This window comes from Pseudoxanthomonas sp. 22568 (assembly GCF_052044485.1).
Lineage (GTDB): Bacteria > Pseudomonadota > Gammaproteobacteria > Xanthomonadales > Xanthomonadaceae > Pseudoxanthomonas_A > Pseudoxanthomonas_A beigongshangi.
Map to the genome: position 1 here is coordinate 54,464 of NZ_JBQENC010000006.1, position 211,457 is coordinate 265,920.

Here is a 211,457-nt window from a genome sequence, read left to right on the forward strand (position 1 = left end):
TCGCTCCTACAAAAATGCGTTTCGGATCAGCGACCCGCGTCGGTATCGCGCAGGAAATCGATCAGCCCGTTCACGTAGGTGCTCTGGTCGTCGTACATCGCCATGTGGCTGCCTTCCGGGCAGAACAGGTAGCGGCCTTTCGGCAGCCGCTTGCTCATCACCTCCATGTAGGCCGGATCCATGGTGTCGTGGCGCGCGCCGATGACGAGGGTGGGTACGGGGATCTTTCCCAGGTCGGCGGTGCGGTCCCAGTCGGCGAGGATGCCGCTGGCACCCAGTTCGCTCGGACCCTGCATCGGTACGTAGACCTTCTTGTTGATGTGGGCGAATGAGCGGTTGACCGGTTCCGGCCACTGCGCGGCCGGCATGCGCAGGACGTGCGCTTCGTAATGCGGCAACAGCAATTCCATGTAGCGCGGATCGTCGAAGCGCTTGTCCTTCTCCAGTTGCTTGATCTCGGCCAGCGCGACGGGATCCATCTTCGGTTCCAGCACTTTGTGCGCGTAGTCGTTGTACGCGGGAATGCTGGACATCATGTTGGAGATGATCAGGCCCTTGAGATGCTGCGGATACTTGAGCGCGTATTCCATCGCCAGGATGCCGCCCCAGGAATGCCCGAGCAGATAGAAGTTGCTCCCGTCCAGCTTGAGCGCCTGGCGGACCTGCTCCACTTCCTCGACGAAACGCGCGGTGTCCAGCAGGCGCGGGTCATCGGGTTGATCGCTGTAGGCCGAACCGAGCTGGTCGTAGTAGTAGTACTCGATGCCGGCGGCCGGCAGGAAGCTGTCGAAGGCCTCGAAGTATTCGTGGGTGGCGCCTGGACCGCCATGCAGCAGGAGCAGCTTGATGCGCGGATTGTTGCCGACCCGCTTGGTCCAGACCTTGAAGTCGCCGGCGGGCGTGTGGATCGGAATCATGCGCGCGCCGCCGGACAACACGTCGTCGCGGCCGGTGTTGTCGAAGTAGCTTGCCGGTGGTGTTGGCGGCGAGGACTGCGCGGCAGCCGCGATGCCGGAGACGAGGAACAGCGACGACAGCAGCAGCGAACCGGCCAGCTTCATGGCGGACTCCAGGCGATGGACCATGCCGAGCCTAGCAACGCGCCCGAAGCCGCCGCAACCGGCGGCGTCATAACAGGATTGTCCGGGACGGGAACCGATGTGCCGATGTTCGCGCCGGATGCATGCGCGGGCACCTTCCGGCATCGACGAGAGCCACGGACGTTGATATGCGGCGTACCGGGACACGCACCGGCGACGATCCGTGCCCGGATCGCCGCCGCCTCAACGCCGGCTCAGCCCAGCGAGGCCAGCCACTCGTCGTCGGAGCCTTCGTTGACGCCCTCGAACAACGGGGTGGAGAAGTAGCGTTCGCCGGTATCCGGCAGCACCGCCAGGATGACCGAACCTTCGCTGGCCTTTTCCGCCACCTGCAAGGCGGCGGCGACGGTGGCGCCGGCGGAGATGCCGACGAAGATGCCTTCCTCGGCGGCCAGCCGCCGCGAGGTGGCGATGGCGCTGGCATCGTCCACCGTCAGCAGTTCGTCGAATACTTCGCGGTTGAGCACTTCCGGCACGAAATCCGGGGTCCAGCCCTGGATCTTGTGCGGCGCCCATTCCTTGCCCTGCAGCAGCGACGCGCCGGCCGGCTCGGAGGCGGTGATGCGCACTTCCGGACGGGCCACGCGCAGCACCTCGCCCACGCCGGTGAGGGTGCCGCCGGTACCCCAGCCGGTGACGAAGTGATCCAGCCGGCGGCCGGCGAAATCGCGCAGGATTTCCGCCGCGGTGGTCTGCCGGTGGTAGGCGGGATTGGCCGGATTGGCGAACTGGCGGGCGAGGAACCAGCCGTGCTTCTTCGCCAGTTCCTCGGCCCGGCGAACCATGCCGCTGCCGCGTTCCGCGGCGGGGGTCAGGATGACCTTGGCGCCATAGGCGCGCATCAGCTTGCGGCGCTCGATGGAGAAGGTCTCGGCCATCGTGGCGACGAACTTGTAGCCGCGTGCGGCGGCGACCATCGCCAATGCCACGCCGGTGTTGCCGGAGGTGGCTTCGACGATCGTGTCGCCCGGTTTGAGCAGGCCCTTGGCCTCGGCATCCAGGACGATCGCCAGCGCCAGGCGATCCTTGACCGAACCGCCGGGATTGAACGACTCCACCTTGGCGTACAGCTCGACGTGCGAAGGCGCGACGCGGTGAAGTTTGACCACCGGCGTGCGGCCGATGGTGTCGAGGATGCTGTCGTGGATGGGCATGAGGGAATCTCCTGGAGAAGGGAAGTCAGGCGGCGTGCGGGAGTGTGGCCGCCGCCAGGTCATCGGGATGTGGTGGCGCGGCCAGCGGCGCGGGTCCGAACCAGTGCAGGGCATCGGCCAGGCCGGCGACCTCGCCGAGGATGAGCAGGGCGGGTGACCGCACCTGGTGATGGCGTGCGGTCCGCGCCAGCCCGTCCAGGCGGCCGGTGATCACGCGCTGTTCGGCACGCGACCCACTTTCAATCAACGCGAATGGCGTCCGGTCCGGACACCCTTCGGCGGAAAGTCGCGCCTGTACGGTTTCCAGCCCGGCCACGCCCATGTAGAACGCCAGGGTCTGCCGGCCCCGCGCCAGCGCGGCCCAGTCGAGGGTATCCAGCGAGTCCCGGCAGTGGGCGGTCACCAGCCGCACCGACTGGGCGTGGTCCCGGTGGGTGAGCGGGATGCCGGCGTAGGCCGCGCAGGCCACCGCCGCGGTGATGCCGGGGACGACCTCGTAGGGAATCCGGTGCCCGCGCAGGAACTCCAGTTCCTCGCCGCCGCGGCCGAACACGAACGGGTCGCCACCCTTCAGCCGCACCACCCGGCGGCCGGCCCGCGCATGTTCGAGCATCAACGCATGGATGCTTTCCTGGCGCACGCTGTGGCCCTGCGCCGATTTGCCGACCTCCACCCGCAACGCGTCGCGGCGCGCCAACTGCAGCACTTCATCGCTGACCAGGCGGTCGTGCAGGATCACGTCGGCCTCGTTGAGCGCGCGCAGGCCGTTGAGGGTCAGCAGGCCGGGATCGCCCGGACCCGCGCCGACCAGGACCACCGAACCCCGCGGCGGCGAAACAGGCGCCGCCAGGGCGTCGGCGAGCGCGCGTTCGGCCTGCTCCGTCCGCCGCTGCCGCAGCAGCCGCGGCAACGGGCCTGCCAACAGGCGTTCGAAGAAACGGCGGCGCGCGCCGGTTTCCGGGAAGCGCGCGCGGATGTGGCCGCGTTCGCGCGCCAGCAGCGCGGTCAGCGCGCCCCAGGAGTCATCCAGCCAGGTTTCCAGCTGGCGCCGCAGGTGGCGGGCCACCATCGGCGCGCCGCCCCCGCTGGACACCGCGACCTGCAGATCGCCGCGGCGGACCACCGCCGGCACGTGGAAGCTGGACAGCAGCGCGTCGTCGACCACGTTGGCGAACACCCGGCGGCGGCTGGCGGCATCGGCGACGGCGCGGTTGACCGTCGCGTCGTCGGTGGCGGCGATGACCAGCCAGACGCCGTCGAGTGCCCCGGCGCGGAAGGTGCCGGGATCCCAGCCGATCAGGCCGGTGTCGGCCAGCAACTGCAGGGCCGGGGTCAGCGCGGGTGCCTGCACGTGGATGCGGGCGCCGGCTTCGCGCAACGCCTGCACCTTGCGTTCGGCGACCTCGCCGCCCCCCACCACCAGCACCGGACGGTCATGCAGATCGACGAAAAGAGGGAACAGGGTGGCCACGGCGGAGCATCTGGTTCGAGGCTCATGACCGTAGCTTTGGCACAGCGGCACAAGGAAATAACTTGCGCCGGATCGGACATGCCTTGCGGTTATAAGCCACCGGCGTTACGGTCCGGGAAAATCCTCTACAGTCCTCGCTCCCCCTGCGCCGCCCGCCGCGGCGCTTCCGAGACGGATTCCGATGACGCTGACCCAACTTCGCTACCTGGTGGCGATCGCCGATGCCGACCTCAACATCACGCTGGCGGCGGCCCGCGTGCATGCCACCCAGCCGGGCCTGTCCAAGCAGCTCAAGCAACTGGAGGACGAACTGGGCTTCCTGCTGTTCGTGCGCAAGGGACGCAGCCTGGAATCGGTGACCCCGGCGGGCGAGGAAGTCATCGAGCGCGCGCGCGCGGTGCTGGCCGAAGCCAACAACATCCGCACCTACGCGGCCAACCAGCGTCGCGAGAGCCAGGGCCAGCTGATCCTGGCCACCACCCATACCCAGGCGCGCTTCGTGCTGCCGCCGGCCGTCGCCCGGATCAAGCGGGCCTACCCGCAGGTCAGCGTGCACCTGCAGCACGCCGCCGAGAGCACTGCGCTGGATCTGCTGAGCCAGGGCGATGCCGACATCGCGGTGATCAGCACCGCCGGCGACGAGCCGCAGGGCGGCATCGCGGTGCCGCTGTACCGCTGGCGCCGGCTGGTGCTGGTGCCGCGCGGCCATGCGCTGGATCGCGACGGGGCCGCGCCGAGCATCCGCGAGCTGGTCGACCTGCCGCTGGTCAGCTACGACTCCTCGACCCGGCCGGGTTCCTCGCTGCAGCGCGCGTTCGCCAGCGTGGGGCTGGAGCCGACCATCGCCGTGACCGCGCTGGATGCGGATCTCATCAAGACCTACGTGCGCGCCGGCCTCGGCGTCGGCCTGCTGGCGGAAATGGCGATCGGCAGTGGCGACACCGACCTGCGCGCGTGGCCGGCCCCGCCGGAGATCAAGGAATGCGTGGCCTGGGCCGTGCTGCCCCGCGAGCGCGTGCTGCGCGATTACGCGCTGGAGCTGGTGCATGCCCTGGCGCCGCAGGTGGACCGGCGCGATCTGCGGCGGGTACTGGACGGCAACCAGGTCGCCGACTGGCCGACACCGCCCACCTGGGAATCCCTGACCCAGACCATCACCACCTGACGACGGCAGGACTACCGGCGCCGGTGGCGGGATCGCATACTCCCGCACTGATTCGAAAAGGACATCGACATGCGCATCGCGATCCTTCCGGCAATCCTCCTGGCCTTCGGCCTGCCCGCCCTTTCCGCCGAACCGGCCGCCGGCCAGGTGACCTTGCCCGCACCGGAGGAACTGAAGCGGATCATCCGCGAACAGGATCTCGCCCTGTTCGCGATCACCTTCGAAACCTGCGACATCGAGGCGCTGAAGCCGATGCTGGCCGATGACCTGGAGTTCTATCACGACAAGGGCGGCGTGGTGTCACGCTCGGCCGCCGACTTCATCGCCGTCATCGAGAAGAATTGCGCGGCCTGGAAGGCACCGGATGCATGGCGTTCGCGCCGGGAACTGATCGAATCCTCGTTGCAGGTGGATCCGATTCCCGGCTACGGCGCGATGGAAATCGGCGAGCACCGGTTTCACGAACGCAAGGGCGATGGCCCCGAGAAGGCGGTCGGGATGGCAGGTTTCAGCCAGGTCTGGAAACTCGAAGGCGGGCAGTGGAAGCTTTCCCGCGTGCTCAGCTACGGCCACCGGCCACTGGTTCCCTGAGGGACGAGCGATGAAGATGATCTCCCGGATGGTGCTGCGCATGTACGCGCCGGCGGTGGTGATCGCCGCCGGTGGTTTCGTCGTGGCCGAGACGGTGGCCCGCACCCAGACCACGTTCAGCGGTTTCAGCAGCGGGCGCACAGCGTCGCTGTCGTTCCTGGCGGCGATCGTGCTGGGCACCGCCTGGGCACTGCATTCCAGCTGGCGACTGTACCGCTGGGCATTGGGGCGGGAGCGCCGCTGCGGTTGCGGTGGGCTGATGTCGCGGCCACGGTTGAACCGGCGCGGCGAGATCTATCGCAAGTGCATCGGCTGCGGCGGCAAGACGGTAATCCGCCACGTGCATTGAGCGGCGCGCGCCGCTAGTCCAGGCAGGTCGCCGCGTCGGGTTCGCGTTCGCGATCCACGCAGGTCCGTACCCCGCGCGGCAGGTTGTCGATGCGGCTTTCGCCGCCGACGTCCAGGACGAATGCCTGCAACTTGCGCGGCGGGCAGCTTTCGCCGGCGCGGCATTCGTCCGTCGCGACGATCAGGTAGTGGCATTTGCCTGTGGCGCTGGCCCTGCAGCGGAACAGGCCCTCGCCGGCGCGGATGACACTGCGGCTGTGGATCAGCTCCACGCCGTTGGCCTCGCTGCGCACCACGGAGGTCACGGACGGTTTGTCCTGGCAGCCGACCAGGCTCAGCAGGAAGGACATGGCGGTGACGATGATGCGCATGGCGGGCCTCGACGAACGATGGGGAGCGGCGTTCACATGCCGCGGAACAGGGACATGAAGGGCTGGCTGACCAGCAGTGTTTCGGGGCGGTTGCGCAGGCGAAGCACGCCGCGTCCGACATCGTCGCGGGTGATCGAGGCGACCGCCTTCAGGTTGACGATGGTGGAGCGATGGATCTGCTTGAAGGTCCGCGGATCCAGCGCCTCCAGCAGTTCGCGCAGCGGCGTGCGCAGCAGCGCCTCGCCTTCGGCGGTCATCACCACCGTGTACTTGTTGTCGGCGCGGAAGTAGGCGACATCGTCGATCAGGATCAGCCGGGTTTCCTTGCCAGTGTTGGCGGTGATCCAGACCAGCGGCGGTTTGCCAGCGGCGGGCAACTGGTCGCCGAGCTGCTTGAGCAGGGCCGCCAGCGTGGCCGCGTCGGGATGGTGACCGCTGCGCTGCTGCAGGCGCTGGACGGTGGTGGCCAGGCGCTCGCGGGTGATTGGCTTGAGCAGGTAGTCCACCGCGCCCTGTTCGAATGCGCCGATGGCGTACTGGTCATAGGCGGTGACGAACACGATCTGGGTCCCGGGACTGGCCTCGGTCATCGCGGTGGCGACTTCCAGCCCGGTCAGGCCCGGCATGCGGATGTCCAGGAACGCCACGTCGGGCTGGTGCTCGGCGATGGCTTCCAGCGCGGAGGCGCCATCCTCGCATTCGGCGACCAGTTCCAGTTGCGGCCAGGTGTCGCGCAGCAGCGACGCCAGCGCGGTGCGCAGCAGTTCCTCGTCTTCGGCGATCACGGCCTTAGGCATGACGGGCGACTCCGGCCGGCTTGGACGGCAGGTTGAGGGTGGCGGCCACGCCCTGCGGGAAGTTGGAGATGATGGCGAACGAGGCATTGCCGCCGTAGGTCAGGCGCAGGCGTTCGCGCAGGTTCTTCAGGCCGATGCCGGTGCCACCGGTCTGGTTGCCGAAGCCCTGGCCGTCGTCGGCGACGGTGATCGCCACCTGGCCTTCCTGTTCGCGCGCGATGATCCAGATGGTGCCGCCGCCGGGCTTGGGCTCCAGGCCGTGCTTGATGGCGTTCTCAACCAGCGTCTGCAACATCATCGAGGGCATCGCGACATCGCGCAGCGCCTCCGGAATCTCCACCTGGGTGTTGAGGCGATTGCCCATCCGGATCTTCAGGATCTCCAGGTAGGCCTCGGCGCGCTCGGCTTCCTCGCCCAGGGTGGAGACGGCATTCTCGGCGCGGGGCAGGGAGCGGCGCAGGTACTGGATGAGGTGGCCGAGCATGAGATCGGCGCGGGCGGGATCGGTGCGGGTCAGTACCTGCGCGCTGGCCAGGGTGTTGTAGAGGAAGTGCGGTTCCACCTGCGCCTGCAGCAGGTTGAGCTTGGCCACCGTCAATTCCTTCTCGGTGACGGTCTGCACGGTGTCGGCCTTTTCCTCGCGCCGGCGCTCGCCGATCCGGCGTGCGATCGCACGGACGATGGCTTCGGCGTTTTCCAGGTTGGTGCCGTTGTCCACCTTCAGCAGATCGCTCCAGGTGCTGGCTTCCGGCTCGCACAGCAGCGATACGCTGCAACTGCCGGCGCCGGGCGTGACGGTGGCGAGGATCTGGTTGCGCTTGGTGCTGAACCAGTTGAACACGTTGTATCGCGCCGGGCGGTCGTTGCCATAGGGATCCACGCGCTTGAGCTTGGCCTTGACCTGCAGGCTGTCGCGCGCGCTTTCCAGTTCCTCCACCCGCGGCAGTTCGCGCACCGCCGATTCGACCAGCAGGAAGGCTTCGTCGGCCTCCAGCGGAATCTCGATCCGGCGGTGCTGGCGGTTGGACAGGGTGTCGTGATCCAGCCGGCCGGCGACCAGGCTGACCCGGCGCAGGTGCGAGAAGGTGCTGATGACCACCGACAGCGCGACCAGCAGGGCCAGCAGGGCGAACACCGGTCCGGGCGCATTGTCGTTGCCGGTGACGACATTGAAGGTCCCGGCCCAGATCAGGCCGGCGAGCAGGAGCACGCCGGACCAGGCGGCGAAAATGCGGATGATGAAGAACAGGCTGGCGAACACGGCGGATCCATCGGTGTTGGATTGCCGCGGAGCATAGCCGGCCGGCGCCGGCGGGGAAGGGGGCCGGCGACGGAAGCCGGATCCGGGCGACGGAAACCGCCCGGGGCCGGATGGGCCGTATCAGGCGGCGGCGCCGGCAGCGGCCCTCGCGCCGATCCCTGCCATCGACGTGACGGTGCGCGGCCGGCGTCGCCGGTCAGCAACCGATGGCCCGAAACTCCCGGTCAGATGTCCAGGTGCAGGCCGCATTCGCGCTTGAGGCCGAAGAAGCGCGTGTCCTCCTCGCGCATGCCGGGTTCCCAGCGGGTGGTGGTGTGGAAATCGCCGATGGAGACGTAGCCCTGTTCCCACAGCGGGTGGTAGGGAAGATCGTGTTGCTTGAGGTACTGCCAGACTTCGCGATCGGTCCAGTCGGCGATCGGATTGACCTTCAGGCGGGCGCCGCGCCACTCGACGACGGGCGCGTTGGCGCGGCTGCTGGCCTGGCTGCGGCGCAGGCCGGTGAACCAGGTGCCGACGTCCAGTTCGGCCAGCGCGCGCCGCATCGGTTCGACCTTGCGCAGGTTGTTGTACTGCTCGATGCCGACCAGGCCCTGTTCCCACAGGCGGCCGTGGCGCGCCTCCATCCAGGCGCGGCTGACCAGCGGACGGAACACCTTGAGGTTGAGCTTGAGCCGTTCGGTCAGTTCGTCGGCGAACCGGTAGGTCTCGGGAAACAGGTAACCGGTATCGATCAGGATCACCGGGATGTCCGGTTGCTGGCGGGTCAGCATGTGCAGCAGCACCGCCGCCTGCGCGCCGAAACTGGAGGACATCGCCGCCTGCGCCGGACCATTGGCCAGGGCCCAGCGCACCCGCGCTTCGGCCGGCTGCGCTTCCAGGCGCGCGTTGATGGCGGAGATGTCTTCGGTGGCTTCGGGCAGCGGTGCGGTTTGCGGCGCGCTCATGCGTGCAGTTCCAGGGCGATCTGTCGATGGGTGGGGTAGGGCGGCAGGGCGACGATGCCGCTGCGGTGCAGGAAATCGCCGAAGCCCTCGTCGGCCTGGCGCTCGCGCGCGTAGTGGGCCAGCAGCGGATCCAGCGCTTCCAGGATTTCCGCTTCGGTGATGTTCTCGCGGTACAGCGTGTTGAGGCGCTGGCCGCGGTGATCCGCGCCGAGCATCAGGTTGTAGCGGCCGGGCGCCTTGCCGACCAGCGCGATTTCGCCCAGGTAGGGACGCGAGCAGCCGTTGGGGCAGCCGGAGATGCGCAGCAGGATGGGCGCATCGCGCAGGCCGTGCCGATCCAGCAGTGGCTCCAGGCGGGCGGTGAAGTCGGGCAGGTAGCGCTCGGCTTCGGCCATGGCCAGGCCACAGGTCGGCAGGGCGACGCAGGCGACCGCCGCACGCGCCAGCGCGGTGCCGGCGCGGCGGCCGTCGTCCAGGCCATGCGCGCGCACGAGCGCGTCGATGCGCTCGCGCTCGCCGGCCGGCACGCCGGCGATGACCAGGTTCTGGTTGGGAGTGAGCCGGAACTCGCCGCGGTGGATGCCGGCGATCTCGCGCAGGCCGGTCAGGTGCGTGGCCTGCGCGGTGTCGGCGATGCGCCCCGCGAAGAAGTGCAGGGTCAGGTGCCAGCGGCCATTCTCGCCCTCGACCCAGCCATAGCGGTCGCCGTTGTGATCGAAGTGCCACGCGCGCGCGGGCTGGAGCGCATGGCCGGAGCGGGCCTCGATCTGACCGACGATCGCCTCCAGGCCGTGATCATCGATGGTGTACTTGAAGCGGGCGCGCTTGCGCAGTTCGCGGTTGCCGAAATCGCGCTGGGTGGTGACCACCGCGGTCGCCACGTCCAGCAGTTTCTCCGGTGGCAGGAAGCCGACCACGTTGCCGATGCGCGGATAGGTCGCGGCGTCGCCGTGGGTCGCGCCCATGCCGCCGCCGATGACCAGGTTGAAGCCGACCAGCTCGCCGTCCTCCAGGATGGCGATGAAGCCCAGGTCGTTGGCGAACACGTCGACATCGTTGAGCGGCGGAACCGCGAACCCGATCTTGAACTTGCGCGGCAGGTAAGTGGCGCCATAGACCGGCTCCTCCTCCTCGCCGCTGCCGGCCACGCGTTCCTCGTCCAGCCAGATTTCGTAGTACGCGCGGGTATTGGGCAGCAGGTGCTCGGACAGGCGCGCCGCCCAGGACTGCACCTGCGCATGCGCCTTCGACAGCAGCGGGTTGGCCGCGACCAGCACGTTGCGGTTGACGTCGCCGCAGGCGGCCAGCGTGTCGATCAGCGCCGCGTTGATCGCCTGCATGGTCGCCTTCAGTTCGCGCTTGATCACCCCATGGAACTGGAACGCCTGGCGGGTGGTGACCCGCAGCGAGTGGTTGGCGTAGCGGGTGGCGATCGCGTCGAGTTTCAGCCATTGCTCGGGCGTGACCACGCCGCCGGGCGTGCGGGTCCGGATCATGAACTGGTAGGCCGGTTCCAGCTTCTGCCGCCGGCGCTCGTCGCGCAGATCGCGATCGTCCTGCTGGTAACTGCCGTGGTACTTGATCAGGGTCTGGTCCGACTCGCGCAGCGCGCCGGTCACCGGGTCGGCCAGGCTCTCCAGCAGGCTGCCCCGCAGGCGACGGCTTTCGGATTTGATGTCTTCTACGGAGTGGGACATTGGACGGGAATCGGGAATGGAGAATCGGGAATCGGGAATCGGGAATCGGGAATCGGGAATCGGGAATCGATGTGAAGCGGCATACGAGCGTGGTGGACCCGGTTTAGTGGAACCGCTTTTGACGATTCCCCATTCCCGATTCCCTACTCCCGTTTCAATACACATCACGACAGTAGCGGCCTTCCGATTGCAGTCGGGTCAGGTATTCGGCGGCGGTGTCTTCGTCGTGGCCGCCCTGGGTGCGGAGGATGTCCAGCAGCGCGGCGTGCACGTCCTTGCCCATGCCGATGGCGCCGCAGACATACAGGTGGGCGCCGCCTTCCAGCCAGGCATGGACCTCGCGGGCGTGTTCGCGCAGGCGGTCCTGCACGTAGATCTTGTCGGCCTGGTCGCGCGAAAACGCCAGGTCCAGCCGGTGCAGCGAGCCGTCACGGAGCGCGTCCTGCCATTCGGACTGGTAGAGGAAGTCCTGGTTGAAATGGCGGGCGCCGAAGAACAGCCAGTTGCGGCCCTGCGCGCCGGTTTCGGCGCGCTCCTGCACGAAGCCGCGGAACGGCGCGATGCCGGTGCCGGGACCGATCATCAGGATGTCGCGGGCGCCGTCGGCGGGCACCCGGAACCGTTCGTTGGCCTCGACATAGACCGGCACCGCTTCACCTTCCGCACGCGCGGCGAGGTAACCGCTGGCCGCGCCGCCATGCGCTTCACCGAACGCTTCGTAGGCCAGCACGTCCACGGTCAAGTGGACTTCTTCGCCGACCCGCTTGCGACTGGAGGCGATCGAGTACAGCCGCGGCGCAAGCGGACGCAGCGCGGCGACCAGTTCATGCGCTTCCCAGCGTGCCGGCCAGCGTCGCAGCACGTCGACGACCTGATGGGTGTTGAGCAGGCCGGCGAGCGCGGACTGCTGCGCCGGCGCCAGCAGCGCGTTCAGATCCTCGGCGCGCGCCTGCGCGGCGTGTTCGGCCAGGAACGGGCGTGAGAGCCGGGTCAGTTCGCGACGGCTGGCCAGCCACTCGCGCAGCGGCAGCGTATCGCCCTGGAGCTCGATCCCGGCGTCGCCGGACAGCGCGGTGGCCTGGAGGATCGATTCCACCAGCGAATCCGGATTGCGATGGCGGATGCCAAGCGCGTCGCCCGGTTCGTAGTGCAGTCCGCTGCCGGCCAGCGACAGTTCGAGATGGCGCACGTCCTTGTCGCGTTCGCCATGCCGCCCGAATGCCTTGCCCTTGAAGTCGCGGCCGCTGACGTTCTGGTTGAGCAGGACTTCGGCGGAGTAGGGTTTTTCGTGCGACCACGGCGAGGCCGCGTGCGTTGGCCGCAGCGGGGTGACCGTGGCCAGCGGGGCGCTGGGGTGGGATTTCAGGTGTTCGCGCGCCGACGACAGCGCCTGGGTGCGCCAGGGATCGGCCACCGTGTCGATGTCCAGATCGGCCAGGCCGGGTTCGAACAGGCGCTGGGCACCCAGGTCGGCCAGGCGGGCATCCAGGCGGCGGGCGATGCCGCAGAAATCGGCGTAACTGGAATCGCCCAGGCCGAGCACCGCGTAGCGCAGTTCCGGCAGCTTGGGCGCGCGCCGGCCGGACAGGAACTCGACCAGGCCGATGGCATCGTCCGGCGGATCGCCTTCGCCCTGGGTGCTGATGACCACGTACAGCAGGCGTTCGCCGGCCAGTTCGCGGGTCGGATAGGCGTCCGCCCGCAACAGGCGCACCGGCAACCCGGCCGCCTCGACGGCCTGGGCGATCTTCTCGGCCGCGCGTCGCGCATTGCCGGTCTGGCTGCCGTAGACCACGGTCAGGCGCTGGCCCGCCTGCGCCTGGCCGCCCGGCAGCACCGCCAGTTGGGGCGCGTGCTGGCCCTGGGCGAGCCCGGCGGTATAGCCGGACAGCCACCACAGGGTCGGCGCATCCAGCCCTTCGACCAGCCGCGCCAGCAGCACGCGCCGCTCCTCGGCCAGGGGACTGGGCGCCAGTGCGGAGGAGGAAGCGGTCATCGCGGGCAATCGCTTTGCGCAGGAGGGAGTCCGATGTTAGGAACCCGTTGTCCCGTGCAGAAAGGACGGCTGGTTATGGGCTTATCCCGCTGGCTTATTTCCCGGCGCGGGGGAGGCATGGAATGCTCGTTGGCCTCCTGGGGCAGAAGCAACGGCGGTAGCTGGTACGCTTTGCGCCGGCATCCCGTCACGCACCGCAGCCCGTTTTGATGAGCGCCGAACACCGCCTGTCCCACCTCGACCGCCTGGAAGCCGAGAGCATCCACATCCTCCGGGAGGTGGCCGCGGAGTTCCGCAATCCCGTGCTGCTGTATTCGGTGGGCAAGGACAGCTCGGTGCTGCTGCACCTGCTGCTCAAGGCGTTCGCGCCGGGCCGCCCGCCCATCCCGCTGTTGCACGTGGACACGCGCTGGAAGTTCCGCGAGATGATCGCGTTCCGGGATCGCCGCGCGGCCGAGACCGGCGTGGATCTGCGGGTGCACGTCAACCCCGATGGCATCGCCCAGGGCGTCGGCCCGATCAGCCACGGCGCGACCGTGCATACCGACGTGATGAAGACCCAGGGCCTGAAGCAGGCGCTGGACCAATACGGCTTCGACGCGGCCATCGGCGGCGCCCGCCGCGACGAGGAGAAGTCGCGCGCCAAGGAGCGCGTATTCTCCTTCCGAAACGATCGCCACCGCTGGGATCCCAAGAACCAGCGACCGGAGCTCTGGAACCTCTACAACGCCCGCATCCACAAGGGCGAGAGCGTGCGTGCGTTCCCGCTGTCCAACTGGACCGAACTGGACATCTGGCTTTACATCTATCGCGAGGGCATTCCGGTGGTGCCGCTGTACTTCGCCGCCGAGCGGCCGGTGGTGGAACGCGATGGCGCGCTGATCCTGGTGGACGACGAACGCCTGCCTCTGCATGAAGGCGAACAGCCGCAACTGCGCAGGGTGCGCTTCCGCACCCTGGGGTGCTACCCGCTCACTGGCGCGATCGAGTCCGACGCCGACACCCTGGAAAAGATCATCGCCGAGATGCTGGTGGCGACGTCCTCCGAGCGCCAGGGCCGGGTGATCGATCACGATCCGGGCGCGTCGATGGAGAAGAAAAAGCTGGAGGGGTACTTCTGATGAAGCCGGGATTCGGGATGACCGGCCATCCGGCCGTTGAAAACCGGGATTCGGGATTAGGGAAAGCGGGAAGCGATCCGCTGGCGGAAGCGCCCGCCGTTGCGAATCCCGGATCCCCAATCCCCAATCCCGAAAACACCAGCATCACCGACTACCTGCGCCAGCACGAAACCAAGCCGCTGCTGCGTTTCATCACCTGCGGCAGCGTCGACGATGGCAAGAGCACGCTGATCGGTCGCCTGCTGCACGACAGCAAGCGGTTGTTCGATGATCAGCTGGCGGCGCTGGAGAAGGACAGCCGCCGGCATGGCACCCGCGGCGGCGACATCGATTACGCGCTGCTGCTGGACGGGCTGGCCGCCGAGCGCGAGCAGGGCATCACCATCGACGTGGCCTACCGCTACTTCGACACCGAGCGGCGCAAGTTCATCGTCGCCGATTGCCCGGGACACGAGCAGTACACCCGCAACATGGCCACCGGTGCGTCCACCGCGGATCTGGCCGTGGTGCTGGTCGACGCGCGCAAGGGCCTGCTCACCCAGACCCGCCGGCACAGCTATATCGTCTCGCTGCTGGGCATCCGCCACGTCGTGCTGGCGGTCAACAAGATGGATCTGGTCGGCTTCGATCCCGCGGTGTTCGACGGCATCGCCACCGCCTACCGCGCACTGGCCGCGCAACTGGGCATCGCCGACATGACGTGCGTGCCGCTGTCCGCGCTGGAGGGCGACAACCTGATCGAGCGTTCGGCACGCACGCCGTGGTACGACGGCCCCAGCCTGTTGCAGCACCTGGAGAGCGTGCCGGTGGACGATGCCGGCGCCGAAGGCGGGTTTCGCCTGCCGGTGCAGTGGATCAACCGGCCGGACCAGAATTTCCGTGGCTTCGCCGGCACCGTGGCGGCGGGGCGGGTACGCCCGGGCGACGCGATCGTGGCGCTGCCCTCGGGCCGGCGCTCGAAGGTCGCGCGGGTGCTCGGGCCGGATGGCGATCGCGAACTCGCCAGTGCCGGCGAAGCGATCACCCTGACCCTGGACGACGAGATCGACATCAGCCGCGGCGACGTCATCGCCGCCGCCGGCGATCCGCCACAGGTCGCCGATCAGTTCGCCGCGCACGTGCTGTGGATGGACGACGCCGCGCTGCTGCCCGGACGTCCGTACTGGCTGAAGATCGGTACGCGCACGGTCGCCGCCTCGATCAGCGAGATCAAGCACCGGGTCGACATCAACAGCCAGGAGCACCTGGCGGCCAAGCGGCTGGAACTCAACGAGGTCGGCTACTGCAACCTCAGCCTGGACGAACCGATTGCGTTCGCACCCTATGCGGACAACCGCGCGCTGGGCGGCTTCATCCTGATCGACCGGCAGAGCAACCACACGGTCGCGATGGGAACGCTGGACTTCGCCCTGCGCCGCGCCGGCAACGTGCACTGGCAGCACCTGGACGTGGACAAGGCGGCGCGTGCGCGCATCAAGGGCCAGCAGCCGCGGGTGCTGTGGTTCACCGGCCTGTCCGGCGCCGGCAAGTCGACCGTGGCCAACCTGGTCGACAAGCGCCTGCACGCGCTGGGCTACCACAGCTTCATCCTCGACGGCGACAACGTGCGTCATGGCCTGAACCGGGATCTGGGCTTCACCGCCGAGGACCGGGTGGAGAACATCCGCCGCGTGGCCGAGGTCGCCAGGCTGATGACCGACGCCGGATTGATCGTGCTGGTCAGTTTCATCTCGCCGTTCCGGGCCGAGCGGCAGATGGCGCGCGAACGGTTCGGCGAAGGCGAGTTCCTGGAAATCTTCGTCGACGTGCCGCTGGCGCTCGCGGAGGAACGCGACGTGAAGGGCCTGTACCGCAAGGCGCGGGCGGGCCTGATTCCCAACTTCACCGGCATTGACTCGCCGTACGAAGCACCGGAACATCCCGACCTGCGGCTGGATGCCGGCGCAGAGAGTCCGGAACACTTGGCGCTGCGGGTCCTGGAAAAACTGGGATTGACCTAGCGAACCACGCTGCACAAGGGTCGTTAGTCATGGCCCTGTCAACGCTTCCGTACGCATATTCGTTCATGGCGTGAAGGTAAACTTCACGTGATAACGATCATTACGGTACTTTCATGCTGAGCCGAACCGGAATCCGGGCGACGCTGGCCGTCGCCGCGTCGATGTTCCTGTTGACCGCCTGCGGAGAAAAATCCGCCGGCGCGGGCGGAGGCGGGCAGGGTGCGGATCGGCCGGTGCCGGTGAACACCCAGGTGGTCCAGCTCTCGGCGTGGAGCGACACCCTGGAGGCGCTGGGCACCGCCAAGGCGCGCGAGTCGGTGACCCTGACCGCCAAGGTCAGCGAAATCGTCCAGGACGTGCACTTCGAAAGCGGCCAGGACGCCAGGGCCGGGCAGGTGCTGGTGACCCTGCGCGGCGACGCCGCCAAGGCGTCGCTGGAGCAGGCCGAGGCCACCTACGCCGAAGCCGACCGCCTGTACCGCCGGCAGAAGGAACTGGCCGAACAGCAACTGGTCGCGCGTTCGACCCTGGACACCCAATTGGCCCTGCGCGATGCCGCCGCCGCGCGCGTGCAGCAGATGAAGGCCGACATCGGCGATCGCACGGTGCGCGCACCGTTCGCCGGCGTACTGGGCATCCGCCAGGTCAGCCCGGGCTCGCTGATCACCGCCAGCACCGTCATCGCCACCCTCGACGATGTTTCGCGGATGTACGTGGACTTCCAGGTGCCGGAAGCGGCGCTGGCCACTGTCGACAACGGCGATGCGGTCAACGCGACCACCGCCGCCTGGCCGGGGCGCACCTTCGAGGGCGCCGTGGAAACGGTCGACGCGCGGGTGGATCCCGCCACCCGCGCGGTCACCGTGCGCGCGGTGTTCGCCAACCCGGATCGCGCGCTGCGCCCGGGCATGCTGCTCAACGTCAATCTGTTCCGGCCGGAGCGGCAGGCGCTGGTGATTCCCGAGATCGCCGTCGTGCAGGTGGGCCGCGACACCTTCGTCTACCGGGTCAAGGCCGACAGCAGCGTGGAGCAGGTCACCGTGAGCACCGGCGTCCGTCGCGAGGGTCGGGTGGAGATCACCGAAGGCCTGAAGGCCGGCGATCGCATTGTCGTGGACGGTACCGGCAAGCTGCGGCCCGGCGCGAAGATCACCGAGGCCGGCGCGACCACGCCACCGGCCGCCGCGCCCGCCGCCGCACCCGCCGTCAAACGGGGCTGAACCATGAAGCTGTCCGACCTGTCGATCAAGCGGCCGGTGCTGGCCGTGGTGATGAGCCTGCTGCTGATCGTGCTCGGGGTGATGTCGTTCATGCGCCTGACCCTGCGCGAGCTGCCCAACATCGATCCGCCGGTGGTGTCGGTGGAAGTGACCTACCCGGGCGCGTCGGCGGCGGTGGTGGAAACCCGCGTCACCCAGATCCTGGAAGACGCGCTGGCCGGCATCGAGGGCATCGAGACCATCGAGTCGCGCAGCTCCAACGGCCGTTCGCAGGTCACCATCGAGTTCACCCTTACCCGCGACATCGAGGCCGCCGCCAACGACGTGCGCGACAAGGTCAGCCGGGTGATGGATCGCATGCCCGACGAGGCGGATCCGCCGGAAGTGCAGAAGGTGGAAGCCGATGCCGACGTGATCCTGTGGTTGAACATGAGTTCGACCAAGATGGACACCTTGCAGCTGACCGACTACGCCGATCGCTATATCGTCGATCAGCTGTCGGCGCTGGACGGCGTGGCCCAGGTGCGCATCAGCGGCGCCCAGCGCTACGCCATGCGGATCTGGCTGGATCGCGCCGCGATGGCCGCGCGCGGCGTCACCGCCAGCGACGTGGAGGCGGCGCTGCGGCGCGAGAACATCGAATTGCCGGCCGGCCGCATCGAATCGGAAACCCGCGACTTCACCCTGCGGGTCGAACGCGGCTACATGACCGCCGAGCAGTTCGCGCGGATGCCGCTGACCAAGGGAGCCGACGGCTACGTGGTGCGGGTGGGCGACGTCGCCCGGGTGGAGCTGACCACCGAGGAACGCCGCGCCTATTTCCGCAGCAACGGCCGCCCGAACGTCGGCCTGGGCATCGTCAAGACCTCAACCGCCAACGCGCTGGACGTGGCGCGCGCCGCCCGCGCCGCCGCCGATCGGATCCGCCCGACCCTGCCGGAAGGCACCCAGATCTTCGTCGCCTACGACAGCACCGTGTTCATCGAGGCGTCGGTCGAGCGCGTCTACGCCACCCTGGTGGAGGCGATGATCCTGGTGTTCGCGGTGATCTGGCTGTTCCTGGGCAGCCTGCGCGCGGCGTTGATCCCGGCGGTGACGGTGCCGGTCTGCCTGATTACCTCGTTCATCGCCCTCTACGCGTTCGGCTTCTCGATCAACCTGCTGACCTTGCTCGCCCTGGTGCTGTGCATCGGCCTGGTGGTGGACGATGCCATCGTGGTGCTGGAGAACATCCAGCGCCGCGCCGACCTGGGCGAGCCGCCGCTGGTGGCCGCGCGTCGCGGCACCGCGCAGGTGGCCTTCGCGGTCATCGCCACCACCGCGGTGCTGGTGGCGGTGTTCCTGCCGGTGGGGTTCATGGAAGGCAACACCGGACGCCTGTTCCGCGAACTGTCGGTGGCACTGGCGGCGGCGGTGGCGATCTCGGCGTTCGTGGCCCTGACCCTGACCCCGATGATGTCCTCCAAGCTGGTCCGGCCGCACAGCAAGCCCAAGGGTTTCAACGCCTGGATGAACCGGCAGCTGGCCCGGCTCAGCGAGGGGTATGGCCACCAGGTCCAGCGGATGGTGGCGATGCCCGGCCGGCGCATCCTGTTGATCCTGCTGATCGCGATGGGCGCGTGCCTGGCGGTGGCGGCGGTGCTGGGCCTGCGCGTGCCCAAGGAACTGGCGCCGATGGAGGATCGCGGCTCGTTCTTCGTCTCCATCCAGGGACCGGAAGGCGCAGGCTTCGATTACACCGTGAAACAGATCCAGCAGGTCGAGCATCTGTTCGCCGACAACATCGGCGAAGGCAAGCCGATCCAGCGCGCCAACGCCCGCGTGCCGGGCGGCTTTGGCGCGAGCGAGGAAATGCACACCGGCCAGGTGATCGTGTTCCTGCAGGACTGGAGCAAGCGCCACGAAAGCACCACCGAGGTGCTGGAATCGGTGCGCGGCCAACTGGAGCAGATGCCGGGCATCCGCGCCCAGCCTTCCCAGCGCACCGGCCTGGTCCGCGGTGGTGGCCAGCCGTTCCGGATGGTGCTCGGCGGTCCGGATTACAACGAGCTCTCGCAGTGGCGCGACCGGATGATGGCGCGCATGGAGCAGAACCCCGGCCTGTACGGCGTGGACTCGGATTACAAGGAAACCCGACCGCAGATGCGGGTCAACATCGACCGCAGCCGCGCCGCCGACCTGGGCGTGTCGGTGCAGGAAATCGGCCGCACGCTGGAAACCATGATGGGTTCCCGCCAGGTCACCACGTTCGTCGACAACGGCGAGGAGTACGACGTGCTGATGCAGGCCGACCGCGAGCGCCGTTCCTCGCCGGCGGACCTGGCCAACACCTACGTGCGCGGCAGCGCGGGCGAGCTGATTCCGCTGTCCAACCTGGTGACATTGTCGGAAATCGCCGAACCCGGCAGCTTCAACCGCTTCAACCGCCTGCGCGCGATCACCCTGACCGCGTCGCTGGCGCCGGGCTACACGCTGGGCGAGGCGATGGGCTGGGCCCAGCAGGTGGCGCAGGAGGAACTGCCCGACTACGCGCAGATCGACTGGAAGGGCGAATCCCGCGAGTACCTCAAGGCCGGCGGCGCGGTGCTGCTGACCTTCGCGCTGGCGCTGCTGATCGTCTACCTGGTGCTGGCGGCGCAGTTCGAGAGTTTCATCCACCCGCTGGTGATCATGCTGACCGTGCCGCTGGCGGTGCTGGGCGCGCTGATCGGCCTGTGGGTCACCGGCGGCACGCTCAACCTGTTCAGCCAGATCGGCATCGTGATGCTGATCGGCCTGGCGGCGAAGAACGGCATCCTGATCGTCGAGTTCGCCAACCAATTGCGCGACGACGGCATGAGCGTGGCGCGCGCGATCGCCGAATCCTCGAAGGTGCGCCTGCGCCCGATCCTGATGACGTCCGTGGCCACGGTGATGGGCGCGGTGCCGCTGGTGGTGGCCGGCGGACCGGGGTCGGCCAGCCGCGCGACGATCGGCATCGTGGTCATCTTCGGCGTCTCCTTCTCCACCTTGCTGTCGCTGTACGTGGTGCCGGCGTTCTACGCGCTGCTGGCACCGTTCACGCGGTCTCCCGAGGCCGTGGCCCACGAACTGAAGCGACTGGAAGAAGAAACTCCCCCGGTAGGCGGTCATGGTTGATCTGGAAAGCATGGAAGACAGCGTGGTTCAGGGCGACGGGTTCACATTGCGGCGTTGGCGGGCGGAAGACGCGCGCTGGCTGCTCCGCCACGCCAACGACGCGCAGGTCGTGCGCGGCTTGAGCGAACGTTTCCCGCATCCCTACCGGCGCGAGGACGCCTGGCGGTTCCTCGCCGGCGAAGTGGTGGATCTGAACGATCCGGTGTTCGCCATCGATATCGACGGCCGCGCCTGCGGCGGCATCGGCGCGCACCCGCGCCTGGGCGAGCGTGGGGGCAGCGCCGAGCTGGGGTACTGGCTCGGCCGCCGCTATTGGGGCCAGGGGCTGATGAGCCGGGTGGTCGCGGCGTACGTGCCGTGGGTGATGGATCACCTGCAACTGCACCGCATGCAGGCCAATGTGCTGGACATCAATCCGGCCTCGGCACGGGTGCTGCTCAAGAACGGCTTCCAGGAAGAAGGCCTGCTCCGCCACGCTATCCGCAAGGATGGGCAGTTGCACGACCTGCGGGTCTTCTCCCGCCTGCGGACGCCGACCACGCACTGAAACACCCGGGGTTTCCCTGTTCAGCAGGGTGATCCCCCTCGCCGGGCTTCGCAGAGCGGGCCGATTCGTGGAGAATCGACCGGTCCCCGGTGACGGGGACTTTTCCTTTTAGGGCAGGGGAGACTGCGTGGAAGCCATCATCAATGCCGTCAACGGCATCATCTGGAGCAAGGCACTGATCGTCATGTGCCTGGGCGCCGGCCTGTATTTCACCATCCGCACCCGCTTCATGCAGGTGCGTGGCTTCGCGGAGATGCTGCGGCTGACCGTGAGCGGGCAGAAATCCGAGGCCGGCGTGTCCTCGTTCCAGGCGCTGGCCATGTCGATGGCCGGCCGCATCGGCATCGGCAACATCGCCGGCGTCGCCACCGCGATTGCCTTCGGCGGTCCCGGCGCGGTGTTCTGGATGTGGGTGATGGGCTTCCTGGGCGCGTCGACCTCCTACGTCGAATCGACGCTGGCGCAGATCTACAAGGTCAAGGATGCCGAAGGACGCTATCGCGGCGGCCCGGCCTACTACATCGAAAAGGCGATGGGCCTGAAGTGGTACGCGCTGCTGTTCGCCATCGCGACCATCGCCGCCACCGGCTTCCTGATGCCGGGCGTGCAGGCGAACGCGATCGCCGACAGCGCGGCCAACGTCTGCCAGGGCACGTCGCTGTGCGGCGCCATGGACGGCCAGTGGCTGGGCATGCCGGCGCGCGATGCATTCAAGCTGGGCATCGGCATCACGGTGTCGATCCTGCTGGCGGTGATCATCTTCGGTGGCGTCAAGCGCATCGCCAACTTCGCCGAAATCGTGGTGCCGTTCATGGCCGCCGGTTTCATCCTGATGGCGGTCACGGTGATGGTGCTCAACGCCGAGTTGGTGCCGGAAATGTTCCGCGTCATCTTCAGCAGCGCCTTCGGCACCCATGCCGCGTTCGGCGCGATCCTGGGCCTGGCGGTGGAATGGGGCGTCAAGCGCGGCATCTACGCCAACGAGGCCGGCCAGGGCACAGGCCCGCACGCCGCCGCCGCCGCCGAGGTCTCGCACCCGGCCAAGCAGGGCTACGTGCAGGCCTTCGCGATCTACTTCGACACCATGATGGTGTGCACCTCGACCGCGTTCCTGGTGCTGACCACCGGCAAGTACAACGTGTACTCGCCCACGGGCGGCGCGCACCTGTATACCGGCATGCCGCCGGGCGTCGAGGAAGGCCCGGGTTACGCGCAGGCGGCGGTGGAATCGGTGCTGCCGGGCTGGGGCGCGGGCTTCGTGGCGGTGGCGCTGTTCTTCTTCGCCTTCACCACCATCATGGCCTACTACTACATGGCCGAGACCAACCTGAGCTATGTCAACGGCAACCGACGTCGTCCGCTGACCGTGCTGCTGCTGCGGCTGGGCATCATGGGCATGGTCATCTTCGGTGCCTTCCACAATGCCAAGACCGCGTGGGCGCTGGGCGACATCGGCGTCGGCCTGATGGCGTGGCTGAACATCATCGCGATCCTGATCCTGCACAAGCCGGCGATGGCGGCGTTGCGCGACTACGAGCGGCAGAAGAAGCTGGGCCTGGATCCCGTCTTCGATCCGGACGTGGCGGGCGTGAAGAACGCCGACTTCTGGAAGAACCGGCAAGGCTGACATGAGTGGTCCCTGGGACAAGCGGCCACCGCCGCGCTCGCATGGCACCGGCCGTCCGGCGGGTCCGCGCCAGCCGCGTGCGCCGCGTCCCGCCGAGCCCCGCGATGACGCGCGCGGGTCGGCGGGAGCGCAGATGGGGGCGCCGATGGGCGCGCGCGACGAGTTGCGCCTGTATGGCATCAACGCCGTGCGCGCGGTGTTCGAACGGCGTCCGGAGGCGATCCGCAAGATCTACCTGACCGAGGCGCGGATTCCCGCGTTCAAGGCGCTGCTGGCGTGGTGCGTGAAGCAGCGCATCGGCTACCGGGTGGTAGCCGAGGATGATCTGGATCGGCTCGCCGCCAGCCAGCACCATGAGGGCATCGTCGCCGAGGTGCTGAAGGCGGAACCGACCTCGGCCGGCGATTGGCTGCGCACGCTGCCGGCCGGTCCGGCGCTGGCGATCTGGCTGGACGGGGTCGGCAATCCGCACAATTTCGGCGCCATCCTGCGCTCGGCCGCGCACTTCGGCGTATCGGCGATCCTGCTGCCGCCGCAGGGTGGACTGGCGCTGTCAGGCGCCGCGGCGAGGGTCGCCGAAGGTGGCGCGGAACAAGTGCCGCTGGTGCGCCTGGGCAACACCGCAAACGCCATCGCGCAACTGCGCGGCGCCGGCTTCTCGCTGGCCGCCACGGTGGTGCGCGGCGGTGACGATCTGTTCGCCGCGCGCTTGCCGGAACGCCTGGTCTACGTGATGGGCGCCGAGGGCGAAGGCATGGATCCGCAAATGGCCGCCGCCTGCGATGCGCGCCTGTCGATTCCCGGCACCGGCGCGGTGGAGAGCCTCAACGTGGCCTCGGCGACCGCCGTGTTCCTCGCCCAGTGGCGGCAGCGTCTCGCGAGGGGCTGAGCGACGCGCTGGCCGCCGCGGCATCCGGCGCGAACATCGCCTGCAGAACGAAAGAGCGGGCCGAATGGCCCGCTCTTTTTTCATCCACGGAAGACGAAAGCATCATTCCTGCGGCGGCTTGACCTGCTTGGGCTCGCTGCCGAAACCGCCCTCGGCCTCCGCCGCCAGATAGGCGAACACGGTATAGGCGGCCACGTTCTGCGCCAGCGCCTTGGGATCGATCTTGTCCAGGGTGTCGTCGGCGGTGTGGTGCAGGTTGAAGTAGTCGGTGCCATCCTGCGCCAGCCAACCCCAGGCCAGGCCCCGCGCGGCGAACGGGCTGATGTCCGGGCCGGGACCGCCCTTGTCGGCCTGGTACTCGATGCCCAGCGGCGCCAGTGCCTCGGCGATCTGGCGGGTGGCCTCGCGGGCATGCTCGGGCGCGCTGGTGTTGAAGGCGTAGATGCGGCCGGCGCCGAAATCGCTCTCCGCGCCGATCTGGTGCAGGCGCACGTCGGCGGCGTGCTTCTCCGCATAGGCGCGGCCGCCGTACAGGCCCTGTTCCTCGTTGGCGAAGGCGACCACGCGGATGGTGCGCTTGGGCGCCTGCTTCAGTTGTCCGATCAGATGGCCGGCGGCCATGGTCAGGGCGACGCCGGCACCGTCGTCGATGGCGCCGGTGCCCAGATCCCAGGAATCCAGGTGGCCGCCGATGACCACGACTTCCCTGGGCAGGCTGCGCCCGGTGATTTCACCGATCACGTTGTAGGAGGTGGCCTCGCCATCCCAGCCGCAATCCAGCGCCATCCGCACCTTGACCGGGCCGCGCGCCAGCAGGCGGGCGAGCTGATCGGCGTCGGGGATGGTCAGCGACGCCGACGGTACCGGGGTCAGGCCGTCGTCGAAGCGGGTGATGCCGGTGTGGGCGACGCGATGGTTGTCGGTGCCGGCCGAGCGCATCAGGTAGCCGATGGCGCCCTTGCGGATCGCCGCCGACGGGCCGCGCGAGCGGATCGCGCCGCCGTTGCGGTAATCGCTGCCGGAACGATCCGCCTTCATCTGGTAGTCGACGAAGGCGATCTTGCCCTTCAGCGAATCCGCGGGCGCGGCTTCCAGCGCGGCCAGATCGGCGAAGCGCACGATCTCCGCTTCCACCGTGCCGCCGGGGCTGCCACCCAGCGCGGTGATGGTCAGCGCCTGCGGATGCGCACCCAGTACCGCGGCGTGCTCACTGCGGCGTTCCCACTTGGGAAAGGTCACCGGTTCGGTCCATACCTTGTCAAAACCCAGCGCCTTGAACTTGGCGGTGGCCCAGGCCACCGCGCGCGCGTCGGCCTCGCTGCCGGCCAGGCGCGGACCGACTTCGGTGGTCAGCGATTCCACCACCTTCCAGCCGGTGTCGTCGGCCAGCGCCTGCTCGCGCAGCTGCGCGGCGGTGGCCAGGGCGGCGTCGGGAATGCGGGTGGGTTTCTGCGCGGCGTGCGCGATGGGAGCGGAGAGGGACAGGCTGAGGGCGATCAACAACGGCGTCAGACGCATGGAGTACCCCTGGGAGCAGGCTGGAAATTGGGCTGTAAACAGGAAAGCCGCGAGCTTAGCAGCCCGCGGCTTTCCCCGATTGTGAAACAAGTCGTGGCTTACTTCTTCAGCGCGTCGCGGATCTCGCGCAGCAGCAGCACGTCTTCGGGCGGAGCGGCCGGTGCGTCCGGCGCCTTCTTGTAGAGGCGGTTGACCGCCTTGACCAGCAGGAAGATGGCAAAGGCGACGATGACGAACTGGATCAGCGTGTTGATGAACTCGCCGAAGCCGATCACCACCGCGGGAATTTCCTTGCCGGCGGCATCGACGGTGGCTTCCTTCAGCGTCCATACCCACTTGGAGAAATCCACGCCGCCAACCAGCAGGCCGATCGGCGGCATGATGATCTTGTCGACCAGCACGGTGACGATCTTGCCGAACGCCGCGCCGATCACCACGCCGACCGCCAGGTCGACCACGTTGCCGCGCGCGATGAATTCCTTGAACTCGCTGATCATGCCCATGCTGGATGTCCTCATGTCCGGGCGACAGCGCCCGTAGGCGCAAAACTATACCGTGGCGGGTGAAGATCGCATCCCTCCCGCACGTTTTTCGCGCGAACGACGGGGATCAGACGATCGTGCCGCGCATTTCGACCACGCCGTCCAGCGAGGCGGCGAAGCGATCCCCGGCCACCAGCGGCCCCACCCCGGCCGGCGTGCCCATGAACACCAGATCGCCGGCCTTGAGCGCGTAGAGCCGGGACAGTTCGTGCAGGATTTCCGGCACGTCCCAGATCAGATCCGACAGCGCGCCATGCTGGCGCACGTGGTCGTTGACGGCGAGGGTCAGCGTGAGCGCCGCGAGATCGCCCACGTCCGCCACGGGCACCAGATCGCTGATCGGCGCGGAATGATCGAAGCCCTTGCCGGTGTCCCACGGCAGCCCCTTGGCCTTGGCCGCGCCCTGCAGGTCGCGGCGGGTCAGGTCCAGGCCGACGCCATAGGCCACCACCAGCGCCTGCGCCCGTGCGGGATCCAACTCGCCGGCCGGGGCATCCTGGCCCAGCGCGGCAACCAGTTCCACCTCATGGTGCAGATCCTGCGTGCCGGGCGGGTAGGGAACATCCGCGTTACCGGTGACGAGGGCATCGGCGGGCTTGTGGAAGAACACCGGTTGCCCGCGCTCCGTCTTCGAGGCCGGGGCGGCGGCGCCCATCTCGCGCGCGTGATCGGCGAAGTTGCGGCCAACGCAGAAAATACGGCGCACGGGAAACGTGCCGCCGCCACGCACGGGCACGCGCGGAACGGGAGGAGCGGGGAACAGATCGGTCATGTCGGCGGCCGGCCGTGCCGGGCAGGGAAACGGCCGCTGAGTGTAGGACGCGCGCCGTCAGTGCGACAGCGGCAACACCGGCTTGCGCACCACTTGGTACTCGGCTTCGACCACACCGCCACGCGCGATCGGCTTGCCGCGCTGCTTGAACAGCCTGTACAGCAGGCCGGCGGCGATCATGGCCGCGCCGATGAACACGCTGAAGAACACCAGCACGCACAACAAGGCCAGGCCCAGCAGGCCGATGGCCAGCCGCAGCAGCGGATGACGGGGCTTGCGCGGAGCGAAGGCGGAACGGAAGGCGTTGAACTGAAAGCTGCGTGCGAACATGGCGATGGGTCGTGACACAATGCGGCCGGAGCCGGATGGCGTGCAGTATCCGGTGACAAGAATATGACGGTGTGAGAAGTTCGTTAAGGCGACCATGGCCCTTATAGCGCTGGACAGAATAGAAGACGGCGGGTTCGCCGAAGTCGAAGCCGATATCGACGGAGATAGCGAGTCTCTGGTGCTTTTTCGGCAGGGCGGGGAAGTTCGCGCCTGGCTGAATGTCTGCCCGCATGCCGGCCGCCGGCTGGACTGGGCGCCGGGCAAGTTCCTGAAAAGCAAGGACGGCCTGCTGGTCTGCGCCGCCCATGGCGCCTCGTTCGAACTGCAACGCGGCGATTGCGTCGCCGGTCCCTGCCGCGGCGATTCGCTGCGGGCGGTGCCGGTGCAGGTGGTCGAGGGCATGGTGCGGCTGGTGTAGGAGCGACGTAAGTCGCGACCGCGNTCGCTCCTACAGGGAGGCAATCGACCTCAACCCGCCCGGCCGTTCCACCAGAACAGCGCGTTGACCGCCAGCACCACCACCACGGTGTAGATCAGCGACAGCGGTCCGCCGACGCGCCACATCTGCCGCGAGGTGTAGTTGGCCGGGCCGGTGACCATCGAGATCACCGGGTTCGAGGCGGTCATCAGGTTGTTGGAGGCCGACAGCGCGACGATCAGCGCAAAGGCGGTCGGATTGCCGCCGGCGGCCAGCGCCAGGTTGATCGCCATCGGCACCATCACGATGGTCGCGCCGACGTGGCTGATCACCAGCGAGAAGCCGGTGGTGAGCAGCGCCACCGCGATTTCTATCAGCCAGACCGGCATGCCCTCGGGCAGGCGCTCGACGGTGTGCCCGGCGACCCACGCCGCCGCGCCGCTGCTGTCCATCGCCCAGCCCAGCGGAATCAGCCCCGCCATCAGGAACACCGTCTTCCAGTTGATCGCCGCGTAGGCCTCGTCCATCCGCAGCACGCCGGTCAGCAGCATGCCGGCCACGCCGGTCATCAGGGTCAGCGAGACCGGCAGCTTCGAGGTCAGCGCGATGATGATGGTGACCGCGAAGATGGTCATCGCGATCTTGAACTTGTGCGGCCGCTGCTCGCCCTTGGGATAGTCGGTCACCACCACGAAGTCGCGGCTCTCGGCGGCCTGGTGCAGGTCGGTCCAGATGCTGTGGAAGACCAGCATGTCGCCGGCGCGCAGCGGAATCTTGCGCACGTCCTCGCGCAGCACCTTCTTGTCGCGGTTGATCGCCAGCAGGCTGATGCCGGCCTGCTTGCGCAGGCGCAGGTCGGCGGCGGTCTTGCCGATCAGCTTGGAGGTCGGCGGAATCACCGCCTCGGAAATGCCCGCGCGGCTGGGATTGAACAGATCGCCGAAGTGGCGCAGGCGCGAGGACATCCGCAGGAAATGGTTCTGCGCGAAGTCGGCCACCTGCTGGCGCGAACCCATCACGCCCAGCACGCTCCCCACCCAGATGCGCATGTCCGCCGGCGGTGCCAGGCGGGTGTCGTTGCCGGTCTGCAGCGCCAGCATCAGCGGCGCGTCGTGCATCGCCTCGGCCTCGCCCAGCGACATGCCCACCAGCGGGCTTTCCGCGGTGACCAGCAGCTCGAACACGTCGCCCTCGATGCCGTAGGTATTGGCGAAGTAGCTCTCTGTGCGCGCCGGGGTCACGCTGGTTTCGGTTTCGTCCTTGAGTTTCTTGTCGCCGTAGTAGCGGAAGTACAGCAGCGAGGCCAGCAGCAGCGCCACGCCGATCGGCAGCGGCGCGAACATGCGCAGCGGCTCCAGCGTGGCCATGCCGGAGGGCAGGTTGTTGTTGGCCGAGACCAGCAGGTCGTTCAGCAGGATCAGCGGCGAATTGCCGACCATGGTCAGCGCGCCGCCCATCACGATGGCCGCGGCGATCGGCAGCAGCAGGCGTTGCAGCGACAGCGAGGTGCGCGAGGACAGCCGCGAGGCTACCGGCATGAACAACGCCATCACCGACGGGTTCTGCATGAACGAGGAATTGAGGCCGGCGATGGCGGTGGTCATCAGCAGCAGCCGCTGCTCGACCCCATGGCCGCGCCGCAGCAGCCAGGAGGCCAGCCGGTTCAGCGCGCCGGTGCGGTCCAGGCCGGCCCCCAGGATCATGGTCGCGATGATGCTCATCACCGCGTTGCCGGAGAAGCCGCCGAAGATTTCCTCCGGCGCGATCAGGCCGGTGATGCCCAGGATCACCAGCACCACCAGCGCGACCAGATCGGCGCGGATGCGCTCGAACAGGAACATCGCCATCGTGAAGCCGACCAGCCCGAGCACGAGCTTCATGTCGTTGGTCAGCGTCAGCGCGGTGGTGATCACGGCTGGGATTCGATATTCGGGATGACCGTCCATTCGGACGTTGAAAACCGGGATTCGGTAGGGCGGGCGCGCCGGTGGCGCGGGCCGAGTGCGGTGCCGGCACGGTTATCAGGCAATTTGGCGAAGACGTCCAATCCCGAGTCCCTATTCCCTAATCCCGGTCATAAACCAGATCCCAGACGCCATGGCCCAGCTTCTGGCCGCGGGTCTCGAAGTGGGTCTGCGGCCGCCAGGGCGGGCGCGGCACGTGTCCGCGCGGGCCGGCCCGGTTGCGCAGGCCGGGCGTGGCGTCGAGCACGTCCCACATCTGCTCGGCATAGTCCTGCCAGTCGGTGGCCGCATGCAAGCGTCCGCCGCTGCGCAGCTTGCCCGCCAGCAGGGCGGCGAAGCCGGGCTGGATCAGGCGGCGCTTGTTGTGGCGCTTCTTGTGCCAGGGATCCGGGAAATAGATGCGGATCTCGTCCAGCGAGCCGTCGGCGACCTCGTGCTGCAGCACTTCCACCGCGTCGTGGTGGTAGAGCCGCACGTGATCGCTGCCGTCCTCGGCCAGCGCGTTCAGCAGCCGGCCGACGCCCGGCGCGTGCACTTCCAGGCCGATGTAGTCGCGATCCGGATCCTGGGTGGCGGCGAAGCGAAGCGCCTCGCCGTTGCCGAAACCGATCTCCAGCACCCGCAACGCCTGCCTGCCGAACACCGCGTCGTAGTCGCGCGACTGGCCGGTGTAGTCCAGACCGAAGCGCGGCCACAGCGTATCGAACGCGCGCTGCTGGGCCTCGGTGAAGCGGCCCTGGCGCAGTACGAAACTGCGGATCTGGCGCCGCCCTTCCTCCACCGTGAATGGCTTGGGCGGGGTCTTGGCGCCCGGGCTGGAGAACGGATCGGTCATCGGATCAGCCGATCAGGCCGTCGATGGGGCTGGAGGCCGACGCGTTGCGCTTGCGCGGGATGCGCCCGGCCAGGAACGCCTCGCGGCCGGCCTCGACCGCCTTGCGCATCGCGCTGGCCATCAGCACCGGGTTGCGGGCGCCGGCGATGGCGGTGTTCATCAGCACGCCGTCGCAGCCCAGCTCCATTGCGATGGCCGCGTCCGAGGCGGTGCCCACGCCGGCATCGACCAGCACCGGGACCTTGGCGTTCTCGATGATTTCCAGCAGGTTGTACTTGTTCTGGATGCCCAGGCCCGAACCGATCGGAGCGGCCAGCGGCATCACCGCCACGCAACCGATGTCCTCCAGCCGGCGGGCCAGGATCGGGTCATCGCTGGTGTAGACCATCACCTGGAAACCGTCTGCCACCAGTTGCTCGGCCGCGGCCAGGGTCTGCACCACGTCGGGGTACAGGGTCTTCTGGTCGCCCAGTACCTCGAGCTTGACCAGGGTGTGGCCGTCCAGCAGCTCGCGGGCCAGCCGGCAGGTGCGCACCGCATCGTCGGCGGTGTAGCAGCCTGCGGTGTTGGGCAGGATGGTGTAGCGATCCGGTGGCAGCACGTCGAGCAGGTTGGGCTCGTTGGGCGACTGGCCCAGATTGGTGCGGCGGATCGCGACGGTGACGATTTCGGCGCCCGCGGCCTCGGTGGCCAGGCGGGTTTCCTCGAAATCCTTGAATTTTCCGGTGCCGGTGAGCAGGCGGGAACGGTAGCTTTTTCCCGCAATGACCAGCGGGTCGGTGTGGGTATCGTGAGGCATCGGCGGATTATCGCCGATCCCGGCCGGGCGTGCGTGAGCGGAGCGACGCGGGGCGCCGGAAAAGCGGGATCGGCGTCGCGATGGTCATCGGATTGACCCGCCGCGGTCACCCCGACGACATATCCGCTGGCCAACATCCCGTCGATCACGGCGCGGCGCCACTGCCGCGCGATCGCTCTTCCTCCCCCAGGAAACAACCATGCCCATACGCCTCCACCGCCTCGGCGGTTCGATTCGCTGCGTCCTCGCGTCCGGCGCCTGCCTCACCGCCGGCCTGCTTCCCGCCCATGCCCAGGAGGCCGCCGCGACGGCCACGACGGGCACGACCGCCAGCGCCAAGCAACTGGATACGGTGATTGTCACCGGCCGCGCCGGCGTGCAGGAACGCAGCAAGGCCGAGACCAGCTATTCGATCACCGGCATCGACGAAGAACGCCTGCGCCTGCAGGCACCCACCAGCGTCACCGAATCGCTGAAGAGCGTGCCGGGCTTCTGGGTCGAGGCGTCCGGCGGCGAGGCCAGCGGCAACGTGCGCGCGCGCGGCGTGCCGGTCGACGGCTTCGGTTCGATCACCCTGCTCGATGACGGCATGCCGGTGCAGCACGACCCCGCGCTGGGCTATCTCAACGGCGACCAGGCGTTCCGCCTCGACGAGACCACCGAGCGCATCGAAGTGGTGCGTGGCGGACCGTCCTCGATCTTCTACTCCAACGCGCCCGCCGGCGCGGTCAACTACATCCCGCGCCAGCCGGGCGATCGCACCGAGGGCGTGTTCAAGTACACCGTCGGCGACTACGGCCTGCATCGCGGCGACTTCTGGGTCGGCACGCCGATTGGCCAGGACTGGAAAATGTCACTGGGCGGCTACTACCGCCAGGACGACGGTGTGCGCGATCCGGGCTTCAAGGCCAACGACGGCGGCCAGGTGCGACTGAACCTGGTGCGCGCGCTGGACGGTGGCAGCCTGTCCTTCGACGTCAAGCACATGGACGACAAGGTGATGCTGTACCTGGGCATTCCGATGCGCACGATCGGCGGCAAGATCCGCGCGGTGCCGGGCTTCGACGGAAACCACGGCACCCTGGCCGGGCCGGAAACCGAGCACGTGCGCATGCGCATGGCCGACGGCGGCATCTACGATTTCGACAACGGCGAGGGCACCCACGTCAAGCGCGACCAGTTCACGGTCAAGTTCGACAAGACGCTGGGGGACTGGCGTTTCGTCGACAGCCTGCGCTACAACGACACCGAGACCCAGCGCAACGGCATGTTCCCGAACGCGTTGCAGAGCGCCAGTTCGTTCCTGGCCAACGGCGACAACCTGGCCCTGCTGGCCCGCTACCCGGGCGCCACCGCGCTGCAGTTCCGTTATACCCACGGCGGCCAGATCTACGACACGGCCAACCAGAACGGCAACGGCCTGATCGTCATCGGCGGCCTGCGCGGCGTCACCGCGCCGGTGAAGGAACTGATGAACGACGCGCGGGTGTCGCGCCGTTTCGAGTTCGGCAGCCAGTCCCACGACCTGACCTTCGGCTATTACTACGCCAAGGTGGATCAGGACTTCGATCGCTATTCCTCCACCGTCCTGCTGGACGCGCGCGACAAAGCCCGCCTGCTGGACCTGGTGGCGGTGGACGCCAGCGGCAATCCGGTGGGCACCATCAGCGACAACGGCATCTGGCGCTACGGCTACGAATGGGAGAACGCCAGCGGCCGCTCGCAGACGCACGCGTTCTACCTGGCCGACGAATGGCAGGTCAACGACAAGCTGCGCATCGACGGCGGCGTGCGCTGGGAAAAGGTCAACGTGGAAGGCTGGGTGGAGGGGCGTGTGCAGCCCAACCTGACCGCCGGCGGTCCGGTCACCGACAGCCAGATGTGGATCGGCAACGGCCGCTTCTCGACCTACGACCGGGACTTCGACAAGGTCGGCTGGACCCTGGGCGGCAACTGGCAGTTCGACGAGTATTCCGGCCTGTTCGCGCGCTGGACCTCGACCTTCCGCCTGCCGAACCTGGGTTCGTTCATCACCAACGCGACCGCCAAGCCGGTGATCCAGACCATGGACCTGGGCGAGCTGGGCTACAAGTTCACCCACCAGAAGTTCGATCTGTTCGCCACGGCGTTCTTCACCAGGTACGACAACGTCGGCTACAGCAACTACGTGTTCGATGCGAACACGGGGGCTTCGACCCGGCAGGAACTGTTCGCCGACACCCGTACTTTCGGCCTGGAACTGGAAGCCGCCTACTATCCGGTGGACTGGTTCGACGTTTCTATGACCGCGACGGTGCAGGAACCGGAGTATCGCGGATTGCGCTATACCGAAGTGGTCAACGGCCAGCCGGTGCTGCGCGATTTCGTCGGCAACCAGTTGATCCGGGTGCCGAAGAACAGCCTGCGGGTGGTGCCCGGGTTCAACCTGGCCGGTGGCAAGCTGCGCCTGCAGGCGTCCTACGAACGCCAGGGCGAGCGCTACGTGGATACCGCCAACAGCGTGCGCCTGCCGTCCTACGACGTGATCAACCTCAGCGGCAGCTACGCCTTCGATGACCGCTGGTCGCTGTATGCCTACGTCGACAACCTGGACAACTCGCTGGGACTGACCGAGGGCAACCCGCGCGCGGGCGAGGTATCCAGCGGCGACGCCGGTGCCAACACCTTCATCGCGCGTCCGCTGCTGGGGCGTTCGTACCGCCTGGCGTTGATGTACCGCTTCTAGTGAGCGCGTTCTGATGGCGGGACGAGGCTGGCGGGTACTGCGCCCGCTGTTGCTGTGGCTGCCGGCGACCTGGGCGTCGGCGGCCTGCGACTTCACCGCGGCCGACGCGGCGGGGGCAGGTGTCGGGTGCGCGCAGGCCTGGATGGATCGGCACCTGCGCCTGGACGACATCCAGTTGCTGGCCACGCACAACAGCTACAAGCGCGCGTTGCCCGGCCACGAACTGGCGGCGCACCGCGCACGTGATCCTCGTGGCGCGGACGGCATCGACTACGCGCATCGTCCGCTGGCCGAACAGTTGGCGCGCGGTGTGCGCGGTTTCGAGCTGGATGTCTACCACGACCCGCGTGGTGGACGCTTCGCGCACGCGGATGCACCGGCCGGACTGGCGCGATCGATGCGCCAGCCGGGCTTCAAGGTGATGCACCTGGCCGACATCGACTGGCGCAGCCGATGCCAGCCGTTCCGCGAATGCCTGCGGCAACTGCGGGCGTGGTCGCGCGCGCATCCCCGGCATGTACCGATCATCGTCCAGATCAATGCCAAGGACGGACCGTCCGCGCCGGGACAGGTGCAGCCGTTGCCATTCGACACCGCGGCATTCGACGCGCTGGATGCCGAAATTCGCGACGTGTTTTCCGAGGCCGAACTGATTCTGCCGGATCAGGTGCTGGGCGCCGGCGACCCTCCACGCTGGCCGACGCTGGGCCAGGCGCGCGGGCGCTTCCTGTTCGCGCTGGACGAAGACGAGGCCAAGGTGTCGCGGTACCGCGGCGCCCGCAGGCAACTGGAAGGCCGGGTGATGTTCGTCAACACCGGCGTGGATTCGGCGGCGGCCGGCTGGCGCACGCTCAACGACCCGCGGGACCAGGCGGAAGCCATCCGGCAGGCGCTGGCAGCGGGCCTGCTGGTGCGCACGCGCGCCGACGCCGACACCCGGGAAGCGCGCGCCGGCGATGCCCGGCGCCGCGACGCCGCCTTCGCCAGCGGCGCGCAGATCGTATCCACCGACTACATCGACGCGGACGCCCGATTCGGCGAATACCGCGTCGCCTTGCCGGGCGGCGGCATCGCCCGCTGCCGTCCACGGCCCGGGGATGATCCCTGCGCGGGCCTCGCCATTGGAGAAACTCCGTGATGCAACGACTTGTCGCCCTGCTGGGCCTGCTGCTGTGCTGTCTTTCGCTGCGCGCCGGGGAAGCGCCGGATCGGATCCTGCAAGGCAGCATCCGTGGAGGTGATCACCAGAGCTACCGCCTGCTGCCGTTCGAGGTGCCCGCCGGCACCGGCCGCATCACCGTGGAATTCGAGTACAGCGGACGCGAACGCCGGACCACGGTCGATCTCGGCCTGCTGGGGCCGGACGGCTTCCGTGGACGCGACGGATTCCGGGGCTGGAGCGGCGGCAACAAGCAGCGCTTCACGGTATCGGCGACGGACGCCACGCCCTCCTACCTGCCCGGGCCGATCACGCCGGGAACCTGGTCGCTGCTGCTGGGCTTTCCGAATGTCCGCGCCGATGCGGACGATCGCTTCACCGCACGGGTGTGGTTCGACGACACCCGCGCCGAGGCGCCCCTGCGCGGGGAAGCGGGCTGGTATCGCGGCGATCTGCACATGCACGACGCGCACAGCGATGGCGGTTGCGCCAGCCAGGCCGGCACGCGCGTGCCCTGCCCGTTGTTCCTGACCGCACAGGCAGCCGCGCGACGCGGACTGGATTTCATCGCCGTCACCGATCACAACACCATGTCGCAGGCCAACGGCCTGCGCGAACTGCAGCCGTACTTCGATCGCCTGCTGCTGATGCCGGGCCGCGAGATCACGACCTTCAGCGGCCATGCCAACTGGATCGGCAGCATCGGGTCGCTGGATTTCAGGGTGGGGTCGGCCGAGGTGCCGGACTGGAACGCGGTGCTGGCGCAGACTCGGGGGCAGGGCATCGTCTCCATCAATCATCCCATCCGCCCCTCCGGCGAGGCCTGCATGGGCTGCGGCTGGAGTGCGCCGGACACGACGGATCTGTCGCGGATCCAGGCGGTCGAAGTGGTGAACGGCGCCGACGCCGACAGCGAGTGGTCGGGCATTCCGTTCTGGGAGCGCCAGCTGTCGGCCGGACACCGGCTCACCGCGATCGGCGGCAGCGACAATCACGATGCGCTGCGGGAGGTCACCGATGCCGGCGGCGCGGCGCTGGGGACGCCGGTCACGGTGGTGCGGGCGGCGGAACTGTCGATGCCGGCCATCCTGGACGGCATCCGCCAGGGCCAGGTGTTCGTCGATGTCCAGGGCAGCCGCGATCGCGCGATGAGCTGGGAAGCCGAGGCCGGGCAGGTGCGCGCGGTGATGGGGCAGGCGTTGCCGGTGGCCGCGGATGGCGAAGCCGCGTTCGTCCTGCGCGCCAGCGCGGTGGGCGGCGCCACCGCCGAACTGATCGTGGATGGCCGGATCGTGGAACGCCGTCCCATCCCGACCGGCGCGCATGAGCAGGTCCTGCGGTTCACCTGGCGCAGCGATGGCGCAAGGCACTGGGTGCGCGCCAACGTGCGCGGCGCCGATGGCCGCCTTTGGCTGCTCGGCAATCCGATCTACGTCGAACCGCCCGCGGGCTGAGCGGGCGGCCGGCGGCGCTCAGCCGCCGCCGAGCGCGTGGACGATCTCGATGCGGTCGCCGTCGTGCAGCGCGTGGGAGGGATGCAGGCCGCGCGGCACGATTTCGCCGTTGACCTCGACGGCCACGCGGCGTTCGGCCAGGCCTTCGGATTGCAGCAGGCCGGCGATGGTGAGCGCGGCCTGGATGTGGCGGGCTTCGCCGTTCAATACGATGTTCATGCGCCTATTGTCGCCGCCCCGCCGTGCCGGTGCACGCCGGTTTGCCGCGTTGCAGCGTGAACGCCCCGGGCCTTGGTGGAACGATAGCCTCCCATGCGCCGCCGTACGGCCAACGCAGCCCACGCCGCATCGCATTCATAACGACAACATCGACATTGCCCCGGGAGAACACCATGAAATCGACCCAACGGCCGTTGCGCCGCCTGCTGGCCTTGGCCCTGGCCGCTGCCGCGACGCCTGCCTTCGCGCAGAGCAGCCCCTTCTCGCAAACCATCTTCTTCGGTGACAGCCTGACCGACAGCGGACATTTCCGGCCGACCCTGGTCCAGCTCAACCCGGGCGCCGCTGTCGCGGGCCGCTTCACCACCAACCCGGGCTTCGTCTGGTCCGAATTCCTGGCCCAGTACTACGGCACGGGTGCGGTGAGCGCCAACCAGGGCGGCACCAATTACGCGGTGGGTGGTGCCCGCACCGGTACGGATGGTTCGCAGGCCTTCGGTCCGATCACGGTGCCGGTTCCGGCGCTGACCACCCAGTTGGCCTCGTATCTGGGCACGACCGGCGGCAAGGCCGACGCGCGCGCGCTGTACACGGTCTGGGGCGGCCCCAACGATCTGTTCGCGGCCGTCGCCAACCCGTCGCAGACGCCGGCCATCATCGGCGCGGCGGTGACGTCGCAGATCACCGTGGTCGCCGGCCTCAAGCAGGCCGGCGCCGAGTACATCCTGGTGCCGAACATCCCCGACCTCGGCCGCACGCCGGCCTTCCTCAACAATGCCGGCGCCACCCAGCTGGCCGCGACCTACAATGCCGCGCTCTACAACGGCCTGACCGCGCAGGGCCTGCGGGTCATCCCGCTGGATACCTTCAACTTCCTGCGCGAAATCACTTCCGCGCCGGGCCAGTACGGTTTCGCCAACGTGACCACGCCGGCCTGCGGCGCGGTGTCGTCGCTGTTGTGCGTACCGCAGAACTACGTGGATCCGAACGCCGCGGCGACCTATGCGTTCGCCGACGGCGTGCATCCGTCGATGACCGCGCACCAGATGCTGGGCCAGTACGCCATTTCGGTGCTGGAAGGCCCGCGCCAGCTGGCCGTGCTGCCGTACACCGCCTCGGTGATCGGCCGCTCGCGCGCCGACCGCGTCGCCAGCCACATCGACGCCAAGCCGGAATCCGACGGCGTGCGCTGGTGGGGCGACCTGCGTGGCGACTCACTGCGCTACGACGAGGGCGATTTCGACGGCATCACCCCGACCGGCACCTTTGGCCTGGACTGGACGCGTGGTGATTTCGTGTTCGGCGGCTTCGCCGGTTTCGGTCGCGGCAAGATGGACTTCGGCGACAGCCGCGGCAGCTTCAAGCAATCGGATGCCACCCTCGGCGGCTTTGCCGGCTGGTACCAGGATCGCATGTGGGTCAATGGCCAGGTCAGCTACACCTGGCTGTCCTACGACGTGGACCGCGAGATCCCGTTCGGTCCCGCCACCCGCCGCCACAGTGGTTCGCCGGACGGCAGCAACCTGACCGCGGCGATCAGCGCCGGCTACGATTTCGAGCACGGCAAGCTGCGCCACGGTCCGGTCGTCAGCGTGGTCGCCCAGCGGGTCAAGCTGGACGGCTATTCGGAAAGCAACCCCAGTTCCACCGCGCTGACCTATGGCGACCAGGATCTGGATTCGCTGATCGGCAGCGTCGGCTGGAAAGCCAGCATCCAGGCCACCGAGCACACCCGCCCGTACGCGCAGCTGACCTACGATCACGAGTTCGAGGAAGCCGATCGCCAGGTGTTCGCCAGCCTGCAGTCGATGCCCGGCGTGATGCCGTACGCGGTGCCGGGCCTGAACTTCGATCGCAACTACGGCACCCTCACCGTCGGTGCCCGCACGCAGGTCTTCGGCCTCGACGCCGACGTCGGCGCGCGGGTTTCGGCCGGCAAGAAGGACGGTCACGATGCGACCGTGTTCGTCAGCCTGGGTGGCGGCTTCTGATTCCACCGATCACCTGCTTTGCCTTGCGGCGCCCCTCGTGGGCGCCGCATTGCATCGGCGCCCCGACACCGCATAGACTCGTTCCCGTGCGGGTGTAGTTCAATGGTAGAACTGCAGCTTCCCAAGCTGCTAACGTGGGTTCGATTCCCATCACCCGCTCCACTTTTCCCTTCCCCCCTTCCATGTCACCGGGCCGTCATCCACGGTTGCCGGGGACGTGCGATTCTCTGGGCCTCAGCCGCGGCGACCCGCCATGAAACTGGCCATCCTTTCGCGCAACAGCAAGCTCTATTCCACCCGCCGGCTGGTCGAGGCGGCCCGCGAGCGCGGCCATTCGGTGCGCGTGCTGGATCCGCTGCGCTGCTACATGCGCATCGCCTCGCACGGGTTCGCGATGCACTACATGGGCAAGCCGATCGCCGGGTATGCGGCGGTGATTCCACGCATCGGCGCCTCGGTGACCCGCTATGGCACGGCGGTGCTGCGGCAGTTCGAACTGATGGGCAGCTTCAGCCCGAATCCGTCCGACGCCATCCTGCGCGCGCGCGACAAGCTGCGCGCGCACCAGTTGCTGGCGGCACAGGGCATCGGCCTGCCGATTACCGTGTTCGGCGACAACCCGGACGACACCACCGACCTGCTGTCGATGCTCGGCCCGCCACCGCACGTGATCAAGCTCAACGAAGGCGCCCAGGGCGCCGGGGTGATGCTGACCGAGAAGCCGTCCGCCTCGCGCAGCGTGGTGGAAGCCCTGCGTGGCCTGTACGCCAATTTCGTGGTGCAGGAGTTCATCGGCGAGGCCGAGGGCGCCGACCTGCGCTGCTTCGTGGTCGGCGGCCAGGTCATCGCCTCCATGCGCCGGCAGGCGCCCGAGGGTGATTTCCGCTCCAACCTGCATCGCGGCGGCACCGCCGAGGCCGCCCCGGCGACCGAGGAAGAGCGGGCGGTCGCGGTCCGCGCCGCCCAGGTGCTGGGATTGGGCGTGGCCGGAGTGGACCTGATCCGGTCCAGGCGCGGTCCCCTGGTCCTGGAAGTGAACTCCACCCCCGGCCTGGAAGGCATCGAGGCGGTCTGTGGCGTGGACGTGGCGGGGGCCATCGTCGACCACCTGGCGGACGGGGCCGCCTGTTCAGGCTGAACCTTTGCCTGAACAGGGTGTTTTCACGTGGAATTAACGCGAGCTTTAACGGTTTTTTAGTCGAAATCCGCGTAGCCTTGCCCGACCGCAGCTCTGCGTCTTCCCTGGATTGGGTTACTTCCGGAAAGCACAGGATTACGGTAATCGGGGCACATCTTGGCCCAGGTCGGCGCCCGCCGGCCTGGGCTTTTTCTTTGCAATGAGGGCGTTGCGGGGCCGATTGATCCGTGCACGGAGCCGTGCAGGGAGAATTTGTTAAATTCAGGGCCTCACTTTTGGAACCGCGGCCCGCAGGACGGGTCGAACGGATCCCAACACAGGAACCGCCATGCGAATTCTGGTCATTGAAGACAACAGCGACATCGCCGCCAACCTCGGGGACTACCTGGAGGAACGCGGCCACACCGTGGACTTCGCCGCCGACGGCGTCACCGGCCTGCACCTGGCCGTGGTCCACGAGTTCGACGCCATCGTGCTGGATCTCAACCTGCCGGGCATGGACGGGCTGGAAGTCTGCCGCAAGCTGCGCAACGAGGCGCGCAAGCAGACCCCGGTGCTGATGCTGACCGCCCGCGACTCCCTGGACAACAAGCTGGCCGGCTTCGACTCCGGCGCCGACGACTACCTGATCAAGCCGTTCGCCCTGCAGGAGGTGGAAGTGCGCCTCAACGCGCTGTCGCGTCGCGGCAAGGGCGTGCAGACGCGGGTGCTGGAAGTCGGCGATCTGGAATACAACCTGGACACCCTGGAAGTGCGCCGGCAGGGCAAGCTGCTGCAACTCAACCCGACAGCGCTGAAGATCCTGCAGGCGCTGATGGAAGCCTCGCCGGCGGTGGTCACCCGCCAGGAACTGGAAACCCGGGTCTGGGGCGAGGAATTGCCCGACTCGGATTCCCTGCGCGTGCACATCCACGGCCTGCGCGCGGTGGTCGACAAGCCGTTCGAAGTCCCCCTGATCCAGACCCGCCACGGCATCGGCTACCGGATCGCCGCGCCCGATGGCAACGGCTGAGCCCGGACGCCCGGCGGCGGCGCGCGCCCGCAAGTTCCGCCACCGCCTTCGCACCCGCATCATCCTGTCGTTTTTCCTGCTGGGCACCGGCCTGACCGGCCTGTTCGCCTATCTGACCGACGTCGCCCGCCAGCGCGTGGAAACACAGCTGGTGGAAGACGTGATGAACCAGAACATCGACGAGTACATGCGTCGTTTCTACCTGGACCCCAGCGGGAACCCGGACATCAAGGTCCAGCAGATACGCGCCTACGTGTTCGCACCCGACAGCGAGCGGCTGCGGACCGAGTTCCCCGACTGGATTCGCTTGCGCGACGGAACCCACAACATCACCGGCGTCGATGAAACCGGGGTCGAGTACGCCTACAAGCTGGCGGTGAGGAAAGCCCCCGAGCAGTGGTTTTTCCTGGCCTATGACATGACCCAGTCGCGCAAGGGCGAAGTGCAGCTCAAGCGCTGGCTGTACCTGGCCGTGCTGTTGTTCGGCGCGTTGTCACTGATCATCGGCTGGTGGTCCGCTTCGCGCGTGATGAGTCCGGTTTCTAACCTGGCGCGCCGGTTGCGCGCCTACAAGGGCAGCAGCGATCCCAAACCGCTGGCGCCCCATTTTCCCGAGGACGAAGTGGGCGAGCTGGCCAAGGCGCTGGATGACTATTCCGACCGCCTGACCGAGGTGGTCCAGCGCGATCGCGAGTTCAACGCCGACGTCAGCCACGAACTGCGTACGCCGCTGGCCATCATCCGCGGCTCGGTCGAATTGATGCTGTCGCGCCAGGACCTGGACGAGAAGACCCGCACGCGCATCCTGCGCATCCAGCGCGCGGAGCAGCAATGCACGGATCTCATCAGCGCCCTGCTGCTGCTGTCGCGGAGCGAACGCGGGCACGGCAACACCGACGTTGGCCGGGTGGCGGAACAACTGCTGGATGCGCACCGCGCCCAGTTGGGTGGAAAGACGCTGGACCTCCGGGTCGAGGGCGATTGCGGGTTGAAGATCGATGCGCCGGAAGCCGCGCTATCGGTGGCCCTGGGCAATCTGATCGGCAACGCGGTCAAGTACACCCAGGAAGGCGAGGTCGTCGTGAGGTTGTTGCCGACGGCGGTGGAAGTCATCGATTCCGGTCCGGGGCTGAGCAAGGAAGACGCGGCCCGTCTGTTCGAACGCGGTTACCGCGGTACCCACGCCGGTCATTCACAGGGAGGCGGCATTGGCCTTTCGATCGTCAGTCGTCTTTGCGATCTGTATGGCTGGCGGGTCGGGGTGAAGCCGGGAGAGCAACGCGGCGTGATCGCCACGCTTCGCTTTTCCTGACCGGGAACGCCTCCTCGGGCGGGCGCATTCCGATCGTGCCTACAGCGTGATCCAGAAGCAGTTGTAGGCGCGCCGCAGGCCGAACACCGTTCGCGACGGCGTCGCGCTGTTCTTCAGTGTCTGCTCCAGCCGCAGGCCGACGGGCCGTTGCGGGGTGGTCTGCGGGTAGTAGCCATCGGTGTTGGCGTCCAGCACGCTGCCGTCCTCGGCCAGCACCGGCGTGGCGGGGCGAATCGGGACGATGTCGATGAGCGGGCGCTGCACCACCGCTTCCAGCTGATCCAGGATGCGGTGGGCGGATCGATCGGAGATCCCGTTCCATTGGTAGATGCCGGCCAGCCGGTTGACGTCGCGCGCGTCGACGGCGGCGGTGATCTGCGCCACCAGATCGCTGAGCGTGCGCGAACAGGTGCCGCGATACAGGCCGGAGGCGCCGCGCGTGGACGCGTTGGCGGGATCCGGCAGGCGGTCCATCGCGCCGATGTCCTCGCAGCGCTTGTCGGTGTAGACGGTTTCGCCGGTCATGGTGGTGCAGCGCTGCACCGGATCCTGGGCGCTGGCGGGGAGGATTCCGGTGGGCCAGGCCAGGCAGGCGGCAAGCAGCGGCAGGAGGATGAGTCGCATCGCATCAGCCTACCGGCCGACGCGTGGCCCGCCAATGAGCTTCATGCATGCGCGCGCCAACCGCAACGCCGCGCACACCACCCGTGGTTCAGCGTCCCAGCCGGCTCAGCACGGCCTGGGTGGGCTTGGCCAGGTTCAGGGTGTAGAAGTGCAGCGACGGGGCGCCGCCGGCAATCAGCCGTTCGCACAGGTTGGCGACCACGTCCGCGCCGAACTCGCGGATGCTGTCCACGTCGTCGCCGTAGGCCTGCATGCGCTTGGCGATCCAGCGCGGAATCTCGGCGCCGCAGGCTTCGGAGAAGCGCTTGAGCTGGGAATAGTTGGAGATCGGCATGATGCCGGGCACGATCGGAATGCCCACGCCCAGCTTGCGGGCGGCGTCGACGAAGTGGAAATAGGCGTCGGGGTTGTAGAAGTACTGGGTGATCGCGCCATCGGCACCGGCATCGACCTTGGCCTTGAAGTACTTCAGATCGCTGAGCGCGTCGTCGGACTGCGGATGAGTTTCCGGATAGGCGCCGACCTCGATGTGGAAGGTATCGCCATGCTCGGCGCGGATGAACGCGATCAGTTCCGAGGCGTAGCGCAGGTCGCCGGGGTGGCCCATGCCGGAAGGCAGGTCGCCGCGCAGGGCGACGATGCGCTTGCAGCCGATGGCGCGGTACAGCTTGAGCAGTTCGCGGATTTCCTCGCGGCTGCCGCCCACGCAGGACAGGTGCGGCGCGGCGGAGAAGCCATGCTGCTGGTTGAGATGGCGGACCGTCTCGGAGGTATAGCTCAGGGTGGAGCCGCCGGCGCCGAAGGTGCAGGAGACATATTCGGGACCATACCCCTTCAGCTTCTCCGCGGTGCGGTCGAGCTGGGCACGCTGCTCGTCGGTCTTGGGGGGGTAGAACTCGAAGCTGAGGGCGGTCATGGGCGGGCAGGGCGACGGAAACGCGTCCATTATATCTCTCCATCAAGATGGATATGCAAACGCTGTGGCCGCCGGCTTGCGGCCACGCGGTACCCTGTGCGGGACCTTTCACCGCGCTCGTCCATGTCCATCGTCCTCACGCCGTTCGCCCGCACCCGCCTGTTTCCCCGCGAGACCCGCCGCAACACCATCCAGGACTGCACGCCGGAGCAGTTCGAGCAGCATCTGAACCGGCACGCGCCGCTGAAGGACCTGCCGGGCTATGCGCCGTTCTGCCGGCTGCACGTGCACCGGAACTGGACCTCCACCCGCTGCCTGACCGTGCCGATCACCGACGGCAACCGCCATCGGCTGCGATCGGCCTACGAGGCCCGCACCCGCGAGGAGCTGCCGGTGCTGGTGCGCTGGTTCGAGGGCGTGGAGCCGCCGGTGGCGCGCTATCTGGTGGTGATCCTGTACAGCCGCGAGCAACTGGCGCGCGAGGGCAGTCCCATCGACGCCGACTGGGGCGTGGTCGGCTGCCTGTATACCGCCGAACCCGAGGAGATCCCGATGGCGCCCATCACCATGATGCGCAACGCGCTGGGCGTCGAGGAGGGCGGCTCCGGCACGCCGCTGGACCGCGACGCCTATCGCCGCGCGGTGGAATTCTGGGAGAACAACGCCAACTGGCGGCCGTAATCCCGTACCGGAGGCGAAGGCCGCGGGCGGCGCCCTTCAGCGGGCGCGACCGATCGGCGCGAAGCGGGCGTCGGTCAGGCGCGCGAGATCGGCCGGGGCCAGTTCCACTTCCAGTCCGCGCCGGCCCGCGCTGACGTGGATCGCCGGCAGCGACTGCGCGCTGGCGTCCAGGAAGGTCCGCAGCCGCTTCTTCTGCCCCAGCGGGCTGATGCCGCCAACCAGGTAGCCGGTCGCGCGCTGGGCGGCGTCGGCGGCGGCCATGTCGCAGCGCCGGCAGCCGGCGGCCTCGGCGAGCGCCTTGAGGTCGAGCTGGCCGGCGACCGGAACGATGGCCACCAGCAGTTCGCGGGATTCGGTGGCGGCCAGCAGGGTCTTGAACACCCGGGCCGGGTCCAGGCCCAGCTTCTCGACCGCTTCGGCGCCGTAGGAACCGGCGTCGCGATCATGCGCATAGGCGTGCACGGCATGGGCGATGCGCTGTCGCTTGAGCAGTTCGATGGCAGGGGTCATGGGCGATGTCCGTGTCGTCGGAGGCGATCATGCTGGCCGCGCCGCGCGCCGTCGTCTTGAACGGGCTTGCTGTCCATGAACGACGACGGGCGCCCGAAGGCGCCCGTCGCGTTGCAACCGTTGACCGGAACCGCGATCAGTAGCGGTAGTGATCCGGCTTGTACGGGCCTTCCACCGGCACGCCGAGGTAATCGGCCTGGTCCTGGGTCAGCTTCGTCAGCTTGACGCCGATCTTCTCCAGGTGCAGGCGCGCCACTTCCTCGTCCAGGTGCTTGGGCAGGCGGTAGACGGTCTTCTCGTAGACGTCCTTGTTCGCCCACAGGTCGATCTGGGCCAGGGTCTGGTTGGCGAACGAGTTGGACATCACGAAGCTGGGATGGCCGGTGGCGCAGCCCAGGTTGACCAGACGGCCTTCGGCCAGCAGGAACATCGCGTTGCCGTTCGGGAACACGTACTTGTCCACCTGCGGCTTGATGTTGACCTTCTGCACGCCGGGGAAGTTGACCAGCGCGTCGACCTGGATCTCGTTGTCGAAGTGGCCGATGTTGCACACGATGGCCTGGTCCTTCATCGCCTTCATGTGATCGATGGTGATGATGTCCTTGTTGCCGGTCGTGGTGACGTAGATGTCGGCCGTGCCCAGGGTGTCTTCGATGGTGTTGACCTCGAAGCCTTCCATCGCCGCCTGCAGCGCGCAGATCGGATCGATTTCGGTGACGATGACGCGGGCGCCGTAGGCGCGCAGCGAGTGCGCCGAACCCTTGCCGACGTCGCCGTAACCGCAGACCACGGCGACCTTGCCGGCCAGCATCACGTCCATCGCGCGCTTCAGGCCATCGGCCAGCGACTCGCGGCAGCCGTACAGGTTGTCGAACTTGGACTTGGTGACCGAATCGTTGACGTTGATCGCCGGGACCAGCAGGGTGCCGGCTTCGGCCAGCTGGTACAGGCGGTGCACGCCGGTGGTGGTTTCCTCGGACACGCCCTTCCAGGCCTTGACCACTTCGGTCCAGTAGCCCGGACGCTCCTTGTGCACGCGCTTGAGCAGGTTCTTGATCACCTGCTCCTCGTGGCTGGAGGAGGCGGTGTTGACCCAGTCCGAACCGTTTTCCAGTTCGTAGCCCTTGTGGATCAGCAGGGTCACGTCGCCGCCGTCGTCGACGACCAGCTCCGGACCCAGCTTGCCGCCACCGAAGCTCAGCGCGTCGAGCGTGCAGTCCCAGTACTCTTCCAGGCTCTCGCCCTTCCAGGCGAATACCGGGGTGCCACTGGCGGCGATCGCGGCGGCGGCGTGATCCTGGGTGGAGAAGATGTTGCACGAGGCCCAGCGCACGTCGGCGCCCAGGTCGACCAGCGTCTCGATCAGCACGGCGGTCTGGATGGTCATGTGCAGCGAACCGGTCACCCGCACGCCTTTGAGCGGCTTGGCGGCGGCGTGCTTGCGGCGGATGGACATCAGACCCGGCATCTCGTGCTCGGCGATGTCGATTTCCTTGCGGCCCCAGTCGGCCAGGGAAATGTCGGCGACCTTGTAGTCACCCTCGGTGGAGAACTGGCGTACGGCGTTCATGGTTCGGCTCCGGTTAATGGGCGAGCTGTGCTCGCATTCTTGACCGGGCGCCGTTACAGAAAAGTCCTGCCGAGCCTGGCCATCGATGCTTCTCCTGAAGCCCGTCATGGTCGCAGCGCCCCTCGGCGAGGGCGGCCATTATATCGGCTGTTCCGGATGAAGCGATGGATGGCCCGGGCATGACCGACGGCCGTGGCCCGACCGGGATCGGGGTTGTTAAGCTCGAATGAAACCTTGTCGCGAGAGAGTCCCAATGCCCTCCATGCCCCGTATCGCCGCGCTGGCCCTGGCGATGACCCTGCTGGCGCCGGCCGCCATCGCCCGTACGCCGGCCGCCGCACCCAAGGTCGCGGCGGTCGCCGACACCGGCTACCAGCTTCCGCCGGCACCGCTGCGGGCCATCGTCGACGCGCCGCGCCGTCCCGACATCTCGGTCAGCCCCCGCCGCGACCTGTTGGCCCTGATGCAGGTCCCCACGCTCCCGGGCATCGACGTGGTCGCCCAGCCGGAGCTGAAACTGGCCGGCCTGCGCATCCATCCGCGCAGCCATTCGGCCAGCCGGTTCTCGTTCGGCACCGACTTCTGGCTGCAGGAGATCGCCACCGGCAAGGAACTGCGCATCCAGGGGCTGCCGCAGCCGCTGTCGATGGTCGGTTTCCGCTGGTCGCCGGACCAGCGCTACATCGCGTTCAACCGCATCGATCCGCAATCGGCCGCCAACGAGCTGTGGCTGATCGATGTGGGAACGCGCAGCGCGCGACGGCTGACCGATCTTCCGCTGAATACCGTCGTCGGCCGCGGCTATGCCTGGCTGGGCGACAGCAGCCGGTTGCTGGTCCAGCTGCAACCGCAGGGACAGGGCGAGGCACCCGAACGCAGCGGGGTACCGTCCGGCCCCAACGTGCAGCAGACCCAGGCGGGCGGCGGCGTGGTGCAGATCCGCACCTACCAGGACATGCTCCGCAACGAAGGCGACGCGCGCCTGCTGGAATATCAATTGCGCTCGCAGGCCGCGTTGGTCGACCTCACCGGCGCGGTGAAATCGCTGGGCAATCCTGATCTCAACCTGTCGCTGTCGGCTTCGCCGGATGGCCGCTACATCCTGCGCCGCCGCGTCGAGCGGCCGTTCTCGTACCTGGTGCCGGTGAGTTCTTTCCCGACCCGCATCGAAGTCCTGGACATGCAGGGACGGCTGGTCCACGAAGTGGCGAAGTTGCCGCTGATCGAAGGCCTGCCGCCCGGCAACGACGCGGTGCCCGCCGGCGTGCGCGACATCCAGTGGCGGGCCGACGCCGACGCCACGCTGGTCTGGGCCGAGGCCCAGGACGGCGGCGATCCTTCGCGTGAAGCGGCCATCCGCGACGCGGTGATGATGCAGGCCGCGCCCTTCGACAAGCCGCCGGTGACGCTGGCGCGCCTCGGCATGCGCCTGGCCGACATCCAGTGGGGCGATGGCCGGTTGGCCCTGATCAGCGAGGCGTGGTGGAAGAACCGCCAGATCCGCGAATGGCGGATAGCGCCGGACGACGCGGCGCAGGCACCGAAGCTGATCCGCGAGGGCTCCTACGAGGATCGCTACAACGATCCCGGCCAGCCGGTGCTGGCGCAGGACGAACGCGGTGAAATGCGCCTGATGCTCGCCGCCGATGGACGCAGCATCTACCGGATTGGCGACGGCGCGTCGCCGGAAGGGGATCGTCCCTTCCTCGACAAGGTGGATCTCGAGCAGGGCGGCAAGACCCGCCTGTTCCATTCGCAGGCGCCTTACTACGCTGTGCCGGTGGCACCGCTGGACGCCGATGGCCAGCGCCTGCTGATCACCCGCGAATCGCCGGACGAGCCAACCAACCTGTTCATCGCCGAAGGCGCGGCGGAGCCGCGCGCGCTGACCCGCTTCCCGCATCCGACCCCGCAGCTGAAGGGCGTGAAGAAGCAGCAGGTCCGCTACAAGCGCAAGGACGGCGTGGATCTGACCGCGACGCTGTACTTGCCGCCGAACTACGACCCCAAACGCGACGGCCGCCTGCCGATGCTGATGTGGGCCTATCCGGCGGAGTTCAAATCCGCCGAGGCCGCCGGCCAGGTGACTGATTCGCCGTACCGCTTCAACACGATCAGCTATTGGGGGCCGCAGGCGTTCCTGGCGATGGGCTATGCGGTGTGGGACGACTTCTCGGTGCCGATCGTGGGCGAGGGCGACAAGGAACCCAACGACACCTACGTGCCGCAACTGGTCGCCAGCGCCGAGGCGGCGGTGGACGAGGCGGTGCGCCTGGGCGTGGCCGATCGTGATCGCATCGCGGTGGGTGGCCATTCCTATGGCGCGTTCATGACCGGAAACCTGCTCGCGCATACGCGCCTGTTCAAGGCCGGCATCGCCCGCAGCGGCGCTTACAACCGCACCCTGACGCCGTTCGGCTTCCAGGCCGAGGAGCGCAATTTCTGGCAGGCCCCGGACGTGTACGAAACCATGTCGCCGTTCAACCACGCGGATCGGATCAAGGACGCGCTGCTGCTGATCCACGGCGAGCAGGACAACAACTCCGGCACCTTCCCGATCCAGAGCGAGCGCATGTACGCGGCGATCAAGGGACTGGGCGGCACCGCGCGGCTGGTGATGCTGCCGAACGAGTCGCATGGCTACCGCGCGCGCGAATCGATCCTGCAGATGCTGGCCGAATCCAACGCCTGGCTGGATCGCTACGTGAAGCAGGCCGCGCCGGCCGCGGCCAAGCGCTGACCGGCAACCAGACCGGAACCGGACCAATTGCGGTCCGGTTCGGCTGTCCCGGCGGATATCCCGGGACAGGCGTGCGGCGGTGCAGCAAACGGCGACCGAATTGGGGTAGTGTTGGGAGCTCACCCCGACGTCCGGTTTGCCGCCTCGATGAATTCGCCCCGCAGTCTCGAGTTCGCTCCACCCGATGTACCGCTTCGTGAAGACGTGCGCCGGCTTGGCGCGCTGGTCGGCGACATGCTGGCCGAACAGGTATCGCCCGCGTTCCTGGATGAAGTCGAACGCGTGCGCACCACCGCGATCGCGCGCCGCCAGAGCGACGCGCCGCCACAGTCGCTGGCGGGATTGCTGGCCGGGCTGAAACCCACGCAGGCGGAAGGCCTGATCCGCGCGTTCAGCGCGTACTTCCAGGTGGTCAACATCGCCGAGCGCGTGCACCGCATCCGCCGCCGCCGCGATTACCAGCGCACCGACAGCAGCAAGCCGCAACCGGAAGGCCTGCAGGACGTGCTGCTGCGACTGAAGGCGCAGGGCGTGGGCATCGACGAACTCGCGCAATGGCTGCCGCGCATCGACATCGAGCCGGTGTTCACCGCGCATCCCACCGAGGCGGTCCGGCGTGCGCTGCTGGAGAAGGAACAACTGATGGTCGCCAGCCTGGTCAACGGGCTGGACGGCACCCGCACGCCTGGCGAACAGGCCACCGACACCGCGCGTTTCCGGATGGCGCTGACCTCGGCCTGGCAGACCGCCGACTCCTCGCCGGTGCGTCCCGGCGTCGAGGACGAGCGCGAGCATGTCGGCTTCTACCTGATCGAAGTGCTGTACCGGGTGATGCCGGTGCTGTACGAAACGCTGGAAAGCGCGATCACCCAGGTCTACGGCGAACATCCGGCGATCACCCGCCATCTGCCCCGGTTGCTGCGCTTCGGCACCTGGGTCGGCGGCGACATGGACGGCAATCCGAATGTCGACGCCGGCACCGTCACCGCGACGCTCAACGCGCAGCGCGCGGTGATCTTGCGCCGCTATATCAAGGAACTGCGCCAGCTCACCACGCTGCTCAGCCAGTCGAGTTCGCTGGTCGGCGTGTCGGCCGAGGTGCTGGCGCGCGTGGACGAATACCGCGAACTGCTGCCGAAGGCCGCCGCGCAGTCGCGCCCGCGCCACGGCGACATGCCGTATCGCCTGCTAAACGATCTGATGCGGGCGCGGTTGCAGGCGACGCTGGAAGATCTGCCGCAGGGTTACCCGGGGCCCGATGAACTCGCCGCCGACGTGGATCTGATCCTGCGCAGCCTGGAAGACAACCGCGGCATCCACGCCGGCTGGTTCGCGGTGCGCCGGCTGGCCTGGCGCATCCGCAGCTTCGGCTTCCACCTGGCGCGGCTGGACGTGCGCCAGGAATCCAGCGTGCACGCGCGCGCGGTCGCGGCGGCGCTGGCGGATTCGGAATGGGAATCGCGCGACGCGGTCGAGCGCGGTGCGCTGCTGGCACCTTATGCCAGCGGCGAGCAGGTGCTGCCGGCGTCGGAGGACGAGGGCAATCCACGCCTGGACGCGGTGTTCGCCGCATTGGGCGATGCGCGCCGCCGGCATGGCACCGACGCGCTGGGCGCCTACATCATCAGCATGGCGCACAACCGCGCCGACGTGCTCACCGTGCTGGCGCTGGCGCGTCGCGGCGGGCTGGTCGACGACGATGGCAACGTGCCGCTGGACATCGCGCCGCTGTTCGAAACCGTGGACGATCTGCGCCACGGCCCGGAGACCCTGCGCGACCTGATGGCCGATCCGGTGTACCGCGCGCACCTGGCCGCGCGCGGCAACGTGCAGATGGTGATGCTTGGCTATTCCGACAGCGGCAAGGACGGCGGCATCGCCGCCTCGCGCTGGGGATTGCAGCGCGGGCAGGTCGAATTGCTGCAGACCGCCAATGAACTCGGCATCAAGCTGACCTTCTTCCATGGCCGCGGCGGTTCGATCAGCCGCGGCGGCGGCAAGACCACCCGCGCGGTCGACGCGTCGCCGCGCGGCAGCGTCGATGGCCGCCTGCGGGTGACCGAGCAGGGCGAGGTCATCCATCGCAAGTACGGCATCCGCGCGCTGGCGCTGCGCTCGCTGGAACAATCGGTCGGCGCGGTGCTGGCCTCCTCGTTGCGCCCGCGTCCGCTGGAGCCGCGCGAACCGGGCTGGCGGGACATCATGGACACCGTCGCGGGCCATAGCAGCGAGGTCTATCGCGGGTTCGTCGGCGCGCCGCGTTTCATGGACTATTTCCGCAGCGCCACGCCGATCGACGTGATCGAACGGATGACGCTGGGTTCGCGGCCCTCGCGCCGGCTCGGCCAGGATGCGGCGCTGGGCAACCTGCGCGCGATTCCGTGGGTATTCGCCTGGAGCCAGGCGCGCGCGGTGATTCCCGGCTGGTTCGGCGTCGGCAGCGGGCTGCAGGCGGCGGTGGATGCGCATGGCGAGGACGCGGTGCTGGAGATGGCGCGCGACTGGCCGTTCTTCCGCACCTTCCTCGACGACATCTCGATGGTGCTGGCCAAGGGCGATCTGAGCATCGCCGGGATGTTCTCGCGGATGGCCGGCGACCTGCACGAGGAGTTCTTCCCGCACATCCAGCGCGAGCATGCGCTGACCCTGCACTGGGTCCTGCGCCTGACCGGCGACGAATGGCTGCTGCAGCACGATCAGCGACTGGCGCTGTCGATCCGCCTGCGCAATCCCTACATCGATCCGATCAGCGTGCTGCAGGCGGATCTGCTGCGGCGCTGGCGCGAGACCGGGCGCGAGGACGACACCCTGTTGCGCGCACTGGTGGCGAGCATCAACGGCGTATCGCAGGGCGTGCAGAACACCGGTTGAGGCCTGCGCCGGGATGGCGAATCATCCCGGCGGACTCCGCCGTCAGGGCTGGCTGCCGCGCTTGGGCTTGTCCAGTTGCAGGTCCAGCCAGCGCAGCAGATCCGCGACCACGCGGCTGCGTTCGGGATCGGCCTCGTTGTAGATCTCGTGGTACAGGCGCAGGTATTCGTGTGCCTGCAGCTTGCGCTGGGGCGCGGCGGCGGCGAAGGCGCGGGCGCCGGCCGGATCAACCAGATGGTCGTCGGCCGCGAACTGCAGCAGCGTGGGCGTTTTCAGGCTGGCGGCCCGCGCGATCACGCGGGGACCGCCGGTGAAGATGAAATGCGCCAGCCGCGCGCTGATGCGCGAATGGTTGAGCGGATCCTCCAGATACTCGCGCTCGATATGGGGATCGTGCGAAAGCCGGCTCGCGGCCAGGCCCGTGCGCAGCGTCAGCCCCGGCCACCAGCCGGACAGCGTGCGTGCCAACGCCCGCTGCGCGCCGCCGGCATGGGTCGCCAGCGCGGGCGATGAGGCGATCAGGCCACGCGGCGCCAGGTCCATCAGCAACACCGCGTACATGGCCACCAGCCCGCCCAGGCTGTGGCCGAACAGGAACGGCAGGTCGTCGGCCTCGGCGGCATAGGCATGGAACGCCGCCATCGTGTCGCGTGGCAACCGCGCCAGTTCGTCCACGCCGCCCTGTGGGCCTTCCGAGCGGCCGTGTCCACGGTGATCGTAGGCGCGCACCGCGATGCCGGCCGCGTTCAATTCCTCCGCCAGCCGCGCGTAGCGGCCCGAATGCTCGCCCAGGCCATGCACCAGCAGCAGGCGTGCGCGCGGCCGCGGCAACGGCCAGTCGCGCGGCTGCAGGCTCAGGCCATCGTCGGTGAGCAGGGCGGAGAAAGGGTGAGCGGTCGGCATGGCGCAACATCGCGCGCGCCCGCGCGATGGTCAAGAGCCGTGGCGCGGGGAGGAAGACGCGGGGGATCAGGCGTCCAGTTCGGCCCAGCGCTGGTAGGCCAGTTCCAGTTCCTGCTGGAGCGCGGCCAGTTGTTCGTTGGCGCGCTGGAGGCTGGCGGGATCCTGCTGGTAGTAGGCCGGCTCGTTCATCGCCGCGGTGCGGCCGGCGATATCCGCCTCCAGCGCTTCGATGCGTCCAGGCAACTGTTCCAGCTCGCGCGCGTCCTTGTAGCTGAGCTTGCGCTTGGCCACCGCGGCGGGAGTCGCGGCCGTTGCCGGCGCGGCCGTCGCCGGCCGGTCGGGCGCCATCACGACGGGTTCCGGACGTTGCCGCAGCCAGTCGGTGTAGCCGCCCACGTAGTCGCCGAGGCGGCCTTCGCCCTCCAGCACCAGGGTGCTGGTGACCACGTTGTCGAGGAAGTCGCGATCGTGGCTGACCAGCAGCAGCGTGCCCTTGTAGTCGAGCAGCAGCTCTTCCAGCAGTTCCAGGGTTTCCACGTCCAGATCGTTGGTCGGTTCGTCCATCACCAGCAGGTTCGACGGCTGGGCGAACAGCTTGGCCAGCAGCAGCCGGTTGCGTTCGCCGCCGGACAGCCGGGTGATCGGCGCGCGCGCGCGTTCGGGCGAGAACAGGAAGTCCTGCAGGTAGCCGATGATGTGCTTGCGGCTGCCGTTGATCTCGACGAAGTCGCGCCCCTCGGCGACGTTCTCCAGCGCGTTGAGCGATTCGTCCAGCTGGCTGCGGTGCTGATCGAAGTAGGCGATCTGCAGGCCGGTACCCAGCTTGACCTCGCCCTGCTGCGGGACCAGTTCGCCGAGCAGGATCTTCAGCAGGGTCGACTTGCCGGCGCCGTTGGGACCGATGATGCCGACCCGGTCGCCGCGCATGATGGTGGTGGACACGCGATCCAGCAGGACGCGGCCGTCATAGGCCTGGGTCACGTCGGTGGCCTCGATGACTTTGCGTCCGGAGGCCTGCGCGGCGGCGGCTTCCATCCTGACGTTGCCGGACAGATCGCGCCGCTGGGCGCGCTCGCGGCGCATCGCCTTGAGCGCGGTGACGCGGCCTTCGTTGCGGGTGCGGCGGGCCTTGATGCCCTGGCGGATCCAGACTTCCTCCTGCGCCAGCAGCTTGTCGAAGCGCGCGTTCTCCTGCGCTTCGGCGTGCAGGCGTTCCTCGCGCCGGCGCAGGTAATTGTCGTAGTCGCCCGGCCAACTGGTCAGCTGGCCACGATCGATCTCGACGATGCGGGTGGCCAGCGCGCGCAGGAAGCTGCGATCGTGGGTGACGAACACCAGGCTGCCCTCGAACTGCCTGAGGAAGCCTTCCAGCCAGGCGATCGCCTCGATGTCCAGATGGTTGGTCGGTTCGTCCAGCAACAGGATGTCCGGCTTGCGCACCAGCGCCTGGGCCAGCAGCACGCGCCGCTTCATGCCGCCGGACAGGGCGGCGAAATCGGCGTCCTCCGGCAGTTCCAGCCGGGCCAGCACCTGCTGCACGCGGCGATCCAGATCCCAGCCGTGGCGGGCCTCGATCTGCGCCTGCGCCTCGCCCATCGCGGCCATGTCGCCCTCGGCCACGGCATGGTGGTAGCGCGCCAGCAGCGCCCCCAGGTCGCCCAGGCCCTGGGCGACCACGTCGAACACGCTGCCGGCGGTGTCCTGCGGGACTTCCTGGGCCATGCGCGCGACCACCACGCCGCCCTGGATCCGGATTTCGCCGTCGTCGGGCCGGATTTCGCCGGCCATCAGCCGCATCAGGGTGGACTTGCCAGCGCCGTTGCGGCCAACGATGCAGACGCGCTCGCCGGCTTCGATGGACAGATCGACGTGTTCGAGAAGGAGCGGACCGCCGACGCTGAAGTCGACCCGCTGGAATTGCAGAAGGGACATGCCGCCATTGTACCCGGCCGTACCCCACCGCCGCCCGGCCGTAGAGCGGAGCTTGCTCCGCTACCCCAAGGCCACCCGCGTAGAGCGGAGCTTGCTCCGCTGTTCCCAAGGTCCCCCGGTAGAGCGGAGCTTGCTCCGCCGCTCTTGTGGCAANCAAGCTCCGCTCTACCCGAATCCGTAGCGGACCACGTGGAAGAAGATCGGCGCGGCGAACACCACCGAGTCCAGTCGGTCCAGCATGCCTCCGTGGCCCTCGATCATCTCGCCCCAGTCCTTGGCTCCCAGGCTGCGCTTGACCGCCGACAGCGCCAGGCCGCCGAGGAAGCCGCACAGCACGATCAACAGCGACAGCAGGCCGGATTGCAGCGGGGTGAACGGGGTGATCCACCACAGCGCCGCGCCCACCCCCGCGGCGGCCAGGCCCCCGCCAACCAGCCCTTCCACCGTCTTGGACGGACTGACCTGCGGCGCCAGCAGGTGCCGGCCGAACAACTTGCCGAACACGTACTGCAGCACGTCACTCAGCTGCACCACCAGCAGCAGGTACAGCAGCAGCATCAGGTTCTGGCCCTCGTAGCCGGGGATGCGCAGCAGCAGCAGCGCCGGCGCGTGGCTGAGGCAGTACACCGCCAGCATCAGGCCCCACTGCACCTTGGCGCTGCGGGCGAGGAAATCCTCGGTGTCGCCGGACAGCGCCGACACCGCCGGCAGCAACAGGAAGCCGTACACCGGGATGCACACCACGAACAGCCCGTACCAGTCGATCCCGATCAGCCAGTACTGCAACGGGATGGCGACGTAGAAGCACAGGCACAGCGCCAGGTGATCGCCGCGTCGGGTCGGGGTCAGGCTGATGAACTCGCGCAGGGCGAGGAACGACAGCATGCCGAACAGGAGCAGCGTCGCCACCTTGCCCAGCAGGAAGCAGGTGGCCAGCACCGCCGCCATCACCCACCACGCGCGGATGCGCGCGTTGAGGTTGTCGATCACCGGGCCGGGCTTGCGCAGGTGCAGCACCCAGCCGATCAGGCTGGCCAGCAGCAACAACGCGCCGATCCCGCCCATCACACCCCAGAACGTCTGCGGCGCGCGGGCGATGGCGGCCTGCAGGAAACCGCCTACCGGCAGGTCGGAGGGAATCAGGTTCATGCCAGCGCCACCACCGCCGCGCGGGCGCGTTCCAGGAAAGCGTCTTTCTCCTCGTCCGGCCGCAGCGCGACCGGCGCGCCGAAACGCACCGTGCACACCAGCGGCACCGGCACCAAACTGCCCTTGGGCAGGCAGCGCCGCGCGTTGTCCAGGTACACCGCGATGAACTCCGCCTGCGGATAGCGCCGCGCCAGATGGAACAGACCGGACTTGAACGCCTGCGGATGGATGTCGTGGTTGCGCGTGCCTTCCGGGAACAGGATCAGCGAATCGCCGGCATCCAGCGCCTGATACAACGGCTCCAGCAGATCCTGATCGGGCGTGGCGCGCTGGCGATCGATCAGCACCGCGTTGAAGCCATGCCGGGCCAGCCAGCGCCGCGGCCCATGGCCCCAATAGTCGCGCGCGGCGACCGGACGCGTGCGCGCGCGCAGCGCCGGCGGCAACGCGGCCCACAGCGCCACCGTGTCGATATGGCTGGCGTGGTTGGCGAAATAGATCCGCTGGCGCGGCTCCGGCCGCGAGCCCTGCCAGCGCGGATACGCGCCGAAGAACAGATGGGCCAGGCCGGCGAGCAGGCGCGAACCCATCTCAGGTGTTCCCACGCAACTGTGCGGCGATCGCGCGGGTGCGGGTGACGCAGGTCAGCAGCGAACCGATGGCGATGATCCACGCGGCCGCGGGCAGCACCCACGCCGTGCCGGTCGAATGGCGTTCGGCGACGGCGAGCAGGCAGGCCAGGGTGATCACGGCCATGCGGTGCTGCTTGGCCATCGGTCCGCGGAAATCCTGGGCCAGCCCGAGGCTGCCGCCGGACACCCGCACGTAGGCGGTGAGCGCGGCCAGCAGCGCGCCCAGCCAGCCCAGCCAGGGCAGGCCGGCGGCGTAACCCAGGCTGACGATCAGCAGCGAATCGGCGATGCGATCGGGAAACTCGTTGTACAGCGCGCCGGTGGGGGTCTGCTTGCCGCCTTCCATCGCGACCATGCCGTCCAGCAGGTTGCACAGCAGGCGCAACTGCACGCAGGCCGCGCACAGCAGCAGGCCGGCCGTGGAGGGCACCCATGCCAGCATCGCCGCGCCGACCGCCGCGAAAAAGATGCTGAGCACCGAGATCTGGTTGGGCGTGACCCGTGAGCGCGCCAGCGCCGCGCTCGATGCGCGCGCCCAGCCGCTGCCGCGCGCGGCAATCGGTCGTCGTTCGGATGATTTCCCCATGGCAGGGAGAATAGACGAAATGCGGGGTCCGGACCGGTCAGCGTCATCCTTCCGCTCACGCGAGGCGCGGGACCGGAAAAGAAAAACCCCGCCGAAGCGGGGTCTTTCCGGAGGCGTTCGCGCGTGCCGGCTTACTTCAGGCCGGCGTCCTTGCGCAGGGCTTCGGCGCGATCGGTCTTTTCCCACGAGAACGCGGTGCCGGTCTGCTTCTTGCCGGCGCCGTCGAGGTAGCTGATCTCGTGCGGCTTGCGGCCGAAGTGGCCGTAGGACGCGGTGGCCTGGTACATCGGGTGGATCAGGTCCAGCATCTGGATGATGCCGTACGGACGCAGATCGAAGTGCTTGCGGATCAGCTTCTCGATCTTGTCGTCGCTGATCTTGCCGGTGCCGAAGGTGGTCACCGAGATCGAGGTCGGCTCGGCCACGCCGATGGCGTAGGAGACCTGCACCTCGCAGCGATCGGCCAGGCCGGCGGCGACCACGTTCTTGGCGACGTAGCGCGCGGCGTAGGCGGCGGAGCGATCCACCTTGGATGGATCCTTGCCCGAGAACGCGCCGCCACCGTGGCGGGCCCAGCCGCCGTAGGTGTCGACGATGATCTTGCGGCCGGTCAGGCCGCAGTCGCCCACCGGGCCGCCGATGACGAACTTGCCGGTCGGGTTGATGTGGAACTTGGTGCCCTTGTGCAGCCACTTGGCCGGCAGCACCGGCTTGAGGATGTGCTCGCGCACGGCCTCGACCAGATCCTTCTGCTTGACGTCCGGATCATGCTGGGTGGACAGCACCACCGCGTCGATCGCCACGGCCTTGCCGTTTTCGTAGCGCAGGGTGACCTGGCTCTTGGCGTCCGGGCGCAGCCACGGCAGCGGCGAGTTCTTCTTCTTGCGGACCTTGGCCTGCTGCTCGACCAGGCGGTGCGACAGGTGGATCGCCGCCGGCATGTAGCTGTCGGTCTCGTTGGTGGCGTAGCCGAACATCAGGCCCTGGTCGCCCGCGCCCTGTTCTTCCGGCTTCTTGCGGTCGACGCCCTGGTTGATGTCCGGGGACTGCTTGCCGATCAGGTTGAGCACACCGCAGGTGGCGCCGTCGAAGCCGACGTCGCTGCTGTCATAGCCGATGTCCAGGATCACCTTGCGGGTCAGCGCTTCCAGATCGATCCACGCCGAGGTGGTGATCTCGCCGGCCACGATGGCCACGCCGGTCTTGACCAGCGTTTCGCAAGCCACGCGAGCGCGCTTGTCCTGGGCCAGGATGGCGTCCAGCACGGCGTCGGAAATCTGGTCGGCGATCTTGTCCGGATGGCCTTCGGAGACCGATTCGGACGTGAACAGGTAGTTGGACATCGGGCTTATATCCCTGTATTCGGATGAAAAGATGGGCGCGAATGATACACGCGCCGGGCGGTGCGTGCATTCTGCGCCGTTCAGGATGTTCCTTGCGTTAAGCCAGGGCCGTCCCGGGCTGTCATGCAACCGCCACGCCGCTGCCATCGGGCTGTCGCGCGGCGGGCGCAGGCTGCGCGGCGAAACCCGCCGACCCCGGCCGGATCCGAGCGACCATGCGCCCGCTGGAACAGCAGATTGCCGAACGCTACCCCCACTGGTTCCGTGGCCGTCGCGCCGGCCTGACCCGGCCGCTGCTGCGTACCCTGGGCCGCTGGTCGCGGCTGGACCAGGCCTACGCCTTCCTGGCCGAGCACGCCCATCTGCGCGACTTCGCCTTCCTGCAGGCGGCCATCGACTTCCTCAACCTGCGCTACTCGGTCGATGCGGCCGAGCGCGCGCGGGTGCCGGCGACCGGGCGCCTGCTGATCGTCGCCAACCATCCCTCCGGCGCGCTGGACGCGATGGCCCTGCTGGACTTCGTCGGCGGCATCCGCCGCGACGTGAGGATCGTCGCCAACGACATGCTGACCAGCATCGACAACCTGTCCGGCCTGCTGCTGCCGGTGCGCATCCTGGGCGGCAATCCCCGCCCGGAGAGCATCCGCGCGGTCGAGCAGGCGCTGGAGGCGGAACAGTGCGTCATCGTGTTCCCGGCCGGCGAGGTCTCGCGGCTGGGACCGCGCGGCATCACCGACACCCGCTGGCGGCGCGGCTTCCTGCGGTTCGCCCGCAGCACCGGCACGCCGGTCCTGCCGATCCGGGTGCAGGCGCGCAATTCCGCGTTCTTCTATGGCGCCTCGGCGCTGTTCAAGCCGGCCGGTACCGCCCTGCTGGCGCGCGAGATGTTCAAGCGCAGCCAGCGCCGCATCGCCCTGCGAATCGGCACGCCGATGACCATCGCCGCCGACGAGGACAGCCAGACCGCCCTGCAACGGGTACGCCGCGCGCTGTACGCGCTGGGTCGCCGCGAGGCGCAGCGCAACGAACCGGTCAGTCCGGAACCGCTGGTGCCGCCGGTGGAGCCGGCACGCCTGGCCGTCGCGGTCGACGCGCTGGAAAGACTGGGCCGCACCACCGACGGCAAGCGCATCTGCGTGGGCCGGCTGGCCCTGGATTCACCGGTGCTGCGCGAAATCGGCCGCCTGCGCGAGCTGACCTTCCGCGAAGTGGGCGAGGGCACCGGCAAGCGCCTGGACGTGGATCCCTACGACGCCTGGTACGAGCACATCGTGCTGTGGGACGAACAGGCGCGGAAGATCGCCGGCGCCTACCGCATCGCGCGCGGCGCGCCGGTGCTGGCCGAGCACGGCCTGAAGGGCCTGTATACCGCCTCGCTGTTCCGCTATGCCGACGATGCGCTGCCGCGCATCGCCGAGGGCATGGAACTGGGGCGCAGCTTCGTCGTCCCGGAGTACTGGGGCAGCCGCAGCATCGACTATCTGTGGCAGGGCATCGGCGCCTACCTGTGCCGGCACCCGCGGGTGCGCTACCTGTTCGGCGCGGTGTCGATGAGCGCGGCGCTGCCGCGTGATGCGCGCGAGCAGATCGTTTCCTACTACGCCCGCTACTACGGCGTGGACAGCCGCGATGCGGTGTCGCGGCATCCGTTCCGCTATTCCGCCGTGCCACCGAGCTACGGCGGGATGGACGCCGATACCGCGTTCCGCGTGCTCAAGGCCAACCTGGACGCGCTCGGCGCCAGCGTGCCGATGCTGTACAAGCAATACACGGATCTGTGCGAACCCGGCGGCGCGCGCTTCCTCGCCTTCGGCGTGGATCCGGCCTTCTGCGATTCCATCGACGGTTTGATCGAAGTGGATCTGCATCGGATCCGGCCAAAGAAGCGGGCGCGCTATCTGCAGCCGTCCGTCGAGGCGGTGCCGGCATGAGCCCGCAGGCCGTCGACGCGGGCATCCGGCGGGCGGTCTTCGTTTCCGATGTCCATCTGGGTTCCAAGCATTGCCACGCCGCCGAGTTCGCCGATTTCCTGGCGACCCTGCGCTGCCGCCGCCTGTATCTGGTTGGCGACATCGTCGATTTGTGGTGGATGGCGCAACGCCGCGCCAACTGGGATGCCGCCCACAATCGGGTGATCGAACAATTGCATGCGCTGGCGCGCAACGGCACCGAGCTGATCTACGTGCCCGGCAACCACGACCGTCCGATCCGCCGTTTCTGCGGGCTGATGCTGCCGGCGATGCAGGTGCGCCGCCGCGCCATCCACGTGACCGCCGATGGCCGCCGTCTGCTGGTCACCCACGGCGACGACTACGACGGCATCACCCATTTCGGCGGGCTGCAGGAGAAGTTCGGCGACTGGCTGTACTACCGCATCCTCACCGGCAACCGCCTGACCAACCGCATCCGCCGCCGGCTGGGCCTGCGCTACTGGTCGCTGGCCGAATACCTCAAGCGCCAGAGCGACGCGGCCGAACGCTACATCGGCCGCTTCGTGCAGGCCGGCCTGGACGATGCGAGCCGGCGCGGACTCGACGGCATCCTGTGCGGCCATATCCACCGCGCCGCGCTGTTCCAGCGCGACGGCCTGCTGTACGCCAACGACGGCGACTGGGTGGAAAGCCTCACCGCGCTCAGCGAGGAAGCCGACGGCACCCTGCGTCTGCTGTCGCATACCGGCCAGGTACTGAGCGAAGTCCCGCCGCGCCTGCGGCTGGTGGCGCTGGAGCGACCGGAAGCGAAGGCGGCTTGAACGCGGGGAACTTGGCGCGAAAGCAAATCCCCCGTCGTCCGCTGCGCGGCCGCCCGCCCCCTTTTTCAAAGGGGGCACGGAAGGGGCGCCGCCTGTACTGATTGAGGAGTTACCTCCCCCTTTGAAAAAGGGGGATTGAGGGGATTTGCTGTTCGCCTCACCCGCCCCCCAGCCAGCCAACTGCTAGCATCCCGGCATGGATTCCCTCTCCCAGATCGTCCTTGGCGGGGCCGTTGCCGCCGCCATCGCCCCCGCCGGTCACCGTCGCGCCGCCTTGCTGGCCGGCGCCGCGCTGGGCACGCTGCCCGACCTCGACAGCCTGCCCATCCTGCTGCTCACCGACGATCCGGTGGCATTGATGACCATGCACCGCAGCTTCAGCCATTCGCTGTTCGTGCTGCCGTGGGTGGGCGGGTTGATCTGGTGGCTGTGCAAGCGACGCAACGGCCGCGTCGCGCAGGCGCCAGCGCGCTGGTTCTGGGCGATCCAGCTGGCCCTGATCACCCATCCGCTGCTGGACGCGTTCACCGTCTACGGCACCCAGTTGTGGTGGCCGCTGCAACCGCATCCCACGATGTGGTCGAGCGTCTTCATCATCGATCCGCTGTATACGATCTGGCTGCTGATCGCCTGTGTGCTGGCGTGGTGGTGGCGCGACCGGACCGCCGCGCGGCGTGCGTTGCTGGCCGGACTGGTGCTGAGCAGCGCTTACCTGGGCTGGTCGCTGCTGGCCAAGGCCCAGATCGATCGGGTCGCCGAACGCTCGCTGGCGGCGATGGGGCTGGGCGATGCGCCGTACTTCAGCGTGCCGATGCCGTTCAACACGCTGCTGTGGCGAGTGGTGGCGATGACGCCTTCCGGCTATGTGGAGGCGGAGTATTCGATTGCTTCGGATCGCGGCGCGATGGCATTCCGCGGATATCCGTCCAATGTGCAGGCGCTGGCCGAAGCCCGCGGGATTCCCGCCGTGCAACGCCTGCAATGGTTCAACCGCGGCTTCATGCGCGCGCGGGTACGGGACGACGGCGTGCTGGTGCTGTCGGACCTGCGGATGGGACTGGAGCCGGACTACAACTTCAGTTTCGAGGTCGCGCGACGGCAGGGGGGCCGCTGGCAGCCGATGCCGCCGGTGCAGCAGCCCTGGCGGGCGCCGATATCCGGCTGGAGCGGGCTGCGGACGCTGCTGGCGGCGATGTGGCATCGCATCTGGCATGCCGATGCGCGCACCCTGCGCAGCGTCATCGTGGAGGAACCGCCGACGGAGACCGCGATCCCGGGGGCGCCGTGAGTGAAGCGGTCCGGCGGTACGGATAGTCAGTAGACCGTGGCGCTGGCCTGCACGAACGCGTAGAAGAACACCGCGTTCGGATCGTTCTGCACATCGTTCATCTCGCGGCGCATGCCTTCGACGACGTCCGGGGTGACCCGGCCGGCCTCCAGCAACTGCTCGGACGCCGACAGCAGCAATTCCTCCCAGAACGCGATCATGGTCTTGCGCCGCGCCGGTTCGCGATTGTCGAAATGGAAGGTCTTGATCTCGGTCTGCACGTCGCGGAAACCGCCGGCCAGCAGCAGGTTGCCGAGCTTGGCACCGACGAACGGATCCCCGCCGTTGTCGTACTGGAAATCGTTGAACGCCATCCAGTAGCGCCAAACGTTGGGCGAGTAGGGATGCAGCAGGAACGAGGAGTTCATCACCTCGGTGACGTAGACCGGCGAGCCGGGCGCGAGCACGCGGCGCACCTCGTTGAGCACCCGCTGCGGCGAGGGCACGTGTTCCAGTACCCAGCACAGGAACGCGGCATCGAAGGTGCGTGGTTCGAACGGCAGGTTGGTGGCATCGGCCTGGTGCAGCTCGTAGCGTTCGCGGCACCAGGGCATCTGGGCCAGATTGCGGCGCGCGGCTTCCAGTTGCAGCGAATTCAGGTCCACGCAGGTCACGTGGATGTCGGGGAACCGCCGCAGCAGGATTTCGGTCTGCGCGCCGACTCCGCTGCCGACTTCCAGCACCCGCCGCACGCCGGTGTAGTCGATGCGGCTGAAGATGGTGGATTCGGCCAGCCGTGCCTGCTTCATCAGGCGGGCCTGCTCCACCGGCGAGAAACCGTGCAGGTACGCGGGAGACGGGGATTCGCTCATGGCACGGCTCCGGTCAGGCGGCGGCGGGCAGCTCCGGGACGACGCCCGCGATCAGGGCGTCGAAGTAATCGGTGGTCAGCGCGATCTGCGCTTCGGCGGTTTCGGCGCGGTTGACCACCGCGCGGAAGGCGGTGTTCTCGGGACGATCCTTCGCATACCAGCCCAGGTGCTTGCGGGCGATGCGCACGCCCTGCGCCTCGCCGTAGAACCCATGCAGCGCATGCAGGTGGCCGAGCAGGACGTCACGGACTTCCGACAGCGCGGGTGCGGGCAGGAGGTCGCCGGTGGCCAGGAAATGCGCCACCTCGCGGAAGATCCACGGCCGGCCCTGCGCGGCACGGCCAATCATCACCGCGTCGGCGCCGGTGGCCTTCAGCACGGCCACGGCCTTGTGCGGCGAGTCGACGTCGCCGTTGGCGAACACGGGGATGCGCAGTTCGGCCTTGATCGCGGCGATGGTGTCGTACTCGGCCTGGCCGGTGTAGTGCTGGTCGCGGGTGCGCCCGTGCACCGCCAGCGCGGCGATGCCGCTGGCCTCGGCGATGCGCGCGATCACCGGCCCGTTGCGGTGGTCGCAATCCCATCCGGTGCGGATTTTCAGGGTCACCGGTACTTCGACCGCGCCCACCACCGCTTCCAGGATCCGCGCCACCAGCGCTTCGTCGCGCATCAGCGCCGAGCCGGCCCAGGCGTTGCAGACCTTCTTGGCCGGGCAACCCATGTTGATATCGATGATCTGGGCGCCGTGATCGACGTTGTAGCGCGCGGCCTCGGCCAGCTGGCGCGGCTCGGTGCCGGCGATCTGGACGCTGATCGGCGCCGGCTCGCCGTCGTGGTCCATGCGCCGGCGCGATTTGTCGGTCTTCCAGAAGCGCGAGTCGCTGATGGTCATTTCCGACACGGCCAGTCCGGCGCCCAGCCGCTTGCACAGCTGGCGGAACGGCTTGTCGGTGACCCCGGCCATGGGAGCCAGGATCACCGGGGTATCGATGCGGAGCGGACCGATCTGCATGCGCGCATTGTAGTGCGGCGGACGCGCGGGAACGTGTACCTACAGGCTGGGCCAGGCCTGCAGGGTGCCGGCAAGATAGAACCCGCCGAGTCCCAGGCAGGCGACCGAACTGACGATCCAGAAGCGGACACCGTTGTAGCCGGGCCGAAGCGCGGCGATGGCCACGCCCGCGATTCCGCGCAACAGCAGGACGGCGGTGATCGCGGGCAGGATGAAGCGGGTGGCCGGCAGGGCGGGAAGCATTCCCGCGCCGGCCAGCGCGTACAGCGTCCAGACCCCCAGAACGAGCGTGATCGCGCCGGTGATGACCGTCGGCCGCCATCGGCGTTCGCGCGACCAGCGGACCATCCGTTCGCCGGCCCCCAGGGCGTCGTACCAGGCGGGACCGAACGCGATGCAGCCGATATGCAGCAGCGCCGCGAGCGCCGTGCCCGCCGCGGCCAACAACAGCGCGATATTGCCTTCCATGCGAATCTCCGGAGTCGGGACCCGATCCTGGACGAGGCGCGGGAGGAGGGGCAATGCGACGGAAGGTCGCAGCAGACGCCGCGCGCGCGGCGCGGACGGTCAGCGTGCCGGATCGGGCGCGCGCCGCGGAAGCGCGGCGATTGGTTGCCGATGGAAACGAAGGAACGGGAAGGCGCGGCCGGTGGTGGACCGGGCCGCGCGGAAGGACATCAGGCGGTCTCGTCGACCACCTCGGCATCCGGGGCGTTGCTCTTCACCGATGCGATGCCGTTGTCGCGGCTGGATTCGGATTCGTACATCTCGCTGGTGCCGATGACCTGGCCGTTGCCGGCCAGCAGGTTGAAGAAGAACTTGTTATTGCTGGACACCTTGCGCTCGTAGCGGGCGTCGTCGGTGCTGTTCTTCTTCACGGAGTCGATGCCGTTCTTGCAGCCGGCCTTGTCGGCGTAGCCCTGGCTGCTCAGGATGACCTGGCCGTTGCCGGCCTTCAGGTTGAACTGGAAATCGCCGTTGCTGCGCTTGCCGATCACGAACTTGCCTGCCATGGAGTCCTCCTTGGAAACGGGTGGCCTGGCGAGCTTAGCCGTGGCGTCTTAAGGATCCGTGACGGTACGGCGACGGCGCGCGCGCCAGAACAGGAAGCCGGTGACCAGGAAGAATGGCGGCAGCAGGCCGGACGCCGCCACCGCCCATTGCCACGGCCAGCCGCCGATGAAGCCGCCGTGCAGCGGATACATGGCCTCGTCGATGCGTGCGCCCGCGCCCTGGCGGGTGGCGGTGTGGACCTGGACGACGCGGGCGGCGTAGGGATCCAGCCAGACCTGGCTGCGCCCGTTTGGATGCCATTCGCCGATGGCCCGGTAGCGGATGGTGACCAGGGCGTCCTGGTCGTCCGGCGGTGAAATGCGCCGCAGTTCGCCGCCTTTCACCGCCGCCTGCGCGGCGCGCAGGATCGCGGCCCAGTCGACGTCGGCTTCGCGCGGCGCCATCGGCAGTGGCGACACCACCTCGGGACCGTCGTCGAAGCTCCAGCGCAGCGCCGGCCGGACCGCGTCGTGATAGACGATCGCCACGCCGGTCACCGTCGCCAGCAGCAGCAGCGGCAACAGCACCGCGCCGGTGCTGCGGTGCCAGCTCAGCCAGCGCCGGGTCGGTGGGCCGGCGTGCCAGCGCAGGCTGGCGGCCAGCGCGCCCTGGCGCGGCCACCACAGGTACAGGCCGGACAACAGCAGGAAGATCGCGATCAGCCCGCAGATGCCGAGCAGATCCTCGCCGGTTTCGCCGTACAGCAGGTGGGTGTGCAGTTCGCGCAGCCACAGCACAGGATCGTTGTCGGCGTTGCGGATCAGCAGCAGTTCGCCGCTGGCCGGATCAAAATAGCGGCGTTCGCCGTCCGGGAAATACGCCTGCCAGACCGGCAGGCGCGCGGTGGGAATGTCCGCCGAGCGCAGGCCGCGCGGCTGCCATTCGGCCAGCAGGCGGGTGAACGCCTGCGCCTGCGTGTCCGCGTCCGGCAGCGGTCGCCGGGTCCATTCCGGATGCTGGGCGAGCAGGATTTCCCGCTGGAAGGTCAGCACGGTGCCGCTCAGCGCGACCAGCGCGAACACCGTGCCGACAATCAGCCCCAGCCAAAGGTGCACCCACTTCAGCACGCCGCGCACGCGATGGCGTGGCGGCGTGGAAGCGGATGTGGCCTGGCGGTGCGGCATGCGGGGCGTTGTGGCGGTAGCCGTTCAGGAGTGGCCGTTCAGAACCGGTGCGACCAGCTCAGCGACAGCACCCGTCCACGCCCGGCGACATAAGTGTCCTCGCGCGGCGTGCTCTGCGAGTAGTAGGTCACGTACTGCTCGTTGAACAGGTTCTCGATGCCGACGCTGAGCGTGCCGACCGGCAGGCGGAAGCGGCTGAGCAGATCCACGGTGGTGTAGCCGTTGAAGCGGGTGTTGGGATTGGTGACACCGCGGAAATCGAAGCTGCGATCCTGCGAGCGGCTGGCCTGCAGGCGCAGATCCGCCGACGGTGTCACCGGCACTTCCCAGAACGCGGTCCAGCGGTCGGGGCTGACGTTCACGCCCGGCAGGTCGCTGTCCACCCGGTTGTCGCGATCGCTGTCGTAGCGGCCTTCGCTGCGTGCGTACGCGACGCCGGCGCGCATGCCGTTCTCGGCCTGGTAGGCGACGCTGCCGTCGATGCCCTTGATCTCGGTGCGCTCGCGCGCGACCTTGTAGGTGCGGGTGGCGGTGTCGTAGTTCAGGCGCGCGCCGAGGTCCGAATCGGACCAGTACGCCGCCAGGTGCACCAGCCAGCGGCCGTTGTCGTAATCCAGGCCGATTTCCTGGTTGTCGGCGATGACCGGCTGTAGATCGACGAGGTTGGCGACACGCTGGTCGGGTGCGGTGATGCCGCGCAGGACGCGGCCGATGTCGGCGACGGTGTAGCCCTCGGAGTACGAGGCGTAAAGCTTCAGCGTGTCGGTGACTTCCCAGACGATGCCGGCGTTGGGCATGGTCTCCCGGGTTTCCGGTTCGCCGCCCTCGACGAAGTAGCGGGTGCCGCGGACGCCCGGCGGGTTGGTGCGCTGATCCGGAACGGTCAGGTAGTCGTCCACCTTCAGCTTGCCGCGCTCGTGGCGCAGGCCGGCGGTGAGCATCAGCGATTCGGTCATCCACCATTCGGCCTGCACGAACGGCGACCACGATTCGTAGATGGTCTCCGGCACCCAGGCCATGCGCGCGCGCACCAGTTCCTGTTGGGTCTTGTCGCGGGCGATGTCCAGGCCCAGGGTCACGCGCAGGTTCTGGTCGAACAGGTTGCCGCGCGACCAGCTGAACTTGCCGCCCAGTTTCTCGGACAGGTTCTGCGACTGATCGAACCAGTGCGGGTCGCGGCCGTCGCCCCAGAAGTCTTCCCAGTCGGTGCTGCCGTAGCGGCCCTTGAAGTCCACCCAGTAAAGCTGCGCCTGCAGGTAGCCGCCGGCCAGGTCCTTGTCGGTGTAGTCCACGCTCAGCGAGGTGGACAGGTTGCGGGTGCCCTCGCCGGGCTTGCTGCCACGCACCGAGGTCGCCAGCTGGCCGGTGGCCGGGTTGCCGTTCACCGTCACGTAGTCGTTGTTGCCCACCAGCTCGTAGCGGTTGGCGCTGAGCTGCAGGCGACGGTTCTCGTCGATGTTCCAGCCGGCCTTGGCGAACAGGTTGTGGCTGCGCGCGTCCATCAGATCGCCCTGCACGTCGTTGACCGCGATCGCGCGGCCGTCGCCGTCGTAGTACAGCCCTTCGCTGGCGTAGGAGGCACCGCCGACGAAATCGAACGCGCCCTCGCGCATGCCGAACACGTAGGAAGCGCGGTAGCCGGTGCTGTCGCTCTCGTGCGGCAGCGCGGTGCTGGCGCCCACGGAAACATCGTGGAAGCGATCGCCGTCCTTGCGCGGCGCGCGCTTGGTGATGATGTTGATGATGCCGCCGGAAGCGCCCAGGCCCTGCATCGCGTTGGCGCCATGGATGACTTCGATGCGTTCGATCATCGCCGGATCGATGGTGTGGCCGTCACGGCCGCCTTCGCGCAGCGGGGTGGACTGCGGCACGCCGTCCACCAGGTACAGCGGCTTGCGGCCGCGCAGGTTCTCGCCGGCGTTGGTCAGCTTCTGCCGCGAGGGCGTGAACGAGGGGATCAGGTTGGCCAGCACCTGCGACAGGTCCTGGGTCAGCGCCAGTTGCTGGTCGAGCTGGACCTTGTCGATCACGGTGATGGTGTTGGGCAGCGCGGCGGCGGAGTCGGGGATGCGGCTGGTGCTGGCCGAGACGCTGACGCGGTCCAGTTCGACCGGCGCGTCGGTGGCGCCGGCCTGGGCGTGCGCAAGGGCGGGGAGGGCGGCCAGCAGGGCGGCCGCCAGCAGATGGGGACGATGGGAATGCATGGGATGGGGGTGGAGTGAAATCGGCGGCATTGTAAATGAGAAACGTTATCGGTACGAGCGCGGGCCGGCTTCCGGAATGGCGCGGCGTCCTGGCTTTTAGGAGCTTTCCGATGGTCCCCGGGGCGGCCGGCATGGTCTTGTCCCGAGGCGCGCCGGGAGGGGAATCCCCGGCGCATCGCCCGGAGTCCTCGCCATCCCATGAACAGCTGGAACATAGAACCGAGCACGGCCTCCGATGGGGCCGGATCGCTTCCACCGGCCGCCCCCAGGGCGCCCCAGAACCCTGCCTCGCCATTTGCCACCGCGCAGGAGCCCAGGCTCAACGAAACCGCGCTGACCGCGATGGCGGGGGCGCGCCAGGCCTTCTTCACCGGCCTGGGCAACGTCAGGCCGTATCCACTGCCACCGCCCCGGCACCCTGTCTTCACCCGCGGTCCGATCTGGCCGGCGCTGCGCCAGGCCTGGCGGGTGATCCAGCGTCCCGATACCACGCTGATCTTCAGCGATGGGCTTTCCGATCCTTTCGACCCCTTCGATCCTGGCAATCCGTTGGACGCCGCCGGCGCGGGCTCGACGACGCCCGGTCTGGGGATCGAGGTCTACGCCGAAGCGCGCGGCGCGCTGGCCGAACCGGGGACCTCCTGGTTGTTCGATCTGGTCCACCAGGTCAGCCAGAACGCGGTGGCCCACGGTCGTTTCCTGTCGCTGCTGCGCGAGCAGGGCGCCTTCAGTCTGCAGATGAGGGTGGCGGGCCTGCCCGATGCCTGGCGTTCCGCCAGCGGGTTGGTGACCGTCCTGGTTGGCGTGCGCGCGGCGACCGTGCCTGCCGCGTTCCCCTCGCCGCGCGGCCGGGTCAGGGCGGTCGCGCTGACCATGCTACCCGCGGCCCGCCGGTTGGCCCTGGAGCAGGAGGAGGGTGGCTTCGTCGGTCAGTTGGCTGGTTTGGTCGAACAACTGGGCGAGACCCCGGACGGACACCTCAACGACCCCGCGCCCGCCTTCGGGAGTCCCGCATGAAGCGCGGGAGCGGTTTCGCCGAGCGTGTCGCCGCAGCCTTTCCGGTGACCAATCCACTGCCGCCCCTGCTTTGGCAGGCGCTGGACTGGCTGGACGCGAATGGCTTTGTCGGCGGCGAAAGAAGCGGGCAGGTCGCGCGCCTGTATCCCGGCCAGGAACCGGGGTCCTCGCGGGTGACGCTGAGGATACCCGCGAGGGACGATACCCGGGCCTGGACGCGCAGCGAGCATCCGCGGGTCAACGACCGCCTGGTGCTGTTCGTCGATACCGGCTTGGATGGTTCCCGCGCCGGCCTGTGGCTGGACGACCAGGGCCACCAGCGGCTGGTCCATGTCGGCGCGCCCGAAGGGCCGGCGCTGTTGTGCGAACTGGCCGACGATCCGGTGCACCTGCTGCGCCTGCTGGCCCTGGGCTATCCGGAACTGTCGGCGCCGGACTATTTCGCGATGGCGCCGGCCGAAGCCTATGCCATGGGCTATGGCCTGGCGGAAGACTATCTGGCGCCGCTGCGGTTCCGCGCCCACGTCGAACGCGATCTGGATCTGGACGTCCCGGCGACCGCATCGATCATCGTCAGGCGGATCGCCAGCCTGCATGATCGCCAATCCGATGATCGCTTCTGGCGCTGGCTGGCCGAAACCCGGAATGGACAGGCGTGACAGCCGTGGCCGCCGCCGCCGCGGTACGAATCAGTCGCCGAAGCGCGCCTGCACGTCCGCCCGCGTGGGCATCGCCAATGCCGCTCCTGCGCGTTCGGTCGACAACGCGGCATAACGGTTGGCGAAGCGCACGTGCTCGGCGAACGCGGCGTCCGGTGCATGCACCAGCGACGCGGCCAGCGCGCCGTTGAAGGCATCGCCCGCGCCGGTGGTGTCGATCGCGGTCACCGACTCGGCCGGATGCCGATAGAACATCCTGGCATCGCCGCGTTGCTGCTCCTCGGCGTGCGAGACGAACACGCCGGTGGCGCCGAGGGTGATGACCACCGTCCCGCGCGGCAGCACTTCCCGGCACAGCGCGTGCAGGCGCTGGCCGTCCAGCGCGGCCACATCCTCCGGCGCCACCCGTTCGCCGACATGGCGGGCGAGCAGGGCGGCGAACTCGGTTTCGTTGGGCGTCAGCACGTCGGCCAGCGACAGCAGCTCGACGGTGGTCGCGGAGTTGGCCGGGGCGGGATTGAGCAGCGTGGGCACCCCGTGCCCGCGCGCGGCGCGCAGCGCGGCCAGCACGCTGTCCAGCGGTGATTCCAGTTGCACCAGCAGCGCGCCGGCGCCGGTGATCGCGTCGCGTTGCGTCTCGACGAAATCGACCGACAGATCCGCGTTGGCGCCGGCGCCAATCACGATGGTGTTGCGTCCCATCGCATCGACGTAGATGCCGGCGGTGCCGGTCGGTTCGGCCGATGCCTGCGCGATCAGCGTCACGCCGTTGTCCGCGGCCAGGCCGCGCGCCAGTTGTCCGCCGGCGTCATCGCCCAGCGCACAGACGAAACGCGTGTCCGCGCCGGCGCGCACCGAGGCGATGGCCTGGTTGAAGCCCTTGCCGCCGGGGCCGGTGTCGTAGCGGCCGGCGATGGTGGCGCCGGGCGCCGGCAGCTGATCGCAGCGCCAGACGTGATCGACATTGAAGGAACCGACGAGGGTGACGCTGGGCATGGAGGTGGTCAGCTTTTTCCGGGCGGGGCGGTTGCCCGCCGGAGCACATCGTCTCCGGCGGTGTGGTAGCGGAAGGCGGCGATCAGCCGAAGTGGGTCAGCACGCCGGCGATCGTCGCGGTCATGAAGGTGGCGATGGAACCGCCCAGCACCGCGCGCAGGCCGAAGCGGGCCAGGTCGGCGCGGCGCCCCGGCGCGAGGCCGCCGATGCCGCCGATCTGGATCGCGATCGAGCTGAAGTTGGCGAAGCCGCACAGCGCATAGGTCGCGATCAGGCGGCCTTCGTCGCTCAGCATCATGCCCGGCACTTGTCCGTTCACGACCTTGGCCAGTTCGGTGTAGGCGACGAATTCGTTGATCACGACCTTCTGGCCAATCAGCGAACCCACGGTGGTCGCGTCCGCCCACGGCGTACCGATCACCCAGGCGATCGGCGCCAGCAGGTAACCCAGCAGGGTGGACAGGCTGGTCGGCTTGCCCAGCATCGCCTGCAGGCCGCTGATTTCGCCCAGCCAGGTCAGCGGGGCGTTGAGCAGCGCGATCAGGGCGATGAAGGCCAGCAGCATCGCGCCGATGTTCAGCGCCAGGCGCAGGCCGTCGCCGGCACCGGCCGCGGCTGCATCGATGACGTTGCTGGTGGTCTTCTCCACTTCCATCTTCACCGTGCCGCGGGTCAGCGGCGTGCCGGTTTCCGGAATCAGCAGCTTGGCCACGACCAGGGTGGCGGGCGCGGCCATGATCGAGGCCGCCAGCAGGTGCTTGGCGTAGAACGCCTGCTGCACCGGATCGCTGCCGCCGAGCATGCCCACGTAGGCCGCCAGCACGCCGCCGGCGATGTGGGCCATGCCGCCGATCATCATGGTGATCAGTTCGGACTCGGTCATCCGGGGGATGTACGGGCGCACGGTCAGCGGCGCCTCGGTCTGGCCGATGAACACGCTGGCGCACACGCTGGTGGTTTCGGCGCCGGACACGTTCATCACCTTGGTGATGGCCCAGGCCATCGCCCGCACCACCGCCTGCATCACGCCCAGGTGATACAGCACGCCCATCAGCGCGGAGAAGAAGATGATGGTGGGCAGGACCTGGAAGGCGAAGATGAAGCCCACCTTGGAGGTGTCCATCAGGCCGCCGAAGATGAAGTTGGAGCCCTCGTTGACGAAGCTCAGCACCTTCACGAAGCCCTGGCCGAGCCAGTCGAACACGTCGCGGCCGCCGGGCACCAGCAGGACGATGGCGGCGAAGCCAATCTGGAGCAGGATGCCGGTGACCACCAGCCGCCAGTCGACGGCGCGGCGATTGTTCGAGAACAGCCAGGCGATACCGATCAGTACCACCAGGCCGAACAGGCCGAAGCCGATCCGCCCCAGAGCTTCCACCATGCAATCCCCCAGACCACTACGCGTCGTTCAAAGGCGGGCAGTCTAGCAGGCCGGGCGAGCCGGCCTGCCTGAATCGCGCTCCAGCGGGGCTCAGCCGACCCCGAAGCAGGCCACCCACCCGGCCAGGCCCAGGAACACCAGCGCCGCGACCGTGCGCGCCAGCTTCAACGGCAGCCGGTCGGCGAACCGGTGGCCCAGCCACACCACCGGCAGGTTGGCCACCAGCATGCCCAGGGTGGTGCCGGCGATGACCTGCCACAGCGGGTCGTAGCGGGTGCCCAGCAGCACCGTCGCCACCTGGGTCTTGTCGCCGATTTCGGCCAGGAAGAACGCGACCGTGGTCGCCACGAAGGCGCCGTAGGCCGGCAGTTTCTCTTCTTCCTCGTCCAGCTTGTCCGGCTTGAGCGTCCACAGCGCGACCGCCAGGAAGCTCGCGGCCACGCCCCAGCGCAGCACGTCCGGCGACAGCCAGCGGGTCAGTTCGGCTCCCAGCCAGGCGGAGATGGCGTGGTTGACCAGGGTGGCGGCGAGAATGCCCCAGGCGATCGGCCAGGGCTTGCGGTAGCGCGCGGCCAGCAACAGGGCGAGCAGTTGGGTCTTATCGCCGATCTCGGCGAGCGCGACCGTGCCGGTGGAGACCAGCAGGGCCTGGAACGACAGCAACATCAGGAACTCCGGGGCCGGGCTTCGCATGGACGCGAAGGCAAACGCACGCAGCCCGGCCCGGGTCGCGTCGCGCTTGCCTTCGGTCTTGCCCGACGAAGCCTTTGCTTCGTCCCCCGCACCATGGCGTGCCGCCAAGTGTGTTGATGCAGGGTATCCGCGCGTGGCGGACGGGCTACTCCCCGGAGGTAAGTGCGCGCATTCTAGCGGAGGCCCGCGGGCGCGGGCGTAAACTGTTCTCATTTACCCGTCCGTGCGAGGTTGCCGTCCATGCAGTACCGCCGCCTGGGAAGCTCCGGATTGCAGTTGTCGGCACTCTCCTTCGGCAGCTGGGTGACGTTCGGCGATCGCGTCGGGCGCGAAGCCGCGCGCGATCTGCTGGCCTGCGCGTGGGACCATGGCGTCAATTTCTTCGACAACGCTGAAAGCTATGCCCAGGGCGCGTCGGAAACGGTGATGGGCCAGGCGTTGCGCGATCTGGGCCTGCCGCGCGATGGCTACTGCGTCTCCAGCAAGGTGTTCTTCGGTTCGTCCGAAACGCCCCGACCGACCCAGCGCGGGCTTTCGCGCAAGCACGTCTCCGACGCCTGCCACGCGGCGTTGGCGCGTCTGCAGGTCGATTATCTGGATCTGTTCTTCTGCCATCGTCCCGATCCGGAAACGCCGATCGAGGAAACGGTCTGGGCGATGGACGCGCTGATCCGGCAGGGCAAGGTGCTGTATTGGGGCACCTCGGAGTGGCCGGCGACGCAGATCCGCGAGGCCGCCCGCGTTGCGCGCCAGCATCACCTGCACGGCCCGACCATGGAGCAGCCGCAGTACAACCTGCTGCGACGCCAGCGGGTCGAGCTCGAATACGCGCCGCTGTATGCCGAACTCGGCCTCGGCACCACCACCTGGTCGCCGCTGGGCTCCGGCCTGCTGACCGGCAAATACAACGACGGCATTCCGGACGATACCCGCCTGGGCCACGCCGGCAACGAGGAGTTGCAGCGGATGGTGATCGGCACCGCCGGTGACCGCAAGCTGGAGCGCGCGCGCCGCTTCACCGCGCTGGCGGCCGAACTCGGCGAAGCCCCGGCGCCATTGGCGATCGCGTGGTGCCTGCGCAATCCGCATGTGTCCACCGTCATCACCGGCGCCAGCCGGGTCGGGCAACTGCAACAGAATCTGACCGCCATCGATCTGGCGCAACGCTACGACGAAACCGTCTGGGAACGGCTCAGCGCCGCCGCCAGCTGACAACAAATGAAGTGACATCACCCCCTCCCCCGTTCACGGGGGAGGGCCGGGGTGGGGGCAAGCCGAAGCCGATGATCCCGACGCTCCGATCAGCCATCGAAAGCCATTCACACAAAACCACCACAACACATGACCAACGACACGGCGTGACTCCCGGCAGGGGAGTCCGCGAGGTGCGAATGCCGATACTGCGGCCCTATCCGCAGGAGCGGCCATGACCTACGCAATCCGGACCTTCGATCTGCAGCGCGGCTTTCCCGGCGGCTTCGGCGTGCAGTCGCTCAACCTGCATGTGCCGGCGGGCACCGTGTACGGCTTCCTGGGGCCGAACGGCGCCGGCAAGACGACCACGGTGCGCTTGTTGCTGGGCCTGCTGCATCCGGATCGCGGACGGGTGGAACTGTTCGGCCAGCCGCTCGTGCGCGATGACCGGCGGGTACTGTCGCGGGTGGGCGCGTTGGTGGAATCCCCCTCGCTGTATCCCCACCTCAGCGGTCGGCAGAACCTGGAGGTCACCCGCCGCCTGCTCGATCTGCCGCGCAAGCGCATCGACGAAGTACTGGATCTGACCGGATTGCGCGACGCCGGCGATCGGCGCGTGCGCGAGTATTCGCTGGGCATGCGCCAGCGCCTGGCGCTGGCCCTCAGCCTGCTGCCTTCGCCCGGCCTGCTGATCCTCGACGAACCCAGCAACGGCCTGGATCCCGCCGGCATCCTCGACATGCGCCGGCTGCTGCGGGAGTTGGCGCAGCAGGGTATTACCGTGTTCGTCTCCAGCCACCTGCTTGGCGAGATCGAGTTGATTGCCAGCCATGTCGGCGTGCTGCAGGCGGGGCAACTCCGTTTCGAAGGACGGCTGGAGGAACTGCGGTCACGCGCGCGCCCACGCCTGCAGATCCGCTGCGACGATCCCGCGCAGGCCGCCGAGACCCTGCGCCAGGCAGGCGAGCGGATCAGCGATCTCGATGCGGAAGGACTGAAGGTCCACCTGCATCTGCGCAGCGAACAGGACATCAATCGCCTGTTGGTCGGCCGCCGAATCGGTGTTTCCCATCTGGCGCGCGAGGCGGTGTCGCTGGAATCGCTGTTCTTCACCCTCACCGGCGATCCCGCGCAGGAGCAGGCGGCATGAGCGCGATCATTCCCGCAAGCCTGCGCGCGCTGTCCGCCGAATCGTTGAAACTGAAGGGTACGTTGGCACTGCGCCTTTGCTTCATCGCGCCGGGGCTGGTGGTGGCGCTGTCGGTGCTGCAATTGCTGCTAAGCAAGGGCGGGCAACCGCTGGCGACGCCGCTGCTGGCGTGGGAGCGCTTCATCCAGGGCGTGATGCTGCTGTGGGCGTTCCTGATGTTGCCGCTGTACGTGACCCTGCAGTCGGCGTTGCTCGCCGGCCTCGAACACGGCGAACGCCAGTGGAAGCACCTGTTCGCGTTGCCGGTTCCACGCAGCGCCCACTACCTGGGCAAGCTGATCATCCTGATCGGAATGGTGGCGCTGGCGACGCTGGTGCTGGCCGCGCTGATTCCGCTGGGGGGATGGCTGCTGGTGCAACTGCACAATCCGCTCGGCATCGGCGGCCCGGTGCCCTGGGCCTTCCTCGGTCTGCGCGCGGCGGTCATCCTGGCCGCGTCCGCCTGCATCATCGGCCTGCACCTGTGGATCGCCCTGCGCTGGACCAGCTTCACCGTGGCGGTCGCGACCGGCATGACCGCCACCGTGGCCGGATTCCTGATCGGCCAGTCGGCCCGCTTCGGACCGTGGTATCCGTGGACCTTGCCGATGCAGGTGTTCGCGGGGCAGGGCGAACTGATGGGACAGGTCGCCGTGACCGGCCTGCTGGGCGGCGTAGCCGCCGTGGCGCTGGGTCTGTGGGACTTCGTGCGCCGCGAATACCCCTGAATTCCGGCCATTGACGGCAAGGGCGGAAACGCCAGCCGGGAATTGAAAAAAAGATTTGACTAGCCAATGAGAATCATTATCATTTGAGTGGCCCGACCCGGAGCCCACCACCATGATCTCGAACGTCACCTCATTGCCGAACGTCGAACCCCTGTCGCTGCGCGACCGTCTGCCTGCCCGGCCGGCCGCCCTCGCCGAGGACGTACTGGACAGCCACGTGCTGCTCAAGGGCCAGCGCGAAGTGCTGATCCGCCACGGCGACAAGATCTATCGCCTGCGCCACACCAGCAACGACAAGCTGATCCTCACCAAGTAACACCGCCGCCGCGGCCGCGCCCCAACGCTCTCTCTCCCCGGCGGGGCGCGCCGCCGCGGTGGTGACCTTCTCTCTCCGCCTGGGCGCCAGCCATCGGTTCGACCGGCCCGCCAGCCTTCCAGGTTTCCGCCACCCACGGTGCGCACGCGTTGCGCGCCGGGAAACCGATCAAGGACTGCCGTACCCCGATGATTCGCCCAACCCTGCTTACCTCCGCATTGTGGCTGGCCTGCGCAAGCATGGCCCAGGCTGAGACGCCTGCCGACGCCGCATCCGCCGGCACAGCGCCCACCCGCGAGTTCGAACGCGTCCAGGTCACCGCGACCCGCAGCGAACGCGAGATCGCCGACGTGCCCAACACCGTCAGCGTGATCGACCGCGAACAGATGGACGATCACCTGGTACGCGACATCAAGGATCTGGTGCGTTACGAGCCAGGTGTCAGCGTCACCTCGAGTTTCGGCCGGTTCGGCATGGGCGGATTCCGCATCCGCGGCCTGGACGGCAACCGCGTGCGCATCCAGACCGACGGCATCGCCGTCGCCGATGCATTCTCGATCGGCAGCTTCTCCAACGCTGGCCGCAACCTGGTCGACCTGGACACGATCAAGCAGGTCGAGATCGTGCGCGGGCCTTCGAGTTCCCTGTACGGATCCGACGCGCTTGGTGGCGTGGTGTCGTTCATCACCAAGGACCCCTCCGACTATCTGGGGGACGGCAAGGACGCCTACTTCGGCTTGAAGCTCGGCTACGAGGGCGATTGGAAGGGACTGTTCGGCAGCGCCACCGCCGCCTTCGGCGGCGAGCGCTGGAGCGGCCTGGCCGTGGTCGGCCATCGCCAGGGCAAGGAAACCGAGAACATGGGACGCGTCGGTGGCGAAGGCAGCGGTCGCACGCAACCCAATCCGCAGGAACGCGATGGCCGCAGCCTGCTGACCCGGCTGGTGTTCGCACCGAACGAGCAGCAGCGCTTCCGCCTGACGGTGGAAGGCACCGAGGACAATGCCGATACCAACCTGCTCAATGCGCTGGGCTTCCAGTCGGCGACCCGTGCCACCAACACGGCGGTCACGGCCCGCGATCGCCAGACCCGCGCGCGCCTGTCGCTGGCGCATGAATGGGATGGACTCGATGCCGGCTTTGCCGACAGCCTGGACTGGCAGATCTACCGTCAGGACAGTGAAACCACGCAGTACACCCACGAGGAGCGCACGCTGTCACCGCCGATCCTGCAGGACATCCGTGATCGCGTGTTCAATTTCGATCAGCGCACCTACGGTCTGCAGGCGAATTTCCGCAAGCATTTCGAAACCGGTGCCGCGCAGCACGATCTGAGCTACGGCGTGGACCTGGCCTGGACCCGCACCCGCCAGAAGCGCGACGGCGTGCGCACCTTCCCGCTCACCGGCGTGACCACGCCGGTGATGGCGCCCGACAGCTTCCCCGTGCGCGACTTTCCCAACAGCGAAACCACGGTCGGCGCCTTGTACGTGCAGGACGAAATCGCGATGGTCGATGGCCGCCTGCGGCTGATTCCCGGCCTGCGCGTGGACCACTACCGGCTCAAGCCGAAGATGGACAACATCTTCGCCGAGGACAATCCCGGCGTTCGCGCGGTCAGCCTCAACGAGACCAGTATTTCGCCCAAGTTCGGCCTGGTCTGGCACTTCAACGATGAATGGTCACTGTTCGGCGGCTATGCGCGCGGCTTCCGTTCGCCGCCGTACAACGACGTCAACATCGGCTTCACCAACGTCCAGTTCGGCTATACCGCCATCGCCAACCCCAATCTCAAGCCGGAAACCAGTGACGGTCTGGAACTGGGCCTGCGCTTCTCCGGTGATGCCGTCTACGCCAGCCTGTCCGGTTACTACAACCAGTACGACGACTTCATCGAGTCCAGCCGCAACATCGGCTTCAATGCCGAAGGGCTGATGGTGTTCCAGTCGCAGAACATCGCCGAGGCCGAGATCTACGGCGCCGAGGTGAAAGCGGGCATCGACTTCGGCGCGCTGTCGCCGAGCTGGGACGGCTGGTCGATGCGTGGTTCGGCAGCGTGGTCGCGCGGCAAGGACAAGACCGACGACACCTGGCTCGACAGCGTGGATCCGCTGACCGCGGCGCTGGGGCTGGCCTACGACCAAGCGCAGTGGGGCGTGGAGCTGGCGGGCCGTTTCGTCGGACGCAAGACCCATGCGTCCGCCAGCAACCTCTATCGCCCGGGTGGCTACGGCGTCCTGGATCTTTACGCGCATTGGGAGTTCGCCCCTGGCGCGAAGTTCAACCTGGGCGTGTTCAACCTGGCCGACCGGCGTTACTTCGATGCCGGGGATCTCGCCCTGGTGGCCGCTACCAGCAATACCCTGGATCGGTACACCGCGCCCGGCCGCACGCTGTCGGCCAGCGTCGCGGTGAGCTGGTAGCCATGGTGGCGCGCGCGCTTCCGCCGGAAGTCCGGATGCCGGGCGATTGGCGGGAGGCCGCGCGCCTGCCGCACCCGCGTCAGCTCGCTGCGCTGGGCGCGGTGCTGTGCCTGTACCGCGCCGAACATGGCGGCGAGCTGGCCGGCTGGCAGCAGGCCGCCAGTGTTCGGGTCCGCGCCGGCCTGGACAGCGACTGCCTGCGCGAATCGCTGCAGTTCCTCGACGCCGGTGGCCGTTGCTGCTGGCGCCTGTTCCTGCTGCCCGACAGCGACTTCCTGGCCTGGGACCGCCTGTTGTCGCGTTGGCCGGAAGAGGCCGGCGCGGAATCCGCGGCCGGTGTCGGCGAGCGCTTGTGGCGCCGCCTGGCCGGCCGCCTGCGCGGCGAGCAATGGCGAGCGGCGATCCTGCGTCTGCATGAACTGCCGGGCGAGGGCGGACGTCCGGTGCTGGCCGCCAGCCTGGCGCGGCTGTCCCCGCTCGGCGCCGCCACCGCGCGCGCGATTGCCCGCAACGAGGGCATCGATGATGAAACCCTGTCGGACGAGTGCTGCTGTCTCTCGTCCGCACCGTCGCGAATCCGCGACATGCCACACGGTAGCTACCCGGATGCCGTGATTTCCTGGAAGCCAAACGAGAGAACCCACGCATGAAATTCCTGTCTCTTATCCTCCTGCCGATGCTGCTGGCCGATGCCGGCGATGCCGCCGCGCAGAATGCCGATCCCGCCCGTGACCGCCAGTCGATCCTGGCCATGCAGGGCGAGTACACCGTCGATTTCGCCTTCGATGAAACCGTGTTGCTGCAGCCTGGCTACGAGCGCCAGGCGGCCATGCGCAGCGGTGGCGACGAGACCGTCATCGTGGTCGAGGACACCCCGCACCGGATCGTCCTGCAGCACATCCTGGTGGATGCCAAGAGCGGCCACGTCACCAAGCACTGGCGGCAGGACTGGATCTATGAGGCCCCGCAGCGCTTCGAATTCAGTGCGGATCAGACCTGGACCCGCCAGGCCATTCCTGCCGAGGTGACCCGTGGCGCCTGGACCCAGTGCGTCTACGAGGTCAGTGATGCGCCGCGCTATTGCGGCACCGGTCGCTGGGACTACCGCGAAGGCCATCCGACCTGGACCAGCGACCTGTCCTGGCGTCCGTTGCCGCGTCGCGAATACACCCGTCGCAGCGACTACAACGCGATGTCGGTGATCAATCGCCATACCCTGACCCCGGGTGGCTGGACCCATGAGCAGTTCAACACCAAGGTGCTGCGCAAGCCCGATGGCAGCGAAGTGCAACTGGCGCGCGAGTTCGGCTTCAACGATTACATCAAGACCAAGGACATCGACTTCAAGCCGGCGTACGAGTACTGGAAGGGCACGTCTGACTACTGGGCCCGCGTGCGCACGCGCTGGGAGCGCTTCCTCGAGCGTGATACCGGTGTCCACCTCAAGACCAAGATCGACGGCATGGCGATGATCATCCCGCTGTTCACCCAGGCTGGCGAAGCACAGGAAGGCAAGGCGGTAAGCGATGCGGAAATCGACAAGGTGTTCGCGGCGTGGGTGGAACCGGCGCCGGCTGGCAGCACCGTCGCCAGGTAAGTCTTCGATGTCCGCGCCGTCGGCGCCGCCGCTGAAACTGCTGCCGCTGATCCTGGCCAACGCGGCGTGCATGATGGCGATGAACGCGTTCATCGCCCTGCTGGCACCGCTGGCGCGGACATTGGCGCTGAACGAATGGCAGGCAGGGGCGTCGGTGACCGTGGCTGGCGTGCTGTGGTTCCTGCTGGCGCGGCCATGGGGAAGGCTGAGCGATCGCTGGGGACGCAAACGGGTGATTGCCACCGGCATCGCCGGTTTCGCGGCGGCCTATCTGGCGCTGGCGGCCGGGATCCATTGGGCCCTGCTGACGCTGCCGGGAATACTGGCGGGTTTCCTGCTGCTGCTGGCGGGGCGCGGCGCGATCGGCGCGTTCTACGCGGCGATACCCGCGGCGGCCAACGCGATGATCGCCGACCGCACGCCGGTCGAGCGGCGTGCGGCCGCGATGGCGACGCTGGGCGCCTCCAGTGCCATCGGACTGGTGCTCGGCCCATCGCTGGCCGGCTGGCTGGTGGGCGGGGGACTGGTGTTGCCGTTGTATGCGATGGCGGGGCTCGCGGTGGTCGCCCTGATCGTCGCGATATACGGACTACCCGGAGGCGACGCGCCGCTGGCGCCGCGTGACGCGACGCCGGTGCGGATGAGGGACCCGCGCCTGCGGATGCCGGTGGTCGTCGCGCTGGTGGCGATGGGCAGCGTCGCCATCGCCCAGATCTGCGTGGGGTTCTATGCGATGGATCGCTGGGGGTTGTCGCGCGAGCACGCCGGACGCGTGGCCGGCTATGCGCTGACGGCGGTCGGAGTGGCGCTGATTGCCGCGCAGGTCGGCGTGCGCCGCCTGCAATGGCCGCCGCATGTGTTGATCCGGCGTGGCGCGGTCGTGGCGATGCTGGGATTCCTGGTCGCGGGCTTCACCGCGGCGCCCTGGCAACTGATCGCCAGCTACTTCGTGATGGCGCTGGGAATGGGGCTGGTGTTCCCGGCATTCTCGGCGATGGCCGCCAACGCGGTGGCCGCGCACGAACAGGGAACCGTCGCCGGCACCGTATCCGCCGCGCAGGGTATCGGGATGGTGCTGGGACCGCTGGCGGGGACGCTGCTGTACGGCATCGCACCGGCGGTGCCGTTCGTGGTCGGCGCTTTGATGTTGGCGTCGATCGCCTTTTGGGTCGGCACGGCCCGCGAGCCCGCCGTTGCCCGGCCTGCCGACGAAGCGGCGTGAGCCTGCCGCAGCGCTGAAAAAAAATGCCCCGGAGAGCTCCGGGGCAGGGGATTCACACGAATGTTCTTGTCGGAATACTCAGACCGGCACGCCCGGTGACGGGGGCGGCGGCGGCGCAGGCGGTGCCTTGGGCATCGCAGGCGCCCGCGGCGCCGTTGGTGGCGTGGGAGGCTGCGGGAAGGGCGCTCTGGCGTCGCCGCTGTATTCGTGGATCCGACCGTCGCGATCGACCATGACCACCTGCTGACGGCGGTTCGTGATCACGGCCGCAGGCGCGGGCGGTGCCGGCGGGGTGGGCACCGCAGCCGCGGCGGGGGGTGTTGGTGCAGCGGGAGGCACGGGTGAAGGGGGCGTCGGCGGCGCCGCCGGCGGAGCGGGCGGCGTGGGGGGAACGGGAATCCGCAGCGGCGTGGCGCGCGGAATCCGGACCGAACTGGTCGCGGTCCGGCGATCGCGCAGGTATTCCACCTTGACGGCGCTGTCGGCCGGTTTTCCGCGCAGGGCTTCCATCACCTCGCGCGGCGTCGCCACGTCCCGGCCTTCGATGCGGCGGATCACGTCGCCCGCCTGCAGGCCTTCCAGTTCCGGTCCGGTCGACAACACCAGCACACCGCTATCGGTGCCGAAGTAGCGACCCAGTTGCGGATCCACCGACGACAGGTTCAGTCCGTTCCAGCGATAGGCTTCGGCCAGCCGCGGCATCAGGCAGTCCTTGCCGTCGGTGCAGTCGGTGAGTTCCCGTACCCGCATCAGTTCACGCTGGATGTCCGGCGTGATCGCCAGCTCGGCCGGGTTGAAGTCGAAGGTGCCGAAGTCGAAGTTGTCGATGGTCGCGAAGCCCTCGTCTTCCGGTGACAGGACGATGCGTGTCCCGCGTTCGCCGGTGGAACCGTCGTCGGTGAAGACCAGCACCGGCCGGCCGGCCTGAGGCGTGACCTGCACGTCATGGGCACCGCCGTCGCGCTGGAACGAGATCTTCACCGGCACGTCCACCTTCAGGCTCGACAGCGCAGCGCGTGCGTTTTCCAGGCGCTGTTCCGGCGTGCCACCCGCGATCGCCTTGCCGTTGATCTTCAGCAGCTGATCGCCGGAGCGCAGGCCGACCCGCGCCGCGCCGCTGTCCGGGGTGACGCCGGTGACGCGGACGCCGGTCCTGGCGTCCGGCGCCAGCAGCACGCCCAGCATCGGCCGGCGCTCGATGCGCTGGCGCATCGCCGCCATCTCTTCGCTGCGCGAGAGTTCGGCCAGACGCCGCGCCGCACGTTGTAGATCCTCGCGCGCCGATTCCAGTTCCTTGCGCTGCGCTTCGCGCGCGGCGGCGGATTGCACGTCGCCCGCCTGCGCCCGCGCGGTCCGGGCGCTGTCCTGGGCCTGGGTGGCGAAGGCCATGCCGATGGCGATGGCGAGCGCGGCGGCGCTCAGGTTTCGGATCTTGGATTTCATGATCACCTCGGGTTGTTCCTCGTGTTCCTCAATAGACCTGGGCGACCGTGCCATCGGCGCGGTACCCATTGGCCGCCATCCAGCGCTGGGTGCCTTCCACGCCCGTCAGCCGCTGCAGGACGGCGACCCGCTCGCGCCACAGGTCGACGCGGGTATCGGCGGACAGTTCGGGCTGCGACAGGGCGACGTCGATACCGGCCATGCGCTCGTTCAGGGCCGCGCTCAATGCCATGGCGGGGCCGCTGGCGACGCGGTCGTCGCGGATCTGCGAGAGCAGTGCTTCCAGGCGCGCGGATTCGGCGTACAGCGTTTCCAGTGCGGCGGGTGAACCACTCGTCGCCGTGTCCCCGGCCTCGGGCGCGGGCGCCCGATTGCCTGCGTTGGCCAGCGCGCTGTCGGCGGTTTGCCCGTCGCGTGCGCGCGCGTTGGAAGCGCGTCGGCGCTCGGTCGCTTTGGGCGATACCGAACCATGCTGCGGATCTGTCGTTGCCAGCGTCGTGTCGCGCGGGACAGTGTCCGCAAGCGGCGCGGGGGGCGGTGCATCCTCTCCGTTCGAAGCGATGGCCGTCGTCGGAACGGGCGATGGCGCGGGAGACACGACCGGCGTCGCGGGAGTTCCCGCCGGTGACGTGTCAGCGGGCGTGCGCGCAACCGTCGTCGCCGACGACGGGTCGGGCGAGGTGTCGCGCCACGGCACCGCCACCGCGAGCGCCAGGCAGGCGGCGGCCGCGGCCGGAATCCAGACACGCGCACGCGAACGGCGTGCCGGCAGGGCCGTGGCGACCCGGCTCCAGCCGCCGGAGGGCGGGGTTTCCAGCGGCAAGGCGGCGAAGGCCTGGCCCCAGTCCTCGGGAGCCGGGCTCCCCGGTTGGCGTGCGTCAGGCATGGGCGGGTTCCTCGATCTGCAGCAGCGCCCGCAGGCGGCGGGTGCCGCGCGAGAGCTGCGATTTGGAAAAGCTGGGGGTGCGTTGCATCAGCCGGGCGATTTCCTCGTGCGTATAGCCTTCGGCGTGGTACAGCCACAGCACGCTGCGGGTCGCGGCCGGCAGCGCGCCGAGCGCCCGCTGCAGCAAGGCGGCATCGGCGGCGGCGGGCGGCAGGCGGCCGCCGTCTTCCGGCAAGTCCTCCTCGTCCATGGCGATCTCCATGTCGAAGCGGCGGTTGCGGCGCAGTTTCATCAGCGCCTCGTTGACCGCGATCTGGCGCAGCCAACCCCAGAACGGGCTGCCGCCGCGGAAGTCGTCAAGGTGGTGGAAGAGTTTCAGCATGGTGTCCTGCAACACGTCGGAGGCTTCCTCTCGATCGCCACAGATGCGCAGCGCCAAGGTGAATACGGGCCGCTCGAACCAGCGGTACAACTGCTCGAAGGCGTCCTGCCGCCCCGCGCGGGCGCGGGCCAGGAGGGTGTCGGGCACGTCGATGGCAAAACTGGATACGGGTGGCATGCATTCATCCAGATGCCGGGGGTGGCAAAAGGGTCGCAGCCGGAATCACATTTGCCAGATCCCGGACCGGCGGTACCCCGGGGCCGTCTATACTCCCCTATAACTAAGGACAGAAGGGGGTAATGATGTTTTCTTCGGGTCTGACCACGTTCGTGGTCATCGCAATCGCCATCTTCATCGTCGTCACCTTCCTCAAGGGCGTGCGGGTGGTGCCGCAGGGGTACGAGTTCACCGTCGAGCACTTCGGCAAGTACACCCATACGATGTCCCCCGGGCTGCACTTCCTGATTCCCTACATGCAGGGCGTGGGACGCAAGGTCAACATGATGGAGCAGGTCTTCGAGGTGCCTTCCCAGGACGTGATCACCAAGGACAATGCCGTGGTGAAGGTGGACGGGGTGGTGTTCTTCCAGGTGCTGGATGCGGCCAAGGCGGCCTATGAAGTGGCCAATCTGGACCAGGCGATGATCGCGCTGGTGCAGACCAACATCCGTACCGTCATCGGTTCCATGGACCTGGACGAGTCGCTCAGCCAGCGCGAAACCATCAACGCCAAGCTGCTGGGCGTGGTCGATCACGCCACCAGCCCGTGGGGCGTGAAGGTCAACCGCATCGAGATCAAGGACATCCAGCCGCCGCGCGATCTGGTCGATTCGATGGCGCGGCAGATGAAGGCCGAACGCGACAAGCGCGCTTCGATCCTGGAAGCGGAAGGTTCGCGCCAGTCGGAGATCCTGCGTGCCGAGGGCGAGAAGCAGTCGGCGATCCTGGAGGCCGAGGGCAAGCGCGAGGCCGCCTACCGCGAAGCGGAGGCACGCGAGCGCCTGGCCGAGGCGGAAGCCAAGGCGACCTCGCTGGTGTCCGAGGCGATCGCCAAGGGCGACGTGCAGGCCATCAACTACTTCATCGCGCAAAAGTACGTGGAGGCCTTCAAGGAACTGGCGACGGCGCCCAACCAGAAATTCGTGTTGATGCCGATGGAGGCCAGCGGCGTGATCGGTTCCATCGCCGGCATCGCCGAACTGGCCAAGGACGCGTTGAGCCAGCAGCAGGCGTCGATCGCCTCACGGCCGCCGCGTATCGGAGGCTGAGATGAGCCTCAAGTTCGCGATCTGGGCCGGCGCCGCGCTGCTGCTGTTCGCGGCCGAGACGATGGCGCCGGGAGCTTTCATGCTCTGGTTCGGTTTCGCCGCCACGGCGATGGCGGTGGTGGTCCTGCTGCTGCCGGAACTGGGCTGGCTGTGGCAGGCGATCCTGTTCTCGGTGTTCGCGGTCATCTCGGTCGGGATCTACCTGAAATGGTTCCGCGGGCGTGGCCGCCGCAGCGATCAGCCGCTGCTGAACCGGCGTGCCGAACAGCTGATCGGGCGTGTGCTGGAACTGGACCAGGCCATCGCCGGCGGCCTGGGACGGGTCAAGGTGGACGATGCCTTCTGGTCGGTCAGCGGTCCGGACTTGCCGGTCGGCGCGCGCGTCCGCGTGATCGCCGTGGACGGCATGGTCCTGAAGGTGCAGGCGCACTGACCCGTGCGCCACCGGCCGGGCCGTGTGCCCGGCCGGCGCGCCGAATCTCGGCTATCCGCCCGTCCGGAAACCCATTCCCCGGATGTCTTCCCTCGCACCGTTTCAGGCCTTCGCCGCACCATGCGGCGGCGTCGGGGGCATGGGCGCTCCCCATCTGGGATAATGGCGTTCTTTGCCCGGGAGCGGCCATGACCAAGAAGACCATCCTCAACGACACCCATCGCGCGCTCGGCGCCAAGATGGTCGATTTCGGCGGCTGGGACATGCCGATCCACTACGGCTCCCAGATCGAGGAGCACCACCAGGTGCGTCGCGACGCCGGCATGTTCGACGTCAGCCACATGACCGTGGTGGACCTGCATGGTCAGCGCACCCGTGAATTCCTCCGCCATCTGGTCGCCAACTCGGTCGACAAGCTGAAGGTGCCGGGCAAGGCGCTCTATACCTGCATGCTGGATGCCAGCGGCGGGGTGATCGATGATCTCATCATCTATTTCATGGACGACGCGTTCTTTCGCCTGGTCGTCAACGCCGCCACCCGCGACAAGGACCTGGCGTGGATCCAGTCCCAGGCCGCCGCGTTCGACGTCGAAGTGAGGGAGCGTCCCGAGTTCGCGATGATCGCCGTGCAGGGCCCGACCGCCCGCGCGAAGGTCATCGGCCTGCTGCGCGAATCCGATCGCGCCGCCGCCGACAAGCTGTCGCGGTTCGCCGCGGTGCAGGCGCAGAGCACGGCCGGCGTGCCGCTGTTCGTCGCCCGCACCGGCTACACCGGTGAGGACGGTTACGAGATCGTCCTGCCGGAACAGGACGCGGTCGGGTTCTGGAACGCGCTGCTGGAAGCGGGGGTGAAGCCTGCCGGCCTCGGCGCCCGCGACACCCTGCGCCTGGAAGCGGGCATGAACCTGTATGGCCAGGACATGGATGAATCGGTCTCTCCCTACGAGGCCGCGCTGGCCTGGACCGTCGCCCTGGACGCGGGCCGCGACTTCATCGGCCGCCCGGTGCTGGAGCAGCAGAAGGCGGATGGCGCGCCGCGCCAGATGATCGGCCTGGTGATGGACGAGAAGGGCGTGCTGCGGCACGGCCAGAAGGTCCTGACCGCCAACGGCGATGGCGAGATCCTGTCGGGCACGTTCTCGCCCACCCTGGGCAAGGCCATCGCCTTCGCGCGCGTGCCGGCCGGCGAGCCCGGTGTGGTCCGCGTGGACATCCGCGGCAAGGAAGTGCCGGTGCGGGTGGTGAAGTTCCCGTTCGTCCGCGACGGCCAGGCCCAGCCCGGCGTGCTGGGCGAATGACACGAGGGTGGCCCGGCTTCGGCCGGGCCACTTTCATGCCCGGCATAAGCAGCTAAACTAGCGTCCTCTTTCCCGCCCACCCGTTACAAATCCGGAGTAGCCAACATGAGCGAGATTCCCGGCGATCTCAAATTCCTGAAGTCCCACGAGTGGGCCCGCGCTGAAGGCGATCGCCGCGTCACCGTCGGCATTTCCGATCACGCGCAGGGCCTGCTCGGCGACCTCGTCTATGTCGAACTGCCGAACGTCGGCGACCGCGTCGAGGCAGGCAACGCCAGCGCCGTGGTCGAGTCGGTGAAGGCGGCGTCCGACGTGTACAGCCCGGTCACCGGCAAGGTGATCGAGGTCAACGCGGCGCTGGCCGACAAGCCCGAAACCATCAACGAGGATGCCTATGGCGAAGGCTGGATCTTCGTGGTGGAAGCCGAGGAGCCGGAGCAGCTCAACGAGCTGCTGTCCCCCGACGACTACGCCGAGCTGCTGGAAGACGAGGACCACTGAGTCCGGCATCTTCACCCAGCCTGGACCGGCCGCCTCGCGCGGCCGGTTTTTTTTTGCCTCCCCGTCCGGCAACGTCGTGACGGACGGGAGGCGCGATGCAGGTGAATCGGGAGCGCGGCGTCCGGAGCCGGGTGACGGAATTCCGTCGATGGTTTTCTTCCATGCCTTGCCGCGGGCGATCCGATCGTCGACGCGAACGGTGCCGACGACGGTGCCGGACACGACCGGCGATGCCGCCAGACGGATGCCGGCATGCATCGTCGGCCATCCATCCGACGTCGTCGAAGCGTCGTCGGACGACCGCGAAGACGGTCGCGAAAGCGGATTTTTTTTGCGCAGATCCGCGCAATCGGGCTTGTGCGCCGCCCCAAACCGGACCGCCCAGCGGAAAAATTTTTAGGTGCCGTTTAGCCCTCCGACGGCAGCTCCGCGATGCTGTCGCGGGGAGCGCGAATCACGATCCGGATTCCGCATCAGGCGAATGCATGTCAAAAAAGCGCTCGTTTTTGCGCTTTTTTTTTCTTGCCGCTTCAGCGCCGACGTTGCTGGCGGGATCCGTTACCGCGATTTCCCATCCTCGTTCGCCGCCATCCCGGCGGGCAGGCGGCGGCGGCGGCCCCAAAAAAATTTCGCCGAGGTGTTGACACGTCCAAAAACCGTGATTAGGTTTCGCGCAGCAGAGAGTGCTGCGGAAGCGAGTGAGTCGGATCAATACGACAGCGCGAGTGACAACAAGGCCAATCGTCCCAGCCCAGGCAGCGGCGGACGCAGGGCTCGCTTCCCCCGAAAAAATGACCAGCACCATCCATTCCGCACCCGTGTCGCCCGGCGACCCGGGTGTTTTCGTATTTGTAGGGGACCACGTCAGAAGGGTCCCGACAAAAGAATCCGGTTCAACGCGCCTGGCGCGTCGACGGTTGCCTGCGGGTCCGACTCCCGCGGCGAATTCCGCAACTGGGCCTGCCTTCGGGCAGAGGTGTCGTACCCCGATGTACCCAATCCAAGTTCACTGACGAGGAGCCATCACATGGCAATGAAGAAAGCTGCTAAGAAGAAACCTGCCAAGAAGGCCGCCAAGAAGGCGACCAAGAAGGCAGCCGCCAAGAAGACCGTGAAGAAGGCCGCCAAGAAGGCTGCCAAGAAGGTCACCAAGAAGGCCGCCAAGAAGACCGTGAAGAAGGCTGCCAAGAAGGTTGCCAAGAAGCCGGCCAAGAAGGCTGCGAAGAAGGCAGCGAAGAAGACTGCGAAGAAGGCCACCAAGAAGGCTGCCAAGAAGGTCGCCCGCAAGCCCGCGAAGAAGGCTGCGAAGAAGGCCACCAAGAAGGCTGCCAAGAAGACCGTGAAGAAGGCCGCCAAGAAGGCTGCCAAGAAGCCGGCCAAGAAGGCTGCGAAGAAGGCCGCCAAGAAGCCTGCCCGCAAGTCCAAGAAGAAAGCGGCTCCGGTCGCGCTGCCGGCCACCCCGGCTCCGCTGATCTAAGCCAAACCCCGATTAGCCGTATCCATCAGACTCTCTCCCTGTGCCCAGCAGGGGGAGAGTTTTTTTTTGCGCGGGATTAAGCTGGCGGCCGTCGAAGCGGAGGAATGACATGAAGTTGCTGAAATGGGCCCTGGGCATCCTGGTCGTGCTGGGCGTGGTGCTGGTGGCCGGAAGCCTGTTGCTGCCGGCGCGCACCCACGTCGAACGTTCCATCACCATCCAGCGGCCGCCGGCGGAAGTGTTCGCCACCCTCAATTCGTTCCGCCGCTTCAACGAGTGGTCGCCCTGGTTCGCCGCCGATCCGCAGGCCAAGTACACCTACGAAGGCCCCGCCGAAGGCGTGGGCGCCAGCATGCGCTGGTCCGGCAATCAGGCGGTCGGAACCGGCAGCCAGCGGATCACCGGCAGCCGCGCGCCGGAGCAGGTGATCGTCGCCCTGGATTTCGGCGGCCATCCCTCCGTCGCCACCTACACGCTGGTGGCCGAGGGCGGCAACGCGACCCGGCTGACCTGGGCCTTCGATACCGAACACGGCTACAACCCGATATCGCGCTGGTTCGGCCTGCTGTTCGATCGCATGATCGGCGCCGACTACGAGCGTGGCCTGGGCCAGCTCAAGACCGTGCTGGAGCAGGCGCCCGCGCGCTGATCGAATCCGCGGTCCAAAACCGGCGCGCCCCGCGGATAGCGGGGCGCGTGCGGAACATCGCGGGTGGTGGACGTCAACGCGGTGAGGCGGTTGCCTGGCTGGCGGCGGCGCCACTCTTGTTGTCCGGCTGCGGCGAATCGGCCATCAGCAGATCGCTGGTATCCATCGGCGTGTCCAGCCACTGCTGTGGCGGCAGGCCCATCGCGCGGTCCAGGATCGTCGGCAGCAGGCCGGACGGGACCGAGCTGTCGCTGTTCCAGAGGATGGCGATGCCCAGGTCGCGTTCGGGCACCAGCGCGACCATGCCGCGATAACCCTGCACGGCGCCGGCGTGGAAGACCACCGGATGGCTGGCGTAGTCGAACACGCGCCAGCCCAGCGCGTAGCCGGCGGAATAGATCCGATCGCGGCGCCAGCCGGCGCGCATCTCGCCCGGCGTGGGTACCAGCGAGGCATGCAGCGTGGCCAGCAGCGGCGCGGGCAGCACGTCCTGGCGATGCCCGGTCTGCGCGACCAGCCACTGTGCCATGTCGCTGATGCTGGCGTTGACACCGGCGGCCGGGGCCAGCCGGTAGTAGGTCGGTTTGGGCGTCAACGCGACCCAGCCATTGCGGCTGCGCACGTGCGGACGCGCCCAACGCGCGCTGTTCTCGATGCCCTCCAGTCCCAGGCTGGCGTCGTTCATGCCCAGCGGCTTGAAGATGCGCTTGTCGACCGCCTGTTCGTAGAAACCGCCGGTGGCGGCGAACACCACGTCGCCGAACACGCTGAAGGCGACGTTCTGGTAGGCGTAGCACTGGCCGGGCACGCAGCTCATGGGCGCGTAGGCCAACTTCTGGGTCACCGCGTAATAGTCGGCATTGCCCTCGATGTCGCGATCGAAGGCGTTGTGGGCCTGCAGGCCGACCCGGTGGCTCAGCAGATCCGCCACGGTCACCTGGCGGGTCGCCATCGGATCACTGAGGCGGAAGTTGGGCACGTAATCGGCCACCCGGCTGTCCCAGCGCAGCGAGCCGTCGTTGACCAGCAAACCGGCGAGGGTGCCGGCGAACGCCTTGGAGAGTGACGCCAGCCGGAACACGGTGTGTCCGTCGATCGTCTGCGGCGCGCTGACGTCGGTGACGCCATAGCCCTTCGCCGTCAACACGCGGCCGTTGTGGACGATCGCCAGCGCCAGGCCGGGAACGCGTTCGCCCAGGGTCAGCTGTTGCGCCATGGCTTCGAAACGGGCGACGTCGAAGCCAGGCGCGAGCGCGGGTGCGGTCGCGGCGGCAACCGTGGCGGCTTGAGCGGCGGGAACGGAAGTCGTGGCGGTCGGGGCCGGCGAGACGGTGCGGGCGGCGCCGACGGGCGGCGTCTGGGCCGTGGAAGCCAGCGTCAGAGGTATCAGCAGTCCGAGCAGCCCAATACGGAACGGGCGCAACGGCCGCCGAGTTACCTTCTTCTTCATGTACTGATCGCCTGCGCAACGGTTGCTGGACGCGATAATAACGTTGCTGTTTCAGATTGCACAAATGGCGGCAACTTCCGCACGCATGTCGTTCATCTAGTTGAAGATCCGGGTGTCGTCCGTCGCATTTTCGGCGCGCCCTGTTCAGCTCCCTGAGCAGGCATTTTCAGCGGGTAATTCAGTGCGCAACGCGAAGGGGATCATGGCCACGGATGAGGTCGGCAGCACGTTCGGCAATCATCATCGTCGGCGCGTTGGTGTTGCCGCCGATGAGGGTGGGCATCACCGAGGCATCGATTACCCGCAGTCCGCCGATGCCGTTCACGCGAAGCTGCGGATCGACCACCGCGTTGCCGTCGTTGCCCATCCGGCAGGTGCCGATCGGGTGATAGACCGTCTCGGCCTTGGCGCGCACGAATGCCGCCAGCCCGGCGTCGTCCAGATCGTCCCGGACCGGGAAGATCGGCGTGCCGCGATAGTCGTCGAACGCACGCTGGGCGAACAGCTCGCGCGACAGCCGCGCGCATTCGATCATCATCTTCAGATCGAAGCCCTCGGGATCGCTCAGGTAGTTGGCTTCGATGCGGGCCGGGGTGCGCGCGTCCGCGTCCTCCAGGCGGATGCGGCCGCGACTGCGTGGACGGAGGAAGCAGGCATGCAGCGTATAGCCGTCACCGGCCAGGCGATGCCGCCCGTGGTCGTCGAGCATGGCCGGCACGAAGTGCAACTGGATATCGGCATGCGGGTCGGGGGCCAGCGACGAGCGAACGAATGCGCCGGCTTCGGCGATGTTGCTGGTGCCGGGGCCGCGATGCCCGCGCAGGAAATAGTCGAAGGCCGTCTTCAACTCGCTGGTACGGTCGTAGGTGACCGGCCGGGTCGAATGCCGCAGCGTGCAGATATCCAGGTGATCCTGCAGGTTCAGGCCGACCTGCGGCGCGTCCATCCGTACCGTGATGCCGTGCTGGCGCAGATGATCGGCCGGTCCGATCCCGGACAGCATCAGCAACTGCGGCGAATTGATCGCGCCTCCGGCCAGCAGCACTTCCCGCTCGGCGCGCACCCGGATCTCGCGGCCGCGGTGGGCATAGGCCACGCCGACCGCGCGGCCGTCCTCGATCAGGATGCGGCGGGCGAGGGTGCCGGTGCAGACTTCCAGATTCGAGCGGTGCCGCACCGGATGCAGGTAGGCCACGGCCGAGGAGCAGCGCGCGCCATCCTTCTGGGTGACCTGGTAGAAACCGAAACCCGATTGCGCCGGCCCGTTGAAATCGTCGTTGCGGGAGTAGCCGGCCTGTTGTCCGGCCTCGATGAAGGCGGAGGACAGTGGGTTGGTGTAGCGCAGGTCGGACACGTGCAGCGGGCCGTCTGCGCCATGCAGCGCGTCGGCGCCGCGGCTGTTGCGCTCGGAGCGCTTGAAGTAGGGAAGCACGCCCTGCCAGTCCCAGCCCTCCGCGCCTGCCGCATCCCAGCGGTCGTAGTCCTCCGGCACGCCGCGGACGTAGCACATGGCGTTGATTGAACTGGAGCCGCCCAGTACCTTGCCGCGCGGCCACCACAGGCGCCGGCCGTCGAGTTGCGCTTCCGGCACGGTGTCGTAGTTCCAGTTCACGCCCTTCTGGCCGACCAGCCTGGCCAGTCCGGCCGGCATGTGGATGAAGGGATGCCAGTCGCGGGGGCCGGCTTCCAGCAGCAGCACGCGGCAGGCGGGATCTTCGGAGAGGCGGTTGGCAAGCACGCAGCCGGCCGAACCGGCACCGATGATGATGTAGTCGTACACGTGGAAGCCTGCAACCGGGATGGATCGAAGCTATCGGGCGGGGATAGAGCAAATGCTCGGCGGGCCTCGACCAGATGCGCGCCTTCCGCAGCGATGGAACACAGCGGCGCCTGAAAACGCTGGCGATGTTGCAGTGCATCGGATACCTTGCGCGCGTGACGCCGGCCGCAGTGCCCGTCCTTCCCATCCCGGCGGCCAGGCGACGGCAATCCGCATGAATTCTCCCGCTCACGAAGCCTCCCGTCCCACCGGCTTTCGCCAGGTGATTTCGCAGTTGGGCGTGGATTCCCCGGCCCTGTGGTGGTCGCTGCTTTATTTCTTCTGCCTGCTCAGCGGCTACTACGTCCTGCGCCCGGTACGCGACGCGATGGGCGCCTCGGGCGATGTCGCGGCGGTGTTTCCCGCCCGGTTGATCGGCTGGGCGGGGCAGTATGGCATCGACCTCAAGGACTTCACCCTGCAGGTGCTGTTCACCGGCACCTTCGTCTGCATGGTGCTGCTGCAGCCCATCTATGGCGCGCTGGTGTCGCGATACCCGCGGCGGGTGTTCCTGCCGGTGGTGTACCTGGCCTTCATCGCCTGCCTGGGGTTCTTCTACTGGGCCTTCAACCGGGAACTGCCGGGACGCGGCGCGGCGTTCTTCATCTGGGTGGCCGTGTTCAACCTGTTCGCGGTCTCGGTGTTCTGGAGCTACATGGCCGACGTGTTCGACAACGAGGACGCCAAGAAGGTCTACGGCTATATCGGCGCCGGCGGCACCACCGGCGCGCTGGTGGGCCCGACGATCACCAGCCTGCTGGTCGAACGCATCGGCGTGGGCAACCTGCTGCTGGTCTCGGCGCTGTTCCTGGCGGTCTGCCTGCTGTGCATCCTGCGCCTGCGGCCGTGGGCGGTGCGCCGCGAGCAGCGCAACCGCGAGGCCAGCGGCGAGGATGCGATGGGCGGTTCGGTGCTGGCCGGCCTGCGGCTGGTCTGGCGGGATCCGCTGCTGCGTTCGCTGGCGATGCTGATGTTCTTCGGGGTCGGCGTCGGCACCCTGCTGTACAACGAGCAGGCGGCGATCGCGCGGCAACTGGCGCAGGACGCTTCGCGGACCGCGTATTACGCCAACCTGGATCTGGGCGTGAACCTGCTGACCATCCTCGTGCAGGTATTCCTGACCCGTTGGCTGCTGCGCCGGTTCGGCATCGCGCCGCTGCTGCTGATACCGGCCACCGCCATCCTGCTGGGCTACGCGCTGCTGGCGGCCGCGCCGCTGCCGGCGCTGATCTGGGTGGTCCAGGTGGCGACCCGCGCGGGTGAGTTCTCGCTGGCCAAGCCGGCCCGCGAAACCCTCTACACCCGCGTCGATCGCGAATCGCGCTACAAGGCCAAGGCGGTCATCGATACCGTGGTCTACCGCGGCGGCGATCTCAGCTTCGTCTGGTTGCACAAGGCGCTGTCCGCGCTGGGATCCAGCGTGGTGTTCCTGGTCGGTATCGGCGTGGCCGCCGGCATGACCCTGAGCGCATGGCGCGTGATCCAGGCGCAGCGCCGGTTGCCGGAACCGGCGCCGGTCGCCGCCGAGGGCAAGGCGGACTGAGGTGGGGACAACGGTGGACGGACCGGCAAGACCGTCCAGCCAACGCCTGGAGACCGGGCACGGCGCCGCCCTCGCGTTCGCGCCGATGTCCCGGTTTCAACAGGAACCGCCTGAACATGCGCGCGACGCGCGCGGGCTCATTTGGCTATCCTGTCGAGGCCGCCGCGCTGGACGAGAAACATGCTGATTGCCGTATCGCTGAGCTTCCTGGTCGCCCTGCTGCACCTGTACTTCATGGTGCTGGAGATGTTCCTGTGGACGCGCCCGATAGGCCTGAAGACTTTCCGCAATACACCGGAGAAAGCGGCGATCACGCGGGTGCTGGCGGCCAACCAAGGTCTCTACAACGGCTTCCTCGCCGCCGGCCTGCTGTGGGGACTGCTCAGCCAGCAATGGAACGTGGTGGTGTTCTTCCTCGTCTGCGTGGTCGTGGCCGCGCTGTACGGCGCCTACAGCGTGAGCCGGCGGATATTCTTCGTGCAGGGCATCCCCGCCGTCGCCGCGCTTGCCGCCATCTTCTTCGGCTGAACCGGCTTTTCCTTGCAGGAGCGACGTCAGTTGCGACCGAGTGCCGTCCGGGATGACGATTTCCGGTCGCGACTGACGTCGCTCCTACAGAAAAGACAGGCCCAGCGGCAGCGCGAACAACAGCGCTCCCAGCACGAACAGTGCGGTCAGCAGGTGCAGCAGCCAATGATGGCGCCGCAGGAACACGAACTGTTCGATCGTCCGCCCGATCCAGAACAACGCCATGAAGGCCAGTACCGCGCGTCCCAGTCCGCTGTCCTGCAGTTCGCCGGTGAAGGCGAAACAGGCCGCGCCGATGCCGAGGAACAGGTAGATCAGGCGGAGGTTGAGGATCTGGGTGATCGCGCGGGTGGCGAATCCGACCCGGGCCAGTTCGTCCTTCCAGCGGAACAGCTTCCAGAAACCCAAGTGGAACAGGGCGAAGCCCAGGCTGTGGACGCCTGCCAGCCGGACCAGCCAGTCGCCCGCGGCTTCCATCAGGTCAGACGCCGGGGCTTGCCGGCCGCGGCGACACCCACATCGCGATGCGTGCGCGGAATACCGCCTCGCCCTGCGGATTGCTCACCACCACATCCATCGGCAACTCGTAGCCCTCTTCCGCGGCGTGCGGCGGGAAGGCGGGAGTGGCGACCGCATGCATCGTGCCGACCGCCTTCTTCAGGTATTCCACGGTCATGCCGCGCGGAATCCAGCGCATCGAGGCCGGGATGCTCACATCGGTGGTCAGGCCGCCGACGAATTCGGCCAGGTTGCACAGGGCGATGGCGTGCACGGTGCCCAGATGGTTGGTGACGCCGCGCCGGTGGGAAATGGTCGCCTCGCCGCGGTTCGGTTCCAGCCGGGTGATGCGCGGGCGGATGCTGGCGAAGTAGGGCGCCTTGAAACAGACCAGGCGCGAGAACAGCCAATGGCCGAATGGCCGCGCCGAGAGTCTGCGGTACATCGACAGGACGGATGCGCTCATGGGGTCTCCATGCAAGGACGGCGAGCCGAAGCTCGCCGTCGCGGGTGTTGCGGGTCAGGCCGCGGCGCGTGACTTGTCGCCGGGCTGGTGTCGATCGTAGTAGCTGGCCGCGCGCAGCTCGTGCGCATCGAAATCGTCGACGGTGATGGTATCCAGCGTCATCGTGCGCAGTTCTTCCAACTGCTTGCGCTCTTCCGCGGTGATCCAGCCTTCGCGCACGCCCTCGTCCAGCTGGCTGGCGAAGTCCAGCGCCTCGATGCCCTTGCTCTTCAGCGCCTTCAGGAACTTGCGCTCCACCGGTTCGGCCAGCACGGCCTTGGCCAGATAGCTGTTGATGCGGCCGGCCGGATTGTTCTCGCACGGGGTGGTGAAAACGCCCTTGGCCAGGCGATCGCGTGCTTCGTTGGGCGTCATCAGCAGGGCGGCGGCACGGTGGCCCAGGCGATCGCCCGGTGCGTGCGCGCGGCGGCCCCACGGGAAGATCAGCGCCCACATCAGCCAGCCGACCGGACGGATCGGGAAGTTGCGCAGCGCCGCTGACAGCGACAGTTCGATCTGGTGCACGCTGTCGTGGAAGGCCCAGGCCAGCAGGGTCCGATCCGCCGCCGGCGCGCCTTCGTCGTGGTAGCGCTTGAGCATCGCGCTGGTCATGTACAGATGGCTCAGCACGTCGCCCAGGCGGCCGGACAGCGATTCCTTGAACTTCAGCTTGCCGCCCAGCGTCAGCATCGAGATGTCGGCCATCAGCGCGAGGTTGGCGGAGTAGCGATCCATCTTGCGGAAGAAGCGGCGGGTGTACTCGTCGCCCGGGGCCGCGCCGATGCGCGAAGCGGTCAGGCCGAACCAGAACGAACGCACCGCGTTGGAAATCGCATAGCCGATATGGCCGAACAGGTTGCGATCGAACTCGTTGGTACCGGCGACGGTATCCGGATTCTGCGCCGCCTTCATTTCCTTCAGCACCCACGGATGGCACAGGATCGCGCCCTGGCCGAAGATCAGCAGGCTGCGGGTCATGATGTTGGCGCCTTCCACCGTGATCGCGATCGGCGAGGCCTGCCAGGCGCGGCCGACGAAGTTGCGCGGCCCCAGGATGATGCCCTTGCCGCCGACCACGTCCATCACGTCCTTGACCACGTCGCGGCTCATGTTGGTGCAGTGGTACTTGGCGATCGCCGACGGCACCGCCGGCTTCTCGCCACGGTCCACGGCCGCCGCGGTCGCCTGCGACAACGCGCTGATCGCGTAGGCCTTGCCGGCGATGCGGGCGAGCGCTTCCTCGACGCCTTCGAAACGACCGACCGACAGGCCGAACTGCTTGCGGATGCGCGCATAGGCGCCGGTGACGACCGCGCCCATCTTGGCACCGCCGCTGGCGGTGGAGGGCAGGGTGATCGAGCGGCCGATCGACAGGCACTCGCTGAGCATGCGCCAGCCTTCGCCGATGCCCTTCTCCTCGCCGATGATCTGCGACAGCGGCAGGAACACTTCATGCCCGCGCACCGGGCCGTTCTGGAACGGCGAGTTCAGCGGGAAGTGGCGGCGGCCGACTTCCACGCCCGGGGTTTCGCGCGGCATCAGCGCCAGGGTGATGCCCAGATCGCGCTTGTCGCCCAGCAGGCCGTCCGGGTCGTACATGCGGAAGGCCAGGCCGATGATGCTGGCGATCGGCGCCAGGGTGATGTAGCGCTTGTCGAAAGTCAGCTTGATGCCGACTACCTTGGCTCCGTCCCAGTCACCCTCGCAGACGATGCCGTAGTCCGGAATGGAGGTCGCGTCGGAACCGGCGAACGGACCGGTCAAGCCAAAGCACGGCACCTCGCGGCCGTCGGCCAGGCGCGGCAGGTAGTAGTCCTTCTGCTGCTCGGTGCCGTAATGCATCAGCAGTTCGCCCGGGCCCAGCGAGTTGGGCACGCCGACGGTGGAGCTGACCACGCTGGAAACCGAAGCCAGCTTCTGGATCACCTTGTGGTGGGCCAGCGCCGAAAAGCCCAAGCCACCATAGGACTTGGGAATGATCATGCCGAAGAACTTGTTCTTCTTGATGAACTCCCACATTTCCGGCGGCAGATCGGCGTGGACGTGGGTGATTTCCCAGTCGTTGGTCATCCGGCAAAGATCTTCCACCGGACCCTCCAGGAAGGCCTGCTCCTCGGCCGTCAGTTCGGGCTTCGGCTGGGACAGCAGCTGGTTCCAGTCCGGATCGCCGGAGAACAGTTCACCCTCGAAGCCGACCGAGCCGGATTCCAGCGCGATGCGCTCGGTCTGCGAAAGCGGCGGCAGGATCTTGCGGTAGAAGGTCAGCAGCGGCGCGGTGATCAACGGCTTGCGGATGGTCGGAATCAGCAGCGGGACGGCGATGAGGGCCACGATGACCGCGGCGATGATCGTGGCGGTCGGATTGGCGCCGAGCAGCCAGCAGGCTACCAGCAGGGTCGCGGTGATCGCCGCCCAATAGGCCAGCCGCAGGCGGTGATAGGCCGCGAACGCGCCCGCCAACAGGAAGGCGAGGAAGGGGGCTAGGATGCTCATGGACTTGCTCCGGTTGCGGATCCGCTTTCGGCGGACGATTCGGTGGGGGCTGGCGCGAAGGACGCCTGCGGCGACCGCAGTTCGGCCAGGTACTCGAGTACGGCGGCGGTGAAGGTGTCGTTGTCGTCGCCGGCCACCATGTGGGTGGCGTCCGGCAGATGGACGTGCCGCGCGTGGGGAACCAGCGCGCGGAACTCCTCGACGGTCCTTGCGGAGACCAGGTCGCTGCGTCCGCCGCTGATCAGCAGGATCGGACAGCGGATGCGGCTGGCGGCCTCGGCAAGGGCATCCTGGTGCTGCTCGCTGTCGCGGGCCAGTTCGTCGATCAGGCGCGGGTCCCAATGCCAATGCCAGCGGCCGTTTGCGTCCGGACGCAGCAACGCGCGCAGTTCATCCGGCGATTTGCGGTTGCGGCGGTGCGGCAGGTAGGCGGCGATGATGTCGCTGGCCTGTTCCGGGGACTCGAAACCGTAGGGAAACGCGGTCATGAAACCGAGGATGCGCTCCAGGCCAGCCGATTCCCAGCGCGGGGTGATGTCGACCAGCACCATCGCCCGCAGCAGGCCAGGCCAGCGCGATTCGGCGATCAGGCCGAACAGCCCGCCCATCGATGCACCGACGAGGATGGGCGCCTGGGCCTGTTCGCCGGCGACGATGATCAGATCATCGGCGAACTGCTCGCCGGCGTAAGGCAATTCGGCCGGATTCCGTTGCGAGTCACCGTGCCCGCGGGCGTCATAGGCAAGGCCGGCATAGCCCTTCGCGGCGAGGACTTGCGCGGTCCGCGCCCAGGCATGGCGGGTCTGGCCAAAGCCATGCGAGTAGATCAATGCGGGTTCCGCCTGCAGCGGGGCGGGTGAAGCGAACCGGCTGGCAGCGAGCCGCAGATCGCCGGCTCCGGTCAGCCCCAGCGCTTCGCCGACACCGGTTGCGGAGAGGGACATGGCAGGAGAGGAGGCATTGACCATACGGGCTAGTATGGGCTTGCCGGTTTAGAGCAGTCAATCGGTCGGCGGGATTCTTCGCCATCGCAAGCGTTTGATTTGGCGAAAGTTTTGTTGCATCGCAGCAAACGTACTCCAACAAACTTCGCCGTATGGTTAAATGGGGTCATGACGACTCCAAGCCCCGACCCAGCTCCCGCCGCATCTCCGCGGAATGCCCGTCTCAGTGCCGACGACTGGGCGCAGGCCGCGCTCGATCTCATCGCCGAACAGGGTGTCTCCGCGGTGGCGGTCGAACCCCTGGCGCGTCGCCTCGGCGTGACCAAGGGCAGCTTTTACTGGCACTTTCCTTCCCGCGACGCCTTGTTGCAGGCGGCGCTGGAGCGCTGGGAAGCGGTGGAGCAGGAAAGCGTATTCGGCAACCTGGAAAAAGTGCCGGATCCGCGCGAACGCCTGCGTGCGCTGTTCCAACTGGTCGGACACGAAGTCAAACCACACATCATCTACAGCGAGTTGCTGAAGGCGCTGGATCATCCGGCGGTCCAGCCGGTGATCGATCGTGTATCGCAGCGTCGACTCGAATACTTGATGGCGTCGTTCCGTCAGGCGGGGCTGGCGCGCCAGGACGCGATCCATCGTGCCCGCCTGACCTATGCCGCGTATGTGGGCTTCCTGCAGCTGTCACTGCAACTGCAGCAGCCACGCATGACCCACGACGAGTTCGAAGCCTATCTGGAACACGTCATCTCCACCCTCATTCCCACCTGAGCGCAGGAGGCGCACCTCGCTCGCGGAAAGCCAGGGCGGCGAGCAGAGGCGGGCACAAAGCCGCCTCGCGGGAATCATGCGGGACCGGGTGCGGTCATCAATCGGCCATTGCGCCATTCCTGCACGTGCTCGGTGTATCCCGCACTGTCCAGATAGCGGAAGATCGAGCGTACGGTGACCACGGGGTAGTCGCCTGACAGGCGGGTGGCGACCGGATGGTCGGTGAAGTCGACGTTGGCGGTGAACAATCCGCCCAGCACGCGCTTGGTGTACGGAACATGGATGGTGTCCGGGATGAAACCATCGCCGCGCGCGAAGGCGTACGCCGTGGCGCGGTCGTATACCGGCTTGTCGGCGATCGCGCTGGCCATCATTTCGACCAGCCAGGCGGTCGAGTTCTGATAGTTGCGGCCGCCGGGACGCGCGATCAGGTTGTAACGTGGATGGTGCAGGCTGTGGCGCGGCAACTGTTGCAGTCGCCCGGCCAGCCGCTGCGCGAAATCCGGCTTGAACCAGACGATGCGCAGATCCTGGTTGACCAGATCGTCGGAGAAGAAATTCACCAGCCCCTGCGCGTACAGTCCCGAACGATCGCTGCCGCAGTCGTTGAGCAGGTGCACCACCGTCCAGCGTCCCTGGGGATGATCGCGGACGACAAAGCCGGCATGGCTGTAGACCAGACCCTGCTTGGACAGATCCGTACCGACCCGCGCAATCAGTGCCACCGGCGCATCCCTCTGCTCCAGCGCGGTGGCGGCCAGCAGGGCGGTCTCCGCCGCCGAGGCGACCTTGGCCGGCGACAGTTGTTGTTCCCGACATTCGTTGCCGGCGTGGGCCGCCAGCGGCAGGCACAACAGCCATGCGCAGCGCATCAACAGGCGGTTCATCGGCTCAACTCCCGTAGCGATGGCTGTGGATGTGCGGACGGACGCTATCGTTGGCGATGAAGCACAGCGTCTCGCCGGCAGCGCTCAGCAGCCAGCCGGTGGCAACGGCGGTCACGCTGATCGCGGTTCCCACCGCGATGCCCAGCCGGCGAACCGCTTCCACCGACAGGTAGACCACGAACGAGGCGCCGGCGGCGGTGGCCGACACGGTCACCGCCACACTGCCGCCCACCACAGCGACCCCCGACACCACGGCCGACGCGCCATGCGCCAACGCGTGCACGACGGCCATGGGCACTTCGACGGAAGCGGCGAGGCTGGCCTGCGAATGCCGGCTGGCGCCATCGGACTGGACGGCGGCCCGGGCGGGAACGGCGGCGGCGAACAGTGCGGTCGCCAGCAACAGGGGACGGAAGTACGGAACGGGGGGTTTGGACAGGGTCATCGGCAGGTCTCCTTGCGCAGCGCAAGGTGGGCGCAGACGCCGTCCGGATTCAACTAACTTTGACAAGGTAAGCTTCCGGAGGACGAAAGGTATAGGAATCCGCTACCCATGGCCGTATCCCTGGAACTGGTCGACGCGCTCAAGCGCTGCCTGCGCGGGCAGGGCATGACCTACCGCGATCTGGCGGCGCAGATGAAGATGAGCGAGGCGGCGATCAAGCGCATGTTCTCCCGTCGCGCCATGAGCCTGCAGCGGCTGGAGCAGATCTGCGAGGTCCTGGATGTCGGCCTGGCCGAACTCAGCGCCGAGGCGTCGCGCGGGCGCAAGCCGATGGCCCAGTTGGAGGCGGCGCAGGAACAGGCGCTGGTGAAGGAGCCCGCGCTGCTGATGGCGCTGTTCCTGACCCTCAATCGATGGCGGCAGGAAGATGTGCTGGAACACTTCGGCTTCACCTCCGCCCAGTGGACCGGCCTGCTGGTGAAACTGGATCGCCTCGGCATCATCGAGCTGATGCCCGGCAACCGCACGCGCACCCTGACCGCGCGCAACTTCCGGTGGCGCGCCGATGGGCCGATGGAACGCTATTTCCGCCACACCCTGCTGACGGATTACTTCGCCGATGCCTTCGACGGCGAGCAGGATGCGCTGCTGCTGCTCAGCGGCAGCCTCAGCATCGAAGGCATCAAGCAATTGCGGCAAAGGCTGGAGGAAGTGGCGCGCGAGTTCGATGCCCTGTTGGCGCGGGATGCGACCCTGCCGGCGTCCGAGCGCATCGGGGTGAGCCTGGTGCTGGCGCAGAAGCCCTGGCTGCTCCAGCTCTTCAACCCCTACCGGCGATCGCGCACGGGCTGAGCCCGCCCCCGGAATTCCTGGCCTGCCGCAGGGGAGCCTGCCGGCGCCGTGTCTACATATGTATGTGGACTGCTGCCTCTGACGCCGATTCCGGGAGGCCCGGGCGTGCCCTCCGGGACAAGTCCTGACCTTCCTGAATCCGATTCGGCGTTCTCCTCGTCATCGGGACCGGACATTGGTATCATTTTGGTCTCATTTTTCGAGGGCACGGCATGAACGCAGCGGTCGACGTTTTCAAATCGCAGGATTCCCAGGGGTGCAGGCTGGATGCGCTGAACGCCTGGGTCGCGGAAGTCGCCGCGCTGACCCAGCCCGACCACGTCCACTGGTGCGATGGCAGCGATGCCGAAAACGCCGCGCTCATCGCCCGCATGCAGGCCGAAGGCACCCTGCTGCCGCTCAATCGCGAAACCCATCCGCACAGCTGGCTGCACCGTTCCAGCCCCAGCGACGTGGCGCGGGTCGAGCATCTGACTTTCGTCTGCACCCCGGAGCGCGACGACGCCGGCCCGAACAACCACTGGATGGCGCCGGCCGAGGCACACGCCAAGATGGACGCGCTGTTCGCCGGCTGCATGCGCGGTCGCACCCTGTACGTGGTGCCGTATTGCATGGGCCCGATCGATTCGCCGCTGGCGCGTTGCGGCGTGGAAATCACCGACTCGCCCTACGTGGTCGCCAACATGCGCATCATGACCCGGATGGGTGCAGCGGCACTGGCGCGGATCGAACGCGAGGGCAACTTCGTGAAGGGCCTGCACTCGATCGGCGAACTGGATCCGGAGCGCCGCTTCATCATGCATTTCCCGGAAGAGTTGACCATCAAGAGCTACGGCTCCGGCTACGGCGGCAACGCGCTGCTCGGCAAGAAGTGCCACGCGCTGCGCATCGCCTCGCACCAGGCACGCCAGGAAGGCTGGCTGGCCGAGCACATGCTGATCGTCGGCATCGAGAACCCGCAGGGCCAGACCCACTATGTCGCCGCCGCGTTTCCTTCCGCCTGCGGCAAGACCAACCTGGCCATGCTGATTCCGCCGGAGGGCTACCGCCAGGCCGGCTGGAAGGTGTGGACCGTCGGTGACGACATCTGCTGGATGCGTCCGGGCGCCGATGGCCGGCTGTACGCCATCAATCCGGAAGCCGGCTTCTTCGGCGTCGCTCCGGGAACCTCGGACAGTTCCAACCCGAACGCGCTGGCCACCATCAGCCACCACACCATCTTCACCAACGTCGCGGTGACCGACGAGCAGGAACCGTGGTGGGAAGGCCTGGACGGACGCACGCCGGCGCTGGATTGGCAGGGACGCCCGTACGATCCCGCCAACGGCCCGGCCGCGCATCCGAACTCGCGCTTCACCGTGTCCGCCCGCCAGTGCCCCAGCTACTCGCCGCGCGCCGAAGATCCGCAGGGCGTCCCGATTTCGGCGATCGTGTTCGGTGGCCGCCGGGCATCGCTGGTTCCGCTGGTGTTCGAAGCCCGCGACTGGACCCATGGCGTCCTGGTCGGCGCTGCGATGGGGTCGGAAACCACCGCCGCCGCCACCGGCGCGGTTGGCGTGATGCGTCGCGACCCGATGGCGATGAAACCGTTCTGCGGCTACAACTTCGCCGACTACTTCGCCCATTGGCTGTCGTTCGACCAGCCCGGCGCGAAGCTGCCCAAGATTTTCCACGTCAACTGGTTCCGCAAGGGCGACGACGGCAAGTTCCTGTGGCCGGGTTTCGGCGAGAACCTGCGCGTGCTGGAGTGGATGATCAAGCGGGTGGAAGGGCAGGCGGATGCCGTGGAAACGCCGATCGGCCATCTCCCGCGGCCCGCTGACCTCAATCTCGAAGGCGTGGCGCTTTCGCAGGAAGCCGAGGCCAAGCTGTTCGGCTTCGACCGGGACGGCTGGCGGTCCGAGGTGGAAAGTATCGGGGCCTATCTGGAGGAGTTCGGTGGGAGGATGCCGGGGGCGTTGAAGGGTGAGCAGGAGCGCACTGCCGGCCAGTTGGGTTAAATCTGACCTCTGTCGAGCGAGGAAAAACGGCTGCTTCGGCAGCCGTTTCTTTTTTTGGAAGCCATTCATGGAGAGCATTTAAAGCGTATTTTAATTTACAGTTAATGAAAATGAATAGGGCAAGTGATTGATTTATAAGGGCACATAACTCTTTCTTAATAAAGAAATTTGCGTTACTCTTGGGTTCACAGGCTACGTGAGGCCTGTCACTTCGGATTCCGGAGCCGCTTTGGCACCGGCCGTTTACAACTCAAGAGAGAGAGACAAATGGGTTCCAGTTACTTGTCGAAAGGCATCAAGCGCACGGCCCTGAGCCTGGCCCTGGGTGCCTGCTTCGTGGGTGGGGTACAGGCGCAGTCGAACTCGGCCGGTGCCATCACCGGTCGCGCCGTCGACGGCGACACCATCACCATCGTCAGCCCGGACACCGGATTCACCCGCACCATCAACGTCAGCGGCGACGGCAGCTATCGTTTCTCCGCGCTGCCGACCGGTAAGTACACGATCACCCGCAAGGCCGCGGACGGCGCTTCGTCCAGCCGCGATATCACCGTGACGGTGGGTACGGCCGCGAATGTCGACTTCGCCCGTGCCGCCGCCACTTCGGGTGGTGCAACCACGTTGGATGCGGTGCAGGTAGTCGGCACCAATGCCATCAATCCGATCGACGTGTCCTCCGTGGAATCCACCACGGTGCTGACCGCTGAACAGATTGCCAAGATTCCGGTTGCCCGCAACATCACCGGCGTCGCGCTGCTGGCTCCCGGCACCATCAAGGGTGATGCCGCGTTCGGAAACCTGGCGTCGTTCGGCGGATCTTCGGTGTCGGAGAACCAGTATTACGTCAACGGCTTCAACATCACCAATACCTTCAAGAACCTCAATTTCGCGCAGATCCCCTTCGAGGCGATCGCCGAGCAGCAGGTCAAGACGGGCGGCTATGGTGCCGAGTTCGGCCGTTCCACCGGCGGCGTGATCAACCTGATCACCAAGCGTGGCTCGAACGAGTTCCATGCCGGCGGCAACATCTTCTGGGAACCGGAATCGCTGCGCGAGAGCACACCGAACCTGTATTACCGCAATGGCCGGCTGGTTTCGGACAATTCCAAGGACCTGGGCTGGGCCGCGACCGCGTCGGTCTGGGCCAGTGGCGCGCTGGTGAAGGACAAGCTGTTCGCGTATGCACTGCTGCAGTATGGCCGCACCGACGAAGCCGCCTACCCGAATGTCCTGAGTGGTGGCAAGAACACCCAGGAAGAGCAGAAGTCGCCGTCCTGGCTGGTCAAGCTGGACTGGAACATCACAGATGACCATCTGTTGGCACTGACCGCGTTCTCGGACAAGCGCAAGACCAACACCGCGTATTACTACACGACCTTCGAAGGTGATTCGGTCAAGCCGAATCGTGGTACCTATCTGGGTACGCTGCATGAAGAAGACGGCGGCGAGAACTATGCGCTGAAGTACACCGGCTACCTGAGTGAAAATTTCACCTTGACGGCGCTCGCGGGCCACGGTGAATTCTCGCGTTCGAACCACGCCATCCAGGCCGACGGCAGCCGCATCTCCTATGACGGCAATCTCAACAGCGTGGTGGGCGGTTGCCCGATCGTGCGTGACAACCGTCCCAGCGCCCGCAAGGATGCCACCGGCATCTACTCCGGTTGCGACTTTGCGACCTCCCTGAACCGCTCCGATGCCAAGGACACCCGCGACCAGTTCCGCATCGACGCCGAATGGCTGCTGGGCGATCACGTGGTCAAGTTCGGTTACGACCTGGACGACTTCGAGACGGTGGATGGCACTGCGTACTCGGGCAACTACTACTACCAGTACAACAACAACCCGAACACCGGAAACGATTTCGTTCGCCGCATCAACATCCGCCAAGGTTCGACGGTGAAGGTCGAGCAGCGTGCGTTCTACGTGGAAGATACCTGGAACGTCACCGACAATTTCCTGGTCTACGGTGGCTTGCGCTGGGACAGCTTCGAGAACAAGAACGGACTGGGCCAGAGCTACGTCAAGATCGACAACCAGTTCGCTCCCCGCCTTGGCTTCTCGTGGGACGTGAATGGTGATTCGTCCTTCAAGATCTTCGGTAATGCCGGTCGTTTCGCCCTGCCACTGACCGCGAACGTTGCCGTCCGTGGGGCGAGCGCGTCGATCTACGAGATGCAGGACTTCATCTACACGGGTGTCGATCCGGTCACGGGCGTGCCCATCAACATGACGCCGGGTGGCGGCCCGTTGGTGGAACCCTATTATGCGAATGGCGAAACCGGTCAGAACAAGAACCCGGCCTCCATCGCGTCGACCAACCTGAAGCCGATGTATCAGGATGAATTCATCCTCGGCTTCCAGGCCCAGATAACCGAGCACCTGTCCGCCGGTGTTCGCGGTGTCTACCGTGAGCTCAAGCGTGCGATCGACGATACCTGCGACATCCGTCCGATCGAGGATTGGGCTGAAGCGAACGGGTATACGGACGTGGCCGTCGGTAATCCGTCGTTCCCGTACTGCCGCCTGTACAACCCCGGCAGCGATGGCATCTGGAACATCGACGTTGATGGCGACGGCACCACCGAGCGCGTCTCCATCGCCGCGAACGCGTTGGGCCCGGAAGCCAAGCGTACCTACTCCGCACTGGAGTTCTTCTGGGAAGGCGCGTGGGACAAGTTCTTCCTGCAGGGTTCCTACACCTACGGCAAGAGCAAGGGCAACACCGAAGGCGGCGTGAAGTCCGACATCGGCCAGGGTGATACCGGCACCACGCAGGACTTCGACTATCCGGAGCTGATGCTGGGTTCTTTCGGTTACCTGCCGAACGATCGTCGCCACACCCTGAAGATGTTCGGCAACTGGGACATCACGGACGAGTGGTCCGTGGGTGGCAACCTGCTGGTCCAGTCGGGACGTCCGATCAACTGTTTCGGTGTCTACGGCGACGACCCGGTCGGCTACCGCGCGGCGTACTTCTCCTGCGATCCGATTGGCCAGCATGGCGGTACCACCGTCGTGGACCGCGGCACCGCCGGACGTACCTCGTGGACGACGACCTTCGACCTCAATGTGGCCTATCGTCCGGCATTCGCCGACGGCAAGCTTGCCTTCAAGGTCGACGTGTTCAACGTGTTCAACGCGGACAAGGCCATCGCGGTCAACGAGGAAGGCGAGAACGACGCGGGTGACCCGATCGTGCAGACCGAAACCTACAAGACCCCGCTGTCCTGGCAGACCCCGCGCTCGGTCCGCTTCATGGTGCAGTACGACTTCTAAGCAATATCGGGAAGTCAGCGTGAAAGAGACGGCCGCCTTTGGGCGGCCGTCTTGTTTTTGCACTATCCTTTTTGCTTTGCCCTTCGGAGCCCAGCGTGCACAATCCCGACATCGGTGCCTACGTCCAGCGTGGCCGCCAGGCAATGATGGAACGTCGCTTCGACGATGCACGCGAGATCTACCAGCAGATTCTCGCCCTGGATCCCGCGCAACCGCGTGCTTGGTTGGCGTTGTCCGCGTTGGCCCAGAGCCAAGGCGATTTCCGTGAATCGGTGCGCGCGGTCCGTTCTGCCGTACCTGCCTGGAGGCGAAGCGGAAGCCAGCAGTTCATCACCGAACTGAGCATGCGGTTGCTCGTGCTGGGAGAGTACAAGGAAGCGAGGGATCTCATTTCATCGGCCGACTGGTCCGATCCGATTGTCCTGCGCTACAGCATGGGCCTCGTGCAGTATCTTGGTCTGGCCGAGGCACACCAGGAAGCGTTGGATCTGGCGGACTACGCAATTTCCAAGGCGGGGAACCCGCCGGCGGCGCTCCTGCTGGCTCGCGCAAACGCACTGAGGTATCTGGGACGTATGCAAGAGGCAACGGAAGCCTATGAGCGCTGCATCGCGCTGGACCCCTTGAATGCGGAAGCGCACTGGACGCTCGCGCACCATGCCGTCGACAACCTGCCGGGAGGACGGCTACCCCGGATAAGGAAGGCGATATCGCACACCCAGCCATCATCCGAAGACGCCATCTATCTTCACTACGCGTTGTTCAAGGAATTGGATGATGCGGGTAATGTCGAGGACGCCTGGCGGGCATTGCGAACGGGATCCGCCATGAAGCGGGCAAGGCTACGGTATGAGGACGCAGCCTGGGCAACCAGCTTCGAAAAGCTTCGGCAGGTCTGCGACAAGGAATTTCTTCATGGGAAACAAGCGCCGCAGGAAAATGGGCATTTCCAACACACGCCTATCTTCATCGTAGGCTTGCCGCGCAGCGGAACTACTTTGCTCGAGCGGATGCTTGGCAATCATCCCGGTGTCGTGTCCGCCGGTGAGCTGAATGATTTCCCATCGCAGTTGGCGTGGGAAATCAATGCCTTCATCGGCGAACTGCCTGGACCGGAAGCGCTGAACGCCTACCGCGGTTTGGACTATGCGTCGCTGGGGAGAGGCTATCTGCAACGAACGGGTTGGCGCGTGCGGGACGCGGATTTTCTGGTTGACAAGCTGCCTAACAACTTCATCAATGCAGGCTTCATCCACAGGGCGCTGCCCAATGCCAAGATCATCTGTCTCCGGCGCGGTCTGGCGGACAGCTGTTTCTCGACATTCAAGCACCTCTTTTCGGGAACCGCATATCCCTTCAGTTACGACATTGCAGAGATGATCGCGCATTATCGGCGTTTCGATCAGCTGGCGAATCATTGGCAGGAAGTCATGCCGAGTGCGTTTCTCTGCGTGGACTACGAGCGCTTGGTCAACGACACGGATGACGCTCTTCGCCAGGTGTCTGATTTCTGCGGCCTTCAAGGCCATGCAGGCCTCGCCGCAGTAGAAAGGAATACCTCGCCTTCGGCGACTGCGAGCACTTCCCAGGTTCGCGACAAGGTGCATACCCGCAACATCGGCAGCTGGTTGCGTTATCAGGCGCACTTGGGCGAGTTGATGGACGCCGTCTCGTGATGGACCGCGCTGATCCTAGGGTTTCCGGTGGACTAGGCGGCCGCGGCCTTTCGCGGCGGAGTCATTACGGCTTTGTTGCTAACTGTTTGAAAAATATTGGTTTGTTGTCGTAAAAGTGTAATTTCTGTTCTGCTCTCAAGCGTGAAAGTTACGTTATTCTCGAGTTACCAGGCGTTTATGTTTGGCGTCTGACATTCGGACCGGATCACTTTGTTTCGGTCTTTTTTTGACTTGAGAGAGAGAGCACACGATGACTACCCAGAAGGGACGGAACTTCCTGTCCGTCGGTATCAAGCGGACGGCACTCAGCCTTGCGCTGGGCGCCTGCTTCGTAGGGGCCGTACAAGCGCAAAGCGCGGTCGGTTCCATCTTCGGTGACACCAAGGCGGGGTCGACCGTTACCATCCAGAGCGGCCAGACGGGTGTGACGCGCACCATCACGTCCGACGCGACGGGCCGGTTTACCTTCGGCCAGCTCCCGCCAGGTTCGTACAAAGTGACCTCTGACGGCGTGACCCGCGACGTGGTCGTCAAGGTCGGCACCGGTTCCCCGGTCAGCTTCGCTGCGGCTGCTTCGGGTTCGGCGACGACGCTGGACACCGTGCTCGTGACGGGCAGCGGCGCAATCAACCCGATTGACGTGTCATCGGTGGAATCCACCACCGTCTTCACGGCTGAACAGATCAATGCACTGCCGGTCGCGCAGAACATCACGGCCGTCGCCTTGCTTGCCCCTGGCACCGTCAAAGGCGACAGCGGTATTGGCAACGGAAACCTGGCTTCGTTCGGTGGTTCGTCGGTGGCCGAGAACGGCTACTACATCAACGGTTTCGACGTCACCAACATCCGTAACTTCATTTCTTATGCGGACCTGCCGTTCCAGGCGATCGCACAGCAGCAGGTGAAGACGGGCGGCTATGGCGCCGAATACGGCCGCTCGCTGGGTGGCGTGATCAACCTGGTCACCAAGCGCGGCAGCAACGAGTGGCATTACGGCGGCGGCGTGTTCTATCAGCCGAGCTGGGGGCGTGACTCCGGCAAGGACGTGATTACCCGCAGCCAGAGCGCGCTGGAGAATGGCGATATCTATTCCGCGTATCGTAGCGACAACGAATACGAAAGCCTCAACTACAATGCGTATGCGAGCGGTCCATTGATCAAGGACCGGCTGTTCTTCTTCGCGTTGGTGGAAGGCCGTGGTGACCAGGACGATGTGTATGGCACCGAAACGTCATACCGCGACCGCAACAACAGCCCGACCGGAATGCTGAAGCTGGATTGGTACATCACCGACGACCACCTGCTCGAATTCACCGGCATCTACAACAAGACCAAGACCAAGCGCACCACCTATAGCTATTCCTCCGGCAAGTACGTCGGCGTCCACCAGGACAAGAATTCCGATCTGGAATTTGAGAATGGCGGCAAGGTCGGCATCCTGAAGTACACCGGTTACCTCACCGACAACTTCACCCTGTCGGCCCAGGCGGGCTACCTGAAGAGCACCGACAACTATCAGACCCCCGAAGGTCTGCCGGGCTCTGAATGCGTTCGAGCGTTCGACAGCCGTGTTTCCGCCGGCACCACGACCTACATCGGTTGCTGGAACACGGACCAGACCTTCATCCGTGACGCGGATTTCGGTCCGGACGAAGACGAGCGCAAGGCGTACCGCCTGGACGCGGAATGGCAGCTGGGTGACCACCGCCTGCGCTTCGGTTATGACACCGAAACCTTCACCTCGTCTCATGCCGGTCAGACCTACACAGGCGGTGCCTACTGGCGTCACTTCCGTACTGGCGCTGCTGAAACGCGCCAGGTGAATGGCGTGGCCATCGGTCCGAACACCAACTATGCGCGCCGCTGGGACAGCCGCACCACTTCCGCCGCATACGACGTCGAGAACGTCGCTTACTATGTGGAAGACAGCTGGCAGGTCACCGACAACTTCATGGCCTACTTGGGCCTGCGTTCCGAGCAATTCGAGAACAAGAACGCAGCTGGCGTGGCCTTCGTGAAGTCCGATCACGAAATCGCTCCGCGCCTGGGCTTCGCCTGGGACGTGAACGGTGATTCGACCTTCAAGGTGTTCGGCAACGCGGGTCGCTACTACATCCCGGTCGCGGCCAACACCAACATCCGCGCATCCGGTGGCGAGGTGATCATCGAGGATTACTTCCTCTCCACTGGCGTCGATGTGGCTACCGGCCTGCCGGTCGGCCTCGGCGCCCAGATCGGACCCACCAACGTCAACGGCACGCTGGATCCGCCGAACCCGGCCTCGATCGCCACGACCAATCTGAAGCCGATGTACCAGGACGAATTCATCCTGGGCGGTCAGATTGCCCTGAACGATTCCTGGACCGTGGGCCTGCGCGCCATCATGCGCGAAGTGAAGAGCGGCATGGACGACTACTGCTCGCACCAGCCGTTCCTGTCGTGGGCCGAAGACAACAACAAGCCGGACATCGATCTGGATTCCATCCCGGGTTGCTTCATCATGAATCCGGGTAGCGACGTTAGCCTGGCGTTCGACTCGGACGGCGATGGCGTGGTGGAAGTCAACAACATTTCCTCCAGCTACTTCGGCCTGCCCAAGTACCGCCGCAAGTACAGCGCGATGGAGTTCTTCTGGGAAGGCAGTGGCGGCGACAAGTGGTATGTCCAGGGCTCGTACACCTACGCCAAGAGCAAGGGCAACGTGGAAGGTTATGTCAACTCCACGCTCGAGCAGGACGACGCCGGCCTGACCCAAGACTTCGATCACAAGCTGTTCGAGGATGGTTCGTTCGGCTACCTGCCCAACGACCGCCGTCATACCGTCAAGATGTTCGGCACCTACCGCATCACCGATGAGTGGCGCATCGGCGGCAATCTGTTGATCCAGTCGGGTCGTCCGGTCAACTGCCAGGGCTTCATTCCGTTGGATGACCCGAGCGTGGGCATCGATGCCGGCAACCTGGCGCTGTACAGTGGTTCGAGCTTCTACTGCCTGAAGCCCGATGGCGTGACCCGCGAACTGAGCCGCCGCGGTGAGTTTGGCCGCACCCCGTGGATCTGGACCTTCGATGCCTCGGTTGCCTATACGCCGAACTGGGCAGACAAGCGCCTGACCCTGCAGGTCGACGTGTTCAATCTGTTCAACCGCCAGCAGGTCACTGAGTACTCGGAAGGCACGGAAAGCAGCCGTGGCATCTATAATCCGAACTTCCTCAATGACCTGAACTACCAGGCGCCGCGCCAGCTGCGTTTCAGCGTGCGCTACGACTACTGATCACGTATCAGACGTACCGCCAAGAACCACTCCTCCCTACGGAGGAGTGGTTTTTTTTACCCGCTTGAATTCATATTACGCGACTCTAAAAACATTAACTTATTGATATATAAAGAAAAAATAAGAGAAAAGATAATTTCAGTTACGGTTCAGGCTGTGAAAATTGCGTTACTCTCACTGTCAGCCGGCTCATAGAAGCCGGCAATCCTTTTGGCTTCCAAACATTTCTTGGAACAACAGAGAGAGAGAGTCAATGCGTAATCGAAAGTCCAGTCTCGTTCATGCCAGCATCAAGCGGACCGCCCTCAGCCTCGCACTCGGCGCCTGCTTCGTGGGCGGCGTTCACGCGCAGTCCAATACTTCGGGTGCCGTCGTCGGTCAGGCCGCCTCGGGCGATACCATCACCGTCGTCAACCCGAGCACCGGCTTCACCCGCACCATCACGGTCGGCGGAGATGGCTCCTATCGCTTCTCTGCATTGCCGACGGGCAAGTACACGGTGACCCGCAAGGCGACCGATGGCAGCACCTCGAGCCGCGACATCTCCGTGAACATCGGTACCGCGGCCACGGTCAGCTTCGTCAGCGCCGGCGGCGGCGATGCGACCACCCTGGGTGCGGTTACGGTGACCGGTACCGGTTTCATCAACCCGATCGATGTCTCCTCGGTTGAGTCCACCACCATCCTGACCTCCGAGCAGATCGCCAAGCTGCCGGTGCCGCGCGATATCACCAGCGTCGCACTGCTGGCTCCGGGTACCGTCCGCGGCGACGCCGCGTTTGGCAACCTGGCTTCCTTCGGCGGTGCTTCGGTGGCCGAGAACGCCTACTTCATCAACGGCTTCAACGTCACCAACTCGTTCCGCAACCTCAACTTCGCCCAGGTTCCGTTCGAAGGCATCGCTGAGCAGCAGATCAAGACCGGCGGCTACGGCGCCGAGTTCGGTCGTTCGCTGGGCGGCGTGATCAACCTGGTCACCAAGCGCGGTAGCAACGAGTTCCATGCCGGTGGCAATGTGTTCTACAGCCCCGACAGCATGCGTTCGGCGGTACCGAATGCCTACCTGCGCAACGGCACCCTGCGTTCTGACAATTCCAAGGATTCCGAGGAGAACGCGACCGTGGCCGTGTGGGCCAGCGGCGCGCTGGTCAAGGATCGCCTGTTTGCCTATGGCCTGCTGCAGTACGGCCGTACCGAAGCCGATTCCTGGGGCAACGTCCTGGCCTTCAACAACACCTACAACGAGACCAAGACGCCGACGTGGCTGGCCAAGTTGGACTGGTACCTGACCGACAACCACGTCCTGGAACTGACCGCGTTCTCGGACAAGACCGAGACGGATTCGGACGTGTACGGCAATACTCCCGGCGTGCTCAATCGCACGGGCAAGATTGGCACCGTGTTCACCGAGAACGGTGGCGAGAACTACGTCCTGAAGTACACGGGTTATCTGACCGACAACTTCACCCTGTCCGCCCTGTACGGTCATGGCGAGTTCTCGCGCTCGGTCCGCATGCGTACGGCAAGTGGCCTGGACGTTTCCTACGGCGGTGACCTGAACGTGCCCGCAACCGGCTGCCCGGTGATCGTGGATGCGCGTCCCGGCTATCGTCGTGCGCTGACGGGCACTTACGGCAGCACCTGCAACATCAGCGCCAACATCCCCTCGCTGGCCGGCGCCATCGATCGCGTTGACTCGGGCGATACCCGCGACCAGTTCCGTATCGACGCGGAATGGCAGCTGGGCGACCACCTGGTGAAGTTCGGCTTCGACCTGGATGATTACGAGTCCATCGCCGGTACCTCCATCGAAGGCGGTCGTGCATGGCGCTATTCGACGATCGACCCCGATACCGTTGCCAACAGCGGTGACGAAACCGACATCGTGCGCGAGCAGATCGTCAACCAGGGCGCCACGGTCAAGGTCGAGCAGCGGGCGTTCTACATCCAAGACAACTGGAACATCACCGACAACTTCATGGCGTATGTCGGCCTGCGCTGGGACAGCTTCAACAACAAGAACGGTGCCGGCCAGAGCTTCGTCAAGATCGACAACCAGTTCGGCCCGCGCCTGGGCTTCTCCTGGGACGTGAATGGCGACTCGACCTTCAAGATCTTCGGTAATGCCGGTCGCTACGCGCTGCCGCTGACCCCGAGCGTGGCCGTGCGTGGCGCCAGCGCCTCGCTGTTCACCCGCCAGAACTTCAACTACGTCAGCGTTGACCCTGTGACGGGCGCGCCGATTGATCCGGTGGCCCGTGGTCCGCTGAGCTACATCAACGGCGAATTCGGCGTTGGCAAGAATCCGGCGACCATTGCCGCGAAGAACCTCGATCCGATGTATCAGGACGAGTTCATCCTGGGTTTCCAGGCGCAGCTGACCGACCACTTCTCGCTGGGTGTCCGCGGTATTTATCGTGACCTGAAGCAGGCGATCGACGATACCTGTGACTACTCTCCGATCATGGCGGCCAACGGCTTCGAGCTGACGGATGATGGTTGGGTGAACGCGAACGGCGACGTCGCCAATATCCCGGGTGCGGGCTTCCCGTACTGCCGCATGTTCAACCCGGGCAAGGACGCGGTGTTCGTGACCGATCTGTTGGGCAATGGCCAGCTGACCACCAACACGATCGATGGCGCCCTCCTGAGCCCGAAGGCCAAGCGTACCTATTCCGCGATGGAAGTCTTCTTCGAAGGCAGCTGGGATAACTTCTTCCTGCAGGGTTCGTACACCTACGCCAAGAGCAAGGGCAACACCGAAGGTGGCGTTAAGTCGGACATCGGCCAGGATGACACCAGCGTCACGCAGGACTTCGACTACCTGGAGCTGACCACCGATACTTATGGCTACCTGCCGAACGATCGTCGCCACAGCCTGAAGGTGTTTGGTAACTATCAGTTCAACGAAGAGTGGTCACTGGGTGCGAACCTGCTGATCCAGTCCGGTCGTCCGGTGAACTGCCTGGGCGTTCTGACGCTGCCGGACGGCTCGCTGCATGGCTATGGCGCGTCCTTCATGCGTTGCAACAACGAGGCGGTTCCGCGCGGTACCGCAGGCCGCCTGCCGTGGACCAACTCGGTTGACCTGAACCTGGCCTACCGTCCGTCGTGGGCGGAAGGTCTCCAGTTCAAGGTCGACGTGTTCAATGCGTTCGGCTCGGACAAGTACACCTCGGTGAACGAGATCGGCGAAGACGGCACCACCGGTGCCCGTTCGGAAACCTATCTGTTGCCGGCATCGTTCCAGGCTCCGCGCTCGGTACGCTTCATGGTCCAATACGATTTCTAATCAAAGTCAGAAAAAATAGAACCACAGAGTTGCTTGAAGGCCACCCCTAGGGGTGGCCTTCTTTTTTTTGCATCGCACCATTGAGAATCCAGGTTACGTACTGAATGGCCTTTCACAGGAGGAATGCAAATATTAATTAAAGCGATTTGATGCGCGAGCAGGGCATGCCAAGCGTAATTCGGAACAAAAACGACGGATTAGTTCGGCTTTGTACGTGACTGATGAAGAACGAAACGACCGGCGCTTTTAAAACCTTAAATAAGCGTTATTCTCGCCGCGCCAGATGTACGTGGCATGGGTTGGGTAGGCCAAGTCTTTAATTCATCTTCGCGGAGAGAGAAGCATGGTTGCCAAAACGAATATCAGCAAAATGCGTATGAAAAGAACCACGCTCGCACTTGCCCTCGGCTTGTGCGTCGTGGGTGGGGTCAATGCGCAGTCAAATACCGCCGGCGCGATCGCGGGACGAGCCAACGCCGGGGACACCATAACCGTTACCAACCCGAACACCGGTTTCTCGAGAACGATCACGGTGGGGTCGGACGGACTCTATCGCTTCTCGGCGCTTCCAACCGGCCAGTACACGGTCACCAGCAGCGCGGGAGGTTCCCGCAATGTGTCGGTCAACGTGGGCGTGGCAGCCAATGCGGACTTCGTCAGCCGCGGCGACGGAAGTGCCACGACGCTGGATGCGGTGACTGTGGTCGGAAGTGGCTTCGTCAACCCGATCGACGTTACGTCGGTGGAATCGACCACCATCCTGACTTCGGAGCAGATCGCGCGTATTCCTGTTCCGCGAGATACCACCAGTGTCGCACTTCTTGCACCGGGCACGGTGCGTGGCGATGCTGCGTTCGGCAACCTGGCTTCGTTCGGCGGTGCATCGGTTGCGGAAAACCAGTACTTCGTCAACGGCTTCAATATCACCAATTCGTTCCGAAGCCTGAATTTCTCTCAGGTTCCTTTCGAAGCGATACAGGAACAGCAGATCAAGACGGGCGGTTATGGCGCTGAGTTTGGCCGTTCGCTGGGCGGCGTGGTCAATCAGATAACCAAACGTGGTACCAACGAGTTTCATGCGGGCGCCAACGTCTTCTATACGCCGGAAAGCCTGACTTCCAATCCGCGCAACGTCTATCTGACTAACGGAACGCTGCGCGCAGACAACTCACGCGATGAAACCTGGAACGCAACCACCGCGGTTTGGGCCAGTGGCGCGCTGATAAAAGACAGGCTCTTTGCGTATGGCCTGGTCCAGTATGGCCGTACCGAGGCCGAGGCATGGGGCAATATCCTGGCTTCGACCAATACCAGCACGACAACCAAGAATCCGAACTGGTTGTTGAAGATGGATTGGAACATTACCGATAACAGTTTGCTGGAATTCACCGCTTTCTCCGACAAGCAAAAGCAGGATGCCGATACCTATCTCAATACCGTGGGTAGGGTGGATCGAAAGAACTACATCGGAACGCTGCACAGCGAGCAAGGCGGCGAGAACTACGTGCTGAAGTACACCGGGTACTTCACCGACAATTTCACATTGTCCGCTCTCGCCGGACACGGTGAATTTTCGCGTAGTCAAAGCATCAAGACGGCGAGCGGCGAGAACGTCAGCTACAACGGCAACCTTAACCAGCCAGTTGGCGGTTGCCCGTTCATTCTCGATGTCCGCCCGGCCTATCGGCGTGCAGCTACCGGTGGGGCGTACAGCAGCCAATGCAACATCGGCGCAGGCGCTTTGCTGCAGGCTGAAAATTCAAAGGACACCCGTGATCAGTTCCGCCTGGACGCCGAATGGCAGTTGGGCGACCACCTGTTGCGCTTTGGTTATGATCTGGACGACTACGAGTCCGTGGCGGGCCAGGCAAATGAGGGCGGCCGCCTCTGGCGCTACTCGACGGTCGATCCCACCCCGGGCGTGGACGGTGCGAACTCCGGCGATGAGTTCGATATTGTCCGTGAGCAGATCACCACGTCGGGAGCAAAGCTGAAGGTCAAGCAGCGCGCGTTCTATCTGCAGGATAGCTGGAACATTACCGACAACTTCATTGCCTATCTTGGTGTTCGCTGGGACAGCTTTGAGAACTTGAACGGCAGCGGACAGACATATGTCAAGATCGACAACCAGTTCGGCCCACGCCTGGGTTTCTCTTGGGACGTGAATGGTGACTCGACCTTCAAACTGTTCGCCAACGCCGGTCGCTATGCACTCCCTTTGACGCCGAGCGTTGCCCTGCGTGGTGCGAGCGCCTCCTTGTTCACGCGGCAGAACTTCAACTTCACGGGTGTTGACCCCGTCACGGGTGCGCCGCTGGGATTGACTCCGCGTGGCACCACCGGTCCTGCTTTCATCAATGGCGAAGATGGCCGCGGAAAGAACCCCGCGACGATTGCATCGAAGACGCTGGATCCGCAGTATCAGGATGAATACATCATTGGTTTCCAGGCCGCATTGACCGAGAACCTGACGTTGGGCGCTCGCGGTATTTTCCGTGAGTTGAAGCAGGCGATCGATGACAACTGCGACTACACGGCGATTCTGGAATACGCGGAAGCCAATGGCCTGGATCCGGTAATCCCGAATCCCGGCTTCCCTTATTGCCGCATGTTCAATCCGGGTGAGGATGCGGTGTTCGTGACTGACATCGAAGCCGACGGTACCCTGCGCACCATCACCATCCCCGGAGACCGTCTCAGCCCCAAGGCAAAGCGTACCTATTCGGCCTTGGAAATTTTCGCCGACGGCAATTGGGAAAAGTTCTTCCTGCAGGGTTCCTATACCTATGCGAAGAGCAAGGGCAACACCGAAGGTGGCGTGAAGTCGGATATTGGCCAGGCGGACACGAACGTGACGCAGGACTTCGACTACATCGAGTTGACGGAAAACACGTATGGCTACCTGCCTAACGACCGCAGGCATAGCCTGAAGCTGTTCGGCAACTACCAGATCACCGAAGAGTGGTCGGTGGGCGGCAACTTGCTGATCCAGTCGGGGCGTCCGTACAACTGCATTGGCGTCCTCGATCGCGACCCGAACCGTGCCGCCGGTGACCCGCCGAGCCTGCCGGCGCCGGACGGTACCTACAATCCGCATCCGTACGGAGCCTCGTTCTTCCGCTGCAACAATATTCCAGTGCCGCGTGGTACTGCGGGGCGGTTGCCTTGGACCAGTACGTTCGATTTGAACGTGGCCTATCGGCCATCGTTCGCCAAGGGGCTGCAGGTCAAGGTCGATGTATTCAACCTGTTTGACACGCAGAAAGTGGTGGCGGTGAACGAGATTGCCGAAGACCAGGCATCCGGTCTGCCCGTTGAAACATACCTGGCGCCGGTGACATTCCAGGCACCGCGTTCGGTCCGCTTCATGATTCAGTACGACTTCTAAGGTCTTCAGACCTTTCTCAAACAGGAGGCGGCCACCTTGGGGTGGCCGCCTTTTGTATGATCAAGGCATGAATTCATCGATTTCCGAGTTATCCCAGCGTGCGGAACAACTGGCCGGACAGGGCAATTGGCATGCGGCACGGGAAGCCTACAAGGCGATTCTCGCGCGGCAGCCCGGGCATGCAGGGGCATTGACCCAGCTTTCATATGTCGAATCCCTGCAAGGTCACTACCGGGCTGCTCGGGAATATGCATTGGGCGCGGCTGCGGCGAAGCCCAGAGAACTTCCGGTGCTGGCCGAACTCGCCAAGCGCCTGCGCACATTCAACGAGGCCGAGGTCTTGCAGGACTGCCTGCGTGGGCTGGGTGGCCTGGATCGGGTTCCGATCCCCTTGCTGCTGGCCTTTGCCGCCCAGCTGAGCTACCTCAATCGGCAGGAAGATGCCCTGCGGCTGCTGGACGAAGCCAAGCGCGCGGATCCGGATTATCCGCCGACGCTGATGGCGCGCGCGCAGATCCTGACCTATCTGGGTCGGTTCCAGGCGGCAGAACAAGACCTCCAGTACTGCCTGCGGCGCGCACCGGAAATCGCCCAGGCGTGGTGGCTGGTTTCTCGCCTGCGCAAGCAGAGCAAGGATGCGAACCATGTGGACCGGTTGCGCCGCCTGCTGTCCGCGCCGGGCAAGCGCCCGGACGAGGTGGCGCTGCTGGCCTATGCGCTGCACAAGGAGCTGGACGACATCGGTGATTTCGCCGGCGCGGGCGAGGCATTGACGCTGGCCTGCCGGGCCAAGCGGTCGACGCTGAAATATCAGGGCGAGGAATCGCGGCGGCTGGTCGATGCGCTGATCGCGCTTCCCAGGGGAACGGGCGATATGCGGACGCCGGGCGAGTCCGATGCGGGACGCGTGCCGATCTTCATCGTCGGCATGCACCGCTCCGGTACCACCCTGCTGGAGCAGTTGCTGGACGGGCATGGCGACATCCACGGTGTCGGCGAGTTGTACGACTTCACCAGCCAGATGCGCTGGGCGACCGACTACCACTGCCGAGGCGTCATCGACGAGACGCTGGTGCGGAAGGCGGCGGCGGGCGTGGACTATGCCGCGGCGGGGCAGGGCTATCTGCGGAAAATGGAATGGCGGCTGGGGAAGGAGCGCTTCTTCACCGACAAGCTGCCCTCCAACTTCCTCAACATCGGCTTCATCTGCCAGGCGTTGCCGCAGGCGAAGATCCTGCACATGGTCCGCGACCCGGTGGAGACCTGTTTCTCCAATCTACGCGAGCTGTTCTCCGACGCCAATCCTTATTCCTACGACCAGGACGAACTGGCGTACTACCATCGGCAGTACGGGCGCCTGATGGCGCATTGGCGCCAGGCTTACCCCGGCCGGGTACTGGACGTGGACTATGGCCGGCTGACCCGCGATACCGAGACGGTGCTGCGGGAAGTGGCCGATTTCTGCGGCTTCGAATTCGAGCCGGGCATGCTGGCGCTGCAGGAGCGGACCCGCGGGGTCGCGACGGCCAGCGCCGTGCAGGTGCGTGACCGGGTGGTCGCGCTGGAACGGCCCAAGTGGGCGCCCTACGAGGACTACCTGCAGCCGCTGATTCGCGGTCTGAGGGCGGAAACGGCTTAAACCTTTCCCGTCGGCGGCACATCCAAAGGGATATGCTGAACGCCGCCGTGACCGACCTGATGACCGACACGACCGCCCTGGCGGCCGCCGAGACCGACAATGGCCTGGTCCGGGCCGCCGTCGGCGGCGACATGCGCGCCTTCGAAGCGATTTACCGCCGGCATGCCAGCCGCATCCATGGCGTCATCCAGCGCCTGGTCGGTGGCCAGGGCGTGCGTGCGGATGACCTGACCCAGGAAGCCTTCGTGCGTGCCTGGCAGGCACTGCCAAAGTTCCGTTTCGAAAGCGCTTTCAGCACCTGGCTGCATCGGCTGGCGGTCAACACCGCGCTGATGGAACTGCGCTCGCGCCGGTCGCAGCCGCTGTTCGATGAAGACGAGGACCGCCTGGACGATCTGGGCATGGCCGATTCCGCGGGCCACCAGACCGCGCTCTCGCTGGATCTGGAACGGGCGGTGGCGACGCTGCCGCCACGCGCGCGCGCGGTGTTGGTGCTGTACGACGTGGAAGGCTGGAAACATGAGGAAATCGCCAGCGAACTGGGCATGGCGGTTGGCAGTTCCAAGGCGCAACTGCATCGCGCCCGGCAACTGCTGCGCGAAAGATTGGGAGTAGAAGCATGAATGAAGAAAACGATCGCCTGCGCTGGCAGTTGAAGGGCCTGCGCCAGGATGTTCCACCGTCCCGCGACCTGTGGCCGGGTATCGCCGCCCGCATTGCGGAGCTGCCGCAGCCGTCCACCGGGTCTTCGGCAGGCCGGGAACGAGTTGCCAGCCTGCCTTTGCGCGCGCGCCGGCTGGTGCCCTGGGCGATGGCGGCTTCCGTCCTGTTGACCGTGGGCTTCCTGTGGCAGGCCACGCATCTGACATCGCCCCAGGAGCCCCTGATCAGGCAGGAAGCGGCACAGCTGACCCGTGATTACCAGGGAGCGCTGGCGCAGATCCAGGGAGCAGAGGCTCACCCGGAACTGGGGGGCGCCCTGCAGGAGCTCGATCGCAGCGCCGAGGAAATCCTTGCCGCGCTGGACCGCGCACCCAACACGCGCTTCCTGCTCGAGCAGTTGCGCCGCACCTATGCCAAGCGCCTGGCGTTGACCCAGCGCGCAATGATGAGTTGACCAAGGAGCCTCCCATGTACATGTTCAGAACTTCCGTGCTGCTGCTGTCGCTGGTCATGGCATGTCCGGCACTGGCCGGTACGCCGATCAACGAGAGTCGTCCGCTGGATCCGCGCGGGCGCGTGGACGTCAGCAATCTCAAGGGACGGATCCAGGTCCGCACCTGGGACCGGCCCGAGGTCAAGATCACCGGTACCCTGGGGGCCGGGGTCGAAAAGCTGGAGATCGATGGCGGTGGCGAACACCTGAATGTCTCCGTCGAGTACCCGAATGGCGGTGGCTGGGGGGAGCGTCGCAGCGAACCGACCGATCTGCAGCTCATGGTGCCGCTGCGCGCGGACCTCGAGATCGATTCGGTGTCGGCCGACGTCGATGTCGAGGGCGTGGCGGCGGGTTCGCTGTCGATCGAAGCGGTCAGCGGCCAGGTGGTGGCGATCGGCGCGCCGCGGAGCGCGGACATCAGTTCGGTCAGCGGCGATGTCCGCCTGACCCTCAACAGCGCGGAAGTCGATGCCCAGACCGTCAGTGGCAGCCTGACCCTCAATGGACGCCTGAATGGCGAGGTCACCGTCGAGAGTGTCTCCGGCAACGTCAATGTCACCGTCAAGGACGAGCGCCTGCGCGAATTCAAGGCCAATACGGTCAGTGGCGATCTCCGGGTCAGTACCGGTGTGGCGCCCAAGGCGGAGTTCCACATGGAGACCGTCAGCGGCAACGTGTTGTTGATCGTGCCGAAGAGCCTTTCGGCCTCGGTCCGGGGTGAAACCTTCAGTGGCGATCTGCGTGCGCCGGGGGTGAAGGTCGAGCGTGGCGCCGGGCCGGGCGCCAGTTTCCAGACCCGCTACGGCAGCGGCGATGGCGACATCAGCCTGGAGACCTTCTCCGGCAATGCGGAGCTCCGCTTCGAGTAAGCCGCATCGGTATCCGGAAAGCAGAAAGGCCGCGGAAATCGCGGCCTTTCCTGTATCCGGGTTTTGTTGCGAGGAACCGTTCCGGGAGCCCGGTGAATCAGAGATCCTGCTCGTAGCGCACGTAGGGCACCGTGCCTTCGTCGGCCTTGTCGTTGCTCAGCGAGAACGGATTCTTGCCGCGGCTGATGACGTTTTCCGCGCCCACGGTCAACTGGCCGCTCCACGGGGTTCGCCAGGTGAAGCCCAGGCCCAGGCCTTCCCACTTGCCCGGCTGGCCCGGCACATCGATGACGCGGCCGATGATGTTGGCACTGAAGGGACCGTAGCCGCCGCCAACCGTGAAGGTCTTGCTGTTCCAGTGATCGGCGATCGCCGGCAGGTCCGACGCCGGCACCAGGCGGGCGCGGGCGACCGCGCCGCCGATGGAGACGAAGCCTTCGCGGCCGATGTTCTTCTCGCCGAACACCGCCAGATCGTTCTGTTCGACGCGTCCGCCGGAAACCTTGCCACCGGATAGCCAGACGGGAAGGGTGTCGCGACCGGTGCCGGCCGACAGGCCGAGACGGCCGCCGGGACGGCTGAGGGTCGCACCGGCGCTGATGCGCTGGCCGTTGGCTTCATCGCTGTCCAGTGCCGCCAGCATGCAGTGGCTGGCCAAGCTGCCGATGTTGCCGACGATGCCGCTCTGCCGGTTGCACACCAGGCCCAGCGAATCGCCGGCTTCCAGGCCGAAGGCCGCGCTCAGCGTGTTGCTGCCGAAGCGCCAGCGCGCGCCCGCGGAGGCTTCGCCGGTGGGCTCGAGCAGCAGCACGGCTTCGACCTTGCCGTTGGCGTTGTTCAGGATGGGGAGTGCGGTCGGCGCGGCGCGCTCGGACTTCTTCTGCTTGGTCTGCGCAGCCGCGCCCGTCGCCACGCCAAGGGCGAGCAGAACGGCTAACGGTAGTCGCAGATGACACAGTTTCATGGCTCGCTTCAGACCCCGATCGTTGACACGGAGTTCCCCTCCCGAAGGGGAACTGATGCTATGCCGTTTATGTTTCTTTAACAAGTCCCCAAGACCCGCCTGCTTCCAAAATAACGCTACTGGAGCCTGACCGGGGCCTCGATTCCGACCGGCGGTTGGACAAAAAGTTCCGCGATCTGGTTGGTATTAAATTGGTATTTTTGGCCGCAGAACTCGCACCGGACCTCCGCCGTCCCGTCCACCAGCGCGGCGTGGGCTTCTTCTTCCCCCAGCGACTGCAGCATGGCCGCGACCCGTTCACGGGAACAGGAGCAGCCAAAGCGCAGTGGCCGTTCGGCCATCCGTTCGGGAGCTTCCTCATGGAACAGGCGATGGACCAGCAGATGAGGAGCAGTGGCCAGCAGTTCGTCCTCGGACAGGGTGTCGAACAGCGCGCCGACCCGGTGCCAGCCGTCGGCGTCGCCCTCGTCGCCGGGCAGCTTCTGCAGCATCAGGCCGGCGGCGCGTTCGCCGTCGCTGGCCAGCAGCAGGCGGGTCGGCAACTGCTCCGACTGGCGGAAGTAGTCCTCGAAGGCCCCGGCCAGCGATTCGGCGTCCAGCGACACCAGGCTCTGGTAGCGCTGCGGCTCGCGCGGGTCCAGGCCCGGGTTCTCGATGGTGATGGCCAGCAGGGCGTCCTCGCCGAGGTCGCGCAGGTCGCGCGGGGCGTCATGGCCGTCCTCGAGTTGGGCGATGCCACGCAGCGTGCCCGCCGCCGTGCATTCGGCGAACAGGGTGCGCAACGACGCGCGGCTGCGCAGTTGGATGGAGAGGCGGCCATCCACCTTGGTGTGTCCGGTGAACAGCACCGCCGCCGCGCTGGCTTCGCCCAGCAATGCCGCGGCGGCGGGCGGATAGGCCTGGTGCGAAAGCAGTTCGCGCCACGACTGATCCAGGTGCACGGTCACGCCGCGCACGCCGGCTTTGGGCAGCAGGAAACGGATCTGGGTGTCGTTGTCGGGGCTGGGGTTCACGAGGACTCCGGGATGCGGGAAAACCGGCCGCATCGGCATAATGCGGCATTGCGATGGCAAAGGATGGTGTGACGATGGGGGCGAATCCGGCCTTCCTCAAGACGGCGGGCCAGGAAGGGGGCGGGAAACCGATCCGCCGCCGACGCCGCTGGGGCCGATGGCTGTTGGCGCTGCCGTTCCTGTTCGCGGCGGCGAGCGTCCTGCAGGTCGTGGTCCTGCGCTTCGTCGACCCGCCGCTGTCGGCCTTCATGGTCGCGCGCCAGATCGAAGCCTGGTCCGAGGGCGACTGGGGTTTCCGCATCCAGCATGCCTGGCGGGATCTGGACAGGATTGCGCCGAGCCTGCCGTTGTCCGTGGTGGCGGCAGAGGATCAGAACTTCGCCGGGCACAACGGTTTCGATTTCAAGGCCATCGAGAAGGCGCGCGCGAGCAATGCCAAGGGGCGGCGGCTGCGCGGCGCCAGCACCCTCAGCCAGCAGGTCGCCAAGAACCTGTTCCTGTGGCAGGGCAGCAGCCGGCCTTCGCGCTGGGTACGCAAGGGATTCGAGGTCTGGTACACCTTGCTGATCGAGACCTTCTGGCCGAAGTCGCGGATCCTGGAAATGCACGTAAACATCGCCGAGTTCGGCGACGGCGTCTACGGCGCCCAGGCGGCTGCCCGCCGCTACTGGGGCAAGGACGCATCGCGCCTGTCGCCCGCCGAGAGCGCGCGGCTGGCGGCGGTGCTGCCAGCGCCGCGCCGCTACAACGCGCGCAATCCCGGGCCTTACGTGCAGCGCCGGGCCAACTGGATCCAGCGCCAGGTCCGCCAGATCGGTGGCACCGGGTATCTCGAGCAACTGGACTGAGCGAGCCATGAGCGATGATCTGCTGACGGTGGTGGTCGCGGCGCGCAACGAAGCCGATGCGCTGCCGTTGCTGCACCCGCGGCTGGCGTCCACGCTGGAGGGCATGGAAGGCAGCCTGCGCGCGCGCGTGGTGTACGTGGACGACGGCAGCACCGATGCGACCTGGGCGGTCATGCAGCGGCTGGCGGCGCAGGATCCGCGGGTGTCGCTGCTGCGGCTATCGCGCAACTTCGGCAAGGAGGCGGCGCTGACCGCCGGGCTGGATCAGGTCCACGCGGGTGCGGCGATCATCCTGGACGCGGATGGGCAGGACCCGCCGGAACTGATTCCCCGCTTCGTCGAACTTTGGCGGCAGGGCTACGACAACGTGCATGGCACCCGCAGCGAACGCGAAGGCGAGGGCTGGCTCAAGCGTTCGACCGCGCACCTGTTCTACCGCGTCATCGGCCGGCTCTCCAAGACGCCCATTCCGGCCGACACCGGCGATTTCCGCCTGCTGTCGCCGCGCGCGGTGGAGGCGTTGCGCGGGTTGCGTGAGCGCCACCGCTTCATGAAGGGGCTGTTCGGCTGGGTGGGCTACCGCCAGACCGCCATCGCCTACCGGCGCGAGCCGCGGCTGGCGGGCGACACGAATTTCGGTTTCTGGAAGCTGTGGAACTTCGCCCTGGAGGGCATCACCAGCTTCTCCACCGCGCCCCTGCGGGCGGCGACCTACCTGGGTGTACTGACCGCGCTGCTGGCGTTCCTGGCCGCGCTGTGGGTGGTGGTCAAGGCGATGCTGTGGGGCGACCCGGTGGCCGGCTGGCCGACGATGATGGCGGTCATCCTGTTCCTGGGCGGCGTGCAACTGGTCGCGCTGGGCATCATCGGCGAGTACCTGGGCCGGCTTTACGAGGAGTCCAAGCAGCGCCCGCTGTACCTGGTCGATGTATGGCAACCCGGCGCCGCAGGAGTATCCTTGGGCCAGCCCTCTCGACCATCCGATGGAGGCAGTCATGCGCACGGTACGCCAGCTGTTGGGGGCCAAGAGCCCTGAGGTTTTCGCGGTTTCTCCGGATGACTCGGTACTCGATGCCATCAAGCTGATGGCGCAGAAGAGCGTGGGCGCGGTGTTGGCCATGCAGGGAGCCAGACTGTGCGGCATCGTTTCCGAGCGTGACTACGCACGCAAGGTGGTGCTGCAGGGGCGTTCCTCGGCCAATACGCCGGTGCGCGACATCATGACCGGGCGGGTGATCACCGTCGGCCCGGACGACACGGTCGATCGCTGCATGCAGATCGTCACCGAACACCGCATCCGCCACCTGCCGGTGCTGGAAGGCGATCGCGTGGCCGGCGTGATCTCGATCGGCGATCTGGTCAAGGCGGTGATCGAGGACCAGCAATTGGAACTGGACCAGCTGCAGCGCTACATCGCCAGCTGACGCTCAACGCGCGTACTGGCCGCCGCAGCCGGAGTCCTTGCCCGGACCCAGTTCCAGGGTGGCCAGCAGCGCGGCTGGCGGCGCGATGCTGCCCAGGGCCAGCGCGGTCGCACCACGCAGGCCCAGGCGCTTGAAGTCCGGACGGAACGAGGGATCCCGGAAGGTGCCCTGCACCACCAGCGGAGAACGCAGGGCCAGGATGCTGCGGTCCTTCGGTCGCGGCCGCAGTTCCAAATCCAGGGTTTCCTCCTTCAGGCTGATATCGCCCTTGCCGACGATCAGCGTGTCGGTGGTATCGAAGGCCAGCGTGCGCGCGTGCATCACGCCGTCCTGCACGGCGAAGTCGCCGAACGCGCAGCGCACCGGAACGGTCTTGTCCCTGGTCAGCAGGAACTTGAGCGACTCGGCGACGTCAAGTCCGGCGAGTTCCATCAGCAGGTTGCTGATCCGGCCCTGGCCCATGCCAATCGTGATGTCGCCGTCGGCGCTGCCGAGGATGCGCGCGACCGAGTTGCCGGTGCCGGTGATGGCGACATCGCCGCCGATGCGGCCGATGGCCGTGCGGGTGATTTCGGTATCCGGGAACAATCGTGCCAGGTTCAGCCGGCGCAGCGAGATGTCGGCGCGGGTACGGATGGTGTCGGTGCGCGCATCCATGCGGATGTTCGAGCGGATGTCGCCTTCGGCGACGCCGAAGTTGAGCGGATCCAGGTGCAGCAGGCCGTCGTCCAGGCGCAGGTGCGCGTCCATGTCGTCCAGAGGCAGTTTCGGCGCGTTGATGCGATGTGCCTTCCAGCGCACGTCCGCATCCATCGCGCGCAGCTTGGCCAACTGGTAGGGCGTGTCAGGAAGCACGCGCGCATCGGCGCGCTGCTCGGCCGCTTCGGCCTTTTGTTCGGCGTTGCTGGTTTCCGTGCCACCGGTCTGCGGCGCCGCGCCCACGAAGCCGGCCAGATCGTCGAAGTCTAGGCGTCGCGAGACCAGATCCGCTTTCAGCAATGGACGCGCGCGGCCGACCATCACGCTGGCCGAACCACCAAGATCGCTGTCGCCGACCTGGCCGGTGAAGCCGTCGTAGCGCCAGGTATTGCCGTCGCGGGTGAAGCGTCCGTCCAATCGGTATGGAGGCGTGGGTGGGATGGCGATGCCGAGCAGCGGATACAGATCCTGCATGTCGCGGCCGGCCAATTGCAGCTTCAGATCGAAGCCGCGCAGTCGCAGCGGATCCAGCAGGCTGCCACGGGCGTGGGCGCGGGTGGCGCCGGCCTGCGCGCGCAGGTCGATGCGATAGGGTTGGCTGGCATCGCGCAGCGCCAGCGGCGAGGCGGCCTGTCCCTGCAGCCGGAAGGGCTCGCCGCTCCAATGGCCGCCTCCATCGATGGCCACCGATGGCGCATTTTCCTTGCCGGGCGACGCCACGCTGTTCAACCGGATATCGATGTCGGTTTTTTCCGGCGCGTCGAGATAGCGCAGGCGGCCGTCGCGGACCCAAAGGCGATGGAAGCGCAGATCCGTCTCGCCGGAAGCCCCGAAGTCCCAGTTGCCCTTGTCACCCGGTCCGGTTTCCAGGCGCAGGGTGGGTTCGATCAGGCGGATCTCGGGGATGCGGACCTGTCCCCGCAGCAGCGGCCAGATTTCGATGTCCAGTTCCGCCCGCCGCGCCGCCGCCATGGTCGGTTCCCGCGACCATGCCGCGTTGCCGAAACGCAGCGCGTCGCCGCGCACGGTGGTGACGCGCCCAAGGTCCACGTCCAGGTTGCCGCCAATGCGGAATTCGCGGCCGGTACGGGCCTGGACCTGCCGTTCGAGCGGACCCTTGAACCAGTTCCAGTCGAACAACGCGATCAGCACGGCCACGAGCGCCACCAGCACCGCGAGGACCATGCCCGTGCGGCGTGAGGGCCGGGGCCAGCGGAATGGCGCCTTGCGGGCAGGGACGCGATTCATGCGTCCACTTAGCCAGCGCGGTTGTTCAGGCCATGCGAAAGCCGGGTCAAGCCGGGTTTCGCGTGTTCAGCCGGCGTGCGGCGCGCTCAGCCGCCGGCCAGGCGCGGCCGCAGGACCTGTTCGGTGACCGCGATGTAGTGGCAGACGCTGCCGGCGATCACGAACAGGTGCCAGATCGCGTGCGAATAGCGGATCGACTCGCGATGGTAGAAATAGGTGCCCAGGGTGTAGAAGAGGCCGCCTGCCAGCAGCCAGCCCAGGGTCCATGCATCGAGCGAGCTCAGCATCGGCTTGATGGCCACCATCACCAGCCAGCCCATGGCGATGTAGATCAGCGTGGACAGCAGCTTGAAGCGGCCGGTGTAGAACAGCTTGAAGATCACCCCGCCCACCGCCAGCGTCCAGATCGCCGCGAACAGGCTCCAGCCCCAGGGACCGCGCAGGCCGATAAGGGTGAACGGCGTGTAGGTGCCGGCGATCAACAGGTAGATCGCGCAGTGATCGAACACCTTCAGGCGACCCTTGGCGACCGGGTGCTGGATGGCGTGGTAAAGCGTGGAAGCCGTGTACAGCAGCAGCAGGGTCACGCCGAACACGATCGACGCGCCGAGTTGCCAACCGTCGCCGTAAATGGCGGCCAGGGTGATCAGCACCGCGCCACCGGCCAGGGCGGCCATCGCGCCCAGGCCATGGGTCAGGGCGCTGGCGATCTCGTCACGGATGTGCGCGGCGCGCGGATGGGAGTGTTCGGCGGTCATGCGCGGACGTTACCGCAATGCAGCAAGCGCTGCATCCATACGCCGCCCGTGTCTTCAGCATGGAGCCGGAAAACACGGGCGGCGCGCGGCGATCAATCCACCGCGGCGGCGTGCGCGTGTTCGCGGGTGGCCAGGAACTGCACGGCCGGCGCGCGTTCCTGCGCCAGTTGCAGGTTGACCCGCGTCGGCGCGAGGTAGACCAGTTGCCCGGCGGCGTCGACGGCCAGGTTCATCGCGTTCTTGTCGCGGAACTCTTCCAGCTTCTTCGCGTCGTCGCAGCGGATCCAGCGGGCGGTGGCGACGCTGACGTTCTCGAAGCTTGCGTCCACGCCGTACTCGTCCTTCAGGCGGTAGGCGACCACGTCGAATTGCAGCATGCCGACCGCGCCGAGGATGAGGTCGTTGCTCATCAGCGGGCGGAAGAACTGGGTCGCGCCTTCCTCGCTGAGCTGGGCCAGGCCCTTCTGCAACTGCTTGAGCTTGAGCGGATCCCGCAGGCGCGCGCGGCGGAACAGTTCCGGCGCGAAGTTGGGGATGCCGGTGAAGCCCAGCGATTCGCCCTCGGTGAAGGTGTCGCCGATCGAGATGGTGCCGTGGTTGTGGATGCCGATGACGTCGCCCGGCCAGGCCTCGGCCGCGATCTCGCGATCGCTGGCCATGAAGGTCAGTGCGTTGGCCAGCTTGATGTCCTTGCCGCTGCGCACGTGGAAGGCCTTCATGCCGGCTTCGAAACGACCCGAGCACACGCGCATGAAGGCGACGCGGTCGCGGTGCTGCGGATCCATGTTGGCCTGGATCTTGAAGACGAAGCCGGTCAGCTTGTTCTCGGTCGGCTGCACGTTGCGGCCGGTGGTGGCGCGGGCCTGCGGCGAGGGCGCGTGCTCGACGAAGAAGTCCAGCAGTGGCTGCACGCCGAAGTTGTTCACCGCCGAACCGAAGAACACCGGCGTCTGCCGGCCTTCGCGATAGGCCTGCAGATCGAAGGGATGCGAGGCGCCCTGCACCAGTTCCAGTTCGTCGCGCAGGTTGGCCAGCATCTCGGCGCCGATGCGCGCTTCCAGCTGCGGATCGTCCAGCGAGGCGAAGATGGTCGAATCCTGGCGGGTGAAGTTGCGGCCCTGCTCGTACAGGTGGACCTCGCCGGTCAGCAGGTGGACCACGCCCTTCAGGCGGCTGCCCATGCCGATTGGCCAGGTCACCGGCGCGCACTGGATGCCGAGCACGCGCTCGACTTCGTCCAGCAGTTCGATCGGCTCACGGCCTTCGCGGTCGAGCTTGTTGATGAAGGTCATGATGGGGGTGTCGCGCAGGCGGCACACTTCCATCAGCTTGATGGTCCGCTCTTCCACGCCCTTGGCCACGTCGATGACCATCAGCGCCGAGTCCACCGCGGTCAGCACGCGGTAGGTGTCTTCGCCGAAGTCGGCGTGGCCGGGCGTGTCCAGCAAATTGACGATCTTGCCTTCGTACGGGAACTGCATGACCGAGGAGGTGACCGAGATGCCACGCTCCTTTTCCAGCGCCATCCAGTCGGAGGTGGCGTGGCGGGCGGCCTTGCGGCCCTTGACCGAACCGGCCATCTGGATCGCGCCGCCGAACAGCAGCAGCTTTTCGGTCAGCGTGGTCTTGCCGGCGTCAGGATGGGAGATGATGGCGAAGGTGCGGCGGCGCGCGGCTTCGGTGGCGACTTCGGACATGGCAAGGGCGCCCGCGCGGGCGCTGGGAGACGGGGAAAGTCGCGAATTATAGCGGGTTGGCCCGGTCCGCCGGGGCGGCGCCGGCGGGCGGGTCGATGGGACCGGATCCGGCGTGCTGGCTGGGGAACTGGAGTTGGCCCAGCGGGCCGAACATCCTGAACGGAATGGATTCCAGCGCCATGCCGCGGTTCACCTGGACCACGAAATGCAGGTGCGGGGCGGTGCTGAACCCGGTGTTGCCGGACAGCCCGATGCGCTGCCCCTTGCGCACGTACTGGCCCTCGCGCACCTGCACGCCTTCCGGCTTGAGATGCGCGTAGACGGCCATGCTGCCGTCGCCGTGGACGATGCGGATGAAATTGGCGCGGCCGCCGAATCGTTCGCGGTTCAGGCCGGCCTTGTCGAAGTCGGACTCCACCTGCATCACCATGCCCTCGCGCGCGGCGAGGATCGGCGTGCCCACCGGGACCGCGAAGTCGATGGCGTACAGGTTCTGCGCATCGTTGTGGCTGAATCCGCCGCCCGGGCCCTGGTCCACCCGCACCCGCCCGTATTCGAAGGGCAGGCGGTATTCGTAATCCTGGCCGTGCGCGGCGGGATCACCCGGCAGGGAGTCCAGCGCCAGTTCGAAATCGCCGCCACGCAGGGGATCGCGCATCGAAATGCTGGCGACCAGGACGCTGCTGCGCGCCGGCACCACCGCGGTCGCCGGCAGCGCCGGCTGGGCGGCGACGTTGCTGTTGCGCTTGAAACCCAGGCGCACCTCGACCGGCCCGTGCAGCAGGTTGTCCGCCCACGCCTGGTAGCGCAGGCCGCTGCGTTCCAGCCGCAGCCGCACTTGCGCGCTGGGGGCGTTGTGGAAGCGCAGCACGTCCACGCTGGCATCCACCAGTTCGCCGGCCTCCGGCGGTTTGTCGCCGTACTGGGTATAGCCGTGCTTGTCCTTCCAGCGGTACAGCCGCGCTGCCTCGCCGGGGACGGCGCCAGCGAGCAGCGTGGCGGCGGCGAGGCAGAGCAGGGACGTGCGCAGGGCGGGGTTCACGGCAGGCAGTCGTTTCCAAGTTTCAGGGCGCGCGCGACGTCACGCAGGTCGAACGCGGCCAGTGATTGATCATTGTGCAGGGCGAACAGCGCACCGGCCGGGAAGCGCCGGGTCGATGCCGCGTACAGGGTCTCACCATCAGTATTGCTGACCTGTTCACCGCGGAAGATACCGCGCGGTGCCAGGCTGGTGCGATCGAACACGCGGAACAGGGTGGGGGTGAGCTGGTCCACCGCGATCCAGTAGCCGCGATCGACCGCGCAAGGCCACAGCGCGATGCCTTCGGCGTCCGCATCGAACGCGGGAAGGCTGAGTCCACGGTAGTGCCCGGACAGGGTGTAGTCGCGCAGGGTCGAACCGATCCGGCGGTCCTCGTCCGCGATCAGCAGCCGGTCGTGCAGGGGATCCCCGGCGATGGATTCGACCATGCGCAACGCGCCGGCCTCGTCCGTCGCGCCGAAGCTTCCCAGCAAGTGCCACCGCACGCTTCCGTCCCCGTCTTCCTCGACGCGGAAATGCTTGATGCGCTGGTCGAGCTCGCTGAGCGGCGGCAGCTTGCCGGTGCGGAAGTCGGCCATGAAGCTGTCGGTGACGAACAGATCCAGCTGGCCGGGCCCGGTTTCGTCCAGCCAGAGGCCGTAGGGCACCTTCAGCGCGTCCTGGCCGATCTGCGCCACCGGGGTGAATTCCGGCAGGCGCATCACCTGCACCCGGTGGTTGTCGCGTTCGGCGACGAACAGCAGGTCGCCGAACACGGCGATGCCGTTGGGCCGGTTGAACTCTCCCGGTGCCTGGCCCGGGCCGCCGACCGTGCGCAGGCGTTCGCCGGTGTCGCCGTCGTACACCGCCAGGCGGTGGCTGGATTTGGCGGTGGCGATCAGCCAGACCCGTCCGTCTTCGGTCGGCCAGGCGGCCAGCGAGTCCAGTTCGTCTTCCGGGACCGGGGCGGAGACCCAGGCTTCGGGGACGATGACGTCGGCGGCGGTGGTCGGCGTCGGGGCGGGAGGGCGGGAGGTGTGGTGGCTCTGGGTGGCGCAACCGGCCAGCAGGGCCAGGGCGCCCGCAAACAGGTATTTCCGGGTCATGGCGGGATTATGCGGCATGGGTCACGGAGCCGGGAGGGGGGGCGTCCTGGAAGATCTATCGCTCCATCCGCATAAAGCGATTGACATCGGGAAAAACCGCTGGCAAAGTGCCGGTCACCATCGAGACCGGCAGAGGGACAGGCCCGAAGAAGCCGGGGCAACCAGCGATGCGCAAGCGTCGTGGTCGGTGCCAAATCCTGCGGGGACCTTCGCGTCTGCCCGAAAGATGGTTCGTACCGTGCCTCTGCACGGCGAACGCGAGCTCCGCGAAAGCTCGATGGCCGCAAGTCCCCTCTTCACCGGACACCGCCATGAGCTTCGCCACCGCCGCCGCGTCTTCCCTGTCTTCCGTGCCCGCGTCCTGTACGGCCGATGCCGTTCTCCTTGCCCAGGACGGTATCACCGCCCGCCGTGGCGAAATCGCGCTGGAACTGGACATGCGCCACGCGGGCCGGCACCTGATCCGGCTGCGCTATGAACTGTCGGGCGCGGTGGACGCGCCGGTGGTGTTCGTCGCCGGCGGCATCTCCGCGCACCGGCACCTGGCCGCCAGCGCCACGTTCGCGGAAAAGGGCTGGTTGAACGATCTGGTCGGCACCGGCCGCGCGCTGGATCCGGCGCACCGCTGCCTGCTGGCGATCGATTTCATCGGCGCCGACGGCAAGCTCGACGCGCCCATCGACACCGCCGACCAGGCCGACGCGATCGTGAAGCTGCTGGACGCGCTGGGCATCCGCCAGCTGCATGCCTTCGTCGGCTATTCCTATGGCGCGCTGGTCGGCCTGCAACTGGCGGTGCGCCATCCGGCCCGGCTGGCAAGGCTGGTGGCGGTCAGCGGCGCGCACCGCGCCCATCCGTATGCCGCCGCCTGGCGCGCGCTGCAGCGTCGCGCGGTCAGCCTGGGCCAGTTGCAGTGCGCCGACGCGGAAGGGCTTTCGCTGGCGCGCCAGTTCGCCATGCTCAGCTACCGCACGCCGGAAGAATTCGAGGAGCGCTTCGACGCCGCCGCCGAGATCGTGCATGGCCGCGTGCGTTGCGCCGCCGAGGACTACCTGGACGCCGCCGGCGCGCAGTACGTGGCGCGCACCCCGGTCACCGCCTACCTGCGCCTGTCCGAGTCCATCGACCTGCACCGCATCGATCCGGCCGCCGTGCGCGTGCCGACCACGGTGGTCGCGGTCGAAGGTGACCGGCTGGTGCCGCTGTCCGATTCCGTGGCCCTGGTCGAGGGGCTGGGCACGCGGGGCAACCTGCGCGTGCTGCGCTCGCCCTATGGCCACGACGCCTTCCTGAAAGAAACCGATCGCATCGACGCGATCCTCAGCACTGCCCTGCGCGGCAACGGAGAAAACGCATGAGCCAGTTCGACGCCGCCGGCGACAACCACTGTCGTCCCGCCACCGCCGCCGTTCGCGCCGGCATCGACCGCGATACCGCCTACGGCGCGGTGACGCCGCCCATCGTGCTGTCGTCGAACTTCAGCTTCGACGGCTTCGGCAACAAGCGCGAGTACGACTACACCCGCAGCGGCAACCCGACCCGGGATCTGCTGGGCGAGGCGCTGGCCGAACTGGAAGGCGGCGTTGGCGGCGTGATCACCTCCACCGGCATGGGCGCGATCAACCTTGTCCTCAACGCGTTGCTGCAGCCGGGTGATCGCCTGGTGGTGCCGCATGACGCGTACGGCGGCAGCTGGCGCCTGTTCAACGCGCTGGCGAAGAAGGGCCATTTCGAGCTGATCACCGCCGACCTGACCGACCCGCGCTCGCTGGCCGATGCGCTGGCGCAGTCGCCGCGGCTGGTGCTGATCGAGACGCCCTCCAACCCGCTGCTGCGGATCACCGACCTGCGCTTCGTCATCGACGCCGCACACAAGGCCGGCGCATTGACCGTGGTCGACAACACCTTCCTGTCGCCGGCGTTGCAGAAGCCGATTGAGTTCGGCGCGGATCTGGTGGTGCATTCGACCACCAAGTACATCAATGGCCACAGCGACGTGGTCGGCGGCGCGGTCGTCGCGCGCGATCCGGAAGTGCACCAGCAACTGGTGTGGTGGGCCAACGCGCTGGGCCTGACCGGTTCGCCGTTCGACAGCTTCCTGACCCTGCGCGGCCTGCGCACGCTGGATGCGCGCCTGCGCGTGCACCAGGAGAACGCCGACGCCATCGCCAGCCTGCTGGACGGGCATCCGGCGGTATCGAAGGTGTACTTCCCCGGCCTGGCCTCGCATCCGGGCCACGCGCTGGCGGCGCGCCAGCAGAAGGGGTTTGGCGCGATGCTGAGCGTGGAACTGCATGGCGGCGAAGCGGCCGTGCGCGCGTTCGTGGAAGGCCTGCGCTACTTCACCCTGGCCGAATCGCTGGGAGGGGTGGAGAGCCTGGTCGCGCACCCGGCTTCGATGACGCATGCGGCGATGACCGCCGAAGCGCGTGCCAAGGCGGGCATTTCCGATGGCCTGCTGCGCCTGTCGGTCGGCATCGAGGCCACCGAGGATCTGCTGGCCGATCTGTCCGCCGGCCTGGCGCGCGCGCAGCGCGCCGCCGCGGAGGCCGATCGAAAACTCGCCGACGCATGAGCGCGGTCGTCCAGCTTCCGGCGGCGCGCCGCCGGCCTTCGCCGCGCCTGGCGCTGCTGGGCACCGGCGTGGTTGGCAGCGCATTCGTGGATCGCTACGGCCGCCTGCGCGAGCGCGTCGAGGGCCTGCCCGAGTTCGCCTGGCTGGCCAATTCGCGCAGCGTGCAGGCCTGCGCCGCCGCGCCCGCCGTTGCGCTGGACGCCGCCCGCGCCGCGCCGGCGCGCGATGCGGAACTGCCGCCGTGGGCGGAAGCCGAATCGCTGCGCGACGGCGACATCATCGTCGATGCCACCGCCAGCGACGCGGTGGCCGATTGGCACGCCGAATGGCTGGCGCGCGGCATCCACGTGGTCACTGCCAACAAGCTGGGCAACGGCGGCGCGCTGGTACGCGCGCAGGCCATCCAGCGCGCGCGCCGGGATTCGGGCGCGCACTACGGCGACAGCGCCACGGTCGGCGCGGGCCTGCCGCTGCTGCGCAGCCTGCGCGCGCTGGTCGCCGGCGGCGATCGCATCCATCGGGTGGAAGGCGTGCTGTCCGGTTCGCTGGCGTGGCTGTTCAATCATTACGATGGCATGCGGCCGTTCTCCGGCTTCGTGCGGCAAGCGCGCGAGGCCGGCTACACCGAACCGGATCCGCGCATCGATCTGTCCGGCGAGGACGTGCGCCGCAAGCTGCTGATCCTGGCGCGGGCGGCCGGCCTGCCGTTGCAGTCGGAAGACGTGAAGGTCGAGTCGCTGGTGCCGGCGGCATTGGCAACGCTGACGATCGCCGAGCTGGACGAGGCGCTTGGCCAGTTCGACGCGCCGCTGGGCGCGCATTTCCGCGAGGCCTACCGCAACGGCGAAAAGCTGCGTTTCCTGGGGCGTTTCGACGCCGAGGGCGCCAGCGTCGGACTGCGCACGCTGGCCGCGGATCATCCGCTGTGCGGCGGTGGCGGCACCGACAACCGGGTCGCGATCTTCAGCGATCGCTATCCGGACCAGCCGCTGGTGGTGCAGGGCCCCGGCGCGGGTGCGGAAGTGACCGCGGCCGCATTGCTGGATGACGTATTGGCGATCACCGCCAACCCGTAGAGCCGAGCTTGCTCGGCTGGCGGGGAGGTTGCGGAGAAAGGGCAGCGGAGCGAGCTCCGCTCTACGTGTAGAGCCGAGCTTGCTCGGCTTGCGGGGAGGTTGGGAGAGAAGGCAGCGGAGCAAGCTCCGCTCTACGTGTAGAGCCGAGCTTGCTCGGCTTGCGGGGAGGTTGGGAGAGAAGGCAGCGGAGCGAGCTCCGCTCTACGTGTAGAGCCGAGCTTGCTCGGCTTGCGGAAGGTTGGGAGAGAAGGGCAGCGGAGCGAGCTCCGCTCTACGGGTCGCCGGGTTCCGTCAGCACTCGATGACGTTGACGGCCAGGCCGCCGCGGCTGGTTTCCTTGTACTTGTCCTGCATGTCGCGGCCGGTGTCGCGCATGGTCTTGATGACCTTGTCCAGTGACACCTTGTGCTTGCCGTCGCCGCGCATCGCCATGCGGCTGGCGTTGATCGCCTTCACCGCGCCCATCGCGTTGCGTTCGATGCAGGGAATCTGCACCAGTCCGCCGATCGGATCGCAGGTCAGGCCCAGGTTGTGTTCCATGCCGATTTCGGCGGCGTTCTCAATCTGGCTGGGCGAACCGCCTAGCGCGGCGACCAGGCCGCCGGCGGCCATCGAGCAGGCCACGCCGACTTCGCCCTGGCAGCCGACCTCGGCGCCGGAGATGCTGGCGTTTTCCTTGTAGAGGATGCCGATGGCGGCGGCGGTGAGCAGGAAGTCGAAGATCCGCTGTTCGCTGGAACCGGGGCAGAACCGGTCGAAGTAGTGCATGACCGATGGGATGATGCCGGCCGCGCCGTTGGTGGGCGCGGTGACCACGCGTCCGCCGGCGGCATTTTCCTCGTTGACCGCCAGCGCGTACAGGTTGACCCAGTCCAGCGTGGTCAGCGGATCGCGCATGTTGGCTTCCGGCTTGCTGGCCAGTTCGCGGTGCAGGGTGGGGGCGCGGCGCGAGACGTGCAGGCCGCCGGGCAGGGTGCCTTCCTCGCGGATGCCGCGGGTCACGCAGGCCTGCATCGCGCTCCAGATCGCCCGCAGTCCTTCGCGGATCTCGTCCTCACCGCGCCAGCACTTCTCGTTCTCGAACATCAGCTGGGCGATGCTCAGCCCGCTGCGCTGGCACTGCGCCAGCAGTTCGTCGCCGCTCTTGAACGGATACGGCAGCGGGGTCTCGTCGGCGACGATGCGATCCACCGCCGCGTCGTCCTGGTTGACCACGAAGCCGCCGCCGACCGAGTAGTAATCGCGGGTCGCGATGACTTCGTCGCTGGCGTCATAGGCGGTGAAGCGCATGCCGTTGGTGTGGTAGGGCAGCTTCTGCCGCTTGTTCATCAGCAGGTCGCGCTTCTCGTCGAAGGCGATCGCGTGGGTGCCGCCCAGTTGCAGGGTCTTGCTGCCGCGGATGCGTTCCAGTGCCGGCGGGATGATGTCCGGGTCGATTTCGTTCGGATAATGGCCTTCCAGGCCCATCAGCACGGCCTTGTCGGTGCCGTGGCCGCGCCCGGTCAGCGCCAGCGAGCCGAACACCTCGGCGCGGATCCGCGCGACGTCGCGCAGGCGGCCGGGTTCCTCCAGCCAGCGCGCGACGAACCGCGCCGCCGCCCGCATGGGGCCTACGGTGTGGGAGGAACTCGGCCCGATGCCGATCTTGAAGAGGTCGAAGGTGCTGACTGCCATGGCGCGTATTCTATGCCGTCGCCGGTGAAAGCCGCTCCCGCGACGCAACAGATCGGACCCGGAGATCGCACCCTTGCCCCCAGCCCTGACCCTCTACCAGCGCGACGACTGCCATCTGTGCGACCTGGCCCTGGCCGTGCTGGCCGAAGCGCGTGTGCCGGACTTCGAGAGCGCGTTCATCGACGGCGACGACGATCTGGAAGCGCGCTACGGCGTGCGGGTGCCGGTCCTGCGCCGCGCGGACGGGGCCGAACTGGATTGGCCGTTCGACGTGGCAGGGCTGGCGCGCTTCCTCGCCGGTTAAGGGCGCAGGGCGGACGCGAGCGGCAGTTCGATCGGAATCGGCGGCCGTCCGCCGGTCGCGTCGCAGCCGCCTGCATCGGCGCCCGGGCGCAGGCGAAGGGCGCCGGCGGCGGTGCCGTCGCGCAGGCGCAGGCGGTCGCGCAGGGCGGGGGTGATCAGCAGCTCGCCTTCGTGGGTGACCAGCAGTGCGCAGTTCAGGTGCATGCCCCGGACCACCGCGTCGAAGCCGGTCGGGCCGGCCACCATCAGCGCGGTCGCGGCCATGTCCGCCAGCACCGGATCGATGGCGATCACGCTGGCGGCGGCGCTGGCCCGCTCGGGCCGGCCGCTGCGCGTGTCGACGATATGGCCGCCATTCTGGCCGCTGCCGGCGCGGCGGCGCTGGTAGTCGCCCGATGAGGACAGGGCTTCGCCGTCGCGCAGATCGATCGCCCCGAGCACACCGTCGGGCCCGCGCACGCCGGCGATCCAGGGACGGCGGCCATCGCGGCCCATCGCCAGGACGAAACCGCCGACGTAGATCAGTGCGTCGTCGACCTTTTCCGCGCGCAACAGCTGCCGCATTTGAGCGGCCGCATAGCCTTCCGCCAGGCCGTTGAAATCCAACTGCACCTCGCGGCGGCGGGAAGTGACCCTTCCCTGCGCGTCGACGTGCACGTCGCGCATGCGCGGCATCGCCGCACGCAGCGCGGCCACCTGCCGTTCCGTTGGCGCGGCGGTGCGCACCGGGTACTGGCTGGTGTGGAATCCCCAGGCCGCGATGAGCCGGCCGGCGGCGGGATTGAACAGCCCGTCGCTGCGCGCGTCGCCTATCGTGGCGGCCTGGATGAGGCCGGCGATGTCGCGTTCGACCCGGTGCGGACGGCCTTCCGCCAGCGCGGCATTGAGGCGGGTGACGTCGCTGGGCTCCCACGGATGCCAGGCGCGGTGGTCGTGGATCAGCAGCGGACCGATTGCGGTCAGGGCGCGCTCGGCGGCCTCCCGGTTCGGCGCGCGCAGTTGCACCGAGACCCGGGTGCCGAAGGCCAGATATTCCCCGCGTGCTTCCACCGGCGGACGCCACCAAAGCATCGCGGCGGTGAGCAGCAGCGCGACCATGGCGCAAGCGAACACGCCCGGCCAGACGCGCAGGCGTGGCGCGGTGGTCATGCCGGCCGGCCGATGATCCGGTACTCGATCATTCGCTGGAGGACGGCAGGCGTCCATCGGCGATGGCCTGGAGAACGATGTCGAACACGTGCTCGCGAACGTCGGCCTGGACGTCCAGATCCGGCGCGATGACCGCGCCGTCGGGCAGATGCAGGTGCGGCGTGCCGATGGCAAGACCGGGGTGCGGGACCGGCGCGGTATCGAACCGCCACCACCGCTCGCCGCGCCGCCACTCGAACGACCACTCGCGCGGCGTCAGTACGCGCGCCAGCACGTCCAGCCCGTCTTCGCCGCGCAGGCCGAGTCCGTCCAGGTGTCGTTCGAGTGGATGGACCTGGAAGGCGGTCGGCAGGGCGTCCGGAATGCCGTCGTCGATCGCCGGCCATTCCGCATCGTCGCGCAGGTGCCGGCAATGCCAGTCGAGCAGCTCGCGCGCGGCCTGCTGGCGCTCGCGCATGAGCTCCAGCGCCAGCCACGCTTCGTAGCCGGGGTGTTCGGGCAGGCGGCCCGCGCGGATCGCCGCGAGCACGGCGTCGGCGTCCCCGCAGTCCAGTTGTTCCAGCAGTTCCTTGTGCCGTTCGCGCAGCTCGAACATCTGCCGGGACAGGCCGGCCATGCGGGTGGCGACGACGGGTTCGATGCCGGTGAAGAAGGGATCCATGTCAGTGCCTCATCCGTGCAGATCGTGGCTGGCCCCGCCGTCCAACTGGACCATGTCCGCGCTGATGTCGGCGAAGGCCAGGACCTTGCCGCCATGGGCGGCGGCGAATTTGTCCGCGTCCTCGCGGCTGGTGAAGCTGGCGAAGGTTGGTCCCATGCTGCCGGTGCGCGAGGAACCCTGCACGTAGAACGCGGTGGTGGCGTCGATCCAGTGGCCCTTCGGCACCTCCCAGTTGGTCTTGCCCATGTCCTGGACGTAGACGCCGGCGACCTTGCGCACCTGTTCGGGCTGCAGGGTGATCGACAGCAGTTCGAGGGTGTCGCAGTAGTACTCCACCTTGCCGTCGGCGTAGCGAATCTGGCCCTTCGGACCGGGATAGTCGCGCAGCACCATGCCGTCGAGTTCGCACTGCTGGCCGGCGTCCGGGTCGACCGGATCGACGCTGGCCAGCGGCGGGGCGCAACCGGCGACCAGCAGGGCCACCAGCGAAACACGTAAGGCTTTCATCGGAATCTCCAAAGGGCCACCCCGAGCGGGGCGAGGATCCAGGCCACCATCACCGAACCGAGCACGCGCGGATCGCCCCAGGCATCGGGCAGCAGCGTGCCCAGGCCGAATGCATTGCGCAGGGTTTCAGTGGACATGGCGTTGAACACGCGGAACACGTCCGCGGGATTGAGCAGCAGGGCATACGGCGCCCAGGCCGAGGAATGCCGGCCGGCGGTGGCGACCAGCGCGCCGAGCAGGGCCAGGTCGAACACCAGCACGAAGCCGAACCACAGCAGGATGGCCGCGCCGGTGGCGCGCGCGCGATCGCGCACCAGCACCGACACCAGCATCGCCAGGCTCAGGAACGACAGGCCCAGCGCGATCACGCTGGCGACGAAGAGCGCGTACAGGCGGATGCCGGCGGCGTCGAGTTGCGTGGCCAGCGGCACCAGCGCCGTACCGAAGCCGATCAGGGTCGCCAGCACCAGTGCCGCGCCCAGCCCGAGGTACTTGCCGAGCAGGAGTTCGGCGCGGGTCAGCGGCATCGACAGCATCAGGTCCAAGGTGCCGCGTTCGCGCTCGCCCACGATGGCGTCGAAGCCGAGCAGCAGCGCGATCAACGGCACCAGGTAGATCGCCAGGCTGGTGAGGCTGGCCACGGTCACACCGATGCTGCGGAAGCCGACCGTGCCGGACTGGGCGCCGCCGAAGTAGGCGATCAGCAAGGCGAAGGCCGCCAGCACCACCGCGACCGCGAGGATCCAGCGGTTGCGCAGCCGGTCGCGCAGTTCCTTGCCGGCCACCGTGCGCAGGGCGCGCCATTGCAGCCCACCGATCATGCGTGGCCTCCGGCGTGGCGCTGGCGCAGGTACAGGTCTTCCAGGGTGGGGGGATGGATCTCCACATCGACCAGGCCCGGGCCGGACTCGGCCAGCAGCGGCAGCAGTCCGGTGCGATGCGCGCGCGCGACGCTGATTGTCAGCACGTTGTCCGTCGTGGCGATGACCGGGAAGCCGGCATCGCCCAGCCGTTGCCCGATGCGGCGTGCGGCGTCGGCGTCGCGCGCATGCAGGCGGGCACGGCTGGGCAGGTCGGACGCCGCGGTCAGGCTGTCCACGCTGCCCTGCGCGACGGCCCGGCCATTGGCGAGGATCACCAGGCTGTCCAGGTGCGGCTGGATTTCCGCCAGCAGGTGGGAACTGAGCACGATGGTCGCGCCCGCGCGCTTGAGCGAGGCCAGGGTGTCGTAAAAATCGTGGATGGCCTGCGGATCCAGGCCATTGGTCGGCTCGTCGAGGAACAGCAGTTCCGGTTGGCCGAGCAGGGCCTGGGCGAAGCCGAGCCGCTGGCGCATGCCCTTGGAGTACTCGCGCACCGGACGCTTCATCGCATGGGCCAGCCCTACCTGTTCGAGCAGGCCGGGACATTGCCTGGCGTCGGCGGCCTTGAGGCGGGCGAAGAAACGCAGCGTATCCAGGCCGCTCAGGTTGTCGTACAGCGCGACGTTCTCGGGCAGATAACCGATGCGCTGCCGCAGCCAGCGAAACGCGGTGCCGCGCACGGGCGTGCCGTGGATGCGGATCTGGCCGGCGCTGACCGGCTCGATCCCCAGCATCATCTTGAACAGCGTGCTCTTGCCGGCACCGTTGTGGCCGACCAGCCCGAACGTCGTCCCGGACGGGATCGACAGGCTCACCCCGTCAACGGCCTGCAATGCGCCGAATCGCTTGTCGACCTGTTCCACTTCAATCGCGTACTGCATCATTCCGCGTGGCTTCGAGCCACGCCCTCCAGTCCTTGTGTCGTGGCACCATCGCCGGGCGCGTATCGGTCACCGTGGCGACCCGCAATACGGGGAATTGCCGCGAGATCAGCCGCAATGTGCTGATCGCGGGGCTGCTGTCGAGCAGCTTGGTGAACGGATAGCGCGCCACCAGCCAGTCGACCGCGTCGCTGGCCTCCATCGGTGTGTCGCCGAAACCGTCGCCGTCACCGTCCCAGCCCAGGTAATTGCTCCAGTAGTTGCCGCGCTGTTTGCCCCATTCGACGTCGCGCGAGGCCACGTATCTGATCTGTTCCTGGTTGTTGACAAAGTCGTTGCCGTCCACCTGGTTGTTGAACGAACCGGCCCACAGGTGGATGCCCACCCGGTTGCCGATCACCAGGTTGCCGCGCAGGACGTTGTACTCGGCGTCGTAGATGAAGAAACCGCGCCCGTTGCCCGCCGAGACGTTGTCCTCGATGCAGGAATCCTGCAGGGTCCGCAGCATGATGCCGTGGTCGCCGTTGGCCCAGGTGCGGTTGCCGCGCACGACCAGGTTGCGGACCTCCATCAGCGCCAGCCCGCCCTGGTTGTGGTGGCTTTCGTTGTCCTGCCACAGATTGTGGTAGGAGTTCATGTAGTGGCTGCCATACCGCACGTGGTGGATGACGTTGCCGATGAATTCGGCGTGGTGGGACACATCCACGTAAATGCCGTCGCGGGCGAAGCTGATGTGGTTGCGCGCGATGCGTGCGCCGCGGGTGTTGTAGAGCTGGATGGCGTTGCCGCGCTGGGAGGACAGCTTCTCGCGCATGCCGGTGATCAGGTTGTCCTCGATGCGGACGTCATCGGCCTTCTCGATCCACAGGCCGAACAGTACATGGGCCAGATCGCAATGGCGAACCACGGCGCGGTGCGCGCCCGGCTGGATATAGATGCCGGCGTTCTGCCCGCCCAGATCGTCGCCGCTGTCACGCACGATCAGGCCTTCGATGCGCACGTCGGGTGCGACCACGCGGATGACGTCGCCTTCGCCGCCGCCGCTGATGGTCGGCCGGTCGATGCCGCGCAGGGTCAGCGGCTTTTCGATGCGCAGGCGTTCGGCATAGTGGCCGCGTGGGATTTCGACGGTATCGCCGGGCGCGGCGCGCTCGATGATTTCGCCGATGCGTTGGCCCGGCTGGACCCGCCACACCGCCGCCGCCGCAGGGGCGGCGCAGGCCAGCAGCAGGAGCAGGGCGACCAGTCGTTTCATTCCACCAGTTCCAATGGAATGAAATGGCCGTCGCGTCCGACCGGCGTCAGTGGCATGCCGGCGCGTTCGCGGCGCTTGCGTTCCTTGGCCAGCGGCGGGCAGGAATGGTCGTCGTGGTACAGCACCATGCAGTCCAGGCACTGCATGCACTCGCTGGGATCGATCCGGCCCTGCGGATCGATGGCCTGCGAACCGCAGCCGACCGCGCAGGCCTTGCAAGTGGTGCATTCGGCCTTGCGGCGAAGGCCGAACAGGCGCCAGCGCGAGGGCAGGGCCAAGCCGGCGCCGAGCGGGCACAGGTATTTGCAGAACGGCCGCTCCATGAACATCGAGGCCGCCAGCAGTACCGCCCAGAACGCGATGAACGGCCAGGCGCGCGTCCAGATCGAGACGAAGAACGTGCTCTTGAACGGCTCCACCTCGGCCAGCAGCTCGGCCAGCGCCATCGAGTGGAACGAAGCCGCGACCAGCACCGCGAGGATCACGTACTTCAGCCAGCGCAGGCGATGGTGCCATTTGCCGGGCAGTTGGAACTGCCAGCGCGCCAGCCCGATTTTTCCGGCGAACTTGTACAGCAGCTCGCTCAGCGATCCGTATGGGCACAGCCAGCCGCAGAACACCCCGCGTCCCCACAGCACGATGGTGATGGCGATGAAGATCCAGAAGATGAAGATCAGCGGATCGCTGAGGAACAGGTCCCAGCGCCAGCCGTCGCGCAGCGCATGCAGCAGGGTCAGTCCCTGCACGATCGACGGCTGCGCCAACTGGCTGAAGCCGAGGAAGCCCACCGCGATCAGCCACACCGCGATGTGCGGCCACAGGATCCAGCGCTTGTCCACGCGGGTGGAGCGGGCGGCCCAGCGCCGGTGGGTGGCATAGAACACGAACACGAACACCAGCAGCGCGGACATGCCGGCGATCGGCCTGGCCTTGGCCTTCCAGATGCGGACCCAGGCCGGGGTCTGGCGGGCGACGGCGGGGCGTCCGCCTTGCAGGTATGCGGCGGGAAGCCAATAGACGGCATCGAAATTGGCGTAGTCGCGATTGCCCTCGTCGGTATTGCGATGGGCCAGGAACGAGAGCTTCCACGGATAGGCCGCGGAGAACTCGCTGCCACGCAGGATGAAGATGCCGGATTCCGCATGCGACGGCGCGCCGTTCGCGTGGATCCGGTACAGGTTGCGGTAGTCGGTGTCGCGGAAATGGTGGACGTCGATGTCCTGCGAGACCTGGATGCGGTCGTAGATGCCGCCGCGCACGAACGCCGATCCCTTGAACGAACTGGTGCCGTTGCCGACCACGAAGATGGCGTGCTCGCCTGGTTTCAGTTCTTCCATCAGTTGGCGGTAACCCGCGTCGCCAAGGACGCTGCGGCCGATGGCGGGCGCGTTGAGGTAGCCGAACCACAGATCGATGAAGGGCTGTTCGTTGGCGGGCGCGCCGACATCGGCCTGGCCCACGGTCAGACGCTGCACGCTGCCTTCCTTGACCAGCGCGTTCCAGTCGCGCGGCGGCACGGCGTCCTCGACCAGTCGCGCCTGCGGTCGCGCCACCGCCTTGATCAGTCCGACCTGGCGGGCGACGGCATAACTGCCGCGGCTAACCAACTGGTTCTCGGCCATCACCGTCACGGTCGCGCCGCTGATGACGTCCATCGAGACTTCGCCTTCCTCGGCCTTGCCCAGCTCGAACCGGGAACCGGCGGGCTGGCCGACGTACTGCTCGACGTAGCGGTTCAGTTCCTTCTCGGGGATGCCGGCGAGCAGGATCGGCTCGCTGTGCTTGAGGATGCGCACACCGGTGATCTTGCCGTCCGCGTCCATGCCGGCCAGCGTGATCATCGGCTTGCCGGAGTAGCCGACGATGTCGGGGGCCACGTCGCTGGACAGGGAAACATAGCCGACCGTACGCAGCTTGCCGCCTTCCTCGCGCATGCCGCGCACGAACGCGGGATTGCCCTCGCGCAGGCCGAACCGGGTGGCCTGCGGCAGCACGCTGTCGCAGGCGACATGGCGGCACATGTCCGGGTCGGTGAACAGCGCTTCCGGCAACTGCGCCTCGTAGGAACCGGCCCGGGCCCAGCCCGCGACCAGGCAAAGCAGCAGGAAGGCCAGGCACGGCCACCCCATCGCGCTTGCCCGTCGCGTTCGCCGCGCGATGCCCGGATGCGATGCGCGCGTAGCGAACTCCCCGCCCGGGGAGGACTGGATGATCGAAGGCATGGCGGAACCCGTGCTGGCGGTTACTTGGACTTGCTCACCATGTAGTCCACGGCGGCCTTGACCGCGTCGTCGTCCAGGCTGGGATTGCCACCGCGCGCCGGCATCACGCCCTTGGCGCCGTTGAAACCCTCCAGCGCGTGCTTGTGCAGGGTCTCGGTGCCCTGCGCCGCGCGTGCGCCCCAGTCGGCCTTGTCGCCAACCATCGGCGCGCCCAGCGCGGTGGTGCTGTGGCACATCGCGCAGGTCTTCTTGTAGGTCTCCTCGCCCGGATGGCCGGCCGCATCGGCGGCGGGCGCGCCGTCGGCCGCAGCCACCGCGGTGTCGGCGGCAGGCGCCTGTGCCGGCGCGGCTTCCGCCGCGGGCGCGATCTCCGGCTCCGACACGGCGGGCGCGGGTTCCGCGACGTCCGTGGGTTCGGACGATTGCCCGGAGCAGGCGGCCAGCACGAGGACGACGGCCGCGAGCGCAAGCAGGCCAGGGTTTCGATTGTTCATGGAGGGAGCTCGGAGAAATGGAGAGGGTCGTTGCGCGGAACCGGTCCGCATCCGCGCACCGGGCGCGGTCGACGCAAAAGGTAGTGGGCCGAACTTCCGACCGCCTTGATTTGAGTCAAGGAGAACGCCGTATCCCCGCGCGTATCGTGGCGCCGCAACCCAACGTTACATCCAGACGAAACTGTCCATCAGAGGAAAGCAGCGATGAAGAACAACGAGAGCGGGATGGAGATCCGGGATCCATCACGCCGAAAGATTCTCGGGGGAGCCGCCGCGCTGGCGGGAACGGGATTGACACTCAGCCTGACCGGTTGCGGCGCGGCATCCGACGGCAAGGGCGCAGCGGCGACCAGTACCGCGGCGAAGGCGGCCGGCGGCAGCGCGGGCCATTTCGAAGTGCCGCCCGGCAAGCTTGATGACTACTACATCCTGTCCTCGGGCGGACACTCTGGCGAAGTGCGCATCCTCGGCTGTCCGTCGGGCCGCACCATCAAGCGCATCCCGGTGTTCAACATCGATCCGATGGTGGGCTGGGGCATCACCAACGAATCCAAGGCGATCATGGGTACCCGTCCGGATGGCCAGCTGAAGTACTGGACCGGCGACACCCACCACGTGCACGGCTCGTACACCGACGGCACTTACGACGGCAAGCGCTTCTGGGTCAACGACAAGCTGCATGGCCGGGTCGCGCGCATCCGTGGCGACACCTTCGAAGTCGATCGCATCACCGAACTGCCGAACGTGCAGGGCCACCATGGCATCTTCACCGACAAGCGCGATCCGGTGGACAGCAGCATCAATCACACCACCCGCGTGTTCGCCGGCGCCGAGTTCCACATCCCGTTGCCCAACGACGGCCGCGACATGGACAAGCCGGAAGCCTACGGCTGCCTGTTCTCCTGTCTGGACGCGGAGACCATGGACGTGCGCTGGCAGTGCCGTGTCGACGGCAACATGGACCTGGTGGCGACCAGCTATGACGGCAAGTACGCCGCGTCCAACCAGTACAACGTGGAAGGCGGCATCCACTACGAGGACATGATGTCGGCCGAGCACGACGCCTGCGTGTTCTTCGATGTCGCCCGCATCGAGGCGGCGATCAAGGCCGGCAAGTTCATCACGATCGGCGACTCCAAGGTGCCGGTGGTCGATGGCCGCAGGGCCGCCAATGCCGATCCCGCCACCGCGCTGACCTGCTACGTGCCGGTGCCGAAGAATCCGCACGGCGTCAACGCCAGCCCGGACGGCAAGTACTTCGTCTGCTCCGGCAAGCTGTCGCCGACCTGCTCGGTGATCGACCTGTCATTGGTGGAGAAGTGGTTCGCCGGCGAGATCAAGAACGCGCGCGACGCCGTCGTTGCCGAGCCCAACCTGGGCCTGGGACCGCTGCATACCGGCTTCGATGGCCGCGGCAACGCCTACACCACGCTGTTCCTGGACAGCAAGATCGTCAAGTGGAACGTCGATGCCGCCATCAAGCAGTTCAAGGGCGACAAGAACGCCAAGGTCGTCCTCGACAGCATCGACGTGCATTACCAGCCGGGCCATGGCTTCACCTCGATGGGCGAAACCAAGAATGCGGACGGCAAGTTCTTCAACTCCGGCAACAAGTTCTCCAAGGATCGCTTCCTGCCGGTCGGCCCGCTGCACGTGGAAACCGAGCAGCTGATCGACATCTCCGGCGACAAGATGGTGCTGGTGCACGATCACACCGCCTATCCGGAACCGCACGACGCCATCATCGTGGCCGCCGACGCCATCAAGACCCGACAGATCTACAGCCTCGACGAGTTCCCCAACGCGGTCAGCGCGCAGACCGCCGGCATCGAGCGCAACGGCAACAAGGTGCATGTCCGCCTGACCTCGCAGGCGCCTGCCTATTCGCTGCGCGAGTTCTCGGTGAAGAAGGGCGACATCGTCACCATCACCCTGACCAACCTGGACAAGGTGGAGGACCTGACCCACGGCTTCGGCATCCCGAAGTACAACATCAACTTCATCGTCAATCCGCAGGAAACCAAATCGGTGACCTTCGTGGCCGACAAGCCAGGCGTGTACTGGTGCTACTGCACCCACTTCTGCCACGCGCTGCACCTGGAAATGCGCACGCGGATGGTGGTCGAAGGCTGACCGGGCGCCGCCCGCCGGCGTTGGCGGTATCGCGCCGGCGGGTTTTTCCTGTTCAAAAGAAAAAAGCCCGCGCCATGGCGCGGGCTTTTTTTACTCCGAAGCGTTGCGCTTACTTCGCCGGCTTCAGCACCACCTTGGTGCTGATGGCGACATCGTTCGGAATGGTCTTGGTATCGGCCCATTCGCCGCCGCCGACGCCGAAGTCCAGGCGCTTGACCGTGGCCTTGCCGGTCAGCACCGGCTGCGCGCCCGGGGTCCAGGTGAAGGTCAGGGTGACCGGCTTGCTGACGCCGCGCAGGCTCAGGCTGCCGTCGGCGGCGTACTGGTTGCCGCCCAGCGCGCGGAATTTGGTCGCGGTGTAGCGGGCCTGGGCGAACTTGGCAACGTTGAAGAAATCGCCGGTCTGCAGCGTGCTGTCGCGATCGTCGTTGCCGGTATTAGTGCCGGCGAGCTGGATGGTCACGTCCAGCTTCGAGGTGGCCAGGTTGGCCGGATCGAAACTCAGGGTGGTGTTGAAGCCGCCGAACTTGCCGGTGAAGGTTTCGCCCTGGTAGTTGCTGGCGAACACCAGCGTGGAGCCCGGCGCCTGCACATAGTCGGCGGCGAACGCGGGCGCGGTGGCGGCCAGCAGCAGGCTGGCGGCAAGCAGGCGGGGGCGGAGGGAACGGATCATGGCGCGATATCCTCGGTGGTGGACGCGGTGGGGGAAGCAGTGGCCTGCCGGCGGCGGCCCGGCAGCATCCGCCGCAGGGTGTCGTCGTTCTGGAACAGGTGGTGGTAGAACGCGGCGCCCGCATGCAGCAGCACCACGACGACCAGCACCCAGAACATCGATTCGTGCAGGGTTTCGGCCAGCTCGTGCAGCTCCGGATTGCGGGCGGTGATGGCCGGCAGGTTGATCAGCTTGAACCATTGCAGCGGATAGCCCGCCGAGGAGTTCAGCACCCAGCCCGACAACGGCATGGCGAACATCAGCCCGTACAGCGCCACGTGCGTGAGCGAGGCGATGCGCTGCTGCCAGCCGGGCGTGCCGGGGATCGCCAGTGGCGCGCCGGCGTACACGCGCCAGACAAGGCGCAGCGTCACCAGCGCCAGGATGGTCAGGCCGATCGACTTGTGCAGCGCATAGATGTTGATCTTGCGCGGTCCGTTGGGCAGCTCGCCCATGGTCAGGCCGATGTAGGCGATGACCAGCAGCAGGACGACGATCAGCCAGTGCAGCGTCTGGCTGACGACGCCCCAGCGTTCAGGGGTGTTCTTCAGGGTCATTGAGGGTGGGCTCCCGAGGGGTGGCTGGGATGGTGGCCGCGTCGGCGGCCGCTTCTTCGCTATCGTCGACCTTGCCCGTCCGTATGGCTTCGGCCTCGATGCGGAGCTCGACGGAATCGCCAATCACCGACTTCCATGCGGTGATGCCGAAATCCGAGCGTTGCAGCGTGGTGGTGGCGGAAAAACCGGCCGTGCGGCGGAACGGCGGCAGCGGATGGCGCTTGAGCGCATTGAGTCTGACGTCCAGGCACAGCTCGCGATCGGTGCCATGCAGGGACAGGGTGCCGCAGACCGAGGCGTGGTCCGGTCCGGCCGGTTCAATCCGGTTGGAAACGAAACGCGCTTCGGGGAAGCGCTCGGCATCCAGCAGGTTGCCGGCCAGCACCGCCCGGTTCCACTTCTCGTCGCCGAAATCCGTGCGTGCCAGCGGTACCGTGACATCGAGCCGCGCGGTGCTCCAGTCCTCGGGATCGAACATCAGCGTGCCCGTGCTGCCGGAGATCGTGCCGATGGCCTTGGAGAAGCCGGCATGCTCCACCGCGAGCATGACCCGCGTGTGGACCGGATCCAGCGCGTACGCCACCGGACCCGCCGCCCAGGCAGGGCATGCGCAGGCGAGCAGCGCGAGCAGGGCGCTGGTCCGGGCACGGCGATATGGGCGCGTTGGAGTCATGACCGGGGATTCTAGGCGGGCCCGGCTGAAGATACCCCGCTTGCGCCTGCAACGGTCCGTTGCGACGATTCGGGCCGGGGAACCACGGCAGAACAGGACACGACGGCATGGGATGGCGGATCTGGATGTTGGCGGCATGGCTGGCCTGCGCGACGGTGCAGGCGGGCGTGCCGGAGATTCCGCGTTTCCGGATGATGACGGTGGCCGACGGATTGCCGTCCACCACCATCCCCGCCATGGCCCGCGACCGCGCCGGCTACCTGTGGCTGGCCACCTGGGATGGCGTGGCCCGCTACGACGGGGTGAACTTCAAGGTGTGGCGGCATGATCCGGATGATCCGGCCTCGCTGCCCGGCAACGTCGTCCAGGCGCTGCACGTGGATGGCCTGGACCGGGTCTGGGTCGCCACCGAGAACGGCGGCCTCAGCATGATGGGACCCGAGCGCCGCGGATTCCGCCATTTCCGCAGGGCCCAGTATCCGCAGATGGGCAGCGACGATGCATTCGCCATCGCCAGCCATGGTGGCGAGGTCTGGTTCGGCACCTTCGGCGGCGGCCTGCATCGGATCGGCACCGACGGTCGCGTCCAGCGCTTCAACGCGGTGGAAGGCGATCCCTCCAGCCTGCCGTCCGACAACGTGCTGTCGCTGGCCTTCGATCCGACCGGCCAGTTGTGGATCGGCACCATGAGCGGCCTGGTCCGGTACGACGGCAAGCGCATGCTGCGCGAAGCCCTGCCCGGCGGGGAGTCGCTGATCATCTATTCGGTCACCGTCGACGGCGATTCGATCTGGGCGGGCACATCGTCCGGCATGTATCGCTGGCGTCGCCAGGGCGGTTGGAGCACGCCGCCATGGTCGCCGATGTTCGAACGACCCAACGCGGTGATGGCGATGGCCGCCGATGGGCACGGCGAATACTGGCTGGCCAGCCAGGGCGGGCTCTGGCATACCGACGGCGATCGCGCGCCCGCGCCGATCGCGCAGGACAGCCAGGGCGTGGGCGTCGGCCGCGTGTTGCAGACGTTGCTGATGCAACCCGATGGCGGCCTCTGGGTGCCGGTCCCGACGCGCGGCGTCGCCTACCTGCGCTCGGACTGGCGGCGGATCGCGTCGTTCACGCCCACGCAGGGCCTGGGAGGCGGGCTGTATCGCGGCCTGGCCACCTCGGCCACCGGTACCGGCGTGTGGCTGGTCAGCAGCATCGGCGGGGTCGAGCGGCTGGACACGGCCAGTGGCGAGGTGGAGCCGTTGGGCGTGCACGCGCAGCGGTTGAAGGAACTGCGCTTCACCTCGGTGCTGGAGGATCGCGAGGGACGCCTCTGGCTCGGCCATCGCAACGGCATCATCCGCATCGATCCGCGTAGCGGCGAGAAGCGCGAATGGTCGAATGCCGAAGGCCCGGATCAGGTACCCGACGGCACGTCGGTGGACTGGCTGGTGCAGACCGGCGACGGCACGCTGTGGCTGGCGACCCAGATGGGGTCGCTGCAGCATCGGGATGGCGCGACCGGGCAGGTCATCGACAGTCTGGCCCGCTCGGAACAGGACAGCGAGCCGAGCGAGATCGAAACGATGCTCGCCGGCCCCGACGGCCAGTTGTGGACGGCGAGCAATCGCGGCATCGAGCGCTGGGATCCCGGCCAGCACCGGTTCGTCACCGTCATCGGCGCGGGCGTGGAGCGGGTGCTGTCCTTCGCCTTCGTCGCGCCCGACGAATTGTGGCTGCATCGGCTCTCCGGCCTGGAGCACTGGCGGCAGCAGGAAGGCCGATGGGTACAGGTGCGGCAGATCGCGCCCCGACAGGGATTGCCGGCGCTGGAATCGACCGGCATGACCATCGATCCGGAAAAGCGGGTGTGGCTGGCGACCCGCCGCGGCCTGTTCCGGATCGAGGCACCCGATGATCAGGCGCCGGTGCGGGTGCGCAATTTCGGCGTGCGCGATGGCCTGATGAGCCAGGAATTCAACGACCGCGGCCTGCTGATGGCGGGCGGCGGCCTTTTGGCCGGCAGCACCGCCGATGGTTCGGTGATGCTGCTGGACACGGCGTTGCCGGATCCGCCGCCGCTCACCCCGCACCTGCTGCTGGCCGGATTGCAGGTGAACCAGCGCGACCGCACCGTGCAGTTGCCGATGAATGGCGGCTTCGAACTGCTGCCCGATGACCATGACCTGCAGGTCAGCCTGCGCCTGCTCAGCTACGAGGATCCGCTGGCGCATCGTTACCGTTCCTGGCTGGAAGGCTTCGATCAGGGCTGGGTCGAACAGGGCGCCAGCGGCGAGCGTTCGTTCTCGAACCTGCGTCCCGGCCACTATCGCCTGCGCCTGCAGGCGTTCGACGCGGCGGGCAACGCTTCGGAGGAAAAGCAGCTTTCGTTCGAAGTGCTGCCACCCTGGTACCGCAGCGTCTGGGGCATCAGCCTGTTGACCGCGGCCGGCGCCTTGCTGCTGGCGCTGCTGGCCGCCGCCTACCGGCGCCGGGTGCGTCGTCGCACCGAATGGCAGCTCAACGAACACAAGCGCGAAGTGGCCGAACAGGCTTCACTGGCCAAGACCCGTTTCCTCGCCACCCTCGGCCATGAAGTGCGCACGCCGATGACCGGCGTGCTGGGCATGAGCGAACTGCTGCTGGCGACGCCACTGACCGACACCCAGCGCCATTACACCAACGCCATCCAGCGCGCCGGTTCGCACCTGCTGCGGCTGGTCAACGACGCACTGGACCTGGCCCGCATCGAGGCCGGCAAGCTGGACATGGATGCGCAGGAAGTCGATCTGCGCGCGTTGATCCGCGAGGTCATCGACATGACCGCGCCGATGGCCGAGAAGCGCGGGCTGTCGTTCTCCGATGAATGCGACGAGGACGTGCCTTCGCACGTGATCGTCGATCCGATGCGGATGCGGCAGATCCTGCTCAACCTGCTGGGCAACGCGATCAAGTTCACCGAGCGCGGCGGGGTGGGCCTGCGCGTGCTCCCGCTGCACCCGCAGGGCGTGCGCTTCGAAGTCAGCGACACAGGGCCGGGCATCAACGCCGAACAGCAGGCGCGCCTGTTCCAGCGCTTCGAGCAGGGCGATGGCGCGCGCACCACCTCGCGCTACGGCGGCAGCGGCCTGGGCCTGGCGATCTGCCAGGAACTGGCGGTCGCGATGGGCGGCAGCATCCGGGTCGAAAGCCGGCCGGGCCTGGGCACCCGCTTCATCGTGGAGCTGCCGCTTCCGCACGTCGTGCCGGCGGCGGCCGGCACCCCGCGGGCGGCGGTGTCGGCGCAGGCGCGGCGGATCCTGCTGGTGGAAGACGACATCACCGTGGCCGAAGTGATCGCCGGACTGCTGCGTGCGCGTGGACATCATGTCGCGCATGCCGCGCACGGACTGGCGGCGCTGGGCGAAACCGCCGGGCAATCGTTCGACGTGGCCCTGCTGGATCTCGATCTGCCGGGACTGGATGGTCTTGCACTGGCGCGGCAATTGCGCCTGGGCGGCTTCAACGCGCCGTTGATCGCCATCACCGCCCGCGCCGACGCCGAGGCCGAACCGCAGGCGCGCGCGGCCGGCTTCGACGACTTCCTGCGAAAACCGGTCACCGGCGACATGCTGGCCGATGCAATCCTGCGCGCCTGCGACGGGCAGGTGGACGGCGCATGACTGGCCAATCGGGGGCAGGCGCCAAAAGCAAATCCCCCTCAATCCCCCTTTTTCAAAGGGGGAGGTAAAGCGGGCACCGTGCGCTGGCTCTTTGCTTTTATTGATCTGCGCCGGTTCTGCAGGGGCCAGACAGACCATCCGATCAGCCCCCTTTGAAAAAGGGGGCGGGCGCCCGCGAAGCGGGTGACGGGGGATTTGCTTCTTGCGCTAAAAGAAAATCCCCCTCAGTCCCCCTTTTTCGCTTTCAACAGCCGAATGGCTGATCAAGGGGGAGGCAAAAGCCGTGCCTTCACCAATCCCCAATCCCCGCCTAATCAGCCCACCCCTCCGCGTAGATCGTCCGCGAGGCATCATCCGGATCCGCATGGATCCACAGCCCGCTGATCTCGTCCACGCGCAGGTACAGCGCGCCTTCGCTTTCTTCCATCGTGCATTCGGGCGCGCCTTCGCGTTCCTGGCGCATGTGGCGCTTCACGCAATCGGCTTCCAGTTGCGCGCGCAGATCGGCGGCGACCTGCGCGTAGGGTTCGGCCAGCACGTACTGGTGGTCGCCCCAGAGTTCGGAATCCATCCGCCGGATCTCGCTCACCGTGTGGCCGGCCAGCCAGACCCGGCCGGGTTTCAGGAACGCGGTCGCGGTCAGCGCCATCAGCGCGGTCTCGCCCTCGGGCGCTTCCATCGGCTGGCAATCCAGGTGGACGCGGTCCACCGCCTCGCGCCAGGGATAGGGCAGTTCGTCCACGCGGCGCGCGCGCACGGCCTCGCAGCCGGGCGTGCGCGGCAGGCCGTTGTCGTCCAGCGGCGGCGGCAGGCCGGTGTCCTGCACCAGCATCGGGAAGTCGTCGCCGCGCACTTCGATCGTCACCGGTGCGCGTTCGTCGGCCAGCGCCGCGGAGGCGGCCAGGCCGGTGGTCATCAGGACGAGGGCGAGGGAAAGCGCGTGGGGGCGGCCGTCCATTGCGGGCTCCGGAAACGTCGCGCCTACCGGGCGCTGAACTCGTGCACGGCATCCACCAGCACGGCAACGTGCTCGGGATTCATGTCGGGCGACATGCCGTGGCCGAGGTTGAAGACGTGGCCGTCGCGGCTGCCGTCCGCGCCCGCGGCGTAGCTGTCCAGGGTCGCCTTCACCTGCGCGCGGATCGCGTCCGGCGAACCGTACAGCACGGCCGGATCCAGATTGCCCTGCAGCGCCACCTTGCCGGCGGTGCGGCGGCGCGCGTCGGCCAGTTCGATCAGCCAGTCCACGCCCACGCCTTCGGCGCCGCTGTCGGCCAGCGCTTCCAGGTGCGCGGCGTTGCCCTTGCCGAACAGGATCAGCGGCGTGCGATCCGCGCCTTCGCCGCGTTCCAGTTCACGCGCGATGCGGGTCAGGTAGGGCAGCGAGAACTCGCGGTACATCGCCGGCGACAGCACACCGCCCCAGGTGTCGAACACCTGCAGCGCCTGCGCGCCGGCCGCGCGCTGTGCCGACAGGTAGGCGATTACCGCGTCGGTGTTCACCGACAGCAGCCTGTGCAGGGTGGCCGGATCGTTCAGCGCCATCGCCTTGATGCGCGCGTAGTCCTTGCTGCCGCCGCCTTCGACCATGTAGCAGGCCAGCGTCCACGGGCTGCCGGAGAAACCGATCAGCGGCACCTGTCCGTCCAGTTCGCGGCGGATCAGGCGCACCGCGTCCATCACGTAGCGCAGTTCGGTCTCCATGTCCGGCACCGCCAGCTTTTCCGCATCGGCGGCGGTGCGCACGGTGCGTTCGAACTTCGGGCCTTCGCCTTCGACGAAGTACAGGCCCAGGCCCATCGCGTCGGGCACGGTCAGGATGTCGGAGAACAGGATCGCCGCGTCCAGCTTGAAACGACGCAGCGGTTGCAGGGTGACCTCGCAGGCGATCTCCGGATTTTTCGCCATGCCCAGGAAGCTGCCGGCGGCGGCGCGGGTGGCGCGGTACTCCGGCAGGTAGCGGCCGGCCTGGCGCATCAGCCAGACGGGCGTGCAGTCGACGGGTTCGCGCTTGAGCGCGCGCAGCAGGCGATCATTCTTCAGGGAGCTGGACATCATGTTCCTTGTGGGGGAATCCGGCAGTGGTTCCGCCGGGTGGAAAAAGAGGCGTGGCGCGGGCGACGCATGCGGACCTTCAGGCGGCGCGGACGGCGGCCGCCGCGGAGAGGCTCACGGCTGTGGCGCTCCCTGCGTGAAGGTGATCTGGTAGCCACGCTTGAGGTGGGTGTCGCGCGCTTTCTCGAAGGCCGCGTCGGCCTCGGACTGCAGCAGGTACTGCTCGCGCTTGAGTTGCGCGCGCCCGCCGATCTGCCCGCTTTCGCGCAGCAGCTCCCAGCCGCCGAACAGGTCCGGTTGCAGGGTCAGCTGGACGTAGCGGGGAGCTTCGCCCGTCTCGGGGCGTTGCTGGAGGAAGACGCGCATGGGGCGGATTGTAGCGAAGCGGCGGCCATTCAGCCGCCGCGGAAGCTGCGCCGGTAAGCCGAGGGCGAGGTGCCCAGGGCGGCGGCGAACCGCTGGCGCAGGGAGACGGCGCTGCCGAAACCGGCCTCGGCGGCGATGTGGTCCAGCGGCCGGTCGGTGGTTTCCAGCAGCCGCTGCGCCCGCGCCAGCCGCTGGTGGGCCAGCCAGTCGCCGACGCTGGCACCGGTGGCCCGGCGGAACCGGCGGGTGAAGGTGCGCCTGCTCATCAGCGCCCGGTCGGCCAGTTCGTCCACCCCCAGCCGCTGGTCCAGGTGCGCCAGCGCCCAGGCCAGCACCGCGCGCAGGCGGTCGTCGCCCGGATCGGCGGGCAGCGGCTGCTCGATGTACTGGGTCTGGCCGCCCTGGCGATGCGGCGCCACCACCAGCCGGCGGGCGATCCGGTTGGCGACCTCGGCGCCGTGATGGCGACGGACCAGATGCAGGCAGCAATCGATGCCGGCGGCGGTGCCGGCCGAGGTCAGCAGTTCGCCGTCGTCCACGTACAGCACGTCCGGCTCCAGCCGCACCTTCGGGTAGCGGCGGGCGAAGGTGTCCAGCGCGGCCCAGTGGGTGGTGGCCGGACGCCCGTCCAGCAGCCCGGCGTCGGCCAGCACGAAGGTACCCAGGCACAGGCCCACCAGCCGGGCGCCGTCCGCATGGGCCCGGCGCAGGGCCTGGCACAGCGCCTCCGGCGCCGGTTCGTCCTGGTCCCGCCAGGATGGGACGACCACGGTATCGGCGCCTTCCAGCCCTTCCAGCCCGTACTCCGGTTGCAGGGCGAAGCCGGCGTCGGTGCGCAGCGGACCCGGCTCCACCGCGCAGACCCGCAGGTCGAAGTCGGGCAGGCCCGGCGCCGGCCGCGACTCGAACACCAGGCAGGGCACCGACAGGTGGAAGGGGCTGATGCGGTCGAAGGCGACCACGGCGATGCGGTGCAGGGGCATGGCCCGATTCTATCGAAAGACGCGCTTCGGGCCACTCGTGGCGTTCCGGCCCGCTGCCCAGAATGCCGCCACACCCCCACCGGAACCGACCGCCATGACCTCCCCCCGCCGCGCCCTCATCGTCATCGACGTCCAGAACGAGTACTTCACCGGCGGCCTGCCCATCGAGCACCCGCCGGTCGGCGAATCCCTGCCCAACCTGTTGCGGGCGATGGATGCCGCCCAGGCGCGCGGTATCCCGGTGATCGTGGTCCAGCACAGCGCCCCGGCCGGCGCGCCGGTGTTCGCGCCCGGCACCGCGACCTGGGAACTGCATCCGGACGTGGCCGGCCGGCCGCGCGATCACTACATCGAGAAATCGCTCGCCAGCGCGTTCACCGGCAACGATCTGGCCGACTGGCTGGCCACGCGCGGCATCGACACGCTCGCCGTGGTCGGCTACATGACCCACAACTGCAACGCCTCGACAATCTACGAAGGCGCGCATCGCGGCCTGCGGATGGAATTCCTGCACGACGCCACCGGCGCGCTGCCCTACGCCAACGCGGCCGGTTCGGCCAGCGCCGAGGAAATCCACCGCGTCTTCAGCGTGGTCTTCCACAGCAACTTCGCCGCCGTGGCTTCCACCGCCGAATGGATCGCCGCGCTCGACGCGCAGGCACCGCTGCCGATCGACAACGTGCCGCAATCCAACCAGCGCGCCCGCGAAGCCATCGCGTAAGCCAAGCCACCTCCCTGTAGGAGCGACGTGAGTCGCGACAGGTATCGCGGGAAAGCCGGTCGCGACTTACGTCGCTCCTACCAGGAGAGAAACCTTTGCCTCCACGAAGCACTCCATGAACCTCATCCGCAGCCGCGACTACACCGCCGATCGTGCCTGGGGCGCACTCGACGTCGCCCATCTGGACGGCACCAGCGTTCGCCTGCACTGGACCGACCAGCCATACCGCTGGCACGTCAACGACGGCCAGGAGGTGTTCGCGGTGATGGACGGCCGCGTGCGCATGCATTGGCGCGAGCACGGTGTCGAACACTCGGCGGTACTGGAAGCCGGCGACATGTTCCATGCGCAAACCGGCACCGAGCACCGGGCCGAACCGCTCGGCGTGGCGCGAATCCTGGTGATTGAACGCGAAGGCAGCGTGTAGCCGTCGGATGCGCAGGTACCGGCAGCACCCAGCTTTTGCCCCTTCCCCCGCCTGCGGGGGAAGGTCGGGATGGGGGCCGCTTCCAGCGGCGTGGGAACACCGGGACGTTCGCCCCCACCCCAGCCCTCCCCCGCAGGCGGGGAAGGGGGTGGAATTCGTGTACGTGCGCGCTACGCAACCTGTAGGAGCGACTTCAGCCGCGATGGGGCTTTCCCGTGATCTTCATCGCGACTTACGTCGCTCCCACAAGGGAGGAGGAATTCAACCTCCCCCGAGCACCCTCAACATTTGCGCCTCATCCACATCCGGCAGCACCTCGGCGCGACCGACGGGCACCCGCAGCGCCAGGCTTTTGCCCCTTCCCCCGCCTGCGGGGGAAGGTCGGGATGGGGGCCGCTTCCAGCAGCGCGGGAACACCGGGACGTTCGCCCCCACCCCAGCCCTCCCCCGCAGGCGGGGGAGGGGGCCGAATCCGTGTACACGCCGAACGCAACTTGTGGGAGCGACGTCAGTCGCGATGGGGCTTTCCCGCGATCTCCATCGCGACTGACGTCGCCCTCACAAGGGCGGGGAAGTTCAGCCTCCCCCGAGGACCCGCAACACCTGCGCCTCGTCCACATCCGGCACCACCTCGGCGCGGCCGATGCCACGCCACAGCACCAGCCGCAGGCGGCCGGCCTGGTTCTTCTTGTCCAACCGCATCCGCGCCAGCAAAGCTTCCGGCGCCAGTCCGGCCGGAATGGCGATCGGCAGGCCGTACGCATGCAGCAACGCAATCAACCGTTCGGTATCGGCATCGCCTGAAAGGCCCAGCATCGCCGACAGCCGCGCCGCCAGCACCATGCCCACCGCCACCGCTTCGCCGTGGTTGAGGTTGTCGTTGTCCGGGCTGCCGTACCCCTGTTCGGTCTCGATGGCGTGGCCGAAAGTGTGGCCCAGGTTGAGCAGCGCGCGCTCGCCGCGCTCCAGCGGATCCCGTTCGACGATTTCCGCCTTGTGCTCGCAACTGCGCGCGATCGCCTGTGCCAGAACGGTCGGATCGCTTTCCAGCAGCGCGTCGCGTTCGGCCTCCAGCCACTGGAAGAACAGCGGGTCGCGGATCGCGCCGTACTTGATCACCTCGGCCAGGCCGGCGCGCAGTTCGCGCGGCGGCAGCGTGCGCAGCGCGTCGGTGTCGGCGAACACCGCGCGCGGCGGATGGAATGCGCCGACCAGGTTCTTGCCCTGCGGAATGTCCACCGCGGTCTTGCCGCCCACCGAGGAATCCACCATCGACAGCAGAGTGGTCGGCAACTGCACGCAGTCCACGCCGCGCATCCAGCAGGCGGCGGCGAATCCGGCCAGATCGCCGACCACGCCGCCGCCCAGCGCGAACACGCAGGCATCGCGGGTCGCGCCCAGGGTGGCCAGCGCGTCGATGGCGTGGCCGAAATGCGCCAGCGTCTTGGAGGCTTCGCCGGCCGGCAGGATGAAAGTGCCGATGCCCAGTTCCGGGCGCGCGGCGTGCAGCGCTTCGCGTACTGCCGCCGCATACAGCGGCGCCACCGTCGAATCGCTGACCAGCAGCACGTGGCGGCCGCGCACATGGCGGGCCAGGGCGGCGCCATCGGCCAGCAGGCCGAGACCGATGGTGATCGTGTAGGGAGTGTCGCCGCCGACGGCGACGGTGCGGAAAAGCGGATTCATGCGGGGGTCTCTTGCCGCCGCCAGTGCGTGGCCAGCAGGTGGCACAGGCGCAGGGTGGCCTCGGGCGGCATCAGGTGATCGGTATCGAGGGTGAGATCGGCGACTTCGGCATACAGCGGCGTGCGGGTGCGCGCCATTTCCTCCAGCACCTGCTCGCGATCCGGGCGTTGCAGCAGCGGGCGGTTGGTGCAGCGGGCCAGACGCTTGAGCTGCGCCGGCACGCTCACGCCCAGGTGGACGACGAAACCGCGCCGGCCCAGCAGGGCGCGGTTGTCGGCCGACAACACCGCGCCGCCGCCGGTGGAGATCAAGCGGCCTTCGCCGGCCAGCAGATCGCGCAGCACCTCGGTCTCGCGCTCGCGGAAACCGGCCTCGCCGGCATGCTCGAAGATTTCCGGGATGGTGGCGCCCGCCCGCTCGACGATGGCCTGGTCGGCATCGATGAAGACCAGCCCGAACCGCTCGGCCACACGCTTGCCGATCGAGGTTTTGCCGGCGCCCATCGGGCCGACCAGGACGAGGTTGGGGGCGGGATTCATCGCCGGGGATGCTAGCACCCGTGGCGGGCCCTTAACACGCGCTGGCCTAGGGTGGACACCCCGGCGGATGCCCGCCCAGCCACAGCAAAAGGAAGAAACGCCATGTCTGTCGCCAAGATCATCGAAATCAACGCCGCCTCCAAGACCAGCATGGAAGACGCGGTGAAGGTTGGCTTGAAGAAGACCTCCGAGACGGTCAAGGGCATCAAGGGCGCCTGGGTCAACGAGATCAAGGTGGTGACCGACGACGCCGGCAACGTCACCGAATGGCGCGTCAACCTGCGCATCAGCTTCGTGGTGGCGTAACCCCCAAATCCCCTGTAGGAGCGACGTAAGTCGCGACCGTGATGCAGGAAAGCCTCGTCGCGACTTACGTCGCTCCTACAGGGGAAATCGCCTCACCGAGGCCGCCGGCGCTCATCCAGCGCCAGCGTCCGATCGGCCAGATCCGGCAGCGTGCGCAGCGCCTGCCGGCTGACCCGCTCGAAGAACTGCACGAACCTCGCCACGCCGGCATCGTCCATCGACGCGACGTCCGGCCGCGCCCGCGCCAGCTCCCGCTCCTGCTGCGCGCGCCAGCCGGCGACCACCTCGAAGCCTGGCGGTTGCAGGAACCACAGGCGATCGAATCGCCGCCACAGCGCCGGATAGTCGCGGCGCAGCGCATCGTTGCAATACCGCCGCCAGCGGCCATCGCCGTCCTGCTCGCGCTCCAGCGCATTCAGCGGCTCGCGCAGCGCGTCGTCCCGCTCGGCCGGCGTGCCGAGGAACCAGCCCTCGAAGATCACCAGATCCGCCACCTCCAGCCGTTCCCACGCCGACTCGGGCGCACGGTCGTCCGCCAACTTGTCGAAGCGCGGCAGCGTCGCCGGCCGCCCCGCGCGCAGTGCATCCAGCAGATCGCAGGCCAGTCCCACGTCGTGCGTGCCGGGCGGACCGCGGGTGGCGAGCAGAGGATGGACCGCGCGCGCCCGTTGCTGGCGTTCGGCGCGGGTCAGGTAGACATCGTCGATGGACAGCACCGCCGGATGCCGGCCGCGCGCCCGCGCCAGCCTGGCGATCTGCGCCGCGAAGGTGGACTTGCCCGAGCCCTGCAAGCCGCTGATCGCCAGCACCGGTACGGCCGCGCGCACCGACAACGCCGCTGCCAGCGCGGCCTCGACCCATTCGGGCGCGAAGCCGTCGGCGTCGCCGGGATGCGTGGATGCGGACATCGCGCGACAATAGCGCATGACCGCCGCGCGCCGCGCGGCACCCTCGACCCGCCGGGTGCGCAATGACCGATCTGTACGCCGAAGCCCTGACCACGTTCGCCGGACTCTACGAGGAAGCCCAGGCTTCCCCGCGCGAACTGGAAGCCAATGCCATGACCGTGGCCACCGCCACCCCAGACGGCCACCCGTCCGCGCGCACCGTGCTGCTGAAGGCCTTCGACGAACGCGGCTTCGTGTTCTACACCCACCTGCACAGCCACAAGGGCCGCGAGCTGGAGACCAATCCGCGCGCGGCGCTGCTGTTCCTGTGGCGCAGCCTGCGCGATGCCGGCATCCAGGTACGCATCGAAGGCGCGGTGGAGCAGGTCGATGCGGCCGAGGCCGACGCCTACTTCGCCTCGCGCCCGCGCATGAGCCAGATCGGCGCCTGGGCCTCCCATCAATCGGAAACGCTGGCCTCGGCCGAGGCTTTCGACCAGCGCATCGCCGAAACCGAAGCGCGCTTCGCCGGCCAGGACGTGCCGCGCCCCAGCGGCTGGAGCGGTTTCCGGGTGGTGCCGGAGGCGTTCGAGTTCTGGTACGGCGCGCAGTTCCGCCTGCACGAACGCTGGCGCTACGAGCGTGACGCCGCCGGCCAGTGGACCAAGCGGATGCTGTTCCCGTGAGCGAGGGGTGGCGCATCCGCCAGGCGCAACCGCGCGACACCGCTGGCTGGGCGCGCCTGCGCCAGGATCTGTGGCCGATGGACGAGCCCGGCCAGCAGGCCGCCGACATCCTGGATTTCCTCGCCGGCGACGCGGCTGGTTTCCTGGCCACCCATGCGGACGGGCAGGTCATCGCCTTCGCCGAGGCCAGCCTGCGGCATGACTACGTCAACGGCACCGAGGCCTCGCCGGTCGGCTTCCTGGAGGGCTGGTACGTGGATCCGGCCTGGCGCGGCCGTGGCATCGGCCGCGCGCTGGTGCGGGCGGTGGAAGCGTGGACGCGCGAACAGGGATGCAGCGAACTGGCATCCGACGCGCTGCTCGACAACCGCGACAGCCAGGCCGCGCACGCCGCCTGCGGCTTCGAGGAAACCGAGCGCGTGGTGTATTTCCGCAAGCGCCTGGACGACTGACGCATGGGCCCGCAACGCATCGTCTGCCTGACCGAGGAACCCACCGAAACGCTGTACGCGCTCGGCGAGCAGCACCGCATCGTCGGCATCAGCGGCTTCACCGTGCGGCCGCCGCAGGCGCGCCGCGAGAAACCCAAGGTCAGCGCGTTCACCAGCGCCAAGATCGGCGAGATCATGGCGCTCAAGCCGGATCTGGCCATCGGTTTCTCCGACATCCAGTCCGAGATCGCCGCCGAGCTGATCAAGCAGGGCGTGGAAGTGTGGATCGCCAACCACCGCAGCGTGGACGGCATCCTCGACTACATCCGCCGGCTGGGCGCGCTGGTGGGTGCGAGCGACAAGGCCGACGCCTACGCGCGCGGCATCGAGGATGGCCTGCGCACCATCGAGCAGGCCGCCGCCGCGCTGCCGCGCCGACCGCGCGTGTACTTCGAGGAATGGGACGATCCGATCATCACCGGCATCCGCTGGGTCGCCGAGATCGTGCGCATCGCCGGTGGCGACGACGTGTTTCCGGAACTGTCGATCGAACCGCTGGCGAAGCAGCGCATCCTCGCCAATGGTGACGAAGTGGTGCGGCGCGCGCCCGACATCATCCTGGGATCGTGGTGCGGCAAGAAATTCCGCCCCGAGCGGGTCGCCGCGCGGCCCGGCTGGGACACGATCCCGGCGGTGCGTGACGGCGAACTGCACGAGATCAAATCACCGCTGATCCTCCAGCCCGGCCCGGCCGCGCTCACCGACGGCGTGCGCGCGATCGCCGACATCGTGCAGGCCTGGTCCGCGCGCCACGCCTGAGTCGCGGACGAATCGGCAGCTTCAATCGGCCGGACGCACCCGCCCGGCCAGCAGCGCACCGAGGAACGCCAACACGACGGTCATCCCGAAACTCAGTCCGAACGCCAGCGTCGGCGCGCGGTCCAGCAGCGTCGCCACCAGCGATCCGGCCAGCGCCAGCACCGTCGCGATCGCCAGCGCGTCCATCAACTGCAAGGCGGAACTGTTGCGACCCTGCGCCTGTGGCGGCGACAGCGAGAGCGTCAGCACCGACAGGCTGGGGTAGGTCAGGCCCATGCCGATGCCGGTGATCGCCCAGCCCACCAGCGCCAGCCCCAGTCCACCCGGCAGGAACACCGCCAGCGGCAACGGCAGGATGCCGAGCGCCATCATCGTCAGGCCAATCCGCAGCAGCGTCGCGCGCGACCACGCACGCCGCGTGTTGCCTTGGTACCAGGAACCCATCGACCAGCCCAGCGCGCCGACACTCAGCGCCACACCCGCCCACAGCGGCGACAACTTGAACTGCTGCGCCAGCATCAGCGGGATGAACACCTCGGCGCCAAAGAAGGTCGCGCTCGCCAATCCGCGCAGCGCGATCACGCTCGGCAGGCCGCGTCGTAGGCTCAGGCTGCCATCCGGCAACAGCTTGCGCGTCGCCAAGACCAATCCCGTCAGCGCCACCACCAACAGCAGCGCGCCGCGCGTGTCGTGCCGCTGTCCGGCCAGATGCAACAGGCAGGCCGCCGCCGCCGCGAGCCCGGCCCATGGCAACAGCGAGCGCCCGCCGGTGGTTTCGGCGATCGTCGGTGGCAACGCCTTCAGGCCGGGTCGCAATGCCCAGGCCGCCGGAATCGCCAGCAGCGGCACCGCCAGGAACACCCAGCGCCAGCCCACATGCTCCACGATCAATCCACTGACGCTCGGGCCAATCAGCGAAGGCACCACCCATGCCGCCGAGAACGCGGCGAACACGCGCGGGCGCAGCGCTTCCGGATACGCGCGCGCCACCACCACGTACAGCGCCACCGACATCGCGCCGCCGCCAAAGCCCTGCACGACGCGCCCCAGCAGCAGCACCGGCATGTTCGGCGCCAGTCCCGCCACGATCAGTCCGGCGACGAACCACGCCACGCCCCACCAGACCATGCGCGCGGGACCGTGCCGATCACTGGCGCGGCCGGCGTGCACCATGCCGACCACACTCGCGGCCAAGGTGCCGGCGAACGCCAGCGCGTACAACGACAGGCCGTCCAGCGCCCGCGCCACGGTCGGCATCGCGGTCGCGACGGCCAGCGCCTCGAACGCGCCCAGCGACACCAGCGCCACCATGCCCAGGGTCATCGCGCGACGGCGCGGCGACAGCAGGCCGTCCTCGGCGGTTGCGGTGATGGCCGGAGCCGGATCGGCCGCGATATCGGGGCCGGCGGAGGAAGACAGGGACGACGATTCCATGGAGGGAGAAGCGGAGCGGGGGAGTCGCGGAGCTTGCGCCCTCAAGCGCGGTTGAGGTCAACCGGCGCGCGCACGCATGCTTGCGATGGCGACGGTACCCGCATCGCGCGCCCGGGAAGGCGCGTACGCCGCTCAGAAATTGCGCTGGAACTGCAACTTCTCGCTGCGGCCGTCGGCGCGCACGGTCAGGTCAAACCGATAGGTATCGCGCGGACCGACCTTGAGCGTGCCGATGTGGTCAACGTAATCACCGGTGCGCACCGCGCGGAACGCCAGCGCCTGCCGCTTGCCGGACAGGTCGCGCGCTTCGCCCTCGACCTCGCCCTCGGTGACGCTTTCCTCGCCGCCGGCCACCCGGCGCAGGGCGATCACCACCAGCGCGGTGCCGGCCTCGCGCTGCACCTGGTACTCGCGCGCCACCGCCTCGCTCAGCGACAGCGTCGGCAGCGCGTTGAAATGCACGCGCAGGGAACCGAAATCCTGCTGCGCCTGCACCGGCTGCACGAACTCGGCGGCGCGCGGCGCTTCGCCGGCCGAACACGCGGCCAGGGCGAGAGACAGGGTGCAGGCAATCCAGGCGGTCTTGATGGTCTTCATGGCAGTCGTCGATGTCAGTCGTTGGCGGCGGACAGTTCGCGTCCGCGTTCGGTGGCGGCGTGGATGGCTTTTGCGACCAATGCCTCAAAGCCGCCGGCCTGGAAGGTCTCGATGGCCGCCTGGGTGGTGCCGTTGGGCGAAGTCACCCGCGCGCGCAGCACGCCGGCCGGCTCGCCGGATTCGACCAGCATGCGCGCCGCGCCCAGCAGGGTCTGCGTGGCCAGCTCGCGCGCCGCGTCCGGGGACAGGCCCTCGGCTTCGCCGGCCGCCTGCATCGCTTCGGCCAGCAGGAATACATAGGCCGGCCCGCTGCCGGACACCGCGGTGACCGCGTCCATCAACGGTTCCTCGCCAATCGCCACGGTCGGCCCCACCGCCGCCAGCAAGGCCGCAGCGGCGTCGCGCTGCGCGGCGTCGGCGCGATCGTTCGCATACAGCCCGGTGATGCCGGCGCCCAGCAGCGCCGGCGTATTCGGCATCGCCCGCACCACCGCCACGTCGCCGCCCAGCCAGCGTTCCAGCTGCGCGGCGGTGATGCCGGCGGCGATCGAAATCGCCAGCGGTCGCCGCGCCTGCGCCAGCGCGGACAGATCGCCGCAAACCGTGCGCATCACCTGCGGCTTGACCGCCAGCAGCCAGATATCGGCGTCGGCGGCCGCATCGGCGGCGCTCGTATGCACCTGTACGCCGAAGTCCCGCGCCAGCGCATCGCGCAGCGCCTCCACCGGCTCGGCCACGTGAATGGCCTCCGGCGCATGCCCACGCGCAATCAGCCCGCCAATCAGGCTGCGCGCCATGTTGCCGCCACCGATGAAGGCGAGCGGAGTGGACGAAGACGAGGCGGGCGATGGCATGGATGCGATCCGTTGGAGAACCGCGGTGATTCTAGCGCAGCCTCCGCGCCGGCAACGGCCGCCGCTAGAACAGGCTGCAACGCCCGCCCTGGCCCAACGTCGCGCCGAGCATGACGCCAACGAAAAACAGCACCACCGCCAGAATCGCCGCGTCGGACAACAGGATGGACAACCGCCGGTGCTTCCGCACGCGATGCAGATGCCACGCGAACATCGTCCCCAGTCCCGCTACCCATGCAATGCCCGCCACCGCAGGCGCCATCACGCTGCCGCCCACCAGCATGATCAGCGCGTAGCCCCAACCCGCCTTTCCGCACACCGGCAGCCAGTAGCCGAAGCAGGCAACCCAGGCCAGCACCGGCAGGGCGAACAGCGTGAAAGCAGCCGCGCCGAATCGCTGGGCGGGGGAGAGGGGAGGGGGCGATCGGAGTTCCATTTCATTCACTTCCAAGGGGGGCGGCGAACCGGCGAGTGATCACGGTACATCGCGTGCCGGCGAAAACAGCATCCTCAGCATCATGTCGAAGACCTTGTTTGGATGCACGTACCAGGTATCACCGCGCGCCCCGATGAGTTCCAGCTCCAGCGAGCCGTCGTGATCGCGCCGGGCCGGCGACGCGAGCGCGGCAATCAGGTCGTCCACCTCCTTCACGGTGACCGGAACTCCCGCGTCCGCACGTTGCTGGAATCGCCCGGCGGCGACGGCGATGTCCGGAAGCTGGCAACGGACGGCGACACGCACATGGCGGCTGTATTCGAAGGGGAGCGCTTGCACGTGCGTGGCCGTGCATTGCGCCTGTTTCCCCGCGACGACCATCTGCCGGGACAGGGCCTGGATGCGTTGCTGGGGTATCTCTTCAAAAAGCCGGGCGAGTTTTCCGCCTTCACGATGGGTCAGGAACGTGCCCGTCAGTCGGGCGACGGCCACGTTCTCGTCCCATGTAGTCTCCTCGTCGAGCGAACTAAGCAGATCCGCCAACGTGGTGCCGGGTTCATCCCGGGCGGGGTCCAGCGAGGATCGCAGATAGTCGTCCAACTGCTTCCGGTCTGAGGCAGCTAAGTCCAGATGTGCCCGCAGATACAGGTTGGCCGCCGGCACCGCGGTGGCCGGGGCGTCGGCATGTTCGAGCAGGGCCAGGAAGTATTCCATCCACTGCGCCGGCAGCATCGTCCGCCAGCCGCCACCGATATCGCGATGCATCAGCATCTCCGCATCGACCGTGCGCCGCGGTGCCCGTCGCAGGGCCATCGCGGCGTCCAGGTGCGTGCGCAACAGCGCGTCCACCGACACGTTGTCGCCGTGTTCCCGCAAGGTCGTGGCATGCCGCAACGCGACGGCGGCATCGGGCAAATCACAGCGGAAGCGGACCAGCGCCTCGCCGGCCTCTTCCGGCGTGGCGGCCCCGAAGAACGCACTGGATGCATCCCGTGCATGGCAGCGTGAGCGGCGCACCCCCTCCGTCATCGCCTGCGTGATCGCGCCGATGCGCGACGTGAGCGCCGGTGTCTCCGCCACGCCACGCGCTGCGAGTGCCTCTTGCAGCCGGCGTTCAATCGCGACTTCGGGCAGCGAAGGGATGTCGCATCTTTCCGTGCAGGACGAAGGCGTCTCGTTCCGCAGATACGCCGACAGCCGCTCCACCTGCCGCGCCTCGCCTTGAAGGTAGGCTTGCAGATGGATATCGGCCGCTTCCACCACGGAGACGGATGTTGCGGCATGCAGATCAAAGCCGACGACCGCAAGCACCAGCACGAATGCACGCTGGCGCCAACGACCGGTCAAGAAATCAAATGGCTGACAGCTTCTCACGCATCCCTCTTTCAGCATTCACAAGAAAACAAGCGAAACACGCAGACGGCCCCCTCCCCCGCATGCGGGGGAGGGCTGGGGTGGGGGGCCCCAACGCAAGCGCCGCATGTCTTTTTCGCACGATGACCAACTCACCCCCATCCCAACTTTCCCCCGCAAGCGGGGGAAGGAGCGACACCCGCAAGAAAACGAACGAAACACGCGCATCGCTCCCTCCCCCGCGTGCGGGGGAGGGCTGGGGTGGGGGCCCCAACGCAAGCACCGCATGTTCTTCCCCACACGATGACAGCCTCGCCCCCATCCCAACCTTCCCCCGCAAGCGGGGGAAGGAGCGACACCGACGAGAAAACGAACGAAACACGCAAACCGCCCCCTCCCCCGCGTGCGGGGGAGGGCTGGGGTGGGGGCCCCCAACGCAAGCGCAGCGTGTATTTCCCGCACGACGACAGCCTCGCCCCCATCCCAACCTTCCCCCGCAAGCGGGGGAAGGAGCGACACCCGCAAGAAAACAAACGAAACACGCGCACCGCTCCCTCCCCCGCGCGCGGGGGAGGGCTGGGGTGGGGGCCCCCAACCCAAGTACCGCATGTCCTTCCCCACACGATGACAGCCTCGCCCCCATCCCAACCTTCCCCCGCAAGCGGGGGAAGGGGCAGTGCACGGACACCGCAAACATGCGTGACATGGGCGAGCGTGTTTCAGAAAAGACCGAACAGCCTAGGCGGCGCATCTCATGCGTGACCTAGGAAAGGTCTGAAACAGAGTCTGGCTTCGAAACAAGGAGTCTGGAACTGAGTTGGGATCGTCAAGGATCTCGAAACATCCCGTCGCTGCGAGCGGCCACGTGGCGCGGCATTCCCCGCCCTTGACGCCATAAATGTCATAAGCAGATCATTGGCTCAATGTGCGTTGACGGGCGCATGGGAGCGGATCCAGCATCCCAGCGTCGCCGCAAATTCGGCGACCGGGATTGCAGTCTCGACTCCTACGGCGCACCAGCGCCCATCCGAAAAATGCACGGCGCTTTTTTGTTCTCCTGCATTTGATGGGCGCAGCCCTGCCAGCTTCATGGCGGGCGGTACGTGGGGGGCTTTGGCCCCGCCGGTCCGTAGGCCGGTACTGCAACCCGTGCCGCCCGCCGCCTTGATTGCAGTCGGGGCGGTGGACTCGAATCTACCTACGGAGTCCCGCACATGCGCAAGCCCACTCAAGCCACCCCCGACAGTTCCACTTCGTATCGCCCAACCGATCCCGGCAACCGACGCGCGCGCGTCGTAGCCGAGATCGTCCTGCGCGTCAGCGAGGACGGCATCACCCTGGCCGGCTCACTGGACATGGGCGGACTGATGGTACGCAGCACACGCGGCTGGCGCCGCATCGAGCAAGGCTGGACGCTGACGACCGGCCCCGTCTTCTTTCGCGATCACGAAGACCTGCTGGGCCATGAACTGGCCGAGTACCTGGGCAATCTCCCGCTCCCTCTGGCACTGGCGGATGCTTTGCAGCAGTCCAGTGGAGGCGATGACGAAGAAGTAGATGAAGGGTGACTGCCCGCATCTGAGGTCCTGTGCCCTCGGTGGTGGCTGACTCGCGTCTTCGTGGGTCGGCTACCGTCGTGGAGTACGTCGGTCTGTGGTGCAGATGGAATTGGTCCGGACAGCTATGGATCACTCAGGCGATGGAGGCCTCGACTTAGAAGCCATCTTCCGCCGGCAACTACGTCCGCAATCGGCCATAAGCGGACATTCGAGGTGGTTGTATCAGCCCTCCCGGTGTGCGTCAGATCGGCGCAGGCAATGGATCAAGTGCATCCACCCGCCGGCGACAGGTGCGATATGCGCTCGAGAGGCGCTCGACTTCGTCGCCGAGGAATGTCCACAAGCTTGGCCACGTGCGTAGCTTCGGCGCGGGACGGCCTAGGGCCGTCACGTACACCTCGCCGCTTCCGTCAATCCAGGCGTGATGCCCCGGATCCGCCGAGTAGAAGCCGAACTGGACGGCATCAAGTGGCGCGCCTGCCGGGCGTTCGATCTGGTTTCCGTAACGCAAGCTCACCGGTTGACGGACGTCGGGGGAGCGTGAGTAGTCAGTTCGCGCACCGTTGATGGACAACGATCCGGCGAACAGTGAGAGGCCATTTGCGAGGCGATAGAACGCGCGAAGATCAGAGGGAATTACCCTCCCCGCATCCTGTTCCAACGCCTCGATTTCCGGCTCCGACAACGGCGCGTAGATTTCGTGCAGATAAGCCTGCGAAAACAAACCATCGGGCCGCGGTGGAAGCTTGGCGACCATTAGCACGCCGGTGACCTTCTTCGTCCCTTCGTCCGCCATTTGCCGCAACCGCGTAACCATCGCGTCGAAGCGCTTCGAATCCACCAAACCGTCGCCTGCAGCTTCTGTCATCGTCCTGGTCCGTTTGCCTCAGGCGGCGATGTTATGCACACCGGTCTCCAGCCAGCAAGGTGCGGGCCGAATGTCCGTTTTGGGTCGGAAACAGCCGCTCCAGGCCTTGAGGTTTCTAGCGTAACTGCGGGAGCAGTACCACCGCGCGCCGTTTGCGCCTTTTGCTCGCCCGGCCAATCAGCAGGCAATGGCAGATACGGCGCGAGTGCAGGGGGCGCCGGTTCCAGCGTGAGTTGGCCGCGCGCGCCTAGATGAACCGGAGCCATGCTCCTCACTTCGTTTCAGGCGAGCCCACACCATCCCCCAACCACTTTCAGAGTTATCCGATGGTCCAGCCCCCCACCGGACGGCAAGGTCGCGTCACATTTCTCGCGCGACCTTTCCCATGCCTCCCCATCGTCCCCTCCGATTGCTGCAAGTCGTCCATACCCAAGGCTATGGCGGCCTGGAACGGCAGGTGCTGTCACTGAGCCGCGGCCTGCGTGACGCCGGTCATGGGGTGACCCTGGCCTTGCAGCAGGGCTCATGGTTGCAGCGGCAAGCCGAGGCGGAACGGCTGGACTGGACGCCGCTGCGCTTTCGCGGGCTGATTGATCCGGTGTCGCACCTGCGCCTGCGCCGGCTGGTGCGCGAGCGCGGCATCGACGTGGTGCATGGGCATTCGCGGCGCAGCGCCTTCTACAGCGCGTTGGCCGGCGGGTGGGGGCGCTGCCGTTCGGTGGCGACCATCCACTCCTTGCAGACCTGGAAGGGGTTTCGCCGCAACCAGCGGATGATCGCCGTGTCCGAGGCGGTGCGCGAGTTCCTGGTCCACAAGGGATTGCCGGCGACGCGGATCGAGCGCATCTACAACGGCGTCGATACGCTTCCGGATACGCGCGAGTCCGAGCGCAGGGCGGCGCGGGAGCGGCTGGGCATCGCGCAGGAGCGGTTGGCCATTGGCATGGTCGGCCGGATGGTGCCGCACAAGGGGCACGATCTGCTGGTGCGTGCGCTGTCGCTGCTGGGCGCGGTGGGCGAGCCGATGGATCTGGTGATGCTGGGCGACGCGACGGGCGACTGGCCGGACGAACTCGCCGATTTGATCAGTCGACTCGGACTGGACGCACGGGTGCGCCTGCCCGGTTATCGCGATGACGTGGCCGCGCTGCTGCGCGGCATGGACGTGTTCGTGCAGCCCTCGCGCAGCGAGGCGCTGTCGCTGTCCCTGCTGGAAGCGATGGCCGCCGGCCTGCCGGTGATCGCCGCGCGTACCGGCGGCATGCCGGAGGTGATCGAGGACGGCGTCAACGGCCTGCTGTTCACCTCGGACGATGCCCACGGTCTGGCCTGGCAGTTGAAGAAGCTGCTGGATCCCGCGCTGCGCGAGCGTCTGGGCCAGCAGGCGCGGCGGACCCAGCGCGAGCGTTTCAGCGCACGCGGCATGGTGGACGACACCGTGGCGTTGTACCGGCGCGTGCTGGAGCTGCCGGCGTGAGCGCGGTGTTGCCGGTGCTGATGTACCACAGCATCGGGCCGGTGCCGAAGGGCAGCCGGCGGCGCAGTATCTTCGTCGGTGCGCGCGCGTTCGCGCGGCAGATGGCGCTGCTGGCGCATTGCGGCTATCGCGGCGTGACCATGGACGAGGCCCATGCGGTGCTGCAGGGCGGAGTGGTGCCCCGGGAAAAGCTGTGCGCCTTGACCTTCGACGATGGTTTTTTCGACAACGTCACCACCGCACTGCCGATTCTGCGACGGCATGGCCATCGCGCCACCTGCTACGCGGTGGCGGACCGGATCGGCCAGCGCAATGGCTGGTCCGAGGATGTGCTGGGCGTGACCAGCCCGCTGGCCGACGAAGGCGCGCTGCGCGCGTGGATCGATGCCGGCATGGAACTGGGCGCACACACCCGCACCCACGCGCGCCTGACCACCCTGGACGATGCCGCGCTGGAAGACGAAGTGGGCGGCGGCAAGCGCGCGCTGGAGGATCGCTTTGGCCTGCGCGTCTCCCAGTTCTGCTATCCCTGGGGCGCGCATGACGATCGCGTGGTGGAGGCGGTGCGGCGCGCGGGATTCGCGGGCGCCACCACCACCGTGCGCGGTCGCGCGCGGATCGGCGTGGATCCGCTGCGGGTGCCGCGCGTGCATGTCCTCAACCAGCATCATCTGCCGCAGTTCTGGCTGAAGCTGGCGACCCGCTACGGGGACCGCCGCTAGCCGAAACGCGGGTCCGGCTGGTTAGAATCGCGGCATCTCCACCCAGGGAACCGTCGGTTCCGGCGGCGAGGCGGCGCTGGCTCGCCGCGCGCGGCCACCGGCACGCTGATGAAGGACACTCCGTTCGGCCGCATCACCCGCTCGGTCCGCTGGCTGCGGTTCGCGCTGCTCGGCATCCTGCCGGTGCTGCTGTTCCTGGGACTGGGCCTGTACTGGGGCATGCACCGGCTGCTGACCGAGCAGCAGCAGAAGCTGGCCGTCGATTTCGGGGTGATGACCGGCTACGTGCACCATCACGAAGCCTTCCTGACCACGTTCAGCCAGCAGAACGCGCGCCTGGCCTCGCTGCCCGACTGGCCGCAGGAAACCCTGCGCGAGATGCCGCAGCCGGCGCGTCCCGGCGAACGCCAGTGGCTGGGCCAGGAGGCCGGCGTGCACCTGCCGTTCTCGCTGGTCTGCGCGCAGGCCGACTGCGACGCCGCGCTGCCGGAAGTCGGCCAGCACCTCAGCAATGCCTACACGACCTTCTGGTCGCGCTCGCCGTTTCCGCCGGGCGAGGTGTTCCTGCTCGACCGGAACAGCAGCCTTGCCGCCAGCGTGCCCGGCATTGGCGTCGAATCCGGCCTGGGCCGGCTGGAGCAGGCGCAGTTCGCGGCGGTGATCGATACGGTGCGCGCGCACCTGGCCGAACGCGGCACTCCAGCGGGCCAGCAACCGGTCGGGCGCAACGTGCGCTGGCTGCGCTCGCCGGATCTGCCGGAGCGGCTCATCGGCGTGCTGCCGGCGCCGATTCCGCCCCGCCTGTGGGGCACGGGAAGGGAACAACCGCCGGACTTCTACGCCGCCACCCTGCTGACGCTCTCGCGGGTGGGCGTGTTCGAATGGCATCTGAGCGAAGCGATCTACGACGATTTCTGGCTGACCCGCCAGGGCGTCGTGCTGGACGGCGACGGCACGCCACCGCCCGCCGAAGATCTGGGTCTCAACTACACCCGCCGGGGCTGGGTCTTCCATTTCCACGATGCGAACGGGCAGTGGGACGCCTACTACCGGGTGGGCTACCTCAGCCTGTTCCGCGACAACCTGTGGTTGCCGCTGGGCGCGGGCCTGCTGTTGCTGGCCGGCATCGCCGGCGCGCTTGGCTTCGGACGCTGGTACGACCGCCGCGTGGTCGCGCCCGCGCTCGCCGCCCAGCGCGACATCCTCGACAACGAAGCGTTCAACCGGACCATCATCGACGCCACGCCGGTGGCCCTGTGCGTGCTGGATCGCGCTTCGGGAGACGTGGTATTCGGCAATGGCCTGGCGCGGCAATGGCTGGGCCTGGCCGGGGATTCGTCGTCGGCGGTCAGCGGGGCGTTGTCGCGCCTGCGGGAACGGCTGGCCGGAGTCGAGGGCGCCGGACTACTGGAGGAATTCGCCGCCGCTGATGGCCGCCCGCTGCACGTGGCGTACTCGCCCACGCGCTACCGCATGCGCGAGGTCATCCTGTGCGCCTTCACCGACATCAGCGCGCATGCGGAAATCGAACGCACGCTGGCCCGCGCCAAGCGCGAGGCCGATCGCGCCAGCGCGGCCAAGTCCACCTTCCTGGCCACGATGAGCCACGAAATCCGCACGCCGCTGTACGGCGTGCTGGGCACGCTGGAACTGCTGGCGCTCACCCCGTTGAACGAGGAGCAGCGCCGCCAGTTGCAGACCGTGCAGAGCTCCTCGGCGGTGCTGTTGCAGCTCATCAGCGACATCCTGGACACCACCCGCATCGAGACCGGTCAGCTGGCGCTGGACGCGGTGGCCTTCCATCCGCGGCACCTCGTCGAGGACGCGGTTGCCGGCTACGCGGCGATGGCCCGGCAGAAGGGACTGGATCTGTTCGCCTGCATCGATCCGGATCTGCCTGCATGGCTGCGCGGGGATCCGGCACGCCTGCGCCAGATCCTCGACAACCTGATCAGCAACGCCATCAAGTTCACCGAACACGGCCGGGTGGTCGTGCGGCTGGGCAGCGAAACGCGTGACGGTATCGCGCGGGTGGTACTGGACGTGGAAGACACCGGCGTCGGCATCGCACCGGAGGATCAGACACGGCTGTTCGAACCGTTCTATCAGGTCGATGCGGCCAGCCACACCTTCCGCGGCGCCGGCCTGGGCCTGTCCATCTGCATGCAGCTGGCGCGGCTGATGCAGGGCGACATCGCCGTGGACAGCGCGCCGGGACGCGGCAGCCGCTTCCGCCTGAGCCTGCCGCTGACGGCCGAAGCGGGCACGGACACCCACGCCGATCTCTCCGGCGCGGTGCTGCGCGTGCGCACGCCGCATCCGGAACTGACGGCGGACCTGTGCCGCTGGTTCGAACGCTGGGGCGCGCGCGCCGCGCCGGCCGTCCTGCCGGCGACGCCCGCCGATGCGGACGCCATCCTGGTGGACGTGCTGCCGCCGCCGGACACCCCCCCGGCATGGCCGGGACCGCGCGTGCTGGGCGCCGATGCCGGCGACGCCACGCCAACGGCCGTGGACGGGCATCACCGCGACGCGCTCGCCCAGGCGATCCTCGCGCTGCGCCGGGGCGAGCCCGTCGCGCCCGCACCGCTGCGGGCCGGTCCCATCGCCGGCCGGCTGGGCCTGCGCGTGCTGGTGGCCGAGGACAATCCCATCAACCGGGCCACCCTGGCGCATCAACTGGAACAGCTGGGCTGCACGGTCGCGACCGCGGAAGACGGCGTGGAGGCGCTCGCACTGTGGCGGCGCGAACGCTTCGACGCGGTGCTGACCGACGTCAACATGCCGCGCCTCAACGGCTACGAACTGGCCGCCACCCTGCGCCGCGAAGGCGCTGACGTGCCGATCATCGGCGTCACCGCCAACGCGATGCGCGAGGAAGAGCAGCGCTGCCGGGAAGCCGGCATGAACGCCTGGCTGGTCAAGCCGATTGGCCTGCGCGGATTGTGGGAATTGCTGCGTGCGCATGCGGCGACTGCCGGGGCTGCCGGCAACGCGGGCGACGTCGCACCCTCCGACGCGGCGGAAGAATTGCCGGCGCAGTATCGGCGCCTGTTCGTCGACACCATGCGCGCGGACGCCGCCGCCGTCGCCATTGCCCTGCAAGGGCAGGACCCGACCACCGCCATCACCACCCTGCATCGCATGCGCGGCGCGCTGGCGATGATGCAGATGGATGAGCTGATCGCCCGCTTCGAACGGCTGGAAGATCGGATACGCGCGGAGGGTATCGCTGCCGAGGTGGTCGATGAGACGGGAGCGGCGATGCGAGCGCTGGAAGTGGAACTGGTGAAGCTGGATCACTCATAAAGCAAATCCCCCTCAATCCCCCTTTTTCAAAGGGGGAGGAAAAGCCATCGCCCCCACCTGCACGGAAACCAAAAAAAGCCCCCTTTAAAAAAGGGGGCGGGCCTCCGCGCAGCGGAGGACGGGGGATTTGCTCTTGGCGCAAAGAACAAATCCCCCTCAATCCCCCATTTAGTAAAGGGGGGAAAGTGAACCTATTTCTGACTGGCCCGCCTCAGAACCGCAAACCCGCACTCACGCCATAAACCAGCGAATGCATGTCCACGTCCGAGCGCAGGTTGTCCAGGCGCACGTCGCTGTTCCAGCGCAGGTAGCGGACGTCGCCGCGGACGAACCAGTTCTTCGGCAGGTTCACGTCCAGGCCCACGGTCGCGGCCAGGCCGGTGCCGTCGTCGATGCGGAAATCATGCGCACCATCCAGCGCCGGGTTGATCCACTCGCCGTCCACTTTGGTGCGATGCACGCCCAGGCCGACGTACGGCTTGAAACGGTCACCCAGCTGGGTGAAGTGGTACTGCGCGGTCAGCGCCAGCGGGCGGGTGCGGTACTTGCTCACGCCGATGTCCGGCGCGTTCTCCATGTCGATTTCGGTGCTGGCGTCGAAGCGCGAAGCGCCCCACAGCTCGATGGCGATGTTGCGGTTGATGAACCAGCTGAAACCCAGCGTGGCGCCTTCGTCGCTGCGGTCGTTCTCGACCTGCCCGCCGGCGGGGGCATCGGTCAGGGTGACATTCAGCGGCTTGTCGCCGCCCAGGTGCTGGGAGGCAAAGCCGGCGGTGACGGCAAAGCGGCTGTGGGCCGCGTCCTTGGCCTGCGCGGCACCGGCCAGGCTCATCGCGGCGACGGCGGCCGCCAAGATACGAACTTTCATCAAATACTCTCTGAAGGGAAGGGAAGCATCCGGCGATGCAGGCGACCGGATGGAAAACACGCGTCGAATGCGCGCTGCGTGCTGCCTTCCTGCAAGGGAAAAGGCCCGGGCATTCTCGGCAAGCGCCGGGGTGGCAGGAATCGGAGGATTCCGAAACGGACCTGTGGGTAACGGCGTGTTTTCGGCGGGATGCCAGGAGCCAGGGGGACTCCGGCTTTCGGCGGGATTACGGAGTATCCGTAGCTGGGAAAGGCAGTGAGGCGAGGGCAGCGGAGCGAGCTCCGCTCTACGTTGGAAAGAGCGGTGTTCTTTGTCCCGGCGAACACCGCGCCCTGTTTTCGCTGTTGGCTCTTCGGACACGGACTCCCCACTTTTCGGACGGTTCCGAGGGACAGCGCCGCGTCGGTTCTCCAAGCTGTTCGCCCGTTTTTTGCTTCAAGAGGATGGCGTGCACATGCGTTCTAACAACGAAGGTATTTTCAGCAACGCGACAATCGCGCACCGGAGAAATCCACCATCCCTCACCCCGCGTGCTCCGATGAAGATGGCCTTGTGCGTCGCGCTCGGGCTGTTCGGCGCCTGCCTGACGACCGTCCAGGCGGCCGAACCGGTCGGGCCGCAGCAGGTCATCACGCTGCTCCAGCAGGCCGGCTACGGCGAAGTCCGCGATCTCGAATACGACGACGGCCTGTGGGAAGCCGAAATCCGCCGTCCCTATGGCTTGTGGGATGAGGTCTCCGTGGATCCGGCCACCGGCGAGATCTTCGATTTGCGCGGCAGTCGCAAGGTGTTGTCCATGCGCGATCTGCTGGCGAAGCTGGAAGGGCAGGGCTATCGCGCCTTCACCGATATCGATCGTGATGCCGGCGTCTGGGAGGTGGAGGCCACCGATCCGCAGGGACGCCGCGTGGACCTGAAGGTCAGCGGCTACGACGGCCGCATCCTCAACAGCAAGTTCGACGACTGATCGAACCCACACCTGCACCCGCGTAGAGCGGAGCTCGCTCCGCTCCACCGTCCACCCAGAACCCCGCCCACGCGAACTTCCGGACAGAAGTAACTTGCTCCAGGGGTGGAACCCCGGAAGTTCGCGCGGGCGCGGTACTACACCCGGCAAACCGTGATCCCAGAGAAAGCTGGGACCCTCTTGCTCTTTGCATCGCGAAGGGCAGCGGAGCAAGCTCCGCTCTACGTCGGGGCTCACGTAGCGAAAGACCGCGACGCCCGTCGTCCCAGCGAAAGCTGGGGGCCCTCTTGCTCTTTGCGCAGTGCGCTGGCCAACGCGTGCGGAACACCCGGCCAATCAAAAGCCAAAGGAGCCCGGCTTCGCCGCGATGACGGGATGTTCGTGGTCGCGAAGGGCAGCGGAGCAAGCTCCGCTCTACGTCGGGGCTCACGTGGCGAAAGACCGCGACGCCCGTCGTCCCTGCGAAAGCTGGGGTCCCTCTTGCTCTTCGCTCGTGCGCTGGCCAACGCGTGCCGAACACCCGGCCAATCAAAAGCCAAAGGAGCCCGGCTTCGCCGCGATGACGGGATGACGGGATGACGGGATGTTCGGTCGCGGAGGGCAGCGGAGCAAGCTCCGCTCTACGGGGGAATTGGCTTAGCGCTGAAGGCCGCGAATGTCCGTCGTCCCAGCGAGTGCGGGGACCCCTCTTGCTCTTCGCTCCGCGCGCAAACCGAACCGCGTCACGCGCCCCCGTCCAATCAAAAAAAATCAAAGAGATCCCGGCTTTCGCCGGGATGACGGGCTATCCGTGGTCGTTCAGGCAGCGGAGCGAGCTCCGCTCTACGGCGCCGGGCGGATTGGGGTGCGGCGCGGAATGACGCTACTTGTAATAGATATCGATGGTCGCGCCGGCGTTGAATTTTCCGAGCGTTGTATTGGCCTTGTCCGTCAGCCAGACGGCGCGGGCGGCGAAGTGCCGCGTCACTGTCCTGTCCTGGCTGTGTGGCACCAGTTCGAATTCCTGGTTGAACGGAACCACGCGCTCGTTGTTGTCCATGTCGTGCAGGGTGATGCCAACCGATTTGTTGTCCTCGGGAACCAGTACGTGTTCTCGCTGTGCATCCAATTTGGCGTCCGTGAGCGGCTTCAAGAGCGCTGCCAAGCCGTAGGCGCTGTCGCAGTTCTTGTTGGCGGTGATGCTGAAGGGCTTTTGCCGGGCAATCTGATCTCGCTGGGCGTTGACATTGCTCAGGCTGCCGAAGTTGATGGTGGATTGGGACAGCGCAATGGTCGAACTGCAGGCGATGTAGCGCAGATATTTAAGATTGTGCACGTACTGCCTGTAATTCGAGCCAATGGTTGGGTTCAATCCACCTTCGCCGTCCAGTTGGAATACGGCAAATTTCGAATGGCTGCTGACCGGCCCTTCCTTGGCTTGTCCCGTGTTGGCAGGAGAACGCTTGGAGAAGAAGAAATTGTAGGACACGGTCATTATTTTCGCCTGGTCCTCGCAACCGGCGAAGCTGCGGCACCCATCGAGCTTGAGCTTGGTTGGCTCCCTCTTTATGCCATTCTTGACCTGGGTCAGGTTGGAGTATGTGTAGTCCTTACCGTCGATGTTGATGCCAATCTCGATATCCTCCCCGAGGGCGAGGTTGCTTTCCGGACTCGCATAAAGATAGACCAATTCGGCGCCGGCCGGCCGCTCCTGCCAGCACTTCAGCGTCCCAATCCGGTTGGGTGATCGCCAGACGACGGTCCCTTTGGGCATGGTGTTGGAGATCGCGACGGTTGTTTCCAGGTAGTAGTCTGCCAAATAGGTACCGTCCATCGTGCACGTCAGCGCATGGCTTTTCTGCGACAGCACGAGCAGCGCGCCCAGCGCCAACAATCGAATCAGGATCCTCATGGTTGTTTCTCCGGAAGGGCCGGCCGGGATGCCGTTGCATCGTGGCCGGAGGTGGACAGGGTGAACACGCGCGCGTGCGGGTTGCCGGCGTCGCTGATCAGTTGGTAGCGCAGTTGCGCCGCGTGGCAGCCGGGCGCGGGCAGCGACTGGCTGGAATAGGGGGCGATCATCAGATGCTCGCGTGGATCGCCGCAGGGCTGCCCGCTGGCATCGAGGATTTCCAGATGACCGAGGGTCAGGTAGTAGGGCGAGGGATTGCGCGCCAGCAACACCGGCGTGTCGCCGTCGCCGGATCGCTCCCAGGACAGCGATGCCCAGGCCTGCTCCCGCGTGGTCGGCAGGGGCGGGCGGTAGAACAGCTTGAAGTGATGCCGCAGCGCCAGTTGCATGGTGTTGTCGGCGTGTGGCGCCTGCGGCACGTCCAGGATGCGGAGCAGCAGATAGGACTCGCGATCCGTCGGCAGGCCCTCACCCTGGTAGAACACGTCCACGTGCGCCTGCTGGCCGGCCAGCAGTTTCAGCAGCGGCCGTGACAGCGCGAGCGGCAAGGGTGCCTGCGACTCCTCGTCGCCCCAGTCCAGCGAGAGATGCAGCAGCGCTGGATGGACGGCCTGGTTGGTGATGGGCAGGCGCATGCGCGTGCCCTCCATGATGAAGCGGTTCTTGCCGTCGAAGTAAAGCTCCGCGCGTGCAGCCGGGGCCAGCGCGGCAAGTGCCAGCACCAGCAGCGCCAGCAGACGGAGGACGGTCCGGGCGAGGGGGTTAGTCATAGTCAAGGACGAAACTCATCACCGCGTCGGCGCTGCCTGCCTTCAGCGGGCCGGCGAGGGGCACATAGCGCGCCTTGCCCTGGAAGCGATAGCGGTCTTCGACGCCGATTCTGTCCTGCCAGACAGACGGCAGGGATCGCGGCCGATCGTGAAACGGAACGGGGTTGCCTTCGGCATCGGTCACCGCGATGCCGAAGCCGGAGGCGGATGCGGGCGTGTCCGCCAGCTTGAGGATGCCGTCGGCGGTGACGTTGCCCTCGAAGAAGGTCTTGACCGGCGTCGCCGCACCGTTGGTACCGGAACAGCGGATATCGATGGCGTAGTCGCGGGGCGTGGCCAGGTTGCGGCGAACGGTTTCGAAGGGCACCGTACCCATCGCGACCGGGATGTCCGGGTTCTCGGCGTAGCAACTCGTCAGCATCACGTTGTTGGTGAAGTTGAAGGCCGCGCCGGGAAGGCGGAACGTCAACAAGGTCTGGTTGCCGGCCATCAGGCGGGCCGCATAGTGGAAGGTCATGCTGCCGCTGCGCGCGACACGGCTGCCACTGCGCATGAACCGGGTGACAATCTTGCGGGGAACAGGGGTGTTGACGCCCTTCTTGACCACGCCCTGCCAACCGGTGTTCATGTCAACCGTGCTGCCGGTGCTGTATCCGAATCCGATTTCCAGCTCCACGCCTTCGACACCGGTTTCATAGCGACCGTGGCCCCGGGCCTTGACCATCTGGCTGTCGTCGGCGACGAGGCTGATGCGCGTGTCGACATCACATATGATCGTGCGCACATTGTTGAAGTAGCGGCTGTACCAGTACATCATGCCGCCCACCGGGCGCGCGGCGTCCGGGATGACATCGCGCGTTCCCGCCATGTCGAGAGTGGTCTCGGAGAAGTCATTGAAGACGCAGGCGGCCTGCGCACCGCCGGCGACGAGCAGCAGCGCCGGGAACGCGATGCGGACGAGCAGGGACGGGATGCGCTTCATGATGCGTGCGGAACGGGACGGGCCGCGATTACTGCGGACGGCAGACCAGGGTGACCCGGTCGTAGGCCAGTCCGGCCTGCGCGGCCGGCAGCGTGTAGTCGGCCACGCAGGCGCCATCGCCCCAGCGCACGTCCAGCCGGCCCTGGTCTTCCACGCCGAACACCAGCACGCGCGACTGGTTGTCGATCATGCCCAGCACCTTGTCCTGCGCGCCGTACACCATCGCGCCGAACGGCACCGTGCCGTCCTCGCGGCGCAGGACGAACTGCACGCGGCGTCCGGTTTCGGCCTGGTAGCTGGCGCGCGCGATGGCGCCACGGGTCGGCACCAGTTGCGGCGCGTTGCCCAGCAGTTCGGTGTCCAGGCCCAGCTTGCGGGTGTCCACCTCCACCCAGTTCATGCGATAGGGCTGCAGGTAGGGCACCACCGCGTAGCCGCGGCGATTGGTGCGCACGTTGTTCCAGTTGGTCAGGCCGACGCCGGCCGTGCGCGGCACTTCCAGCAGGCCGAAGGTTTCGCCGACCGGCTGGCCCAGGGTGATGCCACCGCGATGGATCACCACGGAGCCGGAGGCGCTCAGATCGACGTGGCGGCTGTCCGGTCCCTGCTGGTAGGTGCCGCCCAGTTGCGCCAGCGGCGTGGCCCAGTTGACGTTGGCGCTGCCGCTGCTGCCATAACCCTCGGCATGGCTGGCCTGGAGTGAATAGCTGGCGTTGCGGTTGGCGTCGAGATAACCGCTCAGGCCGGCCTGCACGCGGTCGGCGCCGTGACGGGTGGAACTGGCGCTGGCGCTCATGCGATGCGCGCGGCTGCCCATGCCCAGCGGCAGGCTGAAGCTGGCGTTGACCTGGGTGTCGTCGCGCTCGCGGTGCGGGTCGCGATCCCGCGACATGGCCAGGTTGTAGTTGAGCTTGCCGATGCTGCCGGCGTAACCGAAGCGCCAGGTGCGGGTGCTGCCGGGCAGGTTCCAGTAGCTGGTCTCGCCCAGGGTCAGGTACAGCGACTGGCTGCGCGGCAGCAGCTGGTTGACGGTCAGATCCACCCGGCTCTTCTGCGGGCTGTAGTGGATCGAGTTCGACGTGTTGCGGCGGTCGGCCATGTGCTGGCCGAAGGTGCGATAGCCCTCGGTGGAGTAGCGGTACCCGGCCATGGTGAAGGTGGTGCCGGTGCCGGTGAGGGTCTTGGCGTACAGCAGGCGGGTGCTCTGGCCCTGCTCGGTGCGGCCGGAGGGCGCGCGCGACCGGCTGTGGGTCGTGTCCAGCGACAGCCCGCCCAGGCGCGAGTTCAGGCCCATGCCCAGGCTGACGGCGTGATAGTCCTGCGCCGCCAGCGCGGCGCCGAAACCGGTGAAGTTGTTGCTCAGGCCGTAGACTAGCGAGCCCTGCGCCACGGTGGGCGTGTCTTCCTGCGGACCACCCCGGTATTCGCCCGCGCTCAGGCTGTAGCGCAGGCGGCCGGGACGGATCATCACCGGCAGGGCGGCGAAGGACTGGGTGAACTCGCGGACCCGGCCATCGGCTTCGAGGATGCGGACGTGCAGATCGCCGTTGGAACCGCTGGAAGGCAGATCCTCGATTTCGAACGCGCCGGCCGGCACCGGCATGGAATGGATCACCACGCCGTTCTGGCGGATTTCCACGGTGGCGTTGGTTTCGGCGATGCCGCGCACGACCGGCGCGTAACCCTGCTGGTCGTTGGCCCACATGCCCAGGTCGGTGGACAGCTGCACGCCGCGCAAGCGCACGCTGTCCAGCACTTCGCCGGAGGTGTACAGCTCGCCCAGGGACAGCTTGGCGTTCCAGCGGCGCACGTCGCGTTCCAGCCAGGTGCGGTGGCTGCGGAAGCGGCTGGGCTGGTTGGAGCCGGTGCTCAGCGAGGCGTCGTTGCGCAGGCGCCAGCCGGCGACGTTCAGGCCGCTGCGCAGGCTCAGGTAACCGTAGTGACGATCCTTGCCGCTGCGGCGGTCGTGGTTGCTGTTGAAGTTGGCCTGGTAGTTGCTGAAGAACGCGGTGACGCCGTTGTCCCACAGCGAGGGATCCACGTAGGAGCGCGAGCGCCGCGGCACGTAGACCTGCGGCACGCTGACCATCAGCGCCAGGTTGTTGACGTCGAATTCGGCGCGCGCGGCGGGGATGCGCGAGAGATCGACTGGCGCATCGTCTTCCGCCGGGTCGAGCAGGCCTTCCTGTTGCAGCTTGGCCACATCCACGCCCAGTTGCCTGAGCAGGCCATAGGGCAGGACCGGCGCGACCCGGCCCTTGGCGTCCGGCGCGAACACGATGTCGTGGCGGCGGACCAGGCTGAGGTTGAGATAGACGTCGACGCTGTAGGTGCCCGGCGCGACCGCGCTGCCCTTCTCGAAGTAGCGCAGGTCCACGCTGCCGCCGCCGCCGCGCGTGCTGAGGAACATCTCGTTGAATTCGAAGCTGGCGTCGTCGTCGCCCGCTTCGGCGGCGATGGCCGAAACGGAAGACAGGCCCACGAACGCCACGCAGTACAGGGCGTGGCGCAGGGCGAGGCTCAGTCGATGGTGGGCGGGCAGAGCGGGCATGCGGTGTTCCTTGCTTGGGCGCATCCGCCGTGGGATGGCGCAGCGTTCTCTCGGGGGAAAATCAGTGGACGACGGTGGTGCGGATCTCCGGCATCAAGGCCTGGGGGTGTCAGCGCGAGGGCGTGGCATCGAGCTGGTCGACGCCGCCGTAGTCGTTGACGTACTGGAAGGACACGGTGGCGTTGGCGGCCGGGCGCGCGGCGCCGTCCTTCAGCGGGAACACGACCGTCGCGCCGGGCGCGACCATCCGGGTTTCGAGCGCGTGCCGGCGATCACCGTCCTTCAGCGCGGCGCTCGTCACCGACACGTGGTAGGACGAGGCATTGCTGACGCGCAGCGCGGGCTTGCCGTCCTGCGTGCTCCACTGCCAGCGCAGCGCCTTGGCGGCGTCTTCCGGCTTGCCTTCCAGGCCGGCGGGGCGATAGAACACCTTGATGCGCTGGCGCACGGCGATCTGCAGGACGTTCTCGCCCTTGGCCTTCTGCGGGATTTCCTGCACGGACAGCCAGAACACCGATTCCTTGTCGGTCGGCAGGCCCTGGCCCTGATAGAAGATGCGCAGCGTCTGCTGCTGGTTGCCACCCAGCCGGCTCAGCGCCGGGGTGACGGCGAAGGGGACGTCCTGCCCGGCGGCATCGTCCTCGCCTTCGATCCAGGACTGGATCATGGTGTCCTGGGCAATCTTGTTGTTGACCGGCACGGTGACTTCGTGGGCCGGCGCGGCAAGCACGACGCGGGTGGCGCCCAACTGGATGCTGGCCTGGGCCAGGCTGGCGCACAGCAACAGGGCGCCGGCCAATGCGACGCGGATACATGGCGTGAGGTTCATGGCGGTCCCGTGGAAACGTGGGGAAAAAAGGGGGGCGGAACACCGCCCCCCGGAACAGCTAAAGAGCGACTCAGTCGTAGCTCAGCTGGAACGGCAGGTAGCCATTGGCGACACCGGGAACCACCGGATCCGCACCGACCTTGACGTAGGCCGCGCGCAGCGCCAGGTTGGCGGTGCCCTTGTACTTCGGTTCTTCCACGGTGCCGATGTTCTGGACGTCCAGGGCACCGCTGATCTGGGTCAGCGGATCGCCCAGGTTCAGCAGCTCGTTGGCGCTGTCGAACACGCCGATACCGACGCCGGTGGCACCACCGGTGACTGCCAGCAGCCGCCTATCATTCCCGACCACGCCGGTGCCGGTTTCAGCGCCGACGCCGTCGCTGGGCTTGAAGCTCAGGTGGACGTTCTTGAGGCCATTGGGAACACCGCCGCAGTCGAGCTGGATGTCGATGTTCTTCGCCGCGCCGATATTGCCCTGGCCGCCGCCTACGGACAGCGAGTCGGCGCCGACCTTGCCGAGGTCGATGGCCAGGATCTTGCCCGCGGCTTCCGGCGTACCGCCGTTGCCCGGCTTCATGGTGCAGGACGACGCGATGATCTCGCCGGTGAACTTGATGGCACCGTCAGCGGCCATGGCCGAACCGGTGGCGCCGGCCAGGATGAGGACCGACAGGCCCAGGAGGGATTTGGACATTGCAAAACTCCGTTTGGTTGGTGGAAAGGAGTGCAAATTCTCGATTCGGTGCCGTATCCATCCCATAGGAAAGTTCCTAAAGTGATGCGCTTTCGTTTAGGTGTGCTGTACAAGCGTTCACCTATATGAGCCTCGTTGCGTGCAATGCGCGCGCTGCGGCGTGGGTTGCCGCGATCGGTTGCGGAACGATGGGGAATCGCTGCGTCGAGGCCTCAGTTGTAATCCAGCACGTAGGTGAGGCTGGCGTCGGCGCGTCCCGCACGGGGCGTGCCGCCCTCGCTGGCGTAGCGCGCGGCCGCGGACAGGCGATATCGCTGGCGCTGGCGCGTGCCGTCCTGCCACTTCAATGGCAACGCCCGCTCGGGCGAGAACGGCAGTGGATTGCCGTCCTCGTCCTTCAGCGCGATGCCCACGCCGCTGGCGATGTCCGCGCGGCCGGCGTGATCCAGGTTCAACCAGCCGTCGCGCGGCGAATCGCCCTGGAAATGGATGCGCACCGGCGGTGGCGTGGCGGGATGGGCGCCTTCGCAGTCGATGTCGAGAGTGAAGGAGCGCGCGGGTGCGGCGTTGCGGGTGAGATCGAGCGTGCTGATCCGTCCCATCGGCACTTCCAGTGGCGACACGACCGGCATGCAGCGGGTGTAGTAGGTATCGTGGGTGAGGTTGAAGCGGAGGTGGGTGCCGGCGATGTCGATCAGCGTTTCCGGTCGGGAGGGAATCGGGAGATCGGCGCGATAGCTGAAGACCACGCTGCCCTTGCCCACGTAGGCGTCGGTGCGGATGAATTCGACAACGGCGTAGTACGGGCTGCTGAGTACTTCGCCTCCGCCCAGATCGCTGGCCTGGAAGGGGGGATAACGGGTGTCCTGCCAACCGTTCGCGTAGATTTCGCGGAAGCCGATACGGACCCCGACGCCTTCGACCGGGGTTTGATAGACCTTGGGTTGGCCGCTTTCCGGGAGCGTCATGTTCGCCACCGTCATGCCGTAGACGGTGCCGCGGCGGCAGGTGTAGATGCGCTGGCCCCCTTGGAGCAGGAGTTCCTTGCTCGCCATCACCTGGCCGATGGGGACGAGTTTGAGGTTGATGGGGGTAGTGGGCGGCGAAGGGATGGTCTGGCTCAGGTTCTCCAGTGCGCCCCACGGACTGCAGCTGGCTTCGGCCAATGCGGGCGCGCCGAACATCAACAGCAGTGGCCATGCGCGACATGTCCGGAGCGGGATGTTCGGGAATTTCACGCGCGGTTCCTGGTTCGGAGGAATGCCGTCCGCCGACGCGATGACGCGTATGCCGCTTGTGTGGTGTCGGGACGGAGCGCAGGAATTCTTGTTGGGCACCGTGCGGCCCGATATAGGAAGAATCCTAAAGTGAGTTGATTGTCGGCTTGGTGTGGGGCATGGGTTCATTCGTCGGGCCGAGGCGGGAAATGGCTGCGTGCTCCGGAGCCGGCCCCCACCCGGCCTCCCCCGCAAGCGGGGGAGGGGTAGTTCCATGTTGCGGGGTGGGAATGAGTTCTTCTCCGCATGCGTCCTTCCCCCGCGTGCGGGGGAAGGTGCCCGAAGGGCGGATGGGGGCGAGCGGAAGAGTGAGTTGCGCTCGTTGTTGTTCGTGTGTGGATGCGTTACGTGCTTCGGATGCGGCCCCCACCCAGCCTCCCCCGCAGGCGGGGGAGGGGCAGTTTCATGTTGTGGAGTAGGGAATGAGTTCTTCTTCGCATGCGTCCTTCCCCCACGTGCGGGGGAAGGTGCCCGAAGGGCGGATGGGGGCAAGCGGGCGAGTGAGTTGTATTCGCGGTTGTTCTGTGCGGATGTGCTACGGGCTTCGGATGCGGCCCCCACCCAGCCTCCCCCGCAGGCGGGGGAGGAGCTGTTTCATGTTGCGGGGGAGGGAATGAGTTCTTCTCCGCATGCGTCCTTCCCCCGCTTGCGGGGGAAGGTGCCCGAAGGGCGGATGGGGGCGAGCGGGCGAGTGAGTCGTCCTCGCGGTTGTTCTGTGCGGATGTGCTACGTGCTTCGGATGCGGCCCCCACCCAGCCTCCCCCGCAAGCGGGGGAGGGGCATGACCACGGGGAGTTCTAGAGACTGTGTATCCGGCTTGAAGCATCAATCCGGCCGGCGCCCGAACAGCGCGGTACCGATGCGGATCTGGGTGGCGCCTTCGGCGATGGCGATCGGGTAGTCGTCGCTCATGCCCATCGACAGCGTGTCCACGCCGGGATGCGCCATCGCCAGCGCGTCGTACAGCGCCTTCATGCGCACGAAGGCCGGACGGCGTCGTTCCGGATCTGCGTGCGGAGTGGGGATACACATCAGTCCGCGCAGGGCCAGCCGAGGTTCGGCGGCGATGGCGGCGGCGAGCGCGGGCACCTCGGCGGGCGCGCAGCCGTGCTTGCTGGCTTCGTCGTCGATGTTGACCTGGATGAGCACGTTCAAGGGCGGTCGGTCGGTCGGGCGATGGCGGGCGAGCGCGGCCACCAGCTTGGGCCGATCCACCGTTTCCACCCAGTCGAACAACTGCGCGGCGAGCTCGGCCTTGTTGGATTGCAGGTGCCCGATCAGGTGCCAATCCAGCGAAAGCTCGACCAGATCACGGACCTTGGCGGCCGCTTCCTGCACATAATTCTCACCAAACGACCGCTGTCCGGCGGCGGCCAGCGCGGCCACCGCCGCGCCCGGCTGGGTCTTGGACACGGCCAGCAGGCGGGGGGCTGGCCGATGGGCGGCATCCGCAGCGTTTTCAATACGTTGCAGGGTGTCGCGAAGGGTGTCGGCGAGCGTCATCCGGGGGCGGTTGGAAGGTCATTGGAGAGCGCTATACTGCCTTCAGGGGCAGCATCGTTCCAGTTTTGCAGCACTATTTCGGGGGAAGGCAAACCTATGGATATCGCCGAGCTGTTGGCGTTTTCGGTCAAGAACAAGGCATCGGACCTGCATCTGTCGGCAGGCCTGCCGCCGATGATCCGCGTCGACGGCGACGTCCGCCGCATCAACATCCCGGCCCTGGACCACAAGCAGGTCCACGCGCTGGTCTACGACATCATGTCGGACAAGCAGCGGCGCGATTACGAAGAATTCCTGGAAGTGGACTTCTCGTTCGAGATTCCCAGCCTGGCCCGCTTCCGCGTCAACGCGTTCAACCAGAACCGCGGCGCCGGCGCCGTGTTCCGTACCATTCCCTCCGACGTGCTGACCCTGGAAGACCTGGGCTGCCCGCCGCTGTTCCGCGACCTGATCGCCCAGCCGCAGGGCCTGATCCTGGTGACCGGCCCGACCGGTTCGGGCAAGTCGACCACGCTGGCGGCGATGATCGACCACATCAACAAGAACGAGTACGCGCACATCCTGACGGTGGAAGACCCCATCGAGTTCGTGCATACCTCGCAGAAGTGCCTGATCAACCAGCGCGAAGTGCACCGCGACACCCACGGCTTCAACGAGGCGCTGCGCTCGGCGCTGCGCGAGGACCCGGATTACATCCTGGTGGGCGAATTGCGCGACCTGGAAACCATCCGGCTGGCGCTGACCGCCGCCGAGACCGGCCACCTGGTGTTCGCCACCCTGCACACCAGTTCGGCGGCCAAGACCGTCGATCGCATCATCGACGTGTTCCCGGCCGGCGAGAAGCCGATGGTCCGCTCGATGCTGTCCGAATCGCTGCGCGCGGTGATCAGCCAGGCGCTGCTGAAGAAGGTCGGCGGCGGACGCACCGCCGCCTGGGAAATCATGGTCGGCACCCCCGCCATCCGCAACCTGATCCGCGAGGACAAGGTGGCGCAGATGTATTCGTCCATCCAGACCGGCCAGCAGTACGGCATGATGACCCTCGACCAGCACCTGCAGGATCTGGTCAAGCGCAGCCTGGTCACCCGCCAGCAGGCGAAGGAATACGCGAAGGACAAGCGGTTGTTCGAGTAAGCCGGGAATCGGGAATGGAGAATCGGGAATCGTGAAAGCCAAGGCAGTTCCCGATCCCGTTTCCAGACCACCGGCTTTTGACGATTCCCGATTTACGATTCCCCATTCCCGGCTCCGAAGGAGCATCCCATGAGCAGCATCGACTTCACCTCCTTCCTCAAGCTGATGGCGCACCAGAAGGCGTCGGACCTGTTCATCACCGCCGGCATGCCGCCGTCGATCAAGGTCCACGGCAAGATTTCGCCGATCACCCAGACGCCGCTGACGCCGCAGCAGTCGCGCGACCTGGTGCTGAACGTGATGACGCCGGCCCAGCGCGAGGAATTCGAAAAGACCCACGAGTGCAACTTCGCCATCGGCGTGGCCGGCGTCGGCCGCTTCCGCGTGAGCTGCTTCTACCAGCGCAACCAGGTCGGCATGGTCCTGCGCCGCATCGAGACCCGCATCCCGACGGTGGAGGAGTTGAACCTGCCGCCGGTGATCAAGACGCTGGCGATGACCAAGCGCGGCATCATCATCTTCGTCGGCGCCACCGGCACCGGTAAATCGACCTCGCTGGCGGCGATGATCGGCTACCGCAACCAGAACTCGACCGGCCACATCATCACCATCGAGGATCCGATCGAATTCGTGCACAAGCACGAGGGCTGCATCATCACCCAGCGTGAGGTCGGCATCGACACCGACAGTTGGGATGCCGCGCTGAAGAACACCCTGCGCCAGGCGCCGGACGTGATCATGATCGGCGAGGTGCGTACCCGCGAGGGCATGGACCACGCCATCGCCTTCGCCGAAACCGGCCACCTGGTGCTGTGCACCCTGCATGCCAACAACGCCAACCAGGCGATGGACCGCATCATCAACTTCTTCCCGGAAGACCGCCGCACCCAGCTGCTGATGGATCTCTCGCTCAATCTCAAGGGCGTGGTCGCGCAGCAGCTGATTCCCACGCCGGACGGCAAGGGCCGCCGCGTGGCGATGGAAATCCTGCTCGGCACCCCGCTGGTCCAGGACTACATCCGCGACGGCGAGATCCACAAGCTGAAGGAACTGATGAAGGAATCCACCAACCTCGGCATGAAGACCTTCGACCAGAGCCTGTTCGAGCTGTACCAGGCCGGCGAAATCTCCTACGAGGACGCCCTGCGCTACGCCGACTCCCAGAACGAAGTCCGCCTGCGCATCAAACTCTCCCAGGGCGGCGACGCCCGCACCCTGGCGCAGGGACTGGATGGGGTGGAAGTGGCGGAAGTGCGCTGAGGCGCGTGACCTGACGGAATGGATACCGGCCTGGAAAGCAGCCCCTATCGGGCACCCGAGGGGGCAATCGAAGAGCGGCCGGCCACGCGCGCCAAGCCATTTTTCCTCGCACCACCCACGTTGAAGCTGGTGGTGATGATGGTGTTTACCCTGGGCTGGTACGCCGTCTGGTGGTTCTACCGCGCCTGGCGCGCGGTCAGGCAGCATGATCGCAGGCAATTCAATCCTGCCTGGCGTTCGATCTTCGCCCTCTTCTATGCGTACGCCTGTTTCCGGGCGATCAACCGAATCGCCGCCGATGGCACGCGGGAAAAAAGGGCTCCGGCGGGACTGCTGGCCATCACCTATGTGGTGCTGGCGCTCTCCGTGCTGTTGCCCGGCCCCCTGTGGCTGCTGTCTCCGCTATCGGTGCTGCCGCTATTGCCGATGAACGCGAGGGCACGTCGCTACAACCAGTTCATCGACGCCAATGTGTATCGGGACGAAGACGGCTTCAATGCCTGGAATTGGCTGGGGATCGTCGTCGGTGGCGCGTGCTGGGCGATCCTGTTGCTGGGTTTGCTGATCTATTTTTTGTCGACCCTTGTGCCAGCGGCTTAGCGGAAGCAGGACGCAGTACCTTCGCAATGATTGCCGGGGGCCGGAGATTCATGACGGCGGGGCGGCGCGTGGTTCAAAGACAGCTCGCGTGCCTGGCCCGCCGTATGATGATGACATGTCGATCGCCCTGACCACCCCGCACATCGATGCCGCCGAACGCCTGCGTGAATGGTTGCTTCCGTTCGACCGTGTGTTCGTATTGACTGGAGCCGGTTGCAGCACAGCCTCCGGGATTCCCGACTATCGCGATGCCGACGGCCAGTGGAAGCGCACGCCGCCGGTGACGTATCAGGCGTTCACCGGGGACCCGTTGACCAATGCGCGCTACTGGGCGCGCAGTTTCGTGGGCTGGCCGCGGATGGCGCAGTCGCAGCCGAATGCGGCGCACCGGACGCTGGCGGCGTGGCAGGGCGGGCGGTTGTCGCAGTTGCTGACCCAGAACGTCGATGGCCTGCACGAGCGTGCGGGTAGTCGCGAGGTGATCGATCTGCACGGGCGCATCGATCAAGTGATCTGCCTGCAATGCAGGACGCTGTCCGCGCGGGCGACGTTGCAGGAACGCCTGCATGACGCGAATCCGGATTGGCATGGACTGGAGGCGGCGACCGCGCCGGATGGCGATGCGGATCTGGAGGGGCTGGATTTCAGCCGGTTCCGGGTGCCGCCGTGTGATGCCTGCGGCGGCATGCTGAAGCCGGACGTGGTGTTCTTCGGCGAGAACGTGCCGCGTGAGCGTTATGAGCAGGCGTTGGCGGCGCTGGACGCATCGGAGGCGTTGCTGGTGGTGGGGTCTTCGCTGATGGTCTATTCGGGCTTCCGTTTCGCCCGCATCGCGCATGAGGCGGGCAAGCCGATTGCCTTGCTCAATCGTGGGCAGACCCGAGCGGATGCGCTGGCCGATCTGAAGCTGGATGCTGATTGCGTGGCGGTGTTGCCGGCCGTATAGGGTGTGGCGGTGAAACTCTTCTCCCGCTTGCGGGAGAAGGTGGCACGCGGCGCCGGAAGAGGGCGCTTTGTGCTTTGTCGGTGTTGCCCCCATCCGCCTTCGGCACCTTCCCCCGCGGGCGGGGGAAGGGACTTGTTGGGATCGATCGCGATAGTGGCCTAGGCCCTCCTTACGGAGTGCGCGCAGTTGGCGGAGCAGGGTTTCGCAGTCGCTGGCGGTCATGGGCGGGGCAAACAGGTGGCCTTGCAGGCTGTCGCAGCCGAGATCGCGCAGGGTGAAACTCTTCTCCCGCCTGCGGGAGAAGGTGGCGCGAAGCGCCGGAAGAGGGCGCTTTAGGCGTCATCTGCCCGCATGAGGGAACGTCGGGGTGCGGCGCCTGATGTGGGGTCGCCATGTGCGGACGGATTTGCCCCCATCCGCCTTCGGCACCTTCCCCGCGTTGCGGGGGAAGGGAGTTGTTGGTGTTCGATGTGGACTGCGTGGCGGGGCTGCTGGCCGTGCAGGGTGAAACTCTTCTCCCGCTTGCGGGAGAAGGTGGCGCGAAGCGCCGGAAGAGGGCGCTTTAGGTGTCATCTGCCCGCAAGAAGGAACGTCGGGGTGCGGCGCCTGATGTGGGGTCGCCATGTGCGGACGGATTTGCCCCCATCCGCCTTCGGCACCTTCCCCCGCAAGCGGGGGAAGGGAAATCACGTGCGATGGGATGTTGGGGGCCTGTGCGCGGTTGGACCGCTCTACGGAAGGGCGCGGAGCTGGCGGAGCAGGGTTTCGCAGTCGCTGGCGGTCATGGGCGGGGCGAACAGGTGGCCTTGCAGGCCGTCGCAGCCGAGTGCGCGCAGGATGCTGGCCTGGTGTTCGGTTTCCACGCCTTCGGCGATCAGGGACAGGCCGAGGCTGTGGCCGAGTTCGATGATGCTGCGGATGATCGGATAGTGCAGTCCGGTATCGGCGGAGGCCTCGATCTCGCTGATGAAGGAGCGATCGATCTTCAGCGTGTCCACCAGCAGCTGGCGCAGGTAGTTCAACGACGAATAGCCGGTGCCGAAGTCGTCGATGGCCACGCGTACGCCCAGTTCGCGGAGTTCGCGCAGGTGGCGGGCGGTGGACTGGACGTCCTGCATCACCAGGCTCTCGGTCAGTTCCAGTTCCAGCGATGCGGCCGGCAGGCCGGTGGCGTCCAGGATGCGGGCGACGGTGCGGGTCCAGTCTTCCTGCTGCAACTGCACCGCCGACAGGTTGACCGCCATCAGCAGGTGGGCGACGCCGCTGGCCTGCCATTGCGCCATCTGCCGGCAGGCGTGTTCCAGCGCCCATTGGCCGATGGCCAGGATCAGCCCGGATTCCTCGGCGATGGGAATGAAGCGGCTGGGCGGGATGGCGCCATGGCGCGGATGGTGCCAGCGCATCAGCGCTTCGAAGCCGAGCAGCACGCCGTCGGCGCGGTACTGGGGCTGGTAGTGCAGCGACAACTGGCCCTCTTCCAGCGCGTGGTGCAGATCCGCGCGCAGGTCGAGCAGCTCGCGGCTGCCGGCGGTCAGGGCGGGCGTGAAGAACTCGAAGCAGTTCTTGCCGCGCGCCTTGGCGCGGTACATCGCCGCGTCCGCGTTGCGCTGCAATTGTTCGGCATCGCGGGCGTCGTCGGGAAACAGGGCAATCCCGATACTGCCGGTGACGTACAACTCGTGCCCGTCCATCGGGATGGGCCGGCGCAGCGATTCCAGGCAGCGCTCCGCCATGCGGGTGGCGTCGGCGACGCTCTTCATGCCCGGCAGGATGAGGGTGAACTCGTCGCCACCCATGCGCGCCAGGGTATCGGTTTCGCGCAGCAGGCGGCGGATGCGGCGGGTGGTCGCCATCAGCACGTTGTCGCCCTGCTGGTGGCCGAGGGTGTCGTTGATGTGCTTGAAGCCGTCCAGATCCAGGAACAGCACGCCGACCCGGTGATCCTCGCGACGCGCGTGCGCGATGGCCTGGTTCAGCCGGTCGCGGAACAGGAAGCGGTTGGGCAGATCGGTCAGGGCGTCGTGGTGGGCCTGGTGGTTGAGGTTGTCGGCCAGTTGCCGATGGCCGATCGCCAGCGCGGCCAGGCCGCTGATCATCATCATCCATTCCAGCTCCGACTCGCTGGGCGCGCGTCCGTCCGGCGGATGCAGGGCGAATTCGCCGATGTGTTCGCCATGCGCGGTGGTCAGCGGCACCGTCCACGCGCTGCCCAGTCCGTCGAGCTGGCCGCTGTCGCAATGGCGGCGCCAGACCGGATGCCGGCGGACGTCCTCGACCCACTGGATGTGGCGCTGTTCGTGGGCGCCGCCGGGCAGCCAGTGCAGCGGCGCCTGGATGATTGGATCGCGTCCTTCCGAGGATTCGCGCTCGGCGTGGAAGAGTTCGCCGTCGGCGTGCACGGCGATGAAGCAGCGGCCGCCGGGCGTCTGCGCCTCGACCATGCGGGTGAGTTCGACCAGGATGTTGTGCAGTGGATGATCCTGCACGATCCGTTCGAGGAAGCTCTCCAGCGTTTCGGCCTGGATGCGGCGGCTGATTTCTTCCTGCAGTTGCCGGTTGAGCGTGTTGGTGGCGACGGTCTGCGCCTGCAGGGCCTGGAATGCCTGCTCGCGCTTCTGCTGCTCGATGTACAGCTCCAGGCTCTTTTCCTCGATGAACAGTTCAGCCGCGCGACGTGCCTGTTTTTCGCGCTCCAGTCTCCGTCTGAGCAGTTGCAGTTCGTCCATGTGGGGCGTCCGGGATCAGTCCATCCGGGTCAGCTGGAAGCGGACCGCAGTGCCGCCGTCGGCGGCCAGCGGCATGCGTTCGATGCGCACGCGTTCGCCGTAGTGATCCACGCATCCGGCGATCAGGCCTTCGGCCAGATCCGCCAGCGGGCGGCTGGAGCGGTAGTCGAACAGCATCCGGCGATCATCGGGGCGTTCGCTGCGGAAGCTTGGCAACTCGGCGCCGGGATAGAGTTTCAGCACTTCGACGTGCACGTGGTTGTCCACCTGTTCGATGAAATCGAACGCGGAGTGCACGTCCTGGAAGAAGCGCGGATAGCTCTTCACGAAACGCCCGAACAGGTAGTGGCCGAATTCGCGCACGAGCGTGGTTGCGGGCAATCCGACCGCAAGGCTGAGTTGCTCGACCAGGGCCAGCAGTTCGGTGTGATCGTAGGTGCCGACGGCGGTGTAGATGCCACCGCTGGGCAGATGCGCGGCTTCCAGCACGCGTTCGGTCAGTTCGGGACCGAAGCGGCTGTCCATCATCTCCATGAACTCGGTGAACACGACTCCCTTCATGCCTGTCTCCCCCGAGTGGCCATGATGGCCGGAGTATGCCCGCAACCGCTGCATCAACCAATGCGCGACGCGCCCTTCCGATATCGGACGCGGGCGGGGAAGATTGAACCCAGGGTGGTAAGCAGCGCTTACCAGTTTTCAACGGAGCGCCGGACGCATGCTTCCGGCGTCCGGATCAGCCCGCTGCCTGCCAGGGCGGGGACAACGCGGTGATGCGCGCATGGGCCGGGCAGCTGTCGCGATGCGCGCCGCGCAGGTAACCCAGGCTCATCAGGAACTCGCCGGTGATCTCGCCGCCGGTGAAGCGGAAGGTCCGCTTGAACAGCTTGATCCATTCGGGCTTGCCGAGCGGGTGGTGGGTGTCCAGCCAGGCGGCGAAGCCGCCATGGGATCCGCGCAACGCCTGGATGACCCCGGCGTTGTGGATCGCCGCGTCCACCTTCAGGCGGTTGCGGATGATGCCCGGGTCGGCCAGCAGCCGGGTCCGGTCCGCATCTCCATAGGCGGCCACGGTATCCACGTCGAAGCCGTGGTAGGCACGCCGGAACCCCTCGCGCTTGCGCAGGATGGTTTCCCAGCTGAGCCCGGCCTGGTTGATTTCCAGCAGCAGGCGCTCGAACAGGACCGCCTCTTCCCGCTGGGGAAAGCCGTATTCGTGGTCGTGATAGGGGCCGTGGACCGGATGGCCCGGGGCGATGTCGCAGTATCCGCTCATGCGGTCAGGGTAGCGCGGTCGGGCTAAAATGGCGCCCATGTCCGCCGAACCCTTCCTCGCCAACCAGCTGCTGATCGCCTCGCCGGCCTTGGATGACCCCAATTTCGCCCGCAGCGTGACCCTGATCTGCCAGCACGACGGGGAGGGGGCGATGGGAGTGATGGTCAATCGTCCCTCCGAGTACACCCTGGGCGAAGTCCTGCAGCAGATGCAACTGGACACGCCGGACGAGGGCCTGCGCGAGCAGATCGTGCTCAACGGCGGCCCGGTCCATCCCGAGCGCGGATTCGTGCTGCACGATGATGCGCGGGCGTGGGATTCCACCCTGACCGTCGCCGATGGCCTGTACCTGACCACTTCGCGCGACATCCTGGAGGCGATGGCCGCCGGCAACGGGCCGGAACACGCCATCGTCACCCTGGGCTGCGCAGGCTGGGGCGCAGGACAACTGGAATTCGAACTGGGCGAGAACGCCTGGCTGACCGCGCCGGCCGATGCGGGCGTGCTGTTCGGGATGCCACTGGAACGGCGCTGGCAGGCCGCTGGCGGCCTGATCGGTGTAGACATGACCAGGCTCACAGACTACAGCGGGCACGCATGAAACCCTGTCGCCGGAACCGCCACGCCGCTCCCGGAAGGCAAGCCTGCCCGCCGCCGGAGTCCGGCCGGCGTTCCCGGAGTCGGCCATGAAGTTGGATGGCACGGTGTTGGGGTTCGACGTCGGTGCGCGACGCATCGGCGTGGCCGTGGGCAGCGCCTTCGGCAGCGGCGCGCGCGCTTTGGCGGTGGTGGACGTGCACGCGCACGGACCGGACTGGCCGGCGCTGGATCGCCTGCATGCGGAATGGCGGCCGGACGGCCTGGTGGTCGGCGATCCGATGACCCTGGAAGGCGGCGACCAGCCCAACCGCAAGCGCGCGCAGGCGTTCGCGCGCGAACTGCATGCGCGCTACAAGCTGCCGGTGGTGCTGGTGGACGAACGCGCCAGTTCGGTCGAAGCCGCGCAGCGGTTCGCGCTGGATCGCGCCGAAGGCCGCAAGCGCAAGCGCGACGCGGCGGCGCTGGACGCGGTGGCCGCGGCGGTGATCATCGAGCGCTGGCTGGCGGCGCCGCAGGACGCCACGCAGGTGACCCTTTGAGCGAGGCGGCGATCCTCCTGGCCATCACCGGGCACGCTCCCGTTCCGTTTTCATTGCTTCCGGCCCCGGCTTCCGTCGCCGCGACCGGCAAACCCGCCATCCACCCACCCTCCGGAACCCGGCGTCGCCGCGGCATGCCGGTCCCGACCCTTGCATTCCAGAACTGAGCCAATGACCCAGCAAATCGATTCGGATGGACGCCTGCGGCACCTGCTGACCCTCGACGGTCTTCCCCGCGAAACCCTTTGCCGCCTGCTGGATCGCGCCGGCCAAATCCGCGACACCGCGCTGGGCCGCACCCAGCGCCGCAACCTGCTGGACGGCACCACGGTGTGCACGCTCTTTTTCGAACCTTCCACCCGCACGCGCAGTTCGTTCCAGATCGCGGCGCAGCGGCTGGGCGCGGACGTGCTGAACTTCGACGCCTCCGCCTCCTCCACGCGCAAGGGCGAGACCGCCCGCGACACCCTGCGCAACCTGGAAGCCATGGGCGTGCGCGGTTTCGTGGTGCGGCATTCGGAGGACGGCGCGGTGGACGCGCTGGCCGAAGTGGCGGGCGAGGGCACGACGCTGGTCAACGCCGGCGACGGCCGCAGCGCCCATCCCACCCAGGGCCTGCTGGACGCGCTGACCCTGCGCCAGGCCAAGGGCGCGGATTTCTCGCGCCTGAAAGTGCTGATCGTCGGCGACGTCAAGCATTCGCGCGTGGCGCGTTCGGACCTGCATGCGCTGCGCACGCTGGGCACCGGCGAGATCCGGGTATGCGGCCCGCAGTCGCTGCTGCCCGACGACGACACCCTGGCCGGCTGTACCGTGGGGGATGATTTTGACGCCATGCTCGAAGGCGTGGACGCGGTGATGATGCTGCGCCTGCAACGCGAGCGGATGGAGGAGGGCCTGGTCGCCTCGCTCGACGACTACCACCGCGACTACGGCCTGACCCAGGCCCGGTTGGGCCGCGCGGCCAGGGACGCGGTGGTGCTGCATCCGGGCCCGATCAACCGCGGCGTGGAAATCACCGACGAGGTCGCCGACGGCCCGCAGTCGCTGGTGCTGCGCCAGGTCAGCAACGGCGTGGCCATCCGCATGGCGGTGCTGGAAACGCTGCTCGGCTGAGTCCGGAGGCGGCGCGTTTCAGTCGCGCGCCGCCACCACCCGGTTCTTGCCGGCGGCCTTGGCCTCGTACATCGCGCGATCGGCGCGCTCGACCAGCGCGTCCTGCGTTTCGCCGGCGCGCCACGGCGCCACGCCGGCGCTGAAGGTCACCGCCAATCGTTCGCCCTCGTGCAGGAGCGGACGCTGCGCCAGCCGTTGCAGGGCGCGCGCGACGATCGCCTCCGCCTCGCGCAACGAGGTGTCCGGCAGCAGCAGCACGAATTCCTCGCCGCCGAAACGGCCGATCGCATCGCTGCCGCGCAGCGCGCCGCGCACCACCGCGACCACATGGCGCAGCGCGGCGTCGCCGCCGAGATGGCCATGGGTGGCGTTGACCAGGCGGAAGTCGTCGAGGTCCAGCAGGGCCAGACACAGCGGCTGGCCGCTGCGCAGGGCACGGCTGGATTCGCGCCGGAACAGTTCCTCGAAGCCGCGCCGGTTCAGGGCCTCGGTGAGCTGATCGATCCGCACCAGGTTGGACACCGACTGCAATTCCTGCTCCAGGCTGGCGACGCGGCGTTCGGCCGCCTCGGCTTCCTCGCGCACCGCGCACAGATCGTCGCGGGCGCGCAGCGCCTGCCGTTGCAGCTGGGCGGTGTCTTCCAGGATGTCCTCCATCCGCTTGCCGAGTTCGGCGATGCTGCGGCTGTCGCGGACCGCCTGCGCGTGGAAGCTGATGCGGTCGTGGAATTCGCCGGTGCTGCTGGCCATCCCGTCGAGTCGTTCGACGAAGGTGACCATCATGTCCTTCATCGCCGCCTTCGATTCGTTGAGTCCCTGCTTGAGCAGGCCCTGCTTGTAGATCACCTCGCGCAGGCCGCTGCGGGTTTCCTCCAGTCGTTCGCGATCCAGCGGGCCGGACAGCAGGCTGCGCGCGGCCGCAATCTGATCCTGCAGCCAGCTGCCGTCCTCCAGCAGTTCGCCGACGTTCTCCAGCAACAGATCGAACAGGCTGCGCAGCAATTCCTGCGCGTCGCTGGTCTCGTGGCTGGCCTGGCCGATGGCGTGGCACAGATCCTTGAGCTGGCCCTCGAGCGCGGCCAGCGGCTGGCCCGGTTGCCAGCCCTTGAGCTGATCGGCCACCGACTGGGCCTGGGGGTACAGGCGCGCGTCCTCGCGCAGCAGGGTTTCCACCGCCATCACCAGGGTGTGGTGGAGCAGGCCGCGCAGTTGCTCCGATTCGCTGGGAACATCGCTACCGGGTACCGGTTCGTCGGGAATGGTGCGGATGTACTTGTCGATCAACTGGCGCATGGCGCGCCCGTAGGCATTCCAGTCACCGTCGGCGCAGGCGGCCTGCAGGCGCTGGCCCATGCCGCGCAGTTCGCCGCCCAGGCCCGCGAGTCCATCGGCGAACGCGGCGACCAGCGCCGGCGGCGTGTCGGCATGCGCGAACAGGGCCTGCAACTGCGCGGCGCTGATGAGCGGGGGCGCGGCGTCGTGCGGCGCCAGTCCCTTGCCGGCCGGCGGCTGCGCGCGCTTGTGGCCGCGCGCCCACAGGCGACGGAAACCGCCGGTCAGGCCGGGAGGGGCATCGGAAGGTTCGGCCATGGACGGTGCTCGGCGCGGATCTTTTCGTGAAGGGGCGCCGGGTTATCGGCGGCGGCGGGCGCCGGTTGAGGGCCCGGCGACGGACGGCGTCAGCGTTCGCCCAGGAAGCGCTCCGCCTCTTCCAGCAGGGCCAATTGCTGGATGGCCTCGGGATGGCCGGCGGCGGCGGCCCGCCGGACCTGCTCCCGATCCGGATGGCTGACGATCAGCAGCAGGTTGCCGCATTCGGGACAGGCGTAGTCGGTGACTTCGTCCTGCAGATCCATCTGCATGGCGCGCGAATCGCCCTGCCAGCCGCAGGCGCAGGCCTGCGCGCGCTCGCGCCAGCCGGGAGTGAAGTAGTCGTGGAGCAGTTCGGCCATGGAATCTCAGCGGTGTTGTTGGAACAGCCAGGTCCACAGTTCCGGGGTGGCGTAGGCCGGATCCCAGGAGTTGTGGTTGGCGTCGGGGAATTCGGTGTAGCGCACGTCGCCGCCGGCCTGCCTGAGCGCCGCGTCCATCCGGCGCGACTGCACCGGCGGCACCAGATCATCCTTGCCGCCGTGGAAGATCCAGACCGGCACGTGCTTGAGCCGGCGCGCGGCTTCGGCGAACGGATCCGGCACGTTGGCCACGCTGTGCGCGACCATGCTCGGACGCTGGTCGGTCCAGTCCACGGTCAGGCCGCCGCAGATGGGCACCAGCGCGGCGAAGCGCTGCGGCTGCTGCAAGGCCAGTTCCCAGGTGCCATAACCGCCCATCGACAGGCCGGTCAGGTAGACGCGATCGGGATCGCCGTCGAATTCCTTCATCGAAGCATCCAGCGCGGCCAGCGCGATCGTGCCGGCCTCCTGGGTCCATTCGGTTTCGGCCGGCGCCTGCGGAATCACCACGATGGCGGGAAAGTCATCCAGGTGCTGGCGCAGGTGCGGCGGCAGGCCGACCTTCATCTGCAACTGGTTGTCCTCGCCGCGTTCGCCGGAACCGTGCAGGAACAGGATCACCGGCATCCTGCCGCGGCCATGGCCGGCCGGCACGAACACCTGGTAGCGATGCGTCTTGCCGGCGACCTCGACCTGGCGCTCGACGAACCCGCCATGCGGGGACACCGGCCGGGTGGCGCAGCCGGCCAGCAACATGGCGGTGGAGAGCAGGGCGAGCATTCGCAGGGCGAGGCGAAGGGATGGAATCCGGAAAGAAGACGGGCGGGTGGAGCCGGGCGATGCGGGGGTGATCATGCGGAGCTTCCCAGGGCGACGTAAAGGCAGGTGGCGACGTTGATGGCGGCATGGAACAGCCAGGGCCCCATGATGGATCCGGAACGGATTCGCAGCCAGCCCAGGAACAGCCCGGCCACGAACACCACCGGCAGCAGTGGCCACAGCTCCGGCCGTACCCGCAGCACCAGCAGGTGTGGCAGCAGGAACAGGAAGGCCTGCAAACCGTTGGCGAGCCAGGCCGGCAGTCGCCGCGACAGGCTGCCGGCAAGCAGGCCGCGGAACAGGAATTCCTCGCAGAAGCCCGTGGTGACGACGCCGTAGATCAGCGCCATCAGCAGCGAAGTTCCGCTCAATCCCAGTCCTTCGAACACCCGTTGCGGCGAATCGCGGCTGGTGAAGGACGAGATCGGCGGCGACCAGGCGAGCAGGACGGCGATGTTGAAGAGCACGGCAAGCGCCGCATAGGCCAGATAGCGGGGCGGGCCGAGCCGCAGCCCGGCGCGGCAGGCGACTTCGGTCAGGGAGCGCCGGTGCCGCCAGCGGTGCCAGCCCCAGTAGAGCAGGAAAGGAATGCCGGCCAGCAGGATCAGGTTGGCCAGGCCGGATGTCGCGATCTTCGCCAGCATGCCGTCGCCTCCCGTATGCGCCGCCGGGCGCAGGGTGGCGCAGCCGCGTGATCACTGCAACAGGATGACCGTGGCCAGGCCCAGGAAGCTGAGGAAGCCCATCACGTCGGTGACGGTGGTGAGGATGACGCCGCCGGCCAGCGCCGGGTCGAAGCCAAGCCGCTTGAGCGTCAGCGGCACCAGCACGCCGGCGGTCGCCGCGGTCAACAGGTTGATGGTCAAGGCGCTGCCGATGACCAGCGACAGGCCGGGCTGGCGGAACCACAGGAACACGATGATGCCCAGGCCCACGCCCAGGCACAGGCCGTTGATCAGCGCGACCGCCAGTTCCTTCTTCAGCAGCGTCATCACGTTGGACGCGCCGATCTGGCCCAGCGCCAGGCCGCGCACCATCAGTGCCAGCACCTGGGTGCCGGCGTTGCCGCCCATGCCGGCGACGATCGGCATCAGCGCGGCCAGCGCGACCAGCTTGGCGATGCTGCCCTCGAACTGGCCGACCACGCTGGCGGCGAGGAAGGCCGTGCACAGGTTGATGCCGAGCCAGATCAGGCGACGCCGGAACGCGCGCCGCACCGGCGAGAACAGATCCTCGTCCTCGTCCAGGCCGGCGGCGCCCAGCGCCTGGTGCTCGGCCGTTTCACGGATGATGTCGACCACGTCGTCGATGGTGATGCGGCCGAGCAGGATGTTGTTGTCGTCCACCACCGGCGCGGAAATCCAGTCGTGGTCGGAGAACTGGCGGGCGACTTCCTCGGCGCTCTCGCCGACGTCGATGGCCGGTTGCTCGTCGTCGATCAGGCGGTTGATCGGCGTGCTGTCCTCGTGGGTGACCAGCGAGGCCAGCGAGACCCGGCCCAGGTACTGGTGGCGGCGGCTGACCACGAACAGGTGATCGGTGTGGTCCGGCAGTTCGCCGCGCAGGCGCAGGTAGCGCAGCACCACGTCGACGTTGACGTCGGCGCGCACGGTCACCACGTCCGGGTTCATCAGGCGGCCCGCGGAGTCCTCCGGGTAGGACAGCACCTGCTCCAGCCGCTCGCGGTTCTCCCGGTCCATCGACTTGAGGACTTCGTCGATGACGGTGTCCGGCAGGTCCTCGACCAGATCGGCCAGATCGTCGATGTCCAGGTCTTCGACCGCGGCGACGATTTCGTCCGGGTCCATCTCCGCCAGCAGGCTCTCGCGGACCTCGTCGCCGACGTGGACCAGCACCTCGCCGTCGTCCTCGGCGTCCACCAGGCCCCACACCACCTCGCGCTTGCCGGGCGGCAGCGATTCGAGCAGGTTGCCGATTTCGGCGGGGGCGAGGGTGTTGACGAGTCGACGCACCGGCCCCAGCCGGCCGCTGTCGAGGGCGTCGGAGAGCAGGCGCAGTTGACGCGCGGTCTTGTCGTGGCGGACGGCTTCGGCCATGCAGTGCTCCGAAACGGGGCCGATCCGCGGGACGGATGCGACCGTGGCATCAGATGTTCATCGCGCCATTATCGCTTGCCGTTGAGATTATGGACACCCCATGCGGGGCATTTTCCGCGCGGCCGTCGCGATCAGGCGGAGGCGGACTTCAGCCAGCGCTCGATGCCGGCGCGATCGCGGGCCTTGAGCAGCTTGTCGGTGGAGGCCTGCAGGGCTTCCCAGTCGCTGCCGCGGATGACCCGGCGCAGTTCCAGCAGGGTGTTCGGGTGCAGGCTGAATTCCCGCAGCCCCAGCGCCAGCAGCAACGGTGCCAGCCGAGGGTCGCCGGCCATTTCGCCGCACACGGCCACCGGCACTTCATGGGCCTGGCCAATGGCGATCACGTGCCGCAGCAGCCGGATCACGCCCGGGTGCAGCGGCGAATACAGTTCGCCCAGGGCCTCGTTGTTGCGATCGGCGGCCAACAGGTACTGCACCAGATCATTGGTGCCGATGGAAACGAAATCGACCACGTCGACGAAGCCGTGCATGGCGATCGCCGCCGCCGGCACCTCGATCATCGCGCCCAGTTGCACCTGGCCGGCGATCTCCAGCCCACGCTTGCGCAACTGGGTGGAGACGCGCTTGATCAGTCGCCGGATGGCCAGGATCTCCTCGCGACTGCTGATCATCGGGATCAGGATGCGCACCGGGCCGTAGGCCGACGCGCGCAGGATGGCGCGCAGTTGGGTATCGAACACGCCGTCCCGGGCCAGCGACAGGCGCACTCCGCGCAGGCCGAGCGCGGGGTTGTCCTCGTCGTCCAGCACCAGCCCGGTGCGGTCGGCCTTGTCGGCACCCAGATCCAGGGTGCGGATGGTGACCGGCCGGCCGCTCATGCCCAGCACCACGTCGCGGTAGGCGCGGAACTGCTCGTCCTCGTCCGGCAACTCATTGCGCTGCAGGAACAGGAATTCGGTGCGGTACAGCCCCACGCCGGCCGCGCCCAGCGCATGCGCGCGCGCCACGTCGTCGAGCGATTCGGCATTGGCGTACAGCGCGATGTCCATGCCGTCGCGGGTGCGGCTGGGCTTGGACCGCAGCCGGCCCAGCTCGCGTTCCTCGCGCGCGGCCTTGCGCAGGCGATCGCGGTAGCCGCGCAGGTCCGCCGCGTTCGGTTCGACCACCACCCGGCCGGTGGCGCCGTCGACGATCAGGGCGTCGCCATCGTTGACCCGCTGCAGCGCCTGGGCCGCGCCGACCACCAGCGGCATGTGCAGGCTGCGCGCCAGGATCGCGCTGTGCGAGAGCGTGCTGCCGGCGGCGGTGACGATCGCGACCACGCCCTGCGATTGCAGCTGCGCCAGTTCTGACGGGGCGATGTTGTCGCAGACCAGGATGTCGCCGGCCACGCCCTCGGCATCGACCGCGCGCTGCTGGAGATGGGCGTGGATGCGGCCGATCACGTGGTCGAGATCGTCCATCCGGCTCTTCAGGTAGGCATCGTCCATGCCCTCGAACACCGCCGCCAGCCGATCCCGCTGCAGGCGCAGCGCATAGTCCGCGCTATAGCGGCCGGTGCGGATCAGCTCGTCCAGGCCGTACAGCAGTTCGGGGTCGTCCAGCAGCAGGGCGTGCAGGTCGAGGAACTCGCCGACTTCCCGCGCCAGCGCACCATGCAGGCGATCGCGCAGCCGGTGCATCTCTTCGCGGGTGGCGTCGACCGCCACGTGCAGGCGTTGCAGCTCGGCTTCCACCTGGTTGGCGTGGATGCGCTGCTCGGCGACTTGCAGTGCGTGCGGCATGCGGACCCGGGCGCGCCCCAGCGCGCTTCCGCGCGATGCGCCATGGCCCGACAGCAGCGTCCGCATCAGGCGTCCTCGTCGAACCGTCGTTCGAACAGGGCGGCGACCGCGTCCATCGCGGCGCTCTCGTCCTCGCCGTCCACGCGCACGATCACCGGCGTGCCCTGGCCGGCGGCCAGCAGCATCACGCCCATGATGCTCTTGGCGTTGACCTCGCGTCCCTTGGCGGCCAGCGTCACGTTGCAGCGGAAGCCGGCCAGGGCCTGGACCAGCTTGGCGGTGGCGCGGGCGTGCAGGCCCAGGCGGTTGGAAACGGTGAGTTCGCGTTCAAGCATCGTCGTGGATGACTCCGTTGCGTGCGCCGGCGGCCGCGGTCGCCGGCAGTTCGTCCAGTCCCTGTTCCGAATAGTTCATCACCCGCAACAGCATCGGCAGGCTCAATGCGGACACCCGCCGGATCGGCGTGCCCAGGCGCGCCAGCCTGCCGGCGAGATTGCTGGGGCTGGCGCCGTACAGATCGGTCAGCACCAGCACGCCATCGCCAGCGTCGACCCGTCGCAGCGCGGCCGATGCCTGCGGCAGCAAGGCGTCCAGGTCGGCGTCGAACGGCACCTCGAAGGCTTCCGCCTTCAACGGCAGTTGGCGCAACAGGGTCGCCGCGACGGCCAGGACCGACGCGCCGATGCCGGGATGGGTGATCAGGAGGATGCCACAAGCCATTCCGGAACGTTAACAGACCGGGATGACAAGCCGGAAGCGGTTTTCGCGGGACGCGGCGTTGCGCGTGAAGGGTGGGTCAAGACGAGGCGGGACGGTTGCCCTCGGCGCTGGTGGATGCCTAGTCGAGTTCCCGGTGGAAGGTGGCGACTTCTTCCCAGCCCTGGTTGCGGGCGTGCTGGGCGAGGGTCTCGGCCAGGTAGACCGAGCGGTGCTTGCCGCCGGTGCAACCGAAGGCGATGGTCACGTAGCTGCGGGTCTCCCCGCGCAGGCGCGGCAACCAGGTATCGAGGAACTGGCTGACCTGGCCGACGTATTCGGAGACCTCCGCCTGGGAGCGCAGGTATTCGCGCACCTTCGCATCACGCCCGGAATACGGGCGCAGTTCCGGATTCCAGTGCGGGTTGGGCAGCACCCGCGCGTCGAACACGAAATCGGCGTCGGCCGGCACGCCGCGCTTGTAGGCGAAGGACTCGAACAGCAGCGACAGCGCCGCGCCGCGGTTGAGCGCGAACTCGGCGATGATGCGGCGGCGCAGCTGGTGCACGTTGAGCTGGCTGGTGTCGATGACGACATCGGCCGCCTCGCGCAGCGGCGCGGTGACCTCGCGCTCGCGGCGGATGGCTTCCTGCAGCGACAGGCCGGTATGGCTGTGGCTGAGCGGATGCCGGCGGCGGGTGTCGGAATAGCGCCGCAGCAGGATGTCGTCGGCGGCGTCGAAGAAGATCAGCGTGCCTTCCAGCCCCAGTTGCGCCAGCGCCGCGCGCCACTGCGCCAGCTTGCCCAGTTCGGCGTGACCGCTGCGGGCGTCGATGCCGACCGCGATCTTCTGCGGCAGGGTGTCGCCTTTCATCAGGCTGCGCACGAACGGCGGCAGCAGTTCGACCGGCAGGTTGTCGACGCAGTAGTAGTCCAGATCCTCGAAGGTCTTCAGCGCCACCGACTTGCCCGAGCCGGACAGGCCGCTGACGATGACCACGGTCGGGGGCGCCGCGCGCACCGCCGGGGGGATGTCCTCTTCCGGCAGGTTCATGGCGTGCTCCGCTCCAGCAGGTTGCTGTGGCGGGCGATGAACATCGCCGCGGGATCGATGCCCTTGGTGCGCAGGATGTGCAGGCGGGTGGCGGCCTCGGTCAGCACGGCCAGGTTGCGGCCCGGCATCACCGGCAGGGTTATCAGCGGCACGTCGAGATCCAGCACGTGACGGGTGCCGGAGTCGCCGGTCAGGCGTTCGTAGCCGTGCGGGTTGGGTTCGGTCATCGGCCGGGTCAGGTGCACGATCAGGCGCAGGTACTTGTTCTTCTTCACCGCGGTGTCGCCGAACATCTCGCGCACGTTGAGCACGCCCAGCCCGCGTACCTCGAGCAGATCCTGCAACAGCTCGGGGCAGGTGCCGTCGAGCACGTCCGGCGCGATCTGCGTGAACTCGGGCGCGTCGTCGGCGACCAGGCGGTGGCCGCGGCTCAACAGCTCCAGCGCCAGTTCGCTCTTGCCGGAACCGGCCTCGCCGGTGATCAGCACGCCGATCGAATAGATCTCCATGAACACGCCGTGCAGCGTCACCCGCGGCGCCAATGTGCGCGCGAGGTGGTAGGAGAGGTGGTTGAGCAGCTCATGGCCGCGCTTGGGCGAGATCCACAGCGGCGTATCGGTTTCGTTCGCCGCCTCGCGCAGATCTTCCGGGCACTGCTGGTTCTTGCTGATGACCAGCGCCAACGGCCGGAACTGGACGATCTTCTCGATGGTTTCCCAGCGCTGGCGCGAATCCAGCGAATCCAGCCAGGTCAGTTCCTCGGTGCCCAGGATCTGCACCTTGTTGGGATAGACCGCGTTGAGATAGCCGGCCAGCGATGGACGCCGCGCGATCGTGTCGCCGGCTTCGAGGATCCGGTTCTCGCCCTTCTGTCCGGCCACCCAGCGCAGGGCCAGCTTCTCCTTCTGCTGCTCGAACAGTTCGCGTGCGGTGATACTGGTGTTCATCATGCGAGGACGGACGGGGAAGTGGGGAAGATGCGGCGCGTCGTCGTACTGGCGTGCGCACGGGACGGGTGCGTCGATGCGACCCGCCGGGCGCGGACGGCGCAGGCAGGGGGAGTGTAATCCGGAGGGATGGGAACTGCTAATGCAGCGTGAAGAATGCTGCTACTGCGCCCCTGCCCGGACCGCGATGGTCGCAGGCAAGGGCGGTTGGGGGCGGGAATTGCCTCAGCCGACGGCTTCCACGCGGAGGCCGCGCTGCACGTCGGTCTTCTTTTCCTTGTGCTTGACCAGCAGGCGATCGAGCTTGTCAGCCAGGATGTCGATGGCGGCGTACATGGTCTGCGCACCGGCGTCGGCATGGAGGGTACGGCCCGCGAGGGAGACGGTCGCTTCGGCGACGTAGTCGGGTTTGCGCGTACAGAGTTGGGTACGGACTTCGAAGGGTTGGTCGAAATGGCGCTCCAGGCGCTTCAGCTTGGTTTCCACGTATTCGCGCAGGGCGGGGGTGACTTCGATTTCATGCCCGTAGGTCTCGATACGCATCGCTTGCCTCCTTCTGTCGGTGATGCAGTGCTGTCGGCACTGCTGAGAACGCGTTGTCGTGCATCTGTGACAACGGAATCAGGCTTGGGTTCCAGGACATCTCCGTCAACGCGGCCAAACGCCGCAATGACAAGATGGGCCTGATCCCGACCGTGATCAAGCGGTGCGAAGGAAAAACGCGGATTCAGTCCAGGCGCACGCGTTCGTGCGACGAAAGGATGTGCAGGGCTTCACGGTATTTGGCGACCGTACGCCGCGCTACCGGGATGCCGGAGGCCTTCAGCAGGTCCGCGAGCTTGGCGTCGGACAAGGGTTTGCGCGGATTTTCCTGCTCGATCAGGCGGCGGATCATGGCCTGGATGGCGGTGCTGGACGCCTCGCCGCCGCCCTCGGTGTCGATGCCGGAGGCGAAGAAGGCCCGCAGCGGCAAGGTTCCACGCGGCGTGCGCACGTACTTGCGCGCGATCGCCCGTGAAACCGTGGATTCGTGGAGGCTGACTTCGCTGGCGACCTCGCGCAGGGTCAGCGGGCGCAGCGCCTGTTCGCCGAATTCCAGGAAGCCGGCCTGTTCACGGATCAGGCAGCGGGTGACCTTGAGCAGGGTCTCGCCGCGCGCCTCCAGGCTCTTGAGCAGCCAGCGGGCTTCCTGCAGTTGCCCCTTGAGGTAGCCGGCGTCGCTCTCGCCGCAGCGCCGGATCATCTGTTCGTAGCCGCGATGGATGCCGATCCGGGGCAGGTTGTTGCCGGCCAGGGCCGCCCGCCAGACGCCGCGTTGGCGCCAGACCACACAGTCGGGCACCACGTAGGTATCGCTGCCCAGCTCGCCGATCTGCGCGCCGGGCTTGGGATCCAGGGTGCGCAGGAGGGCGACCGCGGTTTCCACTTCGGCCAGCGGTTGCCTGAGTTCGGTGGCGATGCCGGCCACGCCGCTGCGCGGCAGCCGGTCCAGCGGGCCGTCGGCGATGCGCA

At 67.3% G+C, this 211,457-nt stretch carries 186 protein-coding genes, 1 tRNA gene and 2 riboswitches; of the genes, 83 read left to right on the top strand and 104 right to left on the bottom strand.

Features of this window, described 5'->3' with window-relative positions; all coding sequences use genetic code 11:
- Positions 1–26: 26 nt before the first annotated feature.
- From ACTJI2_RS09345 to cysG, 3 genes are all read right to left on the bottom strand, one after another.
- Positions 27–1,061, bottom strand: a complete 1,035-nt coding sequence (locus tag ACTJI2_RS09345) for a proline iminopeptidase-family hydrolase (protein ID WP_440841923.1) — start codon at positions 1,059–1,061, stop codon at positions 27–29.
- Between the two features lie 233 nt (positions 1,062–1,294).
- Positions 1,295–2,254: a cysteine synthase A gene (gene cysK / locus ACTJI2_RS09350; RefSeq protein ID WP_141453951.1), complete on the bottom strand. Its 960-nt coding sequence runs from the start codon at positions 2,252–2,254 to the stop codon at positions 1,295–1,297.
- A gap of 25 nt (positions 2,255–2,279) precedes the next feature.
- Complete coding sequence (gene cysG / locus ACTJI2_RS09355) at positions 2,280–3,725, bottom strand: siroheme synthase CysG (RefSeq protein WP_318288559.1); 1,446 nt, start codon at positions 3,723–3,725, stop codon at positions 2,280–2,282.
- A 181-nt stretch (positions 3,726–3,906) separates the two neighbouring features.
- Here cysG and ACTJI2_RS09360 point away from each other — a divergent pair, with 181 nt between their 5' ends.
- The 3 genes from ACTJI2_RS09360 (at position 3,907) to ACTJI2_RS09370 (ending at position 5,830) form a co-directional block, all read left to right on the top strand.
- Entirely contained in the window at positions 3,907–4,890 is a 984-nt protein-coding gene (locus ACTJI2_RS09360; RefSeq protein WP_141453949.1) for a LysR family transcriptional regulator, read from the top strand.
- A gap of 69 nt (positions 4,891–4,959) precedes the next feature.
- Complete coding sequence (locus ACTJI2_RS09365; RefSeq protein ID WP_318288560.1) at positions 4,960–5,481, top strand: nuclear transport factor 2 family protein; 522 nt, start codon at positions 4,960–4,962, stop codon at positions 5,479–5,481.
- Between the two features lie 10 nt (positions 5,482–5,491).
- The gene (locus ACTJI2_RS09370; protein WP_183644235.1) at positions 5,492–5,830 is read left to right on the top strand and encodes a hypothetical protein; all 339 of its coding nucleotides are present in this window, start codon (positions 5,492–5,494) and stop codon (positions 5,828–5,830) included.
- Positions 5,831–5,843: 13 nt separating this feature from the next.
- Here the strand turns inward: ACTJI2_RS09370 and ACTJI2_RS09375 are convergent, their stop codons facing one another.
- The 6 genes from ACTJI2_RS09375 to ACTJI2_RS09400 all read right to left on the bottom strand — a co-directional run bounded on the left by ACTJI2_RS09375 (position 5,844) and on the right by ACTJI2_RS09400 (position 12,898).
- Positions 5,844–6,200, bottom strand: a complete 357-nt coding sequence (locus ACTJI2_RS09375; protein ID WP_183644232.1) for a hypothetical protein — start codon at positions 6,198–6,200, stop codon at positions 5,844–5,846.
- Positions 6,201–6,232: 32 nt separating this feature from the next.
- Positions 6,233–6,997, bottom strand: a complete 765-nt coding sequence (locus tag ACTJI2_RS09380) for a LytR/AlgR family response regulator transcription factor (protein ID WP_318288561.1) — start codon at positions 6,995–6,997, stop codon at positions 6,233–6,235.
- Positions 6,990–8,258: a sensor histidine kinase gene (locus ACTJI2_RS09385; protein ID WP_318288562.1), complete on the bottom strand. Its 1,269-nt coding sequence runs from the start codon at positions 8,256–8,258 to the stop codon at positions 6,990–6,992. Before ACTJI2_RS09385 ends, ACTJI2_RS09380 begins: the two co-directional genes overlap by 8 nt.
- Before the next feature lie 224 nt (positions 8,259–8,482).
- Positions 8,483–9,205 carry a phosphoadenylyl-sulfate reductase gene (locus tag ACTJI2_RS09390; protein ID WP_183644222.1) on the bottom strand — a complete coding sequence of 241 codons (723 nt, stop codon included), beginning with the start codon at positions 9,203–9,205 and terminating at the stop codon, positions 8,483–8,485.
- Positions 9,202–10,902 (bottom strand): assimilatory sulfite reductase (NADPH) hemoprotein subunit, encoded by a 1,701-nt coding sequence (cysI, locus tag ACTJI2_RS09395; protein WP_318288563.1) that lies wholly within the window; start codon positions 10,900–10,902, stop codon positions 9,202–9,204. Before cysI ends, ACTJI2_RS09390 begins: the two co-directional genes overlap by 4 nt.
- 154 nt (positions 10,903–11,056) lie before the next feature.
- The gene (locus ACTJI2_RS09400; RefSeq protein WP_318288564.1) at positions 11,057–12,898 is read right to left on the bottom strand and encodes an assimilatory sulfite reductase (NADPH) flavoprotein subunit; all 1,842 of its coding nucleotides are present in this window, start codon (positions 12,896–12,898) and stop codon (positions 11,057–11,059) included.
- Positions 12,899–13,107: 209 nt separating this feature from the next.
- Between ACTJI2_RS09400 and cysD the strand changes: the two genes are divergently transcribed.
- The 7 genes from cysD to ACTJI2_RS09435 all read left to right on the top strand — a co-directional run bounded on the left by cysD (position 13,108) and on the right by ACTJI2_RS09435 (position 23,440).
- The gene (cysD, locus tag ACTJI2_RS09405) at positions 13,108–14,019 is read left to right on the top strand and encodes a sulfate adenylyltransferase subunit CysD (protein WP_183644213.1); all 912 of its coding nucleotides are present in this window, start codon (positions 13,108–13,110) and stop codon (positions 14,017–14,019) included.
- Positions 14,019–16,019 (top strand): sulfate adenylyltransferase subunit CysN, encoded by a 2,001-nt coding sequence (cysN, locus tag ACTJI2_RS09410; protein ID WP_440841926.1) that lies wholly within the window; start codon positions 14,019–14,021, stop codon positions 16,017–16,019. Before cysD ends, cysN begins: the two co-directional genes overlap by 1 nt.
- Before the next feature lie 113 nt (positions 16,020–16,132).
- A complete protein-coding gene (locus ACTJI2_RS09415; RefSeq protein WP_318288566.1) occupies positions 16,133–17,239 on the top strand; it encodes an efflux RND transporter periplasmic adaptor subunit in 1,107 nt (368 codons plus the stop codon).
- A 3-nt stretch (positions 17,240–17,242) separates the two neighbouring features.
- Positions 17,243–20,377 carry an efflux RND transporter permease subunit gene (locus tag ACTJI2_RS09420; RefSeq protein WP_318288567.1) on the top strand — a complete coding sequence of 1,045 codons (3,135 nt, stop codon included), beginning with the start codon at positions 17,243–17,245 and terminating at the stop codon, positions 20,375–20,377.
- Positions 20,370–20,924: a GNAT family N-acetyltransferase gene (locus ACTJI2_RS09425; protein ID WP_425504649.1), complete on the top strand. Its 555-nt coding sequence runs from the start codon at positions 20,370–20,372 to the stop codon at positions 20,922–20,924. Before ACTJI2_RS09420 ends, ACTJI2_RS09425 begins: the two co-directional genes overlap by 8 nt.
- A gap of 127 nt (positions 20,925–21,051) precedes the next feature.
- The gene (locus ACTJI2_RS09430) at positions 21,052–22,551 is read left to right on the top strand and encodes an alanine/glycine:cation symporter family protein (RefSeq protein WP_192197308.1); all 1,500 of its coding nucleotides are present in this window, start codon (positions 21,052–21,054) and stop codon (positions 22,549–22,551) included.
- A gap of 1 nt (position 22,552) precedes the next feature.
- Positions 22,553–23,440: a TrmH family RNA methyltransferase gene (locus tag ACTJI2_RS09435; RefSeq protein ID WP_192197309.1), complete on the top strand. Its 888-nt coding sequence runs from the start codon at positions 22,553–22,555 to the stop codon at positions 23,438–23,440.
- Positions 23,441–23,542: 102 nt separating this feature from the next.
- Here the strand turns inward: ACTJI2_RS09435 and ACTJI2_RS09440 are convergent, their stop codons facing one another.
- The 4 genes from ACTJI2_RS09440 to ACTJI2_RS09455 all read right to left on the bottom strand — a co-directional run bounded on the left by ACTJI2_RS09440 (position 23,543) and on the right by ACTJI2_RS09455 (position 26,602).
- Positions 23,543–24,958, bottom strand: a complete 1,416-nt coding sequence (locus tag ACTJI2_RS09440; protein ID WP_192197310.1) for a M28 family peptidase — start codon at positions 24,956–24,958, stop codon at positions 23,543–23,545.
- A gap of 98 nt (positions 24,959–25,056) precedes the next feature.
- Positions 25,057–25,461, bottom strand: a complete 405-nt coding sequence (gene mscL, locus ACTJI2_RS09445; RefSeq protein ID WP_183644195.1) for a large-conductance mechanosensitive channel protein MscL — start codon at positions 25,459–25,461, stop codon at positions 25,057–25,059.
- Positions 25,462–25,567: 106 nt separating this feature from the next.
- Entirely contained in the window at positions 25,568–26,272 is a 705-nt protein-coding gene (locus tag ACTJI2_RS09450; protein WP_440841928.1) for a fumarylacetoacetate hydrolase family protein, read from the bottom strand.
- Between the two features lie 57 nt (positions 26,273–26,329).
- Positions 26,330–26,602, bottom strand: a complete 273-nt coding sequence (locus ACTJI2_RS09455) for a hypothetical protein (RefSeq protein ID WP_183644189.1) — start codon at positions 26,600–26,602, stop codon at positions 26,330–26,332.
- A 94-nt stretch (positions 26,603–26,696) separates the two neighbouring features.
- Here ACTJI2_RS09455 and ACTJI2_RS09460 point away from each other — a divergent pair, with 94 nt between their 5' ends.
- Positions 26,697–27,020, top strand: a complete 324-nt coding sequence (locus tag ACTJI2_RS09460) for a Rieske (2Fe-2S) protein (protein ID WP_183644185.1) — start codon at positions 26,697–26,699, stop codon at positions 27,018–27,020.
- A 50-nt stretch (positions 27,021–27,070) separates the two neighbouring features.
- Here the strand turns inward: ACTJI2_RS09460 and ACTJI2_RS09465 are convergent, their stop codons facing one another.
- From ACTJI2_RS09465 to ACTJI2_RS09475, 3 genes are all read right to left on the bottom strand, one after another.
- Entirely contained in the window at positions 27,071–28,930 is a 1,860-nt protein-coding gene (locus ACTJI2_RS09465; protein ID WP_440842045.1) for an SLC13 family permease, read from the bottom strand.
- Positions 28,931–29,084: 154 nt separating this feature from the next.
- On the bottom strand, positions 29,085–29,819 hold the full coding sequence (trmB, locus tag ACTJI2_RS09470; protein ID WP_203322332.1) for a tRNA (guanosine(46)-N7)-methyltransferase TrmB: 735 nt from the start codon (positions 29,817–29,819) through the stop codon (positions 29,085–29,087).
- A 4-nt stretch (positions 29,820–29,823) separates the two neighbouring features.
- Positions 29,824–30,618: a thiazole synthase gene (locus ACTJI2_RS09475; RefSeq protein ID WP_203322333.1), complete on the bottom strand. Its 795-nt coding sequence runs from the start codon at positions 30,616–30,618 to the stop codon at positions 29,824–29,826.
- A gap of 199 nt (positions 30,619–30,817) precedes the next feature.
- Between ACTJI2_RS09475 and ACTJI2_RS09480 the strand changes: the two genes are divergently transcribed.
- The 3 genes from ACTJI2_RS09480 to ACTJI2_RS09490 are packed head-to-tail and all read left to right on the top strand — an operon-like array spanning position 30,818 to position 35,956.
- Positions 30,818–33,343, top strand: coding sequence for a TonB-dependent receptor (locus tag ACTJI2_RS09480; protein ID WP_440841929.1), 2,526 nt, complete (start codon positions 30,818–30,820; stop codon positions 33,341–33,343).
- Positions 33,344–33,356: 13 nt separating this feature from the next.
- A complete protein-coding gene (locus ACTJI2_RS09485) occupies positions 33,357–34,481 on the top strand; it encodes a Ca2+-dependent phosphoinositide-specific phospholipase C (protein ID WP_440841930.1) in 1,125 nt (374 codons plus the stop codon).
- Positions 34,481–35,956 carry a CehA/McbA family metallohydrolase gene (locus ACTJI2_RS09490; RefSeq protein WP_440841931.1) on the top strand — a complete coding sequence of 492 codons (1,476 nt, stop codon included), beginning with the start codon at positions 34,481–34,483 and terminating at the stop codon, positions 35,954–35,956. Before ACTJI2_RS09485 ends, ACTJI2_RS09490 begins: the two co-directional genes overlap by 1 nt.
- Before the next feature lie 18 nt (positions 35,957–35,974).
- On the opposite strand, the gene thiS is transcribed toward ACTJI2_RS09490, so the two are convergent.
- Complete coding sequence (gene thiS, locus ACTJI2_RS09495; protein WP_203322337.1) at positions 35,975–36,175, bottom strand: sulfur carrier protein ThiS; 201 nt, start codon at positions 36,173–36,175, stop codon at positions 35,975–35,977.
- Positions 36,176–36,348: 173 nt separating this feature from the next.
- Here thiS and ACTJI2_RS09500 point away from each other — a divergent pair, with 173 nt between their 5' ends.
- The 5 genes from ACTJI2_RS09500 to ACTJI2_RS09520 all read left to right on the top strand — a co-directional run bounded on the left by ACTJI2_RS09500 (position 36,349) and on the right by ACTJI2_RS09520 (position 41,628).
- Entirely contained in the window at positions 36,349–38,166 is a 1,818-nt protein-coding gene (locus ACTJI2_RS09500) for an autotransporter domain-containing protein (RefSeq protein WP_440841932.1), read from the top strand.
- A gap of 88 nt (positions 38,167–38,254) precedes the next feature.
- Positions 38,255–38,328, top strand: a tRNA-Gly gene (locus ACTJI2_RS09505).
- Between the two features lie 91 nt (positions 38,329–38,419).
- The gene (gene rimK, locus ACTJI2_RS09510; RefSeq protein WP_183644160.1) at positions 38,420–39,304 is read left to right on the top strand and encodes a 30S ribosomal protein S6--L-glutamate ligase; all 885 of its coding nucleotides are present in this window, start codon (positions 38,420–38,422) and stop codon (positions 39,302–39,304) included.
- 328 nt (positions 39,305–39,632) lie between these two features.
- Positions 39,633–40,316: a response regulator transcription factor gene (locus ACTJI2_RS09515; RefSeq protein WP_183644157.1), complete on the top strand. Its 684-nt coding sequence runs from the start codon at positions 39,633–39,635 to the stop codon at positions 40,314–40,316.
- Positions 40,303–41,628 carry a sensor histidine kinase gene (locus tag ACTJI2_RS09520; RefSeq protein WP_183644153.1) on the top strand — a complete coding sequence of 442 codons (1,326 nt, stop codon included), beginning with the start codon at positions 40,303–40,305 and terminating at the stop codon, positions 41,626–41,628. The genes ACTJI2_RS09515 and ACTJI2_RS09520 overlap by 14 nt, the downstream gene beginning before the upstream one ends.
- A gap of 39 nt (positions 41,629–41,667) precedes the next feature.
- Here ACTJI2_RS09520 and ACTJI2_RS09525 read toward each other — a convergent pair whose 3' ends face one another.
- Both ACTJI2_RS09525 and metF read right to left on the bottom strand, forming a co-directional pair.
- Positions 41,668–42,252, bottom strand: a complete 585-nt coding sequence (locus ACTJI2_RS09525; protein WP_440841933.1) for a hypothetical protein — start codon at positions 42,250–42,252, stop codon at positions 41,668–41,670.
- 88 nt (positions 42,253–42,340) lie between these two features.
- The gene (gene metF / locus ACTJI2_RS09530) at positions 42,341–43,168 is read right to left on the bottom strand and encodes a methylenetetrahydrofolate reductase [NAD(P)H] (protein ID WP_141453920.1); all 828 of its coding nucleotides are present in this window, start codon (positions 43,166–43,168) and stop codon (positions 42,341–42,343) included.
- Between the two features lie 123 nt (positions 43,169–43,291).
- On the opposite strand from metF, the gene ACTJI2_RS09535 reads away from it, so the two are divergent.
- On the top strand, positions 43,292–43,849 hold the full coding sequence (locus tag ACTJI2_RS09535; RefSeq protein ID WP_183644145.1) for a DUF3228 family protein: 558 nt from the start codon (positions 43,292–43,294) through the stop codon (positions 43,847–43,849).
- Between the two features lie 36 nt (positions 43,850–43,885).
- Here ACTJI2_RS09535 and ybaK read toward each other — a convergent pair whose 3' ends face one another.
- Positions 43,886–44,359 carry a Cys-tRNA(Pro) deacylase gene (gene ybaK / locus ACTJI2_RS09540; RefSeq protein ID WP_192197317.1) on the bottom strand — a complete coding sequence of 158 codons (474 nt, stop codon included), beginning with the start codon at positions 44,357–44,359 and terminating at the stop codon, positions 43,886–43,888.
- Positions 44,360–44,495: 136 nt separating this feature from the next.
- Entirely contained in the window at positions 44,496–45,929 is a 1,434-nt protein-coding gene (gene ahcY / locus ACTJI2_RS09545) for an adenosylhomocysteinase (RefSeq protein ID WP_192197318.1), read from the bottom strand.
- A gap of 38 nt (positions 45,930–45,967) precedes the next feature.
- Positions 45,968–46,059: riboswitch (S-adenosyl-L-homocysteine riboswitch) on the bottom strand.
- Positions 46,060–46,191: 132 nt separating this feature from the next.
- On the opposite strand from ahcY, the gene ACTJI2_RS09550 reads away from it, so the two are divergent.
- Positions 46,192–48,669 carry a prolyl oligopeptidase family serine peptidase gene (locus tag ACTJI2_RS09550; protein WP_440841934.1) on the top strand — a complete coding sequence of 826 codons (2,478 nt, stop codon included), beginning with the start codon at positions 46,192–46,194 and terminating at the stop codon, positions 48,667–48,669.
- Between the two features lie 147 nt (positions 48,670–48,816).
- The gene (gene ppc, locus ACTJI2_RS09555; protein WP_440841935.1) at positions 48,817–51,540 is read left to right on the top strand and encodes a phosphoenolpyruvate carboxylase; all 2,724 of its coding nucleotides are present in this window, start codon (positions 48,817–48,819) and stop codon (positions 51,538–51,540) included.
- 42 nt (positions 51,541–51,582) lie between these two features.
- Here the strand turns inward: ppc and ACTJI2_RS09560 are convergent, their stop codons facing one another.
- The 6 genes from ACTJI2_RS09560 to metK all read right to left on the bottom strand — a co-directional run bounded on the left by ACTJI2_RS09560 (position 51,583) and on the right by metK (position 58,085).
- Positions 51,583–52,443 carry a lysophospholipase gene (locus ACTJI2_RS09560; RefSeq protein WP_440841936.1) on the bottom strand — a complete coding sequence of 287 codons (861 nt, stop codon included), beginning with the start codon at positions 52,441–52,443 and terminating at the stop codon, positions 51,583–51,585.
- A 66-nt stretch (positions 52,444–52,509) separates the two neighbouring features.
- Entirely contained in the window at positions 52,510–54,375 is a 1,866-nt protein-coding gene (locus tag ACTJI2_RS09565) for an ATP-binding cassette domain-containing protein (protein ID WP_440841937.1), read from the bottom strand.
- A 165-nt stretch (positions 54,376–54,540) separates the two neighbouring features.
- On the bottom strand, positions 54,541–55,440 hold the full coding sequence (locus ACTJI2_RS09570) for a phosphatidate cytidylyltransferase (protein WP_440842046.1): 900 nt from the start codon (positions 55,438–55,440) through the stop codon (positions 54,541–54,543).
- An 80-nt stretch (positions 55,441–55,520) separates the two neighbouring features.
- Positions 55,521–56,114, bottom strand: coding sequence for a lysophospholipid acyltransferase family protein (locus ACTJI2_RS09575; RefSeq protein WP_440841938.1), 594 nt, complete (start codon positions 56,112–56,114; stop codon positions 55,521–55,523).
- A gap of 1 nt (position 56,115) precedes the next feature.
- The gene (locus ACTJI2_RS09580; protein ID WP_440841939.1) at positions 56,116–56,742 is read right to left on the bottom strand and encodes a CDP-alcohol phosphatidyltransferase family protein; all 627 of its coding nucleotides are present in this window, start codon (positions 56,740–56,742) and stop codon (positions 56,116–56,118) included.
- Between the two features lie 131 nt (positions 56,743–56,873).
- On the bottom strand, positions 56,874–58,085 hold the full coding sequence (gene metK / locus ACTJI2_RS09585; protein WP_183644102.1) for a methionine adenosyltransferase: 1,212 nt from the start codon (positions 58,083–58,085) through the stop codon (positions 56,874–56,876).
- Positions 58,086–58,300: 215 nt separating this feature from the next.
- On the opposite strand from metK, the gene ACTJI2_RS09590 reads away from it, so the two are divergent.
- The 3 genes from ACTJI2_RS09590 (at position 58,301) to ACTJI2_RS09600 (ending at position 62,125) form a co-directional block, all read left to right on the top strand.
- Positions 58,301–60,016 (top strand): GNAT family N-acyltransferase, encoded by a 1,716-nt coding sequence (locus tag ACTJI2_RS09590; protein ID WP_440841940.1) that lies wholly within the window; start codon positions 58,301–58,303, stop codon positions 60,014–60,016.
- Positions 60,013–60,837, top strand: a complete 825-nt coding sequence (locus ACTJI2_RS09595; RefSeq protein ID WP_192197324.1) for a UDP-2,3-diacylglucosamine diphosphatase — start codon at positions 60,013–60,015, stop codon at positions 60,835–60,837. The genes ACTJI2_RS09590 and ACTJI2_RS09595 overlap by 4 nt, the downstream gene beginning before the upstream one ends.
- A 196-nt stretch (positions 60,838–61,033) precedes the next feature.
- Positions 61,034–62,125 (top strand): metal-dependent hydrolase, encoded by a 1,092-nt coding sequence (locus tag ACTJI2_RS09600; protein ID WP_440841942.1) that lies wholly within the window; start codon positions 61,034–61,036, stop codon positions 62,123–62,125.
- Positions 62,126–62,151: 26 nt separating this feature from the next.
- Here the strand turns inward: ACTJI2_RS09600 and ACTJI2_RS09605 are convergent, their stop codons facing one another.
- From ACTJI2_RS09605 to ACTJI2_RS09630, 6 genes are all read right to left on the bottom strand, one after another.
- The gene (locus ACTJI2_RS09605; RefSeq protein ID WP_141453905.1) at positions 62,152–62,976 is read right to left on the bottom strand and encodes a class I SAM-dependent methyltransferase; all 825 of its coding nucleotides are present in this window, start codon (positions 62,974–62,976) and stop codon (positions 62,152–62,154) included.
- A gap of 13 nt (positions 62,977–62,989) precedes the next feature.
- The gene (dusB, locus tag ACTJI2_RS09610; RefSeq protein WP_440841943.1) at positions 62,990–63,988 is read right to left on the bottom strand and encodes a tRNA dihydrouridine synthase DusB; all 999 of its coding nucleotides are present in this window, start codon (positions 63,986–63,988) and stop codon (positions 62,990–62,992) included.
- Positions 63,989–64,027: 39 nt separating this feature from the next.
- Positions 64,028–64,456 (bottom strand): hypothetical protein, encoded by a 429-nt coding sequence (locus tag ACTJI2_RS09615; RefSeq protein WP_440841944.1) that lies wholly within the window; start codon positions 64,454–64,456, stop codon positions 64,028–64,030.
- A gap of 209 nt (positions 64,457–64,665) precedes the next feature.
- Complete coding sequence (locus ACTJI2_RS09620; protein ID WP_440841945.1) at positions 64,666–65,001, bottom strand: YegP family protein; 336 nt, start codon at positions 64,999–65,001, stop codon at positions 64,666–64,668.
- Positions 65,002–65,049: 48 nt separating this feature from the next.
- The gene (locus ACTJI2_RS09625) at positions 65,050–66,165 is read right to left on the bottom strand and encodes a PepSY-associated TM helix domain-containing protein (RefSeq protein WP_440841947.1); all 1,116 of its coding nucleotides are present in this window, start codon (positions 66,163–66,165) and stop codon (positions 65,050–65,052) included.
- Between the two features lie 38 nt (positions 66,166–66,203).
- Entirely contained in the window at positions 66,204–68,369 is a 2,166-nt protein-coding gene (locus tag ACTJI2_RS09630) for a TonB-dependent receptor (protein ID WP_440841948.1), read from the bottom strand.
- A gap of 198 nt (positions 68,370–68,567) precedes the next feature.
- Between ACTJI2_RS09630 and ACTJI2_RS09635 the strand changes: the two genes are divergently transcribed.
- Both ACTJI2_RS09635 and ACTJI2_RS09640 read left to right on the top strand, forming a co-directional pair.
- Positions 68,568–69,386 carry a hypothetical protein gene (locus ACTJI2_RS09635; RefSeq protein WP_440841949.1) on the top strand — a complete coding sequence of 273 codons (819 nt, stop codon included), beginning with the start codon at positions 68,568–68,570 and terminating at the stop codon, positions 69,384–69,386.
- A complete protein-coding gene (locus ACTJI2_RS09640) occupies positions 69,383–70,045 on the top strand; it encodes a hypothetical protein (RefSeq protein ID WP_440841950.1) in 663 nt (220 codons plus the stop codon). The genes ACTJI2_RS09635 and ACTJI2_RS09640 overlap by 4 nt, the downstream gene beginning before the upstream one ends.
- A gap of 30 nt (positions 70,046–70,075) precedes the next feature.
- On the opposite strand, the gene ACTJI2_RS09645 is transcribed toward ACTJI2_RS09640, so the two are convergent.
- From ACTJI2_RS09645 to ACTJI2_RS09655, 3 genes are all read right to left on the bottom strand, one after another.
- On the bottom strand, positions 70,076–71,041 hold the full coding sequence (locus tag ACTJI2_RS09645; RefSeq protein ID WP_440841951.1) for a ribokinase: 966 nt from the start codon (positions 71,039–71,041) through the stop codon (positions 70,076–70,078).
- Positions 71,042–71,123: 82 nt separating this feature from the next.
- Positions 71,124–72,422, bottom strand: a complete 1,299-nt coding sequence (locus tag ACTJI2_RS09650) for a NupC/NupG family nucleoside CNT transporter (RefSeq protein WP_440841952.1) — start codon at positions 72,420–72,422, stop codon at positions 71,124–71,126.
- A gap of 90 nt (positions 72,423–72,512) precedes the next feature.
- A complete protein-coding gene (locus ACTJI2_RS09655) occupies positions 72,513–73,088 on the bottom strand; it encodes a TMEM165/GDT1 family protein (protein ID WP_440841953.1) in 576 nt (191 codons plus the stop codon).
- A gap of 267 nt (positions 73,089–73,355) precedes the next feature.
- On the opposite strand from ACTJI2_RS09655, the gene ACTJI2_RS09660 reads away from it, so the two are divergent.
- The 8 genes from ACTJI2_RS09660 (at position 73,356) to ACTJI2_RS09695 (ending at position 81,784) form a co-directional block, all read left to right on the top strand.
- On the top strand, positions 73,356–74,327 hold the full coding sequence (locus tag ACTJI2_RS09660; protein WP_440841954.1) for a potassium channel beta subunit family protein: 972 nt from the start codon (positions 73,356–73,358) through the stop codon (positions 74,325–74,327).
- Between the two features lie 214 nt (positions 74,328–74,541).
- Positions 74,542–75,459 carry an ATP-binding cassette domain-containing protein gene (locus ACTJI2_RS09665; protein ID WP_440841955.1) on the top strand — a complete coding sequence of 306 codons (918 nt, stop codon included), beginning with the start codon at positions 74,542–74,544 and terminating at the stop codon, positions 75,457–75,459.
- Positions 75,456–76,226 (top strand): ABC transporter permease, encoded by a 771-nt coding sequence (locus ACTJI2_RS09670; protein ID WP_183644042.1) that lies wholly within the window; start codon positions 75,456–75,458, stop codon positions 76,224–76,226. Before ACTJI2_RS09665 ends, ACTJI2_RS09670 begins: the two co-directional genes overlap by 4 nt.
- A gap of 112 nt (positions 76,227–76,338) precedes the next feature.
- Positions 76,339–76,542 (top strand): hemin uptake protein HemP, encoded by a 204-nt coding sequence (gene hemP / locus ACTJI2_RS09675; RefSeq protein WP_183644039.1) that lies wholly within the window; start codon positions 76,339–76,341, stop codon positions 76,540–76,542.
- Positions 76,543–76,730: 188 nt separating this feature from the next.
- Positions 76,731–78,965 (top strand): TonB-dependent hemoglobin/transferrin/lactoferrin family receptor, encoded by a 2,235-nt coding sequence (locus ACTJI2_RS09680; protein ID WP_440841956.1) that lies wholly within the window; start codon positions 76,731–76,733, stop codon positions 78,963–78,965.
- A 35-nt stretch (positions 78,966–79,000) separates the two neighbouring features.
- Entirely contained in the window at positions 79,001–79,615 is a 615-nt protein-coding gene (locus tag ACTJI2_RS09685) for a Hemin transport protein (protein WP_440841957.1), read from the top strand.
- Complete coding sequence (locus ACTJI2_RS09690; protein WP_440841958.1) at positions 79,612–80,562, top strand: DUF6607 family protein; 951 nt, start codon at positions 79,612–79,614, stop codon at positions 80,560–80,562. The genes ACTJI2_RS09685 and ACTJI2_RS09690 overlap by 4 nt, the downstream gene beginning before the upstream one ends.
- A gap of 7 nt (positions 80,563–80,569) precedes the next feature.
- Complete coding sequence (locus ACTJI2_RS09695) at positions 80,570–81,784, top strand: MFS transporter (protein WP_440841959.1); 1,215 nt, start codon at positions 80,570–80,572, stop codon at positions 81,782–81,784.
- Between the two features lie 78 nt (positions 81,785–81,862).
- Here ACTJI2_RS09695 and ACTJI2_RS09700 read toward each other — a convergent pair whose 3' ends face one another.
- Genes ACTJI2_RS09700 through ACTJI2_RS09710 form a run of 3 tightly spaced genes read right to left on the bottom strand, consistent with a single transcriptional unit; the run spans position 81,863 to position 84,672 of the window.
- Positions 81,863–83,227: a PDZ domain-containing protein gene (locus ACTJI2_RS09700; protein ID WP_203322360.1), complete on the bottom strand. Its 1,365-nt coding sequence runs from the start codon at positions 83,225–83,227 to the stop codon at positions 81,863–81,865.
- 28 nt (positions 83,228–83,255) lie between these two features.
- Positions 83,256–84,113, bottom strand: a complete 858-nt coding sequence (locus ACTJI2_RS09705) for a hypothetical protein (protein ID WP_440841960.1) — start codon at positions 84,111–84,113, stop codon at positions 83,256–83,258.
- Positions 84,106–84,672, bottom strand: a complete 567-nt coding sequence (locus tag ACTJI2_RS09710) for an RNA polymerase sigma factor (protein WP_183644022.1) — start codon at positions 84,670–84,672, stop codon at positions 84,106–84,108. Before ACTJI2_RS09710 ends, ACTJI2_RS09705 begins: the two co-directional genes overlap by 8 nt.
- A 125-nt stretch (positions 84,673–84,797) precedes the next feature.
- On the opposite strand from ACTJI2_RS09710, the gene ACTJI2_RS09715 reads away from it, so the two are divergent.
- The 5 genes from ACTJI2_RS09715 (at position 84,798) to ACTJI2_RS09735 (ending at position 88,395) form a co-directional block, all read left to right on the top strand.
- Positions 84,798–85,763, top strand: coding sequence for an SPFH domain-containing protein (locus tag ACTJI2_RS09715; protein ID WP_183644837.1), 966 nt, complete (start codon positions 84,798–84,800; stop codon positions 85,761–85,763).
- A 1-nt stretch (position 85,764) separates the two neighbouring features.
- Positions 85,765–86,196 carry an NfeD family protein gene (locus ACTJI2_RS09720; RefSeq protein ID WP_183644019.1) on the top strand — a complete coding sequence of 144 codons (432 nt, stop codon included), beginning with the start codon at positions 85,765–85,767 and terminating at the stop codon, positions 86,194–86,196.
- A gap of 188 nt (positions 86,197–86,384) precedes the next feature.
- A complete protein-coding gene (gene gcvT / locus ACTJI2_RS09725) occupies positions 86,385–87,494 on the top strand; it encodes a glycine cleavage system aminomethyltransferase GcvT (RefSeq protein ID WP_318288592.1) in 1,110 nt (369 codons plus the stop codon).
- 105 nt (positions 87,495–87,599) lie between these two features.
- Positions 87,600–87,995, top strand: coding sequence for a glycine cleavage system protein GcvH (gcvH, locus tag ACTJI2_RS09730; RefSeq protein ID WP_141453884.1), 396 nt, complete (start codon positions 87,600–87,602; stop codon positions 87,993–87,995).
- Between the two features lie 148 nt (positions 87,996–88,143).
- Positions 88,144–88,395 (top strand): hypothetical protein, encoded by a 252-nt coding sequence (locus ACTJI2_RS09735; RefSeq protein ID WP_318288593.1) that lies wholly within the window; start codon positions 88,144–88,146, stop codon positions 88,393–88,395.
- A gap of 54 nt (positions 88,396–88,449) precedes the next feature.
- Here the strand turns inward: ACTJI2_RS09735 and ACTJI2_RS09740 are convergent, their stop codons facing one another.
- The gene (locus ACTJI2_RS09740; protein WP_183644009.1) at positions 88,450–88,800 is read right to left on the bottom strand and encodes a hypothetical protein; all 351 of its coding nucleotides are present in this window, start codon (positions 88,798–88,800) and stop codon (positions 88,450–88,452) included.
- Between the two features lie 222 nt (positions 88,801–89,022).
- Here ACTJI2_RS09740 and ACTJI2_RS09745 point away from each other — a divergent pair, with 222 nt between their 5' ends.
- Both ACTJI2_RS09745 and ACTJI2_RS09750 read left to right on the top strand, forming a co-directional pair.
- Entirely contained in the window at positions 89,023–89,472 is a 450-nt protein-coding gene (locus tag ACTJI2_RS09745) for a hypothetical protein (RefSeq protein ID WP_235996652.1), read from the top strand.
- 109 nt (positions 89,473–89,581) lie between these two features.
- Positions 89,582–90,121 (top strand): SRPBCC family protein, encoded by a 540-nt coding sequence (locus ACTJI2_RS09750; protein ID WP_183644003.1) that lies wholly within the window; start codon positions 89,582–89,584, stop codon positions 90,119–90,121.
- Between the two features lie 73 nt (positions 90,122–90,194).
- Here ACTJI2_RS09750 and ACTJI2_RS09755 read toward each other — a convergent pair whose 3' ends face one another.
- On the bottom strand, positions 90,195–91,571 hold the full coding sequence (locus ACTJI2_RS09755; RefSeq protein ID WP_440841961.1) for a serine hydrolase domain-containing protein: 1,377 nt from the start codon (positions 91,569–91,571) through the stop codon (positions 90,195–90,197).
- A 178-nt stretch (positions 91,572–91,749) separates the two neighbouring features.
- Positions 91,750–93,351 carry a GMC family oxidoreductase gene (locus tag ACTJI2_RS09760; RefSeq protein ID WP_440841962.1) on the bottom strand — a complete coding sequence of 534 codons (1,602 nt, stop codon included), beginning with the start codon at positions 93,349–93,351 and terminating at the stop codon, positions 91,750–91,752.
- Between the two features lie 214 nt (positions 93,352–93,565).
- Between ACTJI2_RS09760 and ACTJI2_RS09765 the strand changes: the two genes are divergently transcribed.
- Together ACTJI2_RS09765 and ACTJI2_RS09770 are read left to right on the top strand one after the other, a co-directional pair.
- The gene (locus tag ACTJI2_RS09765) at positions 93,566–94,933 is read left to right on the top strand and encodes an NTP/NDP exchange transporter (RefSeq protein ID WP_440841963.1); all 1,368 of its coding nucleotides are present in this window, start codon (positions 93,566–93,568) and stop codon (positions 94,931–94,933) included.
- A 180-nt stretch (positions 94,934–95,113) separates the two neighbouring features.
- Entirely contained in the window at positions 95,114–95,461 is a 348-nt protein-coding gene (locus tag ACTJI2_RS09770; protein ID WP_192197340.1) for a DUF1304 domain-containing protein, read from the top strand.
- A gap of 84 nt (positions 95,462–95,545) precedes the next feature.
- Here the strand turns inward: ACTJI2_RS09770 and ACTJI2_RS09775 are convergent, their stop codons facing one another.
- The 4 genes from ACTJI2_RS09775 to ACTJI2_RS09790 are packed head-to-tail and all read right to left on the bottom strand — an operon-like array spanning position 95,546 to position 99,901.
- Positions 95,546–95,938, bottom strand: a complete 393-nt coding sequence (locus tag ACTJI2_RS09775; RefSeq protein ID WP_183643987.1) for a hypothetical protein — start codon at positions 95,936–95,938, stop codon at positions 95,546–95,548.
- A 4-nt stretch (positions 95,939–95,942) separates the two neighbouring features.
- A complete protein-coding gene (locus ACTJI2_RS09780) occupies positions 95,943–96,425 on the bottom strand; it encodes a hotdog fold domain-containing protein (protein WP_183643985.1) in 483 nt (160 codons plus the stop codon).
- 54 nt (positions 96,426–96,479) lie between these two features.
- Positions 96,480–98,957 carry an acyl-CoA dehydrogenase gene (locus tag ACTJI2_RS09785; RefSeq protein ID WP_440841964.1) on the bottom strand — a complete coding sequence of 826 codons (2,478 nt, stop codon included), beginning with the start codon at positions 98,955–98,957 and terminating at the stop codon, positions 96,480–96,482.
- Positions 98,954–99,901: an alpha/beta fold hydrolase gene (locus tag ACTJI2_RS09790; RefSeq protein ID WP_440841965.1), complete on the bottom strand. Its 948-nt coding sequence runs from the start codon at positions 99,899–99,901 to the stop codon at positions 98,954–98,956. The genes ACTJI2_RS09785 and ACTJI2_RS09790 overlap by 4 nt, the downstream gene beginning before the upstream one ends.
- 168 nt (positions 99,902–100,069) lie before the next feature.
- On the opposite strand from ACTJI2_RS09790, the gene ACTJI2_RS09795 reads away from it, so the two are divergent.
- Entirely contained in the window at positions 100,070–100,669 is a 600-nt protein-coding gene (locus ACTJI2_RS09795) for a TetR/AcrR family transcriptional regulator (RefSeq protein ID WP_183643979.1), read from the top strand.
- A gap of 74 nt (positions 100,670–100,743) precedes the next feature.
- On the opposite strand, the gene ACTJI2_RS09800 is transcribed toward ACTJI2_RS09795, so the two are convergent.
- Both ACTJI2_RS09800 and ACTJI2_RS09805 read right to left on the bottom strand, forming a co-directional pair.
- Positions 100,744–101,556, bottom strand: coding sequence for a DUF2145 domain-containing protein (locus ACTJI2_RS09800; protein WP_440841966.1), 813 nt, complete (start codon positions 101,554–101,556; stop codon positions 100,744–100,746).
- A 4-nt stretch (positions 101,557–101,560) separates the two neighbouring features.
- On the bottom strand, positions 101,561–102,001 hold the full coding sequence (locus ACTJI2_RS09805; protein ID WP_440841967.1) for a hypothetical protein: 441 nt from the start codon (positions 101,999–102,001) through the stop codon (positions 101,561–101,563).
- A 108-nt stretch (positions 102,002–102,109) separates the two neighbouring features.
- On the opposite strand from ACTJI2_RS09805, the gene ACTJI2_RS09810 reads away from it, so the two are divergent.
- From ACTJI2_RS09810 to ACTJI2_RS09860, 11 genes are all read left to right on the top strand, one after another.
- A complete protein-coding gene (locus tag ACTJI2_RS09810; RefSeq protein ID WP_183643970.1) occupies positions 102,110–102,853 on the top strand; it encodes a helix-turn-helix domain-containing protein in 744 nt (247 codons plus the stop codon).
- Positions 102,854–103,065: 212 nt separating this feature from the next.
- On the top strand, positions 103,066–104,853 hold the full coding sequence (locus tag ACTJI2_RS09815) for a phosphoenolpyruvate carboxykinase (GTP) (protein WP_440841968.1): 1,788 nt from the start codon (positions 103,066–103,068) through the stop codon (positions 104,851–104,853).
- Between the two features lie 267 nt (positions 104,854–105,120).
- Positions 105,121–108,132, top strand: coding sequence for a TonB-dependent receptor (locus tag ACTJI2_RS09820; protein ID WP_440841969.1), 3,012 nt, complete (start codon positions 105,121–105,123; stop codon positions 108,130–108,132).
- Positions 108,133–108,227: 95 nt separating this feature from the next.
- On the top strand, positions 108,228–109,808 hold the full coding sequence (locus tag ACTJI2_RS09825) for a tetratricopeptide repeat-containing sulfotransferase family protein (RefSeq protein WP_440841970.1): 1,581 nt from the start codon (positions 108,228–108,230) through the stop codon (positions 109,806–109,808).
- 250 nt (positions 109,809–110,058) lie between these two features.
- Positions 110,059–113,082, top strand: coding sequence for a TonB-dependent receptor (locus ACTJI2_RS09830; protein ID WP_318288600.1), 3,024 nt, complete (start codon positions 110,059–110,061; stop codon positions 113,080–113,082).
- Positions 113,083–113,335: 253 nt separating this feature from the next.
- Positions 113,336–116,374 carry a TonB-dependent receptor gene (locus ACTJI2_RS09835; protein ID WP_440841972.1) on the top strand — a complete coding sequence of 1,013 codons (3,039 nt, stop codon included), beginning with the start codon at positions 113,336–113,338 and terminating at the stop codon, positions 116,372–116,374.
- 343 nt (positions 116,375–116,717) lie between these two features.
- On the top strand, positions 116,718–119,762 hold the full coding sequence (locus tag ACTJI2_RS09840; protein ID WP_183643948.1) for a TonB-dependent receptor: 3,045 nt from the start codon (positions 116,718–116,720) through the stop codon (positions 119,760–119,762).
- Between the two features lie 67 nt (positions 119,763–119,829).
- Positions 119,830–121,401: a sulfotransferase gene (locus ACTJI2_RS09845; protein WP_440841973.1), complete on the top strand. Its 1,572-nt coding sequence runs from the start codon at positions 119,830–119,832 to the stop codon at positions 121,399–121,401.
- Positions 121,402–121,460: 59 nt separating this feature from the next.
- Positions 121,461–122,024: an RNA polymerase sigma factor gene (locus tag ACTJI2_RS09850; RefSeq protein ID WP_183644831.1), complete on the top strand. Its 564-nt coding sequence runs from the start codon at positions 121,461–121,463 to the stop codon at positions 122,022–122,024.
- The gene (locus ACTJI2_RS09855; RefSeq protein ID WP_440841974.1) at positions 122,021–122,518 is read left to right on the top strand and encodes a hypothetical protein; all 498 of its coding nucleotides are present in this window, start codon (positions 122,021–122,023) and stop codon (positions 122,516–122,518) included. Before ACTJI2_RS09850 ends, ACTJI2_RS09855 begins: the two co-directional genes overlap by 4 nt.
- A gap of 20 nt (positions 122,519–122,538) precedes the next feature.
- Positions 122,539–123,429, top strand: coding sequence for a DUF4097 family beta strand repeat-containing protein (locus ACTJI2_RS09860; RefSeq protein ID WP_440841975.1), 891 nt, complete (start codon positions 122,539–122,541; stop codon positions 123,427–123,429).
- 97 nt (positions 123,430–123,526) lie between these two features.
- Here ACTJI2_RS09860 and ACTJI2_RS09865 read toward each other — a convergent pair whose 3' ends face one another.
- A complete protein-coding gene (locus ACTJI2_RS09865) occupies positions 123,527–124,357 on the bottom strand; it encodes an XOO1806 family protein (protein WP_183644828.1) in 831 nt (276 codons plus the stop codon).
- A 152-nt stretch (positions 124,358–124,509) separates the two neighbouring features.
- On the bottom strand, positions 124,510–125,406 hold the full coding sequence (hslO, locus tag ACTJI2_RS09870; protein ID WP_440841976.1) for an Hsp33 family molecular chaperone HslO: 897 nt from the start codon (positions 125,404–125,406) through the stop codon (positions 124,510–124,512).
- Positions 125,407–125,480: 74 nt separating this feature from the next.
- On the opposite strand from hslO, the gene mtgA reads away from it, so the two are divergent.
- The 3 genes from mtgA to ACTJI2_RS09885 are packed head-to-tail and all read left to right on the top strand — an operon-like array spanning position 125,481 to position 127,678.
- Positions 125,481–126,254: a monofunctional biosynthetic peptidoglycan transglycosylase gene (mtgA, locus tag ACTJI2_RS09875; protein ID WP_440841977.1), complete on the top strand. Its 774-nt coding sequence runs from the start codon at positions 125,481–125,483 to the stop codon at positions 126,252–126,254.
- A gap of 7 nt (positions 126,255–126,261) precedes the next feature.
- A complete protein-coding gene (locus ACTJI2_RS09880) occupies positions 126,262–127,290 on the top strand; it encodes a glycosyltransferase family 2 protein (RefSeq protein ID WP_440841979.1) in 1,029 nt (342 codons plus the stop codon).
- The gene (locus ACTJI2_RS09885; RefSeq protein WP_141453858.1) at positions 127,250–127,678 is read left to right on the top strand and encodes a CBS domain-containing protein; all 429 of its coding nucleotides are present in this window, start codon (positions 127,250–127,252) and stop codon (positions 127,676–127,678) included. The genes ACTJI2_RS09880 and ACTJI2_RS09885 overlap by 41 nt, the downstream gene beginning before the upstream one ends.
- Positions 127,679–127,681: 3 nt before the next feature.
- Here the strand turns inward: ACTJI2_RS09885 and ACTJI2_RS09890 are convergent, their stop codons facing one another.
- From ACTJI2_RS09890 to ACTJI2_RS09910, 5 genes are all read right to left on the bottom strand, one after another.
- Positions 127,682–129,625 (bottom strand): AsmA family protein, encoded by a 1,944-nt coding sequence (locus tag ACTJI2_RS09890; protein WP_440841981.1) that lies wholly within the window; start codon positions 129,623–129,625, stop codon positions 127,682–127,684.
- A gap of 86 nt (positions 129,626–129,711) precedes the next feature.
- Complete coding sequence (gene trhA / locus ACTJI2_RS09895; RefSeq protein ID WP_440841982.1) at positions 129,712–130,383, bottom strand: PAQR family membrane homeostasis protein TrhA; 672 nt, start codon at positions 130,381–130,383, stop codon at positions 129,712–129,714.
- Positions 130,384–130,475: 92 nt separating this feature from the next.
- Positions 130,476–132,080, bottom strand: a complete 1,605-nt coding sequence (locus ACTJI2_RS09900) for a peptide chain release factor 3 (protein WP_440841983.1) — start codon at positions 132,078–132,080, stop codon at positions 130,476–130,478.
- Between the two features lie 46 nt (positions 132,081–132,126).
- A complete protein-coding gene (locus ACTJI2_RS09905; RefSeq protein WP_440841984.1) occupies positions 132,127–133,122 on the bottom strand; it encodes a peptidoglycan DD-metalloendopeptidase family protein in 996 nt (331 codons plus the stop codon).
- The gene (locus ACTJI2_RS09910) at positions 133,119–134,207 is read right to left on the bottom strand and encodes a phytase (protein WP_440841986.1); all 1,089 of its coding nucleotides are present in this window, start codon (positions 134,205–134,207) and stop codon (positions 133,119–133,121) included. The genes ACTJI2_RS09905 and ACTJI2_RS09910 overlap by 4 nt, the downstream gene beginning before the upstream one ends.
- Before the next feature lie 114 nt (positions 134,208–134,321).
- Positions 134,322–134,440, top strand: a riboswitch (SAM riboswitch).
- Between the two features lie 78 nt (positions 134,441–134,518).
- Here ACTJI2_RS09910 and metX point away from each other — a divergent pair.
- Genes metX through ACTJI2_RS09925 form a run of 3 tightly spaced genes read left to right on the top strand, consistent with a single transcriptional unit; the run spans position 134,519 to position 137,858 of the window.
- The gene (metX, locus tag ACTJI2_RS09915) at positions 134,519–135,565 is read left to right on the top strand and encodes a homoserine O-succinyltransferase MetX (RefSeq protein WP_440841987.1); all 1,047 of its coding nucleotides are present in this window, start codon (positions 134,519–134,521) and stop codon (positions 135,563–135,565) included.
- Positions 135,562–136,782 (top strand): O-succinylhomoserine (thiol)-lyase, encoded by a 1,221-nt coding sequence (locus tag ACTJI2_RS09920; RefSeq protein ID WP_440841988.1) that lies wholly within the window; start codon positions 135,562–135,564, stop codon positions 136,780–136,782. Before metX ends, ACTJI2_RS09920 begins: the two co-directional genes overlap by 4 nt.
- Positions 136,779–137,858 (top strand): homoserine dehydrogenase, encoded by a 1,080-nt coding sequence (locus ACTJI2_RS09925; protein ID WP_440841989.1) that lies wholly within the window; start codon positions 136,779–136,781, stop codon positions 137,856–137,858. Before ACTJI2_RS09920 ends, ACTJI2_RS09925 begins: the two co-directional genes overlap by 4 nt.
- A 291-nt stretch (positions 137,859–138,149) precedes the next feature.
- Here ACTJI2_RS09925 and ACTJI2_RS09930 read toward each other — a convergent pair whose 3' ends face one another.
- Entirely contained in the window at positions 138,150–139,532 is a 1,383-nt protein-coding gene (locus ACTJI2_RS09930) for an L-serine ammonia-lyase (protein ID WP_203322385.1), read from the bottom strand.
- A 73-nt stretch (positions 139,533–139,605) separates the two neighbouring features.
- Between ACTJI2_RS09930 and ACTJI2_RS09935 the strand changes: the two genes are divergently transcribed.
- The gene (locus ACTJI2_RS09935) at positions 139,606–139,836 is read left to right on the top strand and encodes a glutaredoxin family protein (RefSeq protein ID WP_440841990.1); all 231 of its coding nucleotides are present in this window, start codon (positions 139,606–139,608) and stop codon (positions 139,834–139,836) included.
- Here ACTJI2_RS09935 and ACTJI2_RS09940 read toward each other — a convergent pair.
- The 8 genes from ACTJI2_RS09940 to ACTJI2_RS09975 form a co-directional block, all read right to left on the bottom strand.
- Entirely contained in the window at positions 139,833–140,984 is a 1,152-nt protein-coding gene (locus tag ACTJI2_RS09940; RefSeq protein WP_440841992.1) for an FAD:protein FMN transferase, read from the bottom strand. The genes ACTJI2_RS09935 and ACTJI2_RS09940 overlap by 4 nt on opposite strands.
- A gap of 28 nt (positions 140,985–141,012) precedes the next feature.
- Complete coding sequence (locus ACTJI2_RS09945) at positions 141,013–141,645, bottom strand: hypothetical protein (protein WP_440841994.1); 633 nt, start codon at positions 141,643–141,645, stop codon at positions 141,013–141,015.
- A gap of 9 nt (positions 141,646–141,654) precedes the next feature.
- Entirely contained in the window at positions 141,655–142,152 is a 498-nt protein-coding gene (locus ACTJI2_RS09950; RefSeq protein ID WP_440841996.1) for a nitrous oxide reductase accessory protein NosL, read from the bottom strand.
- Complete coding sequence (locus ACTJI2_RS09955; protein ID WP_440841998.1) at positions 142,149–142,973, bottom strand: ABC transporter permease; 825 nt, start codon at positions 142,971–142,973, stop codon at positions 142,149–142,151. Before ACTJI2_RS09955 ends, ACTJI2_RS09950 begins: the two co-directional genes overlap by 4 nt.
- Complete coding sequence (locus ACTJI2_RS09960; RefSeq protein WP_440842000.1) at positions 142,970–143,896, bottom strand: ABC transporter ATP-binding protein; 927 nt, start codon at positions 143,894–143,896, stop codon at positions 142,970–142,972. The genes ACTJI2_RS09955 and ACTJI2_RS09960 overlap by 4 nt, the downstream gene beginning before the upstream one ends.
- A complete protein-coding gene (gene nosD / locus ACTJI2_RS09965) occupies positions 143,880–145,151 on the bottom strand; it encodes a nitrous oxide reductase family maturation protein NosD (protein ID WP_440842002.1) in 1,272 nt (423 codons plus the stop codon). Before nosD ends, ACTJI2_RS09960 begins: the two co-directional genes overlap by 17 nt.
- Positions 145,148–147,280, bottom strand: a complete 2,133-nt coding sequence (locus ACTJI2_RS09970) for a 4Fe-4S binding protein (RefSeq protein WP_440842003.1) — start codon at positions 147,278–147,280, stop codon at positions 145,148–145,150. The genes nosD and ACTJI2_RS09970 overlap by 4 nt, the downstream gene beginning before the upstream one ends.
- Positions 147,281–147,393: 113 nt before the next feature.
- Complete coding sequence (locus ACTJI2_RS09975; RefSeq protein WP_440842004.1) at positions 147,394–147,867, bottom strand: c-type cytochrome; 474 nt, start codon at positions 147,865–147,867, stop codon at positions 147,394–147,396.
- A 204-nt stretch (positions 147,868–148,071) separates the two neighbouring features.
- Between ACTJI2_RS09975 and nosZ the strand changes: the two genes are divergently transcribed.
- Positions 148,072–150,000 (top strand): TAT-dependent nitrous-oxide reductase, encoded by a 1,929-nt coding sequence (gene nosZ, locus ACTJI2_RS09980; protein WP_440842005.1) that lies wholly within the window; start codon positions 148,072–148,074, stop codon positions 149,998–150,000.
- A gap of 109 nt (positions 150,001–150,109) precedes the next feature.
- Here nosZ and ACTJI2_RS09985 read toward each other — a convergent pair whose 3' ends face one another.
- From ACTJI2_RS09985 to ACTJI2_RS09995, 3 genes are read right to left on the bottom strand one after another with little or no spacing between them, the layout of a single operon-like run.
- A complete protein-coding gene (locus ACTJI2_RS09985; protein ID WP_440842006.1) occupies positions 150,110–150,673 on the bottom strand; it encodes a YceI family protein in 564 nt (187 codons plus the stop codon).
- Positions 150,670–151,269 (bottom strand): cytochrome b, encoded by a 600-nt coding sequence (locus ACTJI2_RS09990; RefSeq protein WP_440842007.1) that lies wholly within the window; start codon positions 151,267–151,269, stop codon positions 150,670–150,672. The genes ACTJI2_RS09985 and ACTJI2_RS09990 overlap by 4 nt, the downstream gene beginning before the upstream one ends.
- Positions 151,247–151,942, bottom strand: coding sequence for a YceI family protein (locus ACTJI2_RS09995; protein ID WP_440842008.1), 696 nt, complete (start codon positions 151,940–151,942; stop codon positions 151,247–151,249). The genes ACTJI2_RS09990 and ACTJI2_RS09995 overlap by 23 nt, the downstream gene beginning before the upstream one ends.
- Positions 151,943–152,049: 107 nt before the next feature.
- Here ACTJI2_RS09995 and ACTJI2_RS10000 point away from each other — a divergent pair, with 107 nt between their 5' ends.
- Positions 152,050–155,592, top strand: a complete 3,543-nt coding sequence (locus ACTJI2_RS10000) for a hybrid sensor histidine kinase/response regulator (protein ID WP_440842009.1) — start codon at positions 152,050–152,052, stop codon at positions 155,590–155,592.
- Positions 155,593–155,902: 310 nt separating this feature from the next.
- On the opposite strand, the gene ACTJI2_RS10005 is transcribed toward ACTJI2_RS10000, so the two are convergent.
- From ACTJI2_RS10005 to ACTJI2_RS10020, 4 genes are all read right to left on the bottom strand, one after another.
- The gene (locus tag ACTJI2_RS10005; RefSeq protein WP_440842010.1) at positions 155,903–156,550 is read right to left on the bottom strand and encodes a hypothetical protein; all 648 of its coding nucleotides are present in this window, start codon (positions 156,548–156,550) and stop codon (positions 155,903–155,905) included.
- 23 nt (positions 156,551–156,573) lie between these two features.
- Entirely contained in the window at positions 156,574–157,647 is a 1,074-nt protein-coding gene (gene hemE, locus ACTJI2_RS10010) for a uroporphyrinogen decarboxylase (protein ID WP_203322392.1), read from the bottom strand.
- 114 nt (positions 157,648–157,761) lie between these two features.
- A complete protein-coding gene (locus ACTJI2_RS10015; RefSeq protein WP_183643884.1) occupies positions 157,762–158,013 on the bottom strand; it encodes a WGR domain-containing protein in 252 nt (83 codons plus the stop codon).
- A 29-nt stretch (positions 158,014–158,042) separates the two neighbouring features.
- The gene (locus ACTJI2_RS10020; protein ID WP_440842011.1) at positions 158,043–158,996 is read right to left on the bottom strand and encodes a GlxA family transcriptional regulator; all 954 of its coding nucleotides are present in this window, start codon (positions 158,994–158,996) and stop codon (positions 158,043–158,045) included.
- Between the two features lie 94 nt (positions 158,997–159,090).
- Between ACTJI2_RS10020 and ACTJI2_RS10025 the strand changes: the two genes are divergently transcribed.
- Complete coding sequence (locus tag ACTJI2_RS10025; RefSeq protein ID WP_440842012.1) at positions 159,091–159,717, top strand: cysteine hydrolase family protein; 627 nt, start codon at positions 159,091–159,093, stop codon at positions 159,715–159,717.
- A gap of 115 nt (positions 159,718–159,832) precedes the next feature.
- Positions 159,833–160,144, top strand: a complete 312-nt coding sequence (locus ACTJI2_RS10030) for a cupin (protein ID WP_318288613.1) — start codon at positions 159,833–159,835, stop codon at positions 160,142–160,144.
- 576 nt (positions 160,145–160,720) lie between these two features.
- Here the strand turns inward: ACTJI2_RS10030 and aroB are convergent.
- A complete protein-coding gene (aroB, locus tag ACTJI2_RS10035) occupies positions 160,721–161,830 on the bottom strand; it encodes a 3-dehydroquinate synthase (RefSeq protein WP_440842013.1) in 1,110 nt (369 codons plus the stop codon).
- Positions 161,827–162,369 carry a shikimate kinase gene (locus tag ACTJI2_RS10040; protein WP_203322397.1) on the bottom strand — a complete coding sequence of 181 codons (543 nt, stop codon included), beginning with the start codon at positions 162,367–162,369 and terminating at the stop codon, positions 161,827–161,829. The genes aroB and ACTJI2_RS10040 overlap by 4 nt, the downstream gene beginning before the upstream one ends.
- A 102-nt stretch (positions 162,370–162,471) precedes the next feature.
- On the opposite strand from ACTJI2_RS10040, the gene ACTJI2_RS10045 reads away from it, so the two are divergent.
- The gene (locus ACTJI2_RS10045; RefSeq protein ID WP_141453826.1) at positions 162,472–162,675 is read left to right on the top strand and encodes a dodecin family protein; all 204 of its coding nucleotides are present in this window, start codon (positions 162,472–162,474) and stop codon (positions 162,673–162,675) included.
- A 92-nt stretch (positions 162,676–162,767) separates the two neighbouring features.
- On the opposite strand, the gene ACTJI2_RS10050 is transcribed toward ACTJI2_RS10045, so the two are convergent.
- Complete coding sequence (locus ACTJI2_RS10050) at positions 162,768–163,583, bottom strand: kinase (protein WP_440842014.1); 816 nt, start codon at positions 163,581–163,583, stop codon at positions 162,768–162,770.
- Between the two features lie 62 nt (positions 163,584–163,645).
- Here ACTJI2_RS10050 and pdxH point away from each other — a divergent pair, with 62 nt between their 5' ends.
- The 3 genes from pdxH to ACTJI2_RS10065 are packed head-to-tail and all read left to right on the top strand — an operon-like array spanning position 163,646 to position 165,498.
- A complete protein-coding gene (gene pdxH / locus ACTJI2_RS10055) occupies positions 163,646–164,248 on the top strand; it encodes a pyridoxamine 5'-phosphate oxidase (protein ID WP_318288616.1) in 603 nt (200 codons plus the stop codon).
- Positions 164,245–164,700, top strand: a complete 456-nt coding sequence (aac(6'), locus tag ACTJI2_RS10060; RefSeq protein ID WP_318288617.1) for an aminoglycoside 6'-N-acetyltransferase — start codon at positions 164,245–164,247, stop codon at positions 164,698–164,700. The genes pdxH and aac(6') overlap by 4 nt, the downstream gene beginning before the upstream one ends.
- A gap of 3 nt (positions 164,701–164,703) precedes the next feature.
- Entirely contained in the window at positions 164,704–165,498 is a 795-nt protein-coding gene (locus tag ACTJI2_RS10065) for a cobalamin-binding protein (RefSeq protein WP_440842017.1), read from the top strand.
- A 21-nt stretch (positions 165,499–165,519) separates the two neighbouring features.
- Here ACTJI2_RS10065 and ACTJI2_RS10070 read toward each other — a convergent pair whose 3' ends face one another.
- The 5 genes from ACTJI2_RS10070 to ACTJI2_RS10090 form a co-directional block, all read right to left on the bottom strand.
- Positions 165,520–166,932, bottom strand: coding sequence for an MFS transporter (locus ACTJI2_RS10070; protein ID WP_440842019.1), 1,413 nt, complete (start codon positions 166,930–166,932; stop codon positions 165,520–165,522).
- 132 nt (positions 166,933–167,064) lie between these two features.
- The gene (locus ACTJI2_RS10075; protein WP_183643852.1) at positions 167,065–167,529 is read right to left on the bottom strand and encodes a DUF4426 domain-containing protein; all 465 of its coding nucleotides are present in this window, start codon (positions 167,527–167,529) and stop codon (positions 167,065–167,067) included.
- Positions 167,530–167,543: 14 nt separating this feature from the next.
- Positions 167,544–168,383: a pyrroline-5-carboxylate reductase gene (proC, locus tag ACTJI2_RS10080; protein ID WP_318288622.1), complete on the bottom strand. Its 840-nt coding sequence runs from the start codon at positions 168,381–168,383 to the stop codon at positions 167,544–167,546.
- A gap of 64 nt (positions 168,384–168,447) precedes the next feature.
- A complete protein-coding gene (locus ACTJI2_RS10085; protein ID WP_318288623.1) occupies positions 168,448–168,819 on the bottom strand; it encodes a hypothetical protein in 372 nt (123 codons plus the stop codon).
- Between the two features lie 39 nt (positions 168,820–168,858).
- The gene (locus ACTJI2_RS10090; protein WP_318288624.1) at positions 168,859–170,166 is read right to left on the bottom strand and encodes a hypothetical protein; all 1,308 of its coding nucleotides are present in this window, start codon (positions 170,164–170,166) and stop codon (positions 168,859–168,861) included.
- A gap of 1,220 nt (positions 170,167–171,386) precedes the next feature.
- Here ACTJI2_RS10090 and ACTJI2_RS10095 point away from each other — a divergent pair.
- Entirely contained in the window at positions 171,387–171,740 is a 354-nt protein-coding gene (locus ACTJI2_RS10095; protein WP_440842021.1) for a hypothetical protein, read from the top strand.
- 232 nt (positions 171,741–171,972) lie between these two features.
- Here ACTJI2_RS10095 and ACTJI2_RS10100 read toward each other — a convergent pair whose 3' ends face one another.
- Positions 171,973–172,599, bottom strand: a complete 627-nt coding sequence (locus tag ACTJI2_RS10100) for an SMI1/KNR4 family protein (protein WP_440842022.1) — start codon at positions 172,597–172,599, stop codon at positions 171,973–171,975.
- A 385-nt stretch (positions 172,600–172,984) separates the two neighbouring features.
- Between ACTJI2_RS10100 and ACTJI2_RS10105 the strand changes: the two genes are divergently transcribed.
- From ACTJI2_RS10105 to ACTJI2_RS10115, 3 genes are all read left to right on the top strand, one after another.
- Positions 172,985–174,076, top strand: a complete 1,092-nt coding sequence (locus ACTJI2_RS10105) for a glycosyltransferase family 4 protein (RefSeq protein ID WP_440842023.1) — start codon at positions 172,985–172,987, stop codon at positions 174,074–174,076.
- Positions 174,073–174,798 carry a polysaccharide deacetylase family protein gene (locus tag ACTJI2_RS10110; RefSeq protein WP_440842024.1) on the top strand — a complete coding sequence of 242 codons (726 nt, stop codon included), beginning with the start codon at positions 174,073–174,075 and terminating at the stop codon, positions 174,796–174,798. Before ACTJI2_RS10105 ends, ACTJI2_RS10110 begins: the two co-directional genes overlap by 4 nt.
- A gap of 108 nt (positions 174,799–174,906) precedes the next feature.
- On the top strand, positions 174,907–178,107 hold the full coding sequence (locus ACTJI2_RS10115; RefSeq protein WP_440842025.1) for an ATP-binding protein: 3,201 nt from the start codon (positions 174,907–174,909) through the stop codon (positions 178,105–178,107).
- 211 nt (positions 178,108–178,318) lie between these two features.
- On the opposite strand, the gene ACTJI2_RS10120 is transcribed toward ACTJI2_RS10115, so the two are convergent.
- Complete coding sequence (locus ACTJI2_RS10120) at positions 178,319–178,975, bottom strand: OmpW/AlkL family protein (RefSeq protein ID WP_218533637.1); 657 nt, start codon at positions 178,973–178,975, stop codon at positions 178,319–178,321.
- 538 nt (positions 178,976–179,513) lie between these two features.
- Between ACTJI2_RS10120 and ACTJI2_RS10125 the strand changes: the two genes are divergently transcribed.
- Entirely contained in the window at positions 179,514–179,942 is a 429-nt protein-coding gene (locus ACTJI2_RS10125) for a PepSY domain-containing protein (protein ID WP_440842026.1), read from the top strand.
- Positions 179,943–180,804: 862 nt separating this feature from the next.
- Here the strand turns inward: ACTJI2_RS10125 and ACTJI2_RS10130 are convergent.
- The 8 genes from ACTJI2_RS10130 to ACTJI2_RS10165 form a co-directional block, all read right to left on the bottom strand.
- On the bottom strand, positions 180,805–181,833 hold the full coding sequence (locus ACTJI2_RS10130) for a fimbrial protein (RefSeq protein ID WP_318288632.1): 1,029 nt from the start codon (positions 181,831–181,833) through the stop codon (positions 180,805–180,807).
- Entirely contained in the window at positions 181,830–182,603 is a 774-nt protein-coding gene (locus tag ACTJI2_RS10135) for a fimbrial biogenesis chaperone (protein WP_218533635.1), read from the bottom strand. Before ACTJI2_RS10135 ends, ACTJI2_RS10130 begins: the two co-directional genes overlap by 4 nt.
- Positions 182,596–183,585 carry a fimbrial protein gene (locus ACTJI2_RS10140; RefSeq protein WP_440842028.1) on the bottom strand — a complete coding sequence of 330 codons (990 nt, stop codon included), beginning with the start codon at positions 183,583–183,585 and terminating at the stop codon, positions 182,596–182,598. Before ACTJI2_RS10140 ends, ACTJI2_RS10135 begins: the two co-directional genes overlap by 8 nt.
- 28 nt (positions 183,586–183,613) lie before the next feature.
- A complete protein-coding gene (locus ACTJI2_RS10145; protein WP_440842030.1) occupies positions 183,614–186,136 on the bottom strand; it encodes a fimbria/pilus outer membrane usher protein in 2,523 nt (840 codons plus the stop codon).
- Between the two features lie 109 nt (positions 186,137–186,245).
- Positions 186,246–186,965 carry a fimbrial biogenesis chaperone gene (locus ACTJI2_RS10150; protein ID WP_183643809.1) on the bottom strand — a complete coding sequence of 240 codons (720 nt, stop codon included), beginning with the start codon at positions 186,963–186,965 and terminating at the stop codon, positions 186,246–186,248.
- A 70-nt stretch (positions 186,966–187,035) separates the two neighbouring features.
- Positions 187,036–187,659: a fimbrial protein gene (locus ACTJI2_RS10155; protein WP_183643806.1), complete on the bottom strand. Its 624-nt coding sequence runs from the start codon at positions 187,657–187,659 to the stop codon at positions 187,036–187,038.
- A gap of 212 nt (positions 187,660–187,871) precedes the next feature.
- Positions 187,872–188,897, bottom strand: coding sequence for a fimbrial protein (locus tag ACTJI2_RS10160; protein ID WP_440842031.1), 1,026 nt, complete (start codon positions 188,895–188,897; stop codon positions 187,872–187,874).
- 864 nt (positions 188,898–189,761) lie between these two features.
- Positions 189,762–190,439, bottom strand: a complete 678-nt coding sequence (locus ACTJI2_RS10165) for a YggS family pyridoxal phosphate-dependent enzyme (protein WP_318288638.1) — start codon at positions 190,437–190,439, stop codon at positions 189,762–189,764.
- A gap of 96 nt (positions 190,440–190,535) precedes the next feature.
- Between ACTJI2_RS10165 and ACTJI2_RS10170 the strand changes: the two genes are divergently transcribed.
- From ACTJI2_RS10170 to ACTJI2_RS10185, 4 genes are all read left to right on the top strand, one after another.
- Entirely contained in the window at positions 190,536–191,573 is a 1,038-nt protein-coding gene (locus ACTJI2_RS10170; RefSeq protein ID WP_141453781.1) for a type IV pilus twitching motility protein PilT, read from the top strand.
- A gap of 129 nt (positions 191,574–191,702) precedes the next feature.
- Complete coding sequence (locus ACTJI2_RS10175) at positions 191,703–192,833, top strand: PilT/PilU family type 4a pilus ATPase (RefSeq protein WP_183643797.1); 1,131 nt, start codon at positions 191,703–191,705, stop codon at positions 192,831–192,833.
- Positions 192,834–192,851: 18 nt separating this feature from the next.
- Positions 192,852–193,433, top strand: a complete 582-nt coding sequence (locus ACTJI2_RS10180; protein WP_440842033.1) for a hypothetical protein — start codon at positions 192,852–192,854, stop codon at positions 193,431–193,433.
- A 115-nt stretch (positions 193,434–193,548) separates the two neighbouring features.
- A complete protein-coding gene (locus ACTJI2_RS10185; protein ID WP_440842034.1) occupies positions 193,549–194,379 on the top strand; it encodes an NAD-dependent protein deacetylase in 831 nt (276 codons plus the stop codon).
- A 731-nt stretch (positions 194,380–195,110) separates the two neighbouring features.
- On the opposite strand, the gene ACTJI2_RS10190 is transcribed toward ACTJI2_RS10185, so the two are convergent.
- The 3 genes from ACTJI2_RS10190 to ACTJI2_RS10200 all read right to left on the bottom strand — a co-directional run bounded on the left by ACTJI2_RS10190 (position 195,111) and on the right by ACTJI2_RS10200 (position 198,381).
- Positions 195,111–197,105 (bottom strand): putative bifunctional diguanylate cyclase/phosphodiesterase, encoded by a 1,995-nt coding sequence (locus ACTJI2_RS10190; protein ID WP_440842036.1) that lies wholly within the window; start codon positions 197,103–197,105, stop codon positions 195,111–195,113.
- A 15-nt stretch (positions 197,106–197,120) separates the two neighbouring features.
- Positions 197,121–197,666: a heme NO-binding domain-containing protein gene (locus ACTJI2_RS10195; protein WP_318288642.1), complete on the bottom strand. Its 546-nt coding sequence runs from the start codon at positions 197,664–197,666 to the stop codon at positions 197,121–197,123.
- A gap of 175 nt (positions 197,667–197,841) precedes the next feature.
- Positions 197,842–198,381 (bottom strand): DNA-3-methyladenine glycosylase I, encoded by a 540-nt coding sequence (locus ACTJI2_RS10200; RefSeq protein WP_318288643.1) that lies wholly within the window; start codon positions 198,379–198,381, stop codon positions 197,842–197,844.
- Positions 198,382–198,418: 37 nt separating this feature from the next.
- Here ACTJI2_RS10200 and ACTJI2_RS10205 point away from each other — a divergent pair, with 37 nt between their 5' ends.
- From ACTJI2_RS10205 to ACTJI2_RS10215, 3 genes are all read left to right on the top strand, one after another.
- Positions 198,419–198,982, top strand: a complete 564-nt coding sequence (locus ACTJI2_RS10205) for a YqgE/AlgH family protein (RefSeq protein WP_183643775.1) — start codon at positions 198,419–198,421, stop codon at positions 198,980–198,982.
- 85 nt (positions 198,983–199,067) lie between these two features.
- Positions 199,068–199,520 (top strand): Holliday junction resolvase RuvX, encoded by a 453-nt coding sequence (gene ruvX, locus ACTJI2_RS10210; RefSeq protein ID WP_141453772.1) that lies wholly within the window; start codon positions 199,068–199,070, stop codon positions 199,518–199,520.
- Between the two features lie 171 nt (positions 199,521–199,691).
- Positions 199,692–200,636 carry an aspartate carbamoyltransferase catalytic subunit gene (locus ACTJI2_RS10215; RefSeq protein ID WP_192197377.1) on the top strand — a complete coding sequence of 315 codons (945 nt, stop codon included), beginning with the start codon at positions 199,692–199,694 and terminating at the stop codon, positions 200,634–200,636.
- 18 nt (positions 200,637–200,654) lie between these two features.
- Here ACTJI2_RS10215 and ACTJI2_RS10220 read toward each other — a convergent pair whose 3' ends face one another.
- The 12 genes from ACTJI2_RS10220 to rpoN form a co-directional block, all read right to left on the bottom strand.
- The gene (locus ACTJI2_RS10220) at positions 200,655–202,226 is read right to left on the bottom strand and encodes a GGDEF domain-containing protein (protein WP_440842037.1); all 1,572 of its coding nucleotides are present in this window, start codon (positions 202,224–202,226) and stop codon (positions 200,655–200,657) included.
- 89 nt (positions 202,227–202,315) lie between these two features.
- Positions 202,316–202,588, bottom strand: coding sequence for a hypothetical protein (locus ACTJI2_RS10225; RefSeq protein ID WP_183643768.1), 273 nt, complete (start codon positions 202,586–202,588; stop codon positions 202,316–202,318).
- A gap of 6 nt (positions 202,589–202,594) precedes the next feature.
- The gene (locus ACTJI2_RS10230) at positions 202,595–203,368 is read right to left on the bottom strand and encodes a prolyl oligopeptidase family serine peptidase (protein ID WP_225562248.1); all 774 of its coding nucleotides are present in this window, start codon (positions 203,366–203,368) and stop codon (positions 202,595–202,597) included.
- A gap of 71 nt (positions 203,369–203,439) precedes the next feature.
- On the bottom strand, positions 203,440–204,051 hold the full coding sequence (locus ACTJI2_RS10235) for a lysostaphin resistance A-like protein (protein ID WP_440842039.1): 612 nt from the start codon (positions 204,049–204,051) through the stop codon (positions 203,440–203,442).
- A gap of 51 nt (positions 204,052–204,102) precedes the next feature.
- On the bottom strand, positions 204,103–205,464 hold the full coding sequence (mgtE, locus tag ACTJI2_RS10240) for a magnesium transporter (protein WP_141453767.1): 1,362 nt from the start codon (positions 205,462–205,464) through the stop codon (positions 204,103–204,105).
- A gap of 131 nt (positions 205,465–205,595) precedes the next feature.
- Positions 205,596–207,314, bottom strand: a complete 1,719-nt coding sequence (gene ptsP / locus ACTJI2_RS10245) for a phosphoenolpyruvate--protein phosphotransferase (protein ID WP_440842040.1) — start codon at positions 207,312–207,314, stop codon at positions 205,596–205,598.
- Entirely contained in the window at positions 207,314–207,583 is a 270-nt protein-coding gene (locus ACTJI2_RS10250; RefSeq protein ID WP_141453765.1) for an HPr family phosphocarrier protein, read from the bottom strand. Before ACTJI2_RS10250 ends, ptsP begins: the two co-directional genes overlap by 1 nt.
- Entirely contained in the window at positions 207,576–207,968 is a 393-nt protein-coding gene (locus ACTJI2_RS10255; protein ID WP_183643756.1) for a PTS sugar transporter subunit IIA, read from the bottom strand. The genes ACTJI2_RS10250 and ACTJI2_RS10255 overlap by 8 nt, the downstream gene beginning before the upstream one ends.
- Before the next feature lie 118 nt (positions 207,969–208,086).
- Positions 208,087–208,965, bottom strand: coding sequence for an RNase adapter RapZ (rapZ, locus tag ACTJI2_RS10260; RefSeq protein ID WP_183644811.1), 879 nt, complete (start codon positions 208,963–208,965; stop codon positions 208,087–208,089).
- Positions 208,966–208,994: 29 nt separating this feature from the next.
- Positions 208,995–209,945 carry an HPr(Ser) kinase/phosphatase gene (hprK, locus tag ACTJI2_RS10265; protein WP_183643753.1) on the bottom strand — a complete coding sequence of 317 codons (951 nt, stop codon included), beginning with the start codon at positions 209,943–209,945 and terminating at the stop codon, positions 208,995–208,997.
- A gap of 225 nt (positions 209,946–210,170) precedes the next feature.
- Positions 210,171–210,488 (bottom strand): ribosome hibernation-promoting factor, HPF/YfiA family, encoded by a 318-nt coding sequence (gene hpf, locus ACTJI2_RS10270; RefSeq protein ID WP_141453762.1) that lies wholly within the window; start codon positions 210,486–210,488, stop codon positions 210,171–210,173.
- Between the two features lie 184 nt (positions 210,489–210,672).
- Positions 210,673–211,457: RNA polymerase factor sigma-54 (gene rpoN / locus ACTJI2_RS10275; RefSeq protein WP_440842041.1), on the bottom strand; the 785-nt coding region annotated here is incomplete at its 5' end.

Excerpts from the sequence above, each read along its gene's own strand:
- ACTJI2_RS09345 (WP_440841923.1), bottom strand. The coding sequence starts at position 1,061 with ATGAAGCTGGCCGGTTCGCTGCTGCTGTCGTCGCTGTTCCTCGTCTCC.
- cysK (WP_141453951.1), bottom strand. The coding sequence starts at position 2,254 with ATGCCCATCCACGACAGCATCCTCGACACCATCGGCCGCACGCCGGTG.
- ACTJI2_RS09360 (WP_141453949.1), top strand. The coding sequence starts at position 3,907 with ATGACGCTGACCCAACTTCGCTACCTGGTGGCGATCGCCGATGCCGAC.
- ACTJI2_RS09365 (WP_318288560.1), top strand. The coding sequence starts at position 4,960 with ATGCGCATCGCGATCCTTCCGGCAATCCTCCTGGCCTTCGGCCTGCCC.
- ACTJI2_RS09370 (WP_183644235.1), top strand. The coding sequence starts at position 5,492 with ATGAAGATGATCTCCCGGATGGTGCTGCGCATGTACGCGCCGGCGGTG.
- ACTJI2_RS09375 (WP_183644232.1), bottom strand. The coding sequence starts at position 6,200 with ATGCGCATCATCGTCACCGCCATGTCCTTCCTGCTGAGCCTGGTCGGC.
- ACTJI2_RS09380 (WP_318288561.1), bottom strand. The coding sequence starts at position 6,997 with ATGCCTAAGGCCGTGATCGCCGAAGACGAGGAACTGCTGCGCACCGCG.
- ACTJI2_RS09390 (WP_183644222.1), bottom strand. The coding sequence starts at position 9,205 with ATGAGCGCGCCGCAAACCGCACCGCTGCCCGAAGCCACCGAAGACATC.
- cysI (WP_318288563.1), bottom strand. The coding sequence starts at position 10,902 with ATGTCCCACTCCGTAGAAGACATCAAATCCGAAAGCCGTCGCCTGCGG.
- ACTJI2_RS09400 (WP_318288564.1), bottom strand. The coding sequence starts at position 12,898 with ATGACCGCTTCCTCCTCCGCACTGGCGCCCAGTCCCCTGGCCGAGGAG.
- cysD (WP_183644213.1), top strand. The coding sequence starts at position 13,108 with ATGAGCGCCGAACACCGCCTGTCCCACCTCGACCGCCTGGAAGCCGAG.
- cysN (WP_440841926.1), top strand. The coding sequence starts at position 14,019 with ATGAAGCCGGGATTCGGGATGACCGGCCATCCGGCCGTTGAAAACCGG.
- ACTJI2_RS09415 (WP_318288566.1), top strand. The coding sequence starts at position 16,133 with ATGCTGAGCCGAACCGGAATCCGGGCGACGCTGGCCGTCGCCGCGTCG.
- ACTJI2_RS09420 (WP_318288567.1), top strand. The coding sequence starts at position 17,243 with ATGAAGCTGTCCGACCTGTCGATCAAGCGGCCGGTGCTGGCCGTGGTG.
- ACTJI2_RS09425 (WP_425504649.1), top strand. The coding sequence starts at position 20,370 with ATGGTTGATCTGGAAAGCATGGAAGACAGCGTGGTTCAGGGCGACGGG.
- ACTJI2_RS09435 (WP_192197309.1), top strand. The coding sequence starts at position 22,553 with ATGAGTGGTCCCTGGGACAAGCGGCCACCGCCGCGCTCGCATGGCACC.
- ACTJI2_RS09440 (WP_192197310.1), bottom strand. The coding sequence starts at position 24,958 with ATGCGTCTGACGCCGTTGTTGATCGCCCTCAGCCTGTCCCTCTCCGCT.
- mscL (WP_183644195.1), bottom strand. The coding sequence starts at position 25,461 with ATGGGCATGATCAGCGAGTTCAAGGAATTCATCGCGCGCGGCAACGTG.
- ACTJI2_RS09450 (WP_440841928.1), bottom strand. The coding sequence starts at position 26,272 with ATGACCGATCTGTTCCCCGCTCCTCCCGTTCCGCGCGTGCCCGTGCGT.
- ACTJI2_RS09455 (WP_183644189.1), bottom strand. The coding sequence starts at position 26,602 with ATGTTCGCACGCAGCTTTCAGTTCAACGCCTTCCGTTCCGCCTTCGCT.
- ACTJI2_RS09460 (WP_183644185.1), top strand. The coding sequence starts at position 26,697 with ATGGCCCTTATAGCGCTGGACAGAATAGAAGACGGCGGGTTCGCCGAA.
- trmB (WP_203322332.1), bottom strand. The coding sequence starts at position 29,819 with ATGACCGATCCGTTCTCCAGCCCGGGCGCCAAGACCCCGCCCAAGCCA.
- ACTJI2_RS09475 (WP_203322333.1), bottom strand. The coding sequence starts at position 30,618 with ATGCCTCACGATACCCACACCGACCCGCTGGTCATTGCGGGAAAAAGC.
- ACTJI2_RS09480 (WP_440841929.1), top strand. The coding sequence starts at position 30,818 with ATGCCCATACGCCTCCACCGCCTCGGCGGTTCGATTCGCTGCGTCCTC.
- ACTJI2_RS09485 (WP_440841930.1), top strand. The coding sequence starts at position 33,357 with ATGGCGGGACGAGGCTGGCGGGTACTGCGCCCGCTGTTGCTGTGGCTG.
- ACTJI2_RS09490 (WP_440841931.1), top strand. The coding sequence starts at position 34,481 with ATGCAACGACTTGTCGCCCTGCTGGGCCTGCTGCTGTGCTGTCTTTCG.
- thiS (WP_203322337.1), bottom strand. The coding sequence starts at position 36,175 with ATGAACATCGTATTGAACGGCGAAGCCCGCCACATCCAGGCCGCGCTC.
- ACTJI2_RS09500 (WP_440841932.1), top strand. The coding sequence starts at position 36,349 with ATGAAATCGACCCAACGGCCGTTGCGCCGCCTGCTGGCCTTGGCCCTG.
- rimK (WP_183644160.1), top strand. The coding sequence starts at position 38,420 with ATGAAACTGGCCATCCTTTCGCGCAACAGCAAGCTCTATTCCACCCGC.
- ACTJI2_RS09515 (WP_183644157.1), top strand. The coding sequence starts at position 39,633 with ATGCGAATTCTGGTCATTGAAGACAACAGCGACATCGCCGCCAACCTC.
- ACTJI2_RS09520 (WP_183644153.1), top strand. The coding sequence starts at position 40,303 with ATGGCAACGGCTGAGCCCGGACGCCCGGCGGCGGCGCGCGCCCGCAAG.
- ACTJI2_RS09525 (WP_440841933.1), bottom strand. The coding sequence starts at position 42,252 with ATGCGACTCATCCTCCTGCCGCTGCTTGCCGCCTGCCTGGCCTGGCCC.
- metF (WP_141453920.1), bottom strand. The coding sequence starts at position 43,168 with ATGACCGCCCTCAGCTTCGAGTTCTACCCCCCCAAGACCGACGAGCAG.
- ACTJI2_RS09535 (WP_183644145.1), top strand. The coding sequence starts at position 43,292 with ATGTCCATCGTCCTCACGCCGTTCGCCCGCACCCGCCTGTTTCCCCGC.
- ybaK (WP_192197317.1), bottom strand. The coding sequence starts at position 44,359 with ATGACCCCTGCCATCGAACTGCTCAAGCGACAGCGCATCGCCCATGCC.
- ahcY (WP_192197318.1), bottom strand. The coding sequence starts at position 45,929 with ATGAACGCCGTACGCCAGTTCTCCACCGAGGGTGACTACAAGGTCGCC.
- ACTJI2_RS09550 (WP_440841934.1), top strand. The coding sequence starts at position 46,192 with ATGCCCCGTATCGCCGCGCTGGCCCTGGCGATGACCCTGCTGGCGCCG.
- ppc (WP_440841935.1), top strand. The coding sequence starts at position 48,817 with ATGAATTCGCCCCGCAGTCTCGAGTTCGCTCCACCCGATGTACCGCTT.
- ACTJI2_RS09560 (WP_440841936.1), bottom strand. The coding sequence starts at position 52,443 with ATGCCGACCGCTCACCCTTTCTCCGCCCTGCTCACCGACGATGGCCTG.
- ACTJI2_RS09565 (WP_440841937.1), bottom strand. The coding sequence starts at position 54,375 with ATGTCCCTTCTGCAATTCCAGCGGGTCGACTTCAGCGTCGGCGGTCCG.
- ACTJI2_RS09570 (WP_440842046.1), bottom strand. The coding sequence starts at position 55,440 with ATGGGCGGGATCGGCGCGTTGTTGCTGCTGGCCAGCCTGATCGGCTGG.
- ACTJI2_RS09575 (WP_440841938.1), bottom strand. The coding sequence starts at position 56,114 with ATGGGTTCGCGCCTGCTCGCCGGCCTGGCCCATCTGTTCTTCGGCGCG.
- ACTJI2_RS09580 (WP_440841939.1), bottom strand. The coding sequence starts at position 56,742 with ATGGGGAAATCATCCGAACGACGACCGATTGCCGCGCGCGGCAGCGGC.
- metK (WP_183644102.1), bottom strand. The coding sequence starts at position 58,085 with ATGTCCAACTACCTGTTCACGTCCGAATCGGTCTCCGAAGGCCATCCG.
- ACTJI2_RS09590 (WP_440841940.1), top strand. The coding sequence starts at position 58,301 with ATGCGCCCGCTGGAACAGCAGATTGCCGAACGCTACCCCCACTGGTTC.
- ACTJI2_RS09595 (WP_192197324.1), top strand. The coding sequence starts at position 60,013 with ATGAGCCCGCAGGCCGTCGACGCGGGCATCCGGCGGGCGGTCTTCGTT.
- ACTJI2_RS09600 (WP_440841942.1), top strand. The coding sequence starts at position 61,034 with ATGGATTCCCTCTCCCAGATCGTCCTTGGCGGGGCCGTTGCCGCCGCC.
- ACTJI2_RS09605 (WP_141453905.1), bottom strand. The coding sequence starts at position 62,976 with ATGAGCGAATCCCCGTCTCCCGCGTACCTGCACGGTTTCTCGCCGGTG.
- dusB (WP_440841943.1), bottom strand. The coding sequence starts at position 63,988 with ATGCAGATCGGTCCGCTCCGCATCGATACCCCGGTGATCCTGGCTCCC.
- ACTJI2_RS09615 (WP_440841944.1), bottom strand. The coding sequence starts at position 64,456 with ATGGAAGGCAATATCGCGCTGTTGTTGGCCGCGGCGGGCACGGCGCTC.
- ACTJI2_RS09620 (WP_440841945.1), bottom strand. The coding sequence starts at position 65,001 with ATGGCAGGCAAGTTCGTGATCGGCAAGCGCAGCAACGGCGATTTCCAG.
- ACTJI2_RS09625 (WP_440841947.1), bottom strand. The coding sequence starts at position 66,165 with ATGCCGCACCGCCAGGCCACATCCGCTTCCACGCCGCCACGCCATCGC.
- ACTJI2_RS09630 (WP_440841948.1), bottom strand. The coding sequence starts at position 68,369 with ATGCATTCCCATCGTCCCCATCTGCTGGCGGCCGCCCTGCTGGCCGCC.
- ACTJI2_RS09635 (WP_440841949.1), top strand. The coding sequence starts at position 68,568 with ATGAACAGCTGGAACATAGAACCGAGCACGGCCTCCGATGGGGCCGGA.
- ACTJI2_RS09640 (WP_440841950.1), top strand. The coding sequence starts at position 69,383 with ATGAAGCGCGGGAGCGGTTTCGCCGAGCGTGTCGCCGCAGCCTTTCCG.
- ACTJI2_RS09645 (WP_440841951.1), bottom strand. The coding sequence starts at position 71,041 with ATGCCCAGCGTCACCCTCGTCGGTTCCTTCAATGTCGATCACGTCTGG.
- ACTJI2_RS09650 (WP_440841952.1), bottom strand. The coding sequence starts at position 72,422 with ATGGTGGAAGCTCTGGGGCGGATCGGCTTCGGCCTGTTCGGCCTGGTG.
- ACTJI2_RS09655 (WP_440841953.1), bottom strand. The coding sequence starts at position 73,088 with ATGTTGCTGTCGTTCCAGGCCCTGCTGGTCTCCACCGGCACGGTCGCG.
- ACTJI2_RS09660 (WP_440841954.1), top strand. The coding sequence starts at position 73,356 with ATGCAGTACCGCCGCCTGGGAAGCTCCGGATTGCAGTTGTCGGCACTC.
- ACTJI2_RS09665 (WP_440841955.1), top strand. The coding sequence starts at position 74,542 with ATGACCTACGCAATCCGGACCTTCGATCTGCAGCGCGGCTTTCCCGGC.
- ACTJI2_RS09670 (WP_183644042.1), top strand. The coding sequence starts at position 75,456 with ATGAGCGCGATCATTCCCGCAAGCCTGCGCGCGCTGTCCGCCGAATCG.
- hemP (WP_183644039.1), top strand. The coding sequence starts at position 76,339 with ATGATCTCGAACGTCACCTCATTGCCGAACGTCGAACCCCTGTCGCTG.
- ACTJI2_RS09680 (WP_440841956.1), top strand. The coding sequence starts at position 76,731 with ATGATTCGCCCAACCCTGCTTACCTCCGCATTGTGGCTGGCCTGCGCA.
- ACTJI2_RS09685 (WP_440841957.1), top strand. The coding sequence starts at position 79,001 with ATGCCGGGCGATTGGCGGGAGGCCGCGCGCCTGCCGCACCCGCGTCAG.
- ACTJI2_RS09690 (WP_440841958.1), top strand. The coding sequence starts at position 79,612 with ATGAAATTCCTGTCTCTTATCCTCCTGCCGATGCTGCTGGCCGATGCC.
- ACTJI2_RS09695 (WP_440841959.1), top strand. The coding sequence starts at position 80,570 with ATGTCCGCGCCGTCGGCGCCGCCGCTGAAACTGCTGCCGCTGATCCTG.
- ACTJI2_RS09700 (WP_203322360.1), bottom strand. The coding sequence starts at position 83,227 with ATGAAATCCAAGATCCGAAACCTGAGCGCCGCCGCGCTCGCCATCGCC.
- ACTJI2_RS09705 (WP_440841960.1), bottom strand. The coding sequence starts at position 84,113 with ATGCCTGACGCACGCCAACCGGGGAGCCCGGCTCCCGAGGACTGGGGC.
- ACTJI2_RS09710 (WP_183644022.1), bottom strand. The coding sequence starts at position 84,672 with ATGCCACCCGTATCCAGTTTTGCCATCGACGTGCCCGACACCCTCCTG.
- ACTJI2_RS09715 (WP_183644837.1), top strand. The coding sequence starts at position 84,798 with ATGTTTTCTTCGGGTCTGACCACGTTCGTGGTCATCGCAATCGCCATC.
- ACTJI2_RS09720 (WP_183644019.1), top strand. The coding sequence starts at position 85,765 with ATGAGCCTCAAGTTCGCGATCTGGGCCGGCGCCGCGCTGCTGCTGTTC.
- gcvT (WP_318288592.1), top strand. The coding sequence starts at position 86,385 with ATGACCAAGAAGACCATCCTCAACGACACCCATCGCGCGCTCGGCGCC.
- gcvH (WP_141453884.1), top strand. The coding sequence starts at position 87,600 with ATGAGCGAGATTCCCGGCGATCTCAAATTCCTGAAGTCCCACGAGTGG.
- ACTJI2_RS09735 (WP_318288593.1), top strand. The coding sequence starts at position 88,144 with ATGGTTTTCTTCCATGCCTTGCCGCGGGCGATCCGATCGTCGACGCGA.
- ACTJI2_RS09740 (WP_183644009.1), bottom strand. The coding sequence starts at position 88,800 with ATGGTGCTGGTCATTTTTTCGGGGGAAGCGAGCCCTGCGTCCGCCGCT.
- ACTJI2_RS09745 (WP_235996652.1), top strand. The coding sequence starts at position 89,023 with ATGGCAATGAAGAAAGCTGCTAAGAAGAAACCTGCCAAGAAGGCCGCC.
- ACTJI2_RS09750 (WP_183644003.1), top strand. The coding sequence starts at position 89,582 with ATGAAGTTGCTGAAATGGGCCCTGGGCATCCTGGTCGTGCTGGGCGTG.
- ACTJI2_RS09755 (WP_440841961.1), bottom strand. The coding sequence starts at position 91,571 with ATGAAGAAGAAGGTAACTCGGCGGCCGTTGCGCCCGTTCCGTATTGGG.
- ACTJI2_RS09765 (WP_440841963.1), top strand. The coding sequence starts at position 93,566 with ATGAATTCTCCCGCTCACGAAGCCTCCCGTCCCACCGGCTTTCGCCAG.
- ACTJI2_RS09770 (WP_192197340.1), top strand. The coding sequence starts at position 95,114 with ATGCTGATTGCCGTATCGCTGAGCTTCCTGGTCGCCCTGCTGCACCTG.
- ACTJI2_RS09775 (WP_183643987.1), bottom strand. The coding sequence starts at position 95,938 with ATGGAAGCCGCGGGCGACTGGCTGGTCCGGCTGGCAGGCGTCCACAGC.
- ACTJI2_RS09780 (WP_183643985.1), bottom strand. The coding sequence starts at position 96,425 with ATGAGCGCATCCGTCCTGTCGATGTACCGCAGACTCTCGGCGCGGCCA.
- ACTJI2_RS09785 (WP_440841964.1), bottom strand. The coding sequence starts at position 98,957 with ATGAGCATCCTAGCCCCCTTCCTCGCCTTCCTGTTGGCGGGCGCGTTC.
- ACTJI2_RS09790 (WP_440841965.1), bottom strand. The coding sequence starts at position 99,901 with ATGTCCCTCTCCGCAACCGGTGTCGGCGAAGCGCTGGGGCTGACCGGA.
- ACTJI2_RS09795 (WP_183643979.1), top strand. The coding sequence starts at position 100,070 with ATGACGACTCCAAGCCCCGACCCAGCTCCCGCCGCATCTCCGCGGAAT.
- ACTJI2_RS09800 (WP_440841966.1), bottom strand. The coding sequence starts at position 101,556 with ATGAACCGCCTGTTGATGCGCTGCGCATGGCTGTTGTGCCTGCCGCTG.
- ACTJI2_RS09805 (WP_440841967.1), bottom strand. The coding sequence starts at position 102,001 with ATGACCCTGTCCAAACCCCCCGTTCCGTACTTCCGTCCCCTGTTGCTG.
- ACTJI2_RS09810 (WP_183643970.1), top strand. The coding sequence starts at position 102,110 with ATGGCCGTATCCCTGGAACTGGTCGACGCGCTCAAGCGCTGCCTGCGC.
- ACTJI2_RS09815 (WP_440841968.1), top strand. The coding sequence starts at position 103,066 with ATGAACGCAGCGGTCGACGTTTTCAAATCGCAGGATTCCCAGGGGTGC.
- ACTJI2_RS09820 (WP_440841969.1), top strand. The coding sequence starts at position 105,121 with ATGGGTTCCAGTTACTTGTCGAAAGGCATCAAGCGCACGGCCCTGAGC.
- ACTJI2_RS09830 (WP_318288600.1), top strand. The coding sequence starts at position 110,059 with ATGACTACCCAGAAGGGACGGAACTTCCTGTCCGTCGGTATCAAGCGG.
- ACTJI2_RS09835 (WP_440841972.1), top strand. The coding sequence starts at position 113,336 with ATGCGTAATCGAAAGTCCAGTCTCGTTCATGCCAGCATCAAGCGGACC.
- ACTJI2_RS09840 (WP_183643948.1), top strand. The coding sequence starts at position 116,718 with ATGGTTGCCAAAACGAATATCAGCAAAATGCGTATGAAAAGAACCACG.
- ACTJI2_RS09845 (WP_440841973.1), top strand. The coding sequence starts at position 119,830 with ATGAATTCATCGATTTCCGAGTTATCCCAGCGTGCGGAACAACTGGCC.
- ACTJI2_RS09850 (WP_183644831.1), top strand. The coding sequence starts at position 121,461 with ATGACCGACACGACCGCCCTGGCGGCCGCCGAGACCGACAATGGCCTG.
- ACTJI2_RS09855 (WP_440841974.1), top strand. The coding sequence starts at position 122,021 with ATGAATGAAGAAAACGATCGCCTGCGCTGGCAGTTGAAGGGCCTGCGC.
- ACTJI2_RS09860 (WP_440841975.1), top strand. The coding sequence starts at position 122,539 with ATGTTCAGAACTTCCGTGCTGCTGCTGTCGCTGGTCATGGCATGTCCG.
- mtgA (WP_440841977.1), top strand. The coding sequence starts at position 125,481 with ATGGGGGCGAATCCGGCCTTCCTCAAGACGGCGGGCCAGGAAGGGGGC.
- ACTJI2_RS09880 (WP_440841979.1), top strand. The coding sequence starts at position 126,262 with ATGAGCGATGATCTGCTGACGGTGGTGGTCGCGGCGCGCAACGAAGCC.
- ACTJI2_RS09885 (WP_141453858.1), top strand. The coding sequence starts at position 127,250 with ATGCGCACGGTACGCCAGCTGTTGGGGGCCAAGAGCCCTGAGGTTTTC.
- ACTJI2_RS09890 (WP_440841981.1), bottom strand. The coding sequence starts at position 129,625 with ATGAATCGCGTCCCTGCCCGCAAGGCGCCATTCCGCTGGCCCCGGCCC.
- trhA (WP_440841982.1), bottom strand. The coding sequence starts at position 130,383 with ATGACCGCCGAACACTCCCATCCGCGCGCCGCGCACATCCGTGACGAG.
- ACTJI2_RS09900 (WP_440841983.1), bottom strand. The coding sequence starts at position 132,080 with ATGTCCGAAGTCGCCACCGAAGCCGCGCGCCGCCGCACCTTCGCCATC.
- ACTJI2_RS09910 (WP_440841986.1), bottom strand. The coding sequence starts at position 134,207 with ATGACCCGGAAATACCTGTTTGCGGGCGCCCTGGCCCTGCTGGCCGGT.
- metX (WP_440841987.1), top strand. The coding sequence starts at position 134,519 with ATGAGCTTCGCCACCGCCGCCGCGTCTTCCCTGTCTTCCGTGCCCGCG.
- ACTJI2_RS09920 (WP_440841988.1), top strand. The coding sequence starts at position 135,562 with ATGAGCCAGTTCGACGCCGCCGGCGACAACCACTGTCGTCCCGCCACC.
- ACTJI2_RS09925 (WP_440841989.1), top strand. The coding sequence starts at position 136,779 with ATGAGCGCGGTCGTCCAGCTTCCGGCGGCGCGCCGCCGGCCTTCGCCG.
- ACTJI2_RS09930 (WP_203322385.1), bottom strand. The coding sequence starts at position 139,532 with ATGGCAGTCAGCACCTTCGACCTCTTCAAGATCGGCATCGGGCCGAGT.
- ACTJI2_RS09940 (WP_440841992.1), bottom strand. The coding sequence starts at position 140,984 with ATGACCACCGCGCCACGCCTGCGCGTCTGGCCGGGCGTGTTCGCTTGC.
- ACTJI2_RS09945 (WP_440841994.1), bottom strand. The coding sequence starts at position 141,645 with ATGGATCCCTTCTTCACCGGCATCGAACCCGTCGTCGCCACCCGCATG.
- ACTJI2_RS09950 (WP_440841996.1), bottom strand. The coding sequence starts at position 142,152 with ATGAAAGCCTTACGTGTTTCGCTGGTGGCCCTGCTGGTCGCCGGTTGC.
- ACTJI2_RS09955 (WP_440841998.1), bottom strand. The coding sequence starts at position 142,973 with ATGATCGGTGGGCTGCAATGGCGCGCCCTGCGCACGGTGGCCGGCAAG.
- ACTJI2_RS09960 (WP_440842000.1), bottom strand. The coding sequence starts at position 143,896 with ATGCAGTACGCGATTGAAGTGGAACAGGTCGACAAGCGATTCGGCGCA.
- nosD (WP_440842002.1), bottom strand. The coding sequence starts at position 145,151 with ATGAAACGACTGGTCGCCCTGCTCCTGCTGCTGGCCTGCGCCGCCCCT.
- ACTJI2_RS09970 (WP_440842003.1), bottom strand. The coding sequence starts at position 147,280 with ATGGGGTGGCCGTGCCTGGCCTTCCTGCTGCTTTGCCTGGTCGCGGGC.
- ACTJI2_RS09975 (WP_440842004.1), bottom strand. The coding sequence starts at position 147,867 with ATGAACAATCGAAACCCTGGCCTGCTTGCGCTCGCGGCCGTCGTCCTC.
- nosZ (WP_440842005.1), top strand. The coding sequence starts at position 148,072 with ATGAAGAACAACGAGAGCGGGATGGAGATCCGGGATCCATCACGCCGA.
- ACTJI2_RS09985 (WP_440842006.1), bottom strand. The coding sequence starts at position 150,673 with ATGATCCGTTCCCTCCGCCCCCGCCTGCTTGCCGCCAGCCTGCTGCTG.
- ACTJI2_RS09990 (WP_440842007.1), bottom strand. The coding sequence starts at position 151,269 with ATGACCCTGAAGAACACCCCTGAACGCTGGGGCGTCGTCAGCCAGACG.
- ACTJI2_RS09995 (WP_440842008.1), bottom strand. The coding sequence starts at position 151,942 with ATGACTCCAACGCGCCCATATCGCCGTGCCCGGACCAGCGCCCTGCTC.
- ACTJI2_RS10000 (WP_440842009.1), top strand. The coding sequence starts at position 152,050 with ATGGGATGGCGGATCTGGATGTTGGCGGCATGGCTGGCCTGCGCGACG.
- ACTJI2_RS10005 (WP_440842010.1), bottom strand. The coding sequence starts at position 156,550 with ATGGACGGCCGCCCCCACGCGCTTTCCCTCGCCCTCGTCCTGATGACC.
- hemE (WP_203322392.1), bottom strand. The coding sequence starts at position 157,647 with ATGTCCAGCTCCCTGAAGAATGATCGCCTGCTGCGCGCGCTCAAGCGC.
- ACTJI2_RS10015 (WP_183643884.1), bottom strand. The coding sequence starts at position 158,013 with ATGCGCGTCTTCCTCCAGCAACGCCCCGAGACGGGCGAAGCTCCCCGC.
- ACTJI2_RS10020 (WP_440842011.1), bottom strand. The coding sequence starts at position 158,996 with ATGCCCCTGCACCGCATCGCCGTGGTCGCCTTCGACCGCATCAGCCCC.
- ACTJI2_RS10025 (WP_440842012.1), top strand. The coding sequence starts at position 159,091 with ATGACCTCCCCCCGCCGCGCCCTCATCGTCATCGACGTCCAGAACGAG.
- ACTJI2_RS10030 (WP_318288613.1), top strand. The coding sequence starts at position 159,833 with ATGAACCTCATCCGCAGCCGCGACTACACCGCCGATCGTGCCTGGGGC.
- aroB (WP_440842013.1), bottom strand. The coding sequence starts at position 161,830 with ATGAATCCGCTTTTCCGCACCGTCGCCGTCGGCGGCGACACTCCCTAC.
- ACTJI2_RS10040 (WP_203322397.1), bottom strand. The coding sequence starts at position 162,369 with ATGAATCCCGCCCCCAACCTCGTCCTGGTCGGCCCGATGGGCGCCGGC.
- ACTJI2_RS10045 (WP_141453826.1), top strand. The coding sequence starts at position 162,472 with ATGTCTGTCGCCAAGATCATCGAAATCAACGCCGCCTCCAAGACCAGC.
- ACTJI2_RS10050 (WP_440842014.1), bottom strand. The coding sequence starts at position 163,583 with ATGTCCGCATCCACGCATCCCGGCGACGCCGACGGCTTCGCGCCCGAA.
- pdxH (WP_318288616.1), top strand. The coding sequence starts at position 163,646 with ATGACCGATCTGTACGCCGAAGCCCTGACCACGTTCGCCGGACTCTAC.
- ACTJI2_RS10065 (WP_440842017.1), top strand. The coding sequence starts at position 164,704 with ATGGGCCCGCAACGCATCGTCTGCCTGACCGAGGAACCCACCGAAACG.
- ACTJI2_RS10070 (WP_440842019.1), bottom strand. The coding sequence starts at position 166,932 with ATGGAATCGTCGTCCCTGTCTTCCTCCGCCGGCCCCGATATCGCGGCC.
- ACTJI2_RS10075 (WP_183643852.1), bottom strand. The coding sequence starts at position 167,529 with ATGAAGACCATCAAGACCGCCTGGATTGCCTGCACCCTGTCTCTCGCC.
- proC (WP_318288622.1), bottom strand. The coding sequence starts at position 168,383 with ATGCCATCGCCCGCCTCGTCTTCGTCCACTCCGCTCGCCTTCATCGGT.
- ACTJI2_RS10085 (WP_318288623.1), bottom strand. The coding sequence starts at position 168,819 with ATGGAACTCCGATCGCCCCCTCCCCTCTCCCCCGCCCAGCGATTCGGC.
- ACTJI2_RS10095 (WP_440842021.1), top strand. The coding sequence starts at position 171,387 with ATGCGCAAGCCCACTCAAGCCACCCCCGACAGTTCCACTTCGTATCGC.
- ACTJI2_RS10100 (WP_440842022.1), bottom strand. The coding sequence starts at position 172,599 with ATGACAGAAGCTGCAGGCGACGGTTTGGTGGATTCGAAGCGCTTCGAC.
- ACTJI2_RS10105 (WP_440842023.1), top strand. The coding sequence starts at position 172,985 with ATGCCTCCCCATCGTCCCCTCCGATTGCTGCAAGTCGTCCATACCCAA.
- ACTJI2_RS10115 (WP_440842025.1), top strand. The coding sequence starts at position 174,907 with ATGAAGGACACTCCGTTCGGCCGCATCACCCGCTCGGTCCGCTGGCTG.
- ACTJI2_RS10120 (WP_218533637.1), bottom strand. The coding sequence starts at position 178,975 with ATGAAAGTTCGTATCTTGGCGGCCGCCGTCGCCGCGATGAGCCTGGCC.
- ACTJI2_RS10125 (WP_440842026.1), top strand. The coding sequence starts at position 179,514 with ATGAAGATGGCCTTGTGCGTCGCGCTCGGGCTGTTCGGCGCCTGCCTG.
- ACTJI2_RS10130 (WP_318288632.1), bottom strand. The coding sequence starts at position 181,833 with ATGAGGATCCTGATTCGATTGTTGGCGCTGGGCGCGCTGCTCGTGCTG.
- ACTJI2_RS10135 (WP_218533635.1), bottom strand. The coding sequence starts at position 182,603 with ATGACTAACCCCCTCGCCCGGACCGTCCTCCGTCTGCTGGCGCTGCTG.
- ACTJI2_RS10140 (WP_440842028.1), bottom strand. The coding sequence starts at position 183,585 with ATGAAGCGCATCCCGTCCCTGCTCGTCCGCATCGCGTTCCCGGCGCTG.
- ACTJI2_RS10145 (WP_440842030.1), bottom strand. The coding sequence starts at position 186,136 with ATGCCCGCTCTGCCCGCCCACCATCGACTGAGCCTCGCCCTGCGCCAC.
- ACTJI2_RS10150 (WP_183643809.1), bottom strand. The coding sequence starts at position 186,965 with ATGAACCTCACGCCATGTATCCGCGTCGCATTGGCCGGCGCCCTGTTG.
- ACTJI2_RS10155 (WP_183643806.1), bottom strand. The coding sequence starts at position 187,659 with ATGTCCAAATCCCTCCTGGGCCTGTCGGTCCTCATCCTGGCCGGCGCC.
- ACTJI2_RS10165 (WP_318288638.1), bottom strand. The coding sequence starts at position 190,439 with ATGACGCTCGCCGACACCCTTCGCGACACCCTGCAACGTATTGAAAAC.
- ACTJI2_RS10170 (WP_141453781.1), top strand. The coding sequence starts at position 190,536 with ATGGATATCGCCGAGCTGTTGGCGTTTTCGGTCAAGAACAAGGCATCG.
- ACTJI2_RS10175 (WP_183643797.1), top strand. The coding sequence starts at position 191,703 with ATGAGCAGCATCGACTTCACCTCCTTCCTCAAGCTGATGGCGCACCAG.
- ACTJI2_RS10180 (WP_440842033.1), top strand. The coding sequence starts at position 192,852 with ATGGATACCGGCCTGGAAAGCAGCCCCTATCGGGCACCCGAGGGGGCA.
- ACTJI2_RS10185 (WP_440842034.1), top strand. The coding sequence starts at position 193,549 with ATGTCGATCGCCCTGACCACCCCGCACATCGATGCCGCCGAACGCCTG.
- ACTJI2_RS10190 (WP_440842036.1), bottom strand. The coding sequence starts at position 197,105 with ATGGACGAACTGCAACTGCTCAGACGGAGACTGGAGCGCGAAAAACAG.
- ACTJI2_RS10195 (WP_318288642.1), bottom strand. The coding sequence starts at position 197,666 with ATGAAGGGAGTCGTGTTCACCGAGTTCATGGAGATGATGGACAGCCGC.
- ACTJI2_RS10200 (WP_318288643.1), bottom strand. The coding sequence starts at position 198,381 with ATGAGCGGATACTGCGACATCGCCCCGGGCCATCCGGTCCACGGCCCC.
- ACTJI2_RS10205 (WP_183643775.1), top strand. The coding sequence starts at position 198,419 with ATGTCCGCCGAACCCTTCCTCGCCAACCAGCTGCTGATCGCCTCGCCG.
- ruvX (WP_141453772.1), top strand. The coding sequence starts at position 199,068 with ATGAAGTTGGATGGCACGGTGTTGGGGTTCGACGTCGGTGCGCGACGC.
- ACTJI2_RS10215 (WP_192197377.1), top strand. The coding sequence starts at position 199,692 with ATGACCCAGCAAATCGATTCGGATGGACGCCTGCGGCACCTGCTGACC.
- ACTJI2_RS10220 (WP_440842037.1), bottom strand. The coding sequence starts at position 202,226 with ATGGCCGAACCTTCCGATGCCCCTCCCGGCCTGACCGGCGGTTTCCGT.
- ACTJI2_RS10225 (WP_183643768.1), bottom strand. The coding sequence starts at position 202,588 with ATGGCCGAACTGCTCCACGACTACTTCACTCCCGGCTGGCGCGAGCGC.
- ACTJI2_RS10230 (WP_225562248.1), bottom strand. The coding sequence starts at position 203,368 with ATGCTCGCCCTGCTCTCCACCGCCATGTTGCTGGCCGGCTGCGCCACC.
- ACTJI2_RS10235 (WP_440842039.1), bottom strand. The coding sequence starts at position 204,051 with ATGCTGGCGAAGATCGCGACATCCGGCCTGGCCAACCTGATCCTGCTG.
- mgtE (WP_141453767.1), bottom strand. The coding sequence starts at position 205,464 with ATGGCCGAAGCCGTCCGCCACGACAAGACCGCGCGTCAACTGCGCCTG.
- ptsP (WP_440842040.1), bottom strand. The coding sequence starts at position 207,314 with ATGCGGACGCTGCTGTCGGGCCATGGCGCATCGCGCGGAAGCGCGCTG.
- ACTJI2_RS10250 (WP_141453765.1), bottom strand. The coding sequence starts at position 207,583 with ATGCTTGAACGCGAACTCACCGTTTCCAACCGCCTGGGCCTGCACGCC.
- ACTJI2_RS10255 (WP_183643756.1), bottom strand. The coding sequence starts at position 207,968 with ATGGCTTGTGGCATCCTCCTGATCACCCATCCCGGCATCGGCGCGTCG.
- hprK (WP_183643753.1), bottom strand. The coding sequence starts at position 209,945 with ATGAACACCAGTATCACCGCACGCGAACTGTTCGAGCAGCAGAAGGAG.
- hpf (WP_141453762.1), bottom strand. The coding sequence starts at position 210,488 with ATGCGTATCGAGACCTACGGGCATGAAATCGAAGTCACCCCCGCCCTG.